The sequence below is a fragment of the Sulfidibacter corallicola genome (assembly GCF_017498545.1).
GTDB lineage: Bacteria > Acidobacteriota > Holophagae > Acanthopleuribacterales > Acanthopleuribacteraceae > Sulfidibacter > Sulfidibacter corallicola.
On sequence record NZ_CP071793.1, the window covers coordinates 1,903,156 to 2,133,841 of the forward strand.

152 protein-coding genes and 1 pseudogene (2 of these 153 running past the window's edge) are annotated in these 230,686 nt (G+C 59.5%); 87 read left to right on the plus strand and 66 right to left on the minus strand.

Going from position 1 to position 230,686, the window contains the following annotated elements:
- Positions 1-483: the 3' portion of a (Fe-S)-binding protein gene (locus J3U87_RS05510; RefSeq protein ID WP_237382031.1), read on the plus strand. Its footprint begins 954 nt before the window's first position; 483 of the gene's 1,437 nt are visible here — the last part of the coding sequence; its start codon lies beyond the left edge, outside the window; its stop codon occupies positions 481-483.
- A 7-nt stretch (positions 484-490) separates the two neighbouring features.
- Here J3U87_RS05510 and J3U87_RS05515 read toward each other — a convergent pair whose 3' ends face one another.
- Positions 491-1,027: a MarR family winged helix-turn-helix transcriptional regulator gene (locus tag J3U87_RS05515; RefSeq protein ID WP_237382032.1), complete on the minus strand. Its 537-nt coding sequence runs from the start codon at positions 1,025-1,027 to the stop codon at positions 491-493.
- 1,403 nt (positions 1,028-2,430) lie between these two features.
- Positions 2,431-2,883 carry a MarR family winged helix-turn-helix transcriptional regulator gene (locus J3U87_RS05520; protein ID WP_237382033.1) on the minus strand — a complete coding sequence of 151 codons (453 nt, stop codon included), beginning with the start codon at positions 2,881-2,883 and terminating at the stop codon, positions 2,431-2,433.
- Between the two features lie 681 nt (positions 2,884-3,564).
- Here J3U87_RS05520 and J3U87_RS05525 point away from each other — a divergent pair.
- The 3 genes from J3U87_RS05525 (at position 3,565) to J3U87_RS05535 (ending at position 12,506) form a co-directional block, all read left to right on the plus strand.
- Positions 3,565-5,748 (plus strand): type VI secretion system Vgr family protein, encoded by a 2,184-nt coding sequence (locus J3U87_RS05525; RefSeq protein WP_237382034.1) that lies wholly within the window; start codon positions 3,565-3,567, stop codon positions 5,746-5,748.
- Between the two features lie 101 nt (positions 5,749-5,849).
- The gene (locus J3U87_RS05530; RefSeq protein WP_237382035.1) at positions 5,850-7,523 is read left to right on the plus strand and encodes a tetratricopeptide repeat protein; all 1,674 of its coding nucleotides are present in this window, start codon (positions 5,850-5,852) and stop codon (positions 7,521-7,523) included.
- Between the two features lie 36 nt (positions 7,524-7,559).
- Entirely contained in the window at positions 7,560-12,506 is a 4,947-nt protein-coding gene (locus J3U87_RS05535; RefSeq protein ID WP_237382036.1) for an RHS repeat-associated core domain-containing protein, read from the plus strand.
- 139 nt (positions 12,507-12,645) lie between these two features.
- On the opposite strand, the gene J3U87_RS05540 is transcribed toward J3U87_RS05535, so the two are convergent.
- The 3 genes from J3U87_RS05540 to J3U87_RS05550 all read right to left on the minus strand — a co-directional run bounded on the left by J3U87_RS05540 (position 12,646) and on the right by J3U87_RS05550 (position 17,613).
- Entirely contained in the window at positions 12,646-12,906 is a 261-nt protein-coding gene (locus J3U87_RS05540; protein ID WP_237382037.1) for a type II toxin-antitoxin system ParD family antitoxin, read from the minus strand.
- An 80-nt stretch (positions 12,907-12,986) separates the two neighbouring features.
- Entirely contained in the window at positions 12,987-14,444 is a 1,458-nt protein-coding gene (locus tag J3U87_RS05545; protein WP_237382038.1) for a hypothetical protein, read from the minus strand.
- A 292-nt stretch (positions 14,445-14,736) separates the two neighbouring features.
- Positions 14,737-17,613 (minus strand): serine/threonine-protein kinase, encoded by a 2,877-nt coding sequence (locus tag J3U87_RS05550; protein WP_237382039.1) that lies wholly within the window; start codon positions 17,611-17,613, stop codon positions 14,737-14,739.
- 863 nt (positions 17,614-18,476) lie between these two features.
- Here J3U87_RS05550 and J3U87_RS05555 point away from each other — a divergent pair.
- The 4 genes from J3U87_RS05555 (at position 18,477) to J3U87_RS05570 (ending at position 27,007) form a co-directional block, all read left to right on the plus strand.
- The gene (locus J3U87_RS05555) at positions 18,477-20,327 is read left to right on the plus strand and encodes a M6 family metalloprotease domain-containing protein (RefSeq protein WP_237382040.1); all 1,851 of its coding nucleotides are present in this window, start codon (positions 18,477-18,479) and stop codon (positions 20,325-20,327) included.
- A 119-nt stretch (positions 20,328-20,446) separates the two neighbouring features.
- Positions 20,447-21,763 carry a trypsin-like serine peptidase gene (locus J3U87_RS05560; protein WP_237382041.1) on the plus strand — a complete coding sequence of 439 codons (1,317 nt, stop codon included), beginning with the start codon at positions 20,447-20,449 and terminating at the stop codon, positions 21,761-21,763.
- A gap of 283 nt (positions 21,764-22,046) precedes the next feature.
- Entirely contained in the window at positions 22,047-24,470 is a 2,424-nt protein-coding gene (locus tag J3U87_RS05565; RefSeq protein WP_237382042.1) for a beta propeller repeat protein, read from the plus strand.
- 68 nt (positions 24,471-24,538) lie between these two features.
- A complete protein-coding gene (locus J3U87_RS05570) occupies positions 24,539-27,007 on the plus strand; it encodes a DUF6242 domain-containing protein (RefSeq protein WP_237382043.1) in 2,469 nt (822 codons plus the stop codon).
- 98 nt (positions 27,008-27,105) lie between these two features.
- On the opposite strand, the gene J3U87_RS05575 is transcribed toward J3U87_RS05570, so the two are convergent.
- The 4 genes from J3U87_RS05575 to J3U87_RS05590 all read right to left on the minus strand — a co-directional run bounded on the left by J3U87_RS05575 (position 27,106) and on the right by J3U87_RS05590 (position 33,564).
- Positions 27,106-29,997, minus strand: coding sequence for a hypothetical protein (locus tag J3U87_RS05575; protein ID WP_237382044.1), 2,892 nt, complete (start codon positions 29,995-29,997; stop codon positions 27,106-27,108).
- Between the two features lie 402 nt (positions 29,998-30,399).
- Positions 30,400-31,611, minus strand: coding sequence for an EF-P lysine aminoacylase EpmA (epmA, locus tag J3U87_RS05580; protein ID WP_237382045.1), 1,212 nt, complete (start codon positions 31,609-31,611; stop codon positions 30,400-30,402).
- Positions 31,612-31,613: 2 nt separating this feature from the next.
- On the minus strand, positions 31,614-32,189 hold the full coding sequence (gene efp / locus J3U87_RS05585; RefSeq protein ID WP_237382046.1) for an elongation factor P: 576 nt from the start codon (positions 32,187-32,189) through the stop codon (positions 31,614-31,616).
- 193 nt (positions 32,190-32,382) lie between these two features.
- A complete protein-coding gene (locus J3U87_RS05590; protein ID WP_237382047.1) occupies positions 32,383-33,564 on the minus strand; it encodes a KamA family radical SAM protein in 1,182 nt (393 codons plus the stop codon).
- Between the two features lie 468 nt (positions 33,565-34,032).
- On the opposite strand from J3U87_RS05590, the gene J3U87_RS05595 reads away from it, so the two are divergent.
- The 6 genes and pseudogenes from J3U87_RS05595 to J3U87_RS05615 all read left to right on the plus strand — a co-directional run bounded on the left by J3U87_RS05595 (position 34,033) and on the right by J3U87_RS05615 (position 41,989).
- Positions 34,033-35,307 carry a hypothetical protein gene (locus J3U87_RS05595; protein WP_237382048.1) on the plus strand — a complete coding sequence of 425 codons (1,275 nt, stop codon included), beginning with the start codon at positions 34,033-34,035 and terminating at the stop codon, positions 35,305-35,307.
- A 715-nt stretch (positions 35,308-36,022) separates the two neighbouring features.
- The gene (locus J3U87_RS05600; RefSeq protein ID WP_237382049.1) at positions 36,023-36,244 is read left to right on the plus strand and encodes a hypothetical protein; all 222 of its coding nucleotides are present in this window, start codon (positions 36,023-36,025) and stop codon (positions 36,242-36,244) included.
- 283 nt (positions 36,245-36,527) lie between these two features.
- Positions 36,528-37,505, plus strand: a complete 978-nt coding sequence (locus J3U87_RS05605) for an NHL repeat-containing protein (protein ID WP_237382050.1) — start codon at positions 36,528-36,530, stop codon at positions 37,503-37,505.
- A gap of 248 nt (positions 37,506-37,753) precedes the next feature.
- Positions 37,754-37,972 (plus strand): annotated as a pseudogene (locus tag J3U87_RS35215) (winged helix-turn-helix domain-containing protein); the annotation flags it as partial.
- Between the two features lie 507 nt (positions 37,973-38,479).
- Positions 38,480-40,252: a tetratricopeptide repeat protein gene (locus tag J3U87_RS05610; RefSeq protein ID WP_237382051.1), complete on the plus strand. Its 1,773-nt coding sequence runs from the start codon at positions 38,480-38,482 to the stop codon at positions 40,250-40,252.
- Between the two features lie 618 nt (positions 40,253-40,870).
- On the plus strand, positions 40,871-41,989 hold the full coding sequence (locus tag J3U87_RS05615) for a hypothetical protein (RefSeq protein WP_237382052.1): 1,119 nt from the start codon (positions 40,871-40,873) through the stop codon (positions 41,987-41,989).
- Positions 41,990-43,232: 1,243 nt separating this feature from the next.
- Here the strand turns inward: J3U87_RS05615 and J3U87_RS05620 are convergent.
- Complete coding sequence (locus J3U87_RS05620) at positions 43,233-46,559, minus strand: M56 family metallopeptidase (protein WP_237382053.1); 3,327 nt, start codon at positions 46,557-46,559, stop codon at positions 43,233-43,235.
- Positions 46,556-46,945: a BlaI/MecI/CopY family transcriptional regulator gene (locus J3U87_RS05625; RefSeq protein WP_237382054.1), complete on the minus strand. Its 390-nt coding sequence runs from the start codon at positions 46,943-46,945 to the stop codon at positions 46,556-46,558. The genes J3U87_RS05620 and J3U87_RS05625 overlap by 4 nt, the downstream gene beginning before the upstream one ends.
- 573 nt (positions 46,946-47,518) lie before the next feature.
- On the opposite strand from J3U87_RS05625, the gene J3U87_RS05630 reads away from it, so the two are divergent.
- Both J3U87_RS05630 and J3U87_RS05635 read left to right on the plus strand, forming a co-directional pair.
- Positions 47,519-49,855, plus strand: a complete 2,337-nt coding sequence (locus J3U87_RS05630) for a DVUA0089 family protein (protein WP_237382055.1) — start codon at positions 47,519-47,521, stop codon at positions 49,853-49,855.
- 623 nt (positions 49,856-50,478) lie between these two features.
- Complete coding sequence (locus J3U87_RS05635; protein WP_237382056.1) at positions 50,479-52,572, plus strand: TonB-dependent receptor plug domain-containing protein; 2,094 nt, start codon at positions 50,479-50,481, stop codon at positions 52,570-52,572.
- A gap of 306 nt (positions 52,573-52,878) precedes the next feature.
- On the opposite strand, the gene J3U87_RS05640 is transcribed toward J3U87_RS05635, so the two are convergent.
- The gene (locus J3U87_RS05640) at positions 52,879-54,738 is read right to left on the minus strand and encodes an FG-GAP-like repeat-containing protein (RefSeq protein ID WP_237382057.1); all 1,860 of its coding nucleotides are present in this window, start codon (positions 54,736-54,738) and stop codon (positions 52,879-52,881) included.
- Positions 54,739-56,720: 1,982 nt separating this feature from the next.
- Positions 56,721-58,616 (minus strand): winged helix-turn-helix domain-containing protein, encoded by a 1,896-nt coding sequence (locus J3U87_RS05645; protein WP_237382058.1) that lies wholly within the window; start codon positions 58,614-58,616, stop codon positions 56,721-56,723.
- A 231-nt stretch (positions 58,617-58,847) separates the two neighbouring features.
- Between J3U87_RS05645 and J3U87_RS05650 the strand changes: the two genes are divergently transcribed.
- The gene (locus tag J3U87_RS05650) at positions 58,848-59,825 is read left to right on the plus strand and encodes an ABC transporter ATP-binding protein (RefSeq protein ID WP_237382059.1); all 978 of its coding nucleotides are present in this window, start codon (positions 58,848-58,850) and stop codon (positions 59,823-59,825) included.
- The gene (locus J3U87_RS05655) at positions 59,822-61,171 is read left to right on the plus strand and encodes an ABC transporter permease (protein WP_237382060.1); all 1,350 of its coding nucleotides are present in this window, start codon (positions 59,822-59,824) and stop codon (positions 61,169-61,171) included. The genes J3U87_RS05650 and J3U87_RS05655 overlap by 4 nt, the downstream gene beginning before the upstream one ends.
- Positions 61,172-61,175: 4 nt before the next feature.
- On the opposite strand, the gene glsA is transcribed toward J3U87_RS05655, so the two are convergent.
- On the minus strand, positions 61,176-63,134 hold the full coding sequence (gene glsA / locus J3U87_RS05660) for a glutaminase A (protein ID WP_237382061.1): 1,959 nt from the start codon (positions 63,132-63,134) through the stop codon (positions 61,176-61,178).
- A 535-nt stretch (positions 63,135-63,669) separates the two neighbouring features.
- On the opposite strand from glsA, the gene J3U87_RS05665 reads away from it, so the two are divergent.
- A complete protein-coding gene (locus J3U87_RS05665; protein WP_237382062.1) occupies positions 63,670-66,408 on the plus strand; it encodes a protein kinase domain-containing protein in 2,739 nt (912 codons plus the stop codon).
- A gap of 790 nt (positions 66,409-67,198) precedes the next feature.
- Here J3U87_RS05665 and rseP read toward each other — a convergent pair.
- The 4 genes from rseP to J3U87_RS05685 all read right to left on the minus strand — a co-directional run bounded on the left by rseP (position 67,199) and on the right by J3U87_RS05685 (position 71,802).
- Entirely contained in the window at positions 67,199-68,548 is a 1,350-nt protein-coding gene (gene rseP, locus J3U87_RS05670; RefSeq protein WP_237382063.1) for an RIP metalloprotease RseP, read from the minus strand.
- Positions 68,549-68,607: 59 nt separating this feature from the next.
- Complete coding sequence (gene dxr / locus J3U87_RS05675; protein ID WP_237382064.1) at positions 68,608-69,783, minus strand: 1-deoxy-D-xylulose-5-phosphate reductoisomerase; 1,176 nt, start codon at positions 69,781-69,783, stop codon at positions 68,608-68,610.
- 153 nt (positions 69,784-69,936) lie between these two features.
- Complete coding sequence (locus J3U87_RS05680) at positions 69,937-71,262, minus strand: ATP-dependent 6-phosphofructokinase (RefSeq protein ID WP_237382065.1); 1,326 nt, start codon at positions 71,260-71,262, stop codon at positions 69,937-69,939.
- A gap of 180 nt (positions 71,263-71,442) precedes the next feature.
- Positions 71,443-71,802: a PilZ domain-containing protein gene (locus J3U87_RS05685; protein ID WP_237382066.1), complete on the minus strand. Its 360-nt coding sequence runs from the start codon at positions 71,800-71,802 to the stop codon at positions 71,443-71,445.
- A gap of 959 nt (positions 71,803-72,761) precedes the next feature.
- Here J3U87_RS05685 and J3U87_RS05690 point away from each other — a divergent pair.
- Positions 72,762-73,553: a hypothetical protein gene (locus J3U87_RS05690; RefSeq protein WP_237382067.1), complete on the plus strand. Its 792-nt coding sequence runs from the start codon at positions 72,762-72,764 to the stop codon at positions 73,551-73,553.
- A 194-nt stretch (positions 73,554-73,747) separates the two neighbouring features.
- Here the strand turns inward: J3U87_RS05690 and udk are convergent, their stop codons facing one another.
- Positions 73,748-74,401: a uridine kinase gene (gene udk / locus J3U87_RS05695; protein WP_237382068.1), complete on the minus strand. Its 654-nt coding sequence runs from the start codon at positions 74,399-74,401 to the stop codon at positions 73,748-73,750.
- A gap of 563 nt (positions 74,402-74,964) precedes the next feature.
- Here udk and J3U87_RS05700 point away from each other — a divergent pair.
- From J3U87_RS05700 to J3U87_RS05715, 4 genes are all read left to right on the plus strand, one after another.
- A complete protein-coding gene (locus J3U87_RS05700) occupies positions 74,965-75,444 on the plus strand; it encodes a roadblock/LC7 domain-containing protein (RefSeq protein WP_237384484.1) in 480 nt (159 codons plus the stop codon).
- Between the two features lie 28 nt (positions 75,445-75,472).
- The gene (locus J3U87_RS05705; protein WP_237382069.1) at positions 75,473-76,060 is read left to right on the plus strand and encodes a GTP-binding protein; all 588 of its coding nucleotides are present in this window, start codon (positions 75,473-75,475) and stop codon (positions 76,058-76,060) included.
- Positions 76,061-76,185: 125 nt separating this feature from the next.
- The gene (locus tag J3U87_RS05710; RefSeq protein WP_237382070.1) at positions 76,186-77,181 is read left to right on the plus strand and encodes a hypothetical protein; all 996 of its coding nucleotides are present in this window, start codon (positions 76,186-76,188) and stop codon (positions 77,179-77,181) included.
- A 102-nt stretch (positions 77,182-77,283) separates the two neighbouring features.
- Positions 77,284-77,826, plus strand: coding sequence for a hypothetical protein (locus tag J3U87_RS05715; protein ID WP_237382071.1), 543 nt, complete (start codon positions 77,284-77,286; stop codon positions 77,824-77,826).
- 40 nt (positions 77,827-77,866) lie between these two features.
- On the opposite strand, the gene J3U87_RS05720 is transcribed toward J3U87_RS05715, so the two are convergent.
- From J3U87_RS05720 to gcvP, 3 genes are all read right to left on the minus strand, one after another.
- Positions 77,867-78,196 (minus strand): AzlD domain-containing protein, encoded by a 330-nt coding sequence (locus tag J3U87_RS05720; RefSeq protein ID WP_237382072.1) that lies wholly within the window; start codon positions 78,194-78,196, stop codon positions 77,867-77,869.
- A complete protein-coding gene (locus J3U87_RS05725) occupies positions 78,186-78,875 on the minus strand; it encodes an AzlC family ABC transporter permease (RefSeq protein ID WP_237382073.1) in 690 nt (229 codons plus the stop codon). Before J3U87_RS05725 ends, J3U87_RS05720 begins: the two co-directional genes overlap by 11 nt.
- A gap of 266 nt (positions 78,876-79,141) precedes the next feature.
- Positions 79,142-82,042 (minus strand): aminomethyl-transferring glycine dehydrogenase, encoded by a 2,901-nt coding sequence (gcvP, locus tag J3U87_RS05730; RefSeq protein ID WP_237382074.1) that lies wholly within the window; start codon positions 82,040-82,042, stop codon positions 79,142-79,144.
- Positions 82,043-82,154: 112 nt separating this feature from the next.
- Between gcvP and J3U87_RS34955 the strand changes: the two genes are divergently transcribed.
- Both J3U87_RS34955 and J3U87_RS05735 read left to right on the plus strand, forming a co-directional pair.
- Positions 82,155-82,283, plus strand: coding sequence for a hypothetical protein (locus tag J3U87_RS34955; RefSeq protein WP_272932463.1), 129 nt, complete (start codon positions 82,155-82,157; stop codon positions 82,281-82,283).
- A gap of 295 nt (positions 82,284-82,578) precedes the next feature.
- Positions 82,579-83,547 carry a zinc metalloprotease HtpX gene (locus J3U87_RS05735; RefSeq protein WP_237382075.1) on the plus strand — a complete coding sequence of 323 codons (969 nt, stop codon included), beginning with the start codon at positions 82,579-82,581 and terminating at the stop codon, positions 83,545-83,547.
- Positions 83,548-83,657: 110 nt separating this feature from the next.
- Here the strand turns inward: J3U87_RS05735 and J3U87_RS05740 are convergent, their stop codons facing one another.
- The 6 genes from J3U87_RS05740 to J3U87_RS05765 all read right to left on the minus strand — a co-directional run bounded on the left by J3U87_RS05740 (position 83,658) and on the right by J3U87_RS05765 (position 90,914).
- Positions 83,658-86,846: an efflux RND transporter permease subunit gene (locus J3U87_RS05740; protein WP_237382076.1), complete on the minus strand. Its 3,189-nt coding sequence runs from the start codon at positions 86,844-86,846 to the stop codon at positions 83,658-83,660.
- Complete coding sequence (locus tag J3U87_RS05745) at positions 86,839-88,068, minus strand: efflux RND transporter periplasmic adaptor subunit (RefSeq protein WP_237382077.1); 1,230 nt, start codon at positions 88,066-88,068, stop codon at positions 86,839-86,841. Before J3U87_RS05745 ends, J3U87_RS05740 begins: the two co-directional genes overlap by 8 nt.
- A complete protein-coding gene (locus J3U87_RS05750) occupies positions 88,068-89,501 on the minus strand; it encodes an efflux transporter outer membrane subunit (protein ID WP_272932464.1) in 1,434 nt (477 codons plus the stop codon). The genes J3U87_RS05745 and J3U87_RS05750 overlap by 1 nt, the downstream gene beginning before the upstream one ends.
- 362 nt (positions 89,502-89,863) lie before the next feature.
- Positions 89,864-90,343, minus strand: a complete 480-nt coding sequence (locus tag J3U87_RS05755) for an LNS2 domain-containing protein (RefSeq protein ID WP_237382079.1) — start codon at positions 90,341-90,343, stop codon at positions 89,864-89,866.
- A 144-nt stretch (positions 90,344-90,487) separates the two neighbouring features.
- On the minus strand, positions 90,488-90,691 hold the full coding sequence (locus tag J3U87_RS05760) for a hypothetical protein (protein WP_237382080.1): 204 nt from the start codon (positions 90,689-90,691) through the stop codon (positions 90,488-90,490).
- A 16-nt stretch (positions 90,692-90,707) separates the two neighbouring features.
- Positions 90,708-90,914 carry a hypothetical protein gene (locus J3U87_RS05765; protein WP_237382081.1) on the minus strand — a complete coding sequence of 69 codons (207 nt, stop codon included), beginning with the start codon at positions 90,912-90,914 and terminating at the stop codon, positions 90,708-90,710.
- 615 nt (positions 90,915-91,529) lie between these two features.
- On the opposite strand from J3U87_RS05765, the gene J3U87_RS05770 reads away from it, so the two are divergent.
- The 9 genes from J3U87_RS05770 (at position 91,530) to J3U87_RS05810 (ending at position 106,337) form a co-directional block, all read left to right on the plus strand.
- Positions 91,530-92,231: a DUF4956 domain-containing protein gene (locus tag J3U87_RS05770; RefSeq protein ID WP_237382082.1), complete on the plus strand. Its 702-nt coding sequence runs from the start codon at positions 91,530-91,532 to the stop codon at positions 92,229-92,231.
- Positions 92,232-92,254: 23 nt separating this feature from the next.
- Positions 92,255-95,098 (plus strand): right-handed parallel beta-helix repeat-containing protein, encoded by a 2,844-nt coding sequence (locus tag J3U87_RS05775; protein ID WP_237382083.1) that lies wholly within the window; start codon positions 92,255-92,257, stop codon positions 95,096-95,098.
- A 23-nt stretch (positions 95,099-95,121) separates the two neighbouring features.
- The gene (locus tag J3U87_RS05780) at positions 95,122-95,871 is read left to right on the plus strand and encodes a polyphosphate polymerase domain-containing protein (RefSeq protein WP_237384485.1); all 750 of its coding nucleotides are present in this window, start codon (positions 95,122-95,124) and stop codon (positions 95,869-95,871) included.
- 1,296 nt (positions 95,872-97,167) lie between these two features.
- Positions 97,168-99,387 carry a 1,4-alpha-glucan branching protein GlgB gene (glgB, locus tag J3U87_RS05785; RefSeq protein WP_237382084.1) on the plus strand — a complete coding sequence of 740 codons (2,220 nt, stop codon included), beginning with the start codon at positions 97,168-97,170 and terminating at the stop codon, positions 99,385-99,387.
- An 11-nt stretch (positions 99,388-99,398) separates the two neighbouring features.
- Positions 99,399-101,540, plus strand: coding sequence for a glycogen debranching protein GlgX (gene glgX / locus J3U87_RS05790; protein WP_237382085.1), 2,142 nt, complete (start codon positions 99,399-99,401; stop codon positions 101,538-101,540).
- A gap of 65 nt (positions 101,541-101,605) precedes the next feature.
- Positions 101,606-103,129, plus strand: a complete 1,524-nt coding sequence (malQ, locus tag J3U87_RS05795) for a 4-alpha-glucanotransferase (protein WP_237382086.1) — start codon at positions 101,606-101,608, stop codon at positions 103,127-103,129.
- Positions 103,130-103,249: 120 nt separating this feature from the next.
- Positions 103,250-104,824, plus strand: a complete 1,575-nt coding sequence (locus J3U87_RS05800) for a gamma-glutamyltransferase family protein (protein ID WP_237382087.1) — start codon at positions 103,250-103,252, stop codon at positions 104,822-104,824.
- A gap of 243 nt (positions 104,825-105,067) precedes the next feature.
- Positions 105,068-106,000, plus strand: coding sequence for an RpnC/YadD family protein (locus J3U87_RS05805; protein ID WP_237382088.1), 933 nt, complete (start codon positions 105,068-105,070; stop codon positions 105,998-106,000).
- A gap of 37 nt (positions 106,001-106,037) precedes the next feature.
- Complete coding sequence (locus J3U87_RS05810) at positions 106,038-106,337, plus strand: hypothetical protein (RefSeq protein WP_237382089.1); 300 nt, start codon at positions 106,038-106,040, stop codon at positions 106,335-106,337.
- A 25-nt stretch (positions 106,338-106,362) separates the two neighbouring features.
- Here the strand turns inward: J3U87_RS05810 and J3U87_RS05815 are convergent, their stop codons facing one another.
- Entirely contained in the window at positions 106,363-106,929 is a 567-nt protein-coding gene (locus J3U87_RS05815; RefSeq protein WP_237382090.1) for a hypothetical protein, read from the minus strand.
- Positions 106,930-107,167: 238 nt separating this feature from the next.
- Here J3U87_RS05815 and J3U87_RS05820 point away from each other — a divergent pair, with 238 nt between their 5' ends.
- Together J3U87_RS05820 and J3U87_RS05825 are read left to right on the plus strand one after the other, a co-directional pair.
- Positions 107,168-109,387 (plus strand): fibronectin type III domain-containing protein, encoded by a 2,220-nt coding sequence (locus J3U87_RS05820; RefSeq protein ID WP_237382091.1) that lies wholly within the window; start codon positions 107,168-107,170, stop codon positions 109,385-109,387.
- 20 nt (positions 109,388-109,407) lie between these two features.
- Positions 109,408-111,111 carry a VRR-NUC domain-containing protein gene (locus tag J3U87_RS05825; RefSeq protein ID WP_237382092.1) on the plus strand — a complete coding sequence of 568 codons (1,704 nt, stop codon included), beginning with the start codon at positions 109,408-109,410 and terminating at the stop codon, positions 111,109-111,111.
- Positions 111,112-111,323: 212 nt separating this feature from the next.
- Here the strand turns inward: J3U87_RS05825 and J3U87_RS05830 are convergent, their stop codons facing one another.
- Complete coding sequence (locus J3U87_RS05830; protein ID WP_237382093.1) at positions 111,324-111,617, minus strand: glycogen-binding domain-containing protein; 294 nt, start codon at positions 111,615-111,617, stop codon at positions 111,324-111,326.
- A gap of 866 nt (positions 111,618-112,483) precedes the next feature.
- Between J3U87_RS05830 and J3U87_RS05835 the strand changes: the two genes are divergently transcribed.
- Positions 112,484-113,056, plus strand: coding sequence for a DUF4287 domain-containing protein (locus J3U87_RS05835; RefSeq protein WP_237382094.1), 573 nt, complete (start codon positions 112,484-112,486; stop codon positions 113,054-113,056).
- An 80-nt stretch (positions 113,057-113,136) separates the two neighbouring features.
- Here the strand turns inward: J3U87_RS05835 and J3U87_RS05840 are convergent, their stop codons facing one another.
- The 5 genes from J3U87_RS05840 to J3U87_RS05860 form a co-directional block, all read right to left on the minus strand.
- Complete coding sequence (locus tag J3U87_RS05840) at positions 113,137-114,096, minus strand: KpsF/GutQ family sugar-phosphate isomerase (RefSeq protein WP_237382095.1); 960 nt, start codon at positions 114,094-114,096, stop codon at positions 113,137-113,139.
- Positions 114,093-114,917 (minus strand): 3-deoxy-8-phosphooctulonate synthase, encoded by an 825-nt coding sequence (kdsA, locus tag J3U87_RS05845; RefSeq protein WP_237382096.1) that lies wholly within the window; start codon positions 114,915-114,917, stop codon positions 114,093-114,095. Before kdsA ends, J3U87_RS05840 begins: the two co-directional genes overlap by 4 nt.
- On the minus strand, positions 114,914-116,557 hold the full coding sequence (locus J3U87_RS05850) for a CTP synthase (RefSeq protein ID WP_237382097.1): 1,644 nt from the start codon (positions 116,555-116,557) through the stop codon (positions 114,914-114,916). The genes kdsA and J3U87_RS05850 overlap by 4 nt, the downstream gene beginning before the upstream one ends.
- Positions 116,554-117,420, minus strand: a complete 867-nt coding sequence (gene kdsB, locus J3U87_RS05855) for a 3-deoxy-manno-octulosonate cytidylyltransferase (protein WP_272932465.1) — start codon at positions 117,418-117,420, stop codon at positions 116,554-116,556. The genes J3U87_RS05850 and kdsB overlap by 4 nt, the downstream gene beginning before the upstream one ends.
- A gap of 168 nt (positions 117,421-117,588) precedes the next feature.
- Positions 117,589-118,863 carry a class I SAM-dependent RNA methyltransferase gene (locus tag J3U87_RS05860; RefSeq protein WP_237382098.1) on the minus strand — a complete coding sequence of 425 codons (1,275 nt, stop codon included), beginning with the start codon at positions 118,861-118,863 and terminating at the stop codon, positions 117,589-117,591.
- Positions 118,864-119,739: 876 nt separating this feature from the next.
- Here J3U87_RS05860 and J3U87_RS05865 point away from each other — a divergent pair.
- Entirely contained in the window at positions 119,740-120,369 is a 630-nt protein-coding gene (locus J3U87_RS05865; RefSeq protein ID WP_237382099.1) for a lytic transglycosylase domain-containing protein, read from the plus strand.
- A 121-nt stretch (positions 120,370-120,490) separates the two neighbouring features.
- Here J3U87_RS05865 and ruvC read toward each other — a convergent pair whose 3' ends face one another.
- The 3 genes from ruvC to J3U87_RS05880 form a co-directional block, all read right to left on the minus strand.
- Complete coding sequence (ruvC, locus tag J3U87_RS05870; protein ID WP_237382100.1) at positions 120,491-120,994, minus strand: crossover junction endodeoxyribonuclease RuvC; 504 nt, start codon at positions 120,992-120,994, stop codon at positions 120,491-120,493.
- A complete protein-coding gene (locus J3U87_RS05875; RefSeq protein ID WP_237382101.1) occupies positions 120,991-121,725 on the minus strand; it encodes a YebC/PmpR family DNA-binding transcriptional regulator in 735 nt (244 codons plus the stop codon). Before J3U87_RS05875 ends, ruvC begins: the two co-directional genes overlap by 4 nt.
- 341 nt (positions 121,726-122,066) lie before the next feature.
- Positions 122,067-123,008: a tyrosine-type recombinase/integrase gene (locus J3U87_RS05880; RefSeq protein WP_237382102.1), complete on the minus strand. Its 942-nt coding sequence runs from the start codon at positions 123,006-123,008 to the stop codon at positions 122,067-122,069.
- 1,212 nt (positions 123,009-124,220) lie between these two features.
- Between J3U87_RS05880 and J3U87_RS05885 the strand changes: the two genes are divergently transcribed.
- The 3 genes from J3U87_RS05885 to lspA all read left to right on the plus strand — a co-directional run bounded on the left by J3U87_RS05885 (position 124,221) and on the right by lspA (position 126,955).
- Positions 124,221-125,237, plus strand: coding sequence for a class I fructose-bisphosphate aldolase (locus J3U87_RS05885; protein WP_237382103.1), 1,017 nt, complete (start codon positions 124,221-124,223; stop codon positions 125,235-125,237).
- Positions 125,238-125,542: 305 nt separating this feature from the next.
- Positions 125,543-126,445: a glutaminyl-peptide cyclotransferase gene (locus tag J3U87_RS05890; RefSeq protein ID WP_237382104.1), complete on the plus strand. Its 903-nt coding sequence runs from the start codon at positions 125,543-125,545 to the stop codon at positions 126,443-126,445.
- 3 nt (positions 126,446-126,448) lie between these two features.
- Positions 126,449-126,955 carry a signal peptidase II gene (gene lspA, locus J3U87_RS05895; protein WP_237382105.1) on the plus strand — a complete coding sequence of 169 codons (507 nt, stop codon included), beginning with the start codon at positions 126,449-126,451 and terminating at the stop codon, positions 126,953-126,955.
- A 317-nt stretch (positions 126,956-127,272) separates the two neighbouring features.
- Here the strand turns inward: lspA and tkt are convergent, their stop codons facing one another.
- Entirely contained in the window at positions 127,273-129,285 is a 2,013-nt protein-coding gene (gene tkt, locus J3U87_RS05900; RefSeq protein WP_237382106.1) for a transketolase, read from the minus strand.
- A gap of 650 nt (positions 129,286-129,935) precedes the next feature.
- On the opposite strand from tkt, the gene J3U87_RS05905 reads away from it, so the two are divergent.
- Positions 129,936-130,607, plus strand: coding sequence for a hypothetical protein (locus tag J3U87_RS05905; protein ID WP_237382107.1), 672 nt, complete (start codon positions 129,936-129,938; stop codon positions 130,605-130,607).
- A gap of 600 nt (positions 130,608-131,207) precedes the next feature.
- Positions 131,208-131,657 carry an ankyrin repeat domain-containing protein gene (locus J3U87_RS05910; protein ID WP_237382108.1) on the plus strand — a complete coding sequence of 150 codons (450 nt, stop codon included), beginning with the start codon at positions 131,208-131,210 and terminating at the stop codon, positions 131,655-131,657.
- A gap of 72 nt (positions 131,658-131,729) precedes the next feature.
- Here the strand turns inward: J3U87_RS05910 and J3U87_RS05915 are convergent, their stop codons facing one another.
- Complete coding sequence (locus tag J3U87_RS05915; RefSeq protein ID WP_237382109.1) at positions 131,730-132,407, minus strand: YceI family protein; 678 nt, start codon at positions 132,405-132,407, stop codon at positions 131,730-131,732.
- A gap of 355 nt (positions 132,408-132,762) precedes the next feature.
- Here J3U87_RS05915 and J3U87_RS05920 point away from each other — a divergent pair, with 355 nt between their 5' ends.
- The 3 genes from J3U87_RS05920 to J3U87_RS05930 are packed head-to-tail and all read left to right on the plus strand — an operon-like array spanning position 132,763 to position 135,809.
- A complete protein-coding gene (locus J3U87_RS05920; protein ID WP_237382110.1) occupies positions 132,763-133,965 on the plus strand; it encodes a beta-ketoacyl-[acyl-carrier-protein] synthase family protein in 1,203 nt (400 codons plus the stop codon).
- Complete coding sequence (locus J3U87_RS05925) at positions 133,962-134,732, plus strand: hypothetical protein (protein ID WP_237382111.1); 771 nt, start codon at positions 133,962-133,964, stop codon at positions 134,730-134,732. Before J3U87_RS05920 ends, J3U87_RS05925 begins: the two co-directional genes overlap by 4 nt.
- A gap of 9 nt (positions 134,733-134,741) precedes the next feature.
- Positions 134,742-135,809 carry a type III polyketide synthase gene (locus J3U87_RS05930; protein WP_237382112.1) on the plus strand — a complete coding sequence of 356 codons (1,068 nt, stop codon included), beginning with the start codon at positions 134,742-134,744 and terminating at the stop codon, positions 135,807-135,809.
- Between the two features lie 119 nt (positions 135,810-135,928).
- Here J3U87_RS05930 and J3U87_RS05935 read toward each other — a convergent pair whose 3' ends face one another.
- The 7 genes from J3U87_RS05935 to J3U87_RS05965 all read right to left on the minus strand — a co-directional run bounded on the left by J3U87_RS05935 (position 135,929) and on the right by J3U87_RS05965 (position 144,811).
- Positions 135,929-136,201, minus strand: coding sequence for a hypothetical protein (locus J3U87_RS05935; RefSeq protein WP_237382113.1), 273 nt, complete (start codon positions 136,199-136,201; stop codon positions 135,929-135,931).
- 821 nt (positions 136,202-137,022) lie between these two features.
- The gene (locus J3U87_RS05940) at positions 137,023-138,144 is read right to left on the minus strand and encodes an energy transducer TonB family protein (protein ID WP_237382114.1); all 1,122 of its coding nucleotides are present in this window, start codon (positions 138,142-138,144) and stop codon (positions 137,023-137,025) included.
- Positions 138,145-138,381: 237 nt separating this feature from the next.
- Positions 138,382-139,137, minus strand: a complete 756-nt coding sequence (locus J3U87_RS05945) for an SDR family NAD(P)-dependent oxidoreductase (RefSeq protein ID WP_237382115.1) — start codon at positions 139,135-139,137, stop codon at positions 138,382-138,384.
- 219 nt (positions 139,138-139,356) lie between these two features.
- Complete coding sequence (locus tag J3U87_RS05950; protein WP_237382116.1) at positions 139,357-140,079, minus strand: tetratricopeptide repeat protein; 723 nt, start codon at positions 140,077-140,079, stop codon at positions 139,357-139,359.
- Between the two features lie 255 nt (positions 140,080-140,334).
- The gene (locus J3U87_RS05955) at positions 140,335-140,838 is read right to left on the minus strand and encodes a class IV adenylate cyclase (RefSeq protein WP_237382117.1); all 504 of its coding nucleotides are present in this window, start codon (positions 140,836-140,838) and stop codon (positions 140,335-140,337) included.
- 10 nt (positions 140,839-140,848) lie between these two features.
- Positions 140,849-141,697, minus strand: a complete 849-nt coding sequence (locus J3U87_RS05960; protein WP_237382118.1) for a ribonuclease H family protein — start codon at positions 141,695-141,697, stop codon at positions 140,849-140,851.
- Positions 141,698-141,751: 54 nt separating this feature from the next.
- The gene (locus J3U87_RS05965) at positions 141,752-144,811 is read right to left on the minus strand and encodes a hypothetical protein (protein WP_237382119.1); all 3,060 of its coding nucleotides are present in this window, start codon (positions 144,809-144,811) and stop codon (positions 141,752-141,754) included.
- Between the two features lie 620 nt (positions 144,812-145,431).
- Between J3U87_RS05965 and J3U87_RS05970 the strand changes: the two genes are divergently transcribed.
- The 8 genes from J3U87_RS05970 to J3U87_RS06005 all read left to right on the plus strand — a co-directional run bounded on the left by J3U87_RS05970 (position 145,432) and on the right by J3U87_RS06005 (position 153,122).
- Positions 145,432-146,520 (plus strand): DUF4388 domain-containing protein, encoded by a 1,089-nt coding sequence (locus tag J3U87_RS05970; protein WP_237382120.1) that lies wholly within the window; start codon positions 145,432-145,434, stop codon positions 146,518-146,520.
- Between the two features lie 264 nt (positions 146,521-146,784).
- On the plus strand, positions 146,785-147,732 hold the full coding sequence (miaA, locus tag J3U87_RS05975) for a tRNA (adenosine(37)-N6)-dimethylallyltransferase MiaA (RefSeq protein WP_237382121.1): 948 nt from the start codon (positions 146,785-146,787) through the stop codon (positions 147,730-147,732).
- Positions 147,733-147,773: 41 nt separating this feature from the next.
- A complete protein-coding gene (gene hfq, locus J3U87_RS05980) occupies positions 147,774-148,019 on the plus strand; it encodes an RNA chaperone Hfq (protein ID WP_237382122.1) in 246 nt (81 codons plus the stop codon).
- A gap of 73 nt (positions 148,020-148,092) precedes the next feature.
- Complete coding sequence (locus J3U87_RS05985) at positions 148,093-148,725, plus strand: Crp/Fnr family transcriptional regulator (RefSeq protein ID WP_272932506.1); 633 nt, start codon at positions 148,093-148,095, stop codon at positions 148,723-148,725.
- Between the two features lie 18 nt (positions 148,726-148,743).
- On the plus strand, positions 148,744-149,343 hold the full coding sequence (locus tag J3U87_RS05990; RefSeq protein ID WP_237382124.1) for an enoyl-CoA hydratase/isomerase family protein: 600 nt from the start codon (positions 148,744-148,746) through the stop codon (positions 149,341-149,343).
- A 429-nt stretch (positions 149,344-149,772) separates the two neighbouring features.
- Positions 149,773-150,354, plus strand: a complete 582-nt coding sequence (locus tag J3U87_RS05995; protein WP_237382125.1) for a YceI family protein — start codon at positions 149,773-149,775, stop codon at positions 150,352-150,354.
- A gap of 80 nt (positions 150,355-150,434) precedes the next feature.
- Positions 150,435-151,313 (plus strand): hypothetical protein, encoded by an 879-nt coding sequence (locus J3U87_RS06000; RefSeq protein WP_237382126.1) that lies wholly within the window; start codon positions 150,435-150,437, stop codon positions 151,311-151,313.
- Positions 151,314-151,862: 549 nt separating this feature from the next.
- Positions 151,863-153,122 carry an ATP-binding protein gene (locus tag J3U87_RS06005; RefSeq protein ID WP_237382127.1) on the plus strand — a complete coding sequence of 420 codons (1,260 nt, stop codon included), beginning with the start codon at positions 151,863-151,865 and terminating at the stop codon, positions 153,120-153,122.
- Positions 153,123-153,147: 25 nt separating this feature from the next.
- Here the strand turns inward: J3U87_RS06005 and J3U87_RS06010 are convergent, their stop codons facing one another.
- From J3U87_RS06010 to J3U87_RS06035, 4 genes are all read right to left on the minus strand, one after another.
- Positions 153,148-154,782 carry a pentapeptide repeat-containing protein gene (locus tag J3U87_RS06010; RefSeq protein WP_237382128.1) on the minus strand — a complete coding sequence of 545 codons (1,635 nt, stop codon included), beginning with the start codon at positions 154,780-154,782 and terminating at the stop codon, positions 153,148-153,150.
- Between the two features lie 54 nt (positions 154,783-154,836).
- Entirely contained in the window at positions 154,837-155,046 is a 210-nt protein-coding gene (locus tag J3U87_RS06015; protein WP_237382129.1) for a dodecin, read from the minus strand.
- 482 nt (positions 155,047-155,528) lie between these two features.
- Positions 155,529-157,442 carry a serine protease gene (locus J3U87_RS34960; protein ID WP_272932466.1) on the minus strand — a complete coding sequence of 638 codons (1,914 nt, stop codon included), beginning with the start codon at positions 157,440-157,442 and terminating at the stop codon, positions 155,529-155,531.
- A gap of 443 nt (positions 157,443-157,885) precedes the next feature.
- Positions 157,886-158,662, minus strand: a complete 777-nt coding sequence (locus J3U87_RS06035) for a hypothetical protein (RefSeq protein WP_237382130.1) — start codon at positions 158,660-158,662, stop codon at positions 157,886-157,888.
- Between the two features lie 216 nt (positions 158,663-158,878).
- Here J3U87_RS06035 and J3U87_RS06040 point away from each other — a divergent pair, with 216 nt between their 5' ends.
- Entirely contained in the window at positions 158,879-159,244 is a 366-nt protein-coding gene (locus J3U87_RS06040; protein WP_237382131.1) for a DUF952 domain-containing protein, read from the plus strand.
- A 64-nt stretch (positions 159,245-159,308) separates the two neighbouring features.
- Here J3U87_RS06040 and J3U87_RS06045 read toward each other — a convergent pair whose 3' ends face one another.
- Positions 159,309-159,746 carry a gamma-glutamylcyclotransferase family protein gene (locus tag J3U87_RS06045; RefSeq protein WP_237382132.1) on the minus strand — a complete coding sequence of 146 codons (438 nt, stop codon included), beginning with the start codon at positions 159,744-159,746 and terminating at the stop codon, positions 159,309-159,311.
- 28 nt (positions 159,747-159,774) lie between these two features.
- Positions 159,775-160,515, minus strand: a complete 741-nt coding sequence (locus J3U87_RS06050; RefSeq protein WP_237382133.1) for a glycosyltransferase — start codon at positions 160,513-160,515, stop codon at positions 159,775-159,777.
- A 451-nt stretch (positions 160,516-160,966) separates the two neighbouring features.
- On the opposite strand from J3U87_RS06050, the gene J3U87_RS06055 reads away from it, so the two are divergent.
- The 15 genes from J3U87_RS06055 (at position 160,967) to J3U87_RS06125 (ending at position 177,086) form a co-directional block, all read left to right on the plus strand.
- Positions 160,967-161,626, plus strand: a complete 660-nt coding sequence (locus J3U87_RS06055; protein WP_237382134.1) for an ankyrin repeat domain-containing protein — start codon at positions 160,967-160,969, stop codon at positions 161,624-161,626.
- Between the two features lie 338 nt (positions 161,627-161,964).
- On the plus strand, positions 161,965-162,984 hold the full coding sequence (locus J3U87_RS06060) for an alpha/beta fold hydrolase (RefSeq protein ID WP_237382135.1): 1,020 nt from the start codon (positions 161,965-161,967) through the stop codon (positions 162,982-162,984).
- A 146-nt stretch (positions 162,985-163,130) separates the two neighbouring features.
- Positions 163,131-163,541 (plus strand): flagellar basal body rod protein FlgB, encoded by a 411-nt coding sequence (gene flgB / locus J3U87_RS06065; protein WP_237382136.1) that lies wholly within the window; start codon positions 163,131-163,133, stop codon positions 163,539-163,541.
- An 82-nt stretch (positions 163,542-163,623) separates the two neighbouring features.
- Complete coding sequence (gene flgC / locus J3U87_RS06070; RefSeq protein WP_237382137.1) at positions 163,624-164,076, plus strand: flagellar basal body rod protein FlgC; 453 nt, start codon at positions 163,624-163,626, stop codon at positions 164,074-164,076.
- A gap of 77 nt (positions 164,077-164,153) precedes the next feature.
- On the plus strand, positions 164,154-164,450 hold the full coding sequence (fliE, locus tag J3U87_RS06075) for a flagellar hook-basal body complex protein FliE (protein WP_237382138.1): 297 nt from the start codon (positions 164,154-164,156) through the stop codon (positions 164,448-164,450).
- Between the two features lie 103 nt (positions 164,451-164,553).
- The gene (gene fliF, locus J3U87_RS06080) at positions 164,554-166,266 is read left to right on the plus strand and encodes a flagellar basal-body MS-ring/collar protein FliF (RefSeq protein ID WP_237382139.1); all 1,713 of its coding nucleotides are present in this window, start codon (positions 164,554-164,556) and stop codon (positions 166,264-166,266) included.
- 223 nt (positions 166,267-166,489) lie between these two features.
- The gene (gene fliG, locus J3U87_RS06085; RefSeq protein WP_237382140.1) at positions 166,490-167,518 is read left to right on the plus strand and encodes a flagellar motor switch protein FliG; all 1,029 of its coding nucleotides are present in this window, start codon (positions 166,490-166,492) and stop codon (positions 167,516-167,518) included.
- The gene (locus J3U87_RS06090; protein ID WP_237382141.1) at positions 167,508-168,287 is read left to right on the plus strand and encodes a FliH/SctL family protein; all 780 of its coding nucleotides are present in this window, start codon (positions 167,508-167,510) and stop codon (positions 168,285-168,287) included. Before fliG ends, J3U87_RS06090 begins: the two co-directional genes overlap by 11 nt.
- A complete protein-coding gene (gene fliI / locus J3U87_RS06095; protein WP_237382142.1) occupies positions 168,284-169,639 on the plus strand; it encodes a flagellar protein export ATPase FliI in 1,356 nt (451 codons plus the stop codon). Before J3U87_RS06090 ends, fliI begins: the two co-directional genes overlap by 4 nt.
- Before the next feature lie 39 nt (positions 169,640-169,678).
- Entirely contained in the window at positions 169,679-170,116 is a 438-nt protein-coding gene (locus tag J3U87_RS06100) for a flagellar export protein FliJ (protein ID WP_237382143.1), read from the plus strand.
- Positions 170,117-170,136: 20 nt separating this feature from the next.
- Positions 170,137-170,715, plus strand: coding sequence for a hypothetical protein (locus J3U87_RS06105; RefSeq protein ID WP_237382144.1), 579 nt, complete (start codon positions 170,137-170,139; stop codon positions 170,713-170,715).
- Between the two features lie 288 nt (positions 170,716-171,003).
- The gene (locus J3U87_RS06110; RefSeq protein WP_237382145.1) at positions 171,004-173,532 is read left to right on the plus strand and encodes a flagellar hook-length control protein FliK; all 2,529 of its coding nucleotides are present in this window, start codon (positions 171,004-171,006) and stop codon (positions 173,530-173,532) included.
- Between the two features lie 583 nt (positions 173,533-174,115).
- Entirely contained in the window at positions 174,116-175,426 is a 1,311-nt protein-coding gene (locus J3U87_RS06115) for an OmpP1/FadL family transporter (RefSeq protein ID WP_237382146.1), read from the plus strand.
- A 140-nt stretch (positions 175,427-175,566) separates the two neighbouring features.
- Positions 175,567-176,058 carry a DUF2147 domain-containing protein gene (locus J3U87_RS06120; protein ID WP_237382147.1) on the plus strand — a complete coding sequence of 164 codons (492 nt, stop codon included), beginning with the start codon at positions 175,567-175,569 and terminating at the stop codon, positions 176,056-176,058.
- A 5-nt stretch (positions 176,059-176,063) separates the two neighbouring features.
- A complete protein-coding gene (locus J3U87_RS06125) occupies positions 176,064-177,086 on the plus strand; it encodes a glycosyltransferase (RefSeq protein ID WP_272932467.1) in 1,023 nt (340 codons plus the stop codon).
- Positions 177,087-177,616: 530 nt separating this feature from the next.
- Here J3U87_RS06125 and J3U87_RS06130 read toward each other — a convergent pair.
- The 4 genes from J3U87_RS06130 to J3U87_RS06145 all read right to left on the minus strand — a co-directional run bounded on the left by J3U87_RS06130 (position 177,617) and on the right by J3U87_RS06145 (position 182,998).
- Positions 177,617-178,099 (minus strand): hypothetical protein, encoded by a 483-nt coding sequence (locus tag J3U87_RS06130; protein ID WP_237382149.1) that lies wholly within the window; start codon positions 178,097-178,099, stop codon positions 177,617-177,619.
- A gap of 560 nt (positions 178,100-178,659) precedes the next feature.
- The gene (locus J3U87_RS06135) at positions 178,660-180,288 is read right to left on the minus strand and encodes a PQQ-binding-like beta-propeller repeat protein (protein WP_237382150.1); all 1,629 of its coding nucleotides are present in this window, start codon (positions 180,286-180,288) and stop codon (positions 178,660-178,662) included.
- A 115-nt stretch (positions 180,289-180,403) separates the two neighbouring features.
- Complete coding sequence (locus tag J3U87_RS06140; RefSeq protein WP_237382151.1) at positions 180,404-181,429, minus strand: succinylglutamate desuccinylase/aspartoacylase family protein; 1,026 nt, start codon at positions 181,427-181,429, stop codon at positions 180,404-180,406.
- 114 nt (positions 181,430-181,543) lie between these two features.
- Positions 181,544-182,998: an ATP-grasp domain-containing protein gene (locus J3U87_RS06145; RefSeq protein WP_237382152.1), complete on the minus strand. Its 1,455-nt coding sequence runs from the start codon at positions 182,996-182,998 to the stop codon at positions 181,544-181,546.
- Between the two features lie 516 nt (positions 182,999-183,514).
- On the opposite strand from J3U87_RS06145, the gene J3U87_RS06150 reads away from it, so the two are divergent.
- Genes J3U87_RS06150 through J3U87_RS06160 form a run of 3 tightly spaced genes read left to right on the plus strand, consistent with a single transcriptional unit; the run spans position 183,515 to position 185,085 of the window.
- Positions 183,515-183,931 (plus strand): hypothetical protein, encoded by a 417-nt coding sequence (locus tag J3U87_RS06150; RefSeq protein WP_237382153.1) that lies wholly within the window; start codon positions 183,515-183,517, stop codon positions 183,929-183,931.
- Positions 183,932-183,934: 3 nt separating this feature from the next.
- Complete coding sequence (locus tag J3U87_RS06155) at positions 183,935-184,417, plus strand: RNA polymerase sigma factor (RefSeq protein WP_237382154.1); 483 nt, start codon at positions 183,935-183,937, stop codon at positions 184,415-184,417.
- Complete coding sequence (locus J3U87_RS06160; RefSeq protein WP_237382155.1) at positions 184,414-185,085, plus strand: hypothetical protein; 672 nt, start codon at positions 184,414-184,416, stop codon at positions 185,083-185,085. The genes J3U87_RS06155 and J3U87_RS06160 overlap by 4 nt, the downstream gene beginning before the upstream one ends.
- 37 nt (positions 185,086-185,122) lie before the next feature.
- On the opposite strand, the gene J3U87_RS06165 is transcribed toward J3U87_RS06160, so the two are convergent.
- A complete protein-coding gene (locus J3U87_RS06165) occupies positions 185,123-185,464 on the minus strand; it encodes a low molecular weight protein tyrosine phosphatase family protein (protein ID WP_420038256.1) in 342 nt (113 codons plus the stop codon).
- 255 nt (positions 185,465-185,719) lie between these two features.
- Between J3U87_RS06165 and J3U87_RS06170 the strand changes: the two genes are divergently transcribed.
- Positions 185,720-186,301, plus strand: a complete 582-nt coding sequence (locus J3U87_RS06170) for a heme-binding beta-barrel domain-containing protein (protein ID WP_237382157.1) — start codon at positions 185,720-185,722, stop codon at positions 186,299-186,301.
- A 123-nt stretch (positions 186,302-186,424) separates the two neighbouring features.
- Here J3U87_RS06170 and J3U87_RS06175 read toward each other — a convergent pair whose 3' ends face one another.
- The 4 genes from J3U87_RS06175 to J3U87_RS06190 all read right to left on the minus strand — a co-directional run bounded on the left by J3U87_RS06175 (position 186,425) and on the right by J3U87_RS06190 (position 192,870).
- On the minus strand, positions 186,425-187,759 hold the full coding sequence (locus J3U87_RS06175; protein ID WP_237382158.1) for a c-type cytochrome: 1,335 nt from the start codon (positions 187,757-187,759) through the stop codon (positions 186,425-186,427).
- Positions 187,759-189,168, minus strand: coding sequence for a c-type cytochrome (locus J3U87_RS06180; RefSeq protein WP_237382159.1), 1,410 nt, complete (start codon positions 189,166-189,168; stop codon positions 187,759-187,761). Before J3U87_RS06180 ends, J3U87_RS06175 begins: the two co-directional genes overlap by 1 nt.
- A gap of 167 nt (positions 189,169-189,335) precedes the next feature.
- Positions 189,336-190,112: a hypothetical protein gene (locus tag J3U87_RS06185; protein WP_237382160.1), complete on the minus strand. Its 777-nt coding sequence runs from the start codon at positions 190,110-190,112 to the stop codon at positions 189,336-189,338.
- 733 nt (positions 190,113-190,845) lie between these two features.
- Positions 190,846-192,870 (minus strand): TonB-dependent receptor plug domain-containing protein, encoded by a 2,025-nt coding sequence (locus J3U87_RS06190; RefSeq protein WP_237382161.1) that lies wholly within the window; start codon positions 192,868-192,870, stop codon positions 190,846-190,848.
- Between the two features lie 604 nt (positions 192,871-193,474).
- Here J3U87_RS06190 and J3U87_RS06195 point away from each other — a divergent pair.
- The 4 genes from J3U87_RS06195 (at position 193,475) to J3U87_RS06210 (ending at position 201,441) form a co-directional block, all read left to right on the plus strand.
- Positions 193,475-195,928: a TolC family protein gene (locus J3U87_RS06195; RefSeq protein ID WP_237382162.1), complete on the plus strand. Its 2,454-nt coding sequence runs from the start codon at positions 193,475-193,477 to the stop codon at positions 195,926-195,928.
- 29 nt (positions 195,929-195,957) lie between these two features.
- Positions 195,958-197,046, plus strand: a complete 1,089-nt coding sequence (locus J3U87_RS06200) for an efflux RND transporter periplasmic adaptor subunit (protein WP_237382163.1) — start codon at positions 195,958-195,960, stop codon at positions 197,044-197,046.
- 41 nt (positions 197,047-197,087) lie between these two features.
- Complete coding sequence (locus J3U87_RS06205) at positions 197,088-200,159, plus strand: efflux RND transporter permease subunit (RefSeq protein WP_237382164.1); 3,072 nt, start codon at positions 197,088-197,090, stop codon at positions 200,157-200,159.
- 463 nt (positions 200,160-200,622) lie between these two features.
- Entirely contained in the window at positions 200,623-201,441 is an 819-nt protein-coding gene (locus tag J3U87_RS06210) for a transporter (protein WP_237382165.1), read from the plus strand.
- A gap of 106 nt (positions 201,442-201,547) precedes the next feature.
- On the opposite strand, the gene J3U87_RS06215 is transcribed toward J3U87_RS06210, so the two are convergent.
- Both J3U87_RS06215 and J3U87_RS06220 read right to left on the minus strand, forming a co-directional pair.
- Complete coding sequence (locus J3U87_RS06215; protein WP_237382166.1) at positions 201,548-202,405, minus strand: hypothetical protein; 858 nt, start codon at positions 202,403-202,405, stop codon at positions 201,548-201,550.
- Positions 202,406-202,547: 142 nt separating this feature from the next.
- Positions 202,548-215,729: an Ig-like domain-containing protein gene (locus tag J3U87_RS06220; RefSeq protein WP_237382167.1), complete on the minus strand. Its 13,182-nt coding sequence runs from the start codon at positions 215,727-215,729 to the stop codon at positions 202,548-202,550.
- Positions 215,730-216,702: 973 nt separating this feature from the next.
- Between J3U87_RS06220 and J3U87_RS06225 the strand changes: the two genes are divergently transcribed.
- The 6 genes from J3U87_RS06225 to J3U87_RS06250 all read left to right on the plus strand — a co-directional run bounded on the left by J3U87_RS06225 (position 216,703) and on the right by J3U87_RS06250 (position 226,612).
- A complete protein-coding gene (locus J3U87_RS06225; RefSeq protein ID WP_237382168.1) occupies positions 216,703-217,056 on the plus strand; it encodes a VOC family protein in 354 nt (117 codons plus the stop codon).
- A gap of 752 nt (positions 217,057-217,808) precedes the next feature.
- Positions 217,809-218,762: a PLP-dependent cysteine synthase family protein gene (locus J3U87_RS06230; protein ID WP_237382169.1), complete on the plus strand. Its 954-nt coding sequence runs from the start codon at positions 217,809-217,811 to the stop codon at positions 218,760-218,762.
- Complete coding sequence (locus J3U87_RS06235; protein WP_420038257.1) at positions 218,746-219,882, plus strand: trans-sulfuration enzyme family protein; 1,137 nt, start codon at positions 218,746-218,748, stop codon at positions 219,880-219,882. The genes J3U87_RS06230 and J3U87_RS06235 overlap by 17 nt, the downstream gene beginning before the upstream one ends.
- 166 nt (positions 219,883-220,048) lie before the next feature.
- Complete coding sequence (locus J3U87_RS06240) at positions 220,049-221,194, plus strand: hypothetical protein (RefSeq protein WP_237382171.1); 1,146 nt, start codon at positions 220,049-220,051, stop codon at positions 221,192-221,194.
- 247 nt (positions 221,195-221,441) lie between these two features.
- Positions 221,442-221,780, plus strand: coding sequence for a Rieske (2Fe-2S) protein (locus J3U87_RS06245; protein ID WP_237382172.1), 339 nt, complete (start codon positions 221,442-221,444; stop codon positions 221,778-221,780).
- A gap of 596 nt (positions 221,781-222,376) precedes the next feature.
- Complete coding sequence (locus J3U87_RS06250; protein ID WP_237382173.1) at positions 222,377-226,612, plus strand: pre-peptidase C-terminal domain-containing protein; 4,236 nt, start codon at positions 222,377-222,379, stop codon at positions 226,610-226,612.
- A 569-nt stretch (positions 226,613-227,181) separates the two neighbouring features.
- On the opposite strand, the gene msrB is transcribed toward J3U87_RS06250, so the two are convergent.
- Positions 227,182-227,739 (minus strand): peptide-methionine (R)-S-oxide reductase MsrB, encoded by a 558-nt coding sequence (gene msrB / locus J3U87_RS06255; RefSeq protein WP_237382174.1) that lies wholly within the window; start codon positions 227,737-227,739, stop codon positions 227,182-227,184.
- 605 nt (positions 227,740-228,344) lie between these two features.
- Here msrB and J3U87_RS06260 point away from each other — a divergent pair.
- Together J3U87_RS06260 and J3U87_RS06265 are read left to right on the plus strand one after the other, a co-directional pair.
- Complete coding sequence (locus J3U87_RS06260) at positions 228,345-228,638, plus strand: RNA recognition motif domain-containing protein (RefSeq protein WP_237382175.1); 294 nt, start codon at positions 228,345-228,347, stop codon at positions 228,636-228,638.
- A gap of 611 nt (positions 228,639-229,249) precedes the next feature.
- Complete coding sequence (locus J3U87_RS06265) at positions 229,250-230,098, plus strand: LolA family protein (RefSeq protein ID WP_237382176.1); 849 nt, start codon at positions 229,250-229,252, stop codon at positions 230,096-230,098.
- 86 nt (positions 230,099-230,184) lie between these two features.
- Here J3U87_RS06265 and J3U87_RS06270 read toward each other — a convergent pair whose 3' ends face one another.
- On the minus strand, positions 230,185-230,686 hold the 3' portion of the coding sequence (locus J3U87_RS06270; RefSeq protein ID WP_237382177.1) for a HEAT repeat domain-containing protein. 302 nt of this gene lie beyond the right edge of the window; 502 of the gene's 804 nt are visible here — the last part of the coding sequence; the start codon falls outside the window, past its right edge; it ends in the stop codon at positions 230,185-230,187.

The window sequence follows — 230,686 nt, forward strand, 5'->3', positions numbered from 1 at the left end:
CCGAAGTGGCGGGAAGGGGAGCGGTGGCATCGGTTCGGCGCGATGGTTTGTGACATTCTGGACTTCCTGGCTGGAATCAAAGGTTTTGTGGCGGCCAATCGCTGGAACGATGCACCCTTGCGCCTGATCTATGATGCACCCTGCCACCTGGTCCACGCCCAGCGCATCGACGCCGGGCCCCGCGCACTGCTGGCCTCGCTACCCGGTGTCGAACTGGTGGTGCCCAGCCTCGCCAATCAATGTTGCGGCGCGGCCGGAATCTACAACGTGCAGCATCGGGAGCTCGCCGAATCGGTCCTCGAAGCCAAGTTGGACGACCTGACTCGAACCCTGGAAACCCAACCCGAGGCGACGGTGCTCGTCACGGCCAATCCGGGTTGCCTGTTCCAACTGCGACACGGCGTAGCCAAGCGCGGATTGCCGCTGCGAGTGCTGCACCCGGCCGTGCTTCTGACCGAGCGATTGCTGCCCGAACGAGCGTGACGGCTCGTTACGACCTCGGTGGTTTGTCGCGGTGATCGTCGATACACCGTCCCGTGGGGACCACACCTTCCTCGGGTACTGACGACTTGGCCGGTTCCGAGGTGTCCTGGTCCGGGGCGAAGGCGCGTGTCAGGGTATCGATGACGCGGGTGCAGGTCGCCAATTCTTCGGGATCGATCTGCATCGCCACTTGCAGGAGTTTCTCACCCTCGCGAGCGCGGATGCCTTCGAACGCCTGGCGTCCCTTGTCGGTCAGGCAGATCAGCCAGGAACGGCGGTGCGCCGGGTTTGGGCGGCGGGTCACCAGATCCGCGGCCATCGAATCGTTAACCATGCGCTGGATGAACTGGCGGCCGGTTCCCAGGATTTGCGCCACGCGGGGCACGGTGGCATCCCCGTGGTCGTACAGGATCTCCAGAACCGCGCGCATTCCCACCGAAATGCCCGTGCCTTGTAACTTGTCCTCCACCGCTCGGGCGAGGTTGCGGTAGAGCGGGCGCACGTAGCGGATGAGATCGTAGATGCGTTCGGGTTCGGCGTTCATGAGCGGATCCTTCTCTTGGCAGGGGATGTGGCGGGTGCCTCGCATCGACATGCGGGCCGGTTGGGGATGTCGTTCCAGGAACATCGACAAGGCTGAAGTGCATTGTAGCAACTCGACGTGCTCGCAAGCCGAGAGATTCTTCGTGTAGGGCCGGTAAGGCAGGAGCGGTAAGGAAGGGCCGGCTCATCAGGTAGGTGACACCATCGAAGCGATCCATCATTAATAGTCAAGAGCACGAACCGACAAGGCGGGCGTTAAGTTTGATTTCGGGAAAGAAACGACGCGAAGTTAGCCGGCTCGGAGAGCCCGCATGCATGCAAGCGACGTAAAGCCTGTAGGTTGGCCCGCTGGGCCGACACTTCGAAGTAACAAATCTCAAAGTTTCCGTATCTCGAGAGAGACGTAAGGCCTGTAGGTGAGCCGGGCCGCGCAGGTAGCTTGGTCCACCAGTCGAAGCGATTGAGCAGCAATATTTTGTGCCATTGAGAGATCTGGAGGCCCGACTTGTCTGCTTCGCTCTTTTCCCGCTCATCCTTGCGGAGCGTGGATCGCTTCGGCAAGTCGGGCCAGCGGAGCGCGTGTGAAAACATGGCTCGTGTTTATTGTTTTCAGGTTAGTTAGATTGGTTTTAAGGCACTTATGCGATGCGACCAAGCCGGATTGAGTCCATTTGCGACGTTTTCACACAGTCTCCAGCGGCCCAACCTACAGGCCTTACGCTCCTCTCACGATGCGGGAACTTTGGACCTCACGGCTTTCGATTGGGGTGGTGAGGGAAATGATCGGCTTCGCTCTTTGGTGTAATTGATTGCTGTTGCTTGGGTTGCTTCGACTGGTGGAGCAAGCTGCCTGCGCGGCCCGGCTCACCTACAGGCCTTACGCTCCTCTCACGATGCGGGAACTTTGGACCTCACGGCTTTCGATTGGGGTGGTGGGGGAAATGATTGGCTTCGCTCTTTGGTGTAACCTGCTTCCGTTACACGTGTTGCTTCGACGTGTCGGCCGGGCCGGCCAACCTACTGCCGCGCCGACCCTCAAAGCATGCGGGGACTCCTCGTGTGGGTCGCTTCGAAATGTTCAGCCGGTGGGCTTGCCGCCGAGAGAGGCGTGGTGCCAGGTAGGTCGATCGGCTCGATCGACATTCCGGAGCCGAAAACCCCGCGGAACCCGAATGGCGAGAGGGGCACCGCCACAACCGCGTGGATTCCGAAGCAAGGCGGGACCTCCGCCTGCCGGCGGGGCGGAGATCTCGCGTGTGTCACTTTGGCGGTTGAGGAGTCTGCTTCGTTAGAGGGGGACGAACGCCTTGCGGTGTGGGCGCGGCATCGGGATCGAAACCCGCGAAACGGATCGGACGGTTTCGCGCACATCTCTCGGTGCATGCCGTGCGGCACCGCCAGGGGTTAGGAGGCCTTTTTCACCGGTGCGGCGGCGAACGCCTGATTCAGGGTTTGTAGGACGCGCAGGCAGGCACTCACATCATCGGCGCTGATGTTCTCGCCGATTTTGGCCAGGTTCGCTTTCTCCTTCTCGTGGATGCGTGCAAATTCCCGTTCGCCCGCTTCGGTGATGGTGAGGACCTGAACGCCTGGCTGCTTGGGATCGGGTGCCACCGTCACCAGTTCCTGTTTGACCAACGCGTCGGTGGAGGGATCCAAGCAGGAAGCGATGCCGGTGATCTCCGCGATGGTGGTGGTGGCGCTGGGTCCGCAGGCCTTCAAAACTTCCAAGACGGCGCGCATCGCCACCGTGGTGGAGGTTCCCTGGAGATTGGCTTCCACGGCTTGGAAAACGCCGCGGTACAGGGGGTTGATGATTTGGATCAGCTCGTAGATGCGGTCGGAATGATTGCTCATGGTGTCATCCTCGTTGGGTGAATTAATGACAACTGAGGTGTCATTGATGTGTAACATAGCACCTGAGGTGTCAAAATGCAAAGAGGAATTCGCACCTCTTCCACACCCGATGTCCGGGCCGTCGTCGGAGCGGTGTGAGGGAAAGGCGTTGACGGTATTTGGACAGGTCGAATGTCGTTATTTGGGCAGGTGTCGAAATGTTGACAGACTGTTGTGAGCGCTCTTGTATCAACGTTAATGAAATCAGCGATTTAAGATTGATGCGTGCAAATCGCACGATGGCATCGCCCTTGCCCTTTTCGGGGCTAGCGATGGGGGGCATTCTTTATTTGCCGCGCCCAGTAGGAACTCCGATTATTATTTCGTATCCCGTGTAAATTTCCTTCTATCACTATATTTTCAAAAACAGCGGGCATGGGTGGGCCTTATCGGCTTCCAGCCCGCGGCAATTGGGAAGGGCTTCAGCCACTGCAGAATGATATCGGCGAGTTCCATTTACCGTTGGTGTGACTCGAAACATGGAATCCAGCCCCAGGCCGGATGATCGTGCCGCGAACCTGATCGTAAGGGTTGGGTCGCGTGCCATCCGCTCGGGGCCGGGGACCCGGGAGACCGTGACCAGGATCTCTCCCACGGGACCCTCCTGATTCGTGTCGCCCCGCGAACTCGAGGAGTGAGCACGTGAAAGACCTCAAATGGCTTGGCCCCGTAGAGCCGGTGACCCGATTGACGCCGGAGGGCCAACCGCTTTTCGACATTTTGGAGATTCGGTTCGAACAGGCCGTGTCGCAGCTCGATCGCTACTGTTTCCAGTTGTCCTCGTTCGAAAAAGACCTTCAGATCGAGGACTTTCTGCACAAATCGGCACAGTTCTCCGTGCTTTGCGGCGCCAATATGGACGTGGAAAAAAAGTACCGTGGCGTGATCACCCACTTCAGCATTTGCCCCACCAGGTACGGCAAGAAGGTGAGCGGCAAGCCGGGAAGTCAGGAAAAGTACACCTACGAGATCGAAGTGCGGCCGTCGCTTTGGTTGTTGACCCGCAACCTCGATTCGCGCGTGTTCACACGCCGGGGGACCGTGGTCGACATCGTGACGGAAGTGCTGAAGTCGGCCGGGATCGCCCACGAATGGAAACTCCTGAAGGGTAACCGGAAGCGAGCGTACCGCGATCGCGAATTCTGCGTGCAGTACCGGGAGACGGACTACGACTTCATGCGTCGCCTGCTGGCGGAGGAAGGGATCTGGTTCTCCTTCGATCGCGTCGAGGATCGGGTGGTGTTCTACGACGGCCTGCAGGAGGTGACCGCCTCGTGGCCGCAAAAGGAGATGGAGTACAACGAGGACAAGTCGTTCATGATCGGGCGGAGCCATCTGGAGCGCATCACGGATTTCCGCTACACGCGGTCGATCGGGGTGGGCGACTTCGAAATTCAGGATTACAACTACGAAACGGCCGACGTGGATTTGAGCTTTCCTCAAGTGGGGAAAAAGGCACCCTTGTACAAGAAGCACCACATCTACGAGCATACCGCCGAGTTTCGCAAGGAACCGTTCGGCAGGCAGAAGAGCGAAGAGCTGCTACACGCCGAGAACGCCCGCACCAAGGTGGCGAAGGGCAAGGGATTGTGCCGATCCCTGGAGGCCGGCGACCGGACAACCATGACCCACCACTTCCACGAGGCCTTCAACGTCGCCTGGTTCGTGACCCAACTGGAAGTCAAGGCGCAACAAGGCGATTACCACGTGACCTTCGAGGCGTTGCCCATTTCCGAACCTTACCGACCACCGCGGCTCACCGGGCTTCGACCGCACATTTCGGGCGTGCAGACCGCGACGGTCACCGGCCCCCAGAACCGCAAGGTGTATCACGACGAATTGGGTCGCTGTAAGATCCACTTCCATTGGGACCGCTTGAATCCCAAATCGGAGCAGGCCTCCATGTGGGTGCGCGTCTCGGAGGGTTATGCCGGGCCGAAATACGGGACCCAGTTCATCCCGAGGGTGGGTCACGAGGTCCTGGTCAGTTTCGTCGACGGCAATCCGGACCATCCGGTCGTGACCGGCAGGGTCTACAACAGCCAGAACAAACCTCCGCTGGGTCCGGGCAAGCGCTTCCAGAACATCATCAAGACCATCAAGGACAACCACCTGCTCTTCGATGACAGCGACGGCAACGAGCTGTTGGAACTGCGTGCCCAATGCAACATGAACACGCTGGTGCTCAACGACAGCACGGAGACCGTGGGCGCCCGGAAAGTGGTCACCGTGAAGGAAAAGGACTACGTGGAAACGGTGGAAAAGGGCAGCAAGTTCCAGACGATCCATGGCGATCACCAGCGCATCGTCAAAGAGGGCAACGACGTGATTCAGGTCCAGAAGGGCTACATGCTGCGCGAGGTCAAGTACAGCGAAACCCGCATCGTCAGCGACGGCGGCCGGGACACGGGCATCGGCGGCAACGACACCCTGCACGTTTCCGGGGGCTATTCTCTGGTGGTGGGCGCGCCCAAACCGAAGGCCGGATCGATCGGGTCGTCCTCGGGCGGCAACCCCGACCACACCGTATCGGTGGCCAAGGGTAAGGCCGACCTGACCGCCGGCAAGGGCCGGACCGTCGTGGTGGAAAAAGGCAATTACCGGGCGGCCGTGAAGAAAGGCAGCATCGCCTTCAAAGCGCCTTCGGGATCGATGGTGGGCAACGCCAAACAGATTAGTTTGGAGGCGGAAAAGTCGATCATGCTGAAAGTCGGCAAGAACTTCATCGCCATCATGCCCGACAAAATCATTCTCAACGGCCTCAACATCGCCAGCACGTCGCTCGGCAAACACGAAATCGCGGGCGCCCTGGTCACCATCAACTGATGCCGTTCAAAGTGGGGCCAAGCTCGATCTCATGGATGACCATGAGGTGTGGAACCTAGGGTGGGAAGACCGGCCGATCGGCCGGGATTGTGAGGTGATTCTTGTTTCAACTCATCGACTCGATTCGTCAACGGTGTGACGACTTCATCGATTACGCCGATGGATCGCTGCTCCTCTTGCAATCGAACGCCTTGGAAGCGGGCGCCGCGCTTCGCGTACTCTCGGATCGGGATCGGGTGGACGACTACAACCTGTACTGGCTGGTCGGTGAGGACTTTACCGGCGTGGACGCCCTCGCCGATCACATCGAGGATCGGTTGGGGCGCGACTATCAGTGCTATCTGATGGACCTGAAAATGAAATCGTTCGGGGCCGGCCAAGGCGACGGTGAGGACGCGATACCGGATCCCTTCGACGGTATGGACCTTTCGTCTTCGCAGGATTCGGAAGATCATCCCGAACTCGCGGACGACCCGCTGGCGGATGATCCCCACACCATGTTCCTGGATCTGGGCCTCGCCCACACGGCCGTCACCCCCACGCCTTCGAATCTCGCCGGCGGCGCCCATGTCGCGGCGTTGGACCCCTCGCCGGAAATGCCCGAGCCGGTCGAGGACCTGTTCGGAGACCTGGACCTCGATGAGGGAGGTTCCGATTCGGGCGAGGACGCCACCCAGGAGCTCATGGCCTTGCTGGAAGGCGGCCTGGAGCTCCCGCCCGGGCGAGCGGAAGCGATTCAGGAGCATATGTCACAGTTCGAGCGGGAACTGAGCCCCGCTGAAATCGCCGTGATGACCGCGGAGCTGGATCCGCCGCAACCGCCGCCGCCGAAAACGGTTCCGGAAGAGGAACTGACACCGGAAGCGCGGGTGATGCGTTGCGTGCGCTACCTTCTCGGATTCCTGCCGCGCGGTTCCAGTAACCGTTTGGTTTTGGGCTTGTTGCCAGGAGAGATCGAGGATCGCGAGCGCTTGTTGGGTTTGCTGGAATACATTTTGGCGCAACCGGAAGCGGGCCAGGATTCCCAACTCTGCATGATTGCGCGCGACCAGCCCGGAAGTGTCGAATGTGCCCCGGAACTCTTGGAGCGACCCGACGTGGCGGCATTCGAGTCGGTGTTCGACGAAGCCGGCGCCGATGCCGAAATCGCCGCGCGTCTCGAGGACCCCGAGATCCCGATGGAGGAACGAATCGGGCTGCTGTACATGGGCGCGACGCGCGACGCCCAGGCCGCGCGACGCAATCCGGCCGAGGCCAAGTTCGAAGACATGCTCGTCCTGCTGGCGGAACGACCTCAATCGACGATGGAGACCCTGGCCCACATGGGTCTGGGCGACCTGTGCATGCGCCACAACGAGTGGCCCGAGGCCCTGGCCTGCTACGAAAAGGCCGCCCGCGCGGTGGTGGTGGAAGAGCGGTCGATGCTGCACCTGGAAGTGTCCCGCAAACTGGGGGAGGCCTACTTCTACCTGCAGCGCTACGACGAGGCCGAGTGGGCCTACGGCGCGGTCGTCAACCTGGCCTCGGAAGCGGAAAAACCGGATCTCATGCTCGAGGCCGTGGAACGGATCGGCGTGTGCCGCGCCAAGCAGGATGATTGGCGGAACGCGGCCGAAACCTGGCAGGTCGGCGTCGACCTGGCCCGCGACCACCGCCAACCCGATGCGGAACGCACCCTGCTCAAGCACCTCAAGAAGGCCTGGTCGCTCCTGAACTGCAAAACCGAAAAAATGCGCGTGGCCCAGGCCCTGAAACAGGTCGGCGCGGCAACTTGATGAGCGCGTCCCGCGCACGAGGAACAAGGTGACAACATGGCAGGTGTAAAAGTCGTCAAACTGGCCAATGGTGCCTTTGCCAAGGCCATCCCGCCGACACCCAAAAACGAGATGGAGGGCCGGCCTCCCAACATGGCCTTCAATGCCAGTCAAAGCATTGCCAAGGTCGTTTCCCTTCCGACCAAGTACCTGATGGATTTCAACTATTGGGTCAATCGGCAGATCAGGCCGGTGAACCAATTCGTGAACCAATTGGCCAGCGGCACTCCCTTCACTCAGGCGGCCACGCTGCTCAGCGGGGTCGTCGGCATTCCCCATATGCACCCGGGACGAATTCCGATGGTCCCGGTCGGTCCCATTCTGCTCGGTGGATGTGTGCAGGTCTTGATCGAAGGGAAACCCGCGGCGCGCGCCGGTGATTTGGCCTGGACGCCCACCTGTCTGAGCCTTGCCGGCGGGTGCGGGGTGTTTACCGGATCTTCGAACGTGTTCATCGGAGGAGCCCGTGCGGCGCGCATGGGAGATATCACCCTCCACTGCGCCAACCAGCCGAATCCCACGCCCGTGAAATGGGTCAACTGGGATATGGTGGCCTACAATTTCCTGCTGCGATGCCTGTTCGCCGGGGCCGAGTTCGCGGTGGCCTTGGGCGGGCTCGCCGATTTGTATTCCTCCGGCAAGGTCAAGGATCCCGCGATGAGTGCGGCGCTCTCGCTCAGCGGAAGCATGGCCTTGGCTCAGGTGGGCGTCGACTTGGCTGCGGCCGCCGCGTCGAACATCATCGGCAAGGATCCCTGTGTGCCGACACCCGCTCCCGGTGCGATCGTGTTCCCGACGGCTGCCACGGTGCGTATCGGCGGACTGCCCATGCCGCCCTGGGAGTGGCTGATCAAGCCCTTCATGAAACCCCTCAAAAAGCGCTGGACCCGATTGAAGTTCAAGATCGATCGGAATGTCGGGGTCGTCAGGCGAAGCCAAGCTCGCAAAACCCACAACACCAACGCCCAGTCGAACCAACCCGCCAAGAATCAGAACCCCGCTCCGGCGCCCACGCCCGCTCCCGCGCCGACGCCTCCCAAACCGCCCGCGCCGACCAAAAAGACACCCAAGAAGAAAGTGGTCAAGAAAACCAAGAAGAAGGGCAGCCGGAAGAAGGTCAACCAGAAGCTGAATCCCAAGGCCAAGAAGAAACGCAGCCAGGGCAAGTCGGCCCCCAAAAAGAAAAAGAACAAATTCAACAAGAAGCAGAAGAAGCAGAACCGCCGGAAGGCCACGGAGTACAAGGGCCGCAAGAAGACCCACGGCACCGACAATTGGACGCCCAAAACGCCGTCGACCAAAAAGCCCAAACCGAAGAAGGTCGTCAAGAAACGCAAGGTGAAGGCCGATCCCGAGCCGATCAAAAAACAGTTCAAAAACAACAAGGGAAAAAGCCAACCGAAAAAACCGCGCAACCGCAAGACCAAGAAGGAAAAGGCCAAGGCCAAGAAGGCCAAGACCGCGTACCTGGGCCGCAAGAAAACCTTCAACACCCAATCGGTCCCGAACAAGGTCTCCAAGGCCAAGTCGAAGGTCAAAAGCGGCAAGGTCGCCGCGGAAAACCACAAGATCCCCTACAACGGCTGCCCGATCAGCATGGCCACGGGCGAGGAGGTTCTGAGCCTGCACGACTTCACCTTGCCCGGACCCCTGCCTTTCGATTTCGTGCGCACCTACCGCAGCGGACACGCGCAGGATTTCGGGTTGGGTCCCGGCTGGACGTTCAGCGGCTGCGAGCGTTTGCGACGCGACGGCGATTGGTGGCTGCTGGAACATGCCGAGGGTCGCGACCTGTGGTTCGAACCCCTGGAACCCGGTGAGGCCTGCTACCATCGGCGCGAACGACTGACCCTGGCGATGGACGAGTTCGGCGTGCTCTCCCTGTGGGAGGAGGGCAGCCCGCACCGCCTGTTCGCGGCCTATGGCGACCACTACCTGGTGCATTCGATTCGCGACGGATTCGGCAACGAGCTGGTCTTCGAACGCGACGATGCGGGCCTGTGGACCGGCTTGCGTGCCTCCGCCGGTGACGGTTTCACCGTAGCGCGCGGTCCCGATCGGCGCATCCGTTCGATCGTGCCACGCGGCAGGGGCGACGAGACCTTCGACGAGGCCTACGCCGCGTTCCGTCACGACGCCAACGGCGATTTGGTGGGCGCCTACGATCGCCTGGGCTTCGGCGAACGCTACGCCTATCGCAACCATGTCCTGACGCGGCGGATATTGAAAACGGGATTCAGCTTCCACTTCGAGTGGGATCGCCACGACATTCACGGGCGCTGCCTGCGCAACTGGGGCGACAACGGTTGTTACGACTACCGTTTCGACTACGACGCGGACGGCCTTTCGTCCTCGGTGACCAACTCCCTGGGCGCGGTTCGCCAATACCGATTCGACGAATTCGGGCACCTGATCGAGGAAATCGATCCGGTGGGAGCCCGGACGGTCTACCACCACAACGCCGAAGGCGACATGACCTGCCAGATCGATCCGCTGGGATTCGAAACCCGGTTCGATTACGACGAGCGCGGCCGACTGATCGAAGTGGTCGATGCCCTGGGCTACGGCGTGGCATTCGATCACGATGCGCTCGGGAATTCGGACGCCATGAAGGATGCGGCCGGTCACGAGTGGTATCGCGCGTTCGGCGAGCACGGTGCGGTGACGGAAAGCTGGGATGCGCTGGATCGGCGCACGGCCTATTCGTACGACGTCTTCGGCCAGGTGACCGGTGTGGAACTTCCCGGCGATCGACACATCGAACGCAGCTACAACCACCGCCACGAGTTGATTGGCGAGAAGGCTCCGGGCGGCCAGGTGACGCGCTACCAATACGACGACTACGGCCACCTGGCGGCGGTACTCCATCCCGACGGCACCCGCACCCGCCTCGACCACGACCCCCTGGGCCAACTGATTCGCCTTCGACGCGCCGACGGTACCGAGATCTTCGCGGTCTACGACGAGAACGGTAACATTACCCGCGTTCGTGACGAATCGGGCCGGGAAACCCACTATCGTCATTTCGGCATGAACCAGGTCGGTGAGCGTCGCGATCCCGATGGCGGCGTGGTCCGCTATCACTACGATTCCGAGCGGAACCTGACCGAGATCGTCAACCAGAAGGGCGAATCCTGGCGGTTTCGTTACGACGCCTGTGAGCGCCTGATCCACGAGGTCGGCTTCGACGGGCGCCAGTGGCACTACCGCTACGATGCCGCGGGCCGATTGCTGGAACGCGAGGAAGATGGCGAAGTGAAATTGACCTATGTTCGCGATGCCCTGGGTCGGGTGGTTCATCTGGTGGCGCGCGACCTGGTGCGGGATCTGGTGGTGTGGCAGGTGTTCGACTACGACCAGGTAGGCAATCTGGTGGTGGCCGACAACCCGCACCGTCGCCTGCGTTTCCGCTACGACCCCATGGGCCACATGATCGAGGAGTGGCAGGACGACGAGTTGTTGCTGCACCGCCACAATCCGGCCGGGGAACGGCTGTCGACGTTGATGCCCGACGGCAGCGAGTTGTGTTTCGAACGCGACGCGAGCGGCCGCTGCCGCCAGATTCGGTACGGAGCCCTGCAGTTGGCGGATTTCACTCGCGATGCCCTGGGCCGGGAAACGGCGCGGCGGCTGGGGAACGGCATGCGCGCCGTGCGCGGCTACGATGCCGTGGGCCGAATGCGCAGCCATTGGCTCGAAGATCGGCACTATCCGCTGGCCATGCTTCGCCAAGCCGCCTATCACTACGATCCCGTTGGCAACCTGCTTCGCATCGAGGACGAGCAGCGCGGCGACATCCGCTTCGAGTACGGAGTCGACGATCGCCTTCGCGGCGTCGAAGGCCATGCCACCGAAGTCTTTCGATTCGACGCCACCGGCAACCCCATTTCGCGGCCGGGTGCGGAAGGGGCCGAAGCCCTCGCCAGCACCGGGAATCGCTTGGTCCAGCTCTCGTCCAGGCGCTACGTCTACGATCGACGGGGCAACCTGACCCATCGCCGGCAGTCCGGGCCCCAACGCACCGAGACGCGCTTTTTCTACGACCCGCTCAACCAGATGAAAGCCAGCGAACGCGCCGGTATCCGCACCGAATATCGCTACGACGCCTTGGGACGCCGCGTTGCCAAACAGACCGAAGGCGAGGAGATCCAATACTATTGGTGTGGGAATCAATTACTATGGGAAGATCGCGACGGCGAGCGGATCGTCCACATTTGCGATCCGGACGAGGAGTGGCCGCTGGCACGCATTGCCGGCGAGGAGGTCACCTTCTACCACTGCGACCACCTGGGAATGCCGACCGACATGATCAACGAAAACGGGCGACTGGTTTGGTCGGGTCGATACCGAGCCTACGGACGCCTGGCGGAAGCGTCTCCGGCCCGAGTGGAGAACCCGTGGCGCTTTCCCGGCCAGTACGAAGACGAGGAGACCGGGCTCCACTACAACCGGTTCCGGTATTACGATCCGGAGTGCGGGCGGTTCACGACGCAGGACCCCATCGGCCTGGCCGGCGGGCTCAATCCCTACGAATACGCGCCGAACCCCACGCGCTGGATCGATCCCCTGGGGTTGTGCAAGGAAGGCAAGTTCGTGAATCACCAAGTGGAGGCCAAATACCAACGCTACATGGAGTCCAAGCAGAAAGCCGGCGACGCGTTCATGAACCGGGCCGACTGGCACAAGCAGCAATGGCCGCTGATGCAGCATCGCGTCATGAGGCAAGCCTATCAGGTGGCGCACGGCATGCCCTCGCACGCCAAGTTCCGCACCGGCGACGTCAAGCTCACGCCGGAGCTGAAGCATTGGATGAAGTACGAGGCCAAGCGCACCGCGCAAAAGAACGGTGCCGATCAGGGCATGCTGGTGGTGCACGGCGGCAAGGTCGATCCGGCGGTAATCAAGTTCGCCGAGCAGCACGGCATCGTCGTCAAGCGCTATTGAGGAGCGTAGGGTCTTTCTCGGTGCCTTGGGGTTTTAGGGGATTCCGGGGATGGTCAACTGTCCACACATCAAAAGGTCTCACAAGGCCCAAATCCGATAAATAGGAGTTAGTCGATTATTATAGTAATGTGACGTTTTGTCACTGCCCTTTGATGTGTTCAAAAAACTTTTGGATACCTAAGGTGTCGTGCAGGAGTGTGCCTTCGTTTTCCGCGATTTGACGTTCTCCGTCAGCCAGTAATGAGCGTAATGTGTTTAATTTCATATAATGCACTTGATCCTGGTTTTGTTCCATAAACCGAAGGGCTTCGCAGATGACCTCGCTGGGGTTGTTATATAACCCTGTTTCGACTTTGCTTTGGATCAATTTTTCTAATTCTGGTGTAAGTGAAATATGCATTGAAACCCTCCCCCTGACGATCATTTTTTAAGAATTGACAATCATTGGTGGGAACTGCTTCCCAAGCCAACAACCCATGCTCAAACGGAATCGTCCGTCAGGCTTAACGCGCCCTTTTCGCGGTCGTCCTCGAGAATGGTCAGCCAGCCCGGCTCGCCTGCATTTTCACGGGCTTGAATCGCATGGATGGCTTGATCGATTTCGTGCCTCGGCTTGTAACCATTATCTCGGAGGGCAGCGAGATGGATCACGTCGCTCAACGTCCCCAATGTCTTCATGCCTTTCAAAGCCAGGGGAATCAGATCAGTATCGCCCGCCTCCAAAGCCTTTCGACAGATTTCGGGGGCGTGGGTGCCGTCGAAGTCCAGCAAGAGTTGGAAAAGCTTGGGTCGCAGTCGGGCATCCGCGGTGGTGTCGAGCACGTCGATCAACCGGGGAAGCAGGGACGCGTCCATTTTGCTGCGAACCAAACCCAAAAATGGGACGCCGTGAGTGGCAAGGCCCTCGAGGATCAAATCGTCGGCGCGGTCATGGGGCAACGCGCGGAGCAACAGAAACAGATCCGGTACCAACTGCGCATCCACGTGGCGAATCAACCAAGCCTGGGAGGCATGGGAACCGCCTCCCATTTGACCGCACATCCACAAAACGGCCTCGGGATGGATGGGTGGCAAGTTCCCTTGGGGCTCGCTCGCCTGATGTGCCCATCCCAAGATTCGCCGCATGACTTCGTTCTCGGGAGACTTTTCCGCCTCCCTGGGCAGGCATCGAAGCCATTCCCGATCCAGGTTTGGAAACCAGGAACAGAGTCGCGCGAGCTCGGCATCCGAGGGCGATCCCGCTACCTCGAATCTCTTGGGCCTGGCATCGGGCTGTTTCCAGAGGAATGCGAGGCTCTTCGCCCTCATCGCCCGACAGGAATCCTTGGCCGCCACCTCCAAGTGTCGCTGAATCAATGTCGTCGAGCGCAACAGGTCGTTCGCCAGATCCGTCATTCGCCCGAATTGGTCTTTCATCCAATTCAGCGCCGATTCCGACGAATGAACGGCCTCATCGAAGCGGTAGGAAACGATGATTTGATTCGAGTGCAGGTGAACCGATTTCAACTCGCGGCAAAGGGTGCGTACCCGTTCGTTGAGGATGGTCACGGATGCTGGTTCGTCCAAATCGAAGTGTATCGTTTCATCGAAAGCGGCATCACCGGTTTTCGGATTTTCCGTTTGAGATCCCCGCGTTTCCGAAAGCTCGAGGCCGTAGGGAAAGGGTTTTGGCGCATACATTCTCATTTCGCGGGCGACGAGATCCAGCTCGAGCCTGTAGTCGGAAGCTGCACGAGACCAGAGATCCCGGTTATCGGGAGACATGCCGAATGCCTTGGCGGTGAGTTCGAGCAAACTCCAATGGGCGTAGGTGGTCGGCGCTTTCGATTCGGACTTTCCGAAACCACTCGACCGTGGAGAAGTTCCCCAAACGAACGCGACACCGGCCACCACCAACCCGATTAGAATCGCCACATCGAAATAACTGAAACCCATCATAAATCGTGTTCTCCCAATGGATTCTGAATTCGGAAACCGGACGTGTCGGCGCGGCGTCCGAAAATCCAGCGATCGCACTACCCTTAGATGCGCGAGCCGGTGGAACGTCGGGCCATGCCAATGGCAGGAACGGGCGGACCGTTGAACACACCATACCAAAGCCGTCGCACTGCCCGAAGGTTCGAAATGGCGTTTGGGGGTAGGTGATTGAGCCGGTGGTGGACCATCCGAACATCGCTCGGCATGCTGGGCACGCCATCATTCCTGACCGGTCAGGTGGCGCGGGTGCCCCTCAATTCTGACCGGCGGGTTCCAGCAGGGCCCGGTATTTGTCGGTCTTCTCGCGATCGCCGCGGGCTTCGTAAAGCGCGATCAACTGGTTCAGGGTCCGCTTCGTTTCGGGCCCGTCGTCCGTCAACTTGGCCTCGAGCGCCTGCCAGGAGTTCATCAACAGGGGCTCGGCTTCGTCCAGGCGGTTTTGGTGGAGCAGTGCTTCGCCGAGCAGGGCGTTGGCCTCGTCGCGCCACCAGTGATCGGCGTTGACCGCTTCTTTCAGGACCTGAATGATGTTGCGCGCCGCGTTTTCGGCCTCGCGGTAGCGCTTCTCGGCCAACAGGGCCCTGGCGATGCCCAGCAGGATCGGGCCGGTATTGTGATGGGACATGGGGTGGTTGCGCAGGTGCAGGTCCAAGGTGTCGCGGTAGAGGCTTTCCGACATCTTGGCGCGCTCGTTTCGCAACGCCAGGTCACCCTTGACCTGGAGCGTCTTGAGGGCGATGTTGTTGGTTTCGCCGAGCGTATCGATCGTGATCCGCAGGACGTCGTCGATCTCATCGACGAGACCTTCCTGTTTGCCCTGTTTGAGCTTGGCTTCGGCCACCAGAATGCGGGTGCCCAACACCGCCGGGTGATCCGCGGGTAGGTTTTTCACGAAGACGTCGAGGGCGGATTGCAGCAGGGTCTCCGCCTCGGCGAAGCGGCCGACGGGCATGTAGACTCGGGCCAGGTTGCGACGTTTTCCGGCCGTGCGGGGATGGTCCTCACCTTCGACCTCGTTGGCGATCTGAATCGATTCCTTCAGGTACACCTCGGCTTCCTTGTAGCGACCCATGTCCAGCATCAGGACGCCGTGGTTGTTCAGGCCGGTACCCGTATCGGGATGGTTGTTGCCCAGCAGGCGCCGGTCCATGGCGGTCGATTCCCCGTAGAGTCGGTCGGCTTCTTCGTAGTAGTAGAGATCGTGCAGCAGGAAGGCCAGCTCGTTGATGGCGGTCGAGAGACGGGGATCGTTCTCGTCCATGATCTGGCGGCAGAGTTCCAGCGATTCGCGGAACATCGGCAGGCTTTCTTCGAACCGGTTCTGGCTGCGGATGGCCGTGCCCAATTGATTGAGCACGAAAGCCCGTTGCCACTTGTCGTCCGGCATTTCCCGCTCGACCACCGCCAGGGCATCGCGGCAAAGTTGCTCGCCCCTGTCCGCCTCGGCGTACTCCTCCAGCAGATTGGCCATGCTGACCAGGGCGCCGATGCGGTCCTTGGCGTTGCCGTGCGATTCGGTGAGGGTCATCAGCTCTTGGTTGAGCGGCTTGGCCTTGTCGTAGGCACCCAGATCGAAGTAGACCTCGGCCATCATGCGCAGCAGGCGAATGCGGATTTCCGGTTCGTCTTCGAGCTGCTGCTTGATGCGCTCGGCGCCTCGATCCAACAGTTCGACCGCCGTCAGCTCTTCGCCGCGGGCCTTTTCCGGACCCGAGAGCTCGAAAATTTCTTCCAGGAAGGTCGTGACCGCCTGGGCCGCATCGCGCTGCCGCTCGGTAATCTTGCGTTGGCGATAATTGAGCAGGGAAAAGGCGATCAAGGTGCACATCAGCACGATCATCAGCGACACGGCCACGAAATGGCGCCGCACGAATTTCCCGGCACGGTAGCCGACGGTCAGGGGTCGGGCCGAAATGGGCATGCCGTCCAGGTAGCGCTGGATGTCGGTGGCCAGCGCCTCCGCGGAGGTGTAGCGGCGTTCCGGCTCCTTGCGCAGTGACATGCTGACGATGTTCTCCACGTCGCCGCGCAGCAGGCGGCGCAGGCTGGCGGGATCGGTACGTCGTTCCTTGGCCGCGTTCTCCTCGCGCATGGCGATTGTGTCGCCGACCAGCTCGCGATTGCCGGTGGGGCGGCGCAAAACCCGGCTCAGCCGCTCCGGTTCGCGAACGCAGACGGCCTGCAGGATTTCGTTCAGACTGTGGCTGTTGACTTCGTAGGGGCGGGCGCCCGAGAGCAACTCGAACAAGATGATGCCCAACGAGTAGATGTCGGTGGCGGCGCCCAGCGGTTCTCCGCGAACCTGTTCGGGCGACGCGTAGCCGGGCGTCATGACCTGCTCCTGGAATTTGGTCATGGTGCGCTGCGATTTGGTGTCGGGATCCAACATGGTGGCGATCCCGAAATCCAGCAATTTGGGCTCGCCGTGTTCGTCGACCATGATGTTGGACGGCTTAAGGTCGCGGTGAATGACCATGTGCTTGTGGGCATAGCTCACCGCGTCGCATACCTTGATGAACAGTTTCAGCCGTTCGCGAATCGTGAGCCGTCGTTCGGCACACCAGCGCGTGATCGATTTCCCGTCGATGTACTCCATCGCCAGCCAGGGCAGCCCGTCGGAGGTCAGGCCCGCATCCATGACCCGTGCGATGTTCGGGTGTTGGAACCGCGCCAGGATCTGGCGCTCTTTCTCGAAGCGTCGCAGGACCTTGGGGTCGTCCATGTTGACGACCTTGATCGCGACCTTCCATTCCAAATCGTCCTCGCGCTTCGCCAGGAAGACGCGACCCATGCCGCCGGTACCCACCAGCCGGTCGATTTTGTAGGCGCCGAGGCGGGTGCCGGTCTCGATGCCGCGTGAAATGCGGCGCAGCGGATCGGGGGCCTCGGTATTCAGTTGGAAGCGGGCCTTGTCGACCTCGGGATCCCGGTTGGCCGGTGCTTCCGGCGGATCCGGCGTGATCTCCGCAGCCGGTCGGCCGGTGGTGCGCATGGCAAGCATCGTTCTGGCGCGGGCCAGAAGCACGGGATCACCGCCGCACAATTGCTCCAGATAGGCTTGGCGCAGGCGTCCGTCATCGGCCTGATCGACCTGATTCAAAATGTCTTGCAGATCCCTGTCTCGGTTCAAGCTTCACGTACTCCTGGCCAGGCTGATGGCTTGTCAAATCGATGATGGGCTAGGCATGAATCTGGGGAAAAGGACGGAATGGTGGATCGAATCTTTCCCATGAAATCCCGATTCGCGATCGATCCAGGGATGAATGAGGCAAACGTACGGCGAAAAGGATGGCGGAAGGGGAGGACGAGACGGGTATTGCCGCAACCGGTGGGGAGAAGGCGCTCGGTGTGACGAAGCAACTGGCTCATGGGAAGGTCGCGGGTAAGGCGATCCCTGCTTTTGACTGGTGGCATTCTAACGCAAACAGTGGGGAAAATCGACTTGGATCAAGCCGTCGCGGCCGCCGATCGGAGGAAAAGGCACCTCGAGGTAGCCCGAAGTGCGGCGCATTTTCGCTGTGTGAATCCGGATCGAACCATCGCGGACCCGCACCGGTTCTCTCGCGTGGGGTTTCGATTCCAAGGCGATAGGGACTCGTTGCGGGAAGTAACCCGGGTCGACGATCCGCCACCCGAAGGAAACTCTCGCTAATTCGAGACTCACATTTTGATGGTTTTTTACGCGGATCAATGGGGTTTTTGGGGATCTTCAACTACCGAAAGGTGGAGTGTTTTGTTAGAATTCGCAATTTGCTTGACTCTCAATATTTGAAATTCCTAGATTGATAGTATTTCCCGCAACCCTCTTTCTCCCTACAACCTGACGCCCGGCGATCGATGTTCCGAAGATCCGTCTGTCGATCGAATCTTCGGCGCGGGTCCGTGTGAATCTTGTCAAAAAGCTTGGAATAAACAAGTTAGTGCTTGTTCGGTCAGGCTGCTTCGGTAGCGCCAGCGTTGCGTTTCCGGATGGGCACTCGTTAGGAGAACGAAATGTGCGGTTTGTTCGAAGATCTTCGTCGCTTTCCTCAGGACCAAGGTCCCGAGATCGAGCTCGTGGTAGACGGTGACGAACATTATGCGACCTACGAGCGACCCGATGGCTATACCGTCGTGTACGATGCCGACCTTGGCCTTTATTGTTTTGCGGATCTTCAGAACGGCCAGTTCGTATCGACGGGAATTGGCAGTGCGGAGGAGCCTCCGCGTTCGCTCGCCAAACATTTGCGCGAGCGTCCGGAGGTGGCTTCGGCCAAATTCAACGATCGCTATTTCACGTTTGGACCCGGCGCCGACAGCCCCGAACCGGGTCTCGAGACCTTTGGGCAGAACGACGGATTGTTGCCCGGACGCGCGCTTCACCGCGGCGACGTCAAGGGCCTTACCGTCCTGGTGAATTTCAAGGATGTCGGCACGACGATCACCCGGGAAGAGGTCGATGCCCTGGTCAACGGCACCGATTACCGGGAACACGGCAATTTCAGCTCGGTGCGGGAGTATTTCCATCTCGTTTCCAGCGGCAAGCTGAACTACACCAGTGAAGTCGTGGGACCCGTGACCCTTTCCCATAACCGTTCCCATTACATCGATCACTCGCTGGTCAAGGAAGCCCTGGATTTGGTCGTGGCGGATGGTGTCGATTTATCCCAATTCGATTCACTGGACGACGGCATCGTCGATGCCGTGACGTTCCTGTATGCCGGTGAATCGGTGTACCAGGGCGATCTATGGCCCCACAACTTCACACGGCGCCTCTTTTATGGCCAGGTCCGCACTCACTTCTACATGCTCACCGGCTTGGGTTCCGAAAGCAGCGACCTCCGCATCGGGACCATTTGCCACGAGTTGGGCCACATGCTGTGTCGTTTTCCCGACATGTACGACTACGGCAAGCGCGACGGTGATTTCGAACGCAGTCAAGGCATCGGCCGCTACTGCCTCATGGGCTCCGGCAACCACCTCGACAACCGACGCACGCCGTCGCCGGTTTGCGCCTACCTGCGCGACCTCGCCGGGTGGTGTGACCAAAAGGTCGATCTCAACCGGGATGGACGCTATACGGCCCGACACGCCGACTACGACACGGTCATGAAGTATCGAACCAGCAAGCCGAACGAGTATTTCCTCATCGAGAACCGCACGAAAATGGGGCTCGACCGGTTCCTGCCGTCCAGCGGCCTGGCCATCTACCATTGCGACATCCTCGGTTCCAACGAATGGCAGAACGGCAGCGGATCGCGGCATTACCAGTGCGCCCTCGAACAGGCCGACGGACATCGGGACTTGGAGCGCAACAACAATCACGGCGACGGCGGCGACCTGTTCCAACGTGTGGCCGGTTCGGCTTTCACCCATGTGACCACGCCCTCGTCGCGTAGCTGGGACGGGACCGATTCGGGGCTCGCCGTGACCGATATCGGCGCGCCCGGTCAAGAAATCGAGTTCACGATCGGTGCGCCCAGTGTGGCACCGGCACGTGTGGAAAAGGGTTCGGCTCCCGACAAACCGATCCCCGACAACGATCCCGGCGGCATTCACGACGTCATCAGGGTCGGCGAATCGGGCCTCGTGGCGCGCATGACCCTGGATCTGCACATCGTACACACCTGGATCGGCGATTTGCGCGTGGTGCTCGAAGCGCCCACCGGTCGCAGGGTCACCCTCCACAACCGTCAGGGGGAAGATGCGGACGACATCCGCACGCGCTTCGACAGCGATACCGAGTTGTCCGCCCTGATCGGGGTGTCCATCCAGGGCGATTGGATTCTGCGGGTCTCGGATACCGTCGGTCAGGATACGGGTCATCTGAAGAGCTGGTCTTTCCAAATCCAAACCGTCGGGTAGCACACCGGAGGCCTTGGCCGCGACCTGTCGCCGAGGGGCTCCCTCTCGACCGGGATCGCGACCGGGGTACCCTTTCTCCCGGACACAAGGGCCCGATCGCATCAGGGGAGGTGAACCGCATGTCAGCGCCCGATTATTGGCTGGACCAACTGGTCCAGGCCGCCCAGCGCTTCGACCGGGGGCAGGCCCGCCGTACCGGTCGCCGCCGCGCCATCGAGAAACTCAAACGCGGCGATCGGAAAGTCAGTCTCGACGCGATCGAGGAACCGGAACGGCTCGCCCAGCGTTTGCTGAGCATGGACCTGCCCGGCACCATCGATCAGGTCGTCCGCAATTTCTGCAAGGGGGAGGCAGCCCCCGCTCGCGAGCGCATCGAGCAGGTGTTTCTCGAGAGCATCATCCTCCAGGACGACCTCGTCCCCATCGGATTTCTCCACAAGGCCCAGGCCGTGGCGCGGTACGTGGGTCGGATCGTCACCAAACTGGGAGGCAGAACCAAATTCGGTACGGGCTTCATGATTTCCGATCGCCTGCTCCTGACCAACCATCACGTGTTGCCGCTGCCATCCATCGCCCGAAAGAGCCGGGTCCAGTTCGATTACGTGGAGATCGCGGGAGGCGACATCAACGTGCCCACCGATGTGGCACTGGACCCCGAAACCCTGTTCGTCGCCGACAAGGATTTGGACTTTGCCGTGGTCGCCGTTCAGGCGAATCATCCGCCCATCGGGGCCGGTGGCTGGATTCCGCTCATTTCGGCATCGGGCAAGGCGATGGTCGGCGAGCGCGTCAACATCATTCAGCATCCGGGTGGCGAGCCGCAACAGATCGCCATTCGGGCCAACCAGATCGTCGACATCGATGGTCATTTCCTGATTTACGAGACGGATACGAGAAAGGGAAGCTCGGGTTCGCCGGTCCTGAACGACCAGTGGCAGTTGGCCGCGTTGCATCACGCCGGGGTTCCTCGGCGCGATGGGCACGACCGCATCCTGTTGACCGATGGCGAACCCTGGGACCGCCGGCCCGGCACCGTGCATCGGATCGACTGGGTGGCCAACGAGGGGACGCGCATCAGCAGCATCACCGCCTTTTTGAAGGAATGGGCGGACGGTCAGGAGTTGGCGATCAAAGGCCTGATCGAAAACACCGGCCGGCAGCCGCCACCCACGAGCACCGGGCTGCCGCCTTCCTTGGGCTCGGATTCGGCGTCGGCAACCGCACCGGCCTGGGCCCTGTCCGGCTTCGAATCGGCAGCCCGCATGTCGTCCCCGCAATCGGACGCCGCATCCGGCACACGGCAGTGGACCCTGCCCATGACCGTGACGATTTCGATCGGCCCTCCCCAGACGGAGCAGTCGAATGCCGGTGGGGCCGTGGCGCCATCACCGGAGCGACCCGAGCCGATCGAACCGCCCGAGGATGATGTCGAATGAGAGCGATTCTCGATTCGTTATCGTCCAGAAATCGAGCGCGCCTGTTCATTCGTTCGAGTCTCTCGAGAAACCCAGTTTTTTTCAAGTAACTGGCGTTCGGGGAGGAAGCACCATCTTCACGTCTGTGGGGTAATTGGGGATCAGTGTAAAAACTGTTCCGCTCAGATTATTTATGATACCTTTTTCGCGCTTTTGGCGCCCGTTTCCAGGGGGCGGTATTCTCGGCCACTGCCACTCTCCGCAGATGTCAGGGCTGCGGGATTTCATTTGTTAGAGGTGTTTGATGGTTCTATTTTCTCGAGGATCGCGTTGGTCCTTATGCTTCTTCGTCGTGCTCTGGGCGACCTCCGCTCTAACGGCACAGGATCCGGAATGGACCTGCGATCAATGGCAGGTGCTCAATTTTTCCGGGGATGGATTAGACATCGCCCAGGGTGCCCAGGGCTACGTGCTCGTGGGCAAGGAAAGCGGGCGCGGAAAAATTTGGTTCAGCGAAGATGGGATTCATTGGGGCAACCCGGTTTTCGATCATGGGAACAATATTGACGAGGTCGTTTACAACGGAAAGGCTTTTGTCGCGCGTGCCACCGATCAATTGATGGTCAGTGAAGACGGCCGCACCTGGAGCGTGGCGGCCGAAGCGAGCGTGTTCGCAGATCTGGAGGCCCGACCCGACGGTTTCCTGGCCGTCGGTTTAAACCTTGTCTGGACGGCCGGAGAAGATGGCCGAGAGTGGCGGGTGTCGGCCGAATTAGGTCAATTAAAATTTCTGAACTCGATCGCTGTCAGCGCCACAACCATGGTCGCCTACAACGACGCAGGATCCGTCTTTACCAGCACGGATGGTGTCACCTGGCAGGAAACGGATTTATCCGGTGAATCGATCGGTGGGAATTTTGGCTGGCTACTCTGGAACGGCGAGCGTTTCGTGGGGGTCACCGAATCGAAGGTATTCACCAGCGAAGATGGACTCGATTGGTCGGTGAGCGATGCTTCCATCCGTTTTTTCGGCCCTTTGATTTGGGACGGAACCCGCTACGCTCATTTGAGTTCTGAGGGCGTATATTTAAGTGATGATGCCCTGCTATGGGAACACCAAACCCTGCTCCGCAACAGTTCGGCCCAACTGAAGGGGCTCCGTCACCAGAACGGCACCTATCGGGCGACCGGTGAAAACGGTCTCCTGTTTCATAGCCAAGACGGCGAAGCTTGGCACCGGACGGCACCCAATGACCTGAGCATCACCTGGGCGCAGACGGCCGGTGACCGGTTCTTCGCCTATTCGTGGCCATCTCTATTCACGACTCTCGACGGGTTGAACTGGCAGGAAATCGCTGGCTGCGAAGAGCAAAGCTCCTACCGTTTTCACGTGGTGACCGACGGGAACGGCAGTTTCCTGATCGGTTTCAACCATGTGTTGTATTTTTCGGAAGACGGCCTGCATTGGGAATGTCAGCAAATTGCGGATGCCAGCCATCGCCAGGTGTATTTCTTCGAGGGACGTTGGTTCGTCACGGACAGTGCCGGCAAATTGCTGGTATCCGCTGACGGCCGTAATTGGACCGCTTCGGAATTGAGTGACTCCGATTGTTGGCTCTACACCGCCGATGGTCGGATTTTCGCTGCCTGCGAGAATGGCAGTTTTGTCAGCGAGGACGGCCTGGATTGGGCACCGAGCGCCTTTCGCGGCTCGGCGCTGGGCTACCACGTCACCAACGGTTCCACCACTCTGGGCAGCGAGCGCAATCGGCTGACTACCAGTAGGGATGGCGTGACCTGGTCTCCGGAGTATTCGATCCCGAGTGACGATTCGACTGGGGCCCCACACTACCTGGCCAGACTCGGCGACGGATTCGTGTATCACACGCCGTGGCGGGAAACGACGATGCGCTTCAGTTGGGACGGTCTTTTTTGGCAATCCTTCGCCATGGACTCCGTGCCGTTCGAACCCCACGCCATTCATCAGATCGGCGAGGTCGTCCTCGCCAACCATCCCTTCTTCGGAATTGCCGTCGGGTCATGCAGCCAGGTGGGTACACCGCCAACCCTGCCCCAGGCGGTCATTCCCTGGGTGGTCGAAAACCCACAATGGTCGAGCCGGGTCAGCTTTCTGAATCTCGATACCGATGCCATCGATGCTCGTTTGACGGCCGTCACCCGTGAAGGCGTGCGCCGTGAAACTCGGTTGACGTTGCCGCCTCAGTCAGTGGTGGCCAAATCGGCCGGTGACCTGTTCCCCGAGCTCAGCGGCTACAGCTTGAGCCTCGAGACCGCCTCGACGGAGGTTCTCACCTCCTTTTTGACCTTTAACAAAGAAGCGATTTCCGGTGGTGCTTCGCCTTCCCAGACGACAGGCTGGGCCAGAGACACCTGGTCGCCCGCGATCACCTTCGGTTATCTGCCCGATGACGGCATCTACGCTTTGGTGTTGGCCGCTCCCGAGGCCACCCAATCCGACACCGAGGTCCAGTTGGCCATTCGTGGCGAGGATCCGGATCAGGAAACCGTGATCACGGTTCAACTGACCAAGGATCAACCGCGCGTTCTTCAAGCGGCCGATCTTTTCCCCAATGGCGTTCTCGAAGGTCCGGTTTCGGTCAAGGCGACCAGTATGAATGGCGCCTTGCTGGTGGGAACGACTTTCGTCTTCGACGAACACCGGCAGCCCTCGATGGCGGCGGCGATTCCCGTGGAGGTGTGGCCATGAACCACCTTTTGCGTTGCCCATCGACGGCATCAAATCCCGGTTCGATCATGTTTCAAGGAGACTCTCGAATGCCTTTGCGCACGATTCGGCAATCGCTGCTGATCTCGTTCTCGTTAGCTTTGTTCGTGGTGGCCACAGGCTCCGCCGCCCTCGCTGGTGCCGGTGAGCGAGCGATTCAAATCGACGATCTCGCCAGGCCGAGGTGGGATGGTGGTGTCATCCACCAAAATCGTCAGGTGTATTCGGCCGGGAAAAATCTCTATGTCGCCGAGGAAGATGGAACCCAGATACTTCTGTGGCCCAGCACCACTGAGATCGGCTTGGATGACGGCGGCTGGAGACACCTGGTCAGCAACGATCGCGAATTGCTGGCACTCGACGGACGGGGCCGGTTGTTTCGCAGCGAAGACCTCCAGGCCTGGCGGCAAATGGGGTTCGATGTTCCGGTTGCGGGTCTCGTATGGACCGGCGATCGATGGTGGGTGGTTCTCAGAGAGTATCGTTATTCCGTTTACTCCAGTGAAGATGGTCTTACCTGGACCAAACGCGCCGAAATCGATACCAATATTCCCCTCCAGGGCATGGTCCACACCACCGGCGGCTTCCTCGTGCGAGATGCTAATTCTATTTTTCACTCGCAAGACGGTACGCTGTGGACCGAACTTCCCAATAACACCGTGCTGCCGGACTCGTCGATTTATATCCTTGACATGACCACTTTCGGCGACCGCTACATCCTGTACGGCAGTGAAGGCACGATCCTTTCCAGTACCGACGCCCGCAATTGGGACCCGGCGACAACCCCCGGCACGGCCGTGATCGAACAGGTGGCCACCAGCGGGAACCGGCTGCTGGCGCGCGACAGATCGGGGGCCCTGATCACAAGCTCGGACGGTCTTCAATGGCAGCTTGCGGAAGTCGACGCCGTATGGGACGAAGACGTGGATTCTCAGCTCTTTTGGAGCGGTCGCGCCTTTTATCTGGCGCTCGAGAGGAACGAGATCTCGATCAGCGAAGACGGCACGACCTGGCGCAAGGAACCCCTGTTTGGGGACCAAGCTTTTTCGGACGCGTTACACCATGACGGCCTGACTCTGGTCGCCGGCGAGTACGGGCTGGTCCTCGACGACGAGCAAAGCTCCTGGACTTTCCTCGATTGGGCCGAACTCGGCTTGTATAACGACCGCAGGACGGGCGTTCTCTATTGGACCGGCCGCCGATTCGCCTTGAACCGGTTGGGCATCCACCTTTCCTCGAATGGAAGAGATTGGGTATCCCTCGACAATCCCACCCAATACTCTCTGGATGGACTCGCCGAAAACGAGACGACCCTGGTCGTGGTGGATCGTTTCGGGGAGATCTGGACTCGTCGCGACGGCGGCGAATTCGAAAACACCTTTTCGTGGGAATCCGGCTTCTTGTCCAATCCCGTTTGGGACGGATCCCGCTTTCTGGTGTTCACCCGGGAGGGATCGCTGACCAGCGTCGATGGTACGGATTGGCAGATGAACCCGATGGAAGGACTGACGTCCGGTGTCCATCTTGCGTACGGCAACGGGACTTACGTCGCGGCGAGCAGCGGCGGGGCCGTGATGATCAGTCAGGATGGCTTGATCTGGGAGAAACGTCCTCGGGCAAAGAATACGGGCTTCGAAGAGTTTTGCTGGAATGACGGTCGGTTCCTGGGCTATTTCATCAGGAACCGGGGGTTTCAGGACTTTTGGGTCAGTGGGGACGGTCGCCAATGGACGCAGCACCGACTGCCGGGTGGCGACTCGGGACTTGCGATGATTCAATGGGCTGGAACTGCACTGGTTGTCGGCGAAGGCGGCATGATTCGACGTTACCTTCGTGATTATTCCGCCGAAATACCGCAAGTTCGCCCGCATCAGGTCATTTCTTGGGTCGTCGACAACGACCAATGGCAATCGCGAATCGCGTTCACCAATCAGGACTCGCAAACCCAGGATGTACTTCTTCGGGCAGTTGCGGTCGACGGTACTTTGGCTGAGCGGTGGGTGACCGTACCGGCGCACGCCACCAGGCACGACCTTGCCGGAGAATTGTTCCCGGGGATGAGTGGTTATGCGCTGCACATTTTGACCGCCACCGACCACGTGTTGGGTTCGTTCCTGACCATTAACCGCGAAGAGGTTTCGGGTGGTGCTTCGCCTTCTCAGACCCAGGCTCAACGGGTAGACCGGTTGACGTCCCGTTTGGCGTTCCCCTATCTGCCAGGAGATCAGATTCCCGCGGTGGTCCTCGTGGCCGATCGCGAGGACGGTGGCGAGACGGCTGTGCAGTTCGCCCTCTACGGAGAGGATGGAACGGTAATCGCCACGCGGGATATTTTGTTGACCGGCAACCAACCCAAAGCCTGGTTGGCGAGTGAGTTGTTCTCGGAGCTGACGTTGCCGGCCCACGCAGCCATCGTCGCCACCACTGAGGCCGACACGTCGATCTCGGGAACCACTTTTGTATTCAACCACTTGCGGCAGCCGTCGATGGCCGCCGCTATCCCGTTGCCCAACCCTTAGGAACATGGGACATCCGTCCGCATAAACATTGAAGAGGCGAAGCGGAACGCCGTTTCGCCTCTTTCGTAGGCTCGGGGTCGGATACGGATTGGGTGTCGCTACTTCTTGAAGACGTCGCCGCAGAGTTCGTTGATGTCGGTCAACAATGCCTGGCGGTTGCCCTCGAAGTTTTTTGGGTGGTTTTGCGGTTTGAATTTGAACAGCCGGGTCTGCATCCTGCCCCAGATCAGGCCCAGCATTTTCACCAATTGGTGGTCGCTGTTCTTGGCCTGTTCCAGCAGGGCCAGCACCGTCATGTAGGATGCCTTCTGGCGAATGGACAGCGACTTGACCAGGTTCAGGGTATGGCACAGCAACTGACACTCGGCCTCGAAGATTTCCTTGCTGTTCTTGAGGATCGCCGTGCGCAGCGGTAGCGAAATGAAGCGCTTGTCCTGAAACAACTTATAGGCTTTGTTGTTGAGGTACTGGGTGATTTCCTTGGAGACCGAGATGTCCTTTTTGCGGGCCTTCTCGAACAGGCTGTTCATCAGGCCGGTCTTCAGGTTGTAGGCCACGCAGAAGCGCTTGATGTCCTCCATGGTCACCGTATCGATGAACTCGTAGACCTGTTTCAGCCGGTCGAGATCGTTGATGTTGAGCGTGACTTCCAGGTGGTCGGTCGATTTCTTCGCACCGAACTTGTTCTGCAGTACCTTGACCCGCTTTTGGGCGGCGCTGATTCCTTCGAGCAGTTGGTCCAAATCCGAAAAGTTGAGTTCCAGATCGCGGTGCAGGTCGCGAATCAATTCCGGCGAGATGCTTTCGTTCTGCTCCATCTGCTTCAGTTTCTTGAAGGCCTCGCCGCCGGGTTTGGTAATGCGCTGGGCCTCGATTACCTGGGCTTCCAGGGTGTTGAGGCCCTTCATCAATTGCTCGCCTTCCTGGTCGTTGGCCAATCGGGGCGCCATGCTCATCATGCTTTCCAGCAGGGATCGCAGCGAGTCCGCGTTGCAGTCGGAAAGGCCGAATACCTCGAACCGCAGGCGTTTCGGCTGAATCTTGCCGCTGCTCAGGCGTTCGCGCAACTCGGCGCGGGCCTTGTCCGTGATCGCCTGAATGCGCTCGCCGTTGGCCAGCAGGAACTCTTCCTTCTGTTTGTATTCGTCTTTCTTGAGATCCTTCTCCCAGTCGTGGAGCGCCTGGAGCAGGTGCTCGGTGCGGGGCACCGCTTCGATCTCCTGGAGGAGTTGATCCAGGTGCAGAATGCAGTCTTCCTCGTCCATCTTCAGCGCTTCGTTGAAATAGGACTCGAACACGTCGCCGTCGATCGATCGGTATTCCAGCTTTTTCAAGTTCAACAGCATGGTCTCGATGACCACCGAAATACAGACGTCCAAGGTTTTTTCGGGCACGCCCACGTAGGAGATCAGGCGGTAGACGTCCAACAGGTAGCCTTCGACCTTGACCCGCATGTTCTCCAACTGCTCTTCCATACCGTAGAGTTGGAGCACCTTGTTTTCATAGTCGCTGAAGTCCGTATAGGCGTCGCGTACCTTCTTGTGGAACTCGATGTTGTTGATCGAGATGCGGTCGATGAATTCGATGATCTCGGTGCGGGCCTGTTCCAGTTCGCTCAGCAGTTCCGCGTTCGGGTTGTCGAGCTTGGTCTCGATGTTGTTGACCCGCTTGACGATGCCGTCGATGCTGAGCTTGCCCAATTCGCTTTCGGTAGATTTGAGCGCTTCGTCGCGATCGCCGGCGTGGCCCGACTTGATGGCCTCGATCACCTTCTCGAGGCGTTCCGGCAGCGCGATACGGTCGTTTTCTTCCTTGAGTTTGTGCAGGGTTTCGTAGATCTCCATGATCAATTCCTGCAACTTGATCTTGTTTTCGCGAACCCAGGTCTCGGCCTCGTCGCGCTCGCGAATGCTGAGCATGCCGTTCTTGAAATCGGTCTCGATGGCGACCGCCACCTCCCCGTCGGGCGTGGTGGAATCCTTGATCTTGTGTTCCAGATCGAAGAACAGGTTGGAAAGTTGGGTGGCCTGGACCTTGGGGAGATTGATCTCGACCAGGAAGCGGTCTTTCTGGGCGCGCAGGCGCTCGGCGTCGTAACTGATGCGGATCATGGGATAGGTGACCCGCTTGATCTGATGCTCGATCTTCTCTTCGGAAGTGAATGATTTGACGAAATCTTCCCCGCGGGGCAGGGTGGCGCCCAGCGAATACCACGACCTGTGCACGTCGATGGCCGAGTTGTCGCGCGGGAATTGGAGGCCGGACAGGTCCTCCATGGCGTCGAGAATCTTGTTGGTGGCGTTGTCCAGCATTTGGAAGCCGTTGTTGATCAGGCTGTGTAGCGCCTTGGCGTTGCCCTTGAATTTCGACTTCTTCAGCCAAGCCATCGCCTCGCCGTGGCGTTGGTGGTGGGGGTCGCGCAGAATGCGGTCCACGAACAGCAGTTCGAAGCGTACCCGCGAGGGCACGTGCAGCGCCTGCATCAGGATGTCCAGCTTGCGACCGCCGCCGCGCACCATTTCCGACATGCGTTGGTAGCGGCCGATTTCCTCCATGCACATGCGGATCTTCTGGCTCACGTCGAAGGCGGTCATGTTGACCACTTTCTCCATGGCCTGCTCGCGTTCCAGACGACCCAGGACGCGTCGGTGATTGCCCATCAGATAGCGTTTGATGCGCTTGAGCACCAACAGCGTGGGTTTGCGGAAGTGGCTGTAGAGTTGGGGCACGTACTCGATGTCGCAGGCGATCGGGTTGTCGACGCTTTTCAACTCATAGTAGAGCAGGTGGCCGGTCTGGCTTTGCAGCTCTTCCGGGTCGATGTTGCGGAGCTTGCCCATGGGACAGGCGTTGATGGCCGCGACGATATCCACCATGGTGGCGACATAGGCCTTGGCGTTGCGCGTCTGGAAGATGGTGTAGTCTTGGCAAAGCTCGGAAACCGAATGGATGTCCACCGACTTGTTTTGGCTGGCTGGCTCTTGGCCCATAGGATACATCTTCCTGAGTTCTTAATTGTCGAAAATCAAGTCGGCCAAGGCCCGACTAGCGATTCCGGCGAACGGCAGACCGTGGCGGGGCGATACTTCTGGTGTCGCGAGGGGGAAAAAACCGCCGCAAGCGTTCAAATGCTCGTTTGATCCGGGTACTTGAAAATTCTAGATCATTCGGCCGCAAGTTGCTAGCCCGCATTTCTGAAGAGTTTTGGCGGATGGCACCTGGATTTGAAAGCGAAAAATGCTGTAAACAATAGGTTTACCGAATGGGTGACGGATGTGCTTCGTCGGTTCGGAAGATGTGGCGCCGTCTCCCGGGCCGAAACGGTGAATCGGTGCTCACCAGCCGGAGGAATTACCGGATCTAGGATGCGACCGAGTGTCGCCGCGGAGCGCCTAACCGAAGGGGAGGATCGGCGCCAGGGCGCGTTCTCCCAGCAAGGCTGCCGTCAGGCGGTCGACGCCGAGGGCGATGCCCGCGGCGGGCGGCAATCCGCCGGCCAGCGCTGCCAGGAAATCTTCGTCGCAAGCGTAGACTACCTTGTCCAATGCGGCGCGATGGGCGCGATCGGCTTCGAATCGAGCCCGCTGTTCGTCGGCATCGGTCAGTTCGTAGAATGCGTTGGCCAATTCGATGCCGCCGTGCACGTACAGCTCGAACCGATAACAGGTCGGCAGTTCGCCGGGGCGTTGCGGCGCTTTTTTGGCCAGGGCCGCTTGGGATGCCGGGTAGTCCGTGACGATGGTGGGCGCGTCCAGGCCCAGCTTCGGCTCGATGAAATTAAGGAATAACAGAAAGTAGAGCGTGTCCCAATCGTCTTCGGGATCCCAACTCATGCCTTTGTGTTCGAGACAGGCGCGCAGCGGCGCCGGATCGGTGTGATCGGTCAGGTTCAGGCCCAGGTATTCGCGGAACAGGGAGACGCTGCGTACGATTTTGGGTGGGCGTCGGAAATATTCTGGATCCGTGGAAAGTGGCGCCAGGTGGGTCAGCAGGCTGCCCAGGTCGTCGACCAGGTGACCCAGATCGGCGAAGAGCCGATACCACTCGAGCATCAGGAACTCTTCGCGGTGTTGGGTGCCTTTGTCGCCGGCGCGAAAGCAGGGGGCGATTTGAAAGATCGGGTCGAAGCCGGCGGCCAGCAGCCGTTTCATGTGCAGCTCGGGCGAAGTGCGCAGGAATCGATCGCCCGCCGCGAAGGTATCCAGGTACGGTTCCATGCCCGGGCAAGGCACCCGTACGGGGGTGTCGGTTTCCAGGAAGCCCGCGTTCAGGAACCAGCGCCGGATCTCCTGGTGGATGCGCCAGCGCCGCAGGTAGCGCTCGCGATATCGCAGGTGTCGCTCCGTTTCGCCCCGAGCCGCGATGGGGCGACAATAGAGGCGCCGGGTGCCGTCTCGACCGAAATGGAAGGCGGCCCAATAGCGGATGTCGGAAGCCAAATCGGCCACCCATTCCGGTGCCAATTCCAGGGTGGCGCTGGTGTCGTGAAGGTGGGCCTCTCCCTCGTTCGACCACTCCAGAAGACCGGCGACCGTGCCGTGTCCGGATTCAAAAAAAGCCGCAATCGAGATGCGGCTTTTAAAGGTACCTATCCATTCGGGCAAGATCAGCGGCCTTCTGGGCGTTTGCAGCGTTCCACGTAGTCCCCGGTGCGGGTATCGATGCGAATCCACTCGTTCTGATCCACGAAGAGCGGCACGTTCAGGCGATAGCCCGAGCTGACGATGGCCGGCTTCATCGTGTTGGTGGCCGAGTTGCCCTTGATGCCGGGTTCGCACTCGGTGATTTCCAGCTCCACGAAATTCGGGACCTCGACGCCGATCGGCATCTCGTTGAAGAAGGAGACGCTGACGATCATGTTCTCGTAGAGGTAGTTCACCGCATCGCCCAGCGTTTCGCGGGTGATGGCGACCTGGTCGTAGGTCTGCATGTTCATGAAGGTGAACTCGGTTCCGTCGTCGTAGAGGAACTGCATGTCGTTGTCGCTCACCGAGGCCGGCTTTGCGGTCTCGTTGCTTTTGAAGGTGCGCTCGACCGTGGAACCGGACATCAAATTCTTGAGCTTGGTGCGCACGAAACCCTGACCCTTGCCGGGACGCACGAAATCCACGTCCACCATGACGTATGGTTCGCCGTCGATTTCGATTTTCAAACGCTTTCTGAACTGATCCGTTTTGATCATTATGAATGAACCCTTATTCGTGTAGTTTTACAAAGCGGCGGGATTGGGGCGTGACCCCTCGGGTGCGGTCGTGACGAAGATACCGCTTTGTATCCGTTGAAGACCGCCAAATCTCAAAATCAAAAAAGTAGATTAACAAAAATGCCACGCGATTCCTACGCCGGAATGCCCTCGACGCCGATCTGGTGTCACTTCAGCGCACATCGCGATAGTGGGAGAGGTGCCCGTCGGGATGGCGGTAGCGGTAGCGGTGGCTGTCCAACCGCTCCAAATCGGGAACAGGGACCTTGCCGCTGCCGTCGGGCAGGTCGATGACGTAGCGGGGCAGGGCCTGGGGAAGATCGGCCAGCGATGCGCCGAGCCGCGCGAAGATCTCGCGCCCGCGATCGATCCGGACCCGGAACATGGCGTTGCCCGCGACGCGGTCGGGGTGGTGGATGTAATGGGGGCGGATGCCCAGGTGCCACAGCTCGCGCCAGAGCCGTTCCTGGGTGAGGGGGTCGTCGTTGATGCCGGCCAACAGGACCGTCTGGTTTTTCAGTTCGATGCCGTGGCGCGCGAACAGCCGCGCGATACGATGGCTCTCCTCGGTGATTTCGTGGGGATGATTGAAATGGGTCACGACGCGCAACGGCAAGTCCTGGCCGAGGCCGGCGACCAGGGTTTCGTCCACGCGGGCAGGATAGTGGACCGGCGCGCGGGTATGGATGCGCCAGCGTTTGACGCTTGGGATCCGGGCGAAGCGGTCGCGCAACGCGAACAACTGCCGGTTGGAGAGCGTCAGCGGATCGCCGCCGGAAAGAATCGGTTCTTCGATCGCGGGATGGGCTTCGAGAAAGGCGAAAATGCGCGCCCAATCGGCGTCGTCGGGTTCCATCGCCTTGGCGACGGGCTCCTCGCGACGGAAACAGAAACGACAGTAGAAATGGCATTTTTTGGTGGTCAGGATGATGACGCGATCCGGGTGTTTCTGCACGACGAAGGGCACCGGCCGCTTGGCCTGATCCGAAATCGGATCGGCAATGTCGCCGGGGTCTTCGATCAATTCGCTGGGATCGGGTTTGCCGAGACGCGCGACGGGTCCGTCGTTGCCGTGTCGGACGGCCAGATCCAGGTAGTACTTGGGCCACTGCACCGGAAATCGGCGGCGCGCCCGATCCAGCAGCGCCGGGTCGACATCGAGGTCCTCGGCGATGCGCACCCGGGAGGCGAACCCGTGGGGTACCGGTTCCGACGATCTCGGATCCTTCTTCGGCGAGTGCCCGTCCTCTTCCATCGGTCGGCCGAGCGCGTCACCCGAAGTATCGCGCGGTGTCCGTTCCTCGGTTGTGGTCGGAACGGTTTGGGAAAGGATCGATCGGGCGGGAGATGGCATACTGAAACCCTTGGCGAGACGGCCTTGCTGGGCGCCCATTGTACGCGATCTCGGTCATGGCGCCAAAGCTTTCCAGGATACGGGGCTTCGCTGCATGAGCCGACATCCCGAACCCTGCGTGGTTCGCTCTCTGTCAACGCGCCTAACCCTTGCAGCCGAGGGGGTGGCGCGGCTGAAATCGTGAGAGCGAATCAATAATGGCATCGAATCGACACCGCTCGGGCTAGAATATTCTTTGAGTCGGATCCTTGGAAACGTCTTTTCCGGCAGACTGCGCCGTGGATCGACGCCCCACGACGAGGGTGTGGCGATCGGTGTTGCCGGTGGTTTTCAGGGCGGGCTTTCGATCCCCGCGGGTCGACGAGGCGGGTGCCGTCGTCGGGCGTAGGTTGGGCGGGTGATCGTCGCGACCGGTGTTGGGTGCCACCACCGGCCGAGCTAAAAAATGAAGACGTTGGGGAGGTTGCCATGAAGGTTGGATCGAAATCGGGATCGGCCGAATCGAGACCTCTCGCAACGGGTGCGCCACGCCGGCCTGCATCGGCACCGCCGAAACGCGAATCGCCCCCGGCAGCGGAACCCTTCGAGGGCCACACCCGCGCCGCCGGCGATGCGTTGCGGGCACTGGTCCGCGATCTGTACGCCGATCGCTTCGGCCGGGCCCGTCACAGCGAAGAGCCCTGGGAGTTGGACATCAAGCTTCGGGTCGATCCGAGCCGGGACTGGCAGGTCCAGTTCGAGCCCGACCTGGTGGGGCAGTTGGTCCAGCAGTTCGAGCGCCTCGAAGCGCGCGTCGGCCAATTCACCCAGGGGCGGATCTACTGCTTCCAATGCGGTGAAAGCGAATGCGAGCACGCGCTACCGCGATCGCCGTTGGAAGTGTTCGACGGGTACGATCCGGTGGGTTGCCCGCGTTGGGCCGAGATGGCCCAATTCCTCTTGGACTTGAAGGACGAGCGGGTGGGCGAATTGTTCGACAGCCAGCCCCGCATTCTGACCCGTCAGGTTTCCGGTCGCGAGTTGCGCGAGCGCCAGTTGTCCAGTTTCGGGCGCGGTTCCAAAACCTATGCGTTGCTGGGGCAGGTGGTCGTCGGCTACCTGAGCTGGGTCGATCGCGATTCGCCGGACGAGCGCCAACGCCTCGCCGTGACCTATCAGGCGGTGGAAACGCGGGCGCTTTCCGGGCATTCCTGTCTCGACCTCAACACCCTGTTCTGGCGGGGCGACGCGAAGATCGAAGACATCGTCTTCGAGCGGTTCGGTTGGCTCGAACGCGCCGCTCGCAAGGCGACCGAGTCGTTGAAGGGCCTGGAGGCCGAGGTGACGCGGCTGCGCAGTGCGGGCCGCGGCAACGAGGCCCGTCGCTGCATGCGGCGCGTGCCGGACATTCTGCGTACCCTCGCGGCGGACGTACAGCAGGGCCACCGCCAGTCCAAGCGCCGCACGCGCCACGCCCAGGTCCGCCGGGTGGAGCAACGTCCGGTGGACAAGGCCATGGCCGATTTGGAACGCGCCAAGTTCAACCACATGTTCCGCGACACCAAGAAAGATTCCTTCGTCCTGCGCGGCGAACGCGGCCGCTGCCACGTCTTCAACGGGGAGGGCCGGCACATCACCAGTTTCACCATCGGCGACGAAGCGACCCGCATACGCGTCCGCAAGAAGCGCTGGGTGCCCCTCCTGAAGCGCGAATTCGAAGACTTGATGGATCGTTTCTACCGGGAGCGAGCGGGCGAAGAGTGAGCGCCCTGAAAAATTATCTGGACCTGGCGGTCGGTTACTTTTCAACCTGAAGCGTGCGATTCGGATGGAGGCGATGATGCGAGGTGTCGCCGAACGAATCGATGGTGATTTTTTTCCCGAATGGGACCGGTTCAAACCGGGCATCGTTCCGATCGGTTTCGAACACCTCGCCAAATTTGCAGTCGGGCAATCCGGATTCGGATGGGCATGACCGTCCGGAATCCATGGAATCGGGCACGCCCAACTTTCGAGCCTTGGCGTTGTGTTCATACTGCTGCGCAATCATTTGAAAGTAAAAAGCTTAGCGGATCACACCCGCTTCATTGACAGGTCACCTCGAGTCCACTTCCCGATCGGCCTGATCGACGATAGCCTGTTGATGCGCCTCGGCGAAGCATTCCCATCCGGTTGATGCAACTTCATCTGTTTGGCAGTGCTTCAAACCAGGGATCGCATTGTTTTCGTGTCTTCCCATGCGCATCCCCGCTTGGCCGACTTCATGGAGCCACGGACCGGCGGCTGTCGATTGGCACAGCCGATTGAGGCCGTCGAAACCCGATGCGCCTTTCCCGGGACAGGTCCCAGAGGACATGTCGATCGGGAAGGCTTGAGTTGTTCCAGCGGACCACCCATTCAACCGGCAACTCACTTCCCGTCGGGCCCAACCGTCCCTGAACGGGAAGCGACAATCTCATTACCAAAATGGAGAAAAATCATGAAAAAAATCAGATTCACCTTATTGCTCCTCGCCTTTTCCATGGTCCTGCCCTTTGCCTTCAGTGCCCAGGCCGCGACCAGTCAAAGCAAGGCCGCGCAAGCAGATCCCGCCTGCGTGACAAACTGCATCAAAGCTTGTATGGATCTTTATCGCAATGACCCTGATATGTTGAATGCATGTGGGATTGGATGTTTGATCGGGTGCGAAATCCGGGATTGAGCACGAGCCACCTTGCACGATTGCATCCACTCGAATCGCACACTTTGGGTTCCAACGTACGCGATTTGGGTGGAGGCGACCGAACGATCGCCCCTCGGCTCCCATGTTGACGTGAAGCGCGTGAGTTCGGCTGGACCCCTGCCCCACCGAAAATCGCCCACTTAGGGTTTTCGCACCCATGGCGCTCGATTGGATTTCGATCGACGCCGCTCGATGCGCGAGCCGCAGTCCACCTGCGGCTCGCCTTTCTCATGCCGATCAAACTTGATCGAGAGAGGTTTTCATGATTCTGGCCATGCTCTTCCTGTGCTCCCAATACCCCAAAATCGAATTGGATTCCCTTTCCGTTTTTTCCGTGAGGCAATGCCTGCTGTTCAAGGTGCGCCAAAATATCCTGATCGTAGACAACGGCGAAAACCGACTGCTGTTGATCGCACCCGATGGCAGGAAAGTGGCGGAATACGACCGCGAGGGCGAAGGCCCCTACGACCTGCAAAGACCCCAGGTCCTTGGGATTCGCGGCGACGAAATCTTTGTCCGGGCCAATAAGCGCACGGTTCTCGTTTTCGACCATCGACTCCAGCTTTTGAAACGCAGATTGCCGCCCTTGCCGGCAAGCCTCGCGCCCACGATCATTCAGGGTGTCCCAAACGGGCACGCAAACGGGAACGTCCCAAACGGGCACGTCCCAAACGGGCACGAGGGTTTTTTCCTGGCAAGGCTGGGATGGGAACCCACCCTGCTCGTCGAACTCCAACTGGACGATGACTGGCGGATCGCCGGCTCCTATTTCGAAGATCCGGAAAGCCCTCATTTTCATGAAAAGAAACGTTGTTTTCTCCAAAACGGGAAATACTTCGTGTGGCAGCCAAGGTTGAACCTGGCTGACACCCACTATCGGATCCACGTTTTCGAACGTCCCTCGGCCTCGTTGGCATTCAACGAGACCCTCACCGTGATCTTGGAGCAATCGGTGGAAGACTTCACGCCGTTGCGCCGAGATACCAACCTGCACAGCATCGTCAACGGCGTGATGGAAACGCCGGAAGGGTTCTTGGTGGAATTGGCCGCCAATCGCGAAGGCACCGTGCGGCACCCCGGCGGCAATCAGTTTTTTTGGGACTATTTCTCCAAACGCGGTGAATTCCTGCGGCGCGTCTTTGTAGACGGAAAGCATTTGGAACCAGTCGGGAACAGCAGGGAAATATACGTGTTTCACACACCGGAACAAGGCGAAGACTACCTTCAGCGCCTGTATTGATCCCCGCGCCTCTCCTTCGGTGCAACGGCCGTCAATTCACGGCATCTCGAATATGCAGAGATTGGAACAGCAAGAGTATCGCCTCGTCAATTGAAAATGCTCAAGTGCATGACAACTACATTCATTTCGTTAAAATGGTCTTCGCCAGAGAGGAGAAGACCATGGTGCCATCCGAATCAGAGCCCGGTTCTGTTCGTTTCGGTTTGTTTCGAGCCGATTTTCGAATGGGCGAATTATATAAAAACGGAATGAAGATCAAAATCCAGGAAAAACCACTGGCAGCGCTGAAGGTCTTGGTGACCTATGCTCCGGATCTGGTGACCCGCGAACAATTACGGTGCGCGCTATGGCCGGACGACACCCATATCGAAGTGAACTTGAGCCTCAATACCGCCATCAAAAAGTTGCGTGAAGCTTTGGGTGATGCCGCCAACAATCCTCGTTTCGTGGCGACGGTCCCGCGCCGAGGTTACAGGTTCCTCGCACCGGTGATCCATGAAGACGCTGTCGATTCTCGCCGACGGGATTCCCAATCCGACCAACTCGAGCGTAGCGCTCCTTCCACCACGGTCCAGTCATCGAGGGGCGATGCGGATTCTCTCCCGACGGATGGTTCGGCTCGACCTTCTCCCTGCGCGACATCAGCCGGACGAGCGCGACCGGCCGATCCTTCGATGATCTTGGCGACGGGTGCGCCACCCGCGGAGGCCTCATCCGGCCCGTCTCCGGCTGGGGCGATCGTCCCCGAGCCTCCTGTCCTGTCGGAAACCGCTCCGTCGTCCCTTTCGACCAGCAAATCGAGATCGGGCCGTTGGATCCTGGCGCCCATCTTGTTGCTGACGATCCTGGCCGGTTGGAGAATCTTTTCTCGGCCGGTGCCCAACCGTGATGTACCGATGCGTCCGAAGGCGTCTCAACCCAATCACGCCAACCCATCTCGCGCCCATTCGATCGAGGCGCAACCGGAGGTCGTGGTGAGCTTGTCGCCCATGCATGCCGTGGACGGCGCCGCCACGGATCGGGTACGCCACCGTCTCGCTGAGGAACTGTTGCGTCGCCTGACCCGATTGGCATCGAGGCACGAAAAGATTCGCCTACAGGCGTCGATGCCCATCCACGATGCCGGGTCCGATGTTCCGCTTTCGGAGGAAGCCCCCGCTCGACTGGGGTTGACCCATGTCTTGAGCGGCCGCATCCGCTCCGAGCCCCACCAGGATGTCGTGGTGATCCGACTCGTCGAATTGCGCGGCAATGTCGACGTGTTCTCGCGAACCTTTACCATTGCCGATGGCGCGGGTCCGGCACGTTTTCAACAGATCTCCGGTGCGGTGATCCTGGAGTTCCTGACGGGGCTCTTTCCCTCACCCAACCTGGAATCCCGGGCAGCGGCCTGCGCGATGAATCAGGAGGCTTGGGAAGCCTTTGAAAAGGGGTTGGTTCACTACGAGCGCCACACCGAAAGGGGTTATATTCAAAGTATCGAATATTTCCATAAGGCGACGGAGCTGGATCCGGGGTATGTGATCGCGTTCGCCTGTCTGGCGGACGCTTATTTGAGCGCAGTGGCGGTCGAGGGGATCGAAGCCCCGATCGCGGCTGCCGAAGCCGCTTTGAACGATGGGTTTGACCTGGCGCCCGGATTTTCCAGGCTGCACATCGTCAAGGGCACCCACTTGCTTTTGTCCGGAGCCCGGGAAGCGGCTGTCCAGTCCTTCCACCGTGGATTGGCGGCCGATCCAAATGACCTCGAAGGCTACTTGAGGTACGGTGCCTACCTTGCCTCGCGGGGCCGGTCGGCCGAAGCCATCGAGCAGGTCACCATCGCCCTGGAGCGCCAACCGGACTCGGCTCGGGTCCAGTACCTGGTCGCTCACGTCTACGACCTTGCGGATCAACGGGAAAAGAGCTTGGAACATGCGGACCTGGCCCTTGCCCTGGCCCCCAATTACCTTCCCGCCCTGCTTCGAAAAGGCTTTGTCTACCTGAAGCAGGGACGATTCGATCAGTGCATCCAAGTTCACCGGGAGGCGGCCGTCACCTCCTCCCGTTCCCCCGCCGTTCTGTTCAAACTGGGCAGGGCCTGCCTGCTGGCAAACCGTGACGAAGAAGCGATGCCCATCGTGGAAGAGCTGACCCATCTGGCCGAACAGGGCTACATCTCCCCAGCTTACGCCCATCGACTGTTGGCGGCCATGACCCCTGTCGACGACCCTTCGTTGAAAAGGTCACCGTTCCCGACAGTCGAGGGCGCCAACCGCATCGTCGTTTCGGAATTCACCCTCCGCTTACTCGGTGACCTGACGTTTTTGGGGAATTTTCACCTCCGGGAGACCTATGGACGCGAGCTGATGACCACCTCCGCAACCCTGTTCGAGGGGGAGGATTATTTCCTGATGATCGCTCTTTCGAGCCTGGATGACGGAGATCCGATCGTGTGGCCCCAGGTGAACCTGACCCCGGTCGAACTCGGTGGAAGAACCTGGTACGCCCGCTCAAGTAAACGCCAATTCCTTCCCAACCTGGCCGGCCGATTCCTGCCGATCCACCGCATCCTGGCTTTCCTGGGGCGGCCCCAAATAAATGAATTTCACACCGCGACCTATTACGCTCTTTCGGAGAACGCCAAGGTGGAATACCAAATCCGCTTCATGACGACCTACGACATGGAGGAGGAGCGGTCGAAGAGCCTCGCCATGGACGGCACCACCCTCGAAGCGCTGTTGAAAGACCACTTCGTGATGGAGTGAGTGAACCAAACCCGAATGGGTGGACCCTGGGTCAGGACCCGTAGGCACGTCCGAAAGAAGCGCTGGATGTGCCTCTCTTGGCGCGTGAATTCGAAGACTTGATGGGCTCGTTTCTACCAATCGCGAGCGGGCGAGGCGTGCTCGCGGATTCCGAGACCAGCGGTGGCGGATCGGAACTCCCGTGAAAATTACCGGGAAACCATGAAGGAAGGAACCCAGGAAGTGGGTCGGGGAGATGGCGCCTTGTGGTCGTTGCACGTCGCTTTCGGATGGCCGGCTTTGCCGCTTTCCTGGTTTCGGTTCTTCTCGGCTTCCCAATGAATCGACCGAAGATTGATTGCTGCACGTGGTGATCCGGACAGCCCTTGGTCTTGGTGCGGCCAGGGCATGTTGGCGGAAAAGAGCGATTTTGAAATGCGACCAGACATGCGTCTCGAGGTGTTTCGGCCTTGAACTCGGTTGCATTTTCCCTTTAGGATCTTCTATCGATAATTATCCGCTCGTGCGAGGTTTTCATTGCTTTCACTTTTGACACTTTTGGTATTTGTGCCTGGCGCAACCCTCAGTGGGAAGTTCGTTCTGCCGTCCGGGGAATGGACGGAGAAAGGCACGATTACCGTGACCACCTACCGTACCGACAACGCCGCGACGAAAACCTGGGAAGTCGAATCCAAAGACGGCAGTTTCAACCTGGACACCATCAGCGCCCCGCATTGGATTTACGCGAGTCATCCCGGGTATCGCGAGGCCAGCGTCTGGATTTCGGGATTCCCCCACGAGGACCTGGCCTTCGAAACCACCATGGTTGCCGAGGGGGAGAAAACGGCACCGATCACCAAGTCGATTCGGAACGCCGACATCCTGGTCATCAGCGACAAAAGCGTGGCGTTGTACCGCGACCTGGTCCGCGATCGTGATGTGCAATCGCTTCAGGGGAAGGCCCACGCCTACGTCGCGACCCTCGAAAACCCGCTCGATCGCATCTTGGCCAAGGCGGAACTGAACGCATATCTCGATCAACTTCAGCCGTTTCAAATTACCGCTGAGGAGTTTGACCGGATCAGGAAACACCCGCGCTACCTGGCCGCATCCCTGGAACTTTTGTTTGCACTCGCCCGCCACCTACACCCCGGTGACCCCGAGAAGATGCGAACCTTCGTCCAGGGTTATGAGGATCGAATCGTTCCCGGTTGGCAGGTCAACGTCAATTCTCGGCTCTTCGCCGAGTATTCCGCCACCCGGGATTGGACGGGTGCCAAGAGGCTGCTGAAGCACGCGATCACCCAATCCGAGGGCTCGGACTACGCAACTCATTTCGAAGCGGATCTGGTCGCGCTTTCCTGGCTGGGAAAAGAATGGCCCAAGAACGTGAAGATTGGCGTCGACGACCGCACCATTGTCTATTTGTTCAATGCCTGGTGCCCTGCCTGTGGCCTCAAAATCCGCAAAATGGAATCGATGGACGACGCGTTCAAAAAGGCCGGCATTACGTTGAGAATCGCGGCTGTCGATTTAACCGCGGAAGGGGTCGATCGGTACGTCAAGAAGATCAAAACCGGCCTACCGATTTTGCCCATGAAGGGTCTTGGTTTGGACAAGAGATTCGGCGTCAGCGTTCGCAAGTTTTTCTTTGTGGAAAACGGCAAGGTAAGCGAGGTCCACGATGCGTATTCGGCGGATTCGTTCCTAAGCCGCGTGACAAACGGCCCTGCTGGTGCCAATCAGCCCGTCAGGTGACGAATGGCGATCCTGTTTCGCCCGTGTCATCCGGGATCGCCGGGGCGGGGTCGGTGGGTCTATTGCGAGAAATTCACCGAGGAATGTTGGATTCTCACAATCCTTTCCGCGTTTTCCGCAAAAGCTGCGGAAAAACCTGTGGAAAAGGTTGTGGAAAACCGCTGAGGGCGTTGCAAACATAGGGCTGAAAGCACTTTTTACACAAAATTGTGCAACTTTGCAACATGTTGAAAACAAAGATGTTGGGATTGGGGGCTTCGGTTGGCGGTCGTGAAAACATTGGAAATCGACCCCTTGGGACTTGAAAATCCCCACATTTCAACAGGTCACGGAGTATTTTGACAAAATACCAACATGCTCCTGATCGTTTCGCGCTCGTTTTGGTGTCACACCACTGGAAACAGCGGTGTTGGGCCATGTCAGCAAAAAAAACCGGAACTCCTCGAGTTCCGGTCCTTCGCTCCCGCACGATCGCGAAAGCGAAGGTAGGAAGACAGGTGTTTTCGCCGTCTTGGCTTCGAATCGGCCTTGTCGCTCGACCATCGATCCTGGTTCCTTCGATGACCGTTTTGGTCTCTCCGCTCCGTTCCCTTGTTGACGATGTTGCGAGGAAAAAAGTGGCGAACCTAGATTTACGCGCTGGCGAAGTATTTGATCCCGAAGTTTGATCCGCCTTTTAGGGAGGTAGGACCGATCCTTCGCGTTTGGAGTGTATTGGGTACTTTGTTCGTGGGTCGAACCGTTGATCTGCGATTTGAATTTTTTCGATAATCCGAAAAAAGGCGGCAACCAAAACTAACGATGTTCTCCTCTCGATAATTTTCAACTTCAACCTTGCGGAATTCTGATCCTATTTCCACAAATGCTGCGGAAAAGCTTGAGGAAAAACCTGTGGAAAAACCGCGGAACCCTTGTGCCGCCTACCCATACACCTGTTTGCCAGAAATCGAGTGCATGGGGGCAACACGTTTAAAATAAAGCGTTTTCTTCCTATGACACATGCTTGGGTGGGATTCAATGGAAAAATGGACTTCGTTCTACGGTACATGTGAATCTTGTGGAAAAGGAGATCTCGCGCTCCCGAGGTTCTTTGTGGTTTCCTCATCAATTCAAACGGCGAGATCTCGGTGTTTCCAAGATCTCGACCGTCGGAAACGAAGACAAATAAGGGTATGGAAGTTTTTTCGCTTGCATTCGCTAAATAATTCGTTGCTGAATTATGGCGAGAAATTGCGATGCGCGGTTAGTTTGTCTTTTTGCGACTCAGGACTTTCTTCAGTTGGTAGTCGGAACTGAGGCTGGTCGCGGCTTGAAGGAAGGCCTCGTGGAGGTCGCCGTCGGCGTCGTACTTGTCCAGGAATCTCATCAGGACCTGGGACTTCTGGGAATCGGAATCCACCCGAGCGGTGGCAGCCAGGAATTCGCGTTGGGTTTCTTCGGTCATCTGCGCGTTCCGCAGAAGGCTCTCGAGCACCTGTTTCTGATGGTGGCTGGAGTCGATGGTATCCAAGGTTTCGATCACCATCCCTTGTGTCTCGTCATCGTCGTAGGTCTCGATCGTCATGCGCATCAACTGACTCTGGTGGTGGTCGGAATCGATGAAGCGGCTGGCTTCGAAGAAGGTCTCGCTGGGTTCGTTTTGCGCCAGCCAATGTTCCAGCACCTGGCTACGGTGGTAATCGGAATCGACATGCTTCACCAACTGCAGCATTTGGGCCTGCTGTTCCGGTGACAATTGGGCGTCTTTCAGCAGCCGCGTCAGGACTTCGGCCATGTGGTAGTCGGAATCGAGATTGATCAACTGGTCGATCAGGCCCGCGTCCAACAATTGGTCCGACGGCCAGGTGTTGATGGCCTTCTTCAGGATTTCCGCCTGATGGTAGTCCGATTTCAGGTCGGCGCTGCCTTCGAGGATCCGCTTGGCGAAGAAGGGCGGCAAGTCGTCCAGGGCCAAGGCTTCGGCAAGGATTTCGGCTTGGTGGTAATCGCTTTCCAGCGCCTGCCAACTGGGAAACGGGAACTCGTCCAATTTGCCGGCGCGATCCGCGTGGTGCAACAACTTCTTGAAGACGACGGCGATGTGGTAGCTGCTGTCGAAGCGATCCGCGTGTTCCTTGACCCAGCGAAGATCGTCCTGGTCGATGTCGGCGTGATCCAAGAACGCTTCGATGTAGTAGCGACGGGCGAAATCGGCTCGGGTGCGGTCGATATAGGCGCGTACCTGTTCCTTGGAGCCGGTAGCCAGGCGTCGTTGGATGCGCTCGTCCGCGGCGTACCCGGTCTCGCGAATGATGTCGGGAAGGTTCTCGGCCAGCCATCGCTGCACCTGCTCGGGGGAGGAGATGCGCTTGCCACGTTGGGTCAACTCGTAGTTGGGAGAGCCACCGCGACCGGGGGTGATTTTGATTTTGAGCTCCCGGCCACTGCTGGGTTTCTTGTAGACGAACTTGGCGTCGGAACCCATGGACGTGATCGCGGTTTCGTCCTCGTTGAAAGTGATGTCGCCCTTCAACATGAGTTCGAACCGCTTGGTTCGGATCTCGGTGCGCTTGACGCCATCATCCACGGTCTCGATGTGATAGGTAGATCCGGCACTCACGTGGGCCTTGGTGGGCTTCGGCGCTTTGGAGACCTTTTTGATTTTGATTTGCTCCTTGACCTTCTCGGCCTTGGAAAGCTGGACGATCTTCACCTTGTCGTGCCGGTACGAAGGATCGCGGTACTCGGAGGTGGCGGCGGGAGCCGGATCCGGAGAAACGGACCACGAAGCGGAAAAGGAGGTGGCGACTTCCGGTTCGGCGGCAGGCTCGGGCCGGAGCTCCGGTTTGGGACGCTTGGCGGGGGCCGGTTCCACCGCGGGTCTGGGGGCGATGACCACGACGGGGGCGATCTCGACCGTCGTGGCGACTTCCGGCGCGACTTCGATCTCGGGAGTTCGAGCTTTGAGAGGCTTGGCCGGAGCTGCTGGCGAGAAAGTCAGCGTGGCCACTTCGACTCGGGGTTCGCGGGTGGGGACCGGTTGTGCCGGCGGAGCCGGTGAAATCGTCACGGTGGCCGTGGCCGATGGCGGCGACGGACTTGCGCTGACCTCGACGAGCACCGAACGTTCGACCGTTTTCCTGGGGCCCACCAAGACGCGGGTTTGGCGTGTCGCTCGGGGCCCCGAAGTCTCTCGGGTGACCGTGGTGGCTACATCTGTCCGGGTCCCTTTACGCTCAGGTTGGTCCTTCTTGACGAGGGCGTCGCCGAGGCTGAAAGCCGGCAGCGTGAGGTAGGGTCGCGGCAGGGCCCAGGCGAGGCTGCCCAGACCGGTCAACAGCGCCAGGGTGGCGAAGGCCAACGGCAGTCTGGCGACGCGGGTGGCGTTTACACCGGAGCGCGCCAACAGGTGTTCGACTCGCTGGGACAGATGCGACTTCTTGCGCACGGAACTCAGCGCGAAGAGGTTGTGATGCTGGTTGCGGGTCATTTCGAACAGCTTGACCAGTGCGGAAGCGTAGAGCTTGCGGTCACCTTGTCGTTGATCCAGAACCCAATCGTCGCAGGCCAGTTCACGGTCGCGCTCCATGTACCTGCGGGCAATGTGAAGGAACGGCTGGAAGAAGAGCAGCGCCTGAACCACGCGGATGAAGAGGTTGTTCCAGTCGTCGCCACGTTTCAGGTGAGCCAGCTCGTGGATCAACACCGCTTCGATCTCGTTGCGCTCCATCCGCTCAGTCAGGCCCATGGGCAGCAAGATCACCGGTTCGAAGAAACCGGCGGCGACAGGTCGCGCCAGGGCGTCGGTTTCGGCGAGCCGTACGGTGCGTTCGATGCCCATGCGCCAGGCCTGGTCGCTGAACCAATCGGCCAGGGGCCCATTGACTTCGTGGGACATCTTTTTCATGCGGTGAAGGGCCCAAAAAGCGTGAACCAGGCGAATCATCAGCAGCGAAGCGATCATCAACCACAGCATCAGCAACACATCGTCGAAACCATTGGCCGCTTTGGCGGCGTTCCAACCCTTGGAGGGAGCGGCTGCGGCAACCGGTGCTTCGGCTTGGCGCGTCTCATGCCCAGGGGTCATCGCGGGGTCTCTCCGGGAAACGGTCGAGGCCCGCTCCACCCGTGGTGCGGATGCGGCGGCATGCGCGGACTCCAACGGTGCTCGTTCACTCGGTACCGCCTTGCCCAGGTTCCGTTCCCTGGCACTCGAACCGGTTTGGGTGAATCGCTCGGGAATCGGTTTTTGCGAACGGGTTTGTTCGATCGCGATCGGCAGTTCGGCTTCGCGTGGCGCGGGCTGCGCCTTTTTTGGCGGCGCTTCGGTCTTGGCGAGCGTCACGCTCGCGGTGACCGTCGATTCCGTTTGGCGCGGTACCAGCCACACCAGGGGCAGCGAGGCGATGGCCACGAAGGACAAAACCCAAACCGATGCCCGGGTGGTGGCCTGGATTCGCGGCGTGAGCGACAATGTCAAACGCACGACCAGCCAAATCAGACCGGCCTGCCACAAGAAATGAAACAAGTAGTGAAAGCCTGTCGATTGCCCCGCGAGTTCGAGGAGGAAGGTTCCCATAGAATCGATCATGACTCGTCTCCTTGGAAGTGCTCGATGCGGTTTTTGAGCGCGGCGAGATCTTGTTCGTTGAGGCGTTCGTCATCCAAAAGGTTCTGCATCAGGAGGGTGGGGGAGCCGTCGAAAAAGCGTTTGAGAAGGTCGCTGAGCGCGGTGCGGCGCGCCTGCATGCGGTCGACGAGCGGGAAATAGATGAAAGCGCGGCCCTGCTTCTCGTGAGCCACGTAACCCTTGTCGCGCAAAACGCCGAGCATGGTCATGACGGTGGTGTAGGCAGTTTTCTGTTTCTGGGAAAGCTCTTCGGTCACTTCTCGGACCGAGGCGGAACCTTTGTTCCAAAGCACATCCATGATGCGGAGTTCACCGTCTGTGAAGGTGGCCTGCTTTTTTCGGGGCATGGAGAACCTCTTGGGATTGGAATCCGTTGGCGATAGGTCGGTGGGGAAAGGAAGGGACGCGAGGCGTCCCTATTAGGTAGGAAAGAAAAACTAATAAATTAGTAGGCAAGAATCAATCTACCGACCGGCGCGATGGATGTCAACTAATTTATTAGTATTTAAGGAAGGACCGATCTAGGCTGGCCTGGATAGGAAGCGGTGCGGGTAGGTAACGAGTCGGTAATTTTTTAGTCGTAACTGGATGAGTGGTGGTTTGATGTTTTTCTGATATATCTGTGTTGCTTTGCAAGGGTTGAACTGGACCGGTACCTGTCACCGCTCTGTAAAATGCCTTTTTTCACATGTTTACAAGGATCTGTAGACCTGGTATTCCTAGCGCCGAATTGGCTGGGTGCGGTTTTGGTCGCATTCCGGCTTTCCTCGTTTTGGCATTTTCGATTTTTGGTGCAATTTCTCGATTGCGCCGATTTTTATCTCTTTTCTCGATAGAAGCTCCCCAAAATCGCTCGAACCATTCATTCATCCACTCGGAGGTTTGTAGTGGCTTCTCGTTTTATCTCTCGATTTTCGTTCATGGTCTGTCTTGTGGTGTTGGCCGGCACGATGTCGCTCGCCGGCGATCTCGCGGCTCCCGAACTCCAGGAGACGCAAAGCTGGCTGATCCAGGTCCGCCAATACAATTTGAACAGTCCCCAACCGGTCCTGGGACCGGCTTCCCACTATCGCTACACCGTCGCCGACCTGATGGTGCGCATCGATGGCGTCGAGGCCTATCGCATCGACATCCATCGCGAGAGCGAAGGATTGTCCGCGACGGCGTCCCTGTTCTACGGCAGTCTGTACATCGGTCGCAAGAACCATCGCGTCTTGCGTTTCAGCAAGGGCGACTTGCGATTGGAAGTGGCTCCCCTGGCCGAAGGGCATTTCGATCCGGCGGTGGATTCGCCCTTCTTCGGCGAGTACAGTGCCGCTCCGATTTCGCTGCCGAACTTCGCGCAAACCCGCGCGAGCCAGACCTATTCCTATGTGCCTGCGCTGCGCGGCTGGGGCTTCCCGGTCAACGTGACCCAATCCCAGCGGGCGTATGGCGAAGGTGTCCGCGTGACGCTGCAGCAGGGACCGCGCACCGTGGTGCAGGACTGGTCCGCCAAGCTGCCCTGGTGGACGCGCGCCGAAGAGCCCCATGTGTTCGTCGCCGAATTGGTGTCCTTCCAGCCGGCGCGCGCCGGCAAGCGCACCTCCGGCACGTCCGAAAGCCTTCGGTCCGGCATCGATCCGCGGACCTCGAAACACCTGTGGGCGCCCGCCTCCGGTCGGGCCGCCAACAACGCCAACTTCGCCGAATCCCTTTCCAAGGCGAACGTGGCCGCGGCAAACGGTGAATCGGAGAAACCGATGTGGTCCGGTTACTGGTGGCAGTCCACCTCCAATCCCGACATCGTGTTGCCTGAAACCGTCAACGACCCCGATCAGCGGACCTATGCCGATGGGGGCATGCTGGAGAAATACGACGACTACCTCGCGGCCGAGTACCCGGATTACAACCCCTCGACCACGGCCAAGCAGTGGGAGCTGGATCACTACAGCCACCCCAACGGCGAGGCCTGGTTCGGCCACTGCAACGGGTGGGCGGCCGCCAGCATTCTGTTCCCCGAGCCGCTGCACAACGTGACCGCGCACGGCATCACCTTCGACGTGGGCGACATCAAGGGCCTGCTGTCCGAAATGGGCTACGACGTGCGCTTGAACTATTGGCTGGGTCGCCGCTACGGTATGGGCAACACCGACTTGGAGGATCCGCGACCCTACGACGTGCACCGTTCCATCATCAACAACATCGGCGTGCGCCGCATCGCCCTGGTGGCCGACATCGATCGCGAGATCCAGGTGTGGAACTACCCGGTGTACAAGTACGAGCTGAGCCAGGAGGACGCCGGCGAAGGCCGCGTCCGCTTCGACCTCGAGGTGTGGTACTGCGACGCCGGGGTGGCCGCCGAGTTCATCGGGTTGAAGAGCCGCATCCTGAATTGGAGCTATACCCTCGAAGTCGACGAAAACGGCGACGTGGTCGAGGGCGACGGCGGTGCCTGGATCACGAACGAACGCAACCCGAAACAAACCAATCCGGACTTCCTGTGGGGTCCGGACAGCGTCACCGACGGCCGCAATCGCTACCACAATCCCGCGCTGTTCATGTCCGTGGTGACCAAGATCCTCGAGAGCGTGCCTGCCGCGAAAGCGGTGACGGTGGATGGTGCCGCGGTCGAGGGCGACATCGTCAACGGCGGTGACGGCGACTGGTTCACCTTTACGATCGGGGCGGCGGGAACCTACACCCTGCGAACCGAACTAAACACCAACCCGGATACCTACCTCTACCTGTTCGACAGCATGGATCCGTTGAATCGCAACCTGTTGGGCGAGAACGACGACATCGTCGCCGGCCAAGTGCGCAACTCGGAGCTGACTCGGGCGTTGGAGGCGGGTACTTATTATGTATTGGTGCGCGGCTACGACGTGAACCAATTGGGTTCCTACAGCTTGACCGTGAAGGATGCCTCCGGGGGCCAGCAGCGGGACTTTTTCGAAAGCACCGAGGAAGTGGCGATTCCCGACGAGGGTCAGGTCACTTCCGAACTGCCGGTCGAACGCAGCGGCCGATCCGGCATCGTGCGGATCGCGTTTCGGGTGGACCACGAGTTGCCGAGCTCGGTGACGGTCAAGGCCGAATCACCAAACGGCGCCTACGTGATCCTCCACAACGGGCGCGACAGCTTCTACGACGGCTACTGGCGCGTCAACTACGCCGACATCGCGGCGGAGGGGGCCTGGATCCTGACGGTCACCGACGACGCCGCCGACGGCAAGTCGGGCCGCATCCTGGGTTGGAGCCTTCAGTTCGAGGAGTAGGCAACCGGTCCTCGATCTCGGGGAAATGGTGACTGGATCGCATGTCAGGCGTCCATCACCTGATCTCGAACCCAAGTGATTCCGTGAAACGCGGGCCCCTATTGCAAGGTGGCTCGTGTTTTCTTTTGGCAAGATCCCGGAGTTGGCGGCACTCGCACTCGTCGGTCGATCATCTTGGGAGCCGAGCTGTGCATCCGCCGCTCTTTACACCCCGCTCGGATCCGGCCCTCGGCGATATCAAAACGGAAAGGCGGAAAAATGGAGGGCGGGTCAAACAGGGTGAACCTGTCTATTTGTTTACTTTTCTCGGGACTCTGCTTTCTCTGACTTCTGGGTATTTTCCATTTGGATTGTCCTGTCCGGTCCCCACATCCTCCGCGAAATCGGCAGCTTTTTATCCATCCTCTTTCCAAGCCGTGCAGATTCGGAGGGCATCGTTCTCTCACGTTCATCGTTTTTATCTTTGGCGCAAACCCTGATTTGAGTGGAATTACACTATTTTTGAGCGTATGATAATCGCAATCCCTGGTTAAATTTTTTAATGTCATTTCATGCTGTCTCTCGGGATGTTTGAGCCCAGCCCAAAAACCGTTTGGTGGCCGCGTCGGCCTGGAGAGATGGGGATGAGTCTTCGTCAACCAAGAGCGACTCGCGCGTTTTGCCGCGCCAGGATCGGCCTTTGTTGGCTGCTTTTCCCGCTGCTTTGGGGGGCGCCCGGTTTCGCTCAGCTCGAAACCGAGGAGGAATGGACCGAACTCTCCTTGGAGTACCTACTCGAGTTGCGCATCGTGTCCGCCTCGAAACAGCCCGAGGTCATGTTCGAATCACCCGTCGCCATTTCGGCCATCACCGCCGAAGAGATCGAGAGCGCGGGTGCCACCAGTTGGGGCGAAGCGCTGCGGTTGTTGCCGGGCATGATGGTGCGCGAGCAGACCCCGGGCAATTTCGACATCCATGTCCGCGGGTTCGACAACGTGCCGCCCGACCAGTTCATGTACTATCTGGCCAATACCCTGACCCTGGTCATGATCGACAACCGCATCGTCTACAACTACTTCGCGGGCGGCACCTTCTGGGAAACGTTGCCGGTAAGTCTGGCCCAGGTGGCGCGAATCGAGGTCGTTCGCGGACCCGCTTCGGCCCTGTACGGGCCCAACGCCGTGGCGGGGGTCATCCACATCATCACCAAGGAACCTTCGCGAGACGGCTTCTTCACCGACGTCCATCTCACCGGCGGCGAGGACCGAACCCAGATGGTCGATTTTCGACTCGGGCATGGTGATGTCGCCTGGGCCTGGTACGTCGCGGGAAAGAGTCATCGGCGCGATCGCGACTTCACCGATTATTTCAGCAACGCCCTAAGCACCTATGTCGCCACCCCGGACGACCTGGTGCACCCCGAGAATTTCGAGACGCCGCCGGAAAACGCGGTGCGGTTTCCCGACCCCGACAACGCCCAGGACAATTGGGCCCTGACCGCGGGTGTGAGTTATGTGACCGAGAACGACTGGCGCTGGCAACTGACCGCCGGTCGCCAGGATTCGGATGTGCAAATCACCTATTTTCAGAGTCCGGTTTCGCCGCTGAACGCTTTCTTCTCGGACTCGAATTTCGTGGACCTGACCGTCAAGGGCAACGATCTCTCGATCCAACTGTCCTGGCTGGATGGGGATCAGGAGGCGCCGGGCGTCAATGGTTGGGCATGGGCGTTCACGACGCTCGATCTGACCGTCGAATACGAGCACACCATCTCCGACCGCTGGAAAGTCCGCCCGGGGGTGAGCTACCGCGACGCCGAGTACGACGGATCCTTCATCAGCGGCAACCAGACGATCACCACCCAGGCCGCCTACCTGCGCTCGGACTGGCGGCCTTCCGATCGCTGGCGGTTGGTCGCGGCGCTGCGCGGCGATCGCTACGATACGCCCGACGCCACCGAGCTTTCCGGTCAAGGGGCTTTGAACTACATGCCGGACGAACGTCATCATTGGCGCTTGATCTACGGGACGGCCCATCGAACGCCCTTCTTTCTGGATACCTACTTCTCGGACGTCATGGTGAATCCGAGCGGTGCGACCTTCCTGCTGACCGGGAACACCGAGCTCGAGCTGCTCTCCACCGATTCGGTGGAGGTCGGCTATCGATTCAAGCCGCGCGAAGATCGCCAGTTCGAGATGGAAGTCTATTACGCTCGCAACAAGGACTACGCGGGGAATACAATCATCTTTCGCGGTGAGACGGAAGACGGGTTCCTGTTGCGCGGCCAGCACCAAAATCTACCTGCCGATCCCCGGCTGGTGGGCGCCACGCTCAGCTACAGCCACGGGCTCGGCAAGCATGCCTACCTGCGTTCCTTCCTTTCCTGGACCGATACCGAGATCATCAATCACCGACGGCTTTCGGAGCCGGAGCGGGACGTCGACCATATCGGCACCCCGGAGTTCTTCGGGGGACTGGTCTACGATGTGCACCTGAACCGCCGTTGGCATCTCAACGGGAACCTGTTCGCCTTCGATGGTCACACACAGACAAACCTAACCAGGGCCAGCGATATCCCGACCAAGTGGACGCTGAACGGTAAGGTGCGCTATAAACCCTTCAATCACATCAGCTTCGCGCTCAATGTACGCAACCTCCTGGATCGCGACACCCACGAGTTTTACTGGAGCGACGAGATCGGGCGCAGGATCTTTTTCGAGTTTCAGGTACGGTACTGAGTCGTTGCTCGGACCGGGGGCCGGATTGCCGGTGGTCGGAATTTCGATGGTCCTGCACACCGGCCACTGGGTTTCAAGTGGGTAACTAATCGAAGCGAATCGGAAACCAGGAAAGGATCGGCATTTGGTGTCACATCATGGTCCTGGCTTTTCTGGTTTCGATCATTCCTGCCTTCCTGATCAAGATTTGACGACGGCAAGATCCACCACAGGTTGAATACACCATTTTGTTTCAGGAGCGCGCGCCGTACCACGCCAAAAAAGGGATGGATGGGGCGCTGCCCCGCGCCATCCCCGAGTCGCCGATCACAGACGGCGGGCACACTCCCGCGCCAGGTACTTTCGGTAGCGGGCCTTCAAGGTCGCGTCTCGCGACAGGGACCGCTGCGCGCGCTGATAGGCCCGTTTGGCGTCGGCCGGGCGATTCATGGTTCGATAGGCTTCGCCGAGTTCGAAGGCCAGCATCGCGGATTCGGGGAACAGCCGCAAACCTGCCTGGTACGCGACGATCCCGTCCCCGTGGGATATGGATCGAAACGCGTAGGATGCGAAATTGCCGAACACCCGCGCGTTGAAACGACCCGAATGATCACCCTTCCGCTTCAGCCGTTCGGCTGATTCGACGAGCGCATCCACCCCGCCTCGTCGCAACGCTCTGCTCAAAATCGAGAACGACATGTCCGGAGCCTCGACGAAGGGCGTTTGCGACTGCAGACCCTTGCCTTCCTCGATGACCAACAGGGCATCTGCCGGTGGGGATTCCACCTCGGTTCGGACGCCCGATGGCCAATGAACCGTGAGCTTTTTGACCTTCGAAGTGGTTTTCAGGCCAAAATGGGCCCGGGGGGCGTTCTGGCCGCGTCCACCGGTGTGGGCCATCATAAAGCGTGTTTGGGTCACCGGCTTGCCGTCGATTTCCGAATCGAGCACCACTCGCGCGCCCAGGCCCATGCGATTGCTTTGGTGCCCGATCAGGCGCACCGCCACTTTGTGGTGATCGTTGGCCCGGTTGGTGAAAAGCCAGTTATTGGTGTTTTCCCAGTTGGTGACGATCAGGTCGAGCGCCCCGTCCCCATTGTGGTCGCCCCAGGCCGCGCCGTCGCTGTGGCCCCCGTGCGTGATCATGAACCCTTTCGGGACCCGGGTCATGCGGCCGTCGTCGTTGCGGTACAGGAAATTGTTGCCGCGAAAGACAGCCACGAACAGGTCCTCGTCGCCATCGTTGTCGTAGTCGCCCCACTGTGCGGTCAAGCTGCTGTCGGCGGTGTTGACCAAGGGCCCGAGGGTGACCTTTTCGAAGGTGCCGTCGCCCAGGTTGCGGTAGAAGAAGTCCACCTGGATGCCGTCCTGATAGTAGTTGCCGTTGGTGACGAACAAATCCGGGTCGCCGTCATTGTCGGGATCGCCCCATGCGGCGCCGCTGGACTGGGCTCGATCGCGCACGATCACCGAATCCGTGACGCTTTCGAAGGTACCGTCGCCCCGGTTGCGGTACAGGCTGTTGGGTTCCTTGTCGGCGTAATTGACCACGTAGAGGTCTTGGTCGCCATCGCCGTCGTAGTCGATCCAGGTAGGGCTGTAACTGCTGCGGACCTCCTCTGCCGCGGGCCCCGTGCGGATCCGTTCGAAGCTGCCGTCTCCCTCGTTGCGGTAGAGAAAATTGACCTGGTCGTAATTGTTGGCGACGTAGAGGTCCAGGTAGCCGTCGTTGTCGTAGTCGCCCCAGGCGGCGGCGTAGGAATCGCCGCGATCGGAAACGATGCTGCCCGTGGTGACGCGCTCGAAGCGACCGTCGCCCAGGTTGTGGTAGAGAAAGTTGTCCTGCTCGGCCTGGTTGCTCACGAACAGGTCCAGGTAGCCGTCGTTGTCGTAATCGCCCCACACCGCACCCGACGAGAATCCGGCGTCATTCACCACCGGGCTGTCGGTCACCAGGGTGAAACGACAGTCGCCCTCGTTGCGGTACAACGCGTTGTCGCGGTTGTCGGGATTGGCGATGAACAGGTCCAGATCGCCGTCGTTGTCGTAGTCGCCCCAGGCGGCACCCGAAGAGTGGCATCCCGAATCATTGATGATGTTGAAGGGATCCGGTGGGGCGAAGGGCGCCTCGTCCACGGCGATGGGCGTCGCCAGCCACAGTACTGCATGTATCCAAAACGTTGTCATGTTCCTTCCTCCGTCATTCAGCCTGGCGTGATGATACGGGGCCGGGTCGCCGGAGGTCACCGATGGTCGGCTTAAGACTTCTGAAGAATGATGAAGTTGTTTGTTTTGAGAGCGATAGATTGCGTCTTCGGTGCTTGGAAATCTGGCCTTCCGCGATCGAAACAACGGCTTGGACGTCGCTCGGATTCTTTGATCTTTGGGTTTCGAGATAGGGAGTCGTCGAAGCGGATGGATTTGGTGTTTCCGGATGGGTTGTTTCGAATAGCTGATCCAGCGGGCTTGTTGCTTCTGCCCGAGGCTTTGGTCTTGGTTTCTCCCTCGTTCATCCGGGCTCTCTATGGTTGGATCGCTTCGATGGGTCCACCAAGCTGGTGGACCTACAGGCGCGACGCCCCTCTCTGAATGCGGGCTCTCTATGGTTGCGTTCCTTCGAAATGTCGGGCCGGCAGGCTTCCGCTTCTGCCCTACCGGCCGTACCCAATCTACCGGTACGACGCCCATTTCGGCATAACAGACCCCCCGGTCAGAGTTACTCCGAAGAGCCCGTGCGATCGTAAGCGACGTAAAGCCTGTAGGTTGGCCCGCTGGGCCGACGCGTCGAAGCAACCCAAGCAACAACAAGCAATTACGCCGAAGAGCGAAGCCGCCCTTTTCCCTCACGACCCCCATCGAAAGCCGTAAGGTCCAAGGTTTCTCCATCGTGAGAGCGACGTAAGGCCTGTAGGTCGAACAGCTTGCCATACCGGCCGTGCTCAACCAATCGAAGTGAATTTGCGGCAACGTTTAATGCCATCGAGAGATCGGGCGGCCCGACTTATTTGCTTCGCTCTTTTACCACCTGATCTTGCGAAGCCTGGGTCGCTTCGAATAGTCCATCGGGCCGATGGACCTACCTGGCACGACGCCCCTCTCGGCATGCGAGCACTGCGCGATTGGGTCACTTCGAAGTGTCGGGCTGGCAGGCTTCCGCTTCTGCCCCACCGGCCGTGCCATACCGGCCGTGCCATACCGGCCGTACCCAATCTACCGGTACGATGCCCATTTCGGCATAACAGACCTCCCGGTCAGAGTTACTCCGAAGAGCCCGTGCGATCGTAAGCTACGTAAAGCCTGTAGGTTGGCCCGCTGGGCCGACGCGTCGAAGCAACCCAAGCAACAACAAGCAATTACGCCAAAGAGCGAAGCTGCCCTTTTCCCTCAGGACCCCCATCGAAAGCCGTAAGGTCCAAGGTTCCTCCATCGTGAGAGCGACGTAAGGCCTGTAGGTCGAACAGCTTGCCCTACCGGCCGTGTTCAACCAATCGAAGTGATTTTGCGGCAACGTTTAATGCCATCGAGAGATCGGGCGGCCCGACTTATTTGCTTCGCTCTTTTACCACCTGATCTTGCGAAGCCTGGGTCGCTTCGAATAGTCCATCGGGCCGATGGACCTACCTGGCACGACGACCTTCTCGGCCTGCGAGCACTGCGCCATTGGGTCACTTCGAAGTATCGGGCCGGCAGGCTTCCGCTTCTGCCATACCGGCCGTGCTCAACCAATCGAAGTGATTTTGCGGCAACGTTTAATGCCATCGAGGGATCGGGAGGCCCGACTTATTGGCTTCGCTCTTTTACCACTTGATCTTGCGAAGCCTGGGTCGCTTCGAATAGTCCATCGGGCCGATGGACCTACCTGGCACGACGACCCTCTCGGCCTGCGAGCACTGCGCGATTGGGTCACTTCGAAGTGTCGGGCCGGCGGCCCAACCTACCGCCGCGACACCTCTCAAAGCATGCGGGAACTTCTTGGTTGGGTCGCTTCGAAAAGATCATCGGGCCGATGATCCTACCTGGCTTTGTCGGGCCAGCGGCCCAAACTACCGCCGCGACGCCTCTCAAAGCATGCGGGAACTCCTTGGTTGGGTCGCTTCGAGGCGGACCTGAAACCTGATACCCGATACCTGACAGCGTGGCGTTTCGGCCAATCGGCCGAAACGCCACTCCTAATTGCTTCGATCGGTAAGTGGATTGATCCGTTCGATCAGCTCCCGATAGCGGGGGTCCTTCCGCAACGGTTCGTATTTGGGGTCCACCGAGACCCAGAGGACCTCCACCTGTCGCATGTTGACCGCCTGGCCCAACCAGTGGAATGCACCCTCCAGATCGCCGATCGAAAGGCTGTAGCGTGCGAAGGCCAGCGGCGGCCGGTAGTGTCCCAGATGGCGGTACTCGCCCGTGTCCAAAAGGCGGCGGTAGACTGCCGAACCGCCGCCCTCGGCGAAGGCGCGATCGAACGCGGCCAACTCCTCCGCTGTGAAGGCACGCAGCTCCATGATGGCGCGCATGTGGCGATAGGCGTCATGTTCGCGGCCCATGTTGTCGTAGATCTTCATCGCCGAGTCGTGGAACATCAGCGGGGGGATGGGGGCCGGCCGCAGGCGTTGCAGCTCATCCAGGGCGCGCTCGTAATCGCGAGCCATGTTGTGGATCCAGGCCACGACGGGGCGCGAGTAACTCAACGGATCCAGTTCCCGCAGCCGTGCCACGTGACTCAAGGCTTCGTCGGTCTTGCCCTGGGCCAACAGAAACTGGGCGTAGCTGAAATGGACCTCGGCCATGCCGGGTGCGAGGTCGAGCGCTCGACGGAAATGGGTTTCGGCTTCCGCGAAGCGCCAGTCGCGCAGGAACGACAGGTCGGCGCGGAGCAGGTGCGCTTCCGCCAAATTCGGGTTCAGGGCCAGGGCCTTGTGCAACATGGCGTCGAGTTCGTCGGCCTCGGGCGCGTTCGGCGAAAAGGCATCTTGGAGGCGCAGCCGCACCTTGACCAGGCCCAGGTAGGCGCGCGCGAACCGCGGCGCCAGGTCGACCGCGCGCTGGAAACGGACCGCGGCTTCGTGCCAATCCTCGCGGCGCTCCATGGCCAACCAGTAGCATCCGCTCCAATAGGCGTCCAGCGCTTCGGGGGGAACCGAATCCTCACGCGACGGCGCGGTCAAGCCGAGTGCCGCGGCGATGCCCGTGGCCGCGGTCGAAGCCGGCTGCGTGGCGTGTACGGGGCCGATCGACTGGGTGTGCGACCACAGGTTCCGACCACGCGCCACTTCGTGCAGGTTCAGCGACAAAGAGATCGCCTCTTCTTCCGTGTGGAGCGAACCCTCGAGAACCAGGTCGGCACCCAGCTCACGGCCGCGCGCGAGCGGGCTCGTGTCCCTGCCTTCCTGTTGCGCGACCGAGCCCCGCGAAATGACCCGTAATCCGGGGACGACGGCCAACTCGGCGGTCAGTTGATCGACGAGGCCTCGAGCTACGTGATCGAGATCGGCATCGGCGGGAAACGCCAACGGCAAAACGGCCACCAGCCTTCCTTTGGATGGCTGTGTTTCGGTGGTGGTGAGCGCAGTCGGGTCGGTCGATGCCGAGTGAGGACGCCACAACCAGATGGCCGCAAGTCCCAGCGACAGCAGGATGCCCGTGGCCAGGACGGTGCGCCGCGTGCGGCCCGTGGCGTTCGGGGGCGTTTCGAGAGGATCAGTTTTTTCCGGGATCGGGTCGGGTGACGGAACGCGTGCGTCGCGGGGCGGAACCGACACGTGCGCGATCAGGCAATATCCCTTGCCGGGAACGGTCTTGATGTATCGGGGCTTGCGCGCGTCGTCCCCAAGCGCCTTGCGAATGTGGCTGATCGCCACCGCCAACACGTCGTGACTGACGTGACGTCCCTCCCAGACCGTGGCCAACAGGTCCTCGCGAGAGAGCGTTCGATCGGGATGGGCGGCGAGTTGGATGAGGACGCACATGTGCTTGTGGTCCAGGCGCCGCTCTTCCTCGCCGCGAATCAAACGGTTCTGGTGAGGACGGACCTCCCAGTCGCCGAGGTGAATCACATGTGAACCCGTCAAATGGGCCTCCTCGATCGGTGCCTGGCTATTGTACCCGATACGTCGATCGAACCCGGCAGGACGGCCGACCTGCCAGGATCTTCGCGGGTTATCTTACAGTAAATGCACAAGGCCTCTTTCGCCACGAGGTTGCCGTGATATGCTTGTCGCGTTGGGAACAGCCCACCATTTCGATACGAATTACGACGAATCAGGCTCATTCCTAAAGTGTGCGATTCGGATGGTTGCGATGTGCCGAAAGTCGCTCAATCCAAGGTCTGGGCCGATTGGGAATCGATGGACCAAAACCCCGTACTCCAAGTCTCTGGTGCCTTCAAAAACTACGGACAACAACCGGCTCTCTGCGGTGTGGAGCTCTCGCTTCGGCGCGGCGAGTGGTTGGCCCTACTCGGTCCCAACGGTGCCGGTAAGACGACCTTGATTCGCGCCATCGCGGGACGTGTCTTCCTGGATCGAGGTGAGATTCGTATGCTCGGCACGGAGCTCGAGCAGGGGAAGGGAAGTGGCCGCGACAATTTGGGTGTGGTACCCCAGGAGATCGCGCTCTATCCCACCTTGACGGCGCGCGAGAACCTGAACGTGTTCGGCAGCCTGCACGGCGTTCACGGCAAGACGCTCGCCGAGCGCATTCGTTGGGCCCTGGATTGGGTGGCCCTCACCGAGCGGGCCAATGATCGCGTCGGCGGTTTCTCCGGTGGCATGAAACGGCGGCTCAACATCGCGGCGGCCGTATTGCACCGCCCCGAGGTCCTGTTGCTCGACGAGCCCACGGTCGGCGTCGATCCCCAAAGCCGGGAACGCATTTGGGACATGTTGCGGCAGCTTCAGGGAGAGGGCACCTCTTTGCTGTTGACGACCCACCAACTCGACGAAGCCCAGCAGATCTGCGACCGCATCGTCATCGTGGATCACGGCAAGGCGATCGCCGAGGGCACGCTGGAATCGCTGATCGAACAGACCGTGGGCCGCGAACGCATGGTGGAAATCCAACTGGAGCACAAACTCGACGCCCACGCGTGGCAGGCAGCGGTGATCGATCCCGACGATGCCACGCTTCTGCGGCAGCCGATGGCGGATCTGGCCGCCGAGTTGCCGTCCCTGTTGGCCGAAATCCAGAGCGCGGGTGGTTCCGTACGCGATGTGCACATTCGCGTCCCCAATCTTCAAACCGTGTTCATCCATTTGACCGGGAGGGCTTTGCGCGAATGATTGGCACCATACTTCACGTCAGTTGGCTCACGCTCAAGCGGGATTATGTGGCCCTGGGCCTGACATTCCTGCTTCCGGTCGTGTTTTTCTCGATTTTTGCCGGGATCTTCAGCGGCATGGGCGGTGGCAACGGCGCCAGCGTCATGCGACCGCTTTCGGTGTTGGTGGTGCGCGGAGACGACGAACCCTTCTCACACAGGTTCGCGCAAGAGCTCGACGGGCAAGACATGGTGAACGTCACCGATTTCGTCGACCTGGCCCAGACCGTCGAGGACACGGAAACGCCTGCGCCCGCGCATGATCCGGAACCGGAAACGGAATTGGAAACGGCGGTGCGGCTGGTCCGCGTCGGAACTTTCGATGCGGCGGTGGTATTGCCCGCCAACCTGCTCGAATCGATCGCCGACTTCGGCGGTCAGGCGCCACCCGCCAAAGTGGTCTACGATCCCTCGAATCCCGCCTCCCGCATGATGCTGGAAGGGGTTATGCAATCGACGGCCATGAACTCGGCGCCCGGACTCATGATGAATCGCGGGTTGGACATGTTCGTCCAGTACGGCGGGCCGCTGACCGAATCGCAAAAGAGTGCGGTCGAGTCCGGCCAGAGTTTTTTTGGCGGTGACCAGGGATCCGGCGCTGGTTCGACCGGGCTGATCGCGGTGGAATCCATCGACGCCCGGCAGTTCGGCAAGCAAGAGAAGGATCCCGAGAAGAAGACCAATATCGTGGCCTACTACGCGGCCGGGATCGGGGTCATGTTTTTGTTGTTCTCGATGACCGGTGCCGGCGGCGCCCTTTTGGAAGAAGAGGAGTCCGGTACGCTCGACCGCCTATTGACGTCGCGTTTGAGTATCGGTTCGCTGTTGTTCGGGAAGTGGTTGTTCTTCGGGTTCGTCGGCATCGCCCAGTTGACCTTGATGTTCGTCTGGGGCGCCCTGGTATTCGATTTGGACCTGTTCTCCGTCAAGCATTTCGCCGGATTTGCCGTGATGACCCTGGTATCCGCGGCGGCTGCCTCGGCCTTCGGCATCCTGCTGGCCACGTTCGCCAAGAGCCGTGCCCAGTTAAGCGGCATGTCGACCATTCTGATCCTGGTGATGTCGGCGATGGGCGGCAGCATGGTCCCGCGCTTCGTGATGCCGGCCTACATGGACCGCGCCGCCAAATTCACCTTCAACGGCTGGGCCATCGACGGCTTCCTGAAAGTGTTCTGGCGCGAGAATCCGGATCACGATCTGCTGGAATCGCTGTTGTACCTCGCCCCGGAAGTGTCGGTCCTGGGTGCCATGGCCATCGTGTTCCTGGCTATCGCGGGTCGGTTCGCCCGCCGCTGGCAGCCCGCCTGATCGGTCAGCCGGGTGCGGGGCACGTGAACATTTGCAGGCCCAGGTCGCGGGCCAGGGTGCCCAACATGGCGGCACCGCGAACCGAGGTTCCGTAAGGATCGAGGGGTGGCGAATAGACCGCGATACCCATTTGACCCGGAACCGCGGCCACGATGGCGCCGCTGATGGCGCTCTTGGCGGGGATGCCCACGTCGAAGGCGAACTGACCGGAACTGTCGTGCATGCCGCAGGTGGCCATGACGGTGAGGATGTGGGGCACCAGGTCGGGATCGATAACTTGGCGACCGGTGATCGGATTGCGTCCGCCGGCGGCCAGCGTGGCGCCCATTCGGGCCAGCAACCGGCAGTCGACGCGCACCGAATTTTGGAGGAAGTAGCGCTCCAACGTCGGAGTGACCTCGGGGATGATGTCGAACTTGCGCAGCAGGTAGGCGATCGCCCGGTTGCGCTCGCCGGCCGTGCGTTCCGAGGCCAGGGCCAGCATGTCCACTTCCGGTTGGTCGGAGCCGGCGAATTCCCGGTAGGCGGTCAACATGTCGCCGAGCTGGTGGGAGGCGTTCGGTCCCAGCAGCATCGAGGCGATCGTCAGCGCGCCGGCGTTGTTGAGCGGGTTGTGGGGCCGCCGGAGACGCTGATCCAGATGGATGGCGTGGAAGGGGTTGCCGCTCGGTTCCACGCCCAATTTGCGGTGAACCCGTTGCATGCCGTGCCGTTGCAGGGCCAGGGCATAGGAGAACGGCGAGGCCGCGGCCTGAAGGGTGAACCCTTCGTCGGCGTCGCCGAACGCCGCTTCGACTCCGTCCGCGGTGCAAATGGCCACCGCCATGCGATGGGGATTGGCGGCCTGCAACTCGGGATAGAAATCCGAATTGCTGCCGCCCGTCGTGCAAAGTGCCGATTCGAAGGCGCTCGTACAGGCCCAGCGCAGGACCAGCGGGGCGCTGCGGGTGGGCTGCGGCCGAACCACCACCGGCGCCCGCGCGGCGGGAAGAAAGACGTGGATGCCGCGGCGCTTGGAGAGGCGCTCCAAAAAGGAGAGACCGCGCACGCTGTTGCCGTTTTCGTCCAGCCGGGGTGAAAACACGGCGATGCCCATGCGGCCGGGGACGACGGCGAAGATGCCGCCGCAGACGCCGCTCTTGGCGGGGACGCCCACGTCGAACCAGAACCGGCCGGCGTAATCGTAGAGGCCGCAGGTGGCCATGACCGTGAGCACGTCGCGCACGACCTTCGCCGGCAGGACCTTGCGACCGGTGAGGGGATGGGTGCCGGCATTGGCCAGGGTGGCCGCCATCACGGCCAGGTCGTGACAATTCGCGCGCACCGCACAGGCTTTGAAGTAAAAATCCAGCGCGGTTTCCACCGGCACGTCGAGCATGTGGAAAAAGTGCATCAGGTGGGCCAGCGCGCGATTGCCGAATCCCGTGTCCCGTTCGCTGAGGTAGACCGCCGAATCGAACTCGATGTTCTCGCGACCCATCAAGTCCGAAAAGATGCTGCGGATGCGGCGAACCTGCTCGCGTTCCGAACCGTGGGAGAACATGCCGGCCACGCCGATCGCGCCGGCGTTGACCATCGGGTTGTGGGGGCGTTTGCTGCCCGATTCCAAGATCAACATGGCGTCGAACGGTCGGCCCGTCGGTTCCACGCCGACCCGGGCATGAACCGCCTCGGGGGTGAAACGGTGGAGTGCGGTTCCGTAGAGAAACGGTTTGACCATCGATTGGAGGGTGAAGGCATCGCGGGCGCCACCCACGCTGAAAACGCGACCGTCGGTCAGGCAGACCGCCGCGGCGAACCGGTCGGGATCGACGCGGGCCAGCTCGGGGATGTAGTCCGCCGGAGCGCCGCCATCGATGTCGCGGCAGGATTCGAACACCGCCTCCAGCTCTCGTTGTATCGGATGGTCCGCCCCCGTCCGTCCCGTCGAGGCGGCTCCGATCTCGGCGTCGCGTCGTTTCACCCTGACTCCTTTCGCGGGCCCCCGGTAAATTCGAGCCCGCTCGATCCTTTCTTCTTGAGTTAGCGCACATTACTGAGAAACAAAAGGATTACTTTCCCAATAGGCTTAAGGATCTCTCCCAATTTTGTTAAACTCAATACTAAACCAAAAAGCGCGAACCGGCAGTCGGGTCCCCTCTCTTCGGCTTTCGCGTAAAGGATGAACGCGCCACTTCATGGAGTCCGGAACCTCACGTGAGGGAGCTGGACATGGAGAAGAATCGGAAAGAATCTTTGGAGCGGTTGGTCTGGAAATCGGAGGCTCTCCTGTCCCCTTCGAGGTGCATTTGTCACTGGATGCGGCGGGCTACTTCTGATCGTGTGCGATGCTCGGGGTGACCGGCATTTCGAGATTCCGCTTGCAAACTACTCAGACAATCAGGTGATCAATGGTGCCGGAGAACCGCGTCTCTCCCATCTTATTCGTGACGTTTTTTATCTTTGGAGCGCTTGCCTTCCTCAGTTCTCCCTACTTTTATGGGGAGATCGTCGAGAGTTTGGATGACAATTCGCCCTTGATGCGGCTCATGGTCGCCATCTCCGGATCGAGCGGTATCTTCTTCAATGCGATGATCATGGTCGCCCTGGCCCTGGTCTTGGATCGCACGGTCGGCATCGGGCGCGGTTTCCTGTGGGGCCTGCGCATGTGCTGGGAATACGTGCCCGGGCCCTTGAAATTCCTGGTGGTCGTGACGGGTTGTGTCTCGATCGTTTTGGATTTCAACGCCTTGGTGTTGTGGTTGATTGGCGAGCCCTCCGTGCCCACCGATCTGGAGCAAACCTATTTTTCCTTCGCCACCCTGTTGTCGTCGGTAACCCTGGGTTTCCACGCGACCACGGCCAATTCCTTCTTTTTGACCCTGGTCGGTTTCTCGCTCATGGTCGGCTACACCCGTGCGCCGGCCTGGAAACGCATTCGCTTCGTGCCGACGAGCAACGACAAAACCCTATCGGGGACCATGGCCCACGTGGACGACGAACGCCACCGGAAGAAAATCGCCAAGGCCGAACAGATGATCGAGGACGGCAAGTTGGGCCGGGCCGCGCGCCTGTTGGAATCCCTGGGTGAAGAGTACTGTTACCGGGCGGGCAAGCTCTATGTCCAGCGGGGCTTGGATGCCAAGGCGGCCGGCGCCTTTTTGCGCGGCGGCGATTATTATGCACGGATCGGCAACTACCTGCGGGCCGGCAACGCCTACTTTTTTGGCGGGCACTGGGACAAGGCCGTCGAGGCCTTCGGCAGAATGTCGCCGTCCAAGGGATTCATGGAGGACCGCGAGCGGGTGGAGCAATGGGGCTCGCGTTGGGGCGAATCCCTTTATCATTTGGGTCGATTCCAGGAATCGGCGGAGCTTTACCTGCGGTTCAAGATGTTCAAGAAGGCGGGGGAATCCTACGAAAAAGCGGGCATGATGAAAGAGGCGGCCGCGGCCTACGAAAAGAGCGGCGCCCACGATGCCACGCTGAAGGCGCTGGAGAACGGCGGTCACCGCGATTTGGCGTTGTTGGAAAAAGCCCAACGCATGGTGGATCAAAAAGATTTCGCCCAGGCCGCGTCGCTGTTCGAGCGTGGCGGAGACTTGGAATCCGCGGCGAGTGCCTACAAGGAAGCGAACCTGCTGCGCAAGGCCGCCAATTGTTATTTCGATCTGGAGCGCTACGATCTGGCGGTCGAACTCTATCTGGAAGTCGGTGACGAGGATCGAGCCCTGAATTGCTATCAGGAAATGGGGCAATTCCAGCGCGCCGCCCAGTTGGCCGCGGAGTTGGGATTGCAGGATCGCCAGGCGGCCCTGTTCCGCCAGGGCGGGTTTTTCGTACACGCGGCGCGGGCCCATTTGATGATCGGGGAACACACCCAGGCCGTGGCCTGTATGCGCGAAGTCTCTCCCGACAACGATGAAGAGTTGGAAGAGTGCAGTCAGATCCTGAGCATTCTGACCGAGCAGGGCCGGCTCCAAGAGGCGCTGGCCTGTGGCAACGCCTTGATCGAGGGGCGCGAACGAGAGCCCAAGCTGATTCCCATCGGGCTGCGCGTCATCGCGATCTACGAGCGCCTGGGCGACGAGCGGAATGCCGCCCACCAAGCCTTTCGCCTCGCCGATGCGCATCCGGAAAACGAAGCCTGTGTGCGGATGGCGGTGGAGCTCGGCAAGCGCATGAATTTGCAGTACCAGCCCAAGTTACCGGTGACGGGACCCCACTCGGCGCCACTCGAGGAACTGGTCGGCGCGGCCTCGGCGGTGGACCACGCGACGCGTCCGGCGCCCGATCTCCCGAAAGTACCGACGCCGCCGAGGGTCGCCAGACCTGCCAAACCCAGGCCGGCGCTGGCGCATCAGTTGCGCAGCGGGCCGCCGACGGGGCCCACCGACGACGAAGCCCAAACCGACATCACCCTGACCCTGGACGACGAATCCGTTTACGACCTGACGCGCGACGGCCCCCTGCACCGCTACCGCATCATCAAGGAGCTCGGCAAGGGCGGCATGGGTCGCGTCTACAAGGCGGTCGACTCGCGCCTCAAGCGCAAGGTCGCGCTCAAGATGCTGCACCCCGAGCTCAATCACGAGCCGAAGGTCCTGCTGTTCTTCAAGCGCGAAGTGCAATCGATCGCCTCGCTCAACCATTCCAACATCGTGCAACTCTACGATGCGGGCATGGAGAAGGGCTGTTTCTACATGGTCATGGAATACGTCAAGGGCGCCACGCTGGACCGGTTGGCGCTGCGCCAGCCGGACAACCTGCTGCGCAGCATGGTGGCGATCTGGCACCAGGCCTGTCAGGGTTTGAAGTTCGCACACGACAACGGCATCATTCATCGCGACATCAAGCCGACGAACATCATGGTGAACAAGTCGCGAACCGTGAAGATTCTCGATTTCGGGTTGGCCAAACAGGTTTCCGACACCAACCAGACCCAGCAACTGTGGGGGACGCCGACGTTCATGGCGCCGGAGCTGTTTTTGGGGGACCGCGCCAGTTTTCAGACGGATATTTATTCGATGGGCGCGACCTTCTACGTTCTGGCCACGGGTGAGGAACCGTTCGACAAGGGCAACGCCTCGGCCAAGTTCGCGGGCCACGGGCTGCCGGAACCGCCACACAGCAAGAATCCCAAGGTGCCCGAGGCCCTGTCGGATACCATATTGAAGTGTTTCCATTTGGATCCCAACAACCGCTACAAGAGCGTGGACGAGTTGATTGCGCGATTGCGCTCCATCGGCCCGCGCTGATCGCCGGTGCCCGCAATTGCGAGGGCTTTTCGAGAGCTGCGAAACGGCAGGGCAGGCGCCCAGGTCGATTTCGAGAGGGGAACGACGCGAAGCGTGCCGATGTGGAGTTCGGGGCCGGTAGTCGCACCCGGAAGATCGATGACGCGTCACGCCAACTCGGCTCGAAGTGCCCGTGTGTTCGTAAGCTGCGTAAAGCCTGTAGGTTGAGCACGGCCGGTATGGCAGCCTGCCTTACCGGCCCTGCTCAACCAGTCGGAGCGACTTGGATGCGATGTGCATAATCGATGGAGAGGGGCGCAATCCCAGCCTTGGCCCGCTCGGGAGAAGGCGATGCTTCGCTCTTTGGCGTTACCTGCTGGATGGAGAGGGGTTGCTTCGAATGGTTCAGCCGGCGGCTGAACCTACCGGGCACGACGCCCCTCTCGAGATGCTGGAACTCCTGGGATACGCACCCGGAAGATCGATGACGCGTCGCGCCAACTCGGCTCGAAGTGCCCGTGTGTTCGTAAGCTGCGTAAAGCCTGTAGGTTGAGCAGCCTGCTCAACCAGTCGAAGCGACTTGGATGCGATGTGCATAATCGATGGAGAGGGGCGCAATCCCAGCCTTGGCCCGCTCGGGTGAAGGCGATGCTTCGCTCTTTGGCGTTACCTGCTGGATGAAGAGGGGTTGCTTCGAATGGTTCAGCCGGCGGCTGAACCTACCGGGCACGACGTCCCGCTCGGGATGCGGGAACTCTTGGCTGGGATCGCTTCGATTTTTGGATTGCGGCGAAAGGTCACCGCCAACGCATCACCACATCTGCCATGTCTTGACGAGATCCATGATGAGGACCATGCCCATGAGGGCGATGAGGAAGACGAAGCCGATGATCTTGATGCGGTACTTCGTGTAGAGGCTGAAATCCCTGCCCGTGACGCCTTCCACCAACAAGACGAAGATCTCGCCGCCGTCGAGCACCGGAATCGGCAACAGGTTGAGAATGCCCAATTGCAGCGAGAGGAACGCCATCAGGTTCAGGAAGTACCAGATGTTCTCGCGGATCGATTCGCTGGCGATACGGCTGATCTCCACCGGCCCCGAAAGGGTGCGTACCGACAACTGGCCGGTGACCAGTTTGCGCAGGGCGCTGAAGAGGACCACCGAGGAGTTCACGCAGGTGTCCCAGGAATACGAAAAGGCTTCCCCGACCGACAGTTTCTTTTCCACCGTGTCCGTCTTCATGAGGATGCCGAGCAGCCAAGTGCCTTCCTCGTTCTGCCGCGGCGATACCATTTGCGTGATCACCTCGCCGTTGCGTTCGATCGTCAACTCCGACGGCTCCGGCGCGCGTTCACCCAACTTGATCGAGACCAGGCTTTTGCCGTTGATGGCATAGGGCACCACGGCCTCGCCGTTGATGTGGGTGATCACGTCTTCAGGTTGGAGGCCGGCTTCCGAGGCCGCGCTATCGGCCATCACCTCGTTGATGATGACGCGCGAGTAGGCGTAGAACTCCTGAATGCCGTGGCCCTCGATTTCGTGCATCGGGATCTTCAGGTTGACGTCGCGCTGCTCGCCGTCGCGCTCTACGCGCAGGGCCACGTCCTGGTTGGCGTGCAGCAGGATGAAGGTCCGCACCTCTTCGTAGCTGGTCACCGGCTCGCCGTTCATGCTGACGATGCGGTCCAGCGGCTGCAATCCCGCTGCGGCCGCGCTGGAGTCCGGGGAAACGAAGCCGATCGTGTAGGGCTCCTTTTTATAATCGGTGGTGTAAATGGGGTTGAGGGCGAAGACCATCCAGAAGAGAAGCAGGGCCAGGATCAGGTTGAAGGCCGGTCCCATGACGAGGACCAAAAAACGCAACCACTTGGGGCGATTGTAGAAATGTTGGGCATCATCGGGGATTTCGTCCATGTAGACCGCTTCGCCCATCAAGTCCACGTACCCGCCCAGCGGTAGCAGGTTCCAGCGGTAGTCCGTGCCACCATAGGTGAAACCGAACAGTTTTTTTCCGAAACCGAACGCGAATTTGTGGACCCGAATGCCGCCCAGCTTGGCGATCAGGAAGTGACCAAATTCGTGAATCACCACGAGGGGCACCAAGAGAAGGAAAAAGGAAATGATTCGATTTCCGATGATTTGCTGGAAGAGTTCTGACAAAATCCATGCCTCCGGGTGGGGTCGTATCGCGATGTGGGTGAGATGCCTTGGTTAGGTTCTCACTCGAGATTGGATACGGTGTTCAGCTTTTGAAGGATGTCTTTCGCGGCGACGCGCGTCTGTTCGTCGATGGCGAAAAGGTCGTCCAGGTTGGCGGCTTTGGTGTGACCCAGCCGGTCCAGGCAGGCGCGGTTGATACGTGGAATGTCGGTGAAACGGATGCGGTGTTCCAGGAAGGAGGCGACGGCGACCTCGTTGGCGGCATTGAGCACCGTGGGCGCGGCGGGTCCGCCGCCGGCCGCATCGTAGGCGAGCTGAATGCAGGGGAAGCGCTCGCGATCGGCGGGGAAGAACTGGAGCTCCAGGCCTTGCGTGATGTCGAGGCCCTCGAAGGGGCTGGGGCGTCGCTCCGGCCAGGTCAGCGCGTACTGGATCGGATCGCACATGTCGGTGCGACCGAGCTGGCACTTGTAGGAGCCGTCCACGGTCTCGATCATCGAATGCACGATGGATTGCGGATGGACGACGATTGCGATGTCCTCGGGCGCGAAGTCGAAAAGAAAATGAGCCTCGATGACTTCCAGGCCCTTGTTCATCATGGTGGCGCTGTCGATGGAGATTTTCGGGCCCATGTCCCAGGTGGGGTGTTTGAGCGCCTGTTCCGGGGTGATGGCGTCCATGTCGCCGGAATAGGTGCGGAAGGGGCCGCCCGAGGCCGTCAAGATCAGGCGCGCGACCTCCTCGTGACGCTCGCCACGAAGGCACTGGTGCAGGGCGTTGTGTTCGGAATCGATCGGAAGCAGGGTGATGCCGGTTTCCGCGGCGGCCTGGCTCATGAAGGCGCCGGCCACGACCATCGATTCCTTGTTGGCCAGGCCGATGTGAGACCCGGCGCGAATCGCCCGCATCGTCGGCTTCAGGCCGGCGGCACCGACGATCGCCGATACCACCAGGTCGGCTTCGAGTTCGGCGATCGCGTCACAGAGTTCCCGTTCGCCCTGGACGACGGTGGTGGCCCGCGCGTCGAGGCGCTGTCGGAGCCAGACCGCATCGGTCTCGCTGCCGATGGCCGCCACCTTGGGCTGCCAACGCAGGCACTGTTCCAGCAGGGCGTCGCGCGATCGGTTGGCGGCCAACAGCACGATCTCGAATCCCTCCGGCATGGCCTCGATGACCTTGAGGGTGGAGCGTCCCACCGATCCGGTACTTCCCAAAATGGCAATCGTTTTCGTCATATCGAACTCACCTCAAAAAACAAGCCGCCATTTTACCCCATCGTGCGGCCCCTGTCATTTTTGAGGTCGCCGCGGCGACCCAAGGCAGGGGCCGCCGCGATCGCAACTCGCGGAATCGGATCGGGTTGCCGGCCCGTGACACCGGCCGCGGACTCAGGTGCGGTTCCGTGATTGGAGCGAGGACGGTTGACCTGTCGCCTGCAGTACCGCCATCCAGATCTCGCTCTCGAGCGAGATTTTCTTGCGGGTGGCGACCGCGATCGGAATCGGCACGTGGATGTACTGGTTGAAACGGCGACCGATCATGAGGTCGGTTTTGCCCGCCATCGCCGCGTGCACCGCGAACCGGGCCAGATCGGCCGCAAATATGCGGTCATTGGCGTTTGCGGGCAGGCTGCGCAGCATGTAACTGGGGTCGAAGTACTTCAGGTTGACTTCCAGGTTGCGTTCCTTGAAATAGCGATTGATGCGGTTTTTGAGGTAGACCCCGATGTCGCCGTGTTTCACGTTGCCCGAGGCGTCCACGATGCGTTCGTCCTCCTCGAGCAGGTGCTGGCCGGCCCCCTCGGCGATGACGATGACCGCGTGGTGCTTGTGGCGGATGCGGGCCTCCAGGTGTTCCAGTAGGGCACCCGGTCCGTCGAGGTCGAATTCCAGTTCGGGGATCAGGGTGTAATTGACCGTGATCGAAGCCAGCGTGGCGTAGGACGCGATGAACCCCGAATCGCGGCCCATCACCTTGACCAGGCCGATCCCGTTGGGATTGCCCTTGGCCTCGATATGCGCCGCATCGAGCGCGTCGCGCGCGAAGGACACCGCCGTGTCGAATCCGAAGGTCTTGTACACGAAGTTGATGTCGTTGTCGATCGTCTTGGGTACGCCGACGATGGCGATGTTCAGGCCGCGCCGTTCGATTTCCTGCCATACCCCGTGGGCCGCCCGCTGGGATCCGTCGCCGCCGACGATGAACAGCATGTGAATGTTGCGGGCCACGAGGGTGTCCACGACGACGCCTACGTCCACGTGGCCGCGAGAGGTGCCCAGCATGGTGCCGCCGTGGGCCTGGATATCCGACACGCGTTCGTGGTTCAGGATGATCGGTTCCAGTTCGTAGGACGGATCCAGGCCCCGCAGACCGTAGCGGAATCCCGTCACCGATTTGACGTGGTAGATGTAGTGCAGCTCCATGTACAGGGCGCGGATCACGTCGTTCAGGCCGGGGCAGATGCCGCCGCAGGTCACGATGCCCGCGTTGACTTCACCCGGATTGAAAAACAATCGGTGGCGCGCTCCTGCCTTTTCGAACGCCAAATCCGTCTGGAGCTCGGAATCTCGCTTGAAGACACATTGATAGGGAACTCGCTCGTCGTCGTCGACCCAATAGCGGCCCGCCGCGATGTTTTTCAAACCGGGGACATCTTCCGAGTTCACACGTGCTTCACCGAGTGTGGGGATTTCGAAATCACTGGGTTTCCACATGGTCCTTTTCCCTTTTCATCAAAGGCGACACGAAGTGCCGCCGGACGCGGACTTCGCGCTTGTTGTCGGATTCGGATCTCGCCTCCGTTTCCGGTCGGCGCCCGTATCCCGGTTGAGATCAAGTATCCGATGGTGCGATAGGACTTCCTCGAGATTGGCTGGCGGTGCGCGACCGAGACATCAATCCAGTCCGAACTCCTTCAGTTTGTGGTGCACGAACGTGTCGAGCGATTCACGTGTCAGCGTGGGTACATCACAAAATTCGATGCCGCAGCCGCCGACCTCGCCCAAGGACATCTTGTGAACGATGATTCCGTCCATCAGCATGCCGTTCAGGATTTCGATCGAGAAGCGAATACCACATAGACGATCGCCCTTGGTCAGGTTGTCCCGGTCCGTTTCGATCGCGATATAGGCGCCGCCCGCCGAGAGGCTCAAAACCGGGATGTTGGTGTAGCGTCTGTCGTTCAGCGAGAAATCGACCGCGCAGTCCATGAACCCGCGGGTGGGCAATCGTTGGTAGCGTCTTTTTTCCCTCATTACAGGCCTCGTGCATTGCGAACTCATCGTCAAGGAGATCCTTCCGTGTTCACCCCGCCGGTTTCCTTCCACTCGTTTTGGGAATGGTTTCACCTGGACGAAGGGTTGCGCGGAGGAACGGCGGAACGTTCGGGGATTCCTCTCGCGGAAGAGCGTCGCGGCGACGGGCGATTGCCGCAGGATACCGGACTGCACCGGAAGGGTGCGGCGCGCCGACAAAGGTGCCTGAGTCGATGGAAGCTCGGTAGCTCAATGGAAGGGAATCCCCAGTGGATGGATCCAGAAGTCTGAGCCTATTGTACCTGGAAAAGAAATGAAATCCAGGGTTTCTGAGCGAGCCGGTCGGAAACCCCTGGCGGGTCTTGACCGAGGCGTCAAATCTTTCGAAAAACTAAGGCTCTGTCGGATTTTTCCACAAGTTTTTCCACAGGCGGCATGCCGCGTTGGGACGAGCCTGAAATGTGCTCTTAGCGGAGGGATGTTTGGCTGTCAAGACCTGTGGCGGGGAAAAAAACGGGTGGTACCAAGGCGCGCGCCATGCACAGACATCTGTGCAGGATGGTTGAAATCCTTGAGTGGCAAGTGGTCCAGGTCGTCTTGCACACGGTTTTCCACAGCTTTTTCCGCAATTCTTGTCAAAAATTCACAATCGACTCCGGGTGGCTCCGGTCGTGGGCGTTTGCGTGTCGCCCAGCGGCTCCCGGGCGATTTGGGGGACCCTGGCTGTCCCTGACCCGAACCGGACCGGGGGCGTCGACTTCGCGGATCGACCGCGAACGGGTAAAATGGAGGGAACGCAGTCCCTTTTCTCGCGAAGTCGTCGCCGTAATTCCATGGGAACCGCGGCAGCGGTAATCCTTTTTGGTTCGGTGGATGGATGTCCGGGCCGCGGTGCGGCCGGTCGCGCTGCAAGGATTCCTGTTGCCGCCTGGTTTGGAAAAAGAAGGTTGGAGGCGTTCATGAACACCGCTTATGGCCCGCTCATGCGCATGTTGCAAATCGGTTTTATCGGCGCGGTCGCCCTGACGGGCGTTGCCTACGTGCTCAAGGGCAGTTTGGGGGAACCATCGCAGATGCAGCGAGAGTTGTTGCAGGAGCCCGTTCAGAACCCCACCGACCGCGAGGAGTTCATGTTCCATTTCGCCGGTACCGATTACGCCGTGATCCCCTTGGCGGATTACGAAATGTGGGGCCTGGTGGTGACCCACAACAATACCCAGGGCATCGCCGACATCTACCATGACGCGAGTTCCGTGGATACCAAGGACATCTGTGTGGTCTGGGGCGACAACATCACCACGGGTGGGTATCAGCACGCCGAATTTTGGAGCGGTCCCTGGACCTGTTATTGGCGATCGAGCATCGGGGTGGAGATCTCGCCGCTGGAGATTTCCAACAACCATCTGCTGACGGCGGATCCCCAGGTTCGCGAGCGCATCGCCGACGTGCGGGTGGGGGATCAAGTGTACGTTCGCGGCATGCTGGTGGGCTATCACCCGGTTCACTATCCCAATTACGTGCGCAACTCCAGCCTCACGCGGGAGGACACCGGCAACGGCGCCTGCGAAGTCCTGTTCGTCGAAGATATCGAGATCCTGCAGGCGGGCACGCCGTTCTGGTATTTCGGCTTTCGTTTCGGGCTGGGGCTGTGCGTGCTTTTTCCGATCGCCATGCTGTTGACGATGAGCCTGCAGGTACGGGCTCGGCCGCGTCCCCAGTACAGCAGCCGTTGGGGCGAGTATTCGGGATAGGGGCCCATTCGGAACGGGCGGGGGTCCAGGGTCCGGGCGTGAACGCCGAATGGGCCCGCTATCAGGTATCGGGTATCAGGTATCAGGGAACCGAAGCGCTTGCTAGCATTTACCTGACACCTGACACCTGACACCTGACACCTGACACCTGACACCTTAAGGCCGATTCCGTGCCGATCCTGCAGGATCGGCACTCACACGTGGAGTTCCTCGGGATAGTCGCGCTTGAGCAGCATGTGGAGCTTGCGACTGATCAGGTCCAGCCCGACCTTGTTGCGGCCGCCGTGGGGAATGATGATGTCCGCCCACCGCTTGGATGGTTCCACGAATTCCAGGTGCATCGGCTTGACCGTGGTCTGGTACTGGTGCAGCACCTCCTCCAGGGTACGGCCCCGCTCGCTGATGTCGCGGCGCAGACGGCGAATCAGGCGATCGTCGTCGTCGGTGTCGATGAACACCTTCATGTCGAGCAGCTCGCGCAATCGGGCTTCGCCGAAAATCAGGATGCCCTCGACGATCAGGACCGAGGGCAGTTCGAGGCGCTGCACCGTGGACTTGCGGGTATATTGATTGAAGTCGTATTCCGGAATGTCCACCGCTTGCCCGGACCGTAGCGTGCTGAGGTCCCGGATGAGCCGGTCGGTGTCCAGGCTGTCGGGGTGGTCGAAATTGACCTTTTTGCGTTCAGCGAGGGAAAGGTGATCCAGGGGGCGGTAATAGGCGTCGTGACGGATCACCGCGAGGTCGGCGTCGTCCAGGTTGGCCAGGACCAGATCCGCGAAGGTGCTCTTGCCGCTGCCGCTGCCGCCGGCGATGCCGATCACCACCAATTTCGGTTTACTTTCCATGATCACCAGCCTCCTCATCGATCCGCGCGGGACGGTATTGCCGGGTATCGCCCGCCGGCGCGTCGGTTGTCGTGGGACGGGGCCCTCGACATGTCGTTCCAGCCGGCGCGGAAAGGTACGGTCGGAGCCTGTTCCCGGTGTCCCGCAGGGCTTGGCCCATTTAACGATGAGTGTGGGCTCAGGTCAATCTTTTGGTGTCTTGGCGCTCGGGTCGAAATTGGTGGAGAAACCGTGACTTTTCGCTCGCGAGACGCCTTTCGGGTGGAACGGTGCGCGATTATACGCTTGGGGACTTTTTCTGGAATTTCGATTTGAAATCGGTCGGTCCAATTGGTAAATTGAGGGACGCCCAATTTGAGAGTGCGTGGTTCTCCGCGACCGGAAAGGGGTCCCACCGTCTTGCGCTGCACGTGCGGTGAAATCCTAAATTGTGCTTAGCTTTTTTCGGTTTCTGCCATATACTCAAAGCCGGGCTTCGTCTTGCTTGGCAAGAATTCAATCGATTACAATGGGCTGATCCCCCATCACTTTGCCCTATTTTTTTGCGAGAGGAACTCCATCAAATGGATTTAATCCTTTATGACGAAGAGCTGCAACAGGTCCAGAAGTGCATCAATCAACTGCACGTGGATGCGCGATCGAAAATCGTTTTCGTCGTCGACAAAAACGGCCAACAGATCGCAGCGGCGGGCGACATCGGCGACATCGACCCCACCTCCCTTGCTTCGCTGACTGCCGGTAATGTTGCTGCGACCGATGGACTCGCCAAGCTGATTGGAGAAAAGGAATTTTCGATTCTATTCCATGAAGGTGAGCGCGACAACGTCCACATCTCCATCGTGGCCAACCGTGTGATTCTGGTCATCATTTTCGACGAGCGCTCTTCTCTTGGGCTGGTTCGCCTTCGGGTGAAAAAGGCCTCGATCGAGCTGACCAAGATTTTCGAGACCATTATGGAAAAGGCACAACGTGAGTCCTCCAGCGGCTTGGAAGCCGCATTTGCCGAGATTACCGACGACGATATCGACAACCTCTTCGGGTAACCATCAATAAGAGAACGGGTGCTCAAATATGGCTTTCATTAATTATGCGGCGCGTGAAGTGAACTGTAAGATCGTTTACTACGGTCCCGGTCTGTGTGGAAAAACAACCAATTTGCAGTTTATTTACGAGAAGACCGATCCCCGCAACAAGGGGAAGATGATATCTCTGGCAACCGAAACGGATCGGACTCTGTTCTTCGATTTTCTGCCGTTGGATTTGGGTACCATACGTTCTCTGAAAGTACGGTTTCACCTGTATACCGTGCCGGGTCAGGTGTTCTATAACGCCAGTCGCAAATTGATACTGAAAGGGGTGGACGGCGTCATCTTCGTGGCCGATTCCCAGGAAGCGCGGCTCGACGCCAACCTCGAAAGTATCGACAACCTCGAAAAGAACCTCAAAGAGCAGGGTTACGAACTACAAACCATTCCCTACGTGCTTCAATTGAACAAGCGCGACCTGCCGACGGCACTTTCGGCCGAAGAGCTCACCCAGGAGTTGCGACTCAAGGGGGAGCCCGTTTTCGAAGCGATTGCACCCAAGGGAATCGGTGTGTACGAGACCTTGAAGGCCTGCGCCAAGCAAGTTCTGACCGAGCTCAAGAAGAGTAGCTGATCGTTCCGTATCCGGAAACGTGAGATCGCGACGGAACTATGGGTCGGGAGCCTGACGCCATCCCTTTCGGTGGGATGGGGTGTGGTTCCCCGTCCGTCGATTTTCGTCCGGTTTAGGTCAAGACCGTGTCTCCATTCGACTGGCTCAATCAATGGTTTCGCCTCCAGGAACAACCCTATCTCGCGCTCGGGGTAGGTGTCGCGCTGTTGCTCGTCGCCTCGGAACTGGTCGTGCTGATCCTGGGCCGGCTCGAGGACAAGAATTTTGGCGTGGTGCACCTGGGAACGCTGTTCACCCCATTGTGCACCGGGTTTCCCAATTTGATGCTGGGCATGTTCGGCCAGACACGGTTGCAGGGCGATCTGGTCATTCACCTCAACATCGGTAACAACCTCGCCAATACGACCTTGGTCACCGGAACCATCATGGCGCTGGCCGGGCCTTTGTTGGTGACCGTGGCCAAGGGATCCAGCAAGAAGGCGCGCCGCGCCCGCGCCGATTTCCACTTGGCGCTCCTGTCTTTCTGGCTCGGAGCGGTGTTGCTGTTCGAGTGCGTGCGCGACGGGGTGGTGACGCGCGAGGACGGGCTCAAACTGGTTGGACTCTACTTCGGGTACCAACTGCTGATGTGGATGCGTCGCGGAACGCCACCCAAAAAGAAGCGCCTGCCTCTCTCGGTCGGTCTTTCGCTGCTTCTGCTCCTGGTCCTCTGCGCACTCTTGATTTCCTTCAGCGTCGACGCCATCTCGCTGGGCATGGAGTCGATGGGGGCGTTGATACCGGGCGCCTCCCTGGGGATGGTGCTCGGGCTGCTGACCGTCCTGCCCGAAAGCTTTCTGCTTCTGCGTCTGGCGCGGAAACAGGGAAGCCTGGGTCTGACCGGTCTGGTGGGCGATTGTTTGGTCAGTATTCCTCTGGTAGTCGGCGTTTCGTCGTTGATCGCACCGATCACCACGGCCCCCATCCATCATTGGCGCGATGCCGCGGCGCGGCCCTTCCTGAGCCTGGCCGGAACCATGTTCTGCTTCACCCTCCTCTCGTTTCGGCAGAAGCAGGTGCCCCGCAAGGTGGGTCTGCTATTTTGCGGTCTTTATGCTATGGTGTGGTGGTTGAGTTCCTGAAAACGATAACCGAAGTTTGAATCTAAATCGCTGTAAATGTTTTGGTTATGCGCTGGGTTCCGTTTGTCTCCACGAAGGCCCGGCGTCGAGGAGGATTGCATCGTGCTCGTCAACAACATGTCCACGGACTTTCGCGCCAAGCTGCTTCAAGTCGTCGATGACTACATCGCCACCGAGTTGGAGAGTATCCGCAACAAGCTGATCGGGGCCCTTTTGGATACCCGCCTCGTGCTGAATGATTTTGCCGAGCTGGCGCTGCGTCACCTGTGTCAACGGCTCAAGGTCGACCGCATCTATGCCTGCGATACGCGGGATGGCCAGGTCCTGGCCGGATGGAACAAGGGCAAGAACATCGCCCGCGTCGAAGATTGGGATGAAGGCTACGTACCCCTGGAAATGGACGAAACCCTCAAATTGGCCCTGGAGGGAGATGAACTGGTGGCTAATCCCGTTCCGGGTGTCGGTGCCGATTTCACCATGCCGGTTTATTTCGATGACGGCCGCGTCTGGTTGTTGGTCTTCGATCAGACGGACGAGGCCCGCGAATTCAACAATCGCGACATCGCCCACATGTACCTCGTGCGTGACCTGATTCGGATCAAGGCGCGCTGGGTTAACGAAAGGGAGCCGGTCAGCCAGGGCTGAAGGCCGGAGCCGGGGCCTCTTGGCCCCCTTTCGTCCCTTATTATCCAGTCAAGTACATCAAGAGCCAGAGGGTGCCCATGCCGACCGCGAGCGTGGGAAAGATCTTGCGGGTGGTGGCGGCGACCACCATCGCCGCCACCCCAGCCAACAGGCGCAGGTTCGAGAAACTGAGGTCCGGATGGCCCTGGTGGATGACCAGAGAGGGCACGATCAGGGCGCTGAGCACGGCCACCGGAATGTATTTCAGAATGCGTTCGAAGCTTTGCGGCACGTTCAGGCGGCTCAGCATGCCGATGAACGAGAAACGGAAGACGAAGGTCCCGGCGCCGATCGCCAGCATGGCGAACCATATGGGGTGATTAATGTGCATGAGACCATCCTTCCGCCAGCAATGCGGCGACGGAGCCACTCAGGGCTGCCGCGATGAAACCGAGGTTGAAGGGGAGACCGTGACCCAGGACCGCGACGACGGCCGCGGTTGCGGCGGCGATCCAACTGGGGCGATTGCGAATGAGTGGGAAGAGTAACGCCATGAAAGTCAAGGGGATCGCGAACTCGAACGACAACTCCGGGGGCAGTGCGGCGCCCATGTAGATGCCGGCCGCAGTGCCCAGTTGCCAGAAGAACCAAAGCGAAAAGGCGGCACCCAAATAGAACCACCGCTTGCCTACTTCGCTGATTTCCTGTTCGTATCGGGCGATGGACAGGGCGAAGGCCTGGTCCGTCAACAGGTAGGCGATCAGCGTTTTCCATTTGGAGGATAGGTTCTTGAAGTGGGGAGCGATCGAGGCGCTGTACATCAACATGCGCAGGTTGATCAGCAGGGCCGTCAACACCACGATGGCGATAGGGGTTCCTCGATCGAGCAACTCGATGGTGGCCAGTTGCGACGCACCCGCGAAAATCACGAAGGACAAGGCGTGTGCGGCGAGTAAGGGGAGGTCGGCGGCGACGGCGGTGGCTCCGGCGATGACCGCAAAGGGCAGTATTCCCAGCAGCAAAGGCGCGGTTGCCTTGGCGCCGGCGACAAACAAAACGCGTTGAGACAAGGCCAACTCCTGAAGGCGAAACTCGGCTTATCCCCAAAAGGTCAAACCCATGATCATCATAACGAATCTAAAAAAGGGGAACAGTCTCAGTTTGTTTGAAATGTTTGCGTAACAGTTGTGGGTCTCTGTGCTGGGCATCAAAACGAAAACGGGGCGTTCCGGTGAACGCCCCGCACGAATTGGATCGGGTAACCTGTTTTGGCGAGTTCCTGAACGGGCCATCCGCCCAGCGGCATCTAACGAGGGTGTCGCTGGACGGGATCCGTTCAGGCGTATTCCTCGATGGGTACGCAGGAACACATCAGGTTTTTGTCGCCGTAGGCGTTGTCGATGCGGCCCACGGTGGGCCAGTACTTGTTGGTGGCCACCCAGGACAGGGGGAAGACGCCCTTCTCGCGGCTATAGGGCCGGTCCCAGCTATCGTCGACCATGTCCGCCATGGTGTGCGGCGCACGTTTGAGCGGGCTTTCTTCGGCCGGTATGTTGCCGTTCTCGACCTCGGCGGCTTCTTCACGAATGCAGATCATCGCGTCGCAGAAGCGGTCCAATTCGGCCAGGGACTCGCTCTCGGTCGGTTCGATCATCAGGGTTCCGGCCACCGGCCACGACATGGTCGGTGCGTGGAAACCGAAGTCCATCAGTCGTTTGGCGATGTCCTCCACGTCGATGCCGCAGCTCGCCTTGAGCGGGCGGACGTCGATGATGCACTCGTGGGCGATGAGATCGTTGAGGCCGCGGTAGAGAATCGGAAAGTGCGGCTCGAGCTTTTTGGCGATGTAGTTGGCATTCAGGATGGCGACTTGGGTCGCTTTCTTGAGGCCGCCACGTCCCATCATGGCGATGTAGGCCCAGGAGATCGGCAGGATGCCGGAACTCCCCCAAGGAGCTGCCGATACGGCGGTCGTTTGGGTTTCGGGGAAGGCGTCCGCTCTCAAGCGATGGCCCGGCAGGAGCGGCGCCAGGTGCTCGGCCGCGGCGATGGGGCCGACTCCGGGGCCGCCGCCTCCGTGCGGGATGCAGAAGGTTTTGTGAAGGTTGAGATGCAGGACGTCGGCGCCGATCTCACAGGGACGGGCCAGGCCGACCAACGCGTTCATGTTGGCGCCGTCCATATACACCTGACCGCCGTGTTCGTGAATGACGCGGCAGATGTCGACGATCCCTTCCTCGAACACGCCGTGCGTCGAAGGATAGGTGATCATCAGGGCCGAAAGGTCGTCGGCATGTTTCTCGGCTTTGGCGTTGAGGTCTTCCAGATCGATGTTGCCGTTCTTGTCGCAGTTGACCACCACGACCTTCATGCCGGCCATGACCGCACTGGCGGGGTTGGTGCCGTGGGCCGAGCTGGGAATGATGCAGACGTTGCGGTGACCCTCGCCGCGGCTCTGGTGGTAGGCGCGGATGGTCAGCAGGCCGGCGTATTCGCCTTGGGATCCCGCGTTGGGTTGCAGGGAAACGCCGGTCATGCCGGTGATTTCGGCGAGCATGTGCTCCAACTCTCCGATCAACTGTTTGTAACCCTCCACCTGGTCGGCCGGCGCGAAGGGATGGATGTTGGCCAGTTCGGGCCAGGTGATCGGCATCATTTCGGCGGTTGCGTTGAGCTTCATGGTGCAGGATCCGAGCGGGATCATTGAATGCGTCAGCGACAGGTCCTTGGTCGCCAGGGCGTGAAGGTACCGCAGCATTTCGGTTTCGGAATGGTGGGTGTTGAATACCGGGTGGGTCAGGTAGGAGGTCGTGCGCACGAGCTCGGCGGGATACTGGTCGCTGACTTGATCGAACAGGTCCGGAACGGTCAGGCCGTGATCGGCGTTGCCGGAGAAGACCGTCCACAGTTCTCCCACGTCCTCGCGGCGGGTGGTTTCGTCGAGTGAGAGTGCAATGGTTTCGTCGCCGATATAGCGGAAATTGATTTCCGCGGCGAGGGCGCGAGCCTCGATGTCGCGGCGCTGTTCGGGCGTGACCTGAATCTGAAGGGTGTCGAAGAAGACGCGGTTGCGCGGTTGGTATCCCAGTTTCTCCAGGCCGGCGGCGAGGATGACGGCGAAGCGGTGAACCCGGCGTGCGATGCGGTGCAGTTGTTCGGGTCCGTGATAGACGGCGTACATGCCGGCGATGACCGCGAGCAGAACCTGCGAGGTGCAGATGTTGCTGGTGGCCTTCTCGCGACGAATGTGTTGTTCGCGAGTCTGGAGGGCCAGACGGTAAGCGGGTTTATCCCGTACATCCTTCGAAACACTGACGATACGGCCTGGCATGTTGCGCTTGAAACTCTCGCGCGTGGCAAAGAATGCCGCGTGGGGTCCGCCGAATCCCATCGGTACGCCGAAGCGTTGCGCACTGCCGACCACCACATCGGCACCCATTTCACCGGGCGGTTTCAGGAGGACCAGACTCAGGAGATCGGCCGCGACCGTCACCAGCATCTTCCGCTCCTGGGCATTGGCGATGATATCGGTCAAATCGCGAACCTGGCCGCTGCTGCCGGGATACTGGAGCAGCAAGCCGAAATAGGCTTCGTCGGTGGAGAAGTCGGCGATGTTGCCGGTCACGATTTCGATGCCGAGCGGTTGGGCACGCGTTTCCAGAATTTCCAGGGTTTGTGGATGAAGGTCGTCCATGACCCAGAACTTACGGTGGCTCTTGAGTTTCTTGCGGGTGAGCGAGAAGCTCATGGTCATGGCTTCCGCGGCGGCGGTACCTTCGTCCAGCATGCTGGCGTTGGCGATTTCCATGCCGGTCAGGTCGGTCACCATGGTCTGAAAGTTCAGCAACCCTTCCATGCGACCTTGGGAGATCTCGGACTGGTACGGCGTGTAGGCCGTGTACCAGGCCGGGTTTTCCAGGATGTTGCGCTGAATGACCGGCGGGGTGATGGTCCCGTGATAACCCATGCCGATGTAGCTCTTGAATACCTTGTTCTTTCTGGCGACATGCTCACGCAGATAAGCCAACGCATCGGACTCGTTCTGGCAGCGGTCGAAATCGAGAGGTCGCTTGGAAAGGATCTTGTTGGGAACCGCTTTCTCTACCAACTCGTCCAGGGTCTGCATGTCGAGGAACGACAACATGCTGTCGATCTCGCGATCATCGGGGCCGATGTGGCGGTCGATGAAATCTTCTTTCTGTTCCAATTGTCGCAACGTGGGATTACCAAGTGGCATGGGCTACTCCGTTTTTCAAATCTTTGGGAAACCTGTACCACCGCGGGAAGCCTGGGGGCACGAACGTGGCGGACATGCGCCGTCGCAACCCCGTCCAGACGGGGGAAGCCATATGGAGAAAGATGCCGGCAATACGGAAGAAGGCACGCAAAACGAGAAAGGAATAAAAGGAAAGTCCGAAAGCATCCGCATGGAACATAGGCCTTTGGCGGTGGTGGTTCGCCCGGAAAGGGGCGGATAGCGGGGCCGGCAAGCGAGGCGGGCAGAGGGCCCGATCAAGCGATGGTGACGATGTTCGAAACACCTCGAACCAGGCTCATTCTATTCGAAAAAGCGAAAGCATGCAGCTTTTATCATCGGGCAGGGAAGGGAAGGTGAAAGGAGCGGATGTGGTGGGGTCGGCAGTGGGATAGCGAATGATTTTAGCGTGTTTGTGTAATAAAATCTTATACAAATGAACTAAAGTTTCTCTGTTGCGTACCCTAGTCTTGATGCCGTTCTTTACATCGGTTCGACCTTTTGCTCGGGAGTTGCCCATGTCGCTCGTTCGTCAAAATCGTTTCCGACACGTCCTCTTGACCGCGCTTTGGCTCCTCGCCATGTCCGCCCTTTTGGGTTTTCTCGGCTGGTTTCTCTTTGGTGGGACCGGCCTCCTGATGGCTTTGGCGATGGCTGGACTCCTTCTTTTCCTGAGCCCGCGTTTTCCGGTCTCCATGGCCATGCGGGTCGCCGGCGCCCGACCGCTCCATCCGTCCGAGGCCCCGTTCCTTTTCGATACGGTCCACGAGCTGGCCCGCAGTGCCGGATTGTCCCGGACACCCGCCCTCTTCTATTTACCCCGCGCCGAACTCAACGCGTTTGCCACTGGCCGTGAGGCCGACGCCGGTTTGGCCGTGACCGACGGGTTGTTGCGCTACCTGGATCGCCGCGAGCTGCGGGCGGTCCTGGCTCACGAGATGAGTCATCTGGCCAATCGCGATTTGGCCCTGATGAACTTGGCCGCGATTCTCCAACGAGTGACCTCGTCCATGGCGTTGTTCGGACAGGTACTTTTGCTGATTTCGCTTCCCCTGATGCTGTTCGGGAACTTCAGCTTTCCCTGGACCCTGATCCTGGTGCTGTGGGCCGCCCCGCTGCTCAGCGACCTCATGGCGCTGGCCCTTTCCCGTACGCGCGAATTCGACGCCGACCTCGGCGCCGTGACGCTGACCGGAGACGCACGTGGTCTCGCTTCCGCGCTAAGAAAGTTGGAACATCGACGCCGCGGTATCTGGAGCCTGCTCTTCCAACCCTACCGCCGTGGAGGAAGCTCGTCCTGGCTTAATACCCACCCTCACACGGACGAGCGGGTCCGGCGGTTGCTGGCCTATGAGGCCTCCACTTTACGTGATCGAGACGAGGAATCGGTTCGGAGGCCGAGCCCCCGAAGAAAACCGCTTCGGCCCGAGGATGTGTTTCTGCGACGCGGTTCCGCTACCGATCGACTCGGTTTCAGTCGGTTTTGATGCACTACCAGCCAGGAACCTAAAAGCACCCGAGTTCTCGGGGAAACAAAGATTCCAACCAAGTCCGCCGTATTCGAAAAAGCCCCGGTTTCGACCGGGGCTTTTTTGCGTCAGGCTTCCGCCTCGTGTGGTCCGGTGAAGAGATCGTGGTCGCCGACCGGGTCGACCTCGGAATCGATGCCCAACAGTGCATGGAAATCTTCCACGATCAGGTAGAGCGACGGCACCAGGATCAGGATCAGCACGGTGCCGAACAGAATTCCGAACCCCAGGGAAATTGCCATGGGGATCAGGAACCGGGCTTGAACCGAAGTCTCCATGATCATGGGAGCCAAACCGAAAAAGGTCGTCAGCGACGTCAGCAGGATCGGGCGGAACCGTCGCATCCCAGCGGCCACGATGGCGTCGAAGGCCGACTTGTGGTGGGCGCGGTACTCGTTGGCCGCGTGGATCAGGACCAACGAATCGTTGACGATGACGCCGGAGAGCGCCACGATGCCCATCATGCTGATCATGCTCAGGTCGTAACCCATGATGAAGTGACCGAGAATGGCCCCGACGATCCCGAAGGGGATGGCCGACATGACGATGAACGGTTGGGTATAACTGCCGAAGGGGATGGCCAACATGGCGTAGATGACCAGCATCGCCATGCCGAAACCCATCGCCAGGCTCGACAGGGTTTCGGCCTGTTCGCGTTGTTCGCCTTCGAACGAATAGGTCAGGCCGGGGTAGTCCTTTACCAATACCGGCAGGATCGACTGGCGTATGTCCGCCGTGATATCGGTGGCGTTGCCCTGACCGATGGCGACGTCGGCCGTGACGTTGACGACCCGGCGACCGTTGCGGCGATTGATTTCGGTATAGGAGCGACCGGACTCCAGATCCGCGGCTTCGTTGAGCGGAATCTCACCGCCACCGGGTACGCGGATCAACAAGTCGCGAATGTCGGTGACCGATTGGCGTTCCTCCTCGGGTAGCCGCACCATGACCCAGACTTCCTCGCGACCGCGCTGCTGGCGAACGGCGCGATCGCCGTAGAAGGCGGCCCGCAACTGGTTGGCCAGTTCGCGGGCGGTCAGGCCCAGCGTGCTGGCCTCGGGTTTGATGGTGAAGTCGTATTGTGGTTTGCCCTCACTGAATCCGTCGTCGATGTCCTTGATGCCATTGTAGTCCTGAAGCTTGCGGGCCAACTCCGAAGCGGCGGCCTCCAGGACGCCCAGGTCGTTGTGACTCAGCTCCACGTCGATGGCCGAGCCCGCGCTGGGGCCGGTGCTGTACTGAAACAACAAGGACTCCAGGCCCGCCATTTGACCGAGCTGTTCGCGCCATTCGCTCACGAATTGGGCCGAACTGAGGTCGCGCTCGGAAGAGGGCACCAGGTACATGTACACGGTGGTCAAATGACCGCCGGAGGGCAGCCCGCCGCGGTCGGAGAACCCGTTGCCGACCGTGGTGAACATGCCGCGACTGATGGTGTCGCCGCCGTGTTTGGCGAGCGTGGCCTCGGCCGCTTCCTCGATCTGTCGCGAGATCAGTTTGGTCTGTTCGACCGGAGATCCGAAGGGGAGTTTGGCCTGGGCGATGATGACGTCGGTATCCACCTTGGGCAGGAAGGTGAAGTGGATGCGTCCTCCCGCGACCATGCCGATGGTCAACAGCAGCACGGTGATCCCCATGGCGACGGTGACGTAGCGATGGGCGATGGCGATGCGGATGACCGGGCGATAGAAGTCGTGGATGACCTTGTCCAGCCAGTGTCCGAACCGTTGCTGGCCGCGACGGAGTTTGGCGATGTAGCCGGTGCCCTCACCGAACTTTCGCTGGTGGGCGAGGTGACTGGGCAGCACCAGCAACGATTCCACCAGCGACACCACGAACACGGAAATCGTGATGATGGGAATGACGCGGAAGAACTTGCCGGAGATGCCGGGCACGAAGAACATGGGTGAGAAGGCGGCGATATTGGTCAGAATCGAGAAGGTCACGGGTACCGCCACCTGGCGGGTGGCCTGGATGGCCGCTTCGAGGTAGCTGTACCCACGTTCTCGAAATTCGTAGATGTTTTCGCCGACGACGACCGCATCGTCCACGATGATGCCGAGCGTGATGATGAACGCGAACAGCGAGATCATGTTGATGGAGACGTCGAACGAGGGAAAGATCAGAAACGCGCCCAGGATGGAGATGGGGATGCCCATCGTGACCCAGAAGGCCAACCGGATTTCGAGAAAGGCACCCAGGATCAGCAACACCAGGAACAGGCCCATGCCCGCATTCTTGACCAGAAGGTTGATGCGGTCGGCGTACATTTCGGACACGTCGTTCCAGGTGGCCACGCCCACGCCGGGCGGGAGCTTGGCCTCCAGGTCCTTGGCGAAGGCCTTGACCGTTTCGGCGATTTCGATCGGCTTCTGGTCGCCGGTGCGGAATACCGAAATTTGCACCGCCGGCTGGCCGTTGAACCAGGCCTCCTGATCGGTGTCGCGGAAGCCGTCGTGGATCTCGGCGATCTCGTGCAGGCGAACCACGGTGCCGTCGGGATTGGTGATCACGGGAATGTCGGCGAATTCCTGTCCGTAGTCGCGGCGCTCGGCGGTACGGACCAGGATTTCACCGGCGCGGGTCTTGACCCCGCCGGCGGGGAGCTCCAGGGCGCCGTTGCGAACCTTGGCGGAGATGTCGGACAAGGTGAGATCGTGGGCGCGGAGGTTTCGCTGCGGCACTTCGACCGCGATTTCCAGCGGACGCACCCCACGCAGGTCGACGTTGGTGATGTTGTCTTCCTTGAGCAGGTCCTCGCGAATGGCGTTGGCCAGGTCGCGAAGGATGTACTCCTCGAAGTCACCGAAAATCACCAGGGAAATCACTTCGCGGCGGTTGGTGATCAACTGGACCACGGGCCGCTCGGCGTCCTGCGGAAAGGAGGTGATTCGGTCGACCGCATTCTTGATGTCCTGCAGGGCCTTGTTCGGGTTGACCGACGTCATCAGTTCGACCACCACGCTGCCGGAGCCCTCCTGGGCCGTGGCGGTTACCTTTTTGATGCCGTCCAACCCGCGTACCGATTCTTCGAGCGCCAAGACGATGCCCTGCTCCACTTCGGCCGGACTGGCGCCGGGGTAGGGCACCGAGATCACCACCATGTCCAGCTCGAATTCGGGGAAGACCTCCTGCTTGGTGTTCATCATGGCGATGGCGATGCCGCCGACGATGAAGACCACCATCAGCAGGTTGGCCGCCACCGGGTGGGACGCCATCCAGGCGATCACACCCTTGATGTTGACTTTGCTAGTCATTACCGCCTCCGGAAACGCTGGATCCGGTCGTCGCCTGAAGGGCCGAATCGTTTTTGGTATTGTCGCGTTCGCTTTGGATGGCTCGCAGTTTCATGCCCGGAACGGGGGTGGGGATGCGGCTGACGATGACGCGTTCCTGTGAGTCGATACCTTGGCCGATCAGCACTTTTTCTCCCTGGCGCCAGAGTACCTGGACGTTGCGGATCTCCAGTACGTCGTCGGCGTTCATGATCCAGACCCGATCGCCTTCGCGCAGGGCCGCCGGAGGGATGGCGATGACGTCGTGCATGAGCCTTCCATGGATGGCCACGTGGACGTAGGTACTGAGCAGCAGAGGCATCTGGCCGCCGCCTCGAAGGCCCAGCGGATCGGACACGGAAATCAGGACGCGAGCCATGCGGCCCCGCTCTTCGAGGTCGTTGAGCAGGCGAATGACACGGCCTTCCCGTTCCATATCGCCCGTGGCCGTTCGAGTGACGACTCGGGCTTGGGCCCCGCCGTCGCCCTGCATGTCGGGGCGTTGGAAGAACGCCAGTTGATCCAAGGGCACCGAGGCTTGGACCCAGTATTCGTCCGTGCCCGTCAGGGTGGCGACCATGCTGTTGGGGCCCACGACTTGGCCGGTCTCCACGCTTTTTCGCTTGATTTGGGCGTTGAACGGCACTTCGAGATGGGTGCGGGCGAGATTCAGCTTGGCCTGTTCCAGCGCACTCTCGGCGGCTTCCAAATTGGCGCGGGCCTGGGCCAGGTGCGGTTCGCGCAATGCCAGTTCGCGACCTTCCGCTGTCGTTTCGATTTCATCGCCGAGCAGGTCCCATTCCTGTTGGGCGATGGCGCGGCGACCCATTTCGTCCTTGAGTGCGAATTCGGCACGCGCCACCTCCGCCTTTCGTTGTTCCACCGCGAATTCGAAATCTCGGGGATCGATATGGAGCAGGGTCTCACCCCGTTCCAGGAAGCCGCCCGGTATCAGGGCGGGGTGGATCTCCAATACGCGGCCGCTGACCTGGGGGCTGATGTTGACCTCGCGCGCGGCCATGACCGTACCGCCCGCTTCGATGGTAATCACCTCGTCGCTGAGGGCGACCTGGGTGACTTCCACGGGGACGATCGGCTGCTGGACTTCGCTCTGTTTGGGCTTCGGCTTGGTTTTGATGAATCCGACGGCGCCCCCGAGACCCACAAGTATGATGATAAACGCGAAAAAAATACTCTTCTTCATTATTCAGCTCCTGCAATGGCCGTCCTGGGCTCGCTTGGGGTTAGGTCGGTCGACCACTTGCCGCCGATCGCCTTGTAGAGATCGATGCGAAAGTCCAATAGAGCGCGCCGTGCATTGATGTGGGTTCGTTGAATGCGCTGGAGCGATGACAGTTCGGTGAGCACGGTGAGGTAGTCGCCGACCCCGCGCAGGTAGCGGGAGCGTGCGGCGTCCAGGGCCCGCTCCGACCATTTCCGTTGCTCGTCGAGTCGGTCGAGGAATTCGCGCTGCTTGTTCTCGCGAATGCTTGCATCCTCCACTTCGCGAACCGCTTCCAAGATCGCCTTTTCGTAATCGTTCAAGGCCGTTTCCAGAACCGCGCGACGACGATCCACTTCCGCTTTGCGGTTGCCCGCGTCGAAGATCGGGCCGGTCAGATTGCTGGTCAGACCCCACACGAAATTGCTGAAGAGATCGTCGATGTCGGATGCTTGGAAGCCACCGTCGAGGGTCAAGCGGAGGGACGGATAGCGGTTGGCGATCGCCACGCCGACGCGATGGTCGGCCGCGTTGATGCGGGCCCTGGCCGCACGTATGTCGGGACGCTGCTCGAGCAGTGCGAGAGGAATGCCCAATTCCGGATAGTCCGGAAGCTGGGGAAGGTCGGCCCGTTCGCCCGCCGAGGCTTCGCGGGGGGCCTTGCCCAACAGAACGGCGAGCTGGTGTTCCAGCACGTGGAGTTGGGCTTCGGCGGTGGGGATCTGGGCCTCGATCGAAGACAGGTTCTGACGTTGTTGAAAGACGGCGACCGCACTCGATTGAGCCTGGCCAAAACGAGTTTCCACCACCTTCAGGAAGTCGCGGCTGACTTCGAGCTGTTCTTCGAGGAGTGCCAGCGTCTCGCGCTGCTCGATGATGGCGAACCAGGTTTTGGCCAGGCTCGCCGTCAGGGTTTGGGCCAACGCTTCCGCGTCGTCGCGGCTGGCGAGCACATCCAGGGCAGCCGCACGCCGGGTCGAGGACAACTTGTTCCAGATATCGACCTCGTAGTTCGCCGCCGCTTTCAGGCTGAAATTGTTGGCTGTCTGCTCCAAGCCGTTGAATATCTGCTTGTTCCGAGATGAAATGCCCGTACCCGTCACCTCGGGTAGGCGCGAGGCGTTCGCTTGGACGGCCAAGGCTTCGGTCTGGCGCAGACGTGCCCATGCACTGCGTAAATCCAGATTTTGCTGAAGGAGCTGATCCATCAGTTGGTTCAACTGGGGCTCCTCGAAGGATAGCCACCATTGGTCGGGCGGCGTGACGGTTCCCTTGTCGCTGTAGGACTCCGGTAGGGTGGTCGGCGGTCCCAAGTCTTCGTTCACCCGGTGTACGGCGCATCCGCCGGTGATAAAAAGTAAAAATAAGAAAAAAGACGAGAGGAGGCCCGGAGGCTTCCATCCTGCTACCTTCATGTTTCCTCTCAAACCCAAGACTTTGATCGACTCGACTGACCGAAAGGAGGATCCGTGGCCTCCTGCAATCGAAAATAAATAATGTAGGGAGCGATCGAGACGGCTCCACGATTTCCACTTCACTTCTGTGCCTTACGAAATAGTCTCGGTAAAAGACCGAAAAGATCCAAATTCGCGGCCATTCGCGATAGGCGGACATAAAAAACGCCTTGGCCGGAACCAAGGCGCTAGCAATCATAAGCCCTTCGCCTATTTAGGGAAACCATCGTGAAGCGGGAAGGGACGGGGTTCGGAGGTTGGTGCTTTGGGCCCGTGCACCACAAAGCGAATTTTGTCGAGAGAACGCGCAAGAAATGTGGTACTCAGCGACAACCGGAACCCGGCCTGTCCTCGACAACGGCGTCGATGTGGTCGAAGTAGTGCTCCTGCTCGATGGGGGCTGTGCCGCTTTCTCCCGTCAGGTCGCCGATGGTGAAGGTTTGATTTTTGGGTATGCCCACCCGCTCGTAGGCCTCGATATCGGTGTCCGCGTTGCCGTAGGCCCGGAATATTTCCAGACCCGCGTCTTGGCGTTCCGCCAGAACGGCTGCCTTGTAGTCCGCCGTGCGAAGCAGGTTTTCCTCGTGGCTCAAAGCGGCGCGCAGGGTGAAGTCGGGCAGATCCATGTTATCGCGCAGCCATTGACGGCTCCCTTTTGCAGACCAGTAAGGACGTGCAGTCAGGAAGATCGGGTGGTATCCCAGCGCCAGGTACGTTTCGACCAGTTCACCCGCGCCGCCGCGGGCCAAAAAAGAAAATGCAGGCCGCCAGGGAAAGGGAGGCGGCCTGCATTCACTTGCCAAAACACGATCCCGGAGCGAAGGGGAAATCCATAGGAAGCTCCGTCGCGACGACTTCGGGCTCGAAAGTCGTCCCGCGCTGGGGATCGCGTGGTCTCTACCGAGGGGCTTGCATGACTGAAAGGTGCGGAAAGGGGATCGAAGGTGTTACACGAGCAGATCCAGTATGCGGGATTCCGCTTCCAAGGCTTCTTTCAATTGAGACACTTGCACTTCAATTTGTTTTTGGGCCAAATCCTGCGCGGACACGACCTCCGGGAGAACGTGCCCCTCGGAAAGTCGCGTCGTTGCGACGTCGAGCCTGTATTGCGCGGTGTGAAAACCACTGATGGCGCTGGAGATGGCGTCCATATAACCGTTCCTGCGATCAGGCCAGAAGATCCAGTGCGGTCTCCTCTACTTCCGACAAGGCCTCGATCGTGACAATTTGAGCTTCGGCATTGCGTTGGGCAATCTTGCTGTTCACGATGACTTCTTCGTTCAAGTCGCCCTGAGCGAGCTGTTTGCTGGTTTCGTTCAAGGTTTGGGTGGCTCGGTGTAGACCGCCGAGTGCGGCGTTTATTCCTTCAATCATACCCTCCTGGTCGGACAGAAATGGGTCCGACTGAAGTCAGGTTGCCGGATTTTACCGGTTGTTACATAACCTTTACGTGGGTCCCGAGATGTTGGCACCGAGGGGGTTCCGGCGCTCGTCGCTTCCGTCGGGATGTTTGATCGTTTCCTCACCAAAACGGCACCTTTTCTGGCGGGATGTACCCCTCCGATACGAGAAAATCCAGGTGCGTTTTTCATGTCGAGATCCGGCGAGGCCTTCCGTCGCCGATTCATTCCTTTGTGGGAAGGGTTGCAAAGTCGTTGGTGGATCGAAGTTCTCGGTTGTCTTGGGCTCTGGTGACGGTCATAATGAGGGCTGCATTCATCCGTGTTTGACGGATTGGTTTCAAAGATGAGTTTTGTGTGATCGTGGCAACGATTTTCCAACAATTTATGTGCCGGACACGCTTTTCTCGACCTTGGGTGAATGTCGTCGGTGGTTCTGCCGCGAAATTCCTGGAAATAGGTGCGCGGTTGGCCTCGTAGAGGCTTGATTCACGCGAAGAGCCGGTGAGGGTTCCCGGGCTGCTTTCAGTGGTCTTGGGTTCGCGGTGGCGTGAATCCGATTTTGTTTTTTGGATTGTCGGAGATATTTATGGATATTCTCAATCAACTCAACGAAGGTGCGCTTCAAGACCTGAAATTGGTTCCCACCCTGATTAACTTGGCGCTTGTCCTGTTGCTGGGGCAAATTTTGGCGTGGCACTACCTTAAGTATTCTCAGGTGCTTTCGAACAAGCGTAAATTCGCGCGGTTGTTTGTCTTCATCGCGGCGACGACCATGATGGTGATTTCGGTGGTGAAAACGTCACTGGCACTTTCGTTGGGATTGGTGGGTGCCTTGTCGATCATCCGTTTTCGCACCCCGATCAAGGAGCCGGAGGACCTTTCCTACCTGTTTTTGGCGCTTGCCACCGGGATCGGGATCGGTGCCGATCAGCGTCTGGCCACATTGGTGATGTTCGCCGGCATTCTGTTGACCTTGACCCTCCTGAATGTCTTTCGAGGCGGAAACGATCAGGCACCGCGGGTTTACGCCAACGTAACCACCCCTCTTTCGGGGGAGGAAGCCGGGGAGCGATGTTCGGAAAAGGGATTGGCCACGCTCCTGGCTCAAGTCAATGAAGGCAGTGTCAAGGCCGATTTGCGACGGGTCGACAGTCAGGATGGGGTCTTGAACGCCACCTTGGTTCTCGATTTGAAAGATCCCGCCGAAATCGGTCGGATTGTCGGGCGGATTCAGCGCGTGTTTCCCGCCGCCGCGGTCAGTGTCGTCGAGGGCGCCAGTCTCGACTGAGCACGGATGAGAGAGGATGCGGAATGAAGCTATTTGACCGTCTCGCGCGGAAGGAATCGCCGTGGATGGGTTTGCTGTTGTTGACGTTGGGTCTCGTGACCGGTTGTCTGTTGGGGCCCAAGTTGACCGAGTTGCGGGACCGTTTGGGAACCACGGCGCCTCGAGAGGCCGAGGATCGGCCGATTGAGTTGGACGCTCAGTTCAGAAATCCGAAATCCTTGGCGGAAAACGGGGATGGTGCACCGTCCGCGCCGCCTGCGCCCGCCGAAAATAAGTTGCCTACCTTGGCCGTCGAGATTCCCGTCGAGGGGGCGCAACGCCTCCAGGATGTGCGAAATCAGGCACTTCAGCGCGGGCTGATCGTTCAGGGCGAGGAAGACACGGTCGGCGTGAGCCTGACTGTCGAAGATCGACCCTTCGAAGCCGATTTGCGCATCAAGGGCGACTGGACCGATCACGTGAATTCCGACAAGTGGTCGTTTCGCATTGGGTTGCGGGACGGCAAGTGGCGTGGGATGCGGGTTTTCTCGGTGCAGCATCCGTTGACGCGCGGGTACCTGTGGGAGTGGGTCGTTCACGAGGCCGCACGTCGCGAAGGGATCTTGGCGCCGCGTTCGATGTTCGTGAATCTGGTCGTCAACGGCAACGAAATGGGTATCTATTTTCTCGAAGAGCACTTCAGCAAGGAACTGCTCGAGAGCCAAGGGCGCCGGGAAGGTCCGATCGTGCTTTTCAACGAGGCATCCTTTTGGGCCACGTACTTGCGCTTCCACATCGGTGCCTTGGGGTTTCACCCAAAAGTGCCCTTGGCCATTCAGCCCGCATTGAGTCCCGAATCCGCCGAAATTCGGGCTTATGGTGCCAAGCGCTTTTCGAGCAGCGAAGCGCTCAACCGCAATTACATCGGATCGCTGGAGAAGTTGGGGCAATTGCAACAACTCCTGGTCGGTGCCGAGACCAATCGCGACCGTTTACAACGTCTCCAAGCGCTGCAAACGCTCAAAGGTGCGACAGTCGAGGACCTGATCGATGTCGAAACCTGGTCGAGGGCCCATGCCCTCGCGTCCCTGTTCCAGATATGGCATGGACTCGTTTGGCACAATCTGCGGATGTACGGCAATCCCGTCAAGGACCGGCTCGAACCGGTGCTGTACGACAACATGGCCCATGTCCTGCGCCCCAGTGACAAGAATCCGATCCCTCTTCGTACCGACAACCCCATCGTCTACGAGCTCAATCGCTCGCCGCGCTATTACAGTGGCGTGTTCTCCCATTTGGGTCGCATGTGCGAGCCCGGCTATCTGGAAGGCCTGTTCGAGGATTTGGCCCCGCAGTGGCAGATATACGAGGATGCGCTGGTTGCGGAGTTCCAGCTCGGGCCCGAATACCGCATGGATGCCATGAAGCAGCGTCTGCGCGTCCAGCAAGCGTATCTTGTCGACGTGATACGGCCTGGAGATGCAGCGAACTTTTCCGCTTCCGCGCTCTACCGCGACGGCGCGGACACCCCCTTGGAGGCGACACTGCAAGTGGATGCCTGGACGACGACCCAAATTCCGGTCGTCATCGAGGGTTTCGAGTTCCCGAACGGCGTCTTTGTCTCCGCCCGGAATTGCCTGGTTTCGGATGAGGCCAACGGCGCCACCATTCTGGAAAGCGGCGGCGTGTTACTGGCGCCGCGACGGCGGGCGCGCTTCACCTGGGGCGCCGATCAGCGGTTGACCAACCTCGAGAACGTGCGTCAGGTCAAGAGTGCGATCCGGGCCCATGCGCAAATGGGACAGAAACACGGACCGCAGCGCGTTTTCGTTCGATTTCGCTCCTGTGCGGTAGAAACGGCGACAAACCAACTATTGGACTTTCGACCGGCGCGTGCATCCTGGCTCGAAGAGCAGGGGAGGCCTCGGTTGCCCATCCTGTCCGAGGCCCTGGAGCGGCACCCGTTTCTCAATTACGATCCCGTCGCCGATCGTTTGTGGATTTTGCCGGGGACTTGGGACGTGGACGGAGATCTCCTGATACCCGAGGGGTTTCCGTTGCATGCCGGCCCTGGCGTGACGTTGCGTTTCGATCCCGGTGCAATCCTTTTCAGCCGCACCGCCTTGAAATTTCACGGACAGTCCGGGAAACCGGTCGTCCTGGAGCCAAAGGCGGGACATGACCGGTGGCGTGGTCTGCTGGTTCTGGAGACGAAGGGACGTTCCCAGTGGCGGCATGTGATCGTGCGAAACACCGACAGCCTGGCCCGGCGCGGCTGGGTCACGACCGGCGGCATCACCTTCTATCACGCTGCGGTGACCATGCAGGACTGCCACATCGACGGAACTCTCGCCGAAGACGGCACCAACCTGTTCGGGACCGAATTCCTGCTGGAACGGGTCACCTTCAGTGGTTGTGCCTCGGACAGCCTCGACGGCGACTTCGTGGTAGGGGACATCCGGGATTGCGTGTTTCGCGACGGCCTTGCCGACGGGGTCGACTTCAGCGGGAGTCAGGTGACGGTCACCGGCTGTCGCTTTCTGGATTTGGGTGACAAGGCGTTGTCGATCGGCGAACGGACTCGTTGTGTGGTGCGCGATTGCGTGGCCGAACGGGTTTCGATCGGCTTGGCTTCCAAAGACGATTCGGATACGACCGTCGAGGGCTTCGAGGTTCGATCGGCCAGGAATTTCGCGTTCGCGTTGTACATCAAAAAGCCCGAATACGGGGTCAGCCGCGTCGAGGCGAAAGATATCAAAATCGGAGCGGTGGGTCGCAAACCCTTCTTGGTTCAGGATGGTTGTCGGCTTACGGTCAACGGGCGACCCATGGACACCGAGGCCGTCGACGTGGGGCGGATGTACCGCGACAAGATATTGGGCAATTGATTCGTGTCCAGGGAGTGTAAGTGATGCAAATGAAGGCGTTGAGTCCGGTCGAGACAGAAGCCGGCAGCGGCGGGGACGGTGGCGGACTGCGGCACGAATTGAAGCTCGTGTCCCAGGAGATGGCTTATCCGCGCGTGTATCGACTCCTGATGAACGATTCGATCGGTTTGCGAACGCTGCACCCCGAACGCCGGGTTCAAAGTGTGTATCTGGACACGCCCGAATGCCGAGCCTTTCAGGACAACCTGTCCGGAATCAGCCACCGGGAAAAAGTACGGTTTCGTTGGTACGGTAGTGAGGTAGACCGCGTGGCCGGCCGGCTAGAGTGCAAAATTCGCGAAAACAAATACGGTTGGAAGCAAGTGAAAAAGCTGACGATCGAGCGCGAGATTCGCGGCGTCGATCGGGTGAGCTTCGTGCGTAAGCTGGGTGAGGATGCCGGGCTCGATTGGCAGATACGACTGCAAGGGCTGCAACCGGCGCAGTGGATTGCCTATGACCGTCAATATCTGGGAAGTGCCGACGGGAAATTGCGGATCACCCTGGATCGCGGCCTCAGGGTATGGGATCAGCGCATGCGATTTGCGCTCGACAACCGTTTTCCGACTCCGGTCCCGCGCATGCTGATCATGGAAGTGAAGTGCGCGGCCATCCACTACGAAGCGGCTCAACGACTGGTCAATCGATTGCCGATGATGGTTGGCAAATGTTCGAAATACGTCCTGGCTTCGGAACCGGCGGAGGGTCCCGAGGTCCAGCTCCTATACACGTGATCGGGAGAGCCTGGTGGGGTGTGGGTCCAGTGCTCGGATGTGGCGCGATGCGAAAGGGCCTCGTGTTCGAGCGATGGGGCTTCGGTCTCCATGCCCCAACTTGAATGAGGGAAATGAAAATGTACTTGGAACCATTGCTTTTTGATCTGAGAGCCTGGAGAAAAACCTGATGCGGCTGGCTCTGATTGTAGGGGTTTTTCTTTTTTGCCTGACGGCCTTGCTGTATGTGCCCCAACGGTCCACCGGGGTATCCGTGCGCCGTCTCTCGCTTGCCGTGTTGGGGGCGGCGGGTTCTACACCCGATCGGTCTTCTCCGCTCGCACAGCGTTTCGGTATCGATTCAGGCGCCGTGATCGACGATTTGGTCCTCCGGTCGAAAAACGGACGGCCAGGCTGGTGCGCCGTTTTGCTGGATCCCGAGGGTGAGGTCGTTCATCAAGTGGAGGTGCCCTGGGCCGAGCAGTCACAACATGTGGCGCCTCTGCTCCAGCGTCTCGAATTTACCGAAGCGGGGTCTCTGCTCCTGGTGTTTCGAGTCGGAGGTGACCTCGTAAACGGGGAAGCGCCACCTGCCGGGGAAGAGTCGGCTGAAGCGGGATCGGCTGAGTTGGCCGGGACAGTGGGGGCCCAGGCGTGGCCATCACAGAGCGATGGAGAGCGTGGCTGGGCGCTTATTTCGATGAAGACCCCATCGGGGTGGCGTGCCGTTGCGGAAGCCACGAATCGGGGAGGTGTCGCGGAACTGAGCATAGGCTTGCCCCTGCCCATTGATCCCGATCTCCCATTGGTGACCGAGCGCGTGTTTCTCGATTCGGCCGGGGATTCCACGACTTCCCCTTGACCTCGCTCATGATCCCTTGTCTCAATCATCGGATGCGAGTTCCCAAGCAGGTATTTTGTCTTGATGCGTCATTCCTCGGCAAGGCGACCGCCAGTGGACGTCGGCGTCAGTGTCGGTGTTCGATCAGATTTTTATATTTATTTGAAATGGAACGGTTTACGGATTTTCTGGTTCAAGAGTGGATCGATTTTTCCCCTTGCCGCGAGTGTCGATTCGAGCCGTTCGACGGGGTTCCGAGCAGCAGCTTTGCCTTTTTACCCTGCTTGTTACGCTTCCCCATTTCCCGTGCTTTCGCTAGAATAGGCCCGCATCTAATAGACTTGAAATTTTTGACATCGAGAGAGGGGGCGCCCCTCCTTTCTATTTTGGGAATCTCCTCTTCGGTTGAGTTTTAGCACTTCGCCCCAGGCTCGATTCATCCGGTGTTCGGAGACCTCTATCTATCGGGAGGCTTCATGGTTGATGTGACATTTCAGGAAGCGGTTCGTACCGTTGTCGATGGGAGTCACAGCGATCCATTTTCCATTTTGGGTATGCATCGGAACCCGGAGACCGAAACGATGGAGGTACGGGCGTTCGTGCCCGGTGCCACGGCGGTGACCGTGGTCGATGCCAGGGAGCCCGAATTGGAATATGCGCTTCAGCGCTACGATTTGGATGGCTTTTTTTGTGGTCCCATGGCCGATCGAAAGGAATCGTTTCCCTACAGATTGAAAATCAGCGATCCCTACTCGGAGGAGCCGCGCGTCGAGGAAGATCCCTACCGTTTTCCGTCGCTTCTCGGGGAAATGGACCTTCACCTGTTGGGTGAGGGCCAACATTGGCGAAGTTACGAAAAAATGGGAGCTCACCCGCGAGTTTGCGAGGGTGTCTCCGGCGTGTCCTTTCTGGTTTGGGCACCCAATGCGTTACGGGTCTCCGTGGTCGGCGATTTCAATCACTGGGACGGGCGTGCCCACGTCATGCGCCTCTGGCACGACAACGGATTGTGGGAGATGTTCATCCCCGGGCTCAAAGAGGGCGATGCCTACATGTTCGAAATCAAACATCGCGATGGGTATCTCCTGCCACTCAAAGCGGATCCCTATGCCTTTCGCGCACAGTTACCGCCCAATACCGCTTCCATCGTCTCCCGTGTCGATCGTTTCCACTGGTCCGACGAAACCTGGATGGCCGAACGGGGAGAGAAGCAACGCATCGATTCGCCGCTTTCCATTTACGAGGTCCATTTGGGCGCATGGAAGCGCGTTCCCGAAGAGCACGACCGGTTCTTGACCTATTTGGAGCTGGCCGAGCAATTGATTCCCTATGTCGTGGACATGGGGTTCACCCACATGGAGCTGATGCCGATCAGCGAGTTCCCGTTTTACGGTTCCTGGGGATATCAGCCCATCGGGTTGTTCGCGACCACCAGTCGTTATGGCACGCCCGAGCAGTTTCAGCACTTCGTCAACGCCTGCCATCAGGCGGGTTTGGGTGTCATCCTGGATTGGGTGCCGGGTCACTTTCCGAGCGATGGCCACGGCCTGGGCAATTTCGATGGCACCTGCCTCTACGAACACGAGGACCCTCGCAAGGGATTCCACCCCGAGTGGAATACGCTCATCTACAACTATGGCCGGAACGAGGTCTCCAACTTCCTGATCAACAACGCGCTTTTTTGGTGTGAACGATTCCACATCGATGGGTTGCGGGTCGATGCGGTAGCCTCGATGCTCTACCTGAACTACGCGCGGGAAGACGGCGAATGGGTGCCCAACGAGTACGGCGAGAACAAGAACCTCGACGCGGTGGCCTTTCTGCGGCGTTTCAACGAGGTGCTTCACGAACGATTCCCCGGAGTCATGACGCTGGCCGAGGAATCGACGGCCTGGCCGGGCGTATCGCGGCCCGTATCCCAGGGAGGGTTGGGGTTCGACTTCAAATGGAACCTGGGCTGGATGCACGACACCTTGACCTACATGAAGCACGATCCCATTTACCGCAAGTACCATCACGACAAGATGAGCTTCGGGATGATGTACGCCTTTTCCGAGAATTTCGTGCTCTCCTTGAGCCACGACGAGGTCGTGCACTTGAAGGGCTCGCTGCTTGCGCGCATGCCGGGCGATACCTGGCAGCAATTTGCCAACCTGCGCGCCTACTACGGCCACATGTGGACCTTTCCCGGCAAGAAGCTCCTCTTCATGGGTGGCGAGATCGCCCAAGGTCGCGAATGGAATCACGATGCCAGTCTCGATTGGCACCTCCTGGAAATCGATTGGCATCAGGGCATTCAGGCGCTGATTCGCGACCTCAACCGGCTCTATAAGGAAATGCCGGCCTTGCACCAACTCGATTGCGAACCGGGAGGGTTTGGCTGGGTCAAGGTCGACAATCGCGAAGAATCGATTTTCGCCTACTTGCGTCATGGGCTACACGATGCCCCGCCGGTCCTGGTCGTGTCCAACTTTACGCCCGTCCCCCGCGAGGACTGGCGTTTCGGCGTTCCCGAGCCGGGCTTTTATGCGGAACGGCTCAACACCGATTGGGAGCGATACGGCGGCGGCAACATCGGCAACGGCGAGGGCGTCGACGCCGAGGAGCGCGAGTGGGACGCCCAACCTCATTCGATCGTCATGACCGTGCCGCCGCTCAGTACCCTGATTCTCGAATTGAAGCGGCACTGGGACTAAGGTAGGCCCTCATGAGTTGTGTGCTTCCGAAAAACACCCCGGTGGAAGCGGGTGCCCCGAACCCCTTGGGGGCCCACTGGGATGGGCGGGGAGTGAATTTCGCGCTGTTCTCGGCGCATGCGGAACGGGTCGAACTTTGTCTGTTCGATCCCAAAGGCAAGCGTGAAACCGCCCGTATCCAGATGCCCGAGCACACCGATCAGGTATGGCACTGTTACCTGCCGGATGCGAGACCGGGTCTACTTTACGGGTATCGCTGCTACGGCCCCTACGAACCGAAAATTGGGCACCGCTTCAACCACAACAAGTTGTTGATCGATCCCTATGCGCGGCTGTTGCAGGGGGTCATCAAGTGGTCGGATGCGCATTACGGGTACCGCCGCAGCAGCAACAAGGAAGATTTGAGTTTCGACCGGCGCGACAGTGCGCCCTCGATGCCCAAATGTGTCGTCGTCGATTCCGGTTTCCACTGGCTGAATCACCGCCGGCCGCGCGTGCCCTGGTCGGAGACGATTCTGTACGAAACCCATGTTCGCGGTTTTACGATGCGGCACGAGGGCATTCCCAAAGACGTGCGGGGGACTTTCGCGGGGCTGGGCCACAAGAAGATCGTCGAATACTTGAAAGCACTCGGCATCACCTCGGTGGAATTGCTGCCGTGCCACGCCTACATCGACGACGAGTTCCTGGTCGACAAGGGGCTGCGGAATTATTGGGGGTACATGACCCTCAACTATTTTGCGCCGGAATATCGGTACCTGAGCACGCCGCACCTTTCCGACTTCAAAACCATGGTGTTGCGGCTGCATGACGCGGGGATCGAAGTCATCATGGACGTGGTGTTCAACCATACCTGTGAAGGCAATCATCTGGGCCCGACCCTATCCTTTCGCGGTATCGACAACCTGTCCTACTACCGTCTTCTACCCCATGACAAACGCCTCTACATCAACGATACCGGCTGCGGGAATACGCTGGACACCTGCCACCCCCGCGTGCTGCAGATGATCATGGACAGCCTCCGCTATTGGGTTACCGAGATGGGTGTCGATGGGTTCCGTTTCGATTTGGCCAGTACTTTGGGGCGAGAGCGTCATGGCTTCGACAGGGGCAGCGGATTTTTTGATGCGGTCCGTCAGGACCCCGTGCTGGCGGGTGTCAAAATGATCGCCGAACCCTGGGATATCGGGCCGGGCGGTTATCAGCTCGGTGGTTTTCCTGCGGGATGGGCCGAGTGGAACGATCGAACCCGCGACGTGGTGCGGCGCTTTTGGCGCGGTGAGGAAGGGTTCCTGCCCGAACTCGCGCGACGTCTGCATGGATCGAGCGATAAATTCGAACACCACGGGCGCCGTCCCTGGGCCAGTATCAATTACGTGTGCAGCCACGACGGCTTCACGCTGAACGATTTGGTGAGTTACAACCTGCGGCACAACCACGCCAACGGTGAGAACAACGAGGACGGTCACAAGAGTTCCTTCAGCTACAACCACGGCATGGAGGGGCCCTCCGCCGAGCCTCGCATTCGCAGGCTGAGGGCCCGTCAACGGCGCAACATGTTGGCTTCCATCATGGTCTCCCAGGGCACGCCCATGATTTTGGCCGGCGACGAACTCAGTCGCACTCAGGGTGGCAACAACAACGCCTACTGCCAGGACAACGAAACCTCGTGGATGAATTGGAACTTCCGATCTCAGGAGAACCGCGAGTTCCTGGCTTTCGTCAAACGCCTGATTCGGCTGCGCAAGGAGCATCCCGTGTTGCGGCGGGATTACTACATGCACGGCAGCTATCAATCTCTGGTCACCGGATTCGCCGACATTCAGTGGGTCAATCCTTCCGGCGGCCTGATGAGCGAGGATTGCTGGCATTCGGAGAACGCCTGTTGTTTCGGGCTGCTTTATGCCGGGGATGTGCATCGCCACCAGGGTCAGGTGGCGGACTTGCCTCTCGACGACACCCTGCTCATTCTTTTCAACGCCAACCAAACCGACACCACCTTTCTGTTACCGAAACCCAAAACGGGAAGCCTGTGGCTGTGTCTGTTGAACACCGCCGAACCCGAAATGCCCGAAGGGGAGCTGCAAATCAAGGTGGGTGAAGCGTACAAGCTACCCTATCGATCGGTGTCCGTCTTTGCCTTGGAACCCTGAAATGGCCATTCGCATCGCGCGGCTCCCAAGCATGGCTTCACCACACCCAAATTCGAGGAGCAACCATGAAATTTGAACGTCAAAGCGGTATCGTGCTTCATCCTACGTCCTTGCCGGGCCCCTACGGCATCGGTGAAATCGGTACCGAAGCCTTTGCCTTTGTCGATGCGTTGGCCGAAATGGGGCAGCGTTTGTGGCAGGTGTTGCCGCTTGGGCCGACCAGCTATGGGGATTCGCCCTACCAATGTTTATCCAGCTTCGCCGGCAATCACCTGCTCATATCTTTCGAGGCTTTGATCGATCAAGGTTTGCTGCAACGGGAGGAACTGGCCGGGTACCCGTCTTTCTCACCCGGTTCCGTGGATTTTGGAGCGGTGATCCCCGCCAGGGAAGGCGTGTTGGCTGTGGTCGCCAACCGTTTTCAGGAGCGGGCGGGTGATCGAATGAAGGACGAGTTCGCCGCTTTTCGAGAAACGAACGCCGATTGGCTTGCCGACTACGCGCTGTTCGTGGCCTTGAAGCGCGCTCATGGTGGTCGGCCTTGGATGGAATGGGCTCCCGAATTGGTGCGACGCGATCCGCAGGCGCTCGATCAGGCGCGTCGCGAACATGCTGCGATCGTGGCCGAAGTGGAGGTTCAGCAGTTCTTGTTTTCCCAACAATGGCAGGCATTGGAGGCCTATTGCCACGACAAGGGGATTCAGCTCATCGGCGATATTCCGATATTCGTGGCGCATGACAGTGCCGATGTCTGGGCCGAACCCGAGTGGTTCCACTTGACGGAAGAGGGACATTGCACCGTGGTTGCCGGAGTGCCGCCCGACTATTTCAGCGCGACCGGACAGCGGTGGGGCAATCCGTTGTACCGTTGGGACCGCATGGCCGAGAACGATTTCGCCTGGTGGAAACGGCGGCTGCGCACGCTGTTCGAGTTGGTGGATATCGTGCGTATCGATCACTTTCGCGGGTTCGAAGCCTATTGGGAGATTCCGGCTTCGGAAGAAACGGCGGTCAACGGTAAGTGGATTTCGGGTCCGGGCTGCGCGTTGTTCGAGGCTTTCGAGAAAGAATTCGATCGATTGCCGATCATTGCCGAGGACCTGGGGATCATCACCGAGGCTGTCGACCAATTGAGGGACAAGTGCGGTTTTCCCGGGATGCGTGTGTTGCAATTCATCGTGGGTAACGACCAGAACGAGCCGGGTTATTGGCCGGATCAGTTCCCCGAAGAGAGTGTGTGTTATACGGGTACCCATGACAACGACACCACGCTCGGATGGTATCTCAGCGGCAAGAGTGATGGTCAGCCCAAGAGCCCAGAAGAGGTGGCCGAGGAACAACACAAGATTCGGACCTTTCTCGAATGTGATGGGAGCCAAGTTCATTGGGACATGTTGGCGCTTTCCTTGGGCACTAAATCGAGTGTCGTGATTGCGCCCCTGCAGGATCTTTTGGGATTGACTTCCGAAGCCCGCCTGAACCAACCCGGTCGGGCGGAAGGGAATTGGCGCTGGCGCTTTGAATGGGACCAGCTTACAGTGGATGTCAAGCAGCGCATGAAGGCCTTGACTGCGGAACATGGGCGTTGAGCCGGAGGGTATCCGTTTTTCGGCCTGGTCTGTCGATATGAAGTTGGAGTCGCGCGGGTGTGGTCGATCGGAGGAATTCGATCTTCATTTGCCTGCGCGGCGGGTGTGTGCATGAGAGGAATGATCGCAACTGGAAATCGGTTCACCGCGGAGGCGGGTGCCGAGATGTACGCCCTCGGCGGCAACGCCGTCGATGCCGCGGTGGCCGCGGCATTTGCCGTGATTGTGGCCGAAATGGTGGTGTCCAACATCGGTGCGGGCGGTTATGGGATGGTATTTGATCCCAAGCAGGAAACCAACCAAGGCATCACCTACGATTTTTTCAGTACCATGCCCTCGGGCGATGTCGATTGCGACCTCGACTTCCGCAAGGTCCTGATCGATTTCGGAGGGGACAAGCAGCCCTTTTTCATTGGGCGAGCGAGTACCGCCGTGCCGGGGGTGGTGGCGGGTCTGTGTCGGATGGCCCGCGAGCAGGGGACGTTGCCGCTTTCGACGTTGATGACCCCGGCCATTCGGCTCGCCGGTGAGGGGTATCCCGTCGAACCGATGATCGCCTACGTCCTGGACCTCCTGATTCCGATCTACAGCGATACGCCGCGGTTGAAAGCCCTGTTCCAATCTGGTGATCGATTCGCGAAAGTAGGGGATCGGCTGCGGTTTCGCGAGTTGGCCGAGACCTTGGAGCAGATCAGCGCCCTCGGCGATGGATATTACTATCGCGGGGCGCTGGCCGAGGCGATCGTCGACGATCACCGACGACAGGGGGGGCTGATCCGCGCGAAGGACCTGGATCGATACGAGGTCGTGGAAAGTCGGCCGATTCGCGTTTCGTATCGAGGGCACGAGGTACTGTTGCCGCCGCCCTCGTCCGTCGGAGGGGTACTCGTCGCCTTTTCGTTGCGATTGTTGGACAGCGTGTCGCTCCGCGGTTTGGAACCCGGTCGATTCGAGATATGCCGCATTTTGGCCCATGTCATGCTCCTGACCAACCTGGCCCGACACTCCTGGGATCGGGGCGTCTCGGAAGAATGTGCCCGTGTGGAGGCTTTCCTCGACGACGATTTCGTGCTTCCCTACTGCGAACGGTTGGCGGCAATTCTCGCGGGTCGGATGCCACCGCCAAACGAGCCGCTTTCACCCCAAGGTCCCTCCAGTACCACCCACATCAGCGCCATCGACGCCGACGGCATGGCGGTCAGCGTCACCACCTCCGCTGGGGAGGCCGCGGGATACCTGGTTGGAGATACCGGCATGATTCTCAACAACATGCTGGGTGAGCAGGACTTGAATCCCCTTGGCTTTCATCGCTTTCCCGCTGGGAAGCGGATGAATTCGATGATGTGCCCGATCGTGGTCCTGAGCCGAGGCCGGCCCGTGCTTGCGGTGGGCAGTGCAGGCAGCAATCGGCTCCGTTCCGCCATCATGCAATCCGTCGTCAATGCTATCGACTTCGGTCTTCCCCTCGAGGAGGTGGTCAATCGACCGCGCGTACATTTCGAAAACGGGATCCTCCAGATGGAACACGGATTTGATGCGGCGGTCGTCGAGCGATTGCGGGCGGATGGGTTTCGAGTGAACGCCTGGGAAGAACGGAACCTCTATTTTGGTGGCGTACAGGCCGTGAGTTTACGCGATGGTCGTTTGGAAGGGGCAGGAGATCCCCGGCGTGGCGGTCATTGCTGCATCGTGTGAGAAGTGGCTGGGGTGAGCTCCCTGGCCTGAGAGCACGAGCGGGTCGTGATTTTTTGTTCGTGGTTGTATTTTTTTGGATTTTTAGGATTTTTTGTTTGTTGTAGAAATTCATTGTGTTTCGCAAAGAATGTGTTAGAGAATGGGGATTATCTCGCAAATCTGTCGATGGATTCCTTCTCGGTCGCCATGTGGCGCTTCTGCGATCAGGAGCGTTTTTTGGCGGGAGTCGGGGGAGGCGATATTTTGTCCAGAAAAGCAGGTTTCTCCCATGACGGCGCATTCAAAGATTTGGTGTTGTCGTTTCCGAAACAGTCCTTGCGCGCTTTGGTTCCCGATTTGGAATCGTGGTACGGAGCACTCGAGGAAGTGATTCAGCTTCGTCAGGAAATGCCGCGCGAGGGTTTGTATGATCGTCGGCGGATCGTCGATTTGGCGATGCGGTTGACGTTTCGGAGTGGCGCCAGAATCGTCTGTCTTTTGGAACACCAAAGCAGGAAATCCACCTTTTCCATCCACCGGTTGTGTCACTACGCGGTCGATTTGGACAAGCTGATGGAGGGCATACCGGTGCTGCCGGTGGTCGTCTTCACCGAGCGGCCGCGCTGGCGTCGCGAGGTTCGGTCTCGACTGGGTCACGTGGCGGCGGACCAAACCTGGCTGCATTTTTCCTATCTCAAGGTCAGGTTGCGCGACAAACCCGTGGATGCGATTTGGACCAGCAACAATCCGGTCTGGTACATCCTCGCGCCGCTTTTGGACTATCCGGAAGAAGAACGCTTGCACGTTGCGGCAATGGCCTATATTCATCTATTGAGGGTGACCGATCGAGGAACCTTGATCAAGTTCATGGATTTCATCGACATATACGCGAAGTTGAATCAGGACGAAAAGCGGGCCATAGATCGACAGCTCGATCAAGAGGAGGACGGCATGATGGTACGAGAAATCTTGATGGAGAAGGGCATCGAGATCGGAGAGCAACGAGGGGAACAACGAGGAATCGAGATCGGGGAGCTCAGAGGAAAGGATGTGGGGCGGGACGAGAAGGCGATGAAGGTCATCGAACGAATGTACCGAAAGGGTTACGAAACGGAGGAGATCGCCTCGATCGTGGAAATGAGCGTTGCAGCGGTCGAAGCCAAATTGACTCGACTCCAATCCCGAAACCCGTTTTGATGGTCAAGCCATGCTTCGGAAACCGAACGAGGACGGCATGATGGTACGAGAAATCTTGATGGAGAAGGGCATCGAGATCGGGGAGCAACGAGGCATCGAGATCGGGGAGCAACGAGGGGAACAACGAGGCATCGAGATCGGAGAGCAACGGGGGGAACAACGAGGCATCGAGATCGGAGAGCTCAGAGGAAAGGATGTGGGGCGGGACGAGAAGGCGATGAAGGTCATCGAACGAATGTACCGAAAGGGTTACGAAACGGAGGAGATCGCCTCGATCGTGGAAATGAGCGTGGCAGAGGTCGAAGCCAGATTGACTCGACTCTCATCGGGAATGTGACCCGGAACCGTTGCGCAGAAAAGCTTCAGCCTTTCGGAAGAAAACTCATGAGGGGAAAGGCCTCGTGGGAAAAGGGTACAGGAGAGCCATGAGCCGCCTTGATCCAAATCGATTCGCCAGTGGCCTTCATGGCCACCTCGACGCCGCGATCGAAGGCCCAATCCCCCGAGGTTCCCAGGGGCAGGTCAAAGTACTCTTTGGCCAATTGCACACGCATGAAATCGCCCGCTCGCGCAACCTGGCCCAGGCTGAAATCCAGATTCACTTCGTAATGTTGCGGGTGAATGCTCTCGAAATCACAGGCAAACGGGGTTGCCGCAAAAGGGGCGCGATATTCGAGCCGCATTTTGATGGTGTAGCGTCGAGTGGGGAGGAAGTCGGCCATCAGCAAACCGCGGTCCAGGACCACCCCACGCTGGATCGGCCCGTTCTCACCCTCGATGACCTCCACCTGACAAGTGACCAGGTCGCCGAGACTGTGTAGCCGTAGCGGGAGCTCCGAGCCGTGCCACATCACTCCGCGAAACTCCAGGAACTTGATCATGGCATAGTGGAGATTGATGGACTGGATCGCTTGTTCGCAACTGATCAAGACGTTCTCTCCCTCGTTCCTCGCACAAATCACTTCTCGAATATCATCTCAGGTTATCACGGCCTTACCAGGCGGCTTCGTCGGCGAGCCCCGCAACCGGTCGCCGTACGGGCGCCCATTCTTGATCTTTGTGCGACGGAATGATAGGTTCGCTTGCGTCATCATAGTTATCGGACGGCATTCATCACCTTTCAGTCATCGATCACCCGTCCCCGATTTTTTATCGAAAGAGAAAAGGATGCTGCAGTTGTCCAAGAAAGCGCTCGTACTTCGCTCCTTTTTCCTGACCGTCTTTGGTTTGTTTTCTACCGCTGCGCTTGCCTCGCCGCGTTTCGTCTACCTAACCTACGAAGGGGACACGGGAACCTCGATCACCGTGAATTTCCACATGTTCGGAGACACTTCCAAAGGACGCGTGTTCTTCGATACCGAGTCTCGTCAAGGTAATGCCAAACAGTATCGATATCGCGCTCGAGGTACCCAGCATGTCGTGCCTCGTCTCAACGATGGTCGGAGAGTTCACTGGATCCGCCTTGATCAATTGAAACCGGGCCAAACCTACTATTTCATCGCCGGCACCGAGCGGTCCGGATACTCCAAGGAAATGAAGTTCCGAACGATTCCCCATGGCAAACAACCACTCCGTTTCGTGTCTGGCGGGGATTTCGGAATCAAACCGGTCGTGGGTGAACTGTTACGTCACGCTGCGGCCAGAGAGCCCCATTTCTCACTGCTCGGCGGCGATATCGCCTATGCCAATGGCAACCTGATCAATGCCGAACTCTGGGATCGCTGGCTCGCGCTGTATACCGAGAACATGGTGACCCCCCAAGGGTTCATGATTCCCATGGTCCTGGCCATCGGCAATCACGAGGTCAACGGTAGCTATGGCCAGCAAGCCGAGGATGCGCCCTTTTTCTTCAACTACTTCGCACAAAACGGAAAGGTGAGCTATTTCCGGCGCCAGTTCGGTAGCGATACCGTGGTTTACGCCTTGGACTCCGGACACACGCAATCCCATGGTGGAAAACAGGCCAAGTGGATCGAAAAGCAGTTGAGCGCCGACCAGGAGAAATACGCCCATCGGTTCGCCCTCTATCACGTTCCCCTCTATCCCAGCCACCGCGACTACGACACCAGGTATTCGCGCTACGGCCGCAAACATTGGGAACCTTTGTTCGCCAAGTACCAACTGACCGCGGCGTTCGAAAACCACGATCACACGTTCAAACGATCCAAGTTGTTGGCCAATGGCAAAGTCGTCGAGAACGGGGTGCTCTACCTCGGCGACGGTGCCTGGGGGCGCGGTGATCGCGGCATCGATCTGGTACAGCGTTGGTACTTGGACAAGGCCTCCAGCACGCGCCATTTCTGGCTGGTGGACGTCGAGGACGGCAAGCGGACCTACCGAGCGATCGACAAGCACGGCAAGGTGTTCGACGTGTACCCAGGCAGCACCGACGAAGCCGACAAGGCCGATCAGTATTTCGACACCTTCGAACAGGCCTTCAATTTCGATGAATTCCCCGTGACGGTGACCCCGCTGCTCGTGGAAGGAGCCAAGTTTACCGGATCCAAGGTTTACGTGTCGGTCACCAATCGGGAGCAGCTTCCCGCCGCGGCCAAACTCTCTTTTGCAGTGCCACCCGTGTTCAAGCTGCCGCAGACCGAGTTTGAATATGCGCTGAAGCCAGGCGAAACCCAAACCTTCGAAGTCCAATTAGGTGCCGAAAAACCTGTGGACCCTCGTTCGAACACCTCGGCACTTCTCAAGTACGATTTGGGTTTCGTCTCCAAGGGACGCTCCTATCAGAACCGTGGCGAGGTTCGCTTGGCACTCGAAGCGATGCGCCGTGCCCCGCGCCGGAAGGTCACCGTGGATGGGGATCTCGGCGAATGGGATGCGAACGGCTTCGAAACCCATTCGTCGAAAGGGGTCGGTGCGATGGGAGAGGAAGATTCGGAATCTTGGAAGGGAGCTGACGACGCCTCCTACAAGTTTGCGGTTTCTCACGATGTGAGCAGGGTTTACCTCGCTGTCGAGGTTCGCGACGATCGATTGCTCCATGCCCCCCTGACCGAGCCCTGGCAACAGGACGCGATCGTGATCTGGGTCGACAGTTTTCCCGGGGAAGGCGATGATGATCCCAACTTCGCCATCTACCCCATCGATTCCAAAAAAGGTTCCTCCTACGTGGAGATCGACGATGCGCCCGAGGGAATCGTGTCGGCGACCCAAGTCTTCGACGGCGGTTACCGCACCGAGATCTCAATTCCCATGGATCATTTCCGCATGCGACTGGAAGAGGTGGATCACGACAAGCTCGAATTCGTTCGGTTCAACTTCCTCCTCAGCGATCTAGATTCAAAGAAACGCGAGCCTCGTTACCACTTATGGAGACCCGCTTGGGAAACCAACGGCGACTTCAAGTGGTCCGGCGCCTTCAAGCTCGACTGACGATCCGGGTCTGACGCGCGATGTCCGAAACCGATTCGCGAGAGCCCCGTCCCGACGAGCCGGTCGAATTGCCGACAGGGTATTACCTGGACAATTTTCAGACCCTGTTGGACTTCGTCGATGAATTGTACGGGGACATCCTTTCCGAAGAGGAACGGCGCTTCTCCAGCGGCTTCCGCACGTTGGACCTGAGTGCCCGACGCTTGTTCGTCCGGCTCTTGATGCGCAAGGGCCCTGTCTTTCGTTCCGACAAGCTCCACTACCCCGAGATCGGGGAGGTCACTCTCGCGGCCGCGAGCCTGGAGTCGGCTGGCTTATTGTGCCGCAACCATGATCGGCAAGTCGAGGAGGTAGCTCGGCTGCTGCTGCGTCATGAACTGATTGGACTCCTGGAGGCTGAACCGAAGTCCGGACGAGAACAGGTCCGCACCGGATGGAGCCGCTATCGCAAGGAAGAATTGCTCGACCGATTGCTGGGGGAAGGTTCCACGGAAATCCTCGCTGAGCGGATCCAACACCTCTTCGATTGGTATGAGCTTAACCATCTCCAGATCGTGGATGTCTACCGACTCCTGTTTTTCGGGAACTTGGGCCAGGATTTGACCGAGTTTGTCTTGTTGGATCTGGGGTTGGTTCGTTACGAGCGTTACCTCATTCATCGAAAAGACAGGCTATTCACCGATCGAGACGTGCTGGCCCGCACCTTGGAGGTGTTGCACCTTCGCGAAGCCTGCTGCCAGGCTCTCGAAATGGAGGATCTTCCGCTTTTGGAGCGAATCTGTGACGCCTTGCCCGAGGCACTCGGGGAGTCCAGCATCGCTCGCCGCCGAGACCGCATCCTCAATGCGGTGGGTCGATTTTGCGAACGCCGTGGCGATCTCGTGCGGGCTCTCGACTACTATGGTCGAGCGTCGGCACCCCCGGCGCGAGAGCGTTTTGCGCGGGTGCAGGACAAGCTGGGAGATGCGAAAGGGGCCTTGGACGTTTGCGAATCGATCCTCGCCGAGCCGCGCGAAGATGCCGAGGTGCTTTTCGCCAACATGTTTCGCGCCAAGATGCAGAAAAAGCTGGGGTTGGAAGTGCACAAACCCAAACGGCTTCAACATCCCGACCAAACCTTGTTGCTGGAGCGCAAACCCGGTCGGAAGGTCGAGGAAGCCGTCTTGATCGCCATGGCCGAAAAGGGAATACCCGGGTTTTACGCCGAGAACCGATTCTGGCTGAGCCTGTTCGGCCTGGCTTTTTGGGACATCGTCTTTCTACCGGTACGCGGCGCCTTCTTCAATCGTTACCAGCGCGGCCCGATGGGCACCTTTTCCTCCGAATTCCGCAAGCTCCGGCTCCCGGAAATAGAAAGGCGGCTCGAGGAGTGCGCCGATCGCGATCGCCTCGAGCGACGTGTCCTGGAAACCCACGACGAAAAACAGGGGATCGCCAACTACTTTGTCGCGTGGCATCCGGATTTGAAGGCCCAGGTTCGAACCTGTCTCGGCCACGTGCCCGGACCCCACCTGGCCCTGATCTTCGACCGACTGAGTCGTGACCCGGGCGAGTATCGCAGCGGATTCCCGGATCTCCTGCTATTCCCCGACAGCGAGACCTACATGATGGCGGAGGTCAAGGGGCCTGGCGACCAACTACAGCACAATCAGCGTGGGTGGTTGCGATACTTCGCCGAACGAGGTTTGCCTTACAAGGTGATCAAGGTCAAATGGCTGTCCTGACCGGAATGTCGTGCCGTCAGGGTTTGGATTCCGTACATGAAAAAACCCTTCGTGCCCGTCTCCCGATGCCCTGCATGAGGCATCTGGTTTCAAAAGCACAAAGGGTCTTTCGTTCATTCGTGTTCCGGCAAGGACAGTGAGCTCGGGGGGCCGAACTCGAGGTACACCTTTAGAGGCGAGTCGGTGGCGCCAGAGAGAAGGGGCGCGGTGCTTCAGCCGACGGTGATTACTCCGTTGAAGGTACCGAAACGATTGAGCTTCTTCACTTCGACCTTGGGATCCAAAATCCATTCGCCATTGCTGTAGAACTTGTACTCGTGTTCGCCGAGGGGGAGGAAGAGGTTGATGCTGTAGTGACCGGCTTTATCTTCCTTCATGACTTTTGACTTTTTCTTGTCGTCCAGGCTCCACTCGTTGAAGCTGCCTGCGACTTTGACTTCGACGCCGGGCTCGCCATCGAAGGACAGGGTGACTTTTTTCTTTTTTGCAACTGCTGCTTTCGCCATGTGATACTTACCTTTCTCTCGAAAAATTGAAGTGTTGATAGTGTCATTGCTGGATGGGAAACAGGACGGAAACCTCGGCCGAAGCTGTTGCCAGCAAGGCTTTTCGAGGCCCGACTTCAAAATACGGCGACATTGTAACCGAAAAGATTGGTCTTTACCACAAAGGTGTTTGCAAAAAGTTTTTATAATGTTGAATCGACGTTCATTTATGGGCGATTTTTTGCTCTTTCACACACAGTCCAAGCCGACCTCGCCACGACCTTGACGACGTTAACTGTGTGAAAAAAATATGGTTATCGTGACACTGTCGCGACTGTGACCTGACCTTGACCGACGTCGCCGACCTTGTCGGCAAGGTCGGCGACGTGGTTGGTGTTTCCTGTCCAGGAAGGTGAAAATCCTAGAAAAACAGGTGGGTTTCGAGGTCGAAATCCACGTCCTCGACCTTCCTTGCGTCGTTCTCGGCCGACGTCGTCGACGACGTCGCGAGGTCATGTCGCCGGGGTCGGCCGGTCCGCGCGACGTGGGCCGATGACGATGGCGAAGCACAGGCCTCGACGTGAAGCGAACCAGGTCCACGGCGTCGTTGTACCATTCCATAAACGACCACGACGACACGGTGCCGAGGTCGTCGTCCAGGTGCGAATTACCGAGAGAAGGCCGTACCCGACGCTGCCGGCTCAGAGGTCGCCTCGTACGATGTCCATCACCCGAAACGTGTGGTGCGGCATCATTGTGTTTCGAACTCGGGCGGCCCGCGTGGAACCGAGAAAGGGCAAAGTTTGCTATGCTTTGGTCAAGCTCTCTTTCCACATCCAAAACCAGAAGCAGCGTTCTCGTCGGGTGACGAGAAGGAAGGATTTTTCATGGCCCAATCACCTGAAGAAATGGCCGCCAAGATGATCGAAAACCTCCAGGAGAAAACCGGCAAAACCCTGGAGGAATGGTTGGCGGTGACCAAGACCTGTGGTTTGGAGAAACACGGCCAAATCGTCAAGTGGCTGAAATCCGAGCAGGGGATGACCCACGGCTTCGCCAGCCTGGTTGCCCATCAGTATCGCGCTTCATTGGAAGGCAGCCAGCCACCCGCGGTCGAGAATCTCGTCGACCTGCAGTACGCCGGTCCCAAAGCGGGGTTGCGTCCCATTTACGACGCCCTCGTGGCGAAGCTCGCCGCTTTTGGCGATGACTTGGAACTTTCCCCGAAAAAGTCGTACGTCAGTCTACGCCGTAAGAAGCAATTCGCCCTGGTCCAACCGTCGACCAAGACGCGCGTGGATGTCGGTATCAATTTGAAGGGGATGGCGCCCGAGGGGCGACTGGAAGCCTCCGGCAGCTTCAATCAAATGGTCAGTCATCGAGTGAGACTCACCGAAGTCGGACACGTAGACGACGAACTGATGGGCTGGCTCCAAAAAGCCTACGAACTCGCCAAATAGGCCTCATCGGCAGTTGTTGGGCACGGCGGGACGAAAGCGATCACTTCCGTCCCCATCCGTTTCGAGCAATCATCGCGACGTCAAACCATCTGCGTTCGCCAGAGGTCGTGGAGGTGGACCACGCCCGTGTACCTACCCGCTGCGTTCACGACGATCAGGGATGTGATTTTGTAGCGCTCCATGAGTTCCAGAGCTTCCACGGCCAATCGATCTTCTCCGATCGTTTTCGGGTTTGGCGAGCACACGTCACCGGCGCGCTTGCCCATGGCTTCGTTGCCATGGCGTTGGAACAGGCGCCGAATGTCGCCGTCGGAAATCAGGCCGAGCTTGCCGTCCTCGAGCGCCACCGCGGTCATGCCGAATCGTTTGTCGCTCATTTCGAAAAGCGCTTCGCTCAGGAGCGTATCCGCACTGACCAGGGGACGGGCCTGCTCGTGGTGGGCCAGCAAATCGCGGACGAGCAGTAGCTTGGCGCCGAGCTTGCCGCCCGGATGATAGCGAGCGAATTCCCGGCTGGTGAATCCTTTCAGGTCCATGACGGCCGCGGCCAGGGCGTCGCCGAGCGCCAGGGTCGCCGTGGTCGAGGCCATGGGCGCGAGGCCGAGGGGACAGCCCTCCTCGGTTACCTGGTAGGTCAGGCTGAAGTCGGCATGTTTGGCCAGGGTGCTTTCCGGCTTACCCGTGATCGCGATCAGTACCGAACCCAGGCGTTTGATGAACTCGAGCAGGTTGACGAGCTCGGCCGTTTCTCCCGAGTTGGAAACTCCGATCACCGTGTCGCCGGCGACGATCATTCCCAAATCGCCGTGGATGGCTTCCGCGGGATGGACAAAGAATGCGGGAGTACCCGTGCTCGCGAAGGTGGCGGCGATTTTTCGACAGATGATGCCGCTTTTTCCGATCCCGGTCAGGATGACCCGGCCTTTCGTCTCGGCCACGCACCGGACGACCGCCTCGAAATCGGTTCCGAGGTGGTCGGCCAGGCGGGTCAAGGCTTCCGCCTCGATGCGCAGCACCTTCTGCGCGCGTCCAAGGCTCATCGGGCCGCCTCGCGGATGGCGACCAATTTGGGCAACAGGTCTTCGAACAGCTCCAGATTCAGTTGGTTGGGCCCGTCGCTCAGTGCTTGATCGGGATTGTCGTGAACTTCGGTGAAAAAGCCGTCCACGCCGAAGGCCGCCGCGGCCTTGGCCATGTAGGGTGCGATCTCGCGTCGGCCGCCACTGGTGTCACCCAATCCGCCTGGCAGTTGCACGCAGTGGGTGGCGTCGAAAATGACAGGCGCGCCGAAACGGCGCATGACGTGGAGGCCGGCGTAATCGACCACCAGATTGTTGTAGCCGAAGCTGGTGCCCCGCTCGGTGATCATGCCGTATGCGTTACCTGCCTCGCGTACCTTCACGACCGGTTTCCCCATGTCGTGAGGTGCCACGAACTGGCCTTTCTTGATGTTGACGATCCGACCGGTCTTTGCCGCGGCCAGCAACAGGTCGGTCTGGCGGCAGAGGAAGGCCGGGATTTGCAGGATATCTGCGACTTCCGCGACCGGAGCCGCCTGATAACTTTCGTGGATGTCGGTGAGCACCGGAACACCGAACTCGCGTTTCACCTTGTCCAGAATGGCCAGGCCTTCTTCCATGCCGGGCCCCCGTGCCGACTTTCCCGAGCTGCGGTTGGCCTTGTCGAAGCTCGACTTGAACACCCACAGGAACTGGTCGGCGTAGGGCGCTACCCGTTTCGCGATCTTTTCGGCCATGCCCAGACAATGGGCTTCCGACTCGATCATGCAGGGGCCGGCGATCAGGAGGTAGGCGCCACCCGGGGTGAGGGTTCGTGATCCGACGGGAATGGAAAAACTCATGATACGGCTTCCTTTTCGGGTTCCGCCTGGGCTTTGAGGCGCGTTTCGCGATGTTTGATGGAGGCGCCGACGAAGTCCCGGAACAACGGGTGCGGTGCGAAGGGTTTCGATTTGAATTCGGGGTGGAATTGGCAGCCCAGGAACCAGGGGTGGTTCGGCAGTTCGATGATTTCCATGAAAGTCCCGTTGGGGGAAATGCCCGTGAAGAGCAGGCCGGCCTCTTCCAGTTTTTCCTTGAACTCGATGTTGAATTCGTAGCGGTGGCGATGGCGTTCCGAGATCGACTCCCGACCGTAGGCACGCGCGGCCAGAGAGCCCGGCTCGAGTTCGCACTCGTAGGCGCCGAGTCGCATCGTTCCGCCCATTTCGTCGATATCCACCAGTTCCCGTAGTTTGTAGATGATCTTGTTCGTGGGGTCGTCTTCGAATTCGGAACTGTTGGCGTCGTCCAACTGCGCCACGTTGCGGGCGAACTCCACGCTGGCCAATTGCATGCCAAGACAGATGCCGAAGAACGGTTTACCGGTTTCACGAGCGAGCTGGATCGCGCGGATCATGCCCTCGATGCCTCGATTGCCGAAACCCCCCGGAATCAGGATCCCATCCAAACGTTCCAATTCTTCGAGGTTGAGACCTTTTTCGTAGTTGGCGCTTTCGAGCCAGCTCAACTTGACGTGGACGCGGTGGAAGAAACCGGAGTGGTTGAAGGCTTCGATGATCGACTTGTAGGAGTCCGGGTAGTCCACGTACTTGCCCACCACGCCGATGTGGATCTCGGGGCGAGGGCTGTCGATGATCCCGGAAAGTTCCTCCCACGTGGTCAGGTCCGGTTTCCCTTCCGGCAGATTCAGCAGCCGACAGATCAGTGAGTCCAGGTTTTGTTGGGCGAGCTTGAGCGGCACTTTATATATATTGTTCACGTCGATCGCCACTTTGACGGCGTCGGTCGGCACGTTGCAGAAGAGCGCGACCTTGCGGCAGAGATCGTCCGGCAGATCGTACTCGCAGCGGCAGAGTACGATGTCGGGTTGGATGCCGATGCTACGCAGTTCCTTGACCGAGTGCTGGGTGGGTTTGCTTTTCAGTTCCTGGGCCGCGCGCAGGTAGGGCACGTAGGTCAGGTGGAGGTTGATGGCCTCGCCGATGCCCACTTCCAGGCGCAGTTGGCGGATGGCTTCCAAAAACGGAAGGCTCTCGATGTCGCCGACCGTGCCGCCGATCTCCACGATCACGATATCCGTCTCCGGGTCGCCCAGTTTCTTGATGCTGTTCTTGATTTCATCCGTGATGTGCGGGATGACTTGAACCGTGTTGCCCAGGTAATCGCCACGGCGTTCCTTGTTGATCACTTTCTGATAGATGCGGCCGGTGGTCCAGTTGTGTTGCTGGGTTGCCGTCATGTTGGTAAATCGCTCGTAGTGGCCCAGGTCCAGATCGGTTTCGGCACCGTCGTCGGTGACGAAGACTTCGCCGTGTTGGAAGGGGCTCATGGTGCCGGGATCCACGTTGATGTACGGATCCAACTTTTGGATCGTGACGCGGAATCCTCGGCTCTCGAGGAGCGCGCCGATGGAGGCTGCAGCCAAACCTTTCCCAAGGCTGCTTAGGACGCCACCGGTAACAAAGATGTACTTGGTCATGAGAGATCACCTTCCTCTTGTGAAAGCCCTCCGGCAGGAGGTTTTGGAATTTGGGAGATATGTACGTCCGGGGGCGGCGACGCTTCGGCCGTTCCCGTGGAATGTTGGTTGGTCGAAGCGGCCAGGAACCGCTCGGCTTTGATCAGATCGGCGGGGGTATCCACGCCGATGGAAGCGTGGCGCGCCAGTCCGACGTAGATCGAGGCCCCCATGTCGAGCGCTCGCAATTGTTCCAGGCCTTCGATGTCCTCGAGCGCACAGGGCTCGGCGGCCACGTAGCGCAGCAGGAAGGAACGTCGGTACCCGTAGATGCCGATGTGGCGGTAATGGGTGATGTGAGGGGATGTGGGAAAAGTGGGCCCGTGCATGCCGGCGTGTTTGACGTAGGGAATCGGCGCCCGAGAGAAGTACATGGCGTGGTGGGCTTTGTTGCGTACCAGCTTGACGACGTTGGGGTTGAAAAGGTCTTCGGGGTCTTGGATCGGTTCGGCGAGAGTCGACATTTCCAGGGCCGGATTCGCCCGCAATGGCGTCACCACCGCCTCGATGTCTTCCGGGTGAATCGCTGGCTCGTCTCCCTGCACGTTGATCACGATATCGCTGTCGATGGTGGCCGCGGTCTCGGCGATACGCGAGGTACCGTTGGGGTGATCGTCGCGCGTCACGTGGTACTCACCACCGAACGACTTCACCGCCTCGACGATTTCGAAGCTGTCCGTGGCCACGATGACACGATCGACCGTGGCTCTGCTGCATGCTTCGTAAACCCATTGAATCATGGGCTTTTCAAGAATTTTAGAGAGAGGTTTGCCAGGAAAACGGGTTGCCGCCATGCGGGCGGGGATAATGACCGTAGCTTTCATCTGGCCCAAACCTTCCCACAAACAAAGCTCACATTCTAAAGGGTAAGCTTCCCCGCGTCAATTTCTCAAGTCAAGCTTCCAGAAAAAAGCCGCGAGCTATCGAACCCTTTCGTTTTCGGTTCGGTGCCGACCCGATCTGCCCCGGGTTATGGGTGACCGGGGACAACCTCACGAATTCCTGCGTACCAGCGTCGTCGCGGTTTCCATACGAAGCGTTCCGGGACAGACATTCATCACGTGAAGCGGGCCCGCGAGGGCGTAGGTTTCGGAGAGCTCGCGCAGATCGCGGGCAAAGGTGGCTTGATCACAGGAAAAGTAAAGGAGCGAGGGAGGGCCGCTTTCCAAAAGGTATTGCTTCAGGCCGGGCTCCAAACCCGTGCGCGGCGGATCCAAGATCAGGGCCTGGGCCCGATGATGGGGAAAGTCGGGCTCGGCCAGGGCCTGCTCCGCCGTGCTGTGGCGCACGTGATGGGAACTGGTTTTGGATGAGGGGAAATGTCCCTGCAAATTCGCGAAAGCGCGCGGATCGGGTTCGGTGGCCAACAGGGTCGTCCCGCCGTTCGGCAAATCCAGAGCCGAACTCAAAAAACCCGAGCCGGCGTGAACATCCCAAATGCAATCGGGTCGATAAGTCTCCTGAAATCGGCGAACCATACCGAAGAACAAGGGCCAACTGGCCGGATTCATTTGGAAGAACTGATCGGCCTCGATGTTGGCCTCGAGGCCGTTCCAAACGAAGGTCAGGCTGGTTTTGCCCCGTTGCCATTTCGTTTTGCCTCTGGACCCGCGATACCGGATGCCGGCCAGGGACGGCTCGCTTCTCTTCAGCAGAGACAACAGCTTTCCCTTCTGCGCTTCCCTGCCGACCCAATCCAGCAGGACCTCATGACTGTCGGGGGCCACCGCGAAGTGGATTTCTCCTTTGAAGTGAGCCTTTTGCGACCACTCGCGCATGGTTGGCAGCAAGTCGGTCAGGGCATCGGGAAGTACGTGGCAGACTCGAATGGTTTCGATGATTCGGCTTCCTTCGCCGTAAAAACCGAGAAAACCTCCATTTGCGTGAAACTTCCCTCGGAAGCGCGAGGCCTCGCGAGAAAAAGAGTGGATTTGCAACGGGACGTTGGCCAACTTTCCGATGCGGGCGAGCGCATCGTTGACGAATTCGGATTTGAGCCCGGCCTCGGCTTCGGGATGCACATGGAGAAGCTGGCATCCACCACAAGGACCCGCATGTGGACAGGCTGGCGTGATTCGAGCTTCCGAAGTTCGAACTCGCTCGCGTTTGATGGCCCACTGAACTCCTTTTTTTCGTACGGCTTCCGTGAGGTTGTAGCGTTCTCCCGGCAGGGCGCCGGGAACGAACACAATGGCGCCCGAGCTGTCGCGGGCCATGCCGCAGCCGTTATTCAGCAGTTTTTCGATGTCGATGATTTCAGCGTCCATGTGGGTCCTTTGAGAGCTGGGTTGGGGCCTGCCGGGTTCGGAATCTAAATCATTATTATAATCCTCATCCTGGCTTGGTGGATCGATAGACCCGAATCACCTGAATCGACACCCGAGAAGCGTCGATTGTGTGGTATTTCCGTCCACGGTCGGGTTCTGTTCTCCTCGTCGAAGGGTATCCACAATGCGGCGACATCGCGTTGGACGACACTTTGGAATGGGCCCGGCAACTGGCCGTTCTGGTACTGACATCATAATAAGGTTTACACGGCTTTTACGATTCGGTCCGCACCAAAAGTCCGAAAACCCATGGCACCCAATGTGTTGTTGGTTCGAACCCTGGAGCGCCCATTTTTCGAGCTTTGCGGTTAATGACCTAATCTTGTCTTTTAAAAACCTATCGATGTAAACATCATGGCTATTTGGGATCTAGGTTGGAACTCAATAATAGTCATATGAGGTGATTTTTTGTGGAGATTTATCAAATAAGTTAGACCGTTTTTAGTGTTTTTGACAGATTTTTGCTGTGGAAATCTCGCTGGAGGCGCTATTTTGGTGATTCTAGACAAGAATTGCCAAAATGTCTTTAACGTGTTGAAAGTAATGTGGTTGTTACTTGCCGGCAGGTCGGTTGTCTCTTTGGCGGAATCTGGATTGTATCTGAATCGGCGAATGTTTGAATTCTGGCATAAACAATTGAAAAAAAACCGCTTGTGTGAATGGTTCGCGATCTGTGGTCGATGCCTCGGGGCCTCGCCCTCCTTTTTCGAGCTGGCACATCGGTTGCAATCTCCGGCACGCCTTAGGGGTGTGGTCTGAGCGCCACGACCCGAATCACAGCGCCACATTAGAGAAAAGAGGATATTGGGAAGTGAAATGAAGCAGTTGAAAGTACAATTCACCATGCTCCTTGTCTTCCTGGTGATGCCCCTGATTTCAATGAAAGACGCGAATCTTTCGGCCGATCCTTTGCTGCCCATTCCGGTTTCACCGCCAACGTTTCAAGCGTTTCCGATGGACCACTACGACGACCTGACCTTTCGCATCGCGGAAGTCCTCGCAGAACGCAAGTTGGGTTCGTCTCAACAAGAATTGCTCGATCTCGGGCAGCTCATTTTAGAAAAATCAGTCGAAATCGATGTGCCGCCTTCTCTGTTGCTGGCGCTGATCGACGTGGAATCGACCTTCAATCCCTGCGCCCGGTCCGGTAAGGGTGCCAAGGGTTTGATGCAGGTCATGCCGAATCGCATCCTCGGCGTCGAGGAAGTGGCTGACCAATTCGCCTTCAGCCAACACCTGTTCTACGATCCACATTGGAACATCCAATTCGGTGCGGATTACCTCGGATACCTGATCGAACGGTTCGGCGATCTGGACGTGGCTCTTGCGGCCTACAACCAGGGCCCGACCCGAGTTGCCAGTAAGTTGCGACGCCGCACTTTTCGCGGCAGTCGTTATGCCCGTCGCGTGTTGGCGAAAGAAAAAATCTATACCTCTCGGATGTAGGCGGCCGTTTCGGGAAACCAAGCGACGCGAACCGCCCCTGTCTCGAATAGGCCGATGCCACTTGCCGGATCGGCCTTTTTTATGCCTGGGAACCTGTAGCGGGAACCTACGCGCAATACCGCTATCTGCCTCTGCCGCCTCCGTAGCGCGCCAGTATGGGACCCTGATGCGCGTGGCAAATGGCGATCGCGAGGGCGTCGGCCACATCGTGGGGTTTGGGGACATCCGGAAGATTCAACAACAGGCGCACCATTTCCTGGATTTGCTGTTTCTCGGCACGACCGTTACCGCACACCGCCTTCTTGACCTCGGTCGGCGCGTATTCGCCCAGTGGAATCTGGTGCTTGGCCGCGGCCAGGATGACCACCCCGCGCACGTAGCCGAGCTTGAGCGCCGAATTGAAGTTGACCCCGTGGAATACCTTCTCCAGGGCCAGAGCGTTTGGTTTGTGCTCCCGTATCAGGGCCTCTACTTGGTCCTGGAGGGCGAGAAGCTTGTCGCCCAACGCCTGGATCTTGTTCAGGCGAATCGGGCCCGCTGCGATCAATCGGTTGCGGTTTCCCTGGGATTGGATGATCCCGTAACCCGTGATCTGCGAGCCCGGGTCGATGCCGAGCGTGATCAACTGAGCGCCGATTCGTCGAAATCGGCGTTGTTCCAGACGTTTTGCACGTCGTCGTTGTCTTCCAGCTTCTCCATCAGCTTGATCACCTTTTCGAGGGTCTCGCCCTCGATGGTCATCTCGGTCTTGGGAATCATCTCCCATTTGGCCGACTCGACCTCGATTTTCATGCCCTCGAGTTGCTCACGCACCGCGTGAAGCTCTTCCGGCGCGGTCAGGATGCCCCAGAATTCACCGGCTTCCTCGTAATCGTCGGCCCCGGCTTCCAGCAGGGTTTCCGTCAGGTCTTCTTCCGACTGGGACGACTTGGGGATCTGGATGTAGCCCTTCTTGTCGAACTGCCAGGCAACCGATCCCGCTTCACCCATGTTGCCGCCGGCTTTGGAGAACGTACTGCGGATTTCGGGGGCGGTTCGATTGCGGTTGTCGGTCATGCACTCCACCAGAAAAGCGACGCCGCCCGGTCCGTATCCTTCATAGGTGATCTCTTCCAATTGCCCCGCGTCGGCGCCGGTGGATTTATCGATCGCGCGCTTGATATTGTCGTTGGGCATGGAAATTTTGCGAGCGGCAACGATCGCGGCCCGCAGACGTGGGTTCGCATCGACGTCGGGCCCGCCCATTCGTGCGGCGACCGTGATCTCCTTGGCCAGCTTGGTGAAGACCTTCGCTCTTTTGGCATCCTGACGGGATTTGCGATGCTGAATATTTGCCCACTTACTGTGACCAGCCATGTTCTCTCCTTGGCGGTTCGCCCCTATCTTCGTGCAGGCGATCCTTGATGTTCACCGGAGCTGTGCGTGGCGGCTTGACATAGGGAGCCACTCGCTCTCGGCTTCATCGGGGCCGAGGGTCATCGCCTTTCCGGTCTCGTGTCTTTGACGCAAGCTATACTAGCGGATGCGAACTGGAGATGACAAGCTTTCTGACGCTGCTGAAAAGTTTCGCCGAAAAGAGCCGCTCGAGGGTGGGAGAGGGGGGCCCACTGGTTCTTCGAGTCGGTTCGTTTTTGGGGCGGTGAGCGGTCACGCTCGCGTTGCGTCGCTTGTGTCGTCGAAGCCGGAAAAGAGGCGCTTCAACCTATTTTGACTTTCGTTCGAGGATGGAGTTCCGCCAAGAGTTTGCGCTGATTGTCTTCGTTGGGGTGGTTGTAGACCTGGGTGGTCGTGATCGAGCTGTGACCCATGATGTATTGGACGTAACGAAGGTCGACACCGCTCTCCATGAGCAGGGTCGCCACGGTGTGGCGGAAAGTGTGGGGTGTGATCTTGCGTTTGATGCCCACTTTCGCCGCGTATTTCTCCACGAGAATGCGAATGGATTGATCGGAGATCTTGCGGTTGTGCTTGTTGATGAAGAAATATTCCTTGTCCTTCAAGTCGTGATGGAAGGTCGACCGGTAGTTTTGAAGTGCCGACAATGCCTGTTGGCTGACGATCGGGATGTTGCGCTCGCGGTGACCTCGCCCGTTGACGCTGATGACCTTGTGATCGAGGTCGACATCCTCGTGCCTGAGGTCCGAAATTTCGGAGACTCGCATTCCTGTGGAAAAAAGCATTTCAAAGATTGCAATGTCTCGTATTAAAATTTTACAAGCAAACAGACTTGTGCGTTTTAGGAAATCTCGTTGTTCGTAGAGGTATTTGAACAACTCCTCGATTTCATCGATGGTTAAAACATGTGGTAATGCTTTGTCTTGTTTGATGTCCACTTTCATTTTGCGAAATGGACTGACAACGATTCTGTCTTCGAATTCGATGAAATTGAAAAAAGCTCGTAGTGTGGCAACCTTGCGTTTGATAGTCTTTGGCTTAGCCTCAGAATACAACTCATTGAGATAACCGCTGACGACTTTTTTATCTATCTCTTTTAACTTGATGATGTGGTGGTTATCCTTTAAATATGCAACGAATTGTTTTAGGTCGATCCCGTACGCTTTTAGCGTTTTGTCGCTTAATTTTTTTTCGTGGCGACAATGATGCAGGAAATCAGTTATCGCCTTCTGAATCGCCTTCATGTCTCGCTCCAACGCATCCTTCCTATAAAAGCTTAATGCTCTCGAATTATAGGGTTTATTTGCTGTAAATCAACCAAATAATGAATGCAAGGTTAAATTTTCCTCGTGATCCATTGGTTCTTTTAGATCTTACGCTTACTTCAGAGTCCCACATTTAAAGATAATGTTTTTACTCTTTGCTAGGCATGCTGATTCTTTTCATTGCGTTCTGTTTTATGTGGACCTATGTGATTTCTGGTAGCCTTCTTTTCGACAAATAGTTCGTTTTCTTTTTCTTGTTAACCGGCTAGGGTCTTTCGGCTTTTGATGCTCACCAAGCCATTTGTCGGAAAGGTCTTCCCCGAGTCGGCCAGAGGTCTCGATGGACGTTTTGTCATCGCTCCTTGGTGCCCGATTACCGTGAATCGATCCCCATTTGGGACCCAAATACGCGAAAAACCCTCGAATCCCCGATTCAATTCCTCACTTCCGAACGACTTCGTGTGGGGCTGTGAATTTTTTTTTCGAACAAGGACTTCGACGGGATTCATGTTGCACTTTTGTCCAGGTCATCTCCCTTTCTACAAACGTGAAAAATCACACACAGGTGCCACAATTCCTGTTACCCTTGCAGGTTTGTTCAGGCCTCGGTTGCCGCGAGGAATTTTTAGCGCACATCGCCGATTTTCTTCTCGCGAAGGGCAAGCGAAACCGTTCTGAACCGAGGTCGATCGATGGTCGCGACCGAGGTTGGGACCGGGATCGTGAGCGGCCGGTCGACCTGCGCGGATTTTACGGAATTTGCAGGCTGGATGGGTCGTGATCGAGACCTTCGAAAATTCGAATCGAGCACCGAGCATGAGCGCCATACCCAAGCTGACTTCCCGCATCGACAGAGGATTCCGTGGCCGGGTTTCCCGGAACGTTTCATCCACCGCTACCCCAACCTCGCGGAACTCGGATGTAGTGGCTCGATCGGCTGGTAAGGTAGGCCGCGGCCGATCGAGGGTCTGCGATGCACCGTTTGCGGCCGCGATTCGTGTCCCTGTCTGCCTTCTTCGAGCTCGCGATTCGGCGCCGACCGAGTCGCGATCGATTCTTCTCTGCCGGGAACCCAGGTCGTGCGATGCTTGGGTCACCACCATACCTCAGTTCTTTGGGCCCTTGCGCCCGGGCAAGCTCGCGTTTGATGACGGGCTTTCCCATGTCACCACAAGCTAAGGAGTACACCCCATGTCACAAGAATTGGTTACCGTAGCTAATGCCCTGGTCGCGCGCGGCAAAGGCATTCTGGCTGCTGATGAGAGTTTTCCCACCATTGCCAAGCGTTTCAAGAGCATCGGGTTGGAATCTACCGAAGAATACCGTCGCGACTATCGCCACATGCTGTTTACCGCTCCGGATTTCAGCCAGTACGTCAGCGGTGTCATCCTTTTCGATGAAACCCTTCGCCAAAAGGCTGCCGACGGAAAGCGTCTTGCCGACATCCTGGCCGATCAAGGGGTGATTCCCGGTATCAAGGTGGATGCGGGCGCCAAGCCGCTGGCCGGATTCGAGGGTGAAACGGTGACCGAAGGCCTCGACGGTCTGCGCGGCCGCCTGGCCGAATACAGGGAACTCGGCGCCAAATTCGCCAAGTGGCGGGCCGTGATCAACATCGGCGAGGGATTGCCGACCCGTTTCGCGCTGGAAGCCAACGCGCACGCCCTGGCTCGTTACGCCGCCTTGTGCCAGGAAGCGGGAATCGTTCCCATCGTGGAGCCCGAAGTGCTGATGGACGGCAATCACGATCTGGCTCGTTGCCAGGCCGTGACCGAAGAGATCCTGGTACTGGTCTTCGCCCAATTGAAAGCCCACAACGTGTTGCTCGAGGGCATGTTGCTCAAGCCCAACATGGTCATTTCCGGTAAGGGTGCCGCTGATCGCGCCGGTGCCGAGGAAGTTGCCAAGGAAACCGTCGCTACCCTGAAACGTTGCGTTCCCTCGGCCGTTCCGGGGATCGTCTTTCTGTCCGGCGGCCAGTCTTCGGTCGAAGCCACCGAGCACCTGGACTTGATGAACAAGTTGGGCGACCTGCCTTGGGCTTTGTCATTCTCCTATGGTCGGGCACTGCAGGAAGATGCCCTGAAGGCATGGCAGGGTCAGAGCGGCAATGTCGCCACCGCCCAAGCCGTTTTCCGCCACCGCGCCAAAATGAATGGGGTTGCCGCCACCGGTGGCTATTCCAGCCAGTTGGAAAACGCGTCTTGATGGCGCTTTGATCGCCATCCCATCGATCAGCCAGGAGAGGTTCAGGCACTCCTGGCTGATTTTCGTTTGGGGTCGAAGCACGGAGGGAGCACGGGGGTAGCACGGGCGTAGCACGAGCGTAGCGCGCTGGACGCGTGGATGCACCGTGCGCACCACGTCACGAGAACTCGACTTTTTTGTGGGATTTCGGCCTCTTGTGCTCTACTTGATCAAGACACAGTGTGTTCATCATCGCCGCGGATGTTCCCGGCAGACGTCATCGGCCCAGTGATTTCTCGGGCCACATTTCCAACCAGAGTTGTTTCATGTCCAAAAAAAAGAAGAAAAGGGTCTCCGGTGGGGGAAGCGCCGCATCGGTGATGGCCAGCGAACCGAGGCCCGCCGCCAAAGCCAGGCGGTCTTGGCTCGTGGGGTTGCTGGTCGTCGGTGTCTTGGCGGCAATCGCCGCGCCCTTGGTGTTTCAGGAAGAAACCACCCAGACGGCCGGGATCTCCCAAACGCCGACTCGATATCGGTTCAAGGTCGTTCGTAAAATCCCCCACGATCCCCAGGCCTACACCCAGGGTCTCCTGGTACACGAGGGCCATTTCTACGAGAGCACGGGATTGAATGGACAGTCCAGCGTGCGTCGTTTGGATCCCGACAGTGGTTCGGTCCTCCTCCGCCGGGATCTCGATGCCCGCTATTTCGGCGAAGGTCTCCACTTTTATCGCGGTGTGCTGATGCAGTTGACGTGGCGGGCAGGGGAATTGTTGATCTACGACAGCGCCAGTTTGGAGCCCTTGCGGTCATACCGCTATCAAGGCGAGGGGTGGGGTCTCACCGGCTCCGGAGACCAGTTGTTCCGCACCGATGGTACCAGCCGGCTCCACGTTCACGATGCCGGGGATTTCTCCCTGTTGCGATCGGTGACCGTCCGCCAAGGTGGTCGCGAAGTCGGTGGCCTGAACGAGTTGGAATGGATCGACGGGCGCGTTTGGGCCAACGTCTACGGCACCAACCGCGTCGTCATCATCGATCCGGAAAAGGGTGACGTCACGGGGTCGATCAACTTTTCCGGTTTACTCGAGCGCCAGGATCGCCATGGACGCGAAGATGTACTCAATGGGATTGCGCACGACAAGGCCACCGGCCGCATTTTCGTGACCGGAAAACGATACGCCTTCATTTACGAAGTCGAACTCGAGCCGCTGTCTTCGGAGGGGTGACACATGAAAAAAATGGACGTGGCCTTGTTTGCCATAATTGCATCGTTCACCGTGGGTCTCTCCCAGGTGGGTAGTTACCTGGTCAATGCCAACTTGGCACAACATCAATCCGTGCAGGTGTTTTCGTTTTTGCACTTCACCCATGTCCGCAACATGGGCGGCATTTTCGGCATCATGCAAGGTAAGGGTTGGGTTTTCGCGACCCTGTCCTTTCTGGTACTGGCCGTCCTGGTGACCTACATCTGCATGGCACGCAACATTCGCCGTTACGAATACATTTGCTATGGCTTGATCGTGGGCGGTGGTGCCAGCAACATCCTGGATCGGTTCATCTACGGCTCGGTCGTGGATTTCATCGACGTTCGGGGCATTTCCTTCTGGCACTACATCTTCAACACGGCCGACGTGATGATTCACTTGGGCATTTGGCCGCTGGTCTTGATAAGCCTCTTGTGGCACCAGAAAGAGGAAAATGGCGGGAAGGAAGGGGAGCGGCCGGCCGCCGGCTAGCGTCCATCGCCAACCAGTGTTTTTTTGAATCGGTTCCCCGCACGCGACCGAATTGCCGGATTCCCGATGCGAACAGGCTTCGGCAGCCAGTCTATCGCTTCAGCTATTCACTTGGGGACACGTATCTCGCCGAGACCTGGCGCCTGGAAGTCGTTTCCGCGCCGAGTCCGGCGAAATGGCTTGTGTCGCTCTTCATGTGTCTGGACGATCACCGGCAGAGCCACCCATAAATACAGAAAAGGAAGGCCTTTCGACCTCCCTTTTGAACGCTGTGAGTTCTTTTGATGCGACGCGGCGATGGCCGGTCGGCAGCTATGTCAGTCGAGCAGTGACTTCGCGGTGTTGGCCAGGTTTTCGGCGGTCAATCCGTATTCGGTCAAAATACGACCGGCCGGCGCCGAGGCACCGAATTGATCGACACCGACGACGGCACCCTTGCGGCCGATCCATTTCTCCCAGCCGAAAGAGCAACCCGCTTCGATGGCGACGCGAACATCCACGTCGGGAGGAAGTACGGCATCGCGATAGTCCTGGCCTTGGGCCGCGAAGAGTTCCCAGCTCGGCATGGAGACGACGCGCGCGGCAATGCCTTCCTCTTCGAGTAGTGTCTTGGCGGCCAGCGCGGTGTGAACTTCCGCACCGGTACCGATGAGGATCACGGCGGGTTTTCCGTCTTTTGCCTCGGACAGGGTGTAGGCACCTTTGGCGACGCCGGATGCCGATTCCAGGGTGCTGCGGTCCAGGGTCGGCAGGTTCTGACGGGACAAGACCAGGTTGATCGGGCTGCCCTCATGGCCCATGATCACGCGCCAGGCTTCGGCGACCTCGGTGGCGTCCGCGGGGCGGATGACCACGTTGTTGGGAATGGCGCGAAGAGAGGCCAGGTGCTCCACCGGTTGGTGGGTGGGGCCATCTTCGCCCAGCGCGACCGAATCGTGGGTAAAGATGAAGATGGGGTTCAGGTGGCACAGGGCCGCCAGGCGGATCGCGGGTCGCATGTAGTCAGAAAAGCAGAAAAAGGTCGCGGTGTAGGGGCGGATTCCGCCGTGATAGGCCATCCCGTTGGCGATGGCGCCCATGGCATGCTCGCGGACACCGAATTGAATGTTGCGACCGGCGCCGGTGCGGCCGTCGAAGAGCTCGGCGCCCTTGATGCCGGTTTTGGTGGAACAGGAGAGGTCGGCATCGCCGCCGAGCAGCCAGGGGATTTCGGCCGCGACCGCGTTGAGCACGGTGCCGGAGCTGGATCGTGTGGCCACCTTGTCTCCTGCGTTACCGGTGGGCAAGTCGGCATCCCAGCCTTCGGGAAGATCGCCCGTATGGGCCATACGCCATTGCTCGGCGAGTTCGGGAAAGGTCTTGCCGTAGCGCTCGAACATTTCGGTCCAGGCTGCTTGGGCCTCGCCACCCTTGGTGAGTGCCTCGCGGAAATGGGTGGAGGCCGCTTCCGGAACGCTGAACGGCTCCGTCTCCGTCCAGCCCAGTGCCTTCTTGGTCAGCTCGATTTCCCCATCGCCCAGCGGCGCGCCGTGGGCCGCCGACTTGCCGGACTTGTTGGGAGAACCGTAGCCGATCGTGGTCTTGACGATGATGAGGGAGGGTTGCTCAGCGATGGTCTTCGCATTGGAGATAGCGACATCCAGGCCTTCCAGGTCGGTGTCTCCGTCTTGAACGGTTTGAACGTGCCAGCCATAGGACTTGTAGCGTTGGGCCACGTTTTCCGTGAAGGTGTTGGCGGTGGGACCGTCGAGGCAGATGTCGTTGGCGTCGTAGAGGTAGATCAGTTTACCGAGTTGAAGGTGTCCGGCCAATGAGGCCGCTTCCGCCGAAATGCCTTCCATGAGATCGCCGTCGCCGACCAGGGCATAGGTAAAGTGGTTCACCAACTCGAAATCCGGTCGGTTGAAATGGTGCGCCAAAGCGCGCTCGGCGATGGCCATGCCCACCGCGTTGGCCGTGCCCTGTCCCAGGGGACCTGTGGTGGCCTCGACGCCCGGGGTCATGAACGATTCCGGGTGGCCGGGGGTCTTGCTGTGCCATTGGCGAAACTGCTTGATGTCATCCAGGGTCAGATCGTATCCGGTGAGATGCAACAGGGCGTAGAGCAACATGCTGCCATGACCGGCGGATAGGACGAACCGGTCCCGATTGGACCATTTGGGGTCGGCAGGGTTGTGGTGCAGGTGCTTTTGCCACAGCGTATACGCCATGGGCGCCGCGCCCATGGGCAAACCGGGATGTCCGGAATTCGCTTTTTGGATAGCGTCGATGGCGAGCGTGCGAATCGTGTTGATGCACAACGTGTCCAGGTTTTGTCGATCGGTCGTCATGTAAGGCTCCAGTCCATTGAGGTGGTGGGGATTCGGGCTTCCTTGCCTAGTGTCGAAGTGATACCCCGATAGTCCGGGAGCACTGGCGGTGGATGATCCGGCAAGGTTTTTCAGGGGTTTGGTGACGGCGCCGTGTCACGCCGGCATGTCACGCGAGATGAGAAACCTAGCGGCTGGGGAGTCGTTTCGGGGGATAGCCTGGCGCCTCTCGAATCGTCCAGCCCCTAGCCCTGAGCAAAACCTTGCATTAAACCACGTATCGGGAACTCAGGCCAGTTGCTATCTTTTCGTTTCCCAAATCGGGACTTTATTTATAAGGTTGTGTCGAATCCGGGAAACCGAACTTCGGCAGCTCTGCGAGTTGCTGTTCGGAACCGATTCCCGGGCCGGCTCCCAGGGGATCCGGGATCGAAGATCCGCCTGGTCGATGTCCTTCTGGGAATCGCGGAATTTTGGAGCCGTTCCTCGGACGCGGTCAGTTCCCCAATGCAGCATGGTATCGGTCGTAAGGGATCTGGTCCCAGTTGATTGGCTGGTGATCGGCCGTCTGCCGAGGTTCGGCGTCTCGAGGTCGATGCCCTGCTCATCGAGGCAGACCCACTTGGCCGCGACGATCTAACCGCATTCTGGATGGCACCAAGGAGTTCCGCTTGTTCGAAACGATCCGTCACACGATGTTCCAGAATCCACGCTATGGCCGCCTCGAGCCTGCCGCTCCCATGATTCCCTCACCGGGTATGCGCCATCCGTGGATCCGATCCTGTGCGATCGGCCTCGCGACGCTGGCGCTATCGCTTCTCTGTGGCTGCAGCGGTTTGAGCCGCGTTCCGGTGGAGATCGACGATGTGTTTCGCACAACAGACCGCGAAGTCTACGTCTTCGAGGGGGACCTGGTCGAAGTGCGGCTGGAGGTGTTTCCCCGCGACGCGCGGTTGGCCTGGCGGTTCGAGAACAAATCCCGGCAGGAGCTTCGGATCTTCCACGAACACTTGAGCTTGAACATGGCAAACGATTCGGAAAACTATACTTTGTGGGGCGCCCCTCGGCGTCCGCACTACCGGATTCCCCCGATTCTGTTGGAGCGGGGAAAATTTGTGTCGCTGACTTATCCGATCAAATACAACAGCCCGCTATGGCCGTTCAAACCGGAAGGGCAACGGTGGACCCTGAACTTCGACGTCTTCGAGGCGATACCCGGAGAAGTGCGCCCGACGGGGCTTGACGGTGCCGCGAAACCCGCACCCATACAGCGAATCCGGCTCGGTTTCGATCCCGACCCAGATGGGGAAGTGTTGGATAAATCGGGGAGAAAAGACGAATGAAATGCAAGGTGGAGCAATAAAAAATTGCATTTCAGCCGAGAATGGAATTAATATTGTGTAACGTTTACATTCGTGTACTGGTGTTTTCAGGGTATTTTCTTGACGTGTGCGCTTGGCTGTCGGATGGTCCGAATCAGCCCGGCAGCCCGATAACGAGTCCCCGTTCAAAAAAACTTAAACCCTCTTAAAGCTTGGTTTTAAAGACAGTAATGTGGTTTCGGCGAGCTGAATCGTGTAAGTTTTTCATGGCATGCCTATTGCTCTCCTCGCCAATCACCTTTATACTTTGAAAAAAAATGATGAGGCCTCCGTGTAATTCTTGTGAAAAGCATCTTTCATTTCTGAGAAACCGCCCGAGGCTCTTTCATTTTTGACGAATCAAGGCTCTTCGTAAGGCTCGACAGCCTTTTACACTCTTCTCGTATTCCAGCGGGGTTTGACCTTGAGCTTCGGTTGGAATCACCCAGCATCCTGTTTAATCAGTAGAGGTCTACCACCTACAATCCCACAGTCAATCAGCATGAGACCGTTAGTCGCTCCACAATTCAACCGCTCCACAATTTTTTTCATGTCGTCGAATGGGAAATGGGGGAAGAAAGGATGTCCAAAATAAAGTTTATAGTAGGTGTATTGGTGGTCAGCTTGTCGCTGCCGCTGTTTTCTCAAGATGCCAATCTTCATCTCGCCGCAATGGAGGGCAACGCCGGAAAAGTCAAGGCAGCCATTGCGGGAGGTGCCAATGTCAACAGCACCATGTCCGGGGGATGGACCCCGCTCATGATCGCTTCCAAGTACGGAAAATCCGCCGTGATTACCGCTCTACTCAAAGGCAATGCCGATATCAACATGACCAATGACAGTGGCAATACCGCGCTGAACGTGGCCGTTGTCGCGAACGACGTCCAGGCTGTCAAGATTCTGTTGACCCATGATGCCCGCATCGACATTCGCAACAATCAAGGGCTCGATGCCTTTGAGATCGCTCGAGTGATGAATCGAGAAGAAATTCTCAAGCTTCTAGAAGACCATCAAGCGCAAAAAGGTAGTTGATTTTCCCCCCTTCTCTTCGATTTTTCTTTCGTGAAAAACCGTTCCCGCCCCGGCCGGAACGGTTTTTCGCGTTTATGGGGTCGATCCTTCGGGTTCGGCCACCAGGTGAACGAACAGGTGGATTTGATCTTGGTTGGCTACCGCGCCGAACGCGGCCGAGTAGGGTTTGATTCCAAAATCCGTGAACTTCATTTCTCCGACGATCCGAACGATCAATTTCCCCTCTTCGATGGTCAGGGTGGCCGGGAACGGCTTTTTGACGGTTTGATCCTTGATGGTGATCGCGATCTCGACCGAATGGGTAAAGGTCTGGGTGCCCACCGTTTTTTCACGTTCTTCGATGCCGATGATCTCCGCTTTGATCGAGGGGTATTTGTCCGCCTGTAGTTGCTTCTTGCCCAGCATGGACTTTCGGATCTTTTTGCGATTGCTCTCCGATTGCTCGCTGAAGTCTTCCTCGGCAAAAGCCAGGTCCTTCAAGATCGGCGTCCATCGTTTGGCTTCGGCCGATTCGTCGGCCTGGAGTTTTTGGACGTCGATGGTGAACGCGATGCGTGTTTGGAGCAGATCGTCCGGCTGGCATTGGATTTCGGCCTGGTAATCGGTGGCGTGGACGAAGTGGTTGTGACCGAGGCTTTCGATCAGGCCGGCCTTGTGGGTGACGATGGAGAGCACGCTGTCCGCCGTCACGACCCGATAATCGGCGGCGTGGGCGTATCCGGTGAAAAGCCACAAGAGAGCGATGGTCATCGAGGAGCACGAAATACTGCGGATCATCAAGCAACCTTTGCGAGGACGAGTGTGGCGCTGTATGGGTGACGCCGAGGTTTGGGAGGTGGCTCTTGTTCGGAAACGCGAGATGCGAGGTAGGCAATGTCGGGTGGGGAAATCAGCAGGGATTATAGCTAAGTTTTTAGATGAATAAAGTTGAGCTAGGCCACATTCTGGTGTCTTTCCATGATCTCACGGCTGGGACCCTCATGCGTTGCTTTTGTGGATGTGGAATGTCAGAATAAATCACTTTTTGTCGAACCATCTGTATGTAATCACGATGATGGCATCCCCGGATGACCGTTATCGCATGGATCTTTCTCCGAGGCGACCGTTGAGTCCAGCACATAGCCCGCAAGACAAGCAAGACCCAACGAGCCTCGATGACGGGCGACTCCCGGCGATCGCCGCCACGGCGATGGTATTGCCCGGCGGGTTTCGGTGGAAGGACCTGCGAGAGGGTCGATCGGCGGTTCGCTTTTTGGGAGATACCTTCCCCGTGGCGGTCGGCGCGCCCGTGACCGAGTCGCTGCGGGTTCCCGAGCACTTTCCCTACGACATCATGCCGCGCGGGCTCTTGTTGGCGGTCGAGGCGTTGCGCCGCCTGGAATACGATAGCGAAAGAAGGTTCGGCCTGGTCCTCGGTTTGCCGAGTTTGTTCAGTGAAACGGAATACGTGGAGCACATGCTGGTACACCGTCATGACGAGGCCGAGATGGGGCCGATGATGGGCTTCGCGTTTGGGAATCCGCTGGACTACCTCGCGGGATTCGCCGGTGCGCGCGGGCCGGTGCTGCGTGTGGATTCCGCCTGCGCCACGGGCAACGACGCCCTGATCGCGGCTTGCCGGTTGCTCGAAGCCGGCACCGTGCGCGACGTGTTGGTAGTGTGTGCCTCGTCCATGCTCAATCCGGTCGGGCTGGCCCTGTTTCACAACCTCAAGGCTCTGAACGATCGCAGCGATCTCGAGGCGAGTTGCCCCTTCGATGCACGCCGGCGCGGGTTCGTCATGGGCGAAGGGGCCGCCGCCCTGTGGTTGACCGTGGATCCTCCCCGGAGCCAGGTGGAAGGATTCGTCTGCGGTTACGGTTCCAGCATGAGCGGCGTACATTTCGTCGATCTCCCCGAGGACTTGACTCCCGTCGAAAGGGCCTGCCGGGCAGCCTTGAGGTGTGGAGAAGTGCCTTCGTACGTCTCGGCACATGGGACCGCCACCCAGGCCAATGACGCGATGGAAACGCGGCTTCACCGGTCGCTTTTCGGTGAACGGGCCGAATCGATTCCGCTGAGTTCGATCAAATCGATGATCGGCCATTGTCTCGGTGCAGCAGCCTTGATCGAGGCAATCGTCTGCCTACATGCCCTCAACGAGCAAATCGCCCCGCCGACCATCAATCTTCACCGCCCCGACCCTCGCTGCGATTTGGACTACGTCCCTCTTCGGGCACGGCCGATTCGGGGCCGATACGCACTCTCCAACGCCTTCGCGTTTGGTGGTCACAATGCTTCGGTCCTGTTGCGCGGAGCCGCTTTGTGATCGGCGTGGTCGCAGCGGCCGCGGCGTTGTCCGATCCGCCGAGCGGGTCTCCCGTGTTGGATACCGAATGGGTGGGTCCCGTTCCACGAGACCACAAGACGCGAGCCCCGGCCACGCTCTATGCGTTGAAGGCGGCGGAGCTCCTGGGCGTGGGGGCGTGCACGCTTCCGCTCGTCACCGTCACCGGTCCCACCGGGCCGATGGTCGCCAGTTTCGATCGGGCCTGGCGGCTCGCCGACGGGGGCGAGCTCACCGGGCCGGGTTTCGCCGGGAGGCGTTCGCGACGCATTCATCCCATGACCTTGTTGCGCTCGCTGCAAAACCAGGTACCGGCTTCGCTTTCGATCGAAAGGGGATGGTGTGGACCCTGCCTCAACATTTTCGATCACGATCGACTTTGGCCGTGTCTCATCGCGATGCTGCCAGGCTTGATCGAATCCCATGGGCAGGCCATCCTGCTGCTGGCCCGGGCGGGCAGGGGAGAGGAGGAAGGCGCGAAATTCCGGCACCGGTTTCCTGGCGAGGACAATGTGGAAGGTGCCGTGGCCCTGCTCCTGGGGGATGCCGATCGCGGGCTGGGACAATTGTGCCTCGGGCCGCGGAATACGGGCCTTCGAAACAGCCTCACCGGATTTGATGCGGCCCTGGGTGTGTTCGCGTGTTTGAGCCGGGAAGTGGCCACCGCGGCGTTCGCCCTGGGAATGGCAGGCGCCGAGGATGCGTTGATTTGGACCAAGAACGACAACATCCATCAACAAAACGGATAGGAGATCGACGTGGCGTACATACAGAAAGTGGTAACGGCCTTGCCCCCGGTTCGGCTGGATCAGGAACAGGTCCTGGCGATGGGGCGCCGGATTTTGAAAGGCCGCATTCCCTTCGTGGATCAAGCGTTGAAGTTGATCGCCAATGCGGGTGTCGAAAACCGCCACCTGGTCCGCACGCCGGATGAAATTCTCGACAACGATACGTTGAGCTGGCGCAACGAGGTCTACTCCGAATCGTCGATTCAGCTCGGTGGCGAACTGATGACCCGCATGTTCGAATCGGGGGTGGTCGCTCCCGAAGATGTGGACCTGATCATCACCACCTCCTGTACCGGGTTCATGATTCCTTCCGTCGATGCCTATTTGATCAGCAGGTTTAGACTTCGTCCCGACGTCAAAAGGTTGCCGATCACCGAACTCGGGTGTGCCGCTGGTGCGATGGCACTATCGAGAGCGCACGATTATCTGCGGGCCTTTCCGCATCATCGCGTTCTGATTTTAGCGATCGAGTTGCCTTCTTTGACCTATCGGACCCGCGATTTTCGGGTCGCAAACCTGGTTTCGGCCGCATTGTTCGGCGACGGTGCGGCCGGGGTATTGCTCTCATCCGAGCCTGGTCCCTGTCGCATTCTGGACACGAGGACCCATTTTTTCTACGACACGCCGGAAATGATGGGGTTCGATTTGAGTGAATCGGGTTTCAAGATCATTCTCGACAAGAAAATACCGGGCCTGGTCGCGGAAAAATTTGTCGAACCCGCGCGAGCTTTTGTAAACGATCAGCCCGAGTTTGTGACCGAAGGCATTCAGCACCACCTCTTTCATCCGGGTGGCAGACGCATTCTGGATACCTTGCGCGATGAGTTCGGCTTGAAAGAAAGCCAAGTTGCCGCTTCTCGAAAAGTATTGGCCGAAGTGGGAAATCTATCGTCGGCGAGCGTGATGTGGGTCCTGGACGAAGTATTAAAAACCAGGCCGCATGGAAACGGCCTGATGGCGGCATTTGGACCCGGTTTCAATGCGGAGCTGCTCGCACTGCGTTTCCACACATCGGCGAACGATGTGCCTCGAGGCTGAGTCTGTCGTAAAGAACCTACACTTCACCGGCCGTGCTCAGGACACGGTGAACCAGGAATTGGTCGGCAACCCGAGCCTCCGTCCGAGAACGGAAGAGCTCGGGCAGAAGCGGATCGGCTTCAGGACGTAGCGACCGGTTGCTTCTTGGGTGCCAATTTTTCTTTTTTTACCATCAGGTCTTTCATCACCGGAGAGACCGGATCGATTTGATCGGCATTCTCCAGGTACAGTTTGGCGAGATCCAACAGGGCTTGGATGGCTGAAATCTTCACGCCGCCACGTGCCAGCGACAAACGTTCGATGCAGGCCTTGATCAACAGGATCTGTTCTGGTTCGCGCAGAATGATATTGAGCCGGCTCAAGCTCGTATCTGCTTTTCTTTCTTTTGGCATGGGTCCTCCTGACTTCTCATTGAGATCGAAAGAATCTGTCTCAGATAATCAAATATAAAGAACATTGAATTGACAAAATTCTACGCTAAAAAGGCGAAAAGTGCAGGGCTTTTTTTGAAAAAAGTTAACAAAAAAGCCTGCAATGTGAGAGTCAGGGCTTCTTCAGTCGAGGTGAGCGAGGAAAAATGCCTGATTCATGTCGCAAAATCTGTGTAGATGGTCGTAGTGAACTCGTAATCAAAGAAGGTGTTTTAGGGGGAAATGACGATAAGACTACCCGCTCAAGAGTGTGAATCGGCTCTCGAGTTGACTATTTGGTTGTGTTCCGAAAGAGCGGGAACCCCGTGCGACCTTGTCCAACACGCCATGCTGGACCTACTTCTTTTGCGATGTTTTAAGGACGTGAAACCATAACCTAGCCTTGAAGTACCAGTTTGTGATGCCGCTTACATTTTGTAGGGTTTTTAGGTTGGGGCGATCCTAGACAGCAGACATCGTCGCGGTCGGACCACTTTTATTCGGTGTTGTGTGTGAAAACTTGATATGTTCCCAATCTTAGCGTAAACCCGTTGTTGAGTGAAGGTCTTTTTGACGGGAAATTTTTGGGAACAGGCCGGTCTGGGCCCGCTTTATGTCCGGTACGGGTTCCGCTTGAATGACACATGCGTTACACAATTCCCGAACATATGTTCTGGTGGACGCGAAACAATGCGTGATGAGGCGTCATTCACTTTTGTTTGGGGTGAGGTACCCTCGTCCCGCCCTGCTCCCGCAATCCCTTGTCAGGGGCCGGTTTCGGCGCTTTGGAGACTGGCTCGGGGCTAATATCTCGGCCGCATGTTGAAATAGAACGCGAACTTGATGGGAATCCATGGCTCGTCGATGTGGTCCGGCATCGGCGGCGCCTTGTAGGTCGAGTTGATCGCGTTGAGCGCCGAGACGTCCAGGGGTTCGTGTTCGCTCTGCAGGATCACCGTGGCATCGGTCAGACGCCCGTCCTTGTGAAGCCTGAACGACACCACCGTAACTCCGCTCACTTCGAATTGAGCGATGGTCGGCACCCGCCAATTGCCTTTGACCAGTTGAACCAGCGTCTTGAGGTATGGTCCCAGATCGTGCCCGGCGGTATCCACGCTGAACCCCAGGTTGGGTGCCACCTGTCCACCCGGGTTGTGGTAGCGGCTCCCTCCGGAAAAGGTCGGTGTCGAAGGGGCCGAAGGCTGGGTGCTCATTCTGGCCCATTCCTCCTGGGCCTTCTCCCGAATGTCTTCCAGTTCGGACTTGCTCAGCTTTCGATAGGGTTTGGGGGCGCCTGGCGTCGTGGGCACGTTCCCCACGCTCAGTTCCTGATCGTCGCCCTCGGGTTCGTTCGGCTCGTCCGGCAGCTCCTCGGCGTCGGTGGGTCGTTCGGAGCTGTCCTTGGCCACCTGGGCATCCGCCTCGTTCTCCCGATCCGCGCGCTCTTCCGCGCGAGCCTGTTCTCGGGACTGGGTGTTTTGGCTGGGTTGGCTCGGTGGCGTCGCGGGTTGCGCGGGGGACGCGGAGGCCTGAAGCTGTTCGGGCTTCGGCTCGGTCAGTCGATCGGCATTTTTGAGCTCGTAGGTGTTGCCCTCGGATACGGGATCCTGGCTGTCCTGTTCGGTCGGCTCCTTTTGGGCCGATTTCAGGATGCGGTTGGCATCCGAGAAAAAGCGGGCGTCGGGATTCTCGTCCACCTGGTCCTGGGCATCGTCCATGAAGCGGAACGTCATTTCGCGGGTTTCTTCTTCCTGCTGGAGGCGAAGCGTTTCCAGCTCGGCCGACGTCAATTCGAAGGGGCGTGTCTGTTGCGCACCCAAAAACAAAAGCAGCAGGATCAACAACGCCGGCAGCAGCGCCTTGGTAATGGTAAATCTCGGTTTCGCCTCTTCGCGAAATACGATGGGTGGTGGATGATGCGTCATGTAAGGGAGGTGGTCGATCCTTTGAAGCTCTTTCGGCGCGGCATGGTGCGAACAATCTTTGTCAAAACTGAACGTTGGGCCGGCCCTCGGTGTTGCCCGCTTGCTGGATGAGATCATACCTCATGGGGGCATTCGCATCCAAACCCGCATCGACGAAACACTCGGTGAACCGTCGTGCGTCCAGATCCGCCGCAGACGGGTACCGATTCCACGGGGCCAATCACCATCGGAAAGGCGTCAGCGAATCAGGGAACCGCCGTTCACGTTGACCACCTCGCCCTGAATGTGGCGCGCCAGGGAAGAGGCGAGGAACACCACGACGCCCGCGATGTCGCGCGGGCTGGCGATGCGGCGAAGGGGAATCGATTGCTCGATCGTTTGGCGGTAGGTGGGATCGCCGAACACGTGTTTGGTCATGTCGGTATCGACCCAGCCGGGTGCCACGCAGTTGACGTTGATTCCGTGGTAGCTCAACTCGGCGGCGAGGGATCGCGTCAGGGCGATGATGGCTCCTTTGGAGGCCGCGTAATGGGCGTGGAACGCTTCTCCGCGAATGCCGGCCGTGGAACTGATCAGGATGAGATTGCCGCTTTTTTTGGCCTTGAAATGACGCGCCGCGAGCTGGGAAATGAAAAAGGCCGAATCCAGGTTGTTTGCCGCGGTTTCCCGCCATTGATCCAGCGTCATTTCGTCGATCGGTGCGCGGTGCCATATCCCGGCATTGGCGACCACGATGTCGACTTTGCCCAGCTTTTGGGAGCTTTCCTGAAAAAAGCGTTCGCAGGCCTTGGCATCGGTCATGTCACAGGCCAGAGACAACACCTCGCGACCCTTGCGCTTGATTTCACAGATCGTATCCTCGGCCGCACGGTGGTCCGATCGATAGCTGAAGGCCACATCCGCACCGGCCTCGGCCATCATGATGGCGATGGCTCGTCCAATGCCTCGCGAGCCACCGGTAACCAGGGCGATTTTTCCATGAAGATCAATCACCGAATTCGACCTCCCGTACTCGATGCCAAAACGGGTCGTGGCCTTGGCAGGGCGGTACGTTGTCGTTCTCTTTTTTCCAGGGAAGTATCTAAACCTAACACAATTTCACATCCGCGCCAACTCTCGAGGCGGCTCTTTGTGGCGCGGGTGACGCGACCCGTGGAACGCCGGCCGCCGTTTACGGGAGTGCGGATCTCTATCGAAACGTGAGGCTTACGATCAGCGGAACATGGCCTTGCGGCGCATCCGCATATGGGGTGGGGCTTCCTGCTGAACGCGCGGCGGGCGCTCCAGCATGAACTGGACCCACATGTCGCCGTAGGCCTTCATCTTCATCTTCTTGTCGTTTTGCAGAAGGGTCAGGTTGTTGGTCAACTTCTCGTCGTCGGGCATCTTCTTCAATCCCTTTTGAAGCATGGCCATGGCTCCTTCCTTGTCCTTGTTCTGGTGGAGCAGCCAGGCGTAGAGGCCGTAACAGATCGATTGCTTGCCGTTGGCGCGAATGGTCTCGTCCATGACTTTTTTCATTTCATCCAGGTTCTTGCGTTTGTAGTGGATGATGGCCAGCATGCACTGGGCGATGTGGTGCTTGACGAAGCCTTTGGAAAGGTATTCCAGGGCGCGCTCGTGATCTTTTTTCAGGTAGTAGAGTACCCCGATTTGACTGTTGAGCTGGCCTTCCACGAAGATGTGGCGATTCTTGAGGCTGTATCCCTGTTTCAGGGTGTCGATGGCGCGATCGAGCTTGCCGCTCTGTATGTCCTTCTGCATCTGGTACATGATGGCTTCGAGTTGGGTTTGAATTCTTCGACCCAAGACTAGGAAGGTCGTCACGCCGGCCACCAGGCCCATGGGTACGTAGATGAACCAACTCGTTTGAAGCAACACGAGACCGATGGCGAGGACCAGGGCCACGCCGATACTAATCGCCAAATTGATCATGAAAAGAAATTCTCCAGGTTGAGGATGAGAAGGTGCGCCGGATGGATGGGCCGTTCAAGGGGCCCGGGCCGAAAGGATGATTCACCAAAAAATGAAGGGCCGAAAGTGCTGGCCCGGCGCGAAGCTTGACCATTCTAATGAAAATCAGGCCGCCATGCAATCGTCGCGCGGCCTCTCGGATCGAGCTGCCGCGATGGGCACGCCCTCGTGCCCATCCGACAATGAAAAGATCGTGAGTACCCGGTTGGGCACGGGCTAGAGCAGGTCGATGTATGCCACGGGTATCAAATCGGCGGGGGCGATGCCCAGTTTCGCCATCAGGCCTTCGGCGATCTTCTCGCCCTGATCCGCGGTCTGGCCGGGTTGCATCACCACCTCGAGCTCGATGAATTTGCCAAGGCCGACCACATCGTCCAGGTGGATTCGCGTGTGCCCCACCCAGTAGAGCAGGCGGTTTTTTTCGACGATGCCCCGAATTTCGAGCGCCTGGCTCAACGTCTGGGTCAGCGCATCGGGATCCTCGCTGGGACAGATCTGGTATTCCGAGGTTCGCGGCCCCTGTAGATCGGAACGCTCGTAAGCGATGAGCTCGCCATGGTTGTCGTCGAAAATCCGCAGTTTCAGCCTGCCGTGAGGCACCTTGAAGAAGATGTCCTTTTGGTAAATGGTGACCGGGTCCTTGCCTGCGAGATCCGCGGCCAATCGCTTCTGCATGTCGAAGTCTCGGGCGTGGGCCTTGATCTCGATGTTGGTGGCCATGATCGCCCCTTTACTTGCGGCCGAAGTCGGCCGGTATCTCGCCCCATATTTTGGTGTGCCATTTCTTGAGTTGAAGCTCGGGATGATCCTTCAGCAGGGCTTGAATGCTTTTCAGCATGTTCATGATCAGTTTCGGCTCGCGCACCGTGGGGCCCAATTTTCCGGATTTGATCCATCCAAGGGAGATTTGAGAATCGGTCCACAGCGGGTTGGCGGAATGTTTGATGGCGTAGCGGATCATGGCCTCGATGCCTGCAAGTTCGGCGTAATTGTTCGTGTGAACACCCAAATGTTTGTAGTCTAACCGCTTGCCAGACAGATCGCATACCTGGTACTCGCAGGGCCCGGGATTGCCGTGCGTGCCCGCATCGGAACAGATTCCTTCGGTGGGACGCGGCCCGACCGGTGCTTTCGCGGACTTGGAGGTGTTCTTCTTCTCGTGAAAAGCGAGTTGCTTTTCCCGCGTGGCTTCCAGTTTGGCCAGGGCTTCGGCTTCGTCCACCCCGCCCGCGAAAGGAAATTTTTTGCCGCGGACGAACGATTGGCAATCGGGCCAACGCGTAAACTTTTTGTACTCCTGAGGCCCGATCTCCACTATGTAGATGTTGTTCTTGGGTTTTGGCGGGGCCGAGGCCGAAGCTCCGGTATCCGGTTTCTTTCGGGTCGGCGAGGTTGTTGGCGCCTTGGGCGCGGTGTCTCTGCCCGTGATTTTTTTCTTCGCTTCCGCGATGTCGCGACCACCCGCGAATCGGTAGGATTTTCCCGATACGAACGCCTGGCAGTCGGGCCAGCGCGTGAATTCCTTGTATTCGCCCGGTCCCGTTTCGACCAGGTAGATGTTGTTTTTGGATTTTGCCATGAATGCTCCGGAAATCCCGGGCTCGGGGTGCGAACCCGGGATCAAAAATCGACGTCAGTTCTGATTGGCGGGATTGTACTCCACTTGCTTGCCTTCGACTACCGTCAATGAGCGTTCACTGTCTTGGTAGATCAGCGCGGCGGTGAACAGGTTGCCCTGAACCGTCACGCTGGTGATGCCGCTGTCGGCGGCGTAGTCCAGACTCATCGAGTGGCCGGCCTGCAGATCGTAGTTCGTGCTGCTGGTTTCCGAGCCGTTGACGAAGGTCTTCACCGTCACCGTTCCTTGGATGCGGGCCTTGAAGATTTCCAGCTTGCCCACGGGATTGGTGAAGGAGGTACGCGTCGTCAGACCCAATACCGCCGATCCGTCCAGGCGGGTGTTGCCCGTATCGCCGGTGAGGCCGAAGATGCGCAGCGGTGCGGTGCTGCTGGCCACCACCGTTTGGATGTTGCTGGAATCGTTCAGGCTGATGATCGGGTTGGAGGATCCGAACGGGAACACGAACGGTGCGTTCAGGATGTTCAAGCCCAACATCTTCTGTTGTGCGGGAATGGAAACCGTTTCCTCCGCCATCAAGGAACCGGATTTGCCGTAGACGCGCAGGAACACGTCGGCGCTGGCGTCGGTCGGGTTGAGGATCGAGAAACCGGTCCAATCGGCCTCGGTCAGGGAGACCCGCAGCGGCCACATGTCGCGACGCTGATCGGGCGTGGCGATGATGCCGGAGGCCGCGGCCTCGCCGCGATCGGTGCGGTAGCCGTAAAGCTGGAAGCCGGCGATGTCGGCATCCGCGGTGATGCGGACCCAGGAGACCTTCACGGCGGATGCGCTGTCGTCGAAGAGACCGGTTTCGCCACTGGGGCCTTCCGCCAGGAAGCTCACCCACTTTTGGTTGGCGCTCAGGCTGGTGGGCGCCGAGGCGTTGAGCAGGGCGTTCAGGTTGGAACCGTCGTCGCCGAACAGATCGATTTTGATGTTGTTGGCGCTGGCGTTGGGGTTCACGAGCACGAAACCGGACCAGAACTGATCGCGATCGGCGGGCACGTGCGGCAGGATCAGGGAAGTGGCCGATTCATCCGCGCCGGAAAGCGGCAGGCTGGCCTTTTCGCGACCGACCGTGCTGTCGACCATGCGCGTGAAGGTGTTGGTGCCCGACAGCGGCTGGTCGGAGGTAACCGAAACCCAACGCTGGTTGGTGCCGGGTGGCACGATGGCCAGGGTCTGTCCGGCAGCCAGGGTCTGGGAGTCCTGGTTGCTCTGGGAGAAGTTGCCGGCATCGTCGCTTTCGTAGGTCACCACGGTCAGGTTGGCGGTGGTGGTGTTGGGGTTGGTGACGGTGATTTCGTTGGCCCAGGAACCGCTTGCCGGCGGAACGTGGGTGGCCAGGTATTGGTAGGAAGAGATCTGGTCCATGATGCCGTGGCGTGCGAACGCGTTCTGGAAGACACGGGCATGGGGGCCGTCGGGGTAGAGTTGCCGGGCCGTGCTCACGATCGCGCTCGCCCACTGGGACATGCGGATTCCCGAGCCCAGACCGAACATACTCTCGAGAATGATGGTGTCCACTTCTTCGCGGGGAATGCCCTGGTACACCAATTCGAGCAAGGTCTGGAAGGTAGGCGTCGACCACAGTTCGTCGGAAATGCCGCCCGTGATGCGCTGGTGTGCGGTGTAGGTGCGGGTGGAGGCGTACTGCACCTGGAAGTTGTTCATGATGCGGCCGTCCCAGCAGGCGTTGTGTCCGTCCCACGTGAAGACCCGGTTGGGATTGAAGAACAGGCCGGGATCGGTGCGGATACTCCAGCTTCCGGCCCAATAGTCACCGAAGCCTTCGCCCATGGCGCCCATGTCGCCGCTGCTGCCCCAGTTGTTGATCGACCACTGGATCGCGTGACCGTATTCGTGAATGATCACGTCGGCGTCTTCGTTGTCGTCGACACAGCCGTGTCCGAACGTCAGGAAATTCCCGGACGGACTGAATGCAGAATTATCGGCGCCGAACTGCCCGTTGGCGTCCACTTCGATCGAACCGAACTGAATGCCCTTGGTGTCCTTGTAGCCCAGCGACTGCATGTAGCGCTGGTTGACGTCGACGTGGTAGTAGGTCATGGCGTCGTTGAAACCCAGGTCGCCGCGACGGAAATTCCAGAAGCCGTCGGTCGTGGTGGAGGGGCTGACGGCGGGCGATTCGATGTCCACGACCTGTACCCAGGGACCCACCAACGAAAAGGTGCCGCCGCTTTCGGTGATGTCCAACAGTTCGCGTTCCTGGTAGGCCGGTTCGAAGACATCGGCCGACGTGAAGTCTTCCAGGGTGTCGTTCAACAGGACCGTGACGGGATCGGGATCGAAAATGGTGGCGCGTCCGGTGGCGCGTTTCTCGGCCAGGGCCTCGCGCTGTTTGCGCATCACATCACGGCGCGCCTGGTAATCCTCGACCGCCACCAGGCGATCGGCGACCGGTCCGGTGTAATCCGAAAATCGCACCGGTTCGCGATGATCCACGCTGATCATGCGATCTTCCACGTCGAGGACCTTGCCGTTGACCGCGTCGACCGCGATCGACCAGTCGCCGAAGGGCGCATCGGTGGCGATCGTCACGCGGCGAATCAATTTCAGCTTGCCGTCGACGGCGCGATAGACCAACTTGCTCTGCGGCATGGCCAGCAGTTCGCCGTGAACGCGGAGATGCTGCCACGCCACGTCTTGCGCATCATCGGCGCTGAGCGCGAGTTTGTGCTCGCGATGCTCCGCCGTGTAGGGGACCGCGGTATTGGAGACCCGATTGATGCGTTGGGTCTCGAGATCGACCGAGACGATGATGGTGGCCTCTTCCACTTCCAGGCCGCGAACCATTTGTTGGAAGGTATAGTGTTTGGCGAGGAGACTTTCCTGAACGCGGACCAAGGTGAGATTCTCCGCGTTTGGTGACAGCTTGAATGTCTGCCAATGTGAAGCCAGATAGGCGCGTGCCAATTCTTCGCCTTTCAGGGCGCTTTGAAATTCGGGATGGAACAGCATGCGCGGGGTTCCGATTTCGGGATTCATCAAGGGTTGTCCTGCGACTGCACTCGCGGCGCAAAGCCAAAGTGCCAATAGGACGTGTTTCATGAGAAAGCCTCCTAAGGGGTTGGGGTTGGACGCATCGTCCTGCGTGATTGAATCATCTTTTCATTATCCGTACTGAGACGAGGACCGGTGACTGGGCAATACCGCTTAACCGGGCGAGAGGGGGGCGTCATTCCAGCTAATTTCGAAAGAATATGAACTTTCCATTATAGCTTGAGAGCGCCCCGAACCAATCTCTGACGTCACGAAAGGCAAAAATGAAGCCGATTCCGCGAAGGTCGCCCATTCACGGCATGCCGGCGATCTCTCGATTCCTGATATTACGGTATCCAAGACGGGATCCCTGACACCCGTCGCGAAGCCGTGGTCGAAAGTACCGACCACCCGTTCGCGCCGCTTCCGCCGGCCGTCATCGCCCCTCGAGAGGCCGTTTACGAGGGGGGGAACCAAGCGGTTTTCAACGCGATGGGCCGATTGTTCAGGTTGCTTTCCTTCTATGCGGAAATGGGTTATGATGCAAAAACCTTCCGACAATCGAGGTTGCCGCAACCGAACCGCCGTTACCGAGGCCGTTTGATATCGATCACCGTGATATAAACCGTCCGGTAGTATTGTTTTCGATGGATGTCCTAAATTCTGAGTAACGTGAAAAGGAAGCTTGAATGAGTACTCAAGCACTGCGTGGGAAGATTGAGCCGCTGGCTCTGATTGATGTCTTCGCCTATTTGGGCCGGCACAGCGAAACCGGGATCCTCAACGTGATTCGCGATGACGTTAAAAAAACCATCGTGATTCACCAGGGGAAAATCATTTTCGCTCGCAGTAACCAGGTTCAGGATCGATTGGGCGATTGCCTCTTGGCCAAGGGCCTCATCACTCAGGAGCAGTACGATCGCGCCACCGAACTCATCTTCGAGAAGCGGTATCGTCACGGGCGGGCGCTGGTGGAAATCGGGGCCATTTCTCCCAAGTTGTTGTGGGACGCCATTCAGGACCAGATCAAGACCATCGCGGTTTCCGTCATTCCCTACGACAGCGGTTCCTTCGAATTCATTCGCCAGGAGATCAAGCACAAGGAATCGATCACGCTGCAGTATCCCATTCTGGAGTTGGTGATCGATGCCATTCGTCACCTCGAGGATCGTTCCCTGTTCGAGACCCACTTTCTGGACGGCAGTGTGATCTACGCCCGGGTGGAAGACAAGGTGCCGGAAGAGCACGTTCAACTGGAACCCTACGAGCGTTACGTCTACGACTTTTTCGACGGCAAGACCTCGCTCAATCACGTTTGCGAGAACAGTGACATCGGTCGCGAGGAAAGTTTGCGTGTCGTCTACCTGCTGCGCTCGTTGGATCTCATCGAGCCTCGTGGCGTGAGCGAGGAGGAAGAGGACGCGCAGTCGGTACATCCGCTGATCGTGCAGTACAACGAGATGTTCCGCTTCATCACCGACTACCTGTCCCAGCGGGTCGGTTCCATGGGGACCTCGCTGCTCAAGAAATATTTCGAGGATGCCCGCAACGGCCATCCCCAAATCTTCGCCGGAGTGACGCTGCAGGGGAACGGTGCGCCGTCCAAGTTCATGGTCCAGGAGAACCTGGACGCGATGGAGATGGACGAGAACGGCAAGACGTTGGCCCTGGAAGAGGCCATGGACGAGTATCTCTTCGCCTGTATTCTCGCCGTCAAGAAAATGCTGGGTACCGAGCACGAAGCCGAAGTCTTGCGCCACATTCAATCACAGGGCTGATGCCCGGCCGTGGCGCGAACCCTCGGTCCTGGGCCCTAACCTTGGTGGTGCCCGGGTTTTCAGGGAGCCAACGCGATCGGGATCGCGCTCGAGTCGCCGGCGTCTCCCCGGCGATTCGCGAAGATTCGATCGACCGATCGGATTTTTCATGTCACCCGAGACCTCTTTTGTGTTAAGAATGGGTAAAGAGAACAGATATGCGTCGTCAAGTCCCGGGTTCGGTGGTTCGGGGTACCGGGCTCGACCGGCGATACGTTTGGATTTATGGTTCATTCATCGATCGATCACAAACAATTGGCAGTCATTGTCGGTGCTACGGGCGCCGGCAAGTCCTCGCTCGCCCTGACGGTGGGTCGGCGGCTCGAGGCTGAAATCGTCTGCATGGACTCGATGCAGGTCTATCGCGACCTGCCAATCGGTACCAATGCGCCCACGCCTGGGGAAGAGGCCGCGCTGCCACATCATCTGTTCGGTTTTGCCGAGGTGGGCCAGCCGTTGAGCTGTGTGCGGTATGCGCAGCTCGCTCGAGAAAAAATCGCCGAAATCCAGTCTCGCGGCCGCCTGGCGCTGCTGGTCGGCGGTACCGGACTCTATCTGCGCGCTCTGATCGAAGGTCTTTCCAACCTGCCCGTCACCCCCGAAGCCCTGCGCGATCGCTTGAATCGCCTCGTCGACCGCAAGGGGAAGGAAGCCCTCTATCGAATGCTGAAACGCCTGGATCCGCGCGGCGCGGGTCATCTTCACGCCAACGATCGCCAACGAGTTCAGCGCTTCCTCGAGGTGCGCATTCTCAGCGGTGAAAGCATGCTGGATCACTGGTCTCGCGACAAGGAACGGGAAGACGGGCCCAAACCGACCGTTATCGGATTGGAGATGGCACGTCCGCTTCTAGTGGAAAAAATTGCGGCCCGAACACGCGCCATGTTGGATAAAGGATGGATCGAAGAAACGCGTCGCCTGCTTGCCGCGGGTTTGGGTGAGGCATTATTGAGATTGGCGCCGATTGGTTACCCTGAAATATGTGGTTATTTGCGGGGAGAATGTGATCGCGAAACCCTGGCGGAGCGAATTGCAATTCTCACGCGACAATACGCCAAAAGGCAAATGACTTGGTTTCGTAAAGTTCCGTATATCCAATGGTTCCCTTTTCAGTCGGAATCGGGATACAATACCCCGAGGATCATTGAGTTTCTGAATCAAAGAATGAATTAAATCAAATAGTTTGGTGAGCATTCTGTTTCAAGGAGTCTTGTATGTCTGATAAGCCTGCGATGAATATTCAGGATGAATTCTTGAACAACGCGAGAAAAGATAAAACCATACTCGCGGTATTCTTCACCAATGGCAAGAAAATCATCGGAAAGATTAAAAACTTCGACCGGTTCACGATACTTTTGGAGCTTGCCAACAAGCAGGAACAGCTTGTGTTCAAGCATGCGATTTCGTCCATGACGCCTGCAAAGTACATGAAGCAACGGCAGCATTTCCCTTTGGATTAACGGTCGGATAAGGCTTTAGGTGAGGTGAGTTGTGGATTTAAAGCTTTTGGAAAGCGTGCCTCTTTTCAAAGGGATGAGCAAAGAGGCTCTCGAAAATCTGGTGCAGTTGACCACTCGAAAGAATTATCCAAAGGACACCACTCTCGTCGAAGAAAACGAGATCGGTGATTCGATGTATATGATCTTGTCGGGGCGCGTCAAGGTGGCCAATATCGCTCAGGACGGGAAGGAAGTGATTCTTTCCGTCCTCGGGCCCGGAGAGTTTTTTGGGGAAATGGCGTTGCTGGACAGTGAACCGCGCTCGGCGACCGTCATCACCCTGGCCAAGACCGAAATGATGGTCTTGCGTCGCAAGGATTTCCTTCAGCTCCTGGAAAACAAGGAGATCCTATCCAACTTCCTGGCTACGCTTTCCGGTCGTCTTCGCCACGCCAATGCGCAGATCAAGAGCCTGGCCCTGTTGGACGTTCTGGGACGCATCGCTCGTCTCTTCCTGGACCTCGCCAAGAAAGAGGGTCGCAAGTTGCTCGATGGCTCCATCGTGTTTCGTCGCCCCACGCACCAGGAAATCGCCAGCATGGTCGGAACCTCTCGCGAAACCGTTTCTCGCATGATCGGCGATTTGAGTCGCGACGACTACATCAAGATCTCCGGCAAGGACATCATCATTAAAGAAGGTATGGACAAGGCCTTTCCTTCGGCTTGACGCTTCGGTGGGTCGAACATGGAAACGACGCCTTTGGAGATGCGGCACCAATCTGATTGGGGTCGCATTTTACTTGCCGCGCCTTCGGGAAAGAACAAGCTTTCCCTCGACCTGCTCGAGCGGCTGCACGAGGGACTTGCCGCGTGGCGTCGTGACTCGGACTTTCGTCTGGTGACCCTGGAAAGTACCTGTCCCGATTTGTTTGCCGCGGGCGCGGACATGAACGAGCTCCTGAATCTCGATCGTGCCAAGGCGCGCGAGTATGCCGCGCTGGGTCAATCCGTGATGCGGGAGTTGGAGACCTTTCCTACGCCCGTCGTGGCGTTGGTTGGCGGCCCCTGTTTCGGCGGCGGCTTCGATCTGGCTCTGGCTTGCGCCGAGATCTGGGCCACGGACAATGCGGTTTTTTGTCATCCGGGGGCCTACCTGGGCATCATCACCGGGTTTGGCGGCACCGTGCGGTTGCCCTTGCGGCTGCCGACGCGAATGGCTCGCCACATGCTGTTGACCGGCTACCGCATGGGCGCGGAAGAGGCTGGCTGTCTAGGTCTTGTCCAGCGTCGCTTCCCCAGCCGAGCGGCCATGCTGAAAGCCGCGGAAGCGCGTGCTTCGGCCTGAGCGGTCGTGAGCCCGAAGATAGTGGCCCGAGCCGCTGGACGGCCCGCCCGAGTTGCCGCTCGAAGCGGCTTGACGGCTGCTTCGATTCGATATATCACCACGGCACCAGTGGAATCTATGGTAAAACTGGTGCTGATTTTTTCGATTCCCGGATGCTCGAATGGAGCCGTCACTTTTTGCGTTTTCCTGCGTGTACCCGTGGAAGAATGCGGGTTTCATCATCGAACGACCCGGGAGCACTCAACCAAGGTGTTCGGTTCGGGTGGATGCGATGAGTCGAAGTGTTGGAGAGAAAGGGGTATGGCCTCGAGCCGCGCCGATGATGGGCGTTTTACGAGAGCCTTTCTGGAAATGACCCGCTGCCGACTGGATTCGACGCTTGCGCCGCCCCAAATCGCATAGCTTGGGTTCATCCAAGGAGCAATTGACATGATCCTGTCTCATCGCCTCAAGGCATTGTTGTTGGCCGTTTTTGCCATGGTTTCCGTACCCGTCGTCAGCGGCGACACCTACGATATCGATCCCTACCACTCTTCCGTGCTGTTTGCCGCCCAACACTTCGGCGCAGGCTGGAATTACGGCCGTTTCAACGAGTTCGAGGGGACCATCGAATACGATGCCAGCAATCCCGCTGCTACCAAGATCAACGTCACCATCAAAGCGGGAAGCATCGACACGGCCAACGCCAAGCGCGACAAGCACCTGCGCAGCCCCGATTTCTTCAATGCGGCCCAGTTTCCCAAAATCACCTTCAAATCGACCAAGGTCGAGGCCAAAGGCGACGTCATGCACGTGACGGGTGAGCTGACCATGCTGGGCAAGTCCAATCCCGTTTCGTTCAAGCTCACCAAGACCGGTGAGGGCAAAGGCATGCAGGGCGAGACCCTGGTCGGCTTCCACGGTGAGGGCAGCCTCAAGCGCGGCGAGTTCGGCATGAACTACGGCATCGCCAAAGGAGCCCTCTCCGACGAGGTCAAACTGGTGATCAGCGTCGAAACCGTCAAGAAGTAACACGCACGTTTTGTTGTTCATTCGGCCGGGTTGGGCGGTTTGCGGGCCGCCCAACCCGGCTTTTCCTTTCGGAGGCAGTCATGGAAGAATCGAACCCCACCGGTATGGTGTTGGACATGGTGTTCAAATCGGCCGTGCTTCCCCTTTTGGTTGCAGGTGCGACGGCCTTTCTCCTGGGCAAGTTCGGGCCGCGGAGCCTGGCCTCTCGGCGCGATGTCACGGCAGCTTCGGGCTTGCTGTTGGGTTTCGCCGCCGGTTTTTTCGCACTCAACGGCTTGACCGAGTTCCCACCGATTCTGGCCACCAATTGGCCGCCTTACTTCGCGTTGGCCGCATTGGCGATCTTCGTGTGGATCAAACCCGAGCGGTTCTGGTTTCGTTTCGGCGGCGCCGTCCTGCTCGTGGGCCTGTGCCTCTGGTTCAATCTACGCCCCTTGATCGAGAACAGTTGGGAAACCGGCACTGCCGCAATGTGGTTGGCCGGTCTGGGATCCGTCTGGATCGCCACGCTGATGATCTGGCCCTTCGCCCTGGGTGAGGATCAGGCCGAACAGCCGTTGTTCCTGGTCCTGTGTGCAACCGCGGCCAGCCTGGTTGCGGTCATGGACGGGAGTGTATCGGTAGGGCAGTCGGCCGGCACCCTGGCCTCCGCCGCCGGTGGCCTGTTTCTCGTACGCTTGGTGTTGCCCGATCTGCGGTTCGGTGGAACCCTTCACGCCGTATTTTTAAGTGCTTGGGGTGCCATGCTGCTGAACGCGCAGTTTTATGTGGAAGTGGCGCCGTTGGCCGTAGCCCTGGCCGCCGCCATGCCCTTTTTCGCGTTGCTTATGAAACTGCCGCGCGCCAACGATTGGCCCGCTTGGAAAAGGGCGGCGCTCCTATTGGGTACCAGTGTGATTCCCTTTGTGATCGCGGTTGTCTATTTGATACAAAACCAGAACAAGGATTACTATTATTAAATCCCTCGATAGTGGTGTTTTCCGGTTTTTGGCGATACCGTCATCTCGGTTTTTCCCCTCTGCCGGGGCTTGGAAAGTAGTGGCCTTTTAGTGGTTCCGGGTTATCTCCGAATCTTTCCCGATGCTATCGAAAATCACCGATTTCAGCCTTTTCCCATGTGTTGAAACACCTGGGTTTTTCAGTGGCGGTGGGTGTCCGCCCGGGTCCATCACCTTTCACCTGTTTCCAGTCAAGTGTGATAGGCTTAAGTATCCATATCATGCATCGTTCGATCCTTCTTCGATCCTCAGTGGGATGGGAGCCCATGGCTTGGGTATGTCTTTATGAGATAGGCATCGATTTGGCGGCCGACCACCTTGCTGGTGCGATGGTTGGCCGAATCGCCCCTGTTGCCAGGCGTCTCGTCGTCGCTCGCGGCGTCCGATCGCCTTCGGCCGAAATCGGGGCCATCCGCATTCGGTTCGCGGCGAACCGAGGGGAGGTTCGAGGGAAGCACAGATTTTGGGAATGTCTTCGAGCCACGGATTCTCGATTTTCGGGAGTGATGAATGTTTCTCGATAGATTGGACGGCTGCCTGGACAATGCCCTGTTCCGGTCGATGCTCCATTTCAGTGACGAACGGTTGATGATCTTCGATGGTGGCGGCGTCTGTGTCGGAATCGACATTTCGGCCGCGATGTTGCTCGGCTACGACTCGCGCCACGTGGAGCGGTTGTTGGGCGCGCGCTTCCAGGAGTTGTTTCGTCGCGAACCGCGGGTGTTTTTCCCCCGAATCCGCGAGGCGGGCGAGCAGAAATTTACGCTGAGGGACCAGATCGTCGCTTTCGATTTCTCCGGGCAGACGATGAGCCTCGAAGTCAAATGCACCCTGTTGTGCGATGACGACCACGAGTTCTTTCTCTTCGCCCTGGCGCCGTCCGCCACCGAATCGGGACCTACGCAAATCGAGATAGACCAGTACGTTCGGAAATTGACCGAACAGGCTGAAGGCGCCAAGGTCGCCAACGGCTTGATTCACAACCTGGGCAATCTTTTCAACAGCATCAATATCAGTACCCAGCATTTGACGGAAACCCTCAAGGACTCCAAAATCCCCGAACTCCTCAAAGCCAATCGCCTGTTTCTCAAGAACCTGCATCGCATCGGCGAGTACGTGACCGAAGATCCCGCCGGCCGGTTTCTGCCGGAATTCTACCGATCGGTCGGAGAATTCCTCAAAGAGGACCTGGAGAAGATGCAGAGCGAATTGGCCGACGTTCAGGAAAAGGTGGGGTTCATCAAGGAAATGATCGGAACCCAACAGGATTACGCCAAATCCGAAGTCAAGACCCGAAAACTGGCGCTCAACGAAATCGTCGACAAGGCGCTCCAGATCGAGTTGCCGTCGATGCTCAAGCGCGGCATTCGCATCGAAAAGAACTACCAGGACCAGTTCTACGTCTTCGGCGTCAAATCGAAGGTGCTGCACGTCTTTCTCAACCTGTTCAAGAACGCCAAGGAGGCGATGGCCGGCGAGGATCGCGAGGATGCCTTCGTGAAGATCCACATCCAGCCGCTCGAGTCCGACCGGGTGGAAGTCATCGTGGCCGACAACGGTGTGGGGATCCCGAAAACCGCGATGGAGAAGATGTTCACCTACGGTTTCACGACCAAGGCCCACGGCCATGGCTTCGGCCTGTACTCCAGCGCGGAAGCCATGAACGAGCTGGGTGGATCGATCGAAGTGACCAGCGACGGCCTCGGCAAGGGCGCCTCTTTCCGCCTGGTTTTTCCACGATTTCGCGACACCAGCACTTTCGGCACCTGATCGGCACCATCTTTTACTCAGGGGACTACGGGTCGGTCGGCCAAAGATGGGCGAACAAACGGGCGGGTTCCTCGCTGAAATTCTTGACCTGTTGATAGGCCTCGGGAAAACGGCGTTTTCGCGCCAGCGCGCCACTTTGTTGAATGTTCCTGAACTCTGCCAGCATCAGTTTCTTGGCGGCCGAAGCCTCTGTCTTGAACTGCCGCATTCGGTTGTGGAACCGCTGAAGGAACAGGGCCCGGTCCATCTCGTTCATGCGCGGATTGGCGAGCTGTGGTGCACCCAGTTCGAATCCCCCCGTGACGTATTCTCGAAAGCGCTCCTTCAGATGTGCCATTTGGGTATCGTCATCCTGCTCGAACTCGATGCGAAGCGTATTTCCTTCGCCCCGTATCAGGAGATTGGTGCGCAGTCCGCCGCCCGCGGCGAGCCATTCGCCGAAAAAGTTCAAGTAGTCGATCAGGGTGATGCGAATCGCGATTGGCACCCGGAGAGAAAAGGCCCAGCGGTTTCGGCGTTTGAACAGGTCCCACAGGCTGAGATGAAAGTGGGGGCCCTTGCCGAACTCCCCTTCGGCCGGAAAACGGCTGCCGGGCAGGGGGGTCAGGATTTCGCCGGGCTGCCCGTCGACGCGGACCGCCTCCACCGCGAAATCGGTGTAGACATAGCGGGTTCGATTCAGGGTCGCTTGGTCGACCTCGGCAAAGAACCCCTCCACACAGGAGAGAACCGCGCCGGTGAAGTCGCAGTTCACCAGCCGCGTCCCCGAAAATGAGACGCCCAACAATTTGGCATGCCGAAAGTTGTAGTTGACCAGCTCGCGGATCCCGCCGAAGTTGGCGCCGTCCAGCACGGATTCCGAGAAGTCGAAGCCCATGATGTCGCCGCGTTTCTGCTCGGGTGAGGAGGCCATGAAGCGCGTATTGGCGCCTTCGCAATGCAATCCCTGACGGAAGCGGGCCGCCTCGAAATTTCCCGGTGCGCGCATGCGCACGCCGCGAAACGTGGCCGAGCCCTTGAAGTCGGCCTTGCGAAAGGAAGCATTGCCCGAAAAGGCCGCCTCGTTGAAGCCGGCGGCGTGTTGGAAAGAGCCCGAGTCGAAATAACAATCGGCTTTGAACTCCGCTCCGAAGAACAGGGCCGGGCCGGCGAAGTGCACCGAGGAAAACAGGGTGGGCTCTTCGAAAACGGTGTGATCGAAGACGGTCTCATCATCGAAATGCGCATTGGCGAAGGAGGTCTTTCCCCCGAAATGGGCCCTGGAAAAGTCGGCCCGGTCGTAGAACCGGCAACCGGTCATTTGGGCGCCCTTTTCGAACTGGCAACGACGGAAGTTCACCGGCCCGGTGAACACGGCATCGCGAAAATCCACCATGTCGGTGAACCGCACCTCGGTAAAGTCCATTTCCGGGAACACGAAGCCCGTGAAGTTGTCGACCGCGATGGTCCTGCCCGACGTATCGTCTTCGAAAAAGCCGGCGAATTCACGGCGGAAGGCCGCGGCCTTTTCTCCCACATTTTCGCTGTGAAAGACGCAGTACACGTCGCCATTGGTGTTCAGGCGGTCGCAGGGTAGCGTGATCACCTGACGCGCGTCTTCGGTCTGCAACACCACGCGGTGAACGTAGGGGCACGGACTTACATTTGCGGGAATCGACATGGGCAACAGATCCGAAGATCGCGTTCGGGAAAGAGGGATGGGGTGATGGAGCGGTCACTCGTCAAGGGTGAAGCCGACCTTGATCGTGACTTGCCAGTAATTGATGTGTCCGTCTTTGATGTTTCCACGCGTGTCGACCACCTCGAACCAGCGGATGTTGTGAATCGACTTGGAGGCGCGGGTAATCGCGTTTTGGACGGCATCTTCGATGCCCGAGTGAGAAGTGCCCGTTAATTCGACCAATTTATAGATGTGATCGCTCATAAACGACAACTCCATTTCAGGTCGCCCCGCGACCCAAGGTGTGGGCCGGTTTCCCGGCTGGGTTTTGTCAAGAAAGTGTGAATCCACCTTAACCCAATTCGCCGACGCCTGGCAAGTCGCCCGGTTGCCGCGGAGACAAAAAAGCCCGAGGTGGAAAACCTCGGGCCGAAAACGAGGGATGTACCCGCGGTCGCATTGCGACGATCGCGTGTGGTACCTGGAAGCGGGGAGGGGTGACGAACGATCTGTTCTCGTCAACTCGACCCCGTCGAACAAATTCTTCCGAAGATCATCGAATCTCTGAAGGGCCGAGACGATCGCGAATAAACCGCCAGGATCGGCGATCGCTCGGCCGTGTGGTATCGGGCGTCCTCGCTCCGGTGCGGTTACCGCGACCGGATCGCCGGAGCCCGATACCTGTCCATCCCGTCGACCGAACTCGAGGTTCCCGAGATCGGACCGACTTGGGATGGGTCGTTCACTTAGCGGTAGTAGGCATCCAGGCGAACACCGGAGTAGGTCCGGTAGGCGCGAATGCTGATGTACCAGGTGCCGGCCGTCGGATTGCTGACGTCGACGGTTTCGTTGTTGCCGTTCCGGTAGGGACGGTAGTCCCAACTGGAAGTGGTCGGCTGGGCGCCGTAACGGACGTAGACGTCGGCGTCACCGGTGCCACCGGAAAGGTCGATGTCCAGTTCCGTGGCACTTGCGGGTACGTCGAGCGTGTAGTGCCGCCATTGACCCTGGCTACCGGAAAGGTTGGTTTCGGTGAACCCGCCGTCGGTCGGCGTGCCGGTGTCGTAGCTGGCGACCAGCGTCACACCGGAGAAGTTGCTGTAGGCGCGAATGCCCACGTAGTAGCGACCGGTCTGCGGGCTGCTGACCGAGCAGGTTTCGTTGTTGCCGCTCCGGTAGGGACGGCAATCGTAGCTGGAGGTGGTGGGTTGGGAACCGAAGCGGGTGTAGAGATCGGCATCGCCGCTACCGCCGGAAATCTGGAATTCCAGGTTGGAGGCGTCCGCGGGTACGTCGATGAAAAAGAAGAAGAAATCACCGGTGGAACCGCTGAGGCCGCTGACGGGCACGCCGTTGTCCAGCTCGCCGTCGGTGCCGGTGCCGCCGTCGCCACCGTCGCCGCCGTCGCCGCCATCACCGCCGTCGCCGCCGCTGCCATCGGGAATGGTGCCGCCAAAGAAGCTGGACACTTCGGGCCAGATCTTGGCGATCTGAACGCCTTGGTTGGTGCAGCCGCCGAAGTGGTGCAGTGCGATGGCTTTGTGGCTGGAGCGGGCCAGAACCGGAGAACCTGAGGAACCGCCGATGGTGTCGCAGTAGTATCCGGAATCGGTGTTGGTGCCGCGGCCGTTGGCGTTGACCACGTCGATGCGGCAAACGTTGCCCGTGTTCTGGTCACTTTCGATCGCCATTTCCTTGGGGTTGCCGGAGCCGTGCTGAGGAATGTAAATTTCCTCGTTTTGGGTCGGCGTACGTACATCCAGGCCCAGGTTGCCGAACTGCGTGATGCTGGAGAAGTTGTTTACGGAGAACAGGGTGTAGTCCAGCGTGTAGTCCGAGGCATACATGGTGTTGCCGGACACTTTCACGCCGGCGGTGGTGCCGCCGCTGCCACAACCGGTACGACGATAATCGAACCAGACTTCCGTGCTGGCCACGCCGCTGGCCGAGTTGGTGCAGTGCTCGTTGGTGAACAGGTGGTTGCCGTCGCCCACACGCCAGCCGGTGCAGAGGCCGCTGCCGCCGATCAGAAGGCGCGCGACCGCGCGAGAGCGGTCGTATTCGGTCGGATGGCTGGTTTCCCAGCACACGACGTCGTAACGCTCCATGGCACCGCAGGTGGACTCGCCGTGCAGCGGCTCACCGTACAACTCTTCGATGACTTCCTCGGGGAAACCTTCGGAGTACTGGGTGATGTGGATGCCGTAGCCGCGGATGGCCGGCATCGGGACGTGGTGTTTGTTGTAGAGGGTCAGTACGGCCGTGTCGCCGGAAATCGACATCGCGGAAAAGCTGCGCACGCCGTCCTGGCCGAGCTCTTCGTCCACGGTGAAGTCGTTGCCGCCATGGGAGCTATAGATATAGCGTTCGGTACCCTTGGCATTGGCGATTTCGAGGTAGACGCCTTTGGGCAGGAAGAAATAGTCGAAGTGTACCTTGATGAAGGACGCGCCCTCGGCGTAAATGACCTGTCGCTTTTCCTGAGTGCTGGCTTCGAACGGGGTGGTTTCGAAGCTGATGTTCTTGGAAACCAAGTCGGCGACTTCGATGACTTGGGGACGAGGTTGATTTTCCGATTGGGCGAAGCAGAGACCGGTGCTCGTGAAAAGGAAAACGCAAGCGATTAAAAGAACGATTTTTGAGCGAAGCATATTGCTCATTTCTGTAATCTCCTCTCTCGGTAAGAGTGAATTTGGTGTCTAAAAGAGGTCCAAAGATAGTTCCGGCCAGCCCAAAAGGCGGCTGGAAAATGGGCCGATCTATGCGGCCAAAAGACGAGGGACGACCCTTATGGGGCACGACCCATTGGAAGATCCAAATTGGTGTTCAGAAGCAGTGAAGGACTTGAGGGGTATTGTAAAACAAGTGTAAACAAAAGCAATTACCTAAATTTACACAAGTGATTTTCTGTGTGCTTCACTTCACTTTGTGGTTTGCTTACTGCCTGTATATAAATGGGATATGAAAGAAAGCCGGGTGCGAAAAATGTAAAGAATACGTCATGGAGGTGATGGAGATCACGCTTTGGGCCTTTCGGATCAGTCGCTCGGCCTATCCTTTTCGCCCCGGAATTCGAGCCGATCAATCGATCGGTTTTTGCCTCTCAAAAACAGCGAAGCGTGACGTTCGGGCGCAGTTCCAGCGTGCGGTCGGGAAAATGGCGCGACCACCACAGGCGGCGGTACCGTTCCAACGGCGTGCGCCAGACGTCGATTTTGCTGCAAGCCAGGTTGCCCCGTCGCAGGCTGTCCATTTGAAACAGGGGGCCCAGCCATGCGGAAAACGCGGTTTCGCGATGGCGCCATTTGAGATGGAAATGATCGGGGCCGTACCATTCGTTTCGTGTAGGCAGCAACGGTATGCCCGTGTCCGCACAAACCCGAACCACGCGGTCGTGCACGTCTTCCGCGATCGAAAGCGTTCGGGCGCGATCGGCCTTGGAGAACGGAAAGAAGAGGCGCCTGAGCACATTGAATTTCCACGTGGGCATGCGCCTGACATTTTCCAGGGGCAGGTCGGTGACGGCGATGGTGCTGTTCATCGCCTTCAACTCCGAAATCAACGTGCGCAACCATTGCTCGAGTGCGCCGCTGTTCTCGGTCAGGAGAATGTCGTTGCCGATGTCGGTCAGCAAGGCGAAACAGCGGGTCTCCGGTCGTGCGTTCATCAGCGTCCGCGCATGGCGGATCAGGTTGCAGCGAATCAACCCCGGATATCCGTACAGGCCGCAACTGCCGAACACGCCGTAGGAGCGTCCTGGCCCATGCGCGGCCAAGATGGTGGTCGGGATAGTTTCGCTATCACCTTGGGTGGCGAAACCCGTCGCCAGGTCGACGGCGACCGGCAGGGCCAAGGTCAGATTGCTGGCTCCGAAAAACATGACCAGGCGTGGGGCTGGGTCGATGAAACGCTGGATTTCCGAACTCCCTGCGATGGTTTCCGGGGTGCCGAGTTCGGCCCCTACCGCTCCGGACCCCGATCAACACTTGATAGGAAACGGGCTTTTGTGGTTTTCTCAAATAAAACGTCGCCGTCCGAAACCCCCATCATGGTGTGTCGACCACCCTAACCAGGGATTTCTCGAAGGGAGTTTACCGTGATTTACCACCTTTTGACTCCTGAAGATTGGCGTGCTTGCGGAGATCGCACCAGCTATCGGCCCGCATCTCTAGCCAAAGAAGGTTTCATTCACTGTTCCACTCGCGATCAATTGTTGGACACCGCCATGCGGTACTTCGATCACCGGCCGGAACTGTTGGTGTTGGTCATCGAACCCGGTCGCGTCGTTCCCAACATACTTTATGAAGGATCGGCGGAGCGGGGCCAGGCCTTTCCCCACATTTACGGAGCCCTGAATCGCGATGCGATTCTGGCGGTCTACCCGTTGACTCGCGCGGAGCATGGAGGCTTTCAGCTACCCGATGCGATCGGGGTTCGATCGCCGGTCGACGACGAACCTTAGGGTATTCCCGGGTGATGGGTAAGCCTTTTTTCCACAGAGTCGCCGTTCGGGATGGAAAGCCACGTCAAACTCGATTCAGCTCGAAGGTTTCCAGGTCACGCAGGTATTCTTCCAACCACTCGGCGGCGAAACGTTTGGTGGACCAGCGCTCGCGGGTGAGCCTGTTCCGGTAACCGGGCTTGAGCAGGTAGACCCAAGCCGTGCGGGCGTCTTCCACCTTGTCCTGGTCCAAGAACACGCGCACCGGCAGTAAGTTCCGCTTGAATTCCTGGCCTTCGTAGGCGTCCAGGCGCAACAGGGTTGTCGTGTCGATGCCGGTGAGAAACGTACCCGGTTGCGATTCGCCGACCTTGGGAACCAGTGCCGGGTAATGGGTGCCGTTGACTTTGTAGGCCGCGTAGTTGTCGATTCGCGCGGGAAGAGCCGACCAGTGACCCCCCGCAACTCGGTCAAATACCTCGCGAACCATGAGGGTGCCGTATGCAAAGAGATCGTGACTCATCGCTTCCAACCTAAACTTCAAGAGTTCGTCAATGCTGCCTCTGCGTTGTGAATTCACTTGCAAGCGCGCGGTTCACTGGTTTGGAAAGGATCGTGAAACGGAGGGTTTCGTAAAGGTCCTTGAAACTGAATCGGTTTCGGTTTCCCGAAGAAGGACCCACCCCGATCGGCACCTCCCAATAACGGGCGCCGGCCTTGGCGGCCAGGTATTTGAGTTCGATTTGAAAGGCCGATCCCCGCGATTGGATCTGGCCGAAATTGATCCGGGCCAGCACCTCTTTGTGCCATCCGTTGAATCCACCCGACATGTCTAGCACCGGGGTGTTGAGCCGCTGCTTGATCCATCGGGACCACAGACGCGAGAACATGAGGCGCCATTTGGCGCTGCCGGAATCGCCCGAACCCGCCACGAAACGCGAGCCCACGACGCCGGTCGCCGCGCGGGTGGCGGTGATCAGTTGTTGAAGGTCGGCGGGATGGTGTGAAAAATCCGCATTCATCTGAAACAGCCAGGGATAGCCGTGAGCCAAGCCCCAGCGGAAGCCCGCCAGATAGGAGGTGCCGAGACCGAGCCGTTTCTCGTGGAACAGGTGGTGCACGCGCCCGGGAAAGACCTCTTCGAGCTTGAGAATGATTTTACGCGTGTCGTCCGTGGAGCCGTCGTCGATGAACAGGATCTCCGTGGCGTCGTTCACGTGGAGCACCCCGATACCCAGGCTCTCCAAGGTAGCGGCAGCATTGTAAGTGGGAATCATAACCAGGTAGTTCACCGGTCTTCACCTCTCCTCGTATGTTGCGATAGGCCGGTTGGTGATGGGCGTCGGGGTCGACCGACGGGTGGAGTCGAGACATGCGACCGGTGCCGCCTGGACCCTGGGAATTTGGTTCGAAGCGAGCCTTGTGATGGATCGCCGTCTTGAAGAGAGCCGCGGTACACAAAGACGACCGTCGACTGATGTCGATGCTCTCACGGAAATGGGGAGAGCTCATAGTGAGGGGAGGAATATAGTGGTAAATGAAATAAAAAGGATAGAAATGAAGGAAGAAAACGCCATGGACTCTTTCGGAAAGCCTTGACACCAAAGCGTTGTGCGCCGTCCTGCAGCAATGCTCCCACACATGGCGGTCGAGGGGCAGTTGATGTGAGTCACAAAATCTCGATTTTTGCGAATCCTCCTGTAAGATAGCCCTTATGCCCTCGAAAATTCAGGAGGTTTCACGATGTATGCGGACCAACTCATGGACCTGATCCGGCAAGGCGAAGTGGAGGCCGTACGCGACCTGGTGCGTGCCCATCCCGAATCGGCCGAGGCACGCGATGCCAACGGCGTTTCGATGGTTTTGCAGGCGCTCTACCACCGGCAGTCCGAAATCGTCGACCTGCTCGCCGGGGCCCGCACCGAATTCGACCTGTTCGAGGCCGCCGCCCTGGGGCGCGAAGCCGACGTGACCGCACTGCTGGAGCGAACGTCGCTCGATGTCGTGGGTGACCGCGGTTTTGCACCGGATGGTTTCACGCCTCTGCATTTGGCGTGCTTTTTTGGGCACGAAGACGTCGCTCGCTTGCTGATGCGACGCGGTGCCGATGTCAACGCCGTCACGCCCAACCCGCTGAAACTCACACCGCTTCACAGCGCCGCCGCTGCCGGATCCACGGCGCTGGTGTCGGCATTGCTGGAGGCGGGCGCCGATCCGGATGCCCGGCAACAGGCCGGCTACACCGCCTTGATGTCTGCCGCGATGCACGGCAACGCCGAGATGGTCGCGTCCCTTTTGGCCCACAAAGCCAGGACCGATTTGGCGGCCGACGACGGACGCACCGCCGCGGCGATGGCGCGCGATGCCGGCCATGTTTCCATCGCCGAGCGCCTCGAACAGTGACCGTTCCGCGATCTTCGAGTTCCTGAAACCCGGTGCCCGATACCCGCCATCCCGTGGGTGGCTCGGTGTGCACGGCCATTGACCCTCTTCATCGGGGTTGGTTAGAATGGGATTCTATCTAGTGCTCATCTAGAACGAGGTATGGTTGCCACTCCCAAATTGGTTGGGCTAGGTGGGCGCGGTATCAGGTATCAGCGAGATGTTCTTGATCGACTCATGTGCCGATACCCGACACCTGATACCGGTTTGCATTGGAAACCCGGCCGATCCAGAGAAAACCTTTCCAAAAAGACCTGTTCCTGGATGGGCACGATTCAGTTCCTTCATCGGGATGTGCCATGCGCGAGGAATCCGTTCGCCAAGTCGACGACCTTTTCTATCACTCCTACTTCCTGCCTTTCGAAAACGGCCAGGAGCTCCATCTGCAGCGCATCTATTGCAGGACCGACGGACCGGTCGCCTTCATGGTGCACGGCTCCGTGGGCAATGGACGGATTTTTTATTCCCTGAACGGCAAGGGCCTGGCCCCCTTCCTGGCTCGCCAGGGTTACGATACCTTCATCGTCGATTTGCGCGGTCGGGGTCGCGGCAATCCGCCGGTGGATCGCCACGCCCGCTACGGTCAGACCGAGGCCATTTGCGAAGACCTGCCCACCTGCCTCCGGTTCATCGAGTCTCTGCGCGAGAATGCGCCCTGGCATTGGGTGGCCCACTCCTGGGGCGGGATTCTGCTCATGTCCATGCTCGCTCGTTTTCCCCACTGGCGGCCGCGCATCCAGGCCGGCGTGTTCTTCGGCTCGAAGCGAACCATACGCCTCGATTCCTGGAAGAAGCGGTTCGCCCTGGGCTTCGCATGGGGTGTCTATGGGCGGCTGTTGGTGCGATGGCACGGCTATGTCCACGGAAAGCATCTGGGCTTCGGCGACGACGCCGAAACAGCCAAGTTCTTCCGCCAGACCGGCGCCTGGTTGGGCGGTTCGGATTGGATCGACAGCGACGACCGGTTCGACTACGGAAGCGCCGTCCGAGCGATGGAACCGCTGCCGGTTCTTCATTTCACCGGCTTCGACGACCGGGTTCTGGCCGAAGCCGGAGACGTCCGTCGATTCATCCAGGAGTGTGGCGGCGAGGGTTCCGAGCTGCGCATTCTGGGCAAGACGACCGGTGCGCGCAACAACTACGGCCACAACGATATCCTGACCCACCCCGACGCCGTCGAAGATCACTTTCCCGACGTGCTCACCTGGTTTCGCGAACACGATACGCGGCCGACCGCTCGGTCCTCGAGGGTGGAAGAAACTGCCGAAGCGACGGTCGATGGCGCTCGGCAAAGTTTGCCGCATGGTTCGGATCACTGACCGCGGCTCGGAAAATATTGCCGGGTTGGCTTCGAACGCCGGCCGCGGAGATCTGATACGGGCTTCAAGTCACTGAAATCGTGTCGGTTGTATATGGGTTTCGATTGGTATGTCGCTTGCTCCGAGGCCGCGCAAAGGAGTGCGGCATGTTGGACCCATTAGGAAACGAAGCCAAGTTTGGATTTCTCAAGACGGCCATGGACGTGGCCTCTCTTCGCCAGCAACTCTATGCGGGCAACATCGCCAACATCGACACTCCGGGATATCGGTCGAAGGATCTCGATTTCGGACAGATTCTTTCGGATTACGAAGATCAGGTGGAAATGACGCCCAAGACCAAGCCGGATGGGACGCCGTTCCTGCCGTCGGGCCAGAATCTGCAATACGGTGACTATTACATCGAAGAGGAACTGGACAACATCACCCAACGCGTCGACGGCAACAACGTCGATCTGGACAAGGAAATGGCCAAACTGGCCGCCAACTCGGGCCGCTACAAACTGGCCTCTCAGTTCATGACCCGCAAGCTCCGCATCCTCAACGAAGCGATGCGCTGAGCCGCAGGGGGCGAGCGGTCGTGAGACAAGGAACCCCACAACCCGGATCGCAAATGGCGATCCCTTTTGAAGCGAGAGAAACATGTCCTTGTACGGTGCCATAAACATCAACGCTCAGGGCTTGAGCGTACAGCGGAAACGGATGCAGTTGGTGGCGTCCAACATCGCCAACATCAGCACCACGCGCGTTCCCGGAGAGGACGCGCCCTATCGTCGCCGGGAGCTGATCGTGGAAGCGATTCCGCGCAGCGATTTCGAAGCGCACCTTCAGCGCGAAATGGGCGACGAACACGACGAAGAAATCATGGGTGTGCGCGCCACGGCCATCCAACTGGACGACAGTCCCATGCGGATGCAATACGAGCCCGCCCACCCTCATGCCGACGAGAACGGATACGTGGCCTATCCCAATGTCAATCCCGCCGTCGAAATGGTGGATATGGTCGGCATCCAAAGATCCTATGAGGCCAACATCAGCTCGATTCGAGCCAGCCGCTCCATGATCGATCAAACCATCGAAATGCTGCGGACGTGATGGACGTGCGTCGGCCGGCGGCCCACGGAGGCGGCTTCGTTCGGCCCGGTGCACCGGATTCTGCTTGAGAGGTTCCCATGAACATTGAAACCGTGCTTTCCAATCCCGAGTTGATCAAGGCGGCCAAACCCGAACCCGAGAAGGGCGGTGCCGGTTCCGATTTCTCCAATGTGCTCAAGAACGCGATCAGCGAGGTCAACCAGCTCCAGAATTCGGCCGACGACCAGATCTCGGCACTGATGAAGGGTGAGTCGAAGGATCTGCACGGCACCGTATTGGCGGTTCAACGCGCCGACACCTCGTTTCGCATGATGATGGCCGTTCGCAACAAGATTGTCGAAGCTTACAAGGAAATATCGAAAAGCGCGCTTTGAGCATGGGGCAGGAGCGTCGCCCTGACGGGATGGACGCTCGGGATGCGCCGATCGGCGTCCTCGGACGTTCGCGTGTGTCACACCAGGGAGGGAGAACACCGTCATGGCCGATGAGAAAAAAAACACCGAAAATTTCGAGGGCGGTATCAATCCGCGCAATCTGTTGGGTCAGCTCAATGCCGGTCAGATGGTGGCGATCGGCGTCATCGTAGCGGCCAGCCTGGTCTTCATTTTCAGCATCTTCCACTACGCCACCCAGGAAGAGAAACAACCGCTGTTCAACCAGGCGCTGGATGCCAAGACCCAGGTTCTCGTGGAAGAGGAACTGCGCACGCGGCAGGTGGATTTCGAGATCTCCAAGACCGGTCGCATTCTGGTTCCCGAGAGTCGTGCCCAGGAATTGCGCACCCAGTTCGAAGCGTTGGACATCGCGCCGGACTCTCGCGACGGTTGGAAGATCTTGGACGATACCAACCCGCTCAAAGCCGGCGATTCGATGATGAAGCTGCAGAAGATGAGAGCCCTGGCGGCCAACATCGAAACCATGCTCATGCAGAATCCCAAGATCTCGAAGGCCAAGGTGCAGATCACGCCCGGCAAGGATTCCCCCTTCGCCGACGAGAGCAAGCCGGCGAAGGCCGGCGTGCTGCTGGTGTTGAAGCGCAACACCAACCTGGCCAAAGAACAGGTTCGCGGCATGCAGCAACAGATCGCCGCCGCCATCGAAGGGGCCTCCTGGCGCGACGTCACCATCACCGACCAGTACGCCAACCTCTTGACTCAGCCCGCCACCGAAGACGACAACCTCGGCATTTCCCAGACCAATCTCGACATTCGCGCCAAGATGGAATACGACCTGGAAGGCAAGATTCACGAAATCGTCGAGAGCTTCCTGGGACCCGGCAAGGTGGTCGCCAAGGTTTCGCTCGACGTCAACTTCGATCAGGTCGAATCGGTGGAAACCACCTACGGCGGACCGGACGCCGAGGGCGAACCGCAGCGTTATGCCGAGCAGACCAAGAACGAGCGCATCAACCGCGATGCGGGTCTGCAGGGCAACGTGGGCGCCGGTGCCAATACGGCTCAGGGCGGCCTGCCCCAGACCGACGGTACCGCCGGCGGTTCCACCATCCAGCGCGATCATGCGACCAACCAGTACTTCATCGATACCAAGAAAACCAACACGCGCTTGGAACCCTTCACCATCGAGAAAATGTCCATCGCGCTGCAGCTCGACTACAAGGAAATCGAAGAAGAGACGCGCCAGCCGGGTTTGATCGACAAGCTCACCAAAACCGAGCCGGACTGGATCGAAACCAAGCTCGAAGCCCTTTCCCAAGACGAAATCAACCGCGTCCGCGACCTGGTCATCGGCGCTACCGGTTTCGTCAATACGCGCGATTACCTCAGCATTCAGAACTTCCCCTTCAAGCCCATCGTCAGCAAACGCGCCCAGGCCGCCATGAACACCGGCCTGCTCCTCGACTACGTCAGCAAGTGGACGCCCTTCGTGCTGCAGTTCATCGTGTTCGTGTTGTTCGTCATGCTCGGTATCTCGCTGTTCCGGCGCTTCGTCGCGCCCATCCTGCAACAGGCCCAGCTCGAAGAGCCGGCCATCGCCGCGGCTTTGCCCAGCGGACCGCCCAAGACCGTCGCCGAACTGGAATCGGAATTGGAGCAGGAAATCGAGTCCGCGATTCCCAACGCCCAACTCTCCAAAACCGAAATCATGAAGAAGCGCCTGGTCGAAATGACCCAGCAGGATCCCGAAGCGGTGGCTGGTTTGGTCCGGACCTGGCTTTTGGAAGACGACTGATCTGCGGGGGGCGGCTGAAGCCGCCCCTCTTTTTGCTCCGTTTCCAATGATTTGCGCCGAATTTAACGAAAAACCGGTTAAAATATCGGGTGACGAATCAAAAGGAACAGGCTCCTTTTCAAACGGATCAATGGTCAGTCGCCGATCGGTTCGGCGGCATATCCGCCGCACGGGGTCGTGACGGCGCAAGGGATGCCCCGACGGGCTCCCCGGGGTTGGTGCCATGAGCGTTGTTGTCAGCAATATCAAGGATCTCAAAGGCGTGCAGAAAGCGGCGATCCTCATGATCGCGATGGGCGACGATATCGCGGCCGAGATCTTCAAATGTTTGGAAGAAGACGAGATCCAGGAAGTGTCTCGCGAAATCGCGATGCTCAAGCACATCCAGCCCGAAATTGCCGACCAGGTCATCGAGGAATTCCACCTCATGGCCATGGCCAAGAAATACATCACCCAGGGCGGTATCGAGTTCGCCAAGAAGCTGCTCATCAAATCGGTGGGTCCGGACATGGCCCGCAAGATCGTGGATCGCCTGGCCCGCGCCCTGGAAGCCTCCGCGGGTTTCACCTCGCTCGAACGCGCCAACCCGCAACAGTTGGCCAAATTCATTCAGAACGAACACCCCCAGACCGTGGCGCTCATCATGGCGCATCTCGACGCCAGTCACGGTGCGGACGTGTTGGCAGCCCTACCGGAAAGCCTGCGGGCCGAGGTCGCCATGCGCATGGCCTCCCTGGAAGAGATTTCGCCCCAGGTCATCCGCCGCATTTCGCTCATCTTGGAGCAGAAACTGGAGGCCATCGGGGGGTTCAACGTGGAAGAGTACGGTGGCGTACGCGCGGTGGCCGAGATGTTCAACCGCATGGAACGCAACGTGGGTCGGCAGGTCTTGGAGAAGATCGAAAGCATCAACCCGGATCTTGCGGCTTCCATTCGCGATTTGATGTTCGTGTTCGACGACATCCTGCTCATCGACGACCAGGGCATCTCCGAGATCCTCAAGCGCGTCGATCGCAAGGTCCTCAGCTACGCGCTCAAGGGAACGTCCGAAGAGTTGCAGGCCCAGATCTTCCGCAACATGTCCAGCCGTGCCGTGGAGATGTTGAAAGAGGAAATGGAGTACCTGGGCGCGGTCAAACTCAAGGAAGTGGAAAAGGCCCAGCACCAGATCGTCGAAGTGGTTCGCCAGCTCGAGGAAGAGGGCATCATCACCATCGGCGGCACGGGCGGAGGCGACGAGTATGTCACGTAGGATCATCAAGAACCGCCAATCGGTCAGCACCGATTCGTATCAGTTCGATGCCCTGCACCATCAGGCCGAAGAGGGCGATCCCTACCTTCAGGCCCAGGCCAGCCTCGAGGCCGAGGCCGAGCTGGATGCCTTTCAGGACACCGGTTTTCCCCAGGGGACGCCGATGTCCGTCGGCCCCAAGAACGTCGACGTGGAGGCGCTCATCGCCCGGGCCCAAGAAGACGCCGACGCCATGATTCGGGCGGCTCAGGAACAAGCCAGCCACATCGAGCGCGAGGCCTACGAGAAGGGGCTGGAAGAGGGTCGCAAAACCGGCGAAATCATGGCCGATCAGCAATTGCAGCAGATGCTCAATCACTATCACTTCAGCCTGAACCAGTTGGATCGGGCGCGCGACCTGCTGCTGGACCAAATTCAACTGGATTTTCTCGACCTGGTGCTGCATGCGGCTCAAAAAGTCGTCAAGCAGGAACTCAAGTCCAATCCTCAGGCGATTCTGCCCATGATCAAGGATGCGCTCCAGCGGCTCAAGCAGCGCCGCAACATCACCATCTACCTGCATCCCGTCGACCATACCTTCATCAACACCGTCTCCGAGAACGAGCGTCAGAACTGGTTGGGCACCCAGGTTCATCTGGAAGCCGATCCGCAATTGACGCGCGGTGGTTTTCGGATCGAAACCGCTGCCGGTGAGCTGGACGCCCGTATCGAGACCCAGTTCATGCAGCTCCAACAGCACATTTCCCAGCACTTTGAGCGCCCCACATGATCGACATCGCCGCCATCAAGAAAATGATCGACACCAGTCCGTCCTACAAATTGGTGGGTCGGGTGTCGCGCGTTTCGGGCCTGGTGGTGGAGAGTCAGGGACCCAGCACTCGGGTGGGCGAACTGTGCCAGATCGTGGCCCACGAGGGCGAGCGTGGTTATCCCGCCGAGGTCATCGGTTTTCAGGAGAACAAGGTGCTGCTCATGCCGTTGGGAACCACGACCGGCATCAAATTGGGCGACATGGTCGAGGCCTCGGGCGAGCTGCCCTCGATCGGTATGTCCCCCGACCTGTTGGGTCGGGTGCTCGACGGCCAGGGTGAACCCATCGACGGCAAACCGCCCATCAAAGCCGATGTTTTCTATCCCATCCAGGGTGAACCCATCAATCCCATGGAGCGCCGCCCCATTCGCGACATTTTTTCCACCGGGATACGCGCGATCGACGGCATGCTCACGTGCGGCAAGGGTCAACGGATGGGGATATTCGCCGGCTCCGGCGTGGGCAAATCCACCCTGCTCGGCATGATTGCGCGCCGATCTTCGGCCGACGTCAACGTCATTTCCCTCGTGGGTGAACGGGGTCGCGAATTGAGTTCGTTCCTCGAACAGGACCTGGGCGAGGAGGGTCTGCAGCGGTCGGTGGTGGTCATCTCCACATCCGATAACCCGCCGCTCATTCGCATGCGCGCCGCACTTTCGGCCACCGCCATCGCCGAATATTTCAAGGACCAGGGCAAAGATGTCCTGCTGATGATGGATTCCGTGACCCGTTTCGCCATGGCCCAGCGCGAAGTGGGCCTGAGTGCCGGTGAACCACCTTCTTCCAAGGGGTACACGCCATCGGTGTTCGCCCTCTTGCCCCAGCTCCTGGAACGTGCCGGAAACTTCGGAACGGGCTCCATTTCGGCCATTTACACGGTCTTGGTCGAGGGCGACGACATGAACGAGCCCATCGCCGACGCCGTGCGTGGCATTCTCGACGGCCACATCGTGCTCAGCCGCAAGCTGGCCGCCAAGAACCACTATCCGGCCATCGACGTGCTGGCGTCGCTTTCCCGTCTCATGAACAGCCTGGTCCATAAGGAGCAAACCCAACTGGCCGGCAAAATTCGCGACCTCATGGCGACCTACGTGGATGCCGAGGATTTGATCAATATCGGCGCCTATGCCAGCGGATCCAACCCGGCCATCGATCAGGCCATCGCCTTCCACGAACAGATCGGCCACTTTCTCAAGCAATCCACCGACGAAGCCGTGGATCATCACCACGCCCTCGACCAGATGGCCAAGATCTTCGGTCTCGACATCAACAATTTCGTGAAGCCCGAGAGCGCCCCCGCTCCGCGGTGACGGCAGCGATGAACGCATTGTGAAACGGAAGTCCCCACCATGAAGAAATTCGATTTTCGGCTGGAAAGCGTGCTCAAGGTTCGCGGCCTTCACAAAAAGATGGCCGAACGCGAGGTCGCGATCGCCCGCGCCAAGGTCAACAAGAACCAACAGGAGTTGGAGCAGACCAAGGAAGAGTTCGATCGCTCGTTTCACTTTTTGGCCGGTCAGGACGCCAATCTTCATTTTTGGCACCAGCTCACCAGTAACTATCAGGCGAACTTGAAGAAACGCGAGGCCGAACTCATCGAGCGCCGCGAGGAACTGAAGGAAAAGTTGGAAGTCGAGAAGAAGAACCTCTCGCGGCGCATGAAGGAAGAGAAAGCGATCGAGAAGCTCAAGGATTATCAACAGCAGGTGCATCAGGAAGAAGTGGAACGTACCTTCCAAAAAGAAATCGAGGAAATCGATTTGCTCAAACGGGGGAACAAAGGGTGAACGTCACGTGTCGGTGGTTGATGATTTTTGGCGGAGCGCTTCTGTTTTGGAGCGGCGGTGGTGTTTGGTCCCAGGAGGATCCGCCAGCCGAACCCGACAAGCCGGCGGCCTCCGAAGGCACCGAGGATGCCGCCGAAGAGCTGCTGACCGAACAGCAAAAGGCGACCAAGGAAGTTTCCCTGCGCAGTTTGCGCGAGGCCGAACAGGCCATCAACCAAGAACGCGAAGTGGTGAGCAAGCAGAAGCGGCGCATCGAAATGTTGTTGGAAGAGTTGAAGAACCAGGATGAAGCCATCAGCACCAAGGAAGAATCGATGCAGGAGCTGGTCAACCAGTACCAGCAGAATCAGGGCGAGTTCGCGATCCCCATCCAATTGGTTCAGCACTACGAATCGCGCCGTCCCAAGGTGGCCGCTCCGGATTTCATCAAGCTCTTCAATCAGGAGCCGCGGGTGGCGGTGGCACTGGTCAAACGCATGAAGAAAAAGAAGTCGGCCAAGCTGATCGATGAAGTCGCCGAACTCGGCGAATCTGGCAAACGAATTGCTGCTACGATTCACGCCGCCATTGGTACCGGCAAACTTGAAGAAACCAATTGATCACAGGTGATTGAGCGCAGACGCCACCTTCCGGTGGACCTCGCGTGATCGGGCTTTGTTTCGCTTCGATCGGGACGCGTCGTCGGTAGGCTGAATCCCTACTTATCACCCGCGATTCCAGGGACGGAATCCCAAAGATGTTCTTTTACAGCCAGTCCGGCGGGTTCCCTTTTTGTCGATGAAACCGCAACGTGCTGGATCTGTTTTGTTTGTGTTGGCTTGCCAAGGGAATGACCAAGCCTCGATTCACGGGAGCGATCGTTTCGCTGCCCCTGAGGAGTGTGGTTCATGATGATTTCTGCTCAAGATTCCGAAGGTGCCGGGCTCAAAGGCCTGTTCGGTAAGAAAGGAAAAGCGGGAAAAACGGCAAAGGGTTTTTTCTTCGGTTTGTTGGACGGCGCGGTCAAGGCCGGGGTAAAAAGTGCCGGGCCTGGTGGCAAAGGCGAAAAAATTGCCGGACTGGGCGGCGTTGGCGGCAAGGCCGGCAAGGAGCCGGGCAAGAGGCTCGGTCTTGGAACGCCGCTCGAGGGGAGTTCCTTCAAGGTGGTCAAACGCGGTACCGTGACCGCCGAGGATGTTTTGGCCAAGTTGAAGAAGTTGCTTCAGGGCCTGAGTCGAGAAGACCTCGCCAAGTTGGACTTGGACGAGGCACAATTACCTGGCCATTTGGAATCACTGCTCAAGAAAGCGATGGCCGGATTTGGTGAGGAGAGCCCATCGGATGCCGGTGATGAGAAATCCAAGGCCAGTGACAAGAAGGGTCCGGCACCCCTGCCGCTGAGCGAACTTTCCGCGAAGCAGGAGCACAAATCCGCGGCCGTGTCGAATCCGTCTGAGAAAGCGAAAGCGGAACCTGCGGCGGGTGGAAAGAAGGGCGGAGAAACCCTGCCTGCGTTTGGGAAGGAAGATCCGGTACAGAGCAAAAAGGCCGGAGCGAACCAAGAGGCCCTCGACACCTTGATCGCCAAAGCGAAAAAACAGGCGGCAATGCAGATGGGTGGCGCCGAGAACGGCAAGGCCGGCGCTACCGCCACGGGAGAGGCCGTCGCCGCAACCGCGGGCAAGAAGACAAAGAATTCCACGGCTGCTGAAGTCCCAGCCACGCAACGAGGCGAGGCCAATGCGAAAGTAGGCGTCTCCACCGGACACCGAGATTCTGGCAGTGCGTTCCCAACGGCTGGCAAGGAAGCCCCTGACCAACCGCTGGGCAGAAATGTGACTGCCAACGCCGGCGACACTCCGGCATCGCGCCGGCACGCCGTGCGTGGGTTGACCGGACGATCCGCGAACGAGGACCTCGGCCGGTTTGCCGGGACTTCCGCGAAGGTGGCGTCCGACAAGAACGCCGATTCGATCTTCGAAATCGGAAAAGGTGAGAAGGCGGCCAAGGCGCGGGGGTCGGTCAAAACTTCGGATCCATCGCCTCATGATGCCCGTTTGGCGATCAAACCCTCCGACAGAGGCGAGTCCACACCGAAAACGCTTGCGGCCAAGTTGGGCGCGGGTGCGGTCAATGGTTTGGCGACCCGGACTGCGGCCGAAGGCGGCGAAACATCGTCCGGGAAACCCGAATTCCTGCAATCTCATGGGGCAAAGGTCACCGAAGTCCGCTACGAAAAGACCGCGATTCCCACTCGAGTCAAGGGAACAGGGCAGACCACGGCGGACGGCAAAGATTCGAGCCCCAAGTCGAATGTGGGGAAATCCTCGGCTTCGCTCAAAGACGGTATCGCCGGCGAGCCCACCGAATCACCGGTGCCCGCCGAACGGAAAGCCGGGATTCGCGAGGCTTCGCGGTCCACCGATCATCGAGGTATCGTGAGACAGCGTCCCGACCTTCAACCCGACGCCAAACATGTCACCGATTCGGCGACTCGGAAATCCGGCGAAGCGGAAACCTCGAGTGAATCGCGCCAACGGTTTTCCGTCGATTCCGGCAAATTGGAGAAGGCCAAGGTAGGCGTGGCCGAAGGCACCACCAACCGGATGAGCAAGTCGGTGGAAGTGAGTGGCGCCGCGGCGAAAGCCGAAACGAAGGCTGAAGAACTCAAAGCCGCCGACCGCCGGCGCGAACCGGATCGACGATCCGTGCTTCGAGATGCGCCGACCGTCGCCCAGCGAACGCCGGCAGGTGATTCGCCGATGGGCGGCAACGGATTCGGTGAATCCCTCGGCCAACGAGGGGAATCGCCGTTGGCGCAAACCGGCCGCAGCGTCGGGCAGCGGGTCGCCGGAGGAGATGCCACCCATTTCGCGGCAGTCCAAAACCAAGCGACCCAACAGGCCGCCCAAACCGGTGACATTGGCAAATCGGCTGCAGGTGGAGAGCAAAGCCTGCCCCAACCCATGTTCCAACAGTTGGAAGAAGGTCTGGAAGAGGCCTACCTGGTGCGACCCAAATCCGTGAGTGTTCAGCTCAAACCGGCCGAACTGGGTGAGGTCCGCGTTCAGGTCAAAATGGAGGGAGATCAGCTCCAAGCCCAAGTGGAGGCCAAATCCGCCAAGACAGCCGCGTTGATTCGCGAGCATCAGGCCGAACTGGAACAGCGCATGCGCGAACAGGGCATCGAATTCGAACGATTCGAAGTACGCGAGGACGGCCACGACCATCGAGAGGAGAACCGTGAGCGTCGCTCCGGACAGGACTCATCGCCCTTTGCCGATGATCGGTATCATCGATCGAAGGGAGAGAGGGGGCAGCGTGCGTCGGCCAATCGAGGGAGTTCGGCAACGACCGAGTCTGTAGAGGAAGCGCAGCCCGCGACCCAGCCGCTCTCGACCCAAGATCCGACGAGACCCATCGACGTCACCATCTGAAATGAAACCACGACCAATCACCTAGGATCCGGCCGAGGCCCCATGCGGTGCCCTGCGATCTGCTTTCCGGGGAAAATCCATCAAAAATGGGGAAATTCGGCCTGGAATGATCCATTTGTCAGGTTTTCTGCGGGTTTTCAAGACAGAAGCGCGATCTATGCGTTATGATGACTGAACGGTTCCTCAATTCTTGACCTTTCGGCGATGACGCTTTCCGTCGCTCGCCCCAATCTTCCCGTAACGGCTTTTCGATGGCGTTTCGCACTCGCTCTCTCCTTTTCCATTTCCTCGATTTTTCCAATCGCACCTGCCAGGCCTTTTTCCTGATGCAAACCCGTGCGGTTCAACGTGTTTTGCCGCGGAAAACTCTAGGAAATTCCACCGTCAGGTGGTTAAATGAGGGACATTTTCCAGCTTCGCCACTTTCGGAAATACCATGTACCGTTGTGCTCACCGGGAACGGTCGACTTGGGAAACCTGCCGATCGCGGTATTGCGATCGCTCCCTCATGCTGCTGATCCACATCGGCGATTGCATGAATTTTTGTTTTTTTCGATATCTGTATTGATATCTGGAGGAATTAATGAGCGTGAATCGACATTTATTGGGGCTTGTCCTGTTGCTGCTTTTGACATTTGGGTCCTCGCTTTACGGCGCCGGTTTCGCCCTTTACCAAAGCAGTGCTCGGGGACATGTCCTCGGCGGTCTGACCGCCCACGGCGATGATGTCGCCACCCTTTTTTACAACCCCGCCGGCATTACCGAACTTAAAGACGCGGAGTTCATGTTCGGCGTGACCTTGATCTCCCCCGATGCGGATGTGGAACTGACCAATATCTACACCGGGAACACCTCCAAGGCGAATACCGAAGAAAAGTTGTTCGCCCCGCCCCACATCTACTACAGTCGCCCCCTGCGCAACAATTTGTGGCTGGGTTTGACCGTCGGTTCGCGCTTCGGCCTCTCTTCCGAGTTCGAGCGAGATTTTCCCGGCCGCTACAACAGTTACAACGCCGAGATTGTCACGATGGAAATCAATCCCAATATCGCCTGGAAGGTCAACGACAAGTTCTCCCTGGCATTCGGGATTCGCGCCATGTACATGGACGTCACCCTGGAAAGTGCCACGGATGCCGGTGCACTGTTGGGGCTGCCGCCCAACAACCCCGACACCGATACCTACGACGTCTACGAATCCATCAACGGTGACTCCCTGGGTTATGGCTTCGATGTCTCCGCATTTTACAAGGCCAGTGAACGGTGGTCGTTCGGGGTGTCCTACTTCAGCGAGGTCAACCAGGAAGTGGACAACGGGGTGGTCAACTTCGAGCGCCCCGATGGTTTGCCCGACGGCTTCTTCATGGATTCGCCCGGCGTCGCCGAGTTGGACCTGCCGGCGTTCGTGTTCTTGGGTGCGTCCTATCGGGCGCCCTCCAAGAGATGGAGCCTGGGGCTCGGCGCGGTCTACACCGGTTGGGAATCCTTCAAGGAGATTCGCCTCGAGTTCGATCGTCCGATCGTCGTCATCCCCGGACTCGGTGCCGCCGTGACCGAAAGCGTGTCCGTCGAAGATTGGCGCGATGCCTGGAAGTGGAGCATCGGCTACGAGTTCATGCTCAACGAGGCCTTCGACATACAAACCGGCTTCATCTACGACGACTCTCCGATTCGCGAAGAGAACCTGGACTACCGGTTGCCCACCAACGACCGCATCGTCTACGCCGTGGGCGTTCGCTACAAGCCCGGTGTCTGGACCTTCGATTTGGGCATCAACTACCTGCAGCTCAAGGACCGCACCATTCCCGACCAACAGCTCGAGGACGGCGTGCTTCCCTCGGAAGTGTCCAACGGCGAAGCCTGGTTGATCGGCATGTCCGCGAGTCGGAAGTTTTAAGAAAGAAATATCTGAACCGAGCTTCCGGTTAACCAGATAGGATCTGACAATGGACGGCGCGCGGTTTACCGACGCGCCGTCTCGTCGTTGGGCCGAAGCTGTCGGTGCATCTCGATACAGAGGGGATAGAGAACATGGCAATGAGTGATCAAGCGAAAAAGATCGGATGGGTGTTTGTGCTGGCCGCGCTGGCGTCGTTTTCACCCGCCTGGGCTGAAGACGGCGATGCGATCGTTGGCGTCTGGTTTACCGATAACGACGATTCCAAAGTGGAAATTTTCAAGTGTGGCGAGCAATATTGCGGCAAGATCATCTGGCTCAAGGAACCGATTTACGCTGCCGACGACGAAATGGCCGGTCAGCCCAAGGTCGACCGCGAAAACGGCAAGAAGAAGTTGCGGAATCGTCCCATCGTGGGTTTGGAAATCATGACCGGTTTCACGTTCGAGGAAGGTGAGTGGTCCGGCGGCAAGATCTACGACCCCGAGAAAGGCAAAACCTACAAGTGCCGCATGGAGCTTTCCAGCGACGGCGCCCTCAATGTTCGGGGCTATATCGGCATTCCCGCCCTGGGCCGAACTACCAAGTGGACCCGCAAACCCCAAAACGAAATGAAAAACGAAAACGGCTGACCGGAATGGCGGATGGCCCCGCGATTTCCGTTGTCATGCCGGTTTACAACGGCATGCCGTTCCTACCTGAAACGCTGGATTGCCTGCTGAACCAGACCGAGTCGAACTTCGAGCTCGTCGTTGTGGATGACGGTTCCACCGACGCCACTCCCTCCATCCTGGCCGAAGCCGCGCGGCACGACCGTCGCATCCGCGTGATCTCCCTGGCACACGGCGGCATCGTGAGCGCCCTGAATGCCGGCCTCGCCGCGGCACGAGCGCCCTTGATCGCCCGGATGGACGCCGACGATCTCTGCCTGCCCGAACGCTTGGCTCTCCAGCGCCAGGTCCTCGAGGCCGACCCCGAGCTGGGTCTGGTGGCCTCGCAGGTCGCCTACGGCGGCGATGCGGCCGTGAATCGCGGGTTCGCGCTGTTCGTGGATTGGACCAACGGCCTCGTCGATCCCCGCGACATTCGTCTGAAACGCTTCGTGGAAACGCCGCTGATTCATCCCACCGTGATGTTCCGCCGCGAATGCGTAACCCGATTCGGTGGCTACCGCGATGGCGACTTTCCCGAGGACTACGAACTCTGGCTGCGCTGGCTGGATCGCGGCGTGCGCATGGCCAAACTCCCTCGTGAGCTGGTGACCTGGCGCGAGCGGGAAGACCGGCTGTCCCGCGTTCATCCGCGCTACTCCGAAACTGCCTTCTACCGCTGCAAGGCCGAATACCTGGCTCGTTATTTGTGCGAGGAAGCCGGCCCCCATCGTCGCGTCGCCGTGTGGGGTGCGGGACGCACCACGCGCAAGCGCGCCGCCTTTTTGGCGGAGTTCGGGGTCACCATCGCGGCGTTCATCGACATCGATCCCCGCAAGGTGGGCCAACGCATCGGCGGCGTTCCGGTTTGGGACAAAGAGTCCCTGCCCGATCCCGGGGACACGTTCGTGCTGGCTTACGTGGGCAATCGAGGAGCCCGCGACCTGATTTCCGCACACTTGGAAGAGAGAGGATACCGCGAGGGCCGAGACTATCTCCTCGCCGCGTAGCCACGTCCTGCCACAGCGGCGGAAAAATCCCGACTGCGCCTCTCTCTTGAAACGAATCCGTTTGGAGTGCCCGAATGGCGAGAGATCCGTCGTGCCCGGTAGGTTCAGCCGCCGGCTGAACATGTGGAAGCAGGCCAAGCTTCGGAAGATCGAGCGGTAAAAGCCTGTTGAGCGGAAGTGAATTTTTTGGTCTCGGGGTGAAGCAGGCCGGGCTTCGGAAGATCGAGCGGAAAAAGAGCGAAGCAGAAAAGTCGGGTCTCCGGATCTCTCAATGATTGATTTCGAACTATGCCAGGTCGCTTCGATTGGTTGAGCACGGCCGGTATGGCAAGCTGCTATACCGACCGTGCTCAACCTACATGCTTTACGTCTCTTGCGCGCATGCGGGCTTTCCGAATCGGCTCGCTTCGATTGGTTCCTATCCTGAGAATTCTGTGTGTCGAAGGCCGATGTTCGGTGTTCCGGACCTTCGGCAAACCGGCCCTCGGCCTGAGCGGCGACTGTGCTGTGTCGTGTGTTTCGCGCGACGGTCACCGAGATCCGGGAATCGGCGGTGGCGGTGGCGCAGGTTCAGGCTCGATATCTGGCCCCTTGGGTATCGGCGGCGGCTTGGACGGTTGATCTCGAGACTTTGCCGAGTTGCGCTCGCCGGCCATGCGTCGTTTGTACGCCGCGTAGACGAGACCCACGACCAGCACGTAAAGAATGAACTCGATCGTACTGTTGGCGATGTGGTCGTGCGTTGCCCGCTCGAAATGCATGAGCCGCATGCCGCCGTGTGGGGCGCCGGGCTTCGCGAATGAGGTGATCCGTGAAATAAAACCGGTAGCGATTCCGGCGAGAAGGTGGATCATCCACAACGAGAGCTGGATGGTAAAGAAGGCTTTGCCCATGATCCAAATGGGCCGAGCCTTCTGAAAAAAGGAAAAGGCGAACCATGCGATCAGTGCAATGACCGTGTAGAAAGCGGCGTGCTGAACTCGTGTCATCACCATCGAAGCGAGCCGGATCACGTGGAAATCCTCTCCGATGGGAAGGGACCGGGCGGAGAACCCGTACTGCAGCATCGACCACGAAAGGCCCAACGCAGCGGCCGCATACAGCAACGGCACGAAGCATTGGGCGATGACCTTATCCTGGCCGATCGATCCGGGAGAAGCCGGCTGTTTGCGGGCGGCCCGATATCGAGCTGCACACATGTACCCGAAAAAGGCGGGGGGCGAAAGAAAGAGGCCCTTGACGATGTCGGGCAGCCATATCGGAAACGGCTTCGAGAGCAGCATGAACTCGATGACGATTCCGACAAGGAGCGCGATGATTGTGACCGCGGAGAAGAAGCGTTGGGGCGATTGAGTCCAACAAGAAGAGGTGGCCGAATCGCCCCGACGATGATAGTCACGGACGAGGTGGGCGAGCTGCGAAAGTGCTCGTGCGGTTTCGCGGAGTAGTTTGTTGACGCTTGCCAATGAGGTTCCTCGAAATCAGTCGTTGCGGATTTGGATCGGTGTCCTGTTGTGGGTGGCGCGAACGTCTGGCATTCGAGGCCATTTTCGGCGAACCTCCACCGCGGCGATCAACCTCCGGAAGATTCACTGTCGTTCGGCTGCTGCTCTTCCGCCGAGGTAGGCTGCGGTTCCGCCGGCTGTTCCGGCGTCTCGGTGCCCGCCTCGCCGGATGGGTTCTCCCGCAATTTCACCCGGAAACACGCGGCTTCACGAGCGTTGCGCACCAGTAACAGGTCGCCGGCCAACGATGGTGGATTCCAGCTTTTTCCGTTGAGGGCCTTGACGCGGTGTAGTTCCGTGAGTGCTTCCGGTTTGGGATCGATCAGCACCAGCTCGCCTTTTTCCGACGAGACCAGAAGCAGGTCCCCCACCAGGAGCATTTGACCGTGACCGTAGCGGCCGCCCTTCCAGCGCCGTTCCCCGGTGTTCGGGTCGATGCAGACCATGATGCCTTCGTCGATACCGTACACGAAGCCTTCGTGTTCGATCATGACCGCGAATTTCGATTTCAGGAAGCGGTTGTGCCACACCTCTGTAGCCTGCCATTGGTCGTTTTCGCGGCTGAGTTGGAGCAGGCTTGCGCCGATTCCGTAGCCGCTGGAGACCAGCAGGTGGGTGGCGTCGATCGTGATCGGAATGGAAACCGTCGGTTGGAAGGTGGGCCAGGGGAACGACCACAGCGTGCCGCCGGTTGCGGGATCGAAACCGTAGACCATTTTTTGTGCGAACATGACCAATTGATCGACACCGTCCAATTGCAACAGGGCCGGCGAGCTGAAGGCGCTCGAATCGCCGGAGGCCGTCCAGACCGGGCCACCGTCGTCGAGCTCGTAGGCGGCCAGCGTGCCGGCATCGCCGATGCCGAGGCTGACCACGACCCGGTCGTCGACCACGAGCGGTGAAGCGCTGGAGCCCCATTCCGGGGGTTGGGTTCCGAGTTCCTGGAAGACCTGACGCGACCAGATCTTTTTCCCGTCCGCGAGCTGTAGGCAAACCAGGTTGCCCAGGCAACCCATGGCCAGAACGCGGTCTCCGTGGATGGTGGGGGTGGCGCGGGGCCCGGTACCGCCGATCGGGGTCGCGTGCCGGCCCGCTTCGCAATGGGACCACGCTTCCTTACCCGTGGCGAGGTCCAGGGCGATGACGCACTCCGATTCGCCCCGCTGAACTTGGGTGACCGCCAGGTTGCCCTGGATCGAGAAGGCCGACCAGGCCGGATCGATCGGTTGGCGCCACAGAAGTTCGGGCGGGTGCGTGTCCCAGGCGCGGTCCAGATGGATATCGGTCAATTTGGCATCGCGATTCGGTCCCTGGAATTGGGGGTAAGCGGCCACGGCCGCAGTGGTCTCCTCCGTCTGCGAACGCGTCTTGACCGTTTCGGTGCTTTGCCAGCGCGGACGGAATTGGGGAACCATGTCCCCGCTGGGGTGAATCTCGAACGCCGCGTTGAGCAGGACCACGAAGACGGCGCAACCTGCCAGGGCGCCCAGGCGCATTCGCCAGGGGATCCTCGAAAAGAAGAGCAACCAACAAAGAGTGAGAAACAGGCCGATGACCACGCTCAAGGCGCGGTGGAACTGGGGCTGGAGCGAGATCGCCTCACCGGCCACTTCGAGCAGGATCACGAACGCGATGATGATGGGCCATAGGATGAGCATCGGCCACCAACGGGGACCTTTGCCTTTGCCGCGGGACATGGGGAGCCTCCGATCGGAAGTAATGGTGTTTGGGCCTGATTCTAGCCAGGTTTACCCGATCGGGGAGAAAAAAACCGCGATTGCGACGAAAAGGGGCATGACCGGGCCGTATCGATCACTCGTCTTCTTCGCGCCTGCGGAACAGCGCCAGCGATTTCGAGTCGGCGGTCAGACCCAGGTGCAGAATACGGGCGCCGGTCTGACCCACCGGCTCCACACTCTTGCCGATGACGATTCCGTCCTGGGGTGCCCGGTACTCGCGCGTGACGTCCCCGAACACGTTCGTCAGCCGGGCGATCACCTGGTTGGTTTTCACCTCTTCGGTGACATTGGGGAACACTTCCAAAAGACCGCCGTGATCGGTGTAGATCCAGTATGAGTTCTCGCACAGCACCGGTGCCGGCCCCAAGGCCCGGTGGCGCTTGCGCATCATACCCACCTCGCTCAACACGGCGCGCAGCCCGGCCAAGGACAGCCGGATGTACTCCTGCTGAAACCGGTGAGGGTTGCCGATTTCCACCGTAATCGCCGGGATCCCCATCGACATCGCGTGACCCCTCAAGGTGCCGTCGGACGGTGGGTTGTGCAAAATAATCTGTGGTCGCTGGAGATAGGCCATTTGGGCGGTGGTCTGGTCCGTCATGTCCGCGCGGACGTACAGGCTGTTGATGCGTCCGAAGCTGGCGGTGTGTAGATCGACCAGATAGTTGAAGTGGCGAACGATGCGCTCGCTGAACCGATGGGCGTACACGCTCGAATCGTTGCCGTCGGGACGGCCGGGCATGATGTTGTTGAGGTCCTTGCGGTCCGTGAAGGCGCGTGTCCGCGCGTTGAAACCGGGCACGTTGACCACGGGGACGGCGACCACGGTGCCGCGCAGGCTTCGATCCAGTTTGGCGAACAAGCGGTGAATGACGGGGATACCGTTGACTTCGTTGCCGTGCAACGCGGCGGTGATGCCGAACGTGGGGCCCGGCCGTTCGCCGCGATAGACCAGCACCGGTACCCAGATGTTGCGACCCATGCCGTCGTGGGTGAGAACCACGCGCAAACGCGAGATCGTCCCGTGGGGCAGTGAATCGATATCCAAATGGTCGACCAATTTGGCACTGTTCAGCGTCCCGATGTCTTCATTCGTCACGGTGCATGCCTCCCTTTGTGTGAACGCGCATCTGGCGAGCGATCCTGGCGATGATCGTCCCCTTCGGTATGGAGCACTGCCAAGGGGGGCCGGAAAGGATGGGCGGGGCTTCCTTCACGTATGCAATCGACAGATTTCGTCGGCCAAACGATTGTCGGGGTTCACGGTACCGAAGAATCGATATTTGAATTTTCCCTTGGAACTGACCAGGCTGTCGGCCATGCGGTCGATGGCCGTCGTGGCCATCACCGTCTGGAGGTAGGACTCGATCAGGTCGTCCAAACCGATGCCCAATCGGTTGAAGTCCCGGTTGTCCATCAACAGCAGCCGCTCGGTCTGGGTTTTCCATTGGCCCTCTTCGTCCCTGTAGGACAGGTTGGTGCCCAACATGTCCCACGAATCTTCCGATCCTTCCAGTACGCCGATCAGCGGTTTGGGTGAGCGGCGGGCGTAGATGGCCACCGGAAAGAAACCCTGATCGCCGGAACCCACCATGAAGCGCAGGTCGGCGACAAAAATGCGGCCCTTTTTGTCCGGGACCGTGCCCAGGTGGTAGAGCGACTCCCTGCCGCGCGAACTCCAGCCGCTGTTGCCGATCAAGGACTGGACAATGAACCGATCGTAGCGTTGCTCCAAATCCATGAAATTTTGCAGTTCGCGGTTGTTGACGATGGTCCACACGCCCTGTCCTGCGTTGGAATAAGGGTTTTTGACGACGGCGATGCCGCCCATGCGTTGCACCCACATGGGAATCGATTCACGCGTCACGTCCCAAATCGTTTCCGGTGTGCGAATGGCCAGCCGGGTCGCGTGCATACTGCCGTTGTAGAAGTCGTAGGCTTTGGATGCCAGCAGCTTGTTGCGCCCGCCGGCGAGACACCCGATTACCGGATTGAAAATCAGGGTCTTGGTGAGCGGGGGAATGCGGGTCCAGGGGCGCTGGGTGACGTAGCGGAGCGCGGCGCGGATGGGCTGCCACATCCCCGCCTCGGTGCGAATTTCCAACACGCCCTCCGGGGTGAAGCGGGCAGGCGGATTCTCGTCATCGGCGAGAAAGGGCACCAGGTGGACGGGCTTGTTGGTGAGATCGGCCAGCGTGGCCGCGTAGGCCGACGCTTCCATGTGGTTCTTGTCGTAGAGAACCGCCAGCCCGCCTTCCGGCAGGGACCGGCGCTTGAGTGCCGGCACGAAGGCTCGTTCCAGCAGGAGCTTGTAGCCGTTCTGCTCGTCCATGTCGCGAATCATCGGCATCGATTTCTGGCCCGAGGGGCAACTGTTCGTTTCGATCACCACCACGCGGCGGTTGCCGCGATCGTTGGTGACGCAAAACAGGTCGGCACCCGACCAGCGCATGTATTTCATTTGCTTGGATAATGCCTCCTCGACCGACTCCCGGCTCACTTCGGGGTGAAGGTGGCAGTAGCGCTCGGCAATTCGAGAGTTTCCCAGCGAAAGAAACCCGGCCACCAGTGGGTGCAACTGGGCATTCAGCACGCGTGGATAATAATGGTTCTCTGGCTCGAATTGTCCTGGTTGGACCATCGTGGTCTGGTGATGTGTTTTCCTCATAAGTGTTGCCTCAACAGGGAGTCAGGGGCCAGGCCCAGGGGTCATACCCACCCAGGGGAAAAGTGTGCCACGGGTCAATACGGCGGACAACTGCAACGTTGCGTAAAAACGAAAAAAGCATCTAAGTAATTTGAAGTCAGTTAGATACCTTGTGTTTTTTCGGTTCGGGTCTAGGGATGAACCCATCTCTCCGATTCTCGCGCAATGTTGTCGTAAGCCTTGTGATCCGAGTAACCCGCATCACCTTAACCGATGTTCCGGCCGTGCACCGGGTGGGGATCCCCATGACCCGGAAGAATCGCTCGGTGCAAGATGGGCGACCATCGTAGCGGGAGCGGAAAAGGTGACGTGCGGTGCGATGTCGTTTTTTGACTTTGTTTATGTGCTTTACGGGTTATGGGAAGAACAATTTGGAAATTCGTGCAATCAAATCCAGTGCTGTTTCGTCATGGGCAACAGAAACGCGGAGACACCCGATCCACGAGTGGTTCCGCCATCTCATTTCAGGAGTCGCACATGATGCACCAGATGATTCGTCGCAGCGTTCGTTTTTTTTCGATCGCCATCCTGAGTTTTTTCGTGATCTCCCTGTTGCCCGCAACCGCGGCGGACGATCCCAACATCCCCGCCAAGACCAAAGAAAAGGTTTTGACCGCCCTGACCGCCCACATCCAATCGGTTCAGGCCAAACACCAGGGCAGTTTCCCCGTCTTGGATTTCACCCAGGGTAAGGTGATCGACCTGACATTGGAGAAGGTTCACGCCGGCGTCGTCAAAAAGGGGGACGATGGTTTTTTCGTCAGTTGCGCCGACTTCCGCGGCAAGGATCGCGTGCTCTATGATCTCGACTTTCTCGTCGACGAGAACTTCGAAGTGGTCTTGTCGTTCCTCCACAAGAAGGACGGAAAAAAATACAACTACGAAGTAGAATGACCCATGTTTTCGAATGAGGAGTTCCAGCGATTCTACCGCTATTGCCTGGCCCTGACTCGCGATCCGGACCAGGCCAGCGACCTGTTGCACGACGGCCTGGTCAAGTTCCTCGCCAAACGTGCGCGTGTCACGTCCGAACCTGGCGCTTATTTCCGTCGCATTCTGCGCAATACGTTCATCGACGACTATCGCGCCGCGGTTCACTCCGCCGGGCAACTGTCGTTCGATGAGAACGTCACGCCCCTGGATGTCGCTTCGGAGTTGGAAACCACACTGGTTCATGCGGATACGGTTCAGCGTCTGTTGGCACAGGTCGGATCGACGGATCGCGAGCTCCTCTTCCTTTGGGCCGTGGAAGGCTACACCATGGCCGAAATCGCCGAATTGACCGAAGTACCGCGCGGTACGGTATTGGCCAGGCTCCACCGCCTCAAATTGCGGTTGCGTCGTTTGCAGGCGGGAACGACCGTGGGAGGTGGGCGATGAAAGAACCCCTGAAGCAGGTGATTCGAAATCATTACGATTCGGCGAGCCTGTCCGAGGATCAACTTGCGAAGCTGCAGGCCCTCCAGCGCGCCGCGGCCGCTTCCACCCCGACCGAGGCGACCGAGCCGGCCGGCGCCTCGCCGGGAAATCCATCCGCCCGTCGGCGTTCCACCACCTGGCGGTTCGGCATGGTCGCGGCGATCCTGGTTTTTCTGCTCGCAGCCGTCGGGTACCTGTCCTTGCGCCGTACGGCGGAACGCGAAGCCCTGGTCCAATCGATCGTAGCCGAGGTGGCGGCCAACCATTTGAAGGAGTCCTCCCAAGAGGAACCTCTCGAAACCCTTGTCGCGTTGCGCCACAAACTCGAAGAGCTGCCCTTCTTTCTGATTGCCTCAGAACACATGCCCGAGTCGAAGTGGGCGTTTTCCAATGGAAAGTACTGCTCCATTCAGGGGCAAATCGCGGCCCAACTCCATTATGCGCCCATCGATCGACCCGAAAACCGTTTCACCCTTTACCAGACCCTCTGTCCGGAAATGTTGGCTGGTGGTCGTGCCATCGGCGACCTGTCCGAACCACGCATCCTGCATCATGCCGGTCTGGAGTTGACCCTGTGGCGCGAACGCGATTTGTTGCTGGTGTTGGCCGGCGCCGAATCGCCCCGCTGAGGATGGCCATTGCATGTAGTGGTTGGGAGATCGCCGTTCAGACGTCTTGATCCGGTATTTCGAGGTGACGGGACACCGAATCCTCGATCAGCCCGATCAATTCCGGATCCATGTAGTGATAGTCGTCCGGGATGTCCAGGACGACTACTTTCTTGTACTCCAGCAAGCGACCGAACTGGGCTTTCAGCCGGTTCTTGTGGGTGTATTCCATCACCATGACGATATCGGCCCAGCGAAGATCCCCCGCGTTGACGGTTCTCCTGGCGTTGGGGCTGGTTCCCGCCGACCGCACCTCGAGAGCGGGGTGGTTCCGATACATGGTCTCGGCGGTTGGGCTACGCCATTGGTTTCGGCTACATACGAATAAGACTCTGATCATGCCGCGATCATAGCATCTAGACTTGGGTGTATGCGATGTGTAGATAACCGGTTTGTTTATAGATGGATAAGGTGTCGGTTTGGATTGGGGGCGGTTATTCGGCACTCCATGCAGCGTGCTTGACCGCGGTCGCCAGAGTTCGTCGCGAGATCGCGCAGGAGGCTGGAAGCCAAGCGGGCTCTTTTCATTGCAATGCCCTCGGATTTAGGGTTTGATGGTTCTACCTTCATCCCCCACGACATACGGAGGTCCGCGATGACCGAGAAAGATCCCACTGCGGAAGTGAACTACGGCCCTTTGGCCGCCCTTATCGGGACCTGGCAAGGCGACAAAGGTCTCGATCTCTCTCCCGAACCCGACGGAACCGAGGAAAACCCCTACTACGAAACCATTGAATTCCAAGCTGGTGGCGACCTGGAAAATGCCGAAAAACAGACTCTGGCGATCGTGCCCTATACCCAGATCGTTCGCCGCAAATCCAACGACGAAGTCTTCCACCACGAGGTCGGTTACTGGCTCTACGATGCCGAAGCCGACCTGGTGATGCACTCGCTGGCCATCCCCCGCGCCGTGTGCGTGTTGGCGGGCGGCTCCCATAAGGGTGAGGCGAGCGGAGAAAACGGACTCGTTCTCGACGTCTCGGCCAAATTGGGCGATCCCGATTGGGGCATTTTGCAATCGCCCTTCATGCGGGAAAACGCCAAGACGGTCGCGTTCAGCCACGCCATCACCATCAAGGGCGACCACATGTCCTATCGGGAAACCACCTACCTGGAGATCTACGGCAAATCCTTCGACCACGTCGACAGCAACGAACTGACGCGCCAAAAAGCCTGATCCCACTCGATCCGTGCGCGCCTCCAACCGTGTTGGAGGCGCACCGCAATGACGGTGGCGGTGCCCATCCGGCCAGTCTATCCTGGGAGGAAGACCGTTTCGAGTCGCCGAATGGGCACCATTCTAGGGAGCACCGCCTTGTTGTGAGGGGTTCAGAATGAAATCGGCAATGGCCTTCAATTCTTCGGCGGGCAGCATCATCGGCGGCATGGCCGGATAATCGTCTCGTTTCCTGCCAGGTGCTTTTGCCCAGGAGACGATGCCGTCCGGATCGTTGGGGTAGGCGTCGCGGATTTCGCTGAGCGGTGGCCCGACCCGACGCTGCGTGTCGTGGTGACATGCGGCGCAGGCACGTTGAAACGCCAGCCCTCCGTCGATCGAGGCGCCTTCCGCTTGGGCGACGGCCTGTTCTTCCGCGCTGAGGATTCGCGCTTCCTCGCTCAGGGCCAGGTATCGCTCGGTTTTCTCTTTCATGGCCGTTTGGTGGGAAGCGAGTGCCTCGGTTCGGTAGCTGTGACGGCCCCAGGCCATCAGCACCACCGTAAGGGACAGCGCGAGGGCGATACGGCTGAAATATCGACCGACTCGCTCGGGCTGCCCCTCGATTTCCCGCCACAACCAATACATGGCGGGTAGGGCGCAGGCCACGCCACAGAAGATCGTGACCACCATAGGCCACGAAAAACCGTGACTGGGCAGGGTGAAAAAGACCAACGGACCGACGAGGAACTGGGCGCCCGTCACCGCGAGTGCCACCGTATACAGCCTTTTCAACAGGTCGGGACGCGAAAGTCCTGGCAGACGCTCGGAAAAGTCGTAGGCCGATCGTTTCAGGTACCCCACCAGGAACAGGCTCGTCACGGCCAAGCTGGCTCCGAGGAAGTGGAAGTAGCGCGGCCACACGTTCGGCAGCATCAAGGCCGAAAAGAAACCCTTGACCTGCAGCCAGCGATCCGGAAACAGCATGAGGTTGACGTTGGCGAGGAACACGAGCGGGATGAACAGCAGGATCGCCATCGCGAGGCCGATGATGAACAGGTGCAGGCCCTTTTTCGCCTGCAAGACCGACCATGCGTATTTATGCAGGTAGATCAGCAGGAAAGCGATGGATACCAATGGGATGACGAGGATCCAGGCCACCCCGGTCAAGGCGTTCGCGGTGTAGAAGTACACGGTGTAGAGCACGTTCAGCAGCAGTAACGGGGCGACGCCCAGGACCACGGCCATGCTCTTGTTGACCGTCACCGTTTTGGCGATTTCCAGGGCCAGTCGATCGTAGGCCGGTCTTTTCAGGCCCATCAACTCGAACACGAAGGTCAGCAGCACGCCACCCAGCATCAGGTTGACGAACAGGATGTGGGCGAGAAAACTGACGATCAACAGAAACACGAGCAGCGGTTCCGGGGCCGGTAGGGGCAGCGGAATGTCGTGGGGGATGGGGGTTCCGGTCGGGTTCATCAGGGCAACCTCCCTCGATCGTGAGACAGTCGGGCGCCGTCGTTTTGCGCGCCGGGCAGGGTGTCTCCGTTTTTCTGGAGAAAGACCAGGTAGTGGGCGAGGGCTTCGCGCTCGGCGTCATTGCCGGGGAATGGCGGCATGTATCCTCGGGTGTGGTGCATGATGTCCACGTATTGCGCGACCAGGTTCGGATCCCATTCGGCATCTCCGTACATGCCGCGCAAGTTGCCGGCGATCGAGTTGACGCCGTTGACCGTGTGGCACCGCGTACAGGCCAGCATGAACACCTCTTTGCCCGCGCGGACCCGGTTCTCCGGGGTGATTTCGCGCACCGTGGCGTAGGTGGCGTGTTTCAGCAGCCCGTCCTTCCTGAATAGCGGGTAATCCTCGACCCGAATCCCGTTGGAGTACAGATACTCGCCGATCGCATAGGGCTTGCGGATGAACTCCCGAACCCGTTCGAAGTGCGCCAACAGAAGGAGCAGCAACAAAAAGGGGATCGCCGATACCAGCGCAGGCGTTCGGTATTTGCCGCGCCATCCCCACAGGGCTACGAGGGTCACGGTCCCGCAGGCCGCGAGGATGATGTACAGCAGCGCATTGTACCAATCGGAAAACGTCTGGGTCGTGTTGGCCACGGGCAGATTGCCCATCATCACGTCTGGAACCATGTGCCAGTAGGACATGGCCCCCAGCACGGTGAACGGAATCCAGTACAGGATCCAGGTGGAGATCGCCTTGGTGGCCTTGAGCCGGAAATCCCGATCCTTGCCCACGAAGAAGGGCGTCAGCAAGAGTCCGGCGGCACCGCCCATGACCATCGCCAGAGGCGAACGCAGGGCCAGTTGAGGCAAATACAGCGGGTTGAGCACACCTTGCAGGAAACTGCGATCGGTCATCCAATTACCGGGGTCCATCATGAAGCCGAGGATGGAGGTAATGATGGCCATGGTCAGCCAGGAGGCGATCGAGAGGCCGACACCAATCCAGATGTGCTTCTTTTTGTTCGTTTTCGATAGCTTCTTCCAGGTCAGGAAATAAAACAGGATCATGGCGACTTCGGTAACGAACACGACCCATTCCGAGAACCAGGCCCAAAAAAAGACGCGAATCAGGCTGCCGATCGCGGCCGGATTGACCAGGGACGCCGAAAACCAGATACCCACGCCGGTCATGGCGCCTACGGTCGTGGTGACCAGGAAAAAGAAAAACAGGATGCGGTAGGCCAACCTGTCCCATTTGGCGGAATCCTCGGGTGAGGTGCAGCGGTAGCCCTTCCACTCGAGCAGGGTGACCAGCGGAATGCCGCCGACGGCCATGGGGTGGTTGATGAGGACGTGCACGATGGCGATCACCGCGATTAAAAACCGGTTGTTCAAAAAGTCCATGTGAAACAGGGGAAAATCCATGCGGGCCTCCCTTGGCTTTTTCAGGAAGCCATTATGGGAGGGGGCCGATCGGCGCGTACATGCAGCAAATTGTTGCAGCGCCCACGCCCGGGTCGGGTCGCGGAAATATCCCCGGTCTCACCGGGAAAAGATCATGTGGATAGTGGAAGTCCTGCTTGCCGGGACTCCTACGCGTCGGGGTCGGCCTGGCAGAGGCGGCGAAGCGCCTGGCTGATGCCGACCTCGATCGGAAACCGGCGTTCCAGAAAGGAAAGGATGGCCAGGGCCGATTCGCGGTTTCGGTCGTAGCCCTGCAGAAACGCGGGCAGGTGTGCCGCCAGGGCCGGAAAGCGAAGCTCGAGCCGGCGGTCGGCATTGAACGGGTCCCTGGGCGCATTGGTGGCCGCCTCAGTGCATTCGATCAGGTCGATGACGCGATCGAGGGCGTGGCCCTGAATGAACTTCATGGCGGAGCATCGTTCACCGCGATGGTGCCGCGACAAGCCCACCCACAAATTCGTCAAGGCTTCGCCGAGCAGCCACTCGATCGAGGGCGGGGTTTCTTTTTTCGGGAGGTACCGCGGGATGGCCAGACTGTCCTGGACGCCCTCGGCCTTCCACACGATGCGACCTGGCGCGAAGGGAATGCGATCCAGTTCGGCTTCCTCGAACACCGCGAACTCGCAAAAGACCCCGTCTTCGTAGAGCAATTTATATCCGTCGACGGTGTTGGCGAAATGGAAGACGGCCGGCGCGATGTCGGTCAGCCAGGAGAGGTCGCAAAGGTAATCGGTCTTGCTGCCGGGGCGAACGATGACAAAGAAGTCGAGGTCGGAGAAGCGGTCCAGTCGATCGCGTTCGAGGCCGACGGAGCCGAGACCGATGAGACACAGCGCGGTGGTTCTCTTGGATAGGGTGCGGCCGATGTCATCCAAACGGCGCAAAAGCGAATCGGGCTGGTTCATGGGGTGGTGTCCTTCGGTGGGTGGTTTCGCTTATTTCTTTTTTACCACGGAGGTCGCAGAGAACGCAGAGATAGTAAGCCGCGTAGGTGGAGGTTGGAGTTTATATGTGCATGATGTTGAGTTTTGAGTCTTGGAGATCGGTAGGTGAATTTCTGCAAATAATTTTTTGCCACAGGGTGGCTGAAAAGACTAAGCCTTCCTAAACAGGGAAGAAACACTGCGTTGGCTTTCAGGAGCAGGACGATTTTGTCCACGAATCACTCGAATTACACGAATCAAAGCAACTCCGCGGAATGGTTCTCGCAGTACTGTCGAACCTTCAATAAATCGGAAATACGGGATCCGAAAATGATATTTTAATTCGTGTCAATCTGTGTGATTCGTGGACAGGCTTTTTAGCCAAAGATGAGCCACGATGGGAGTGGTTTCTTGAGAGAGTACAGAGTTTGCGGAGGTAGTAAATTGAATGGACTTATAGGCATTGTGAGGTTTGGGGGGTAAAGTTCAAGTTTTTATAATGTGTCAATAAGTAACTGAATAAAATATTTATTCAGTATTGATTGATGGCGCTCTTGAGTGCAAATGATTTTATCTTTCAAAAATGCAATAATCTAAAGGATAGAGCTGGATTGATGGTTTGTGGTGCCCTAACTCTCTGCGTTCTCCGTGCCCTCCGTGGTAAAAAAAGTATTACCCTAATAACGAACAAACACTATATGACCCAACCTCCACCCTACCAATCGAAGTGAAGCTGAACACTCCACTCACGGCCACGGCCTGGCAGGGGAGCATGCCCGTTATCGTAGGCTTGAACGAGGATCTCCTGCTCGTCGAGGACATCGTACACGCCCATCCCCAGCGAAAGTCCTTCGACACCTGCCAACTGCGACCAACGACCAAACAGGTGAACCAGCGTTTCCGATTCGAAAGCCTCCAACAGCGGCTGGCCGTCCTCTCCGATGGTGCGGTAGCCGTACTTTTCGTCGTGATACACTCCGGTCAGACTGACCCCCAGGTGGGAGCTGAATTGGTGGTGGCTGTCCACCGCCAGTTTGATCGGAGGCGCAGACAACAGCTCGTCGCGGCCCGCGACGCGGTAGGACGGTATCCCGTCGTCGGTGACCTCGTAGTAACTGAAATTCATCCTGAATTTGGTCCTCGTCGTCTGATAGCGGTATTCGGCCTCGAAACCACGGGTGCCCACCGTATCGAAATTGTCGTAGTTGTCGCCTTCGTCGAAGAAATACACGATCGGATTGTCGATCTCGATCTCGTAGAAGTTGATCGTGAAGATACTGTGTTTATGGAATAGGTATCCCACCTCCAGTTCCGTGACCCTGGTGTCTTCCGCCTTCAGGTCCGGATTCGTTTTCAGGTTGAAAAAGGACGGCGTTCGGAAGGCTTCACTGTAGAGCAGCTTCGCGTGCCACTGTCGCCACAGGCTGGTGATGCCCAGCCGAGGCACGAACCGCGAACCCACGTGGGAGTGGTCCTCCCAACGACCGCCGATCGTGATCTGGGTAGCATCCATTCGGTATTCCGCCTGGGCGAAGAAGGCGCGATCCGTGTATTTGGGTGTTTGGTCGATCGGCAGGGTGCCCGTGTCATGGAAACCATCGCCGTCCTGGTCGACGCGATCCAGGCGATGGATCACCGCTTTGTCGCGGTACCAGTCGAATCCGGCGACCAGATCGAACGAGGCGGAGAACTCCGTGAGCGAGGTCAGCCCCATGTCCAGGCGCTCGCTCTCGTCGCGAAACAACACGAGCGGCAGGTCCAGGAGATCGGCCAAGCCGATGTCGTAGGCGTGCTCGTCGGCCAATTCGCCAGGGATTTGGTCCTTGAATCGCAACCGCGGAGTCAGCGTCACGATATCGCTCACCACGTGGTTGTACTTCAGAACGTAGTTGTCCGAGTTGAATCTCAGCTCGGTGGCGACCGGGCCCGCCACCGAGAAGAAATCGCGAGTGGTCAAAAAATGGCGATCGAACATGGCCCGCAGGTCCAAACCACGATAGTTCACATTGATGTTGTAGAAGCCCGCGTTCAGATCGGCGTTCTCCTCCATGGAGAAGCCCGTACCCCACAAGTCCCGATATTGGCCTTCGCCGCGAGTACCCCTGCCGAAAAAGCCGGACAGGCTGTAGCGCAAGTCGCCGTGTTCGTCGCCGTAGGACACTCCGATGTTCGTCCGCGCGTCGTGGGAACCCAGGCGTCCGTAATTGGTGGTGACTTTGCCGCCCCTCAAATCGGATCCGTTGCGCGTGATGATGTTGATGACGGCCATTTCCGCATAACCGCCGTAGATCGCCGAACCCGGGCCGCGAATGATTTCGATTTGCTTGATGTCGTGGATCGGGTAGTGGTGCCCGTATTGGAGGGTCGTGTAAAGTAGCTCGTTTTGATCCACGCCGTCGATGATCAGCAGGATTTTGCCTTCTTGACTCCAGTTGCCGCGCAGGCCCGAACCCACCAGGCCCAGCGTATCGAACGAAAAGAAGAACCCGGGAACCAGTCGCAACAGATCCATCAGGTCGCGCGCACCCGAATCGCGAATCTCCTGGGCCGTGATGACCGAGACGATACCCGGCGTTTCGCGCAACGATGTGGCCTTGTTCTCGGAGGCGGAAGCGACGGTGAGCTTCAGCTCCAGCAGCGCCTCCAGCGATAAATCGTCGTAATCGATGTCCCATTGTCCCCAAGCCGTGCTCGTGCCGAGACAAAGGGCGAAACCCAGGCACACAGTCAAGCGACGCATGGAGTAACCTCCTTTCCGGTCTCTTCGGATAGGGTTGCGCGATGGGTCCGGTCAAGCTGGGCTGTTGGGGTTATCGGTGGTTCATGACTTTTTAATTACTAAATGGAGATCGGTATTTTGATGAATAGACAAATGATTATTGAAATAAATTTCGATAAACATTTAAATTAGATTTTTGAATGGATTAAGGAAAATAGTGAAAAACACTAATGGTTGTTCTGCAGAAGTCGCGTGATCCCAGTGGAATGCCCCCCTCGTTCTTGCCCTTTGGTGGGGTTGCACCTCCTGTTCGTCCCAGCCATGGGTCCGATGCCGAACGACGAATGGCTCACGAATCACGGGAGTGTGTTTTTCTTCGCGTGATTTGTGGACCACGCTCGTCTTCCCCGGCGAAGCCAACCCGACCACTGGAACCGGCTTGCTGGCACACGGCTGGATGGACCGGTCGCTCGCGGTTCCCGGCTTTTTGTCGAGCGGGAATGGTGGTTTTTTGGCTAAAGCAGTTTTTCTTGCTTTGTCCGGTTGTTTACCCGGACTAGAATAGGTCCTACATCCTAGACATTGAATCGGTCGCTCGATAGTTCCGTGACCACCAGGAGTTTTCGTGAGTGGGTTTGCCGGAGGCACCCCCCATCTGCGGGTGCGTGTTCTCATTCTTGGATGCAGCTCTTCCTTTCGCCGGCTTTTTGGGTGCGGCCTGCTGATCGCGTTCGCCTGCTTTCCGCCGATCTTCGCACAGGACGATCCCGAGGACAGTCCGGTGACCATCGGCGTGATGCTCGATGATGCGAGCGTGGCCTGGTCGGAGACCTGGCGCGAGATCGATGGCGAATTGCGGGCCCTGTTCGCCGCCATTCGCCCGGTCGAGCCGGCCCTCGTGGTGGTGGGCGACGGCACCGCGGCCTCGTTGCGTCGCGGTTATCGAGAGCTGGCGGCCAATCCCGAAGTGGACGCCATCGTGTCGATCGGGCTTCTTTCGGCGGCGGTGCTCTCCGGCGAACGCGGGTACCCCAAGCCGGTCATCGGCCTGGGCGTGTTCGATCCGGTGGTTCAGGGTTTTCTGGAGTCGCGTGGCAACACTTCGGGCATTCACAACCTGACCTACAGCCTGCCCAACGCACCGCTGAGTGCCGATCTGGCTTTTTTTCGCGAGGTGGTGCCCTTCGAGAAAATTGCGTTGCTGTTCGGAAGCGAAGTCTTCGCGGCATTCAACAGCAACCCCGAATCGGGGAAGATCGACGCGCAGGATTTGGGTTTGGAAGGCGTGGGGGTGAGCCTCGTTTCGGTAGGGCCCGATATCGACCGGGCCCTGGCCGACATTCCCACCGAGGCCGATGCGGTCTACCTGGGCTTTTTTCCGAGTTTGACGGATGCCGAGTTGAAGCGCCTGTTGGACGGCATCGTGGCCAAGAAACTGCCCAGCTTCACCCTCGATCTCGAGACCCTGGCCGCGGGCGGCATGCTCTCCGCCGCCACCGAGGCCGATTCGCGCAAGGTGGCTCGCCGCACCGCCTTGAATCTCGAGGCGATTCTGGTGGACGGGGTCAATGCCAAGGACCTGCCCGTCCTGTTGACCTTCGAACAACGCCTGACCCTCAACATGGAAGTGGTCCGGGCGATCGATTATCCCATTGGTTGGGACGTGCTGACCCGTGCCGAGTTGATGAACGATGGGACCCTGAACGGTGGCCGCGAGATCGACTTGAAAACGGTGTTTTTGGACGCCATGTCCGGCAACTTGACGATTCGCGCCGAACAGGAAGGCGTTGCGTCGACGGAACGCAATGTCCCGTTGGCCAAGGCTTCGTTGTGGCCCTCCGTTTCGGTGGGCGGGACCGGATTGCTTTACGATCCCAAGACCTCCAGATCCTCGATCGGGTCGATCGCCGAACTGACGTGGACCGGATCGGCCTCCATCAATCAGGTCGTGTTCGACGAACCCACGTTGGCGAACGTGACCATCCAGCGCGAGCTGCTGGATGCGGCGCGCCAGGGGCTCGACGTGACCATCATGGACACCTTGTTGGAGATCAGCTCGTCGTATTTCGACGTCTTGACGGCCCGTGCCATCCTGAAAACCCGATCCAACGACCTGATGCTGACCCGCCGCAATCTGGAGACGGCCAAGCTCCGAGCCAAGGTGGGGTACACCGGCTTGTCCGATGTGTATCGTTGGGAGTCGCAACTGGTCAGTGCCAACCAGGACGTCATCGATGCCCGCCTGGATCTGAACACCCAAATGAACACGCTCAACCAGGTGCTCAGCCTCGATCAGGAAGATTTGTTTCGCATCCGCGCGGAGAACAACGCCGAGCGCGAGCTGCTCGCGTTCTACACGCGGGAATTCACCAACTATTTGGACACCCCGCAGGATACCGAAATCCTGGTGGGGTTCATGTTGATCGAGGCCCAGCGGCACTTGCCCGAACTCAAACAGCTCGATGCCTCGATTCGTGCTTCCGAGCGTCAATTGAAATCGAATCGGCGCGCGCTCTACCTGCCGAGTGCCTCACTGGCCTACGCGGCCGCCTACGAACTGGGCACGGCCGGTATCGGTTCCGAATTCGATACGTCCCCCAACAATTCGGTGGATTGGACGGCCACACTCAGTTTCTCGGTGCCGCTGTTCCAGGGCGGGACCCTGCGTGAAACCGTGGCCCAGACGCGCATCGACCTGATGCAACAACGAACCGAGCGGGCCGAGCTGCTGCAAAAGGTCGAGTTGCGATTGCGTTCGGCCGTCAACAGCTTGGTCGCGTCCCACTTCAACCTGGAATCGTCCAAAAAGGCGGCCGAGTGGGCCTTGAAAAGTCTCGAACTGGTTCAGGAGAACTATGCCAAGGGCGCCGTGTCCATTTCGGACCTGCTCGATGCCCAGAACGCGTACCTGGACAGTGCCGAGTCCGAAGCCATCGCCGAATACGGTTTTCTCGGCGACATTTTGACATTGGAAAGAGCTCTTGGAAGTTACAGCGTGTTCGATGACGAGCGCGAACGGGACGCCGAGCTGTCCCGATTCCATCAGTACCTGATCGATCGCGAGCGGTCGAGACGGTGAACGGGACCACGCATGTGATGAGGTGGGCGATGAAGAGATACCAAACGATGTGGATCGCGACGATGCTCGTGCTGCTGGCGGGAGCTTGCGGCAAAGAGGAGGCGCCGGTCGAGGAAACCATTCGGCCGGTGCGTTCGGAGGAAGTCAAGCTGGTGAGCTTGTCCGAACGCCATTCGTTTTCCGGCACGGCCAGGGCTGGGGTGATCACCAAACTCAGCTTTCGTATCGGCGGACTGATCTCCGTGGTCGAGGTCAAGGTCGGTAGCCGGGTCGCCCAGGGCGACCTGATCGCGTCGCTCGACGCCGCCGATGTGACCCTGGAATACGAACAGGCACTTTCCAGCCAACACAACGCCCGGGTGGGGATGCACACCGCCAAGGCCAACCTGGAACGGGTCAAGGGCCTGTACGAGAGCAACAGCCTGTCGCTCAGCGAATACGAAACCGCCAAGGCCAATTACGCCGCGGCGCAGTCCACCTACGAGACCTCCGTCAAGAGCACCGATCTGCAGCGCAGTCAGGTGGGCTACACCAAGTTGTTTGCGCCGATGAGCGGCATCATCGGCGCGGTACGGGTGGAACGCAACGAAAGCGTCTCGGCGGGCACGACCGTCGCCGAACTGAACTCCGAGGGCGATATCGAAGTGAATATCGGTTTCCCCGAGGCGTTCATCACCCGTGCTCAGGTCGGCATGCCGGTCGAGGTTCGATTTTCCGCCATTCCCGATCGCATGTTTGCCGCGGCGGTGTACGAGGTCTCCTACGTGATCGATCCGGAGACCCATACCTATCCCGTCACGGTCAAGCTCCGGGAGCACGACCCGCGGACCCGGCCCGGTATGGCCGCCGAAGTGACCTTGGACTTCGCCGACACTTCCGCCAAACCGCGTCTGGTGGCGCCGCAACAGAGCGTGTCCCAGGATATCGACGGCAAGTACGTGTTCGTGGTGGACGCGGCGACGGCGGGGGAGGCCACGGTGCGGCGCCGCAACGTGGAGGTCGGCAAACTGACCGGCGAGGGTTTCGAGATCGTCGACGGGTTGACGGCCGGTGAGCGGGTCGTGACGGCCGGCGTGGAGAAGATGTACGACGGCTTGAGAGTCAGGCCCCTGAATTGAGGCGCGCTCGCGGAAAGACGAGGTGACCGACCGTGAATCCCATGAGTATCATTCATAAAAACCAAGCACTTACTTATACGCTCCTGGTCTTTTTCATGGTAATGGGGATCTCTGCCTACCAACGCATGCCGCGCAATAGCATGCCTCCGTTCAAGGTGCGGTTTGCATCCGTGGTGACCTTTTTCCCGGGTGCCGGACCCGAGCGGGTCGAGAACCTGGTCACCAGCAAGATCGAAGAGGTGATTCAGGAGATACCCGAGGTCAAGTACATCTTTTCCGAATCGCGAACCGGCATTTCCGTCGTGTCCGTGGCGATCAAGGACAGCGAGAACGATCTCCAGCCGATTTTCGACAAGATTCGCCGCAAGGTGGAGAAAGTCGAGGGCTCGCTGCCGGCCGATGCCGGGACCCCCAACATCAACGACGAGAAAGGCGAGGTCTTCGGCATCTTGGTCGGGATCACGGCTGGCGGTTACACCTATGCCGAGTTGAAGGAAGTGGCCGACTCGGTGCGCGACGCCTTGATCAAGTTGGAAGACGCGGCTCAGGTCACCATTGCCGGCACCCAAGAGGAACAGATCTTCATCGATTACGACAACGCCCGGCTGGCCGAGTTGGGGTTGACCATGACCCAGATTCAGGGGACTCTCGCGGCCATCAACATCATTTATCCGGGCGGCGACGTGATGCTTGGCCACGAGCGCATCATTTTGGAGCCCAGCGGGAACTTCGAGTCGATTCGCGACCTGCAACGCACCCTGATCAGCGCGGGCAGTGGCGGGCAACCGCTGTTTCTGGGAGACGTCACTTCGATTTACCGCGGGTACATCGACCCGCCTTCCAACCTGGTTCGGGTCAACGGTAAGGACGGGCTGGTATTGGGGATTTCGCTCAAGTCCGGGGGCAACATCATCGATTTGGGCCTGCAGGTCGATGCGGAACTGGCCAAACTGGAGCGGCAATTTCCCCACGGGGTGAGCTTCGACCGCATCGCCTCGTTGGACCGGGTCGTGGAAAAATCGGTCGAGGATTTTCTCTCCAATTTGATTCAAAGCGTGGTCGTCGTGTTGTTGGTCATGCTGTTGTTTCTGGGGATGCGGACGGGGATGGTGGTCGCGAGCCTGATCCCGATGGCGATCATCATGGGCCTGATGGGCATGGACATGTTGGACGTGGGCCTGGACAAGGTATCCCTGGCGGCGCTGATCCTGGCCCTGGGCATGTTGGTGGACAATGCGATCGTGGTCAGCGAGGCGATCATGGTGCGGATGGGGGCCGGCGAGCCCGCGTTGGACGCGGCCACCGCGGCGGTCGGGGAATTGGCGGTGCCTTTGTTGGTCTCGACCCTCACCACCAGTGCCGCCTTTCTTCCGTTTTACCTGGCCGAGTCGACGATGGGCGAAATCGTCGGTCCGATTTTCCTGGTCATCACGGCGGTGTTGTTGTCTTCCTGGATTCTGGCCCTGACGATCATCCCGCTGCTGTGCATTCGCTTTCTCGTCGTCAAACCCCAAACCGAAGATTTTTCCGGTCCCTTGCGATCCATCTACCGGCGGATCCTGCACCTGAGCCTGCGTTTCCCCAAGCTGTTTCTCCTGCTCTTGTTCGGCGTCTTCGTCGCCGCGATCATGGGCATGAAATTCGTGCCCTCGCTTTTCATGCCCAACGACGATCGAGCCCTGGTGTACGCCAACCTCGAACTGCCCTCCGGCACGTCCATCGAGCGTACGCGCGATGTGGCCCTGGCCTTCGAAAAACACCTCGGCGACAGCCTGCTCGTGGGTGAGGGGCGCGAGAAAGGGGTCCTGCGTTGGTCGACTTTCATTGGCGAACCCGCGCCCAAATACGATTTGGGGTATTCCGGCGCTCAGGGGTCCACCAATGCGGCCCACATGCTGTTCATCACCACGTCCGATGCCGCCAACGACCTGGTCATCGAGGGCTTCGAGGGTTGGGCTCCGGATCGGTTCCCCGAGCTGAAGCTGAAGGTATCGCGCCTGACCAGTGGCGGCGGGTCCGAGTATCCCATCGGAATTCGCTTCTCGGGGAAGGATCTCGACAAGCTGTTCCGCATCGTGGCCGACGTGAAGGCCCAGCTTCGTGCCGGTGGCGGGGTCAAAGAGGTGGTCGACGATTGGGGGCCGCGCACCAAAAAGCTGGTGGTCGAAGTGGATCAGGTGAAGGCCCAGCTTGCCGGCATTACCAACCAGGACCTGGCCATTTCGCTGCAGACCGTGCTCAACGGCTTGCAGGCGAGCGAGTTTCGCGAGGGCGACATCGTCGTGCCGATCGTGATGCGTCACGGCCGCGAGTCGCGCATGGACATCTCCGCGCTCGAGAGTCTGGACGTCTATTCCCAAAGCACCGGTGCCAATGTGCCCTTGAAGCAGATCGCCGACATTCGGGTCTCTTGGCAGTACTCCAAAATCCTGCGTCGCGACCTGTATCGCACCGTGACCGTCAATGCCGACACCCTTGCGGGCGTCACGGCGGACCAAGTGACCTCCCGGCTGAAGCCCTGGTTGGTCGAAGCTTCCAAATCGTGGGGGACCGATTACCAGTACGAGCTGGGCGGAGAGGCCGAGTCCAAGAACGAGGCCATGGAGGCCGTGGCGGTGAACATGCCGTTGGCATTTTTTGCCGTGGCCCTGTTGCTCATCGGGCAATTCAATTCCTTCAGGCGGCCTTTTATCGTGCTCGCCACCATCCCGTTGGGGTTCATCGGCGTGGTGGTGGGTCTGTTGATCGGCCAGTCCTATTTCGGTTTTTTCACCTTTTTGGGGATCGTCTCGTTGGCGGGGATCGTCATCAACAACGCCATCGTGTTGTTGGATCGCATTCAGTTGGAGCAGGTCGAGTACGGGCGGAATCCCGGCCAGGCGATCGTGCATGCGGCGCAGCAGCGGTTGCGTCCGATCATGCTGACGACGGCGACGACGGCGTTGGGGCTCGTTCCGCTGTGGTGGGGCGGGGGCCCCATGTTCGAGCCGATGGCGCTGGCGATCATGTTCGGGTTGCTGTTCGCGACCGTCATCACCCTGTTGTTCGTGCCGGTGTTGTATATGATGCTGTACCGCGTCGATTACACGCAGATCGCGGAGGATCGGTCCTGAGATCGGCGAGGTGGTCGAGGTTGCCGACGTTGTCCATGATGCGTTACCGCTTCGATTGCGTCAGGATCGCCGAGAATGGGTGATGTGTTTCCTGAAACCAGGTTGTCCCACTTTGGTACCGGCGTCGATGTTCCGCAGATTGCGGTGGGTCGGTCTTAAGGTTGGCGAGGTCGGACCGGATCGATGCAGCGCGGATCGTGGCGGATCGGTCCAGAGGTTGGCGAGGCTGGCGAGATCGGACATGAGGCGGTGCCACGTGAGGTCCTGCCTCGATCATGCATCGATCTCCGAGGATCCGTCCGAAGCGTGGCGGGGTTCGCCATGATGCGGTACGGGGTCGATTGCGCGCAGATCGTGGAGGATTGGTCCAGAGGTTGGCGGGGTGGTCGAAAGGGATTGATTTCAGGTACCGAACGATGGTTCACTTTTCCCGCTGCGATTGCAACGTCGGGAGGAGTGAAGCATGCGTTACCTTCTGTGTTTCCTGATTGTCTGTGGTGGTTTGGTTCGCGCCGAGTGGCCCGACCTCATCGAGGAGGCCGAGACCCTCAAGCCTGGCTACGGCACCATCGATTTCGGGATCGTATTCCGCGAGGACCCTGTCGATTTCGGCATCGACACCAAGCGTGATTCCCAGTTGGACTTGGGGCGTACGCGTTTCAGTTTCGGGTTGGGCAAGGTCGTCGAGTTGCAGCTCAGCGGCGAGATCCTCTCGATCATCGAGCCCTTCGATTTGGAAGACGACCTCGAGACCGAGAACAACAGCGGTGATTGGACCTTCGCGACCAAGGTATGGATTTGGAGCGAGCGGGGTTGGCGGCCGAATGTGAGTTTTTACTATTCCGTCAAGTTGCCCAACGCGTCGGACGAGAAGGGCAGTGGCACGGACGAAACCGACTTCGCGACCTATTTCCTGTTCGACAAGTCGCTCAACGAGAACGTCATGGTCACGGTCAACCTGGGCTTGGGTATATTGGGTGATCCCTTCACCAACTCCTCCCAAAACGACGTGTTCTCATACGGCGCATCTCTTCGGTGGAAAGCGGGGGAGCGGCAGCGCTGGACGCTTGCCATGGGCGGCGAAACGGGACCGGAAGTCCAGGACGACCCGGCAGGCACCCAGCTCTCCTGGACCTACCAATTGGGTCCCAAATGGACGACATACGTCAGCGGCATCATCGGCTTCCAAGACGATTTCGACGACTTCCAGGTCCACTTGGGTGTGCGCCGCACCTTCCGCCTGTTCTCACCGGGCCCCCGCAAACGCTTCAACGAGTTTTGAGGCGGGGTATGGTCCGGCCGGTTCGCCGAGAATTCTCACGCAACCGGTGCGACGATTATCGTGATGTATAGGGGTATCCTTCAGGCTTACTTTAATCCAAATTCATTCACTGTCGAATAAAGGCAAACTCCACATGCGGAAAACGGGGGCTAATCTCGGAAAGAACCTCATCCTTATTAAAACTATTATCTTCTATAGTTAATTTTTTTACACCAGATTCACAAAAGTATATCAATAATTCATGTGGAATATCGATGTTTGATAGATACAGTTCGTCTACTTTTGAAAAATTCCAATTATCTAGCATTTTCTTGATTTTTTTGCGGTCTATCATTTTTCCGGAAAGCGAGAGAAAGTCGCCAGGGTGGAAGTTTAGTGCGAACTCGAGAGATATCACCTCTGGAAAAATAAAAAAATCTTGATGCTTATTAAAAAAATCATCAATATCACAATTGAGAGTTAAGGAAACTAAATGCCCACATTCTCTCAAGGTTAGACCAAATTTCGTTTCTGTCTCTGTTTTAATATTTACTCTTTTCCACTTGTTTTTTCTGAAAAGTTCGTAAGTTTGAACCAATTGATCTTTGTGGATATGACAGTCCAGCAGATTACCATCCAGGTCTCGAAAAACATAATTGCTAACATAACCGTCTTCATCAAAAAGTATTTCACCGACACAAGATTGATTGCAAAACCAATACCCCTTTCCTTGATATGGTACACCCTCAATTACAAACTGAGACGCCTGCCAATCGTTTTCTTCAAAAAACAGAGTGACATCAACACCGCTTTCGGTGTCATTTTTTGTGAAACAAGGACTATTGTAGGCCGAGACGATTTGCCCACCCTCTACTATATAAGGTGAAATTTTCCCAGATCGAGATTGATATGCGACTCCGTTAAATAACTCTCTCTCGTAGTAAAATGTCGCATCTTCTTTGTCGGCAAAAAGTTTATGAAACATCGCACTCTCCTATTTATCTTTTAGCACCGTTTGCAATTAAGTGATTTACAAAACAAAGCTTGATTATATCACTCTACCTATCTTGTGGCAATTAGAACCCAAGCTCAAAATAAAGTACATGTTGGCTGTGTTAAAGCATAAGTCAAAGATTTGGTAATAAGCCAAATCCAGTTCCATTAACACCTGTAACAACTGAAATTTTCCCAGAAAAGATACCGGTACAATTCACACAGGCGGGAAATCGCTTACCAATACGGTCAGCACTTCCTACTAGTCTGTAGGTAGCCACTGATACCGTTTTTAGAGAGGCGCCTTTATTTAAAATCCAGTTCAACGCTTGGATTTCTGCGTGAAGCCCTGGCACGCCAGCTCTCGTCGCGTAATAACCCTTTCGAATATGATTTAGTATCATATTCTCAACTTCCAACGTAAGAGGATTGCCAGACTCACTATATAACTCCCGTACGGCTCTAATGAATCTTTTCTCATCAACTACTCTTACAAAATCATCCCCTAGTTTTTCTAAACCTGGAAACAAATATTTCCCTCTAAGATCTCCCCTAAAATTGGTAAATGCTGGGCTTAGGAGACTCTCGCTTGCGGCACGAGCCACGGCAACGTGTTTTCTTCCTTCTGGAAGCAGACGAACAGCATCTGCATGAACTAGGGAGCTTAGTGTGTTGGGCTCGCTGTAACCACCCCCTCTTTGCCAACCCATTTCCAAATCGTACCATTGAGACCGTTGTGATGAGACATCTGCTTGCCTGGCAATGTCATCGATGTAGTCATCTAATCGACGGGCTACGCTACCTGGAATCTTGCGAGAAACTGACAAGCCTGCTTTTGGAAGCGAGGCCAATATGGTGATCGCTTCGACAAACTTGGTTGAGGCAACGCCAGCCTGCAAGTATTTCTTTTCTTCCGTGAGTGACACGGTATCAGCAAGACTGCTACCGCCCTCGACACCAATGGTCTGGAAGATTCCTTTCTCCAACACCAGAGTCTTGATGGCCCTATCAATCAACTCGATGTAGGCAATGTCATCTTCGATTCCGTTCAGGGGCTCCAATCCCCAAATCTCAAGCGACTGGCTATGCTGAACCCGAAACTTCGCCGTGTTGTATCGATAGGTCAGCGCGCTGAAATCCTTCAAACCGAATAGGGTCTCTTTGGTCAACCCATAGGCCAGCCCCGCAGTGAACAACTTATCCGCAAATACATCGTTGAAATATGCTTTAGTTGACAACCCATCCGGGTCCCAGTACAGGATTGGGTTGCCGGCGGCGTAGGCGTAGGGCTCCTGGACCGTGGTGGGGTCGTAGAGGTCCGGCTCGCGGAAGTCGGGGTTGAGGAAATGGCCCAGCTTTGCGTCGTAGTAGCGGTGGTGCATCTGCGTCAGGCCGGTTTCCCAATCCATTACGTGACCGCCCAGGCCCAGTGGGGCGCTGGCGAAGACGCTGTCCGGCACCACGCCCGCCTCTGCACCCAGCGATGGGCTTTGGACCCGCTCGCCCCAGGGCGTCAGCGGGCTGAGGTACACCGTCCCGCTGGCCACGTGCTTGTACGCGTAGGGCGTTCCCAGGTGGTCCGTCGCGATGTAGTAGTCGTGGCCACCACCCGTGAGGTCCTTCAAGAAGGCCGGGCCCAGCGGGCCCTGGCCGATGGCGTGCGTCCACGCGATGCGCGGCGCTTCCGCCGTGCCGCGCTGCTGCCCGATCGCGATCACCCGCGAGCCGTGCCATGCGAACACCAACGGCACGTCGCTCGCCGGTGTCGCCGCCCGAATCCGGCGGTTCTGGTGGTCGTAGGCGTACGCACCCAAAACCTGGCCGTCCTCGCGGATCTCGGTCAAGCGCCGGAAACCGTCCCACGCGAACTCCCGCACACGGCCGTCGCGGTCATCGATCCGCGTCAGGTTGCCCAAGACTGGATCGTAGGCATAGACATCGATCCCGCCGGTACCGGTCACGCTGGCCACGCGGCGGTGATCGGCCGTGGCGTCGTGGGTGAAGACATCGTCGCGCACCACCGTGCCGTTCAATACCCGAGTCAGGCCGCCCAGGAGCTGGTTCCGCACCTCGCCGTAGCTTTCGGTCAGGGTGTCGGGGCCCTGGCTGCCCGTGCGCGTGATCTGGATCGACTGGAGCTGCTGCGCCTCGGTGTACTCGGGCTCCCAGGTTTCTTCGAGGCCCGGCGCCCTGCGCGTCACCTTGCTGATCTTCTTGTCCGGCGGACCCGCCTCGCCTGCTTCGCTGCACAGGCCCTCGCTCGGCACGTCCTCCCAGTCGAGGTCGAGTAGGAAGACGCCGCCATCACCCGTGATCGTGTCGAGCTGGCCCTTTTCGTCCTGTGCGAGGTCGAAGGTGGTGCCGTCGCCCCAGGCGATCCGGGTCGGCATGCCGTTGACCCACTCGGTAAAGGTCGCCTCCATGCCCATCGCGCGGATCTGGGTCTGGTTGCCGCCCGCGTCGTAGGCCATCTGGAAGCTGGGCCCCTGCGCGATGTCGATCAGGGTGACCTGACCGTCTTCGTAGCCGTACGACATCGTCACGCCATTGGGGTCGGTGTAGCTTTGGACCCGGTTGGGATCGGCCAGTCCTTCCTGTTGGCGCAGGTCCGCCAAATCGGGGTAGGTCCAGCTTCCCCAGGCGACCCCGTCGCGTGTCAGGCTCGTCAGGCGGCCCTCGGCGTCGTACCCGTAGACGTAGACTTCCTCGCTGCCCGGCTCGCCCGCCGTGATCTGTTCCAACCGACCCTGGCCGTACTGGTAGCTTCGCAGCAGGACTCCGCCGATCGTCACGCGGGTCATCCGGCCCAGGCCGTCGTAGCCGTATTCCTTGGTGGCCAGGCCCGGGTAGGTCACCTGTGACAGCCGGCCCTCGGCGTCGACGTCGGCCGTGACCCCGCCCGGCAGGTTGACGGTCGCGCTGTCGCCGCTGCCGAAGACCTGCAGCGGTTGGCCGTTGCCCACCGTCATGCTCGCCACCGCGCCCCAGCGGTTGTAGCTGTACTCGGTCAGCGGCTGGTTGCCCCGCTTGAGCCCCACCAGGTCGCCGTGGGCGTTGTAGTGCATCTGCGTCGGCAGTCCGCCCTTGCGGGTCAGGGTCGCGCAGCTCGGCCGGCCGCCCGGATGGTACTGGACCTCGATTCGCGCCACGTCGCCGATCTCGATGGTCTGCGGCTGCCCCAACGGGCTCCAGTTGCTGAAGTTCAGGTCGTGGCGGCCGCCCGTGATCGACGCCAGCCCCTGGCTCTCCTCGCTGTAGGCGAAGTCGTAGACCCGGTCGGGGGTGCGGACCTCGTCGACCCGGCCCAGCGCGTCGCGGACCCACTCGCGCGTGGTCACGCCGTTGTCGCGAAACGCCCGCGGCTGGCCGAAGCCGTTCAGCTCCAGCTCGCGCTCCGCGCCGTCGGGCAACGTCGCCCGGACCCGGCGGCCGAAGCGCTCGGGATCGACTTGGGTGCGGTTGCTCTCGAAGTCGTCGACCGTTCGGACCTGGCCGGTCTCGGCGTCGCGCCGGACCCGCATGGTCTTGCCGTTGCGGCTGACGTCGACCCCAGCCGACGCGTTGGCGATGTGCCGCGTGACCTCGGTGGTCGCGCCCAGCCAGGAGGTGCCGCGTTCGGTCAGCAGCGACATGCCCGCCTGGCCCTCCCGCTCGCGGCTGAACAGGGTCAACGTCTCGTTGCCGGAACGGTTGGGCTCGGTGGTGGTCACCGCGCGCAGGGTGTCCTGCCAGTCGTCGTAGCTGCGCTGGGTGCTGAGGCCGCGGGTGTCGGTCGTGCCCGTGGGCCGCCAGCGCCCGTCGTAGCCGTCGACCGACCAGTCCTGCCCGTGGGCGTTGGTCCCACCCGTGACGCGGTTGTAGCGGTCGTACGTGAAGGCCACGGACGTGGCCGCCTGGGCCCGTTTCGCCTGGCCGTCACCCAGCGTCGAGGCGACCGTCATCTGGGTCGGCATGCCCGCGCTGTTGAACGCGTCGGCGGTCACCTCGATCGGGCCCGAGCCGGCCTTGACCACGGCGCCCCGTCCGTTGACCTCGGCCGTGGTGGTCACGGTGTGACCTTCGCTCTTCTCCTCGGTCACCACGCGCAGCCGTCGCGGGCTGCCGGCAACCGTGGTGGCAGTCTCGGTTTCGCGCGCCTTGTCGACGCCGCTGCCGGACACCGTGGTGGTCACCGTCTGCCCGGCCGGGTCGGACCAGCGCGTCACGGTCGTGACGTCCTTGAACCCGTCCGCCACGGTGATCTTGCCCTTTTCATAGGTGATCACGATGGCGGGCTCGGCGACGTCTTCCCCCGACCCGTCGGCCTTGGCCGGGTCCTCGGGGAGCTTCTCGACGCGGGTCGCTCGACCGAAGACGTCGTAGGCGATGCGCACCCTGCCGACATCGGCCATCTGGGTTTCCACGACGCGGCCGAGCGCGTCGGTCACCAGGTGCTCCGCGTGGGATTCCCCCTCGGCTTGAACCGTCATCCCCTGGATGACCGGACCTTCCCCGCCCTGCACGACGTTGTAGGTGGTCGTGACACTGCTGCCCGCCTGGCCGGTGACGATCCGCGTCGGCAGGGACGTGGTCCCGAAATACGCGTAGGTTTCGGTCTGGCCGGTTTGGGTGTCGGTGGTGCGCGCCAACCGGCCTAACGCGTCATAGGTATAGGCCTGGTTGCGGGGGTCCGGCGCGGTTCGACGTTCCGCCGTGACCCGGCCCCAGATGTCGTAGTCGGTCTCGGTGGTGACCTCGATGCTTTGGTCCACGACCGCCACCCGCGGCCCCTGACCCGCAACGACCTCGTAGTCGAGGTTCAGCGTGCGGCCCAGTGTGACGTCGGTCGCGGTGTCGAGCCGGCCCAAGCCGTCGTAGGTGAACCGGTTCGTGACGTCGAGGTGGGTTTCCTCGGTCACGTCGCCGAACGGGTTGAGGCGACGCTCGGTCATGGCCTTGCCACTCCCGGGCAGGTTCAGGGTCCGCACGCTGAAGGAATCCGCGTCCAGGTCCTTGCCGCTGGGGCGGTAGTGGACCGAAGCGGTCCCGCCCTGGATTCGGCCCACGAGATCTTCTGTTCGGATGGGCACGCCGCTGGTGCTGAAGAAGGTGGTGTGGGTCGCGCTGGTGCCGCCCTCGCCCGAGGCGGTGGCGTCGGAGACCCGCAGGAACGCCTGCGTCACGTCGTAGCGCAGGGTGCCGCCCACGGCGTCGGTCGTGGTGGCGGGCGTCTCGATCCACCAGGGCATGGCTTGGTAGGTCCAGCTCTGGCTGGCGCCGTGGATCTGGTGGGCGGTCAGGCGGCCCAAGCCGTCGTAGTCGAAGGTCTGATCGCCGAAGCCGTCGCCCGTCAGCAGCCACTGGTGGATGGGCAGGATCGAGCCCCCCATCGCCACGGCCGTGCCGCCCTGATCGGGATCGAAGCGGAACCCGTCCAGCTTGCGCCGTTCCCAGGTTCGCGAGAAGGTGTGGGTTGCGTCGACCCCTGCGAAGGTGTAGCCCGAGGACAACCGCGTCCCGCCCACCGTGGCGAAGGTCCGACCCAGTTCCGGCACCTCGCCGCAGCCCGGCAGGGCCACCGACACGACGCGGCCGCTCGTCCCGTCGCGGGTGACGTCGAGACTCTGGAGGCAGTAGCCGTCGCCCAGGTGCGATGCGGCCAGGCTGTTCTCCGGGTACTGGGCTTCGAAGACCACGTCATCGTCGCCCGCGTGCAGCGCCTCGACCTTGACCAACCGCCGCAGTTTGAGCTGGCCCACTTCGGCCACGGGTTCGCTCCAGGTCAAAGTGTAGCCGCGCGGTGTCCCGCCGCCGCTGGTGGTTTGGTTCAGTTCCACCCGGGCCAGGTAGCCGTCGTCCGTGTAGGCGTAGGTGCCCCGGATGCTGCGGGTCTGCATCGTCTGGGTCTCGATCACGGTGCCGACCGGGTTCATCTTCCAGGTCCGGTCGACGGTGCGCCGGCCGCCGCGGTCGTTGGGCGCGTCCCACAGCTCGGTGGGGAAGCGGGCCGCGTCCTCCGCCCCCATCCGGTTCTTCCAGGGGTAGTCGACCCGCTCGGTCAACTGGACCTCGCCGTAGAGCGCGCCCGGCGCCTGCATCGAGCCCGGGAAGCGCATCAGCGGGAAGCGGAGCCGGTCGGTTTCGTCGCTCGCGCGGGTCTTCTCGTTGATCTGGCCCAGCAGGTCGCGGTACTCGGGCCAACGCAGTTTGCTGCGGAGCTTGTAGACGACGTTGCCGCGGTGGATCAGGTGCCAAGGGCCGCGGTCCGGGAAGCGGCGCACCTGGCTGAGGGCGTCGTTGCGCACCCCGACCTGGTCCCCCTCCTCGGCGAGGCCGGCCTGGATCTGGAACTGGCCCGGTTGCTCGAAGATCAGCCGCTGGTGGACCTTGGCGCCCGTGAAGTCGCGGGCGATGGTCCCCTCGGATTTGGTGGCCGTACCGCCTTCACCCGGCTCCGGGGCGGCGCCGTCGACCGCGGCCACGTCCTGCGGCCGCCACCAGACCGGCATGGCCTGGTAGAGCCGCGCGCCGTCCAGCATGCCGACCCCGTACGGCCCGCTGCCGAAGGCGTAGTCGCGGTGGAAACTGCGGCGCCAGCTCAGGTCGAGCCGGGCATCGCGGGCGCTCACGGCGAGGTCGGTCTGGTGCAGTTCGGGCGAACCGGCCAGCAGGTCGAGGCCGCCGTGGAAGCGGAGGTCGTCCACGTAGCGGGTCGGCACGCTGTGCCAGGCCACCAGGAACGGCAGGGTCCGCTGCATCACGGTGGTGCCCTGGCGGGTGAGGGTCAAGGCCACCTCGCCCTTCAGGAACCCGTGCTCGCGCAGGGCCTTGGCCTGGTTCTGGATCGCAACGTTCAGCTTCCGGGTGTCGAAGCCCACCAGCGTCCGAGCCTTCGCGTCCTTGACCTCGTGGACCACCTCGGCCGCGCCGGACTCGCCTTCGAGGCGGTAGGTCAGCTTCAGGCTCTCCTGGGCGAAGACCTCGACCTCGAAGGTGCCCATCTCAACCGTGAAGGCCAGTTCGGTCTGGGCCTCGCCCGTTCCGCCAGCCGGCACTTCGCCCTCGACAGCCAGGTCGGTGGCGTAGAGCACGCCGTAGGGCTGGTGGGTCAGCATGCCCTGCGGGTCGCGGATCCGGCCGCTCGTGTCGTGCCGCGCCGTGCCGGCCTGCCAGCGGGCCAGGTCGTAGGTCAGCCAGCCGAAGGTCCGGTAGGGGTTGCTCGCCAGCGGCAGGCGGCGCAGGCGCTCGTCCGACAGGCTCCAGTAGAGCGCGCCGTCGTGCATGAACAACTGGCGCCCCACCGGGGCTTGGTCCGCGTCACCGTCGATCCAGGTCAGGAACATCTCCTCCGCGAACGCCTGGTCGAGGGTCCATTGGCTGACACCTTGCGCCCGGCCTCGGGCGTAGAGCGCGCGCAGGTCCAGCACGCCGACGCCCACCTCTTCGTTGCCGATTCGGGTCCGCACCGCCACCAGGCCGTGGGCGCGGTCGGCGGCCAGGCCCAGGAACCCGCCAGGCAGGTGCAGGGTGAAGCGCGGCGGGGTATCCTGGTCGAGGTCGGCCTTCTCGGGGACTTCATATATATAGAGGGAACCGTCCTGGTCGAGGCCGCGCTCGCCGAAGATCGCGATGTCGCGGGTCAGCGTCTCGCCCAGGGCGGTCTGGGTCGGGAAGGCCTCGACCACGGCGCAGCGCAGGCGGGAGACGCCGAAGCGGCCCGGCTCGCCTGGCCCGATCTGGGTGCCGGCGCGGTGGGGCCAGACGGTTTTGGCCAGGGCGCGGCGGTCGTAGGGCGGATGGTCGGGTGGCAGCAGGTCGGATGCCTGGGGCACGATCGCGTTCAGGCCCGGGAAGCCGAAGGCGGCCGCGGCGAAGGCCGGGACCAGCCCGTCCTCGGTTTGGTGAAGGAAGGGCGCGAGGCGGACCACCCCGCGCGGGTTGGCGTAGTGACCCACCGGCTTGGTTTGCTGCCAGGCATGGAGGTGGCGGCCGTCGCCCAGGCTGTCCTGAAGCGTGGTGGGGTCGACGTTGGCGAGCCGTTCCAGGTACTGACGCACGTCGTGGACCGTGGCCGTGCCGACCGGGCCGGCCTCGGTCAGGTCGAAGTCACCCAGGATCAGGTAGGGCCCGATCGCGGCGAACCCGCCCTGGGTCCCGGTGGTCGGCACGCGGAAGTGGCCCTTCTCCTCGAAGGTGGCCCCGTCGTAGTGCAGGAACATCAGGACGTAGCTGTGCTGGGCGAACGAGTAGTACTGCACGACCAGTAGGGTCCCGGCAGGCAGGGCCCGCAACCGCTCGCGGTTGTCGCGTTCGATGGCGAAGACCTCGGCGCCGGGCACCGCGGCCAGTGCCTCCTTGGTGATCAGGACCAGCTTGGGGGCCAGCATGCCCGGGGCCCGAATCGCCTTGCGGTACTCGGTGAGCAGGCGCGGCTCGCTGTGGCGGGTGTCGGTGTCGTAGACGCGCAGCTTGAAACCGGAGGCGATGCCGTCCGGGTTCGTGATCCCGTCCAGGCCCACCAGCAGGTTGCGCAGCCCGGCGTAGGCGCGCAGGTCGCCCGTCTCCGGCACCACCGTCTGGGGCTTGCTGGTCTGGGTTCGGAATTGGATGCGATAGTGATCCTTGGCTGGCTCGGTGCCCGAGGCTTTGGTGTCCGCCGGCTGCAGCAGGGTGCGGTTCTCCTGGTCGCGGACGCCGCGCACGTCGAGCGTGTAGACCGTGTCGAGCTTGAGCGCTTCGGTCGGTTGGACCGTGAGCAAGCGGACCTCGGTCGCGGCTTCGACCGGCAGGCCGTTGGCGTCGAAGAATGCCAGCGTGACCGGGTCGCCACCGTCGGGGGTCAGGGTCACGGTGGCCGGGCCCACGTCGCGGACCGGTTCGCTGAATTCGAGGTAGAGCGGGTCGGCGATCAGGACGTCGGTGCCCCTGTCCTGGGGCGTGCTGGCGAGCACGGCCGGCGCGACGTTGGGGATGCCCGCCGCCTGGTCGGGTCGAACCAGCCAGACCCGCTTGTAGACGTCCTGGCTCTGGTCGAAACCGTCCACCACGGTCAGGGCGACGTCGAGCTTGCGTTCGGTGCCGTAGGCGGTGGCGGGCAGCAGGACGGTGATCGCGTCGTGGCGGGTGTCGCGGGTGACGGTCTCTTCCCAGCCCACCTCGGGGATTTTGGCCACGGCGTGTTTCAGGGGCTGATCGGCCTTGATGGTCACCTGGATCTGGGGGGTTTTGCCTTCGGTTTGGCCGGGATCGAGCAACAGCTTCCCGGTCTGCCGGAAGGTCTCGGTCAGGCCGGCGTGGACCACGGGCTCGTCACCGTCCAGGGTCACGACCTGCCAATCGAGTTCCAGCTCGGCGTCGCTGCCGGCGCCGCCTTGCTTGGGCCAGCGCAGCCAGGCCGTGGCTCGGTAGGCGCGAGAACCGGCCAGCAAGTACGAGGCACTGGAAGGGCGCAGCTCGAGCAAGGTGAGCCGGTGGGTGACCGGGTCCATCGCCAGGATGGTGGGCTGGCCGGGGTCGGGCTCGGCGAGGAAGTCGCCGTCGGCCAGCGGGCCGGTGAGGCCAAGGGGCTTGAAGAAGGCGTTCTCGCCGTCGCCGAAGCGTTGGTAGAAGTAGACGTTCTGGCAGGGATAGAAAGGTGTGGTCCCGCGGGTATAGAGGCTTGGGTTGTACCAGCTCGGCGGCGGCTCGACCCACATCAGGTTGCCGTAGTCGTCCCTGACGTCCTTTCGGACGTCCTGGCGCAAGCTCTGGCCGAAGATGAAGCTGGTGCTGTCGGTGTGGAACAGGCCGTAGAGGTGGGCGTAGGCCTGGCCCAGCGAGGCGGCGATGCGGCCGCCGAACCGCTTGGTTCGGGTCCGTTTGGTCGTGCTGCCGAGCTGGCCGTCGCGGACGGCGACGGCATCGGCCAACGTGGCGAAGGTGTGGGGCGTCATCGTCTCCGGTTCGAGCGGGTTGGCCGGGAACGGGACTTCGGGCTGCAGCGCCACGAACGAGAGCATGGCGGTCCCGATGGTGGCGGGGTCGAGGTCGAGTTGGAACCGGCCGGCAAGGCGGGGCACGGGCCCACCGTCGAGCGGGATGATGCGCAGCCCGCCGTAGAAGGTGCCGAAGGGGTCGTCGCCGTGGCGCGGGACCTTGGCCAGTTCGGCGCGGACCTCGGCCTCGTCGGCCAGGGCGAAGCGGACTTCGCGGCCGACGCCGTCCAGCACGCGCTCGACGTGGAGGGTGGTGCCGTCGCCGAGGTCGAGCACGAAGGGTTGGCCGCCCAGGATGACCTGACCGGGACCCGTGCGGACGCTGTCCAGCTCGATCGAGGCGGTTTGGCCATCGGGCCGGGTGACGGCCACCTGGATCCGGTCGCCGATCTCGCCCGCGATGCCCCGAAGGTAGTCGCCGCCCAGCATGGTGTCGGTCACGGTGGCGGCGGTGTGGCGGTTGATCAGGCGGATCTGGCTGCGGGCCGGGTAGGTGTCGGCCGGCGCGTGGACGACGAGGTCGTCGCCGCTGGCGGTGAGGTAGAACCGTTTGAGGTCGAGGGTGCCGACGGCACTGCGGTCGGCGGTCCGGTAGCTGAACGACGCAGCCGAAACCAGCGGGTGGCCGTGTTGGCTGAGCAGACCGGTGCCGACGGTGACGGTGTACTCGGTGTCGTCGGAGAGCGGAGCCTGGGGGTTGAGGGTCAGGGTCCGGTAGTCGGCCTGGCGCTGGATGCGGAGCGGGACGGTGGTGCCGCCGCCCTGGAGCGTGATCGCCTGGGCCCAGTCATCGACGCCGCCGCCGAGGGCGTGGGAGAAAGTCAGGCTGGGGATCTCGTGGCGGCTGACGTGGACCTGGTTGGCGGCGGGCCGGTGCTCGACGAGGCGGAAGTCGGGCGCCTGGAGCGCGAGGTCGAGGCCGTCGCGCAGGTCGTCGGTCGAGGTGTCGGCCAAGTGGAGCTGGGCGGTGCGGGTGGTGGCGGGGTCGTAGGCGTCCACGGTCTGGGGCTGGTTCCAGCGGGCGACGGCGAAGCGGAAACCGCCATCGGCGGCGCTGGTCGCCCGCCAGGGATGAACCTCGGTTTGGAGCGCAACACCGGCGACAGGGCTCGCGGCAAAGGTGATCTGGCCGCGCAATTCGGTGATCGGGAACGGCAGGGCCACCAGGGCGTAGGCGCCGGTAGTGGTGACGTCGACGTCCTCGGGCGCAGCCTGCCAAGCGCCGTCGACGAAGCGGAGCCGGCCGGCGTAGACCCAAGTCTGCGCGTCCTGGCGGCGCAGCAGGACCAGCGCCTCGCGGTCGCCGTGCTGGAAGCGAATGCTCGGCGAGGTCTCCAGCTCGCGGCCGACGGTGAGCGTGAAGGAGGCGAGCCGCTCGGCGCCGGCGGGCATCGGAACGTCGGAGAGGTCGGTGAGCCGGGTGCGGACGGCGCGCGGGTCGGCAGGCTGGGGCCCGAAGTCGAGCTGGAGCGGGCCGAGGTCGTGCACGGCGTCGTAGCGGAAGCCGCCGAGCGGCGGCGACCCGCCTTCCAGGTAGAACTTGATCGAGGCGGCCCGGGTGTGGCCGCGGCTGATCTCGCCGCGGGCCTCGATCGGCAGGCGGCCCACCAGCTTGGCGCGGCCGTCGAGCTGGTCGCCGTAGTGGTAGCAGGTCACGTCGAGCAGGTAGTCGGGGAACAGGTGCTGGCCGTCGAAGGTGGTGTGGTGCTCGCGGGCGCGGAGGCGGGCGAAGGCGCCGGAGGGCTGGTGGCCGTGGGCCAGGAAGCGGAGCTCGGTGCGCGGCGTGTCGAGCAGCGAGACCATCTTGGGGAAGGCGACGGCGTCCGCAGTATCGGCGCCCGGGATCCAGGCGTGGTTTTGGCGGCTCAGGAGGCTGCCTACAGCGGGGGCTTCGTCGACGAAGCGGGTGTCGCGGAGCACGGCGGCGTAGACCCCGTTCCCGGCGGCGGGCCAGGTGGCGTCGATGCGGGTCCCGCCGGCGGTCAGCCGCTCGGAGACGCGCCAGCCGTCGCCGTCCTGGCGCAGGAGCAAGACTTCGGTGGCCGGCGGGAGTTCGCGCGGCGGTCGGCGGAGCTGGGCCTGGAGCGTGCCGCTCCCGGTGGCGTCGGCCAGTTCGAAGGCGCGCAATGGAGCGTAGCCGAGCGGGAGCAGGACGGGCAGGGCCTGGGTGCGGAGCGGGGTGACGCGGGCGGTGCCGCTGAAGCCGGAGACGAACTGGAGCCGCAGGAAGGGGTCGTCGAAGACCTGGGCGGTGGAGTGGGGCGGGCCGCGGCGGGTGAGGCGCAGGTCGAAGAGCCGCGCGCCGCCAGCGGGCGGGACGTCCAGGGTCCGGGCGATGGGGACGTAGGTGGGGTCGGTGACGCGGGCGGTGATGGGTGAGCCGGCCAGGTAGGCGACGTAGCGGCCGGCGGCGTCGGTGACGGCGGTGGTCGCGGCCGCGGGGCTGGCGAGCTGGACGGTGACGCCCGCCAGCGGGCGACTGGTCTCGCTGTCGAGGACCAGGCCGTGCACGAAGTTGGGGTGGGCCACGGGCAGATCACGCTCGAGCTGGGCCTGGTTGCCGTAGACGTCGCGGACCTCGATGCGGAGCTGGTGACCGGCGCGGCTGCCGTCGTCCTGAAAGGTTTGCTGCAGGGTGCTGCCGTCGCTGGCTTCGCGTACCAGGTCGGCGTTCCAGTAGACCCGAACCGAGACGATCTCGCTGGCGGGCTCGAAGGACACGGCGATGTCGAAACTGCCGCGGGCGTCGACGGAACTGGGCGCGGTGAGGTCGATCGTGGGCGGATCGGTTTTGTGGTGCACGGTCAGCGATTGCTCAGCGGTGTTGCCGGCGGCGTCGGTGAGGGTGTAGTGGAAGGTGTTGGCGCCGGGCTGGAGGGGGACGTCGCGGTCGTAGAAACGGCCGCCGAGGACGGTGACGGACTGGCCGTCGCGGGTGAGGCTGACCGGTTTCGACAGGGCGTCGCCGGCCTCGCCGATGATGTGGAGGCTGGTCCGGTTGGTGCGCAGGTCGGGCAGCGGCTCGGAGATGGCGAGAACCGGTGCGACGGTGTCGCGGAAGAGATCGCGTTTGAGGCGGGCTTCGGGCAGGCCGTCCACGGTGGCGATGAGGAAAAAGGTGTTGAGGCCTTCGGTGAGGGTGACGTCGTGACTGAAACGGCCATTGCCGTCGACGGCCAGGGCGGCACCGTCGAGCGAAAGGCTGGCCTCGACGGGGGTGACGGTGCCGGAAAGGGTGGCGGTGGCCGCGGTGCGGAAGCGGGGAGTGTCGTCGAGCGCGATGGTGATGGTTTCCTGCGCGAAGGCGGCCCAGGCGGGGCCGAGGAGGAGCAGGAGACCCGAAATCAATCGCTTGGCAAACATGGAGCAGACCTCACAGAAGCATCGTATCGGAACGGGCTGGGTTTGGGGATAGGGTTGGACAGGTGTCTCGCATCAATCGGGTCGGCCAGACGGCCCGGTCGCGGAACCTATCCGAAATCGGCGTACGAATCCCTCTAGGCAGTTGGTTTTGAAGGGGTGGACGGCCAGTCAGCGAAATCGGAGAATTCCGAGAGTGGAGGGTTCACGAGGGAATTCAAGGCGCAGGTTGGCTGCAAAGGTGTTATCCAATTCAGGGAAATCGAGGCACCATCAAACCCGATTTCGGTGGACACGGACCACGTTCGAATCGTTAGAGGCCGGCCAAAAAAATAGTTTTCAATCCCACTCCTCAGTGATTCCGGAATGTCAGTCCAGAGATCACAGAGAAAACGGAACAGAAAAGATGCATCATTCGACCTAGAGAGAAAGAGGTTAGACATCAAGGGTAGAATCCTTGATCCGTTCAGTTTTTGGCCAGGGAGACCGGTACCTTCGCGCCCCCAACAACCAAAAGACGTCTTATTATAATCAAATTGACCATTATTTGAAGTTTAATTACCGTTTTTTCGTCATTTATTCAGTCAATCACCGTCGGTTGCCACATGCCAGTCACTCACTCCTTTGCTAACCGATTCTCTCAAAAAGCCAAGACAGCCCTTGTCTCGCCCTCAAATCATTGGCTTCGAAACATCGCAACGGCAAACCCCGACCGCGAAAGGTGGGCGGCAGCCTGGTAATCGCGAAGCACATACCGGGAACCCATTCAATAAAGGTGAATCGGCGATCGGGTCATCCTCACCAGACCCGAGAGTCCGCGCCTACCTGGGCGACTTGGACTTGTGTTTTGAGCCCAGGTGTTAGAGACTGATCCCAGTCAGCCCAGGCGAGCAGCCCCAGCAATTAGGCGTATTGCCGGCCCACCACGCGTAGGGCTCGGATGCAGCAAGCGTTTGGATGCCAAGAAGGAGCATTTATGGCCATTAAAGGAATGAAGATGATCCACATCGTCAGTGGAGATGTGAATGAATCGCGCCGGTTTTACGGCGAGATCCTGGGCCTCCCGGAACAAAGCCCGATGGAAGGCGAACTGGCCTTCGGCGAAGAGGGTCACACGCAAATCTGGCCGGTGCGGCTACCGGAGCAGGAAAAAGCGCCGAAGCCCGGTGAAGTCATCATGGTTCTGAGCTCCGACGACGTACGCGGCGACTATGCGCGAATGACCGAAGCAGGTGTGGAATTCACCATTCCGCCCAGCAACCCCTACGGCCCGTGGGAAGCCCACCTGCGCGATCCCGACGGTCTTTGGGTCACGATCATCGAGGTCTAGTGGGCCCACGTCATGGGAAAGGGTTTCCGGGTTTTTCTCGAAAAGGCGCGGAGCTCCAAGGCCTCATCCCACAAGGCGACGCAAGGCCTATCCGGGAAGCCGACTTAGCGCTCGAAACTTGATCGCGTCCTTGGTATGATCGGCCCATCCAGCGGGACCACAGTGACCGCAATCGGTCGGGGCCTCGGCAACGAATCCGCTTATGCCGGTCCTTCCCCAAAAGCCGAGTTCGGCAACACGTGGCGGAACGGGTCCCGCCAGGTAGGCTTTCACCTTAATTGGGCTATTCTCGACGGTGCATTGCGCCTTCCCGTCGGGTTGCGACAGCTCGTGACACAGGCGGCCGCGGGGCCCCTTCGCTCGAACTGGTTCGCGCCGGCAGGCAGGTTACCGCATCGGTCCGAATCGCGCACTTCGGGTAACCGCCCAAGCGACCCAACGCTTGAGCAGACACGGCACCGCCCCTGCCATGACAAATGGAAGAGAATCCGACGGGCAAGGGCCCGAAAACGGGGAAATCGAGGTGGCCCCGGCCAAGAGGAATCCATGGGTTTCAATGTGCAATGACGGCTAGGAATGGAAAATCGCCAAGTGCATGCGGCGCCGGCACGGCAAACGGAAGAAACCGCGCCTCCGATCCATCGATGGCGTATGTAGATTGTATCGATACAGCCGCTGGTTTCCACGCCATGCGGCGGAGTCCGTGCCAACCTACCGAATGTCGGTAAGGATCAGCCTGCCGAGAGGTTAATATGAAGATCACGTCCTCGTTGCTGGAGTTGATAGGCAACACCCCACTACTGGATATCAGCGCGGCGGTCCCCGAAGGTGGCGCCAAGCTCTACACCAAACTGGAACACTTGAACCCGGGCGGCAGCATCAAGGATCGCCCGGCCCTGGCCATGATCAAGGCCGCCGAAGAGGCCGGCCTGCTGCGCCCGGGCATGACCATCGTGGAAGCCACGGCCGGCAACACCGGGATCGGGCTGGCCCTGGTGGGCAACCTGCGCGGCTATCGAACCGTGTTCTTCGTACCCGACCGCATGAGCCACGAGAAAATCGTGATGATGCGGCTTTACGGGGCCGAAGTCCACCTGATCGATCGGGTGGACGGCATGACCGGGTGCATCCGCCAGGTCAAGGCCTATGCCGAAGAGCACGGCAACTGCTTCATTCCACTGCAGTTCGAGAACCCGGCCAACCCGGCTCAGGCCGAAGACATCCTGGGCCCTGAAATCTACGAACAATTGGGTGCCTATCCCGACGGCATCGCAATCGGCGCCGGCACGGGCGGGACCTTTACAGGGGTCGCCCGCTGGCTCAAAAAGGGCAATGCAAATGCCCGCTGCTGGCTGGTTCAACCGGTCGGCAGCGTGTTCTGCGGCGAACCGCGCACCGAATATCTGATCGAAGGCATCGGGAATTCGTTCATTCCGGACACGCTGGATCTCAACTTGGCGGACCGGATCCTCGACATTCCCGATCAACAATCCTTTTACCGCTGCAAACAAATGGCGAAAGCGACGGGCCTGCTGATCGGCGGCTCGTCGGGGGCGAACGCCGATGCGGCCATAAAACTGTGTATGGAGCTGGGCAAGGGCAAAACGGTGGTCACGGTATTTCCGGACGCCATCGAACGCTACGCCAGCAAGGAATGGGTAAAGAATCTCGTCAAGGGGGAACAAACACATGGGATTTTCAACTGATTGCATTCATGGTGGACAGTGGTACGACCCGCACTCCGGAGCGGTGATGGTACCGATCTACCAAACCTCGACGTACCAGCAGCAAGGTATCGGCAAACACAAGGGCTACGAGTATGCGCGCACCCAAAATCCGACGCGTCAGGCCCTCGAGGAGAATGTAGCCAAATTGGAGGGCGGCGCCTGCGGCTTCGCGTTCGCATCGGGCATGGCCGCCATCAACGCGTTGATGAGCATGTTCCAATCCGGCGATCACTTTATCGTCACATCGAACACCTACGGCGGCACCTTCCGCCTGATGGACCGCATCCTCCAAAAATTCGGCCTGAGCTTCAGCTTCGTGGACACCTCGAACCTGGAAGCCGTGAAAGCGGCCATCAAGCCGGAAACCAAGATGCTCTTCGTGGAAACACCCACCAACCCCATGCTGACGTTGACCGACCTGGAAGCGATCGGCAACCTCGCCAAGGAACGCGAACTGTTACTCTGTGTGGACAACACCTTCGCCACGCCCTACCGGCAACAGCCGATGCGCTGGGGCGCGGACTTCGTGGTCCACAGCACGACCAAGTACCTCAACGGCCATTCCGACTGCGTCGGCGGCGTGCTCATCGCGCGGGACGAGCAGTGGCGTGAAAAGATCCACTTCGTGCAAAACTCGGCCGGCGCGATTTTGGGCCCCATGGATTCGTGGCTGACCCTGCGCGGCATCAAGACCTTGGCCGTTCGCATGGATCGTCACGAGCGCAACGCCAACGCCATCGCCAAAGCGCTATGCGACATGCCCGGTGTCGATCGCGTCTACTACCCCGGCCTTCCCGACTACCCCCAGCGCGAACTGGCGCTCAAGCAAATGGGCTCGTTCGGCGCCATCGTCTCGTTCACGGTTTCTTCCCAAGAACGCGCCGAGCAGGTACTGACCCAATTCAAGCTCTTCTGCCTGGCCGAGTCATTGGGCGGTGTGGAATCACTCGTTTGCCACCCCGCCAGTATGACGCACGCGGCGGTTCCGGCCGAGCACCGCGCGGCTCTCGGTATCAGTGACGGCCTGATTCGCCTGTCCGTGGGTATCGAAGACGAAAGCGACCTCATCGAAGACCTGGCCCAGGCGCTGAAAGCCTGACCGCTCGACGGCCCGGCGGTTCAGTCGGCCGGGCCACCCCACCACGACCCAACGCCCGCACTCCAAGTCCCCAGGGCTCGTTCCCGGCACCCCGAACACGAGCACTCCGGCACCGGTGCTCGTTCTTCGTTTCATTTCGCAACCATTTGAAGGAACCCGCCGCCCCATGAAACCCCTGATTCGCGGACCCCGGATAACTTGTCACCGCCTCTCCCTGATTTTTTTCACCCTGGTCATCGTTTCGTGCAGCGGTCCGGCACCCAAGCCCGAGCCCCTGCTCGTGGATGGCACATCCGCGCCGCCGGAACAGGTTCGGAAGGAAGAGCCGACCGCGGACTCCTCACCATCGGAGACACCTCAACCCGCGACGACTCCCCGCTTCACCCTGGAAGAAATCCCAACCCGCGAGGTCGTTCTCGACCGCCGCCCCTCGCAATTGCCCTTCACGCCCGGTGGGCTCCGTTTCCAAATGAGCTCGGCCTTTTCCAGTGCTCGGACCCTGAAACCCATCGGCGGCGCCGCCTGGGGCCCGAACGGGCACCTGTACCTGACGTTTCCCAAACAAAGGACCGTGGTTCGGTTCAGCGTGCCCCGGTACGATCTCACGTTTTTCGGATCGGGCTCCTACGGCGGGAAAGGCGAATCGATCACGCGACCCGACCGCTTGGATTGGTTCGACGGACTGGCCCACCTGACCGACGACCAGAAAGGCCAGACGCTGATCTACTCACCGGACTTCGCCCTTCAGACGGTCTACCAATCGGCGGGCGTGCCGCCCGTTCCCGGCCCGCAAAACCAGTACCTGTTGCGCGCGGACGACCGACCCGACATGTTCTTCCGGGTGGACGAACACAACAAACCGGTTCAGGCCTACTCGGTTCCGGCGATGCCCAACGAAACGATCGAAGGTCGAAAACTGGTGTTCGACCCGCTGCCCAACTGGCAGATCGTGGCCGGAAAGCGCAATGCCCACGCGGTCTACCGCTACGAGCCGAAGGGCCGTGTGGAAATCATCTACAACCTGGATCTCAGTTTCTTCTTCGGTGATGCGGCCAGCCAGGTCTCGTTGGGCGCGCGCCTTCACGACTTGGCCTTTCGCGACGACATGTACTGGCTGCTGCTGGATCACGAAAACCAGCGCAGCGACAACCTGAGCTACATGATGGTCTTCGGCCAGGCGAGCGAACTGCTGGGATTCTGGGAAATCCCGCTGGACGCCGATGTGTTCGACATGAACGATTCGATGCTGGTCTTCGCCAACCGCGAGTTGGGTCAGGCACTGACCTACAATCGTCGCAACAACACCCCCTGAAGCGCGCGTCGAGGCCCCGGACGGCCGAGCCGTGTCCTTCTTTGGCCAGGACGGAAAAACGGTTTCTCTTACAACCACAAAGGTCGCGGGAATCACCGAGACAGGCCGGGGACATCCAAAGGCCGTTCTCCTCGCGACCACGGGACTCCGTGCCTGATCATCGAGTCGCCGAATCCATCATCCATAACGCCGCTTCGGTTAAAGTCGACATGCTTCAGTAACCTCAAATCCTCGAAAGGCCATACCCATGTGGATCAAAGCGATCGCTCTCGAAGACGTACCGCTAGGCACGGCCTGCGCCGTGGATCACGACAGCTATCGAATCGGCCTGTTCCACACGAGGGACGGTTTGTTCGCCCTCGACAACGCCTGCCCTCACGCCGGAGCCGACCTACACATCGGCACGGTGAAGGGCGGCGAGGTGTTGTGCCCATTTCACCATTGGCCTTTTCGATTGCGTGACGGATGGTGTCGATTCGGCGAGCGCTTCCGCGTCGACACCTACCCGACCCAGATTCGCGAGGATTGGATTTGGATCGAACTGCCGGACCCGGTCTCTCCAATCAGCGGGGACCCCGCGACATGAACGAGCGCTCTTCAGGGGTTCAGATCGCAACTCTGGGACCCTGAGATCTCATTTTAAAAAACCCATGCTTGTTCCCGTCGCAGAATCACGGGTCTTCCACATCAAAAATGAAACAGGAAACCCGAAAGATCTGAAGCCAGGAACGGAACCCGTTTTTGCCGGATTCGAGATCGTCTTTTCCTGGGTTCCGAGCTTCCGGGCTTCCTGATTCCATTGCCACGACGACAAAACCAAGCCGAAAACGATAGCGCCATCGGTTCCGATGATGGCCTCCCCAGCGGTCGCGACCCTCGGTGACGAAGTCTCGCAGTATCAAATCGCCAACCATGTCATTTCAATACCTTTACACTTCTGCGATTATCAGGCGCAAAACTATCTCCGTCACCCTTGTCACCCCAACGATCTTTCCATTTGACTTTTCAGGAGCATTGCCACTAGGCTAGGGGCCAGAACCAGCCCTTTACATTTTATTTACATTTTGCTTTGACAAGGACTAAACGATGTCAGATTCACGTTTTCGTTCGCGTCGCACAGGGTTGAAGTGCGCCTTTGGGCACGTCGGACCCCGTGCGGGTTCCTCTCTGGCCAGACTGGGAATGATGTCGATCATTCTTTGCGCCCTGCTCCTTTCGGGCACAGCCTGGGCACAAGGTCTCGAAGATCAAGAAGTTCAAGTGGTTCGCGACCCCTGGGTCAGCGACCCGGTCGAACCCTTCGTCATCAACGTCGATTTGCGCGACCTACCGATTCAACCGCTCTGGCGGCCCGGTGATCCCATCAAGGAGATCCCCCGCCGTCACAATACGAAACCGCTCGACACGAGCAAGCCGCAACAACGGCGCGATCCACTGCTCGACCTGCAATCGGCCGCCGAAACGGACATTTTCAACGAAGCCTTCAGCACGACCCAACTGAACTTCGACGGTCAAGGCTATTCCGGCGTCAATCCGCCGGACACGGTCGGCGATGTGGGCATGCAGTACTACATCCAGTCCATCAACAGCGGCGGCGGCGCCACCTTTGTGGTGTACGACAAGGACACGGGCCAGCAAGTCGCAGGTCCGTTCAACATGGACAGTTTCGGCAGCGGCAATTGCGGCAGCGGCCTCGGGGACCCGGTCATCCTCTACGATCGCCTGGCCGAGCGCTGGATGATCAGCGAATTCGCCAGCGGCTCCAACGTCCTCTGCGTCTACGTGTCGCAAACGTCGGATCCCGTCAGCGGTGGCTGGTACGCCTATGCCTTCCCCACCCCCAGTTTTCCGGACTACCCCAAATATTCCGTCTGGCCCGATGCCTATTACGTGGGCACCAACGAATCGCAGCCGACGCTCTACGCGCTCGACCGGCAGGCCATGCTCAACGGGCAACCCGCCACTTCTCAGCGATTCACGACCAGTGGCCTGAGCGGATTCGGCTTCCAGATGATCACACCGGCAGACATGGACGGCGCCCAGGCCCCGCCTTCCGGCTCACCCGGTATCTTCATGCGTCACCGCGACGATGAAGTGCACGGCGGCGGCAACGGCAGCAGCGACTCGCTGGAAATTTTCGAATTCAACGTGGATTGGAACACTCCCAGCAACTCCAGCCTGGTCGGTCCCTTCAGCCTCTCGATTTCCGAATTCGACTCCTCCCTCTGCGGATTGACGAGCTTTTCCTGTTTCCCCCAGCCCGGCTCCAGCACGACCCTGGACCCGTTGCGCGAAGTGGTGATGTGGCGCCTGCAGTATCGCAACTTCGGCTCTCACGAAACGCTGATCGGGAACTTCGTCACCGACGTCAACGGCAACGATCGCGGCGGCATTCGCTGGTTCGAACTGCGGCGACAGTCCGGTGGCGATTGGAGCCTGTACCAGGAAGGCACCTTCTCCCCGGATACGGACAATCGCTGGATGGGCGGTATCTCGATGGACGGGAACGGCAACATCGCGCTGGCCTACAACGTGTCCAGCGGCAGCACCGCGCCCAGCCTGCGCTACACCGGCCGTCTGGCCAGCGACCCCCTGGGCACCTTGCCCCAAGGGGAACACAACATCGTCTCGGGTAGCGCCGCCAACGGTTCCAACCGTTACGGCGACTATTCGTCCATGAACGTGGACCCCGAAACGGACTGTACCTTCTGGTTCACCGGTCAGTACAACACCAGTAGTTCCTGGTCCACCCGAATCGCCAGCTTCGGCTTCGAATCCTGCAGCGGCTGCGACAACCCACCGGCGGCGCCCACCGGCCTGAGCGTGGCGGTCAACGGCAACAACCGGCTGGACCTGAGCTGGAACGCGGTCAGCGGCGCCTCGAGCTATCGCGTCTATCGGGCCGAGGGCAGTTGCCCGCAAAGCAACTTCTCGTTGATCGCGACCGACGTGAGCGGCACCGGCTACAGCGATACGAACGTGTCCGGCGGCGTAACCTACGCCTACGTGGTCACGGCCTACGACAGCACGGACAGTTGCGAATCCGACCAGAGCGCCTGTGACGACGCCAAGGCAGACGGTGCCTGCACCACGCCGCCGAGCTTCGACGGTCTGGCCTCGGTGACCAGCCCGGGCAGCACCACCTGTCAACTGGACCTGGCCTGGTCGGCCGCCACGGCCAACTGCGGCGGGTCGGTCAGCTACAACATCTACCGGTCTACCCAGTCCGGCTTCACACCTGCCCCCGCCAACCGCATCGCGGCCTGCTTGGGCGGCACCAGCTACTCGGACTTCGATGTGGCCTCCGGCACCGTCTATTATTATGTAGTACGCGCCGAAGACGACACGAGCGACGGCAGCGGTCCCTGCAACAGCGGCAACGAAGACGGCAACACCGAGGAACAGGGCGCCGCACCGGCGGGCCCCCAGACGGTCTTCCTTCAGGACGATCTCGAATCGGGTGACGCCAACTGGAACATCGACACCCTGCCAGGCGACGGCGGCAACACCGATCCCTGGTTCCTGGCCACCAGCGACAGCAACTCACCGAGCACCAGCTTCTTCGTTTCGGATGAAGCCACGGTCAAGGACCAGGCCATCAGCCTGAGCGCGGCGCTCGATCTTCCCGCCGGCTCACCGGCCGCGCTGTCGTTTTTCCACCGCTACGACACGGAATCCACCTATGACGGCGGCGTCCTGGAATACTCCACCGACGACGGCGCCAATTGGTTCGACATTCTGGCCGGCAACGGCGGTTCGGTTCCCGCCAACGGTGATCGAATCACGCAAAACGGCTACAACAGCACGATCAGCACCTCCTACAGCAGTCCGATCGGCGGGCGCAGTGCCTGGTCCGGCAATTCTTCCGGCTTCCAAGAGGTCACGGTCGATCTGTCCGACATGGGCGGAACCAGCCTGCTCCTGCGCTGGCGCCTTGCCTGCGACACCTCGGTGAGCGCGAACGGTTGGTGGGTCGACGACGTCACGGTCAGTGCGGCTTCCGACTGCGGCGGCACGCCCTGCAGCTATTCGATCTCGCCCACCAGCGCGGATGTGGCGGGCACCGGTGGAACGGGATCGGTGGCAGTCACCACCGAGGACGGCTGTTCCTGGACGGCCACCAGCAACGCCGGCTGGCTGACCATCACCAGCGGATCGAGCGGCAGCGGCTCCGGCAGCGTGAGCTACAGCGCGGCGGCCAACGCCGGCAACGACGCCCGCACCGGCACCCTGACCATCGCGGGGCAAACCTTCACCGTCAACCAGGCGGCGGGGAACCAAGCCCCCAGCGTCAGCCTCGATGCGCCGGCAGACAACGGCCGATTCAATCCCGGTGAAGCGATCACCTTCAGCGGATCGGCCTCCGATCCGGAGGATGGCGACATTTCGGCCGACCTGTCGTGGAGCAGTTCTCTCGACGGCACCTTCGGTAGCGGCGCCCAGGTCACGGTCGATACCCTGAGCGTGGGAGCCCACACCATCACCCTCTCGGTGACGGACAGTGCCGGCGCCTCCGCCCAAGCGTCCATCAGCCTGACCATCAACGCCCCGCCCCAAGCCGATTTCACCTTCCAAGTCGACGGGCTGGCCGCGGCATTCACCGACGCCAGCAGTGACAGCGATGGCTCGATCGCAAGCCACGATTGGGATTTCGGCGACAACAACGGATCCAGCCAAGCCAATCCGAGCCACAGCTACGCGGCACCCGGCACCTATACCGTCACCCTGACCGTCACCGATAACGACGGTGCGCAGGGCAGCACCAGCGCCCAGGTCACGGTGAGCGACGACGGGGTGACGGTCATCGAAAACGGCCAAACCGTCTCCGGTCTCGCCGGAGCCCAGGGCGATTGGCTCTACTTCAAGATCATCGTGCCCGATGGCGCGCGCGACCTGACCATTCAGATCGAGGGCGGCAGCGGCGATGCCGACCTCTACACGCGCTTCGGCGATCTACCCACCACCTCCGAGTACGACTGTCGCCCCTACCGCAACGGCAACAGTGAAACCTGCTCCTACACCGCACCACAGGCCGGCGAATACTTCATCGGTTTGCGCGGTTACCGGAGTTTCAGCGACGTCAGCCTGAGCGCGAGCTACAGCGAGGGTGGCGACGGCGATGGCTTCAGCGAAACCGATCTGGCCGCCGGCCAGGGCGACTGGATCCGCTACACGATCGAGGTCCCCGCCGGCCGCACCAATCTGGCGATCAGCATCTTCGGCGGGAGCGGCGATGCGGACGTCTACGTTCGCTACGGCTCGGCACCGACCACCGATGACTGGGATTACCGGCCCTACCTGAACGGCAATTCCGAATCGGTGGATGTGGCCAATCCCCAAGCGGGCACATGGCATATCGGCATTCGCGGGTATCGGGCCTTCTCCGGCCTGACCCTCGACGCCTACCACTTCCCCTAATCCTCTGGTTGCCCATCCGGGTCGGCAGAATCTCTTTTATCGGAGGTTCGCCGACCGGGTGGGCAATTCCTCGAGCTGTTTCGGCACGTCGAGCCGTTGACAGCTACCGCCCGATACGTCGCTCTCGGCATTCGGGCACTCTTGAGATCGATCGCTTCGAACGGTTCATCGAGCCGATGAACCTACCTGGCTCGGCGTCGCTCTCGGCTTGCGGGCACTCTTGAGATCGATCGCTTCGAACGGTTCATCGAGCCGATGAACCTACCTGGCTCGGCGTCGCTCTCGGCTTGCGGGCACTCTTGAGATCAATCGCTTCGAACGGTTCATCGAGCCGATGAACCTACCTGGCTCGACGTCGCTCTCGGCTTGCGGGCACTCTTGAGATCGATCGCTTCGACATGTCGGCCCGGCGGGCCAACCTACTGGCTCGGCGTCGCTCTCGGCTTGCGGGCACTGCGGGCTTGGATCGCTTCGGTTAGTGGCGCAAGTCGATCGGGACCGTCGTCACGCTATTTTCGAAGTTACTGAAACCGCCAACGCCAGAACTCCGGTCATGGGGGAAAGAAACGTCACTTTTTGGAGGCACCCACGGGCTGAAAGGCCAGGGCGGCCGAATTGATGCAGTAGCGCAGGCCGGTCGGCGCGGGACCATCCGGGAACACGTGACCCAGGTGACCATCGCAACGGGCGCAAAGCACCTCGATACGGCGCATGCCGAAACTCAGATCCTTCTTTTCGGCCACGTTCGCTTTTTCGATCGGCTTGAAGAAACTCGGCCAGCCGGTACCTGACTTGAACTTGGTGGCGGCATCGAACAGGCGAAGATCGCAACCGGCACACTTGTAGACGCCCTTCCGCTTTTCGTTCCAATACTTGCCGCTGAAGGCTCGCTCGGTCCCCTTTTCACGCAGGATGTGAAACGCCTGACGGTCCAACTTGCGACGCCACTCTTCCTCGGACAACTCGACCTTCTCGACCGAGTTCTTCGCGACCGGTGCGGTGGAGGCCTGTTCTTTTTCACCGGCGAGGCTTGGGTTCATCAAAAGGAAGGTCGCGCCAAAGACGATCAGGCTCGAAATCGCGAGGATGACGAGGCGGTGCAAGCGGAAACGACGAATTTCGATCATGTACTAACTCCCGTTCTCTTTGCTGTCCGAGCCAGATTGGCCGGAATGACCGTTGTTCTCTTCGGAATATAGTTCCAAGGGAAAGCCCGCCCCAGGAAAAGTGGCGCAACCGACCCGTGAAGAAGGGGTGTAAACCGAAGGGCGGTCGGCGAAGAAGGCCGCGGTCCGAATCGAACTACATTTCAAGAGCAAGTTAAATTCCCGAAAAGTTCAAACATTCAGACAGGAAAATAGCGCCAAGCGGGTTTACAACCCATGCCGAGACAATTGAGAGCGGGGTTATCCCTTCCAGAAAACAATATTATGTGAGCTAGACCACGCCGTTCTAGAAAGATTGAAACCCTAGGTTAATTCGGTTGCACAAGAGACCAATTTGTTCTTTGATATCTGCAGGGTCCAACTCCAAATTTCCAGCAATCTGCCGTCGATTGAGAACCCGTTCTCGATTAAGCGAGCCTCAGCGGGAACTTTGGGGCGTGGAGCCCGCTCAACCTCCAACTCTGAGCACATGAAAAGCTGAACCAAACAGGGTGTCGTGTGCATGCCTGCACCGGATTCTCCCGAGACGGCCGTTTGGTCAGCGCTAATGTTAGGAGAAACTAGCTATGATCAAGAAACTATGGGTTGGGAATCTGCCCTTCAGCGCAAAAGAAGAAGAAGTGCGCCAACTTTTTGAAACCATCGGAAAAGTCCACTCCGTGAAGCTGATCATGGACCGCGAATCAGGTCGCAACCGCGGCTTCGGTTTTATCGAGATGTATCAGGATTTTGCGGATCAAGCGATCAACAAACTTCACGAAACCGATTTTGGCGGGCGCAGCCTGCGCGTCACGATTGCCAAAGATCAAAACACCCCGAATTACTCGGACCAACCCGTCCCCCAACTGGCAACAGTCTGAGCATTTTCATCAATCCCTCGATCACGGGTCGTGTCGTACGACGCCAACAAGCCACAAATCAGTTATCCGACTACCCATTGAACCCCTGACAGATTTCGATCCTGGAAATAGCCCCAACGCTCGCCGCGTTTTTTCCCGGATGGAAATCAGGAAAAGCACCATTCACTGACAAAAAAAACAGGAAGGCTCCGCGATGGCGGAGCCTTTTCTCGTTGGGGCGAGACCCGACGAACGCTTTTCGGTACCGCACGAGTTTTTTGGAGAAACCGGAAAAAGGGACGGAATTTTCGGTTTTTCGTGGGTTCCGCACAGGGCCTCGCCATCCGAATCCCGCATGCCGCCAGGGATCCGGGCCGAGAACGTGAGCCAGTCGATGGCCTGCAAGGAACTGATTGACATTCAATCGGGGACGGCTTAGGCTGCATGCAAAAGCCTTTTCCAACCTGGCTTTCGGGTTGCGCCCCACCGATCCGGGGCGACGGGTGAAGCCTTTGGAGTCGAGACCGACAGGTCGTCCACGGGCTTTTGCGCGTGTGCTCCAAGTGCCTTCGACCCCTACAGGCGCCGCACCCCCGCAAAAATTGGGTTCACACAATTTAGGAGATTCACAAATGAAACGTATCGGCTATCTTTTATTCGCGGCGCTGCTCACCGTGTCGACCATCTCATCCGCCTGGGGCGGTTCCGATCCCGAAGCAGCCAAATGGATGAAAAAGATGGTAGCTGTCTACCAGAAGGCCCCGCTGAGCATGAACATGTCGGCCAAGATGGAAATGAGCCAGCAAGGCATGTCGATGAAGATGGACATGAATGGCGACATCATCTACAAGGACGCCAAGCACCAGCACATGGACATCAAGACCAAAATGGAAATGGGCCAAGGCCAGGCCATGGACATGTCGATGCTGTACATCATGGACGGCACCACCTTCTGGATGGAAATGCAGATGCCCCCTTCCATGGGCGGTATGAAACAAGTCATGAAGATGTCCATCGATCAAATGGAAAAGATGGCCGAGAAGCAAGGCATGGGCGGCATGGGTATGTCCCCCGGCGCCATGGACCCGGCCAAGATCATGGAAAACATGGAAAAAATGATGGACCTCAAGTACGAGGGCACCAAAGACGGCAAGGTCACGCTCAGCGCCGAAATGACGCCGGAAGCCTCCAAGAAGATGGGCATTCCGACCAACATGGGCCAGAAGATGAAAATTACGCTCGACGAGAAAAACATCTTCCCTTCCGAGATCGCGTTTCTGGCCGAAGGTGAAGGCGCCGCCCCGATGATGGTGATGTCCTTTCAGAACCTGAAATTCCTGAAATCGGTCGACGACGCCAAGTTCACCTACACCCCGCCCGAGGGTGTCATGGTTCAGGACCTGGGCAAAATGCTGGAAGGCATGCAGGGCGGCGGTCACCAAGGCCACAGCCACGGTCCGGGCGAAGACCACAAGCACTGATTTCCGATCCCGACCTATTCTCGAATAGGTTCCAAACCCAAACGGGCACGAAAACGCGATCCTCTCCAGGGGGTCGCGTTTTTTCGTTAGAGGGGTCGAACTTTCAACTGAGCCAAGGCCTCTTCCATCGTCTCGCGTACCAAGTGCTCGCCCTCCCCTGCCAGGGCCCGTTCCAAAGCGCCGCTGCTGCGGTAATCGCCGAGGTTGCCCAGCGCGAAAGCGGCACGTTCGCGCATTTGCGGATCCGGATCGGCCAACGCTTTTTCCAGGGCCACGGTGATTTGCATTCGGACACCTTCACCCGGACGCAGCTCCTCGAACCACTCGCTCAGGACCACCACCGCTTCGCGGCGAACCTCTGCAGCCTTGTCTTCCAAAAGCGGCAACAACAATTCACAGTTGTCGGGATGCGCCAAGGCCCCGACGACGCTGCAGGCCAAACGCCGCACGACGGCATGGCGACCGTGCAGCAAGGGAAGAAAAGCCGTGCGAACGCGATAGTCGGCGAAATAGCGCAACACGATGTGGGTCAACGCCATGGCCGCCTCTTTCACCAGGCCGGCGGGGCCGTTTCCCAGAGCCTCCATC

Excerpts from the sequence above, each read along its gene's own strand:
- J3U87_RS05515 (WP_237382032.1), bottom strand. The coding sequence starts at position 1,027 with ATGAACGCCGAACCCGAACGCATCTACGATCTCATCCGCTACGTGCGC.
- J3U87_RS05520 (WP_237382033.1), bottom strand. The coding sequence starts at position 2,883 with ATGAGCAATCATTCCGACCGCATCTACGAGCTGATCCAAATCATCAAC.
- J3U87_RS05535 (WP_237382036.1), top strand. The coding sequence starts at position 7,560 with ATGGCAGGTGTAAAAGTCGTCAAACTGGCCAATGGTGCCTTTGCCAAG.
- J3U87_RS05540 (WP_237382037.1), bottom strand. The coding sequence starts at position 12,906 with ATGCATATTTCACTTACACCAGAATTAGAAAAATTGATCCAAAGCAAA.
- J3U87_RS05545 (WP_237382038.1), bottom strand. The coding sequence starts at position 14,444 with ATGATGGGTTTCAGTTATTTCGATGTGGCGATTCTAATCGGGTTGGTG.
- J3U87_RS05555 (WP_237382040.1), top strand. The coding sequence starts at position 18,477 with ATGTGCGGTTTGTTCGAAGATCTTCGTCGCTTTCCTCAGGACCAAGGT.
- J3U87_RS05560 (WP_237382041.1), top strand. The coding sequence starts at position 20,447 with ATGTCAGCGCCCGATTATTGGCTGGACCAACTGGTCCAGGCCGCCCAG.
- J3U87_RS05565 (WP_237382042.1), top strand. The coding sequence starts at position 22,047 with ATGGTTCTATTTTCTCGAGGATCGCGTTGGTCCTTATGCTTCTTCGTC.
- J3U87_RS05570 (WP_237382043.1), top strand. The coding sequence starts at position 24,539 with ATGCCTTTGCGCACGATTCGGCAATCGCTGCTGATCTCGTTCTCGTTA.
- J3U87_RS05575 (WP_237382044.1), bottom strand. The coding sequence starts at position 29,997 with ATGGGCCAAGAGCCAGCCAGCCAAAACAAGTCGGTGGACATCCATTCG.
- efp (WP_237382046.1), bottom strand. The coding sequence starts at position 32,189 with ATGATCAAAACGGATCAGTTCAGAAAGCGTTTGAAAATCGAAATCGAC.
- J3U87_RS05590 (WP_237382047.1), bottom strand. The coding sequence starts at position 33,564 with ATGCCATCTCCCGCCCGATCGATCCTTTCCCAAACCGTTCCGACCACA.
- J3U87_RS05595 (WP_237382048.1), top strand. The coding sequence starts at position 34,033 with ATGAAGGTTGGATCGAAATCGGGATCGGCCGAATCGAGACCTCTCGCA.
- J3U87_RS05600 (WP_237382049.1), top strand. The coding sequence starts at position 36,023 with ATGAAAAAAATCAGATTCACCTTATTGCTCCTCGCCTTTTCCATGGTC.
- J3U87_RS05605 (WP_237382050.1), top strand. The coding sequence starts at position 36,528 with ATGATTCTGGCCATGCTCTTCCTGTGCTCCCAATACCCCAAAATCGAA.
- J3U87_RS05620 (WP_237382053.1), bottom strand. The coding sequence starts at position 46,559 with ATGATCGATTCTATGGGAACCTTCCTCCTCGAACTCGCGGGGCAATCG.
- J3U87_RS05625 (WP_237382054.1), bottom strand. The coding sequence starts at position 46,945 with ATGCCCCGAAAAAAGCAGGCCACCTTCACAGACGGTGAACTCCGCATC.
- J3U87_RS05630 (WP_237382055.1), top strand. The coding sequence starts at position 47,519 with ATGGTCTGTCTTGTGGTGTTGGCCGGCACGATGTCGCTCGCCGGCGAT.
- J3U87_RS05635 (WP_237382056.1), top strand. The coding sequence starts at position 50,479 with ATGAGTCTTCGTCAACCAAGAGCGACTCGCGCGTTTTGCCGCGCCAGG.
- J3U87_RS05640 (WP_237382057.1), bottom strand. The coding sequence starts at position 54,738 with ATGACAACGTTTTGGATACATGCAGTACTGTGGCTGGCGACGCCCATC.
- J3U87_RS05655 (WP_237382060.1), top strand. The coding sequence starts at position 59,822 with ATGATTGGCACCATACTTCACGTCAGTTGGCTCACGCTCAAGCGGGAT.
- dxr (WP_237382064.1), bottom strand. The coding sequence starts at position 69,783 with ATGACGAAAACGATTGCCATTTTGGGAAGTACCGGATCGGTGGGACGC.
- J3U87_RS05680 (WP_237382065.1), bottom strand. The coding sequence starts at position 71,262 with ATGTGGAAACCCAGTGATTTCGAAATCCCCACACTCGGTGAAGCACGT.
- J3U87_RS05685 (WP_237382066.1), bottom strand. The coding sequence starts at position 71,802 with ATGAGGGAAAAAAGACGCTACCAACGATTGCCCACCCGCGGGTTCATG.
- J3U87_RS05690 (WP_237382067.1), top strand. The coding sequence starts at position 72,762 with ATGAACACCGCTTATGGCCCGCTCATGCGCATGTTGCAAATCGGTTTT.
- udk (WP_237382068.1), bottom strand. The coding sequence starts at position 74,401 with ATGGAAAGTAAACCGAAATTGGTGGTGATCGGCATCGCCGGCGGCAGC.
- J3U87_RS05700 (WP_237384484.1), top strand. The coding sequence starts at position 74,965 with ATGGATTTAATCCTTTATGACGAAGAGCTGCAACAGGTCCAGAAGTGC.
- J3U87_RS05705 (WP_237382069.1), top strand. The coding sequence starts at position 75,473 with ATGGCTTTCATTAATTATGCGGCGCGTGAAGTGAACTGTAAGATCGTT.
- J3U87_RS05720 (WP_237382072.1), bottom strand. The coding sequence starts at position 78,196 with ATGCACATTAATCACCCCATATGGTTCGCCATGCTGGCGATCGGCGCC.
- gcvP (WP_237382074.1), bottom strand. The coding sequence starts at position 82,042 with ATGCCACTTGGTAATCCCACGTTGCGACAATTGGAACAGAAAGAAGAT.
- J3U87_RS34955 (WP_272932463.1), top strand. The coding sequence starts at position 82,155 with ATGGAGAAAGATGCCGGCAATACGGAAGAAGGCACGCAAAACGAGAAA.
- J3U87_RS05735 (WP_237382075.1), top strand. The coding sequence starts at position 82,579 with ATGTCGCTCGTTCGTCAAAATCGTTTCCGACACGTCCTCTTGACCGCG.
- J3U87_RS05740 (WP_237382076.1), bottom strand. The coding sequence starts at position 86,846 with ATGACTAGCAAAGTCAACATCAAGGGTGTGATCGCCTGGATGGCGTCC.
- J3U87_RS05745 (WP_237382077.1), bottom strand. The coding sequence starts at position 88,068 with ATGAAGAAGAGTATTTTTTTCGCGTTTATCATCATACTTGTGGGTCTC.
- J3U87_RS05750 (WP_272932464.1), bottom strand. The coding sequence starts at position 89,501 with ATGAAGGTAGCAGGATGGAAGCCTCCGGGCCTCCTCTCGTCTTTTTTC.
- J3U87_RS05760 (WP_237382080.1), bottom strand. The coding sequence starts at position 90,691 with ATGGACGCCATCTCCAGCGCCATCAGTGGTTTTCACACCGCGCAATAC.
- J3U87_RS05765 (WP_237382081.1), bottom strand. The coding sequence starts at position 90,914 with ATGATTGAAGGAATAAACGCCGCACTCGGCGGTCTACACCGAGCCACC.
- J3U87_RS05770 (WP_237382082.1), top strand. The coding sequence starts at position 91,530 with ATGGATATTCTCAATCAACTCAACGAAGGTGCGCTTCAAGACCTGAAA.
- J3U87_RS05775 (WP_237382083.1), top strand. The coding sequence starts at position 92,255 with ATGAAGCTATTTGACCGTCTCGCGCGGAAGGAATCGCCGTGGATGGGT.
- J3U87_RS05780 (WP_237384485.1), top strand. The coding sequence starts at position 95,122 with ATGCAAATGAAGGCGTTGAGTCCGGTCGAGACAGAAGCCGGCAGCGGC.
- glgB (WP_237382084.1), top strand. The coding sequence starts at position 97,168 with ATGGTTGATGTGACATTTCAGGAAGCGGTTCGTACCGTTGTCGATGGG.
- glgX (WP_237382085.1), top strand. The coding sequence starts at position 99,399 with ATGAGTTGTGTGCTTCCGAAAAACACCCCGGTGGAAGCGGGTGCCCCG.
- malQ (WP_237382086.1), top strand. The coding sequence starts at position 101,606 with ATGAAATTTGAACGTCAAAGCGGTATCGTGCTTCATCCTACGTCCTTG.
- J3U87_RS05800 (WP_237382087.1), top strand. The coding sequence starts at position 103,250 with ATGATCGCAACTGGAAATCGGTTCACCGCGGAGGCGGGTGCCGAGATG.
- J3U87_RS05810 (WP_237382089.1), top strand. The coding sequence starts at position 106,038 with ATGATGGTACGAGAAATCTTGATGGAGAAGGGCATCGAGATCGGGGAG.
- J3U87_RS05820 (WP_237382091.1), top strand. The coding sequence starts at position 107,168 with ATGCTGCAGTTGTCCAAGAAAGCGCTCGTACTTCGCTCCTTTTTCCTG.
- J3U87_RS05825 (WP_237382092.1), top strand. The coding sequence starts at position 109,408 with ATGTCCGAAACCGATTCGCGAGAGCCCCGTCCCGACGAGCCGGTCGAA.
- J3U87_RS05830 (WP_237382093.1), bottom strand. The coding sequence starts at position 111,617 with ATGGCGAAAGCAGCAGTTGCAAAAAAGAAAAAAGTCACCCTGTCCTTC.
- J3U87_RS05835 (WP_237382094.1), top strand. The coding sequence starts at position 112,484 with ATGGCCCAATCACCTGAAGAAATGGCCGCCAAGATGATCGAAAACCTC.
- J3U87_RS05840 (WP_237382095.1), bottom strand. The coding sequence starts at position 114,096 with ATGAGCCTTGGACGCGCGCAGAAGGTGCTGCGCATCGAGGCGGAAGCC.
- kdsA (WP_237382096.1), bottom strand. The coding sequence starts at position 114,917 with ATGAGTTTTTCCATTCCCGTCGGATCACGAACCCTCACCCCGGGTGGC.
- J3U87_RS05850 (WP_237382097.1), bottom strand. The coding sequence starts at position 116,557 with ATGACCAAGTACATCTTTGTTACCGGTGGCGTCCTAAGCAGCCTTGGG.
- kdsB (WP_272932465.1), bottom strand. The coding sequence starts at position 117,420 with ATGAAAGCTACGGTCATTATCCCCGCCCGCATGGCGGCAACCCGTTTT.
- J3U87_RS05860 (WP_237382098.1), bottom strand. The coding sequence starts at position 118,863 with ATGGACGCTGAAATCATCGACATCGAAAAACTGCTGAATAACGGCTGC.
- J3U87_RS05865 (WP_237382099.1), top strand. The coding sequence starts at position 119,740 with ATGAAGCAGTTGAAAGTACAATTCACCATGCTCCTTGTCTTCCTGGTG.
- J3U87_RS05875 (WP_237382101.1), bottom strand. The coding sequence starts at position 121,725 with ATGGCTGGTCACAGTAAGTGGGCAAATATTCAGCATCGCAAATCCCGT.
- J3U87_RS05880 (WP_237382102.1), bottom strand. The coding sequence starts at position 123,008 with ATGAAGGCGATTCAGAAGGCGATAACTGATTTCCTGCATCATTGTCGC.
- J3U87_RS05885 (WP_237382103.1), top strand. The coding sequence starts at position 124,221 with ATGTCACAAGAATTGGTTACCGTAGCTAATGCCCTGGTCGCGCGCGGC.
- J3U87_RS05890 (WP_237382104.1), top strand. The coding sequence starts at position 125,543 with ATGTCCAAAAAAAAGAAGAAAAGGGTCTCCGGTGGGGGAAGCGCCGCA.
- lspA (WP_237382105.1), top strand. The coding sequence starts at position 126,449 with ATGAAAAAAATGGACGTGGCCTTGTTTGCCATAATTGCATCGTTCACC.
- tkt (WP_237382106.1), bottom strand. The coding sequence starts at position 129,285 with ATGACGACCGATCGACAAAACCTGGACACGTTGTGCATCAACACGATT.
- J3U87_RS05910 (WP_237382108.1), top strand. The coding sequence starts at position 131,208 with ATGTCCAAAATAAAGTTTATAGTAGGTGTATTGGTGGTCAGCTTGTCG.
- J3U87_RS05915 (WP_237382109.1), bottom strand. The coding sequence starts at position 132,407 with ATGACCATCGCTCTCTTGTGGCTTTTCACCGGATACGCCCACGCCGCC.
- J3U87_RS05935 (WP_237382113.1), bottom strand. The coding sequence starts at position 136,201 with ATGCCAAAAGAAAGAAAAGCAGATACGAGCTTGAGCCGGCTCAATATC.
- J3U87_RS05940 (WP_237382114.1), bottom strand. The coding sequence starts at position 138,144 with ATGACGCATCATCCACCACCCATCGTATTTCGCGAAGAGGCGAAACCG.
- J3U87_RS05950 (WP_237382116.1), bottom strand. The coding sequence starts at position 140,079 with ATGATCAATTTGGCGATTAGTATCGGCGTGGCCCTGGTCCTCGCCATC.
- J3U87_RS05955 (WP_237382117.1), bottom strand. The coding sequence starts at position 140,838 with ATGGCCACCAACATCGAGATCAAGGCCCACGCCCGAGACTTCGACATG.
- J3U87_RS05960 (WP_237382118.1), bottom strand. The coding sequence starts at position 141,697 with ATGGCAAAATCCAAAAACAACATCTACCTGGTCGAAACGGGACCGGGC.
- J3U87_RS05965 (WP_237382119.1), bottom strand. The coding sequence starts at position 144,811 with ATGAAACACGTCCTATTGGCACTTTGGCTTTGCGCCGCGAGTGCAGTC.
- J3U87_RS05970 (WP_237382120.1), top strand. The coding sequence starts at position 145,432 with ATGAGTACTCAAGCACTGCGTGGGAAGATTGAGCCGCTGGCTCTGATT.
- miaA (WP_237382121.1), top strand. The coding sequence starts at position 146,785 with ATGGTTCATTCATCGATCGATCACAAACAATTGGCAGTCATTGTCGGT.
- hfq (WP_237382122.1), top strand. The coding sequence starts at position 147,774 with ATGTCTGATAAGCCTGCGATGAATATTCAGGATGAATTCTTGAACAAC.
- J3U87_RS05985 (WP_272932506.1), top strand. The coding sequence starts at position 148,093 with ATGAGCAAAGAGGCTCTCGAAAATCTGGTGCAGTTGACCACTCGAAAG.
- J3U87_RS05990 (WP_237382124.1), top strand. The coding sequence starts at position 148,744 with ATGGAAACGACGCCTTTGGAGATGCGGCACCAATCTGATTGGGGTCGC.
- J3U87_RS05995 (WP_237382125.1), top strand. The coding sequence starts at position 149,773 with ATGATCCTGTCTCATCGCCTCAAGGCATTGTTGTTGGCCGTTTTTGCC.
- J3U87_RS06000 (WP_237382126.1), top strand. The coding sequence starts at position 150,435 with ATGGAAGAATCGAACCCCACCGGTATGGTGTTGGACATGGTGTTCAAA.
- J3U87_RS06005 (WP_237382127.1), top strand. The coding sequence starts at position 151,863 with ATGTTTCTCGATAGATTGGACGGCTGCCTGGACAATGCCCTGTTCCGG.
- J3U87_RS06010 (WP_237382128.1), bottom strand. The coding sequence starts at position 154,782 with ATGTCGATTCCCGCAAATGTAAGTCCGTGCCCCTACGTTCACCGCGTG.
- J3U87_RS06015 (WP_237382129.1), bottom strand. The coding sequence starts at position 155,046 with ATGAGCGATCACATCTATAAATTGGTCGAATTAACGGGCACTTCTCAC.
- J3U87_RS34960 (WP_272932466.1), bottom strand. The coding sequence starts at position 157,442 with ATGAGCAATATGCTTCGCTCAAAAATCGTTCTTTTAATCGCTTGCGTT.
- J3U87_RS06035 (WP_237382130.1), bottom strand. The coding sequence starts at position 158,662 with ATGTTTTTCGGAGCCAGCAATCTGACCTTGGCCCTGCCGGTCGCCGTC.
- J3U87_RS06045 (WP_237382132.1), bottom strand. The coding sequence starts at position 159,746 with ATGAGTCACGATCTCTTTGCATACGGCACCCTCATGGTTCGCGAGGTA.
- J3U87_RS06055 (WP_237382134.1), top strand. The coding sequence starts at position 160,967 with ATGTATGCGGACCAACTCATGGACCTGATCCGGCAAGGCGAAGTGGAG.
- J3U87_RS06060 (WP_237382135.1), top strand. The coding sequence starts at position 161,965 with ATGCGCGAGGAATCCGTTCGCCAAGTCGACGACCTTTTCTATCACTCC.
- flgB (WP_237382136.1), top strand. The coding sequence starts at position 163,131 with ATGTTGGACCCATTAGGAAACGAAGCCAAGTTTGGATTTCTCAAGACG.
- flgC (WP_237382137.1), top strand. The coding sequence starts at position 163,624 with ATGTCCTTGTACGGTGCCATAAACATCAACGCTCAGGGCTTGAGCGTA.
- fliE (WP_237382138.1), top strand. The coding sequence starts at position 164,154 with ATGAACATTGAAACCGTGCTTTCCAATCCCGAGTTGATCAAGGCGGCC.
- fliF (WP_237382139.1), top strand. The coding sequence starts at position 164,554 with ATGGCCGATGAGAAAAAAAACACCGAAAATTTCGAGGGCGGTATCAAT.
- fliG (WP_237382140.1), top strand. The coding sequence starts at position 166,490 with ATGAGCGTTGTTGTCAGCAATATCAAGGATCTCAAAGGCGTGCAGAAA.
- J3U87_RS06090 (WP_237382141.1), top strand. The coding sequence starts at position 167,508 with ATGTCACGTAGGATCATCAAGAACCGCCAATCGGTCAGCACCGATTCG.
- fliI (WP_237382142.1), top strand. The coding sequence starts at position 168,284 with ATGATCGACATCGCCGCCATCAAGAAAATGATCGACACCAGTCCGTCC.
- J3U87_RS06100 (WP_237382143.1), top strand. The coding sequence starts at position 169,679 with ATGAAGAAATTCGATTTTCGGCTGGAAAGCGTGCTCAAGGTTCGCGGC.
- J3U87_RS06105 (WP_237382144.1), top strand. The coding sequence starts at position 170,137 with ATGATTTTTGGCGGAGCGCTTCTGTTTTGGAGCGGCGGTGGTGTTTGG.
- J3U87_RS06110 (WP_237382145.1), top strand. The coding sequence starts at position 171,004 with ATGATGATTTCTGCTCAAGATTCCGAAGGTGCCGGGCTCAAAGGCCTG.
- J3U87_RS06115 (WP_237382146.1), top strand. The coding sequence starts at position 174,116 with ATGAGCGTGAATCGACATTTATTGGGGCTTGTCCTGTTGCTGCTTTTG.
- J3U87_RS06120 (WP_237382147.1), top strand. The coding sequence starts at position 175,567 with ATGAGTGATCAAGCGAAAAAGATCGGATGGGTGTTTGTGCTGGCCGCG.
- J3U87_RS06125 (WP_272932467.1), top strand. The coding sequence starts at position 176,064 with ATGGCGGATGGCCCCGCGATTTCCGTTGTCATGCCGGTTTACAACGGC.
- J3U87_RS06135 (WP_237382150.1), bottom strand. The coding sequence starts at position 180,288 with ATGTCCCGCGGCAAAGGCAAAGGTCCCCGTTGGTGGCCGATGCTCATC.
- J3U87_RS06145 (WP_237382152.1), bottom strand. The coding sequence starts at position 182,998 with ATGAGGAAAACACATCACCAGACCACGATGGTCCAACCAGGACAATTC.
- J3U87_RS06150 (WP_237382153.1), top strand. The coding sequence starts at position 183,515 with ATGATGCACCAGATGATTCGTCGCAGCGTTCGTTTTTTTTCGATCGCC.
- J3U87_RS06155 (WP_237382154.1), top strand. The coding sequence starts at position 183,935 with ATGTTTTCGAATGAGGAGTTCCAGCGATTCTACCGCTATTGCCTGGCC.
- J3U87_RS06160 (WP_237382155.1), top strand. The coding sequence starts at position 184,414 with ATGAAAGAACCCCTGAAGCAGGTGATTCGAAATCATTACGATTCGGCG.
- J3U87_RS06165 (WP_420038256.1), bottom strand. The coding sequence starts at position 185,464 with ATGATCAGAGTCTTATTCGTATGTAGCCGAAACCAATGGCGTAGCCCA.
- J3U87_RS06170 (WP_237382157.1), top strand. The coding sequence starts at position 185,720 with ATGACCGAGAAAGATCCCACTGCGGAAGTGAACTACGGCCCTTTGGCC.
- J3U87_RS06175 (WP_237382158.1), bottom strand. The coding sequence starts at position 187,759 with ATGAACCCGACCGGAACCCCCATCCCCCACGACATTCCGCTGCCCCTA.
- J3U87_RS06180 (WP_237382159.1), bottom strand. The coding sequence starts at position 189,168 with ATGGATTTTCCCCTGTTTCACATGGACTTTTTGAACAACCGGTTTTTA.
- J3U87_RS06185 (WP_237382160.1), bottom strand. The coding sequence starts at position 190,112 with ATGAACCAGCCCGATTCGCTTTTGCGCCGTTTGGATGACATCGGCCGC.
- J3U87_RS06190 (WP_237382161.1), bottom strand. The coding sequence starts at position 192,870 with ATGCGTCGCTTGACTGTGTGCCTGGGTTTCGCCCTTTGTCTCGGCACG.
- J3U87_RS06200 (WP_237382163.1), top strand. The coding sequence starts at position 195,958 with ATGAAGAGATACCAAACGATGTGGATCGCGACGATGCTCGTGCTGCTG.
- J3U87_RS06205 (WP_237382164.1), top strand. The coding sequence starts at position 197,088 with ATGAGTATCATTCATAAAAACCAAGCACTTACTTATACGCTCCTGGTC.
- J3U87_RS06210 (WP_237382165.1), top strand. The coding sequence starts at position 200,623 with ATGCGTTACCTTCTGTGTTTCCTGATTGTCTGTGGTGGTTTGGTTCGC.
- J3U87_RS06215 (WP_237382166.1), bottom strand. The coding sequence starts at position 202,405 with ATGTTTCATAAACTTTTTGCCGACAAAGAAGATGCGACATTTTACTAC.
- J3U87_RS06220 (WP_237382167.1), bottom strand. The coding sequence starts at position 215,729 with ATGTTTGCCAAGCGATTGATTTCGGGTCTCCTGCTCCTCCTCGGCCCC.
- J3U87_RS06225 (WP_237382168.1), top strand. The coding sequence starts at position 216,703 with ATGGCCATTAAAGGAATGAAGATGATCCACATCGTCAGTGGAGATGTG.
- J3U87_RS06230 (WP_237382169.1), top strand. The coding sequence starts at position 217,809 with ATGAAGATCACGTCCTCGTTGCTGGAGTTGATAGGCAACACCCCACTA.
- J3U87_RS06235 (WP_420038257.1), top strand. The coding sequence starts at position 218,746 with ATGGGATTTTCAACTGATTGCATTCATGGTGGACAGTGGTACGACCCG.
- J3U87_RS06240 (WP_237382171.1), top strand. The coding sequence starts at position 220,049 with ATGAAACCCCTGATTCGCGGACCCCGGATAACTTGTCACCGCCTCTCC.
- J3U87_RS06245 (WP_237382172.1), top strand. The coding sequence starts at position 221,442 with ATGTGGATCAAAGCGATCGCTCTCGAAGACGTACCGCTAGGCACGGCC.
- J3U87_RS06250 (WP_237382173.1), top strand. The coding sequence starts at position 222,377 with ATGATGTCGATCATTCTTTGCGCCCTGCTCCTTTCGGGCACAGCCTGG.
- msrB (WP_237382174.1), bottom strand. The coding sequence starts at position 227,739 with ATGATCGAAATTCGTCGTTTCCGCTTGCACCGCCTCGTCATCCTCGCG.
- J3U87_RS06260 (WP_237382175.1), top strand. The coding sequence starts at position 228,345 with ATGATCAAGAAACTATGGGTTGGGAATCTGCCCTTCAGCGCAAAAGAA.
- J3U87_RS06265 (WP_237382176.1), top strand. The coding sequence starts at position 229,250 with ATGAAACGTATCGGCTATCTTTTATTCGCGGCGCTGCTCACCGTGTCG.